This is a genomic window from Rhodoplanes sp. P11, from assembly GCF_964266735.1.
GTDB lineage: Bacteria > Pseudomonadota > Alphaproteobacteria > Rhizobiales > Xanthobacteraceae > Rhodoplanes > Rhodoplanes serenus.
Genome location: NZ_CAXWGY010000016.1, coordinates 227,669 through 452,736, shown reverse-complemented (window position 1 = coordinate 452,736; position 225,068 = coordinate 227,669). Strand labels below are relative to the sequence as shown.

206 protein-coding genes, 3 tRNA genes, 1 pseudogene and 1 riboswitch (2 of these 211 running past the window's edge) are annotated in these 225,068 nt (G+C 70.6%); of the genes and pseudogenes, 111 read left to right on the top strand and 99 right to left on the bottom strand.

The window, feature by feature from the left end:
• Positions 1-747, top strand: the 3' portion of a protein-coding gene (locus ACFQUV_RS13860) for a methyl-accepting chemotaxis protein (protein WP_129610701.1). It extends 576 nt beyond the left edge of the window; only the last 747 of its 1,323 coding nucleotides appear in the window; its start codon lies off the left edge, out of view; its stop codon occupies positions 745-747.
• A gap of 341 nt (positions 748-1,088) precedes the next feature.
• Here ACFQUV_RS13860 and ACFQUV_RS13855 read toward each other — a convergent pair whose 3' ends face one another.
• Positions 1,089-1,301, bottom strand: a complete 213-nt coding sequence (locus tag ACFQUV_RS13855; RefSeq protein ID WP_165364091.1) for a hypothetical protein — start codon at positions 1,299-1,301, stop codon at positions 1,089-1,091.
• A 131-nt stretch (positions 1,302-1,432) separates the two neighbouring features.
• Here ACFQUV_RS13855 and ACFQUV_RS13850 point away from each other — a divergent pair, with 131 nt between their 5' ends.
• The 3 genes from ACFQUV_RS13850 to ACFQUV_RS13840 all read left to right on the top strand — a co-directional run bounded on the left by ACFQUV_RS13850 (position 1,433) and on the right by ACFQUV_RS13840 (position 2,461).
• Positions 1,433-1,771: a YqjD family protein gene (locus ACFQUV_RS13850; RefSeq protein ID WP_165364096.1), complete on the top strand. Its 339-nt coding sequence runs from the start codon at positions 1,433-1,435 to the stop codon at positions 1,769-1,771.
• 17 nt (positions 1,772-1,788) lie between these two features.
• Entirely contained in the window at positions 1,789-2,217 is a 429-nt protein-coding gene (locus tag ACFQUV_RS13845) for a hypothetical protein (RefSeq protein ID WP_129610703.1), read from the top strand.
• An 88-nt stretch (positions 2,218-2,305) separates the two neighbouring features.
• On the top strand, positions 2,306-2,461 hold the full coding sequence (locus ACFQUV_RS13840) for a DUF3309 family protein (protein ID WP_111383390.1): 156 nt from the start codon (positions 2,306-2,308) through the stop codon (positions 2,459-2,461).
• 150 nt (positions 2,462-2,611) lie between these two features.
• On the opposite strand, the gene ACFQUV_RS13835 is transcribed toward ACFQUV_RS13840, so the two are convergent.
• Positions 2,612-2,830 (bottom strand): sulfurtransferase TusA family protein, encoded by a 219-nt coding sequence (locus ACFQUV_RS13835; RefSeq protein ID WP_129610704.1) that lies wholly within the window; start codon positions 2,828-2,830, stop codon positions 2,612-2,614.
• A gap of 135 nt (positions 2,831-2,965) precedes the next feature.
• Here ACFQUV_RS13835 and mobB point away from each other — a divergent pair, with 135 nt between their 5' ends.
• Positions 2,966-3,496: a molybdopterin-guanine dinucleotide biosynthesis protein B gene (gene mobB, locus ACFQUV_RS13830; protein WP_129610705.1), complete on the top strand. Its 531-nt coding sequence runs from the start codon at positions 2,966-2,968 to the stop codon at positions 3,494-3,496.
• A gap of 15 nt (positions 3,497-3,511) precedes the next feature.
• On the opposite strand, the gene mobA is transcribed toward mobB, so the two are convergent.
• On the bottom strand, positions 3,512-4,147 hold the full coding sequence (gene mobA, locus ACFQUV_RS13825) for a molybdenum cofactor guanylyltransferase (RefSeq protein WP_378395054.1): 636 nt from the start codon (positions 4,145-4,147) through the stop codon (positions 3,512-3,514).
• A gap of 197 nt (positions 4,148-4,344) precedes the next feature.
• Here mobA and ACFQUV_RS13820 point away from each other — a divergent pair.
• A tRNA-Ser gene (locus ACFQUV_RS13820) sits at positions 4,345-4,434 on the top strand.
• Between the two features lie 69 nt (positions 4,435-4,503).
• On the opposite strand, the gene ACFQUV_RS13815 is transcribed toward ACFQUV_RS13820, so the two are convergent.
• The 18 genes from ACFQUV_RS13815 to ACFQUV_RS13730 form a co-directional block, all read right to left on the bottom strand.
• On the bottom strand, positions 4,504-5,517 hold the full coding sequence (locus tag ACFQUV_RS13815) for a sensor histidine kinase (RefSeq protein WP_129610707.1): 1,014 nt from the start codon (positions 5,515-5,517) through the stop codon (positions 4,504-4,506).
• Positions 5,514-6,071: a SpoIIE family protein phosphatase gene (locus ACFQUV_RS13810; protein WP_165364098.1), complete on the bottom strand. Its 558-nt coding sequence runs from the start codon at positions 6,069-6,071 to the stop codon at positions 5,514-5,516. Before ACFQUV_RS13810 ends, ACFQUV_RS13815 begins: the two co-directional genes overlap by 4 nt.
• A 23-nt stretch (positions 6,072-6,094) precedes the next feature.
• A complete protein-coding gene (locus ACFQUV_RS13805; protein ID WP_378395052.1) occupies positions 6,095-6,505 on the bottom strand; it encodes an anti-sigma regulatory factor in 411 nt (136 codons plus the stop codon).
• Complete coding sequence (locus tag ACFQUV_RS13800; protein ID WP_378395050.1) at positions 6,502-6,906, bottom strand: ATP-binding protein; 405 nt, start codon at positions 6,904-6,906, stop codon at positions 6,502-6,504. Before ACFQUV_RS13800 ends, ACFQUV_RS13805 begins: the two co-directional genes overlap by 4 nt.
• A 13-nt stretch (positions 6,907-6,919) precedes the next feature.
• Positions 6,920-7,318, bottom strand: a complete 399-nt coding sequence (locus ACFQUV_RS13795) for an STAS domain-containing protein (protein WP_129607163.1) — start codon at positions 7,316-7,318, stop codon at positions 6,920-6,922.
• Positions 7,315-8,172: an STAS domain-containing protein gene (locus ACFQUV_RS13790; RefSeq protein ID WP_129607162.1), complete on the bottom strand. Its 858-nt coding sequence runs from the start codon at positions 8,170-8,172 to the stop codon at positions 7,315-7,317. The genes ACFQUV_RS13795 and ACFQUV_RS13790 overlap by 4 nt, the downstream gene beginning before the upstream one ends.
• A 113-nt stretch (positions 8,173-8,285) precedes the next feature.
• Complete coding sequence (locus ACFQUV_RS13785) at positions 8,286-8,666, bottom strand: response regulator (RefSeq protein ID WP_129607161.1); 381 nt, start codon at positions 8,664-8,666, stop codon at positions 8,286-8,288.
• A gap of 135 nt (positions 8,667-8,801) precedes the next feature.
• Positions 8,802-10,100: a methyl-accepting chemotaxis protein gene (locus ACFQUV_RS13780; RefSeq protein ID WP_129607160.1), complete on the bottom strand. Its 1,299-nt coding sequence runs from the start codon at positions 10,098-10,100 to the stop codon at positions 8,802-8,804.
• 3 nt (positions 10,101-10,103) lie between these two features.
• On the bottom strand, positions 10,104-10,478 hold the full coding sequence (locus tag ACFQUV_RS13775) for a response regulator (RefSeq protein WP_111383360.1): 375 nt from the start codon (positions 10,476-10,478) through the stop codon (positions 10,104-10,106).
• A complete protein-coding gene (locus ACFQUV_RS13770; RefSeq protein ID WP_111383359.1) occupies positions 10,475-11,296 on the bottom strand; it encodes a ParA family protein in 822 nt (273 codons plus the stop codon). The genes ACFQUV_RS13775 and ACFQUV_RS13770 overlap by 4 nt, the downstream gene beginning before the upstream one ends.
• Positions 11,293-11,556 (bottom strand): hypothetical protein, encoded by a 264-nt coding sequence (locus ACFQUV_RS13765; RefSeq protein WP_129607159.1) that lies wholly within the window; start codon positions 11,554-11,556, stop codon positions 11,293-11,295. The genes ACFQUV_RS13770 and ACFQUV_RS13765 overlap by 4 nt, the downstream gene beginning before the upstream one ends.
• Positions 11,556-14,219, bottom strand: a complete 2,664-nt coding sequence (locus ACFQUV_RS13760) for a chemotaxis protein CheA (protein ID WP_129607158.1) — start codon at positions 14,217-14,219, stop codon at positions 11,556-11,558. The genes ACFQUV_RS13765 and ACFQUV_RS13760 overlap by 1 nt, the downstream gene beginning before the upstream one ends.
• Positions 14,216-14,593, bottom strand: coding sequence for a PleD family two-component system response regulator (locus ACFQUV_RS13755; RefSeq protein WP_129607157.1), 378 nt, complete (start codon positions 14,591-14,593; stop codon positions 14,216-14,218). Before ACFQUV_RS13755 ends, ACFQUV_RS13760 begins: the two co-directional genes overlap by 4 nt.
• A 7-nt stretch (positions 14,594-14,600) precedes the next feature.
• A complete protein-coding gene (locus ACFQUV_RS13750) occupies positions 14,601-15,473 on the bottom strand; it encodes a protein-glutamate O-methyltransferase CheR (RefSeq protein ID WP_129607156.1) in 873 nt (290 codons plus the stop codon).
• Positions 15,470-16,099, bottom strand: coding sequence for a HEAT repeat domain-containing protein (locus ACFQUV_RS13745; RefSeq protein ID WP_129607155.1), 630 nt, complete (start codon positions 16,097-16,099; stop codon positions 15,470-15,472). The genes ACFQUV_RS13750 and ACFQUV_RS13745 overlap by 4 nt, the downstream gene beginning before the upstream one ends.
• Before the next feature lie 2 nt (positions 16,100-16,101).
• Positions 16,102-17,208 carry a chemotaxis-specific protein-glutamate methyltransferase CheB gene (gene cheB, locus ACFQUV_RS13740; RefSeq protein ID WP_129607154.1) on the bottom strand — a complete coding sequence of 369 codons (1,107 nt, stop codon included), beginning with the start codon at positions 17,206-17,208 and terminating at the stop codon, positions 16,102-16,104.
• Positions 17,209-17,267: 59 nt separating this feature from the next.
• Positions 17,268-18,833 carry a chemotaxis protein CheW gene (locus tag ACFQUV_RS13735; protein ID WP_129607153.1) on the bottom strand — a complete coding sequence of 522 codons (1,566 nt, stop codon included), beginning with the start codon at positions 18,831-18,833 and terminating at the stop codon, positions 17,268-17,270.
• Between the two features lie 32 nt (positions 18,834-18,865).
• On the bottom strand, positions 18,866-20,794 hold the full coding sequence (locus tag ACFQUV_RS13730; RefSeq protein WP_244601402.1) for a methyl-accepting chemotaxis protein: 1,929 nt from the start codon (positions 20,792-20,794) through the stop codon (positions 18,866-18,868).
• A gap of 936 nt (positions 20,795-21,730) precedes the next feature.
• Between ACFQUV_RS13730 and ACFQUV_RS13725 the strand changes: the two genes are divergently transcribed.
• Positions 21,731-25,333, top strand: coding sequence for an indolepyruvate ferredoxin oxidoreductase family protein (locus ACFQUV_RS13725; protein WP_378395041.1), 3,603 nt, complete (start codon positions 21,731-21,733; stop codon positions 25,331-25,333).
• Positions 25,334-25,391: 58 nt separating this feature from the next.
• Here the strand turns inward: ACFQUV_RS13725 and ACFQUV_RS13720 are convergent, their stop codons facing one another.
• A complete protein-coding gene (locus ACFQUV_RS13720; protein WP_165363743.1) occupies positions 25,392-26,285 on the bottom strand; it encodes a LysR family transcriptional regulator in 894 nt (297 codons plus the stop codon).
• A gap of 147 nt (positions 26,286-26,432) precedes the next feature.
• Between ACFQUV_RS13720 and ACFQUV_RS13715 the strand changes: the two genes are divergently transcribed.
• The 4 genes from ACFQUV_RS13715 (at position 26,433) to ACFQUV_RS13700 (ending at position 29,819) form a co-directional block, all read left to right on the top strand.
• The gene (locus tag ACFQUV_RS13715) at positions 26,433-26,846 is read left to right on the top strand and encodes a cupin domain-containing protein (protein ID WP_129607387.1); all 414 of its coding nucleotides are present in this window, start codon (positions 26,433-26,435) and stop codon (positions 26,844-26,846) included.
• A gap of 189 nt (positions 26,847-27,035) precedes the next feature.
• Entirely contained in the window at positions 27,036-28,190 is a 1,155-nt protein-coding gene (hemH, locus tag ACFQUV_RS13710) for a ferrochelatase (protein ID WP_129607386.1), read from the top strand.
• A 177-nt stretch (positions 28,191-28,367) separates the two neighbouring features.
• Positions 28,368-29,372, top strand: a complete 1,005-nt coding sequence (locus ACFQUV_RS13705; protein ID WP_129607385.1) for an SPFH domain-containing protein — start codon at positions 28,368-28,370, stop codon at positions 29,370-29,372.
• A gap of 3 nt (positions 29,373-29,375) precedes the next feature.
• Positions 29,376-29,819, top strand: a complete 444-nt coding sequence (locus ACFQUV_RS13700) for an NfeD family protein (protein WP_129607384.1) — start codon at positions 29,376-29,378, stop codon at positions 29,817-29,819.
• Between the two features lie 66 nt (positions 29,820-29,885).
• On the opposite strand, the gene ACFQUV_RS13695 is transcribed toward ACFQUV_RS13700, so the two are convergent.
• Together ACFQUV_RS13695 and ACFQUV_RS13690 are read right to left on the bottom strand one after the other, a co-directional pair.
• Positions 29,886-31,892, bottom strand: a complete 2,007-nt coding sequence (locus tag ACFQUV_RS13695) for a methyl-accepting chemotaxis protein (RefSeq protein WP_207211339.1) — start codon at positions 31,890-31,892, stop codon at positions 29,886-29,888.
• A gap of 231 nt (positions 31,893-32,123) precedes the next feature.
• On the bottom strand, positions 32,124-34,187 hold the full coding sequence (locus ACFQUV_RS13690) for a methyl-accepting chemotaxis protein (RefSeq protein ID WP_207211338.1): 2,064 nt from the start codon (positions 34,185-34,187) through the stop codon (positions 32,124-32,126).
• Positions 34,188-34,573: 386 nt separating this feature from the next.
• On the opposite strand from ACFQUV_RS13690, the gene ACFQUV_RS13685 reads away from it, so the two are divergent.
• Complete coding sequence (locus ACFQUV_RS13685) at positions 34,574-35,419, top strand: LuxR C-terminal-related transcriptional regulator (RefSeq protein ID WP_129607383.1); 846 nt, start codon at positions 34,574-34,576, stop codon at positions 35,417-35,419.
• Between the two features lie 67 nt (positions 35,420-35,486).
• Here the strand turns inward: ACFQUV_RS13685 and ACFQUV_RS13680 are convergent, their stop codons facing one another.
• The gene (locus tag ACFQUV_RS13680; RefSeq protein WP_378395036.1) at positions 35,487-36,494 is read right to left on the bottom strand and encodes an SIS domain-containing protein; all 1,008 of its coding nucleotides are present in this window, start codon (positions 36,492-36,494) and stop codon (positions 35,487-35,489) included.
• 228 nt (positions 36,495-36,722) lie between these two features.
• On the opposite strand from ACFQUV_RS13680, the gene ACFQUV_RS13675 reads away from it, so the two are divergent.
• Positions 36,723-38,471 carry an outer membrane beta-barrel protein gene (locus ACFQUV_RS13675; protein WP_129607942.1) on the top strand — a complete coding sequence of 583 codons (1,749 nt, stop codon included), beginning with the start codon at positions 36,723-36,725 and terminating at the stop codon, positions 38,469-38,471.
• A 133-nt stretch (positions 38,472-38,604) separates the two neighbouring features.
• Here ACFQUV_RS13675 and ACFQUV_RS13670 read toward each other — a convergent pair whose 3' ends face one another.
• The 3 genes from ACFQUV_RS13670 to ACFQUV_RS13660 all read right to left on the bottom strand — a co-directional run bounded on the left by ACFQUV_RS13670 (position 38,605) and on the right by ACFQUV_RS13660 (position 41,828).
• Complete coding sequence (locus ACFQUV_RS13670) at positions 38,605-39,900, bottom strand: polyhydroxyalkanoate depolymerase (protein ID WP_129607941.1); 1,296 nt, start codon at positions 39,898-39,900, stop codon at positions 38,605-38,607.
• 297 nt (positions 39,901-40,197) lie between these two features.
• Positions 40,198-41,013, bottom strand: a complete 816-nt coding sequence (locus ACFQUV_RS13665) for an ABC transporter permease (protein ID WP_129610198.1) — start codon at positions 41,011-41,013, stop codon at positions 40,198-40,200.
• Positions 41,010-41,828: an ABC transporter ATP-binding protein gene (locus ACFQUV_RS13660; protein WP_129610196.1), complete on the bottom strand. Its 819-nt coding sequence runs from the start codon at positions 41,826-41,828 to the stop codon at positions 41,010-41,012. The genes ACFQUV_RS13665 and ACFQUV_RS13660 overlap by 4 nt, the downstream gene beginning before the upstream one ends.
• A 214-nt stretch (positions 41,829-42,042) precedes the next feature.
• Here ACFQUV_RS13660 and ACFQUV_RS13655 point away from each other — a divergent pair, with 214 nt between their 5' ends.
• From ACFQUV_RS13655 to ACFQUV_RS13635, 5 genes are all read left to right on the top strand, one after another.
• The gene (locus ACFQUV_RS13655) at positions 42,043-42,231 is read left to right on the top strand and encodes a hypothetical protein (RefSeq protein WP_129610195.1); all 189 of its coding nucleotides are present in this window, start codon (positions 42,043-42,045) and stop codon (positions 42,229-42,231) included.
• A 131-nt stretch (positions 42,232-42,362) separates the two neighbouring features.
• A complete protein-coding gene (locus ACFQUV_RS13650) occupies positions 42,363-42,620 on the top strand; it encodes a BrnA antitoxin family protein (RefSeq protein ID WP_111385144.1) in 258 nt (85 codons plus the stop codon).
• A gap of 31 nt (positions 42,621-42,651) precedes the next feature.
• Positions 42,652-42,912 (top strand): hypothetical protein, encoded by a 261-nt coding sequence (locus ACFQUV_RS13645; RefSeq protein WP_129610193.1) that lies wholly within the window; start codon positions 42,652-42,654, stop codon positions 42,910-42,912.
• A gap of 21 nt (positions 42,913-42,933) precedes the next feature.
• Entirely contained in the window at positions 42,934-44,337 is a 1,404-nt protein-coding gene (locus tag ACFQUV_RS13640) for an ActS/PrrB/RegB family redox-sensitive histidine kinase (RefSeq protein ID WP_129610191.1), read from the top strand.
• 141 nt (positions 44,338-44,478) lie between these two features.
• Positions 44,479-45,048 carry an ActR/PrrA/RegA family redox response regulator transcription factor gene (locus ACFQUV_RS13635; RefSeq protein ID WP_111385147.1) on the top strand — a complete coding sequence of 190 codons (570 nt, stop codon included), beginning with the start codon at positions 44,479-44,481 and terminating at the stop codon, positions 45,046-45,048.
• 18 nt (positions 45,049-45,066) lie between these two features.
• On the opposite strand, the gene ACFQUV_RS13630 is transcribed toward ACFQUV_RS13635, so the two are convergent.
• From ACFQUV_RS13630 to ACFQUV_RS13620, 3 genes are all read right to left on the bottom strand, one after another.
• Positions 45,067-46,167: a M48 family metallopeptidase gene (locus ACFQUV_RS13630; protein ID WP_244601648.1), complete on the bottom strand. Its 1,101-nt coding sequence runs from the start codon at positions 46,165-46,167 to the stop codon at positions 45,067-45,069.
• A gap of 2 nt (positions 46,168-46,169) precedes the next feature.
• Entirely contained in the window at positions 46,170-47,441 is a 1,272-nt protein-coding gene (locus ACFQUV_RS13625; protein WP_129610189.1) for a DUF898 family protein, read from the bottom strand.
• Between the two features lie 183 nt (positions 47,442-47,624).
• The gene (locus ACFQUV_RS13620; RefSeq protein ID WP_129610187.1) at positions 47,625-48,110 is read right to left on the bottom strand and encodes an MmcB family DNA repair protein; all 486 of its coding nucleotides are present in this window, start codon (positions 48,108-48,110) and stop codon (positions 47,625-47,627) included.
• Between the two features lie 535 nt (positions 48,111-48,645).
• Here ACFQUV_RS13620 and ACFQUV_RS13615 point away from each other — a divergent pair.
• The 8 genes from ACFQUV_RS13615 to ACFQUV_RS13580 all read left to right on the top strand — a co-directional run bounded on the left by ACFQUV_RS13615 (position 48,646) and on the right by ACFQUV_RS13580 (position 56,966).
• Positions 48,646-50,394 (top strand): CocE/NonD family hydrolase, encoded by a 1,749-nt coding sequence (locus ACFQUV_RS13615; protein WP_207211534.1) that lies wholly within the window; start codon positions 48,646-48,648, stop codon positions 50,392-50,394.
• A gap of 127 nt (positions 50,395-50,521) precedes the next feature.
• Positions 50,522-51,670, top strand: a complete 1,149-nt coding sequence (locus ACFQUV_RS13610; protein ID WP_244601647.1) for a zinc-binding dehydrogenase — start codon at positions 50,522-50,524, stop codon at positions 51,668-51,670.
• A gap of 161 nt (positions 51,671-51,831) precedes the next feature.
• Positions 51,832-52,239, top strand: a complete 408-nt coding sequence (locus ACFQUV_RS13605) for a carboxymuconolactone decarboxylase family protein (RefSeq protein ID WP_129610186.1) — start codon at positions 51,832-51,834, stop codon at positions 52,237-52,239.
• Between the two features lie 185 nt (positions 52,240-52,424).
• A complete protein-coding gene (locus ACFQUV_RS13600; RefSeq protein ID WP_129610184.1) occupies positions 52,425-54,170 on the top strand; it encodes an ATP-binding protein in 1,746 nt (581 codons plus the stop codon).
• Positions 54,171-54,194: 24 nt separating this feature from the next.
• Complete coding sequence (locus ACFQUV_RS13595; protein ID WP_111384448.1) at positions 54,195-54,812, top strand: response regulator transcription factor; 618 nt, start codon at positions 54,195-54,197, stop codon at positions 54,810-54,812.
• 261 nt (positions 54,813-55,073) lie between these two features.
• Positions 55,074-55,475 (top strand): hypothetical protein, encoded by a 402-nt coding sequence (locus ACFQUV_RS13590; protein ID WP_129610182.1) that lies wholly within the window; start codon positions 55,074-55,076, stop codon positions 55,473-55,475.
• Between the two features lie 338 nt (positions 55,476-55,813).
• On the top strand, positions 55,814-56,500 hold the full coding sequence (locus ACFQUV_RS13585) for a TerC family protein (protein ID WP_129610180.1): 687 nt from the start codon (positions 55,814-55,816) through the stop codon (positions 56,498-56,500).
• Between the two features lie 286 nt (positions 56,501-56,786).
• The gene (locus tag ACFQUV_RS13580; RefSeq protein WP_129610178.1) at positions 56,787-56,966 is read left to right on the top strand and encodes a hypothetical protein; all 180 of its coding nucleotides are present in this window, start codon (positions 56,787-56,789) and stop codon (positions 56,964-56,966) included.
• 119 nt (positions 56,967-57,085) lie between these two features.
• Here the strand turns inward: ACFQUV_RS13580 and ACFQUV_RS13575 are convergent, their stop codons facing one another.
• Positions 57,086-58,081 carry a Bug family tripartite tricarboxylate transporter substrate binding protein gene (locus ACFQUV_RS13575; RefSeq protein ID WP_378395027.1) on the bottom strand — a complete coding sequence of 332 codons (996 nt, stop codon included), beginning with the start codon at positions 58,079-58,081 and terminating at the stop codon, positions 57,086-57,088.
• A 555-nt stretch (positions 58,082-58,636) separates the two neighbouring features.
• Here ACFQUV_RS13575 and ACFQUV_RS13570 point away from each other — a divergent pair.
• Complete coding sequence (locus ACFQUV_RS13570; protein ID WP_155478380.1) at positions 58,637-59,425, top strand: IclR family transcriptional regulator; 789 nt, start codon at positions 58,637-58,639, stop codon at positions 59,423-59,425.
• Positions 59,426-59,476: 51 nt separating this feature from the next.
• Here the strand turns inward: ACFQUV_RS13570 and ACFQUV_RS13565 are convergent, their stop codons facing one another.
• Positions 59,477-60,253, bottom strand: coding sequence for an alpha/beta fold hydrolase (locus tag ACFQUV_RS13565; RefSeq protein ID WP_129610172.1), 777 nt, complete (start codon positions 60,251-60,253; stop codon positions 59,477-59,479).
• A 170-nt stretch (positions 60,254-60,423) separates the two neighbouring features.
• Between ACFQUV_RS13565 and ACFQUV_RS13560 the strand changes: the two genes are divergently transcribed.
• The 6 genes from ACFQUV_RS13560 (at position 60,424) to ACFQUV_RS13535 (ending at position 66,317) form a co-directional block, all read left to right on the top strand.
• On the top strand, positions 60,424-61,629 hold the full coding sequence (locus ACFQUV_RS13560; RefSeq protein WP_129610171.1) for a CaiB/BaiF CoA-transferase family protein: 1,206 nt from the start codon (positions 60,424-60,426) through the stop codon (positions 61,627-61,629).
• Between the two features lie 201 nt (positions 61,630-61,830).
• A complete protein-coding gene (locus ACFQUV_RS13555; protein WP_129610169.1) occupies positions 61,831-62,571 on the top strand; it encodes a GntR family transcriptional regulator in 741 nt (246 codons plus the stop codon).
• A 182-nt stretch (positions 62,572-62,753) separates the two neighbouring features.
• Positions 62,754-63,584 (top strand): ABC transporter ATP-binding protein, encoded by an 831-nt coding sequence (locus tag ACFQUV_RS13550; protein WP_129610167.1) that lies wholly within the window; start codon positions 62,754-62,756, stop codon positions 63,582-63,584.
• 8 nt (positions 63,585-63,592) lie between these two features.
• A complete protein-coding gene (locus tag ACFQUV_RS13545; RefSeq protein WP_165364045.1) occupies positions 63,593-64,336 on the top strand; it encodes an ABC transporter permease in 744 nt (247 codons plus the stop codon).
• Positions 64,337-65,134 (top strand): ABC transporter permease, encoded by a 798-nt coding sequence (locus ACFQUV_RS13540; RefSeq protein ID WP_129610163.1) that lies wholly within the window; start codon positions 64,337-64,339, stop codon positions 65,132-65,134.
• Between the two features lie 121 nt (positions 65,135-65,255).
• Positions 65,256-66,317, top strand: coding sequence for an ABC transporter substrate-binding protein (locus tag ACFQUV_RS13535; RefSeq protein WP_129610161.1), 1,062 nt, complete (start codon positions 65,256-65,258; stop codon positions 66,315-66,317).
• 24 nt (positions 66,318-66,341) lie between these two features.
• Here ACFQUV_RS13535 and ACFQUV_RS13530 read toward each other — a convergent pair whose 3' ends face one another.
• Positions 66,342-68,111 carry a CocE/NonD family hydrolase gene (locus tag ACFQUV_RS13530; protein WP_207211531.1) on the bottom strand — a complete coding sequence of 590 codons (1,770 nt, stop codon included), beginning with the start codon at positions 68,109-68,111 and terminating at the stop codon, positions 66,342-66,344.
• A 221-nt stretch (positions 68,112-68,332) separates the two neighbouring features.
• Between ACFQUV_RS13530 and ACFQUV_RS13525 the strand changes: the two genes are divergently transcribed.
• Positions 68,333-69,100: a glutathione S-transferase family protein gene (locus ACFQUV_RS13525; RefSeq protein WP_129610159.1), complete on the top strand. Its 768-nt coding sequence runs from the start codon at positions 68,333-68,335 to the stop codon at positions 69,098-69,100.
• Positions 69,101-69,119: 19 nt separating this feature from the next.
• Here ACFQUV_RS13525 and ACFQUV_RS13520 read toward each other — a convergent pair whose 3' ends face one another.
• The 4 genes from ACFQUV_RS13520 to ACFQUV_RS13505 all read right to left on the bottom strand — a co-directional run bounded on the left by ACFQUV_RS13520 (position 69,120) and on the right by ACFQUV_RS13505 (position 74,354).
• Positions 69,120-69,296, bottom strand: a complete 177-nt coding sequence (locus tag ACFQUV_RS13520) for a hypothetical protein (protein WP_165364043.1) — start codon at positions 69,294-69,296, stop codon at positions 69,120-69,122.
• Between the two features lie 204 nt (positions 69,297-69,500).
• Positions 69,501-71,279, bottom strand: coding sequence for a DUF3369 domain-containing protein (locus tag ACFQUV_RS13515; RefSeq protein WP_129610157.1), 1,779 nt, complete (start codon positions 71,277-71,279; stop codon positions 69,501-69,503).
• Positions 71,272-73,257 (bottom strand): HAMP domain-containing sensor histidine kinase, encoded by a 1,986-nt coding sequence (locus tag ACFQUV_RS13510; RefSeq protein ID WP_129610202.1) that lies wholly within the window; start codon positions 73,255-73,257, stop codon positions 71,272-71,274. The genes ACFQUV_RS13515 and ACFQUV_RS13510 overlap by 8 nt, the downstream gene beginning before the upstream one ends.
• A 125-nt stretch (positions 73,258-73,382) precedes the next feature.
• The gene (locus ACFQUV_RS13505; protein WP_244601646.1) at positions 73,383-74,354 is read right to left on the bottom strand and encodes a TRAP transporter substrate-binding protein; all 972 of its coding nucleotides are present in this window, start codon (positions 74,352-74,354) and stop codon (positions 73,383-73,385) included.
• 254 nt (positions 74,355-74,608) lie between these two features.
• On the opposite strand from ACFQUV_RS13505, the gene ugpB reads away from it, so the two are divergent.
• A complete protein-coding gene (ugpB, locus tag ACFQUV_RS13500) occupies positions 74,609-75,967 on the top strand; it encodes a sn-glycerol-3-phosphate ABC transporter substrate-binding protein UgpB (RefSeq protein WP_129610155.1) in 1,359 nt (452 codons plus the stop codon).
• A gap of 49 nt (positions 75,968-76,016) precedes the next feature.
• Here the strand turns inward: ugpB and ACFQUV_RS13495 are convergent, their stop codons facing one another.
• The gene (locus tag ACFQUV_RS13495; RefSeq protein ID WP_129610153.1) at positions 76,017-77,153 is read right to left on the bottom strand and encodes a glycosyltransferase; all 1,137 of its coding nucleotides are present in this window, start codon (positions 77,151-77,153) and stop codon (positions 76,017-76,019) included.
• 36 nt (positions 77,154-77,189) lie between these two features.
• Entirely contained in the window at positions 77,190-78,299 is a 1,110-nt protein-coding gene (gene mtnA, locus ACFQUV_RS13490) for an S-methyl-5-thioribose-1-phosphate isomerase (protein WP_129610151.1), read from the bottom strand.
• A 482-nt stretch (positions 78,300-78,781) separates the two neighbouring features.
• Between mtnA and ACFQUV_RS13485 the strand changes: the two genes are divergently transcribed.
• Positions 78,782-78,858, top strand: a tRNA-Arg gene (locus ACFQUV_RS13485).
• A gap of 326 nt (positions 78,859-79,184) precedes the next feature.
• On the opposite strand, the gene ACFQUV_RS13480 is transcribed toward ACFQUV_RS13485, so the two are convergent.
• Positions 79,185-79,577, bottom strand: a complete 393-nt coding sequence (locus tag ACFQUV_RS13480; protein WP_244601478.1) for a DUF4440 domain-containing protein — start codon at positions 79,575-79,577, stop codon at positions 79,185-79,187.
• 77 nt (positions 79,578-79,654) lie between these two features.
• Between ACFQUV_RS13480 and ACFQUV_RS13475 the strand changes: the two genes are divergently transcribed.
• From ACFQUV_RS13475 to pufA (ACFQUV_RS13420), 12 genes and pseudogenes are all read left to right on the top strand, one after another.
• Positions 79,655-80,050 (top strand): helix-turn-helix domain-containing protein, encoded by a 396-nt coding sequence (locus tag ACFQUV_RS13475; protein ID WP_244601477.1) that lies wholly within the window; start codon positions 79,655-79,657, stop codon positions 80,048-80,050.
• A gap of 492 nt (positions 80,051-80,542) precedes the next feature.
• A tRNA-Gly gene (locus tag ACFQUV_RS13470) sits at positions 80,543-80,616 on the top strand.
• Between the two features lie 180 nt (positions 80,617-80,796).
• Complete coding sequence (locus ACFQUV_RS13465; protein WP_129608478.1) at positions 80,797-81,465, top strand: response regulator transcription factor; 669 nt, start codon at positions 80,797-80,799, stop codon at positions 81,463-81,465.
• A 69-nt stretch (positions 81,466-81,534) separates the two neighbouring features.
• Complete coding sequence (locus ACFQUV_RS13460; RefSeq protein WP_129608477.1) at positions 81,535-83,856, top strand: ATP-binding protein; 2,322 nt, start codon at positions 81,535-81,537, stop codon at positions 83,854-83,856.
• A gap of 19 nt (positions 83,857-83,875) precedes the next feature.
• Positions 83,876-86,206, top strand: a complete 2,331-nt coding sequence (locus ACFQUV_RS13455) for an ATP-binding protein (RefSeq protein WP_129608476.1) — start codon at positions 83,876-83,878, stop codon at positions 86,204-86,206.
• On the top strand, positions 86,203-86,664 hold the full coding sequence (locus ACFQUV_RS13450; RefSeq protein WP_129608475.1) for a response regulator: 462 nt from the start codon (positions 86,203-86,205) through the stop codon (positions 86,662-86,664). The genes ACFQUV_RS13455 and ACFQUV_RS13450 overlap by 4 nt, the downstream gene beginning before the upstream one ends.
• Positions 86,661-87,785: an ATP-binding protein gene (locus ACFQUV_RS13445; RefSeq protein ID WP_244601515.1), complete on the top strand. Its 1,125-nt coding sequence runs from the start codon at positions 86,661-86,663 to the stop codon at positions 87,783-87,785. Before ACFQUV_RS13450 ends, ACFQUV_RS13445 begins: the two co-directional genes overlap by 4 nt.
• A gap of 281 nt (positions 87,786-88,066) precedes the next feature.
• A complete protein-coding gene (locus tag ACFQUV_RS13440; protein WP_207211422.1) occupies positions 88,067-88,792 on the top strand; it encodes a helix-turn-helix transcriptional regulator in 726 nt (241 codons plus the stop codon).
• A 954-nt stretch (positions 88,793-89,746) separates the two neighbouring features.
• Entirely contained in the window at positions 89,747-89,893 is a 147-nt protein-coding gene (gene pufB / locus ACFQUV_RS13435; RefSeq protein WP_111384106.1) for a light-harvesting antenna LH1, beta subunit, read from the top strand.
• 12 nt (positions 89,894-89,905) lie between these two features.
• The gene (gene pufA / locus ACFQUV_RS13430) at positions 89,906-90,085 is read left to right on the top strand and encodes a light-harvesting antenna LH1, alpha subunit (protein WP_111384105.1); all 180 of its coding nucleotides are present in this window, start codon (positions 89,906-89,908) and stop codon (positions 90,083-90,085) included.
• Positions 90,086-90,662: 577 nt separating this feature from the next.
• Positions 90,663-90,803, top strand: a pseudogene (pufB, locus tag ACFQUV_RS13425) (light-harvesting antenna LH1, beta subunit); the annotation flags it as partial.
• Between the two features lie 23 nt (positions 90,804-90,826).
• Positions 90,827-91,006, top strand: a complete 180-nt coding sequence (pufA, locus tag ACFQUV_RS13420; RefSeq protein WP_129608474.1) for a light-harvesting antenna LH1, alpha subunit — start codon at positions 90,827-90,829, stop codon at positions 91,004-91,006.
• A gap of 191 nt (positions 91,007-91,197) precedes the next feature.
• Here the strand turns inward: pufA (ACFQUV_RS13420) and ACFQUV_RS13415 are convergent, their stop codons facing one another.
• Both ACFQUV_RS13415 and ACFQUV_RS13410 read right to left on the bottom strand, forming a co-directional pair.
• Entirely contained in the window at positions 91,198-92,325 is a 1,128-nt protein-coding gene (locus ACFQUV_RS13415; RefSeq protein WP_129608473.1) for a hypothetical protein, read from the bottom strand.
• 192 nt (positions 92,326-92,517) lie between these two features.
• Positions 92,518-92,766, bottom strand: coding sequence for a hypothetical protein (locus ACFQUV_RS13410; protein WP_111384101.1), 249 nt, complete (start codon positions 92,764-92,766; stop codon positions 92,518-92,520).
• A 259-nt stretch (positions 92,767-93,025) separates the two neighbouring features.
• Between ACFQUV_RS13410 and ACFQUV_RS13405 the strand changes: the two genes are divergently transcribed.
• Positions 93,026-93,649 (top strand): septation protein A, encoded by a 624-nt coding sequence (locus tag ACFQUV_RS13405; protein ID WP_129608472.1) that lies wholly within the window; start codon positions 93,026-93,028, stop codon positions 93,647-93,649.
• 95 nt (positions 93,650-93,744) lie between these two features.
• The gene (gene gmd, locus ACFQUV_RS13400) at positions 93,745-94,809 is read left to right on the top strand and encodes a GDP-mannose 4,6-dehydratase (protein ID WP_129608471.1); all 1,065 of its coding nucleotides are present in this window, start codon (positions 93,745-93,747) and stop codon (positions 94,807-94,809) included.
• A 38-nt stretch (positions 94,810-94,847) separates the two neighbouring features.
• Here the strand turns inward: gmd and ACFQUV_RS13395 are convergent, their stop codons facing one another.
• Together ACFQUV_RS13395 and ACFQUV_RS13390 are read right to left on the bottom strand one after the other, a co-directional pair.
• A complete protein-coding gene (locus ACFQUV_RS13395) occupies positions 94,848-95,204 on the bottom strand; it encodes a hypothetical protein (RefSeq protein ID WP_129608470.1) in 357 nt (118 codons plus the stop codon).
• Positions 95,205-95,332: 128 nt separating this feature from the next.
• Positions 95,333-96,631: a L,D-transpeptidase gene (locus ACFQUV_RS13390; protein WP_244601514.1), complete on the bottom strand. Its 1,299-nt coding sequence runs from the start codon at positions 96,629-96,631 to the stop codon at positions 95,333-95,335.
• A 241-nt stretch (positions 96,632-96,872) separates the two neighbouring features.
• Between ACFQUV_RS13390 and ACFQUV_RS13385 the strand changes: the two genes are divergently transcribed.
• Positions 96,873-97,499, top strand: a complete 627-nt coding sequence (locus tag ACFQUV_RS13385) for a UbiX family flavin prenyltransferase (protein ID WP_129608469.1) — start codon at positions 96,873-96,875, stop codon at positions 97,497-97,499.
• Between the two features lie 244 nt (positions 97,500-97,743).
• On the opposite strand, the gene ACFQUV_RS13380 is transcribed toward ACFQUV_RS13385, so the two are convergent.
• On the bottom strand, positions 97,744-98,811 hold the full coding sequence (locus tag ACFQUV_RS13380) for a tartrate dehydrogenase (RefSeq protein WP_165363831.1): 1,068 nt from the start codon (positions 98,809-98,811) through the stop codon (positions 97,744-97,746).
• Positions 98,812-99,083: 272 nt separating this feature from the next.
• On the opposite strand from ACFQUV_RS13380, the gene ACFQUV_RS13375 reads away from it, so the two are divergent.
• Positions 99,084-99,494, top strand: coding sequence for a DUF3775 domain-containing protein (locus ACFQUV_RS13375; RefSeq protein WP_129608467.1), 411 nt, complete (start codon positions 99,084-99,086; stop codon positions 99,492-99,494).
• 93 nt (positions 99,495-99,587) lie between these two features.
• Here the strand turns inward: ACFQUV_RS13375 and ACFQUV_RS13370 are convergent, their stop codons facing one another.
• From ACFQUV_RS13370 to soxC, 3 genes are all read right to left on the bottom strand, one after another.
• A complete protein-coding gene (locus ACFQUV_RS13370) occupies positions 99,588-100,706 on the bottom strand; it encodes an AraC family transcriptional regulator (protein WP_129608466.1) in 1,119 nt (372 codons plus the stop codon).
• A 174-nt stretch (positions 100,707-100,880) separates the two neighbouring features.
• Entirely contained in the window at positions 100,881-101,435 is a 555-nt protein-coding gene (locus ACFQUV_RS13365; protein WP_129608465.1) for a c-type cytochrome, read from the bottom strand.
• Positions 101,422-102,699 carry a sulfite dehydrogenase gene (gene soxC, locus ACFQUV_RS13360; RefSeq protein ID WP_244601513.1) on the bottom strand — a complete coding sequence of 426 codons (1,278 nt, stop codon included), beginning with the start codon at positions 102,697-102,699 and terminating at the stop codon, positions 101,422-101,424. Before soxC ends, ACFQUV_RS13365 begins: the two co-directional genes overlap by 14 nt.
• 399 nt (positions 102,700-103,098) lie before the next feature.
• Here soxC and gcvT point away from each other — a divergent pair, with 399 nt between their 5' ends.
• Positions 103,099-104,250, top strand: coding sequence for a glycine cleavage system aminomethyltransferase GcvT (gene gcvT, locus ACFQUV_RS13355; protein ID WP_129608464.1), 1,152 nt, complete (start codon positions 103,099-103,101; stop codon positions 104,248-104,250).
• A 33-nt stretch (positions 104,251-104,283) separates the two neighbouring features.
• Complete coding sequence (gcvH, locus tag ACFQUV_RS13350; protein ID WP_129608463.1) at positions 104,284-104,649, top strand: glycine cleavage system protein GcvH; 366 nt, start codon at positions 104,284-104,286, stop codon at positions 104,647-104,649.
• A gap of 127 nt (positions 104,650-104,776) precedes the next feature.
• Here gcvH and ftsY read toward each other — a convergent pair whose 3' ends face one another.
• On the bottom strand, positions 104,777-105,757 hold the full coding sequence (ftsY, locus tag ACFQUV_RS13345; protein ID WP_129608462.1) for a signal recognition particle-docking protein FtsY: 981 nt from the start codon (positions 105,755-105,757) through the stop codon (positions 104,777-104,779).
• Between the two features lie 28 nt (positions 105,758-105,785).
• Between ftsY and ACFQUV_RS13340 the strand changes: the two genes are divergently transcribed.
• From ACFQUV_RS13340 to ACFQUV_RS13330, 3 genes are all read left to right on the top strand, one after another.
• Positions 105,786-106,550, top strand: a complete 765-nt coding sequence (locus tag ACFQUV_RS13340) for an RluA family pseudouridine synthase (RefSeq protein WP_129608461.1) — start codon at positions 105,786-105,788, stop codon at positions 106,548-106,550.
• 112 nt (positions 106,551-106,662) lie between these two features.
• Positions 106,663-107,508, top strand: coding sequence for a hypothetical protein (locus tag ACFQUV_RS13335; RefSeq protein WP_129608460.1), 846 nt, complete (start codon positions 106,663-106,665; stop codon positions 107,506-107,508).
• Between the two features lie 271 nt (positions 107,509-107,779).
• Entirely contained in the window at positions 107,780-109,579 is a 1,800-nt protein-coding gene (locus ACFQUV_RS13330; protein WP_165363830.1) for a methyl-accepting chemotaxis protein, read from the top strand.
• A gap of 109 nt (positions 109,580-109,688) precedes the next feature.
• Here ACFQUV_RS13330 and ACFQUV_RS13325 read toward each other — a convergent pair whose 3' ends face one another.
• On the bottom strand, positions 109,689-110,246 hold the full coding sequence (locus ACFQUV_RS13325; protein ID WP_129608458.1) for an ester cyclase: 558 nt from the start codon (positions 110,244-110,246) through the stop codon (positions 109,689-109,691).
• Positions 110,247-110,367: 121 nt separating this feature from the next.
• On the opposite strand from ACFQUV_RS13325, the gene ACFQUV_RS13320 reads away from it, so the two are divergent.
• Positions 110,368-110,772 carry a MarR family winged helix-turn-helix transcriptional regulator gene (locus ACFQUV_RS13320; protein WP_129608457.1) on the top strand — a complete coding sequence of 135 codons (405 nt, stop codon included), beginning with the start codon at positions 110,368-110,370 and terminating at the stop codon, positions 110,770-110,772.
• A 27-nt stretch (positions 110,773-110,799) separates the two neighbouring features.
• Here ACFQUV_RS13320 and ACFQUV_RS13315 read toward each other — a convergent pair whose 3' ends face one another.
• From ACFQUV_RS13315 to dapF, 3 genes are read right to left on the bottom strand one after another with little or no spacing between them, the layout of a single operon-like run.
• The gene (locus ACFQUV_RS13315; RefSeq protein WP_129608456.1) at positions 110,800-111,219 is read right to left on the bottom strand and encodes a MaoC family dehydratase; all 420 of its coding nucleotides are present in this window, start codon (positions 111,217-111,219) and stop codon (positions 110,800-110,802) included.
• 10 nt (positions 111,220-111,229) lie between these two features.
• Complete coding sequence (gene mtaB / locus ACFQUV_RS13310; RefSeq protein ID WP_129608455.1) at positions 111,230-112,495, bottom strand: tRNA (N(6)-L-threonylcarbamoyladenosine(37)-C(2))-methylthiotransferase MtaB; 1,266 nt, start codon at positions 112,493-112,495, stop codon at positions 111,230-111,232.
• On the bottom strand, positions 112,492-113,406 hold the full coding sequence (gene dapF, locus ACFQUV_RS13305; RefSeq protein ID WP_129608454.1) for a diaminopimelate epimerase: 915 nt from the start codon (positions 113,404-113,406) through the stop codon (positions 112,492-112,494). Before dapF ends, mtaB begins: the two co-directional genes overlap by 4 nt.
• A 247-nt stretch (positions 113,407-113,653) precedes the next feature.
• Here dapF and ACFQUV_RS13300 point away from each other — a divergent pair, with 247 nt between their 5' ends.
• Positions 113,654-114,337, top strand: coding sequence for a GyrI-like domain-containing protein (locus ACFQUV_RS13300; protein WP_129608453.1), 684 nt, complete (start codon positions 113,654-113,656; stop codon positions 114,335-114,337).
• 58 nt (positions 114,338-114,395) lie between these two features.
• Here ACFQUV_RS13300 and ACFQUV_RS13295 read toward each other — a convergent pair whose 3' ends face one another.
• Entirely contained in the window at positions 114,396-115,457 is a 1,062-nt protein-coding gene (locus ACFQUV_RS13295; protein ID WP_129608452.1) for an MBL fold metallo-hydrolase, read from the bottom strand.
• 116 nt (positions 115,458-115,573) lie between these two features.
• Here ACFQUV_RS13295 and ACFQUV_RS13290 point away from each other — a divergent pair, with 116 nt between their 5' ends.
• From ACFQUV_RS13290 to ACFQUV_RS13240, 11 genes are all read left to right on the top strand, one after another.
• Positions 115,574-115,834, top strand: coding sequence for a hypothetical protein (locus ACFQUV_RS13290; protein ID WP_129608451.1), 261 nt, complete (start codon positions 115,574-115,576; stop codon positions 115,832-115,834).
• A 526-nt stretch (positions 115,835-116,360) separates the two neighbouring features.
• Positions 116,361-118,031 carry a signal recognition particle protein gene (gene ffh / locus ACFQUV_RS13285; RefSeq protein ID WP_129608450.1) on the top strand — a complete coding sequence of 557 codons (1,671 nt, stop codon included), beginning with the start codon at positions 116,361-116,363 and terminating at the stop codon, positions 118,029-118,031.
• A gap of 72 nt (positions 118,032-118,103) precedes the next feature.
• Positions 118,104-118,448, top strand: coding sequence for a 30S ribosomal protein S16 (rpsP, locus tag ACFQUV_RS13280; protein WP_111385529.1), 345 nt, complete (start codon positions 118,104-118,106; stop codon positions 118,446-118,448).
• 179 nt (positions 118,449-118,627) lie between these two features.
• Positions 118,628-119,182 (top strand): ribosome maturation factor RimM, encoded by a 555-nt coding sequence (gene rimM / locus ACFQUV_RS13275; protein WP_129608449.1) that lies wholly within the window; start codon positions 118,628-118,630, stop codon positions 119,180-119,182.
• A gap of 24 nt (positions 119,183-119,206) precedes the next feature.
• Positions 119,207-120,007, top strand: a complete 801-nt coding sequence (trmD, locus tag ACFQUV_RS13270) for a tRNA (guanosine(37)-N1)-methyltransferase TrmD (protein WP_129608448.1) — start codon at positions 119,207-119,209, stop codon at positions 120,005-120,007.
• 97 nt (positions 120,008-120,104) lie between these two features.
• Positions 120,105-120,518, top strand: coding sequence for a 50S ribosomal protein L19 (gene rplS, locus ACFQUV_RS13265; protein WP_111385526.1), 414 nt, complete (start codon positions 120,105-120,107; stop codon positions 120,516-120,518).
• Between the two features lie 124 nt (positions 120,519-120,642).
• Positions 120,643-120,984 (top strand): hypothetical protein, encoded by a 342-nt coding sequence (locus tag ACFQUV_RS13260; RefSeq protein ID WP_129608447.1) that lies wholly within the window; start codon positions 120,643-120,645, stop codon positions 120,982-120,984.
• 293 nt (positions 120,985-121,277) lie between these two features.
• Positions 121,278-122,681: a 3-isopropylmalate dehydratase large subunit gene (gene leuC, locus ACFQUV_RS13255; RefSeq protein WP_129608446.1), complete on the top strand. Its 1,404-nt coding sequence runs from the start codon at positions 121,278-121,280 to the stop codon at positions 122,679-122,681.
• A gap of 225 nt (positions 122,682-122,906) precedes the next feature.
• Positions 122,907-123,197 carry a hypothetical protein gene (locus tag ACFQUV_RS13250; protein ID WP_129608445.1) on the top strand — a complete coding sequence of 97 codons (291 nt, stop codon included), beginning with the start codon at positions 122,907-122,909 and terminating at the stop codon, positions 123,195-123,197.
• A 445-nt stretch (positions 123,198-123,642) separates the two neighbouring features.
• Positions 123,643-124,878, top strand: a complete 1,236-nt coding sequence (locus ACFQUV_RS13245; RefSeq protein ID WP_371851695.1) for an efflux RND transporter periplasmic adaptor subunit — start codon at positions 123,643-123,645, stop codon at positions 124,876-124,878.
• 100 nt (positions 124,879-124,978) lie between these two features.
• On the top strand, positions 124,979-128,143 hold the full coding sequence (locus ACFQUV_RS13240) for an efflux RND transporter permease subunit (protein ID WP_129608444.1): 3,165 nt from the start codon (positions 124,979-124,981) through the stop codon (positions 128,141-128,143).
• Positions 128,144-128,337: 194 nt separating this feature from the next.
• Here ACFQUV_RS13240 and ACFQUV_RS13235 read toward each other — a convergent pair whose 3' ends face one another.
• The 4 genes from ACFQUV_RS13235 to ACFQUV_RS13220 all read right to left on the bottom strand — a co-directional run bounded on the left by ACFQUV_RS13235 (position 128,338) and on the right by ACFQUV_RS13220 (position 132,700).
• Positions 128,338-128,823: a DUF411 domain-containing protein gene (locus ACFQUV_RS13235; RefSeq protein WP_129608443.1), complete on the bottom strand. Its 486-nt coding sequence runs from the start codon at positions 128,821-128,823 to the stop codon at positions 128,338-128,340.
• A 121-nt stretch (positions 128,824-128,944) separates the two neighbouring features.
• On the bottom strand, positions 128,945-129,586 hold the full coding sequence (locus ACFQUV_RS13230) for an NrsF family protein (RefSeq protein ID WP_129608442.1): 642 nt from the start codon (positions 129,584-129,586) through the stop codon (positions 128,945-128,947).
• Positions 129,583-130,140: a sigma-70 family RNA polymerase sigma factor gene (locus ACFQUV_RS13225; protein ID WP_129608441.1), complete on the bottom strand. Its 558-nt coding sequence runs from the start codon at positions 130,138-130,140 to the stop codon at positions 129,583-129,585. The genes ACFQUV_RS13230 and ACFQUV_RS13225 overlap by 4 nt, the downstream gene beginning before the upstream one ends.
• Before the next feature lie 124 nt (positions 130,141-130,264).
• Positions 130,265-132,700 (bottom strand): heavy metal translocating P-type ATPase, encoded by a 2,436-nt coding sequence (locus ACFQUV_RS13220; protein WP_129608440.1) that lies wholly within the window; start codon positions 132,698-132,700, stop codon positions 130,265-130,267.
• Positions 132,701-132,777: 77 nt separating this feature from the next.
• On the opposite strand from ACFQUV_RS13220, the gene cueR reads away from it, so the two are divergent.
• Complete coding sequence (gene cueR / locus ACFQUV_RS13215) at positions 132,778-133,251, top strand: Cu(I)-responsive transcriptional regulator (RefSeq protein WP_129608439.1); 474 nt, start codon at positions 132,778-132,780, stop codon at positions 133,249-133,251.
• On the opposite strand, the gene ACFQUV_RS13210 is transcribed toward cueR, so the two are convergent.
• The 8 genes from ACFQUV_RS13210 to ACFQUV_RS13175 all read right to left on the bottom strand — a co-directional run bounded on the left by ACFQUV_RS13210 (position 133,185) and on the right by ACFQUV_RS13175 (position 143,783).
• Positions 133,185-134,108, bottom strand: a complete 924-nt coding sequence (locus ACFQUV_RS13210; protein WP_129608438.1) for an MBL fold metallo-hydrolase — start codon at positions 134,106-134,108, stop codon at positions 133,185-133,187. The genes cueR and ACFQUV_RS13210 overlap by 67 nt on opposite strands.
• Positions 134,109-134,188: 80 nt before the next feature.
• Positions 134,189-134,698: a DUF305 domain-containing protein gene (locus ACFQUV_RS13205; RefSeq protein WP_129608437.1), complete on the bottom strand. Its 510-nt coding sequence runs from the start codon at positions 134,696-134,698 to the stop codon at positions 134,189-134,191.
• Positions 134,699-134,834: 136 nt separating this feature from the next.
• Complete coding sequence (locus ACFQUV_RS13200; protein WP_129608436.1) at positions 134,835-135,212, bottom strand: hypothetical protein; 378 nt, start codon at positions 135,210-135,212, stop codon at positions 134,835-134,837.
• 29 nt (positions 135,213-135,241) lie between these two features.
• Positions 135,242-138,379, bottom strand: a complete 3,138-nt coding sequence (locus ACFQUV_RS13195; protein WP_129608435.1) for an efflux RND transporter permease subunit — start codon at positions 138,377-138,379, stop codon at positions 135,242-135,244.
• Between the two features lie 12 nt (positions 138,380-138,391).
• Positions 138,392-140,113, bottom strand: a complete 1,722-nt coding sequence (locus ACFQUV_RS13190) for an efflux RND transporter periplasmic adaptor subunit (RefSeq protein ID WP_129608434.1) — start codon at positions 140,111-140,113, stop codon at positions 138,392-138,394.
• 81 nt (positions 140,114-140,194) lie between these two features.
• Positions 140,195-140,743, bottom strand: a complete 549-nt coding sequence (locus ACFQUV_RS13185; RefSeq protein WP_129608433.1) for a hypothetical protein — start codon at positions 140,741-140,743, stop codon at positions 140,195-140,197.
• A 257-nt stretch (positions 140,744-141,000) separates the two neighbouring features.
• Entirely contained in the window at positions 141,001-141,270 is a 270-nt protein-coding gene (locus ACFQUV_RS13180) for a hypothetical protein (protein ID WP_129608432.1), read from the bottom strand.
• 128 nt (positions 141,271-141,398) lie between these two features.
• Entirely contained in the window at positions 141,399-143,783 is a 2,385-nt protein-coding gene (locus tag ACFQUV_RS13175) for a glycosyltransferase family 41 protein (RefSeq protein WP_129608431.1), read from the bottom strand.
• Positions 143,784-143,947: 164 nt separating this feature from the next.
• On the opposite strand from ACFQUV_RS13175, the gene ACFQUV_RS13170 reads away from it, so the two are divergent.
• Positions 143,948-144,472 carry a L,D-transpeptidase gene (locus ACFQUV_RS13170; RefSeq protein WP_111384790.1) on the top strand — a complete coding sequence of 175 codons (525 nt, stop codon included), beginning with the start codon at positions 143,948-143,950 and terminating at the stop codon, positions 144,470-144,472.
• Positions 144,473-144,560: 88 nt separating this feature from the next.
• Here the strand turns inward: ACFQUV_RS13170 and ACFQUV_RS13165 are convergent, their stop codons facing one another.
• Both ACFQUV_RS13165 and ACFQUV_RS13160 read right to left on the bottom strand, forming a co-directional pair.
• A complete protein-coding gene (locus tag ACFQUV_RS13165) occupies positions 144,561-145,100 on the bottom strand; it encodes a thermonuclease family protein (protein ID WP_165363828.1) in 540 nt (179 codons plus the stop codon).
• Positions 145,101-145,260: 160 nt separating this feature from the next.
• Positions 145,261-145,512 carry a DUF1674 domain-containing protein gene (locus tag ACFQUV_RS13160; RefSeq protein ID WP_111384792.1) on the bottom strand — a complete coding sequence of 84 codons (252 nt, stop codon included), beginning with the start codon at positions 145,510-145,512 and terminating at the stop codon, positions 145,261-145,263.
• Positions 145,513-145,731: 219 nt separating this feature from the next.
• Here ACFQUV_RS13160 and htpX point away from each other — a divergent pair, with 219 nt between their 5' ends.
• From htpX to purH, 4 genes are all read left to right on the top strand, one after another.
• Positions 145,732-146,739 (top strand): zinc metalloprotease HtpX, encoded by a 1,008-nt coding sequence (gene htpX / locus ACFQUV_RS13155; protein ID WP_378394996.1) that lies wholly within the window; start codon positions 145,732-145,734, stop codon positions 146,737-146,739.
• Positions 146,740-146,957: 218 nt separating this feature from the next.
• Positions 146,958-148,298, top strand: a complete 1,341-nt coding sequence (locus ACFQUV_RS13150; RefSeq protein WP_129611512.1) for an RsmB/NOP family class I SAM-dependent RNA methyltransferase — start codon at positions 146,958-146,960, stop codon at positions 148,296-148,298.
• A 127-nt stretch (positions 148,299-148,425) separates the two neighbouring features.
• Positions 148,426-150,192 (top strand): heparinase II/III family protein, encoded by a 1,767-nt coding sequence (locus ACFQUV_RS13145; protein ID WP_129611511.1) that lies wholly within the window; start codon positions 148,426-148,428, stop codon positions 150,190-150,192.
• Between the two features lie 139 nt (positions 150,193-150,331).
• Positions 150,332-151,924 carry a bifunctional phosphoribosylaminoimidazolecarboxamide formyltransferase/IMP cyclohydrolase gene (gene purH, locus ACFQUV_RS13140; RefSeq protein WP_129611510.1) on the top strand — a complete coding sequence of 531 codons (1,593 nt, stop codon included), beginning with the start codon at positions 150,332-150,334 and terminating at the stop codon, positions 151,922-151,924.
• A gap of 72 nt (positions 151,925-151,996) precedes the next feature.
• On the opposite strand, the gene ACFQUV_RS13135 is transcribed toward purH, so the two are convergent.
• Positions 151,997-152,791, bottom strand: a complete 795-nt coding sequence (locus ACFQUV_RS13135; RefSeq protein ID WP_129611509.1) for a carboxylesterase — start codon at positions 152,789-152,791, stop codon at positions 151,997-151,999.
• Between the two features lie 332 nt (positions 152,792-153,123).
• On the opposite strand from ACFQUV_RS13135, the gene ACFQUV_RS13130 reads away from it, so the two are divergent.
• The 10 genes from ACFQUV_RS13130 (at position 153,124) to ACFQUV_RS13085 (ending at position 162,513) form a co-directional block, all read left to right on the top strand.
• Positions 153,124-154,329 carry a glycosyltransferase family 4 protein gene (locus tag ACFQUV_RS13130; protein ID WP_165364175.1) on the top strand — a complete coding sequence of 402 codons (1,206 nt, stop codon included), beginning with the start codon at positions 153,124-153,126 and terminating at the stop codon, positions 154,327-154,329.
• A 225-nt stretch (positions 154,330-154,554) separates the two neighbouring features.
• A complete protein-coding gene (infC, locus tag ACFQUV_RS13125) occupies positions 154,555-155,094 on the top strand; it encodes a translation initiation factor IF-3 (protein WP_207211612.1) in 540 nt (179 codons plus the stop codon).
• 419 nt (positions 155,095-155,513) lie between these two features.
• On the top strand, positions 155,514-155,714 hold the full coding sequence (rpmI, locus tag ACFQUV_RS13120; protein WP_111383774.1) for a 50S ribosomal protein L35: 201 nt from the start codon (positions 155,514-155,516) through the stop codon (positions 155,712-155,714).
• 66 nt (positions 155,715-155,780) lie between these two features.
• Positions 155,781-156,140 carry a 50S ribosomal protein L20 gene (gene rplT / locus ACFQUV_RS13115; protein WP_111383773.1) on the top strand — a complete coding sequence of 120 codons (360 nt, stop codon included), beginning with the start codon at positions 155,781-155,783 and terminating at the stop codon, positions 156,138-156,140.
• A gap of 128 nt (positions 156,141-156,268) precedes the next feature.
• On the top strand, positions 156,269-156,772 hold the full coding sequence (locus ACFQUV_RS13110) for a DinB family protein (RefSeq protein ID WP_129611507.1): 504 nt from the start codon (positions 156,269-156,271) through the stop codon (positions 156,770-156,772).
• A 4-nt stretch (positions 156,773-156,776) separates the two neighbouring features.
• Positions 156,777-157,859, top strand: coding sequence for a phenylalanine--tRNA ligase subunit alpha (gene pheS / locus ACFQUV_RS13105; RefSeq protein ID WP_129611506.1), 1,083 nt, complete (start codon positions 156,777-156,779; stop codon positions 157,857-157,859).
• A gap of 181 nt (positions 157,860-158,040) precedes the next feature.
• Positions 158,041-158,544, top strand: a complete 504-nt coding sequence (locus ACFQUV_RS13100; RefSeq protein WP_129611505.1) for an endonuclease domain-containing protein — start codon at positions 158,041-158,043, stop codon at positions 158,542-158,544.
• A 4-nt stretch (positions 158,545-158,548) separates the two neighbouring features.
• Positions 158,549-160,966 (top strand): phenylalanine--tRNA ligase subunit beta, encoded by a 2,418-nt coding sequence (gene pheT / locus ACFQUV_RS13095; RefSeq protein ID WP_129611504.1) that lies wholly within the window; start codon positions 158,549-158,551, stop codon positions 160,964-160,966.
• A complete protein-coding gene (locus tag ACFQUV_RS13090) occupies positions 160,963-161,742 on the top strand; it encodes a sulfite exporter TauE/SafE family protein (RefSeq protein ID WP_244601762.1) in 780 nt (259 codons plus the stop codon). Before pheT ends, ACFQUV_RS13090 begins: the two co-directional genes overlap by 4 nt.
• A 75-nt stretch (positions 161,743-161,817) precedes the next feature.
• Positions 161,818-162,513: an HAD family hydrolase gene (locus tag ACFQUV_RS13085; RefSeq protein WP_129611503.1), complete on the top strand. Its 696-nt coding sequence runs from the start codon at positions 161,818-161,820 to the stop codon at positions 162,511-162,513.
• Between the two features lie 101 nt (positions 162,514-162,614).
• On the opposite strand, the gene gcvP is transcribed toward ACFQUV_RS13085, so the two are convergent.
• The 3 genes from gcvP to ACFQUV_RS13070 all read right to left on the bottom strand — a co-directional run bounded on the left by gcvP (position 162,615) and on the right by ACFQUV_RS13070 (position 167,780).
• Positions 162,615-165,506, bottom strand: a complete 2,892-nt coding sequence (gene gcvP / locus ACFQUV_RS13080) for an aminomethyl-transferring glycine dehydrogenase (RefSeq protein ID WP_129611520.1) — start codon at positions 165,504-165,506, stop codon at positions 162,615-162,617.
• A 324-nt stretch (positions 165,507-165,830) separates the two neighbouring features.
• Positions 165,831-165,917: riboswitch (glycine riboswitch) on the bottom strand.
• Positions 165,918-166,048: 131 nt separating this feature from the next.
• Positions 166,049-166,597, bottom strand: a complete 549-nt coding sequence (locus ACFQUV_RS13075) for a flavin reductase family protein (protein WP_129611502.1) — start codon at positions 166,595-166,597, stop codon at positions 166,049-166,051.
• Positions 166,598-166,784: 187 nt separating this feature from the next.
• Positions 166,785-167,780 carry a GntR family transcriptional regulator gene (locus tag ACFQUV_RS13070; protein ID WP_165364174.1) on the bottom strand — a complete coding sequence of 332 codons (996 nt, stop codon included), beginning with the start codon at positions 167,778-167,780 and terminating at the stop codon, positions 166,785-166,787.
• Positions 167,781-168,265: 485 nt separating this feature from the next.
• On the opposite strand from ACFQUV_RS13070, the gene ACFQUV_RS13065 reads away from it, so the two are divergent.
• The 6 genes from ACFQUV_RS13065 (at position 168,266) to ACFQUV_RS13040 (ending at position 174,821) form a co-directional block, all read left to right on the top strand.
• Complete coding sequence (locus ACFQUV_RS13065) at positions 168,266-169,687, top strand: Xaa-Pro peptidase family protein (protein WP_111383763.1); 1,422 nt, start codon at positions 168,266-168,268, stop codon at positions 169,685-169,687.
• A gap of 245 nt (positions 169,688-169,932) precedes the next feature.
• Positions 169,933-171,183, top strand: coding sequence for an ABC transporter substrate-binding protein (locus ACFQUV_RS13060; protein ID WP_129611500.1), 1,251 nt, complete (start codon positions 169,933-169,935; stop codon positions 171,181-171,183).
• Positions 171,184-171,288: 105 nt separating this feature from the next.
• Positions 171,289-172,083 carry an ABC transporter ATP-binding protein gene (locus tag ACFQUV_RS13055; RefSeq protein ID WP_165364173.1) on the top strand — a complete coding sequence of 265 codons (795 nt, stop codon included), beginning with the start codon at positions 171,289-171,291 and terminating at the stop codon, positions 172,081-172,083.
• A complete protein-coding gene (locus tag ACFQUV_RS13050; protein ID WP_111383760.1) occupies positions 172,080-172,769 on the top strand; it encodes an ABC transporter ATP-binding protein in 690 nt (229 codons plus the stop codon). Before ACFQUV_RS13055 ends, ACFQUV_RS13050 begins: the two co-directional genes overlap by 4 nt.
• A gap of 193 nt (positions 172,770-172,962) precedes the next feature.
• Positions 172,963-173,952, top strand: a complete 990-nt coding sequence (locus ACFQUV_RS13045; RefSeq protein WP_111383759.1) for a branched-chain amino acid ABC transporter permease — start codon at positions 172,963-172,965, stop codon at positions 173,950-173,952.
• On the top strand, positions 173,949-174,821 hold the full coding sequence (locus ACFQUV_RS13040; RefSeq protein ID WP_111383758.1) for a branched-chain amino acid ABC transporter permease: 873 nt from the start codon (positions 173,949-173,951) through the stop codon (positions 174,819-174,821). Before ACFQUV_RS13045 ends, ACFQUV_RS13040 begins: the two co-directional genes overlap by 4 nt.
• 210 nt (positions 174,822-175,031) lie before the next feature.
• On the opposite strand, the gene ACFQUV_RS13035 is transcribed toward ACFQUV_RS13040, so the two are convergent.
• The 14 genes from ACFQUV_RS13035 to pxpB all read right to left on the bottom strand — a co-directional run bounded on the left by ACFQUV_RS13035 (position 175,032) and on the right by pxpB (position 192,901).
• A complete protein-coding gene (locus ACFQUV_RS13035) occupies positions 175,032-176,048 on the bottom strand; it encodes a xanthine dehydrogenase family protein molybdopterin-binding subunit (RefSeq protein WP_207211614.1) in 1,017 nt (338 codons plus the stop codon).
• On the bottom strand, positions 176,045-177,460 hold the full coding sequence (locus ACFQUV_RS13030) for a xanthine dehydrogenase family protein molybdopterin-binding subunit (protein WP_129611497.1): 1,416 nt from the start codon (positions 177,458-177,460) through the stop codon (positions 176,045-176,047). Before ACFQUV_RS13030 ends, ACFQUV_RS13035 begins: the two co-directional genes overlap by 4 nt.
• A gap of 8 nt (positions 177,461-177,468) precedes the next feature.
• Complete coding sequence (locus ACFQUV_RS13025; protein ID WP_244601761.1) at positions 177,469-177,990, bottom strand: (2Fe-2S)-binding protein; 522 nt, start codon at positions 177,988-177,990, stop codon at positions 177,469-177,471.
• Entirely contained in the window at positions 177,987-178,874 is an 888-nt protein-coding gene (locus ACFQUV_RS13020) for a xanthine dehydrogenase family protein subunit M (protein WP_129611496.1), read from the bottom strand. Before ACFQUV_RS13020 ends, ACFQUV_RS13025 begins: the two co-directional genes overlap by 4 nt.
• Positions 178,875-179,347: 473 nt before the next feature.
• A complete protein-coding gene (locus ACFQUV_RS13015; RefSeq protein WP_129611495.1) occupies positions 179,348-182,053 on the bottom strand; it encodes a CoA-binding protein in 2,706 nt (901 codons plus the stop codon).
• A 35-nt stretch (positions 182,054-182,088) separates the two neighbouring features.
• On the bottom strand, positions 182,089-183,375 hold the full coding sequence (locus tag ACFQUV_RS13010; protein WP_129611494.1) for an ATP citrate lyase citrate-binding domain-containing protein: 1,287 nt from the start codon (positions 183,373-183,375) through the stop codon (positions 182,089-182,091).
• Between the two features lie 465 nt (positions 183,376-183,840).
• Positions 183,841-184,806: a tripartite tricarboxylate transporter substrate-binding protein gene (locus tag ACFQUV_RS13005; RefSeq protein WP_129611493.1), complete on the bottom strand. Its 966-nt coding sequence runs from the start codon at positions 184,804-184,806 to the stop codon at positions 183,841-183,843.
• Between the two features lie 183 nt (positions 184,807-184,989).
• The gene (locus ACFQUV_RS13000) at positions 184,990-185,430 is read right to left on the bottom strand and encodes a hypothetical protein (protein WP_244601760.1); all 441 of its coding nucleotides are present in this window, start codon (positions 185,428-185,430) and stop codon (positions 184,990-184,992) included.
• A gap of 91 nt (positions 185,431-185,521) precedes the next feature.
• Positions 185,522-186,760, bottom strand: coding sequence for a 2Fe-2S iron-sulfur cluster-binding protein (locus ACFQUV_RS12995; protein WP_129611492.1), 1,239 nt, complete (start codon positions 186,758-186,760; stop codon positions 185,522-185,524).
• The gene (locus ACFQUV_RS12990; RefSeq protein WP_129611491.1) at positions 186,757-187,587 is read right to left on the bottom strand and encodes a xanthine dehydrogenase family protein subunit M; all 831 of its coding nucleotides are present in this window, start codon (positions 187,585-187,587) and stop codon (positions 186,757-186,759) included. The genes ACFQUV_RS12995 and ACFQUV_RS12990 overlap by 4 nt, the downstream gene beginning before the upstream one ends.
• Entirely contained in the window at positions 187,584-189,875 is a 2,292-nt protein-coding gene (locus ACFQUV_RS12985; RefSeq protein ID WP_129611517.1) for a xanthine dehydrogenase family protein molybdopterin-binding subunit, read from the bottom strand. Before ACFQUV_RS12985 ends, ACFQUV_RS12990 begins: the two co-directional genes overlap by 4 nt.
• Before the next feature lie 291 nt (positions 189,876-190,166).
• A complete protein-coding gene (locus ACFQUV_RS12980) occupies positions 190,167-191,039 on the bottom strand; it encodes a GntR family transcriptional regulator (RefSeq protein WP_129611490.1) in 873 nt (290 codons plus the stop codon).
• 15 nt (positions 191,040-191,054) lie between these two features.
• The gene (locus ACFQUV_RS12975; protein WP_129611489.1) at positions 191,055-192,116 is read right to left on the bottom strand and encodes a biotin-dependent carboxyltransferase family protein; all 1,062 of its coding nucleotides are present in this window, start codon (positions 192,114-192,116) and stop codon (positions 191,055-191,057) included.
• A complete protein-coding gene (gene pxpB, locus ACFQUV_RS12970; protein WP_129611516.1) occupies positions 192,113-192,901 on the bottom strand; it encodes a 5-oxoprolinase subunit PxpB in 789 nt (262 codons plus the stop codon). The genes ACFQUV_RS12975 and pxpB overlap by 4 nt, the downstream gene beginning before the upstream one ends.
• A 176-nt stretch (positions 192,902-193,077) precedes the next feature.
• Between pxpB and ACFQUV_RS12965 the strand changes: the two genes are divergently transcribed.
• From ACFQUV_RS12965 to ACFQUV_RS12920, 10 genes are all read left to right on the top strand, one after another.
• On the top strand, positions 193,078-193,851 hold the full coding sequence (locus tag ACFQUV_RS12965) for a LamB/YcsF family protein (RefSeq protein ID WP_111385112.1): 774 nt from the start codon (positions 193,078-193,080) through the stop codon (positions 193,849-193,851).
• Between the two features lie 178 nt (positions 193,852-194,029).
• On the top strand, positions 194,030-195,001 hold the full coding sequence (locus ACFQUV_RS12960; protein WP_111385113.1) for a CoA transferase subunit A: 972 nt from the start codon (positions 194,030-194,032) through the stop codon (positions 194,999-195,001).
• Positions 194,994-195,773, top strand: a complete 780-nt coding sequence (locus tag ACFQUV_RS12955) for a CoA-transferase subunit beta (protein ID WP_129611488.1) — start codon at positions 194,994-194,996, stop codon at positions 195,771-195,773. The genes ACFQUV_RS12960 and ACFQUV_RS12955 overlap by 8 nt, the downstream gene beginning before the upstream one ends.
• 107 nt (positions 195,774-195,880) lie before the next feature.
• A complete protein-coding gene (locus ACFQUV_RS12950; RefSeq protein ID WP_111385115.1) occupies positions 195,881-196,837 on the top strand; it encodes an LLM class flavin-dependent oxidoreductase in 957 nt (318 codons plus the stop codon).
• 116 nt (positions 196,838-196,953) lie between these two features.
• A complete protein-coding gene (locus tag ACFQUV_RS12945) occupies positions 196,954-198,183 on the top strand; it encodes an ABC transporter substrate-binding protein (RefSeq protein ID WP_129611487.1) in 1,230 nt (409 codons plus the stop codon).
• Positions 198,184-198,313: 130 nt separating this feature from the next.
• Positions 198,314-199,186 carry a branched-chain amino acid ABC transporter permease gene (locus ACFQUV_RS12940; RefSeq protein ID WP_129611486.1) on the top strand — a complete coding sequence of 291 codons (873 nt, stop codon included), beginning with the start codon at positions 198,314-198,316 and terminating at the stop codon, positions 199,184-199,186.
• Positions 199,183-200,226, top strand: a complete 1,044-nt coding sequence (locus ACFQUV_RS12935; protein WP_129611485.1) for a branched-chain amino acid ABC transporter permease — start codon at positions 199,183-199,185, stop codon at positions 200,224-200,226. The genes ACFQUV_RS12940 and ACFQUV_RS12935 overlap by 4 nt, the downstream gene beginning before the upstream one ends.
• A gap of 53 nt (positions 200,227-200,279) precedes the next feature.
• On the top strand, positions 200,280-201,077 hold the full coding sequence (locus ACFQUV_RS12930) for an ABC transporter ATP-binding protein (RefSeq protein WP_244601759.1): 798 nt from the start codon (positions 200,280-200,282) through the stop codon (positions 201,075-201,077).
• Entirely contained in the window at positions 201,064-201,768 is a 705-nt protein-coding gene (locus ACFQUV_RS12925) for an ABC transporter ATP-binding protein (protein WP_129611484.1), read from the top strand. The genes ACFQUV_RS12930 and ACFQUV_RS12925 overlap by 14 nt, the downstream gene beginning before the upstream one ends.
• Positions 201,769-202,224: 456 nt before the next feature.
• The gene (locus tag ACFQUV_RS12920) at positions 202,225-203,967 is read left to right on the top strand and encodes an MFS transporter (protein ID WP_111385123.1); all 1,743 of its coding nucleotides are present in this window, start codon (positions 202,225-202,227) and stop codon (positions 203,965-203,967) included.
• 119 nt (positions 203,968-204,086) lie between these two features.
• Here the strand turns inward: ACFQUV_RS12920 and ACFQUV_RS12915 are convergent, their stop codons facing one another.
• Entirely contained in the window at positions 204,087-205,541 is a 1,455-nt protein-coding gene (locus ACFQUV_RS12915) for a bifunctional serine/threonine-protein kinase/universal stress protein (RefSeq protein WP_129611483.1), read from the bottom strand.
• A gap of 394 nt (positions 205,542-205,935) precedes the next feature.
• Here ACFQUV_RS12915 and ACFQUV_RS12910 point away from each other — a divergent pair, with 394 nt between their 5' ends.
• A complete protein-coding gene (locus tag ACFQUV_RS12910) occupies positions 205,936-206,379 on the top strand; it encodes a winged helix-turn-helix domain-containing protein (RefSeq protein WP_371851755.1) in 444 nt (147 codons plus the stop codon).
• On the opposite strand, the gene ACFQUV_RS12905 is transcribed toward ACFQUV_RS12910, so the two are convergent.
• Both ACFQUV_RS12905 and modD read right to left on the bottom strand, forming a co-directional pair.
• Positions 206,279-206,773 carry a TOBE domain-containing protein gene (locus tag ACFQUV_RS12905; RefSeq protein ID WP_129611481.1) on the bottom strand — a complete coding sequence of 165 codons (495 nt, stop codon included), beginning with the start codon at positions 206,771-206,773 and terminating at the stop codon, positions 206,279-206,281. The two genes, ACFQUV_RS12910 and ACFQUV_RS12905, sit on opposite strands and share 101 nt — an antisense overlap.
• 50 nt (positions 206,774-206,823) lie before the next feature.
• Positions 206,824-207,717, bottom strand: coding sequence for a ModD protein (gene modD, locus ACFQUV_RS12900; protein ID WP_371851754.1), 894 nt, complete (start codon positions 207,715-207,717; stop codon positions 206,824-206,826).
• A 183-nt stretch (positions 207,718-207,900) separates the two neighbouring features.
• Between modD and ACFQUV_RS12895 the strand changes: the two genes are divergently transcribed.
• The 4 genes from ACFQUV_RS12895 (at position 207,901) to ACFQUV_RS12880 (ending at position 210,922) form a co-directional block, all read left to right on the top strand.
• The gene (locus ACFQUV_RS12895) at positions 207,901-208,107 is read left to right on the top strand and encodes a molybdopterin-binding protein (RefSeq protein WP_111388523.1); all 207 of its coding nucleotides are present in this window, start codon (positions 207,901-207,903) and stop codon (positions 208,105-208,107) included.
• A 239-nt stretch (positions 208,108-208,346) separates the two neighbouring features.
• A complete protein-coding gene (locus ACFQUV_RS12890) occupies positions 208,347-209,330 on the top strand; it encodes an ABC transporter substrate-binding protein (protein WP_129611479.1) in 984 nt (327 codons plus the stop codon).
• A complete protein-coding gene (locus ACFQUV_RS12885; RefSeq protein WP_207211607.1) occupies positions 209,330-210,118 on the top strand; it encodes an ABC transporter permease in 789 nt (262 codons plus the stop codon). Before ACFQUV_RS12890 ends, ACFQUV_RS12885 begins: the two co-directional genes overlap by 1 nt.
• Positions 210,119-210,121: 3 nt before the next feature.
• On the top strand, positions 210,122-210,922 hold the full coding sequence (locus tag ACFQUV_RS12880) for an ABC transporter ATP-binding protein (protein ID WP_129611478.1): 801 nt from the start codon (positions 210,122-210,124) through the stop codon (positions 210,920-210,922).
• On the opposite strand, the gene ACFQUV_RS12875 is transcribed toward ACFQUV_RS12880, so the two are convergent.
• The 3 genes from ACFQUV_RS12875 to ACFQUV_RS12865 form a co-directional block, all read right to left on the bottom strand.
• Complete coding sequence (locus ACFQUV_RS12875; RefSeq protein ID WP_129611477.1) at positions 210,883-211,467, bottom strand: DUF2478 domain-containing protein; 585 nt, start codon at positions 211,465-211,467, stop codon at positions 210,883-210,885. The genes ACFQUV_RS12880 and ACFQUV_RS12875 overlap by 40 nt on opposite strands.
• Before the next feature lie 179 nt (positions 211,468-211,646).
• Positions 211,647-213,038 (bottom strand): AarF/ABC1/UbiB kinase family protein, encoded by a 1,392-nt coding sequence (locus ACFQUV_RS12870; protein ID WP_129611476.1) that lies wholly within the window; start codon positions 213,036-213,038, stop codon positions 211,647-211,649.
• Positions 213,039-213,128: 90 nt separating this feature from the next.
• The gene (locus tag ACFQUV_RS12865; RefSeq protein ID WP_129611475.1) at positions 213,129-214,325 is read right to left on the bottom strand and encodes an alpha/beta fold hydrolase; all 1,197 of its coding nucleotides are present in this window, start codon (positions 214,323-214,325) and stop codon (positions 213,129-213,131) included.
• 349 nt (positions 214,326-214,674) lie between these two features.
• Here ACFQUV_RS12865 and ACFQUV_RS12860 point away from each other — a divergent pair, with 349 nt between their 5' ends.
• Positions 214,675-214,866, top strand: a complete 192-nt coding sequence (locus tag ACFQUV_RS12860; RefSeq protein ID WP_129611474.1) for a hypothetical protein — start codon at positions 214,675-214,677, stop codon at positions 214,864-214,866.
• A gap of 68 nt (positions 214,867-214,934) precedes the next feature.
• On the opposite strand, the gene ACFQUV_RS12855 is transcribed toward ACFQUV_RS12860, so the two are convergent.
• Both ACFQUV_RS12855 and ACFQUV_RS12850 read right to left on the bottom strand, forming a co-directional pair.
• Positions 214,935-218,177, bottom strand: a complete 3,243-nt coding sequence (locus ACFQUV_RS12855) for an efflux RND transporter permease subunit (RefSeq protein ID WP_129611473.1) — start codon at positions 218,175-218,177, stop codon at positions 214,935-214,937.
• Between the two features lie 231 nt (positions 218,178-218,408).
• A complete protein-coding gene (locus ACFQUV_RS12850; protein WP_129611472.1) occupies positions 218,409-219,629 on the bottom strand; it encodes an efflux RND transporter periplasmic adaptor subunit in 1,221 nt (406 codons plus the stop codon).
• Positions 219,630-219,739: 110 nt separating this feature from the next.
• On the opposite strand from ACFQUV_RS12850, the gene ACFQUV_RS12845 reads away from it, so the two are divergent.
• A complete protein-coding gene (locus ACFQUV_RS12845; RefSeq protein WP_129611471.1) occupies positions 219,740-220,327 on the top strand; it encodes a TetR/AcrR family transcriptional regulator in 588 nt (195 codons plus the stop codon).
• A gap of 31 nt (positions 220,328-220,358) precedes the next feature.
• Here the strand turns inward: ACFQUV_RS12845 and ACFQUV_RS12840 are convergent, their stop codons facing one another.
• Positions 220,359-220,616: a hypothetical protein gene (locus ACFQUV_RS12840; protein WP_129611470.1), complete on the bottom strand. Its 258-nt coding sequence runs from the start codon at positions 220,614-220,616 to the stop codon at positions 220,359-220,361.
• Positions 220,617-220,745: 129 nt separating this feature from the next.
• Between ACFQUV_RS12840 and ACFQUV_RS12835 the strand changes: the two genes are divergently transcribed.
• Both ACFQUV_RS12835 and leuD read left to right on the top strand, forming a co-directional pair.
• Positions 220,746-221,186, top strand: coding sequence for a metallopeptidase family protein (locus tag ACFQUV_RS12835; protein WP_111388449.1), 441 nt, complete (start codon positions 220,746-220,748; stop codon positions 221,184-221,186).
• Between the two features lie 201 nt (positions 221,187-221,387).
• The gene (gene leuD / locus ACFQUV_RS12830) at positions 221,388-221,993 is read left to right on the top strand and encodes a 3-isopropylmalate dehydratase small subunit (RefSeq protein WP_111388451.1); all 606 of its coding nucleotides are present in this window, start codon (positions 221,388-221,390) and stop codon (positions 221,991-221,993) included.
• Between the two features lie 271 nt (positions 221,994-222,264).
• On the opposite strand, the gene ACFQUV_RS12825 is transcribed toward leuD, so the two are convergent.
• The 3 genes from ACFQUV_RS12825 to ygeW form a co-directional block, all read right to left on the bottom strand.
• Entirely contained in the window at positions 222,265-223,125 is an 861-nt protein-coding gene (locus tag ACFQUV_RS12825) for an SDR family NAD(P)-dependent oxidoreductase (protein ID WP_129611469.1), read from the bottom strand.
• Between the two features lie 193 nt (positions 223,126-223,318).
• Positions 223,319-224,263 carry a carbamate kinase gene (locus ACFQUV_RS12820; protein WP_129611468.1) on the bottom strand — a complete coding sequence of 315 codons (945 nt, stop codon included), beginning with the start codon at positions 224,261-224,263 and terminating at the stop codon, positions 223,319-223,321.
• Between the two features lie 25 nt (positions 224,264-224,288).
• A protein-coding gene (gene ygeW / locus ACFQUV_RS12815; RefSeq protein WP_129611467.1) for a knotted carbamoyltransferase YgeW crosses the window boundary here: on the bottom strand, positions 224,289-225,068 show its 3' portion. It continues 414 nt past the right edge of the window; the window shows 780 of its 1,194 coding nt (coding positions 415-1,194); its start codon lies beyond the right edge, outside the window; the stop codon is at positions 224,289-224,291.

Here is a 225,068-nt window from a genome sequence, read left to right as displayed (position 1 = left end):
GCCACCCGCGACAGCGCCAAGGTGGTGGAGACCTCCTCGGAGCACGCCAGCACCAACATGGAGACGGTGGCGGCCGCCACCACCGAGCTCGCCGCCTCGGCGCGCGAGATCGGCCGCGACGTCAACCGCTCGGCGGCCATCGCCCGCGAGGCGGTCGCCAAGGTCGAGCATGCCACCCAGACCATCGCCAGCCTGTCGAGCGCCACCGAGCGCATCGACGAGATCGTCGAGCTGATCAACGCCATCGCGGCGCAGACCAACCTTCTGGCCCTCAACGCCACCATCGAGGCCGCTCGCGCCGGGGAGGCCGGCAAGGGCTTCGCGGTGGTGGCCCAGGAGGTGAAGAGTCTCGCCGGCCAGACGGCGCGCGCCACCGAGGACATCTCGCGCAGCATCGTGGAGGTGCAGACCACCATGCGGGCCGCCGTCGAGGCGGTGACGGCGATCGGCTCCACCATGACTGAGGTCGATCAGATCACCGCCCACGTGGCCGAGGCGATCGAGGCGCAATCGCAGGCGACCCAGGAGATCGCCCGCAATGTCGAGCAGGCGTTCGCCGGCGTGCGGGAGATTTCCGAGACGATCCGCCGGGTGACCGATCACGCCACCGATTCCGAGCGGCACGCCGGGCTCACCATGTCGGCGTCCGGGGGGCTCGCCGAGCAGTCGGCCGCTCTCGGCGATTCGGTGAAGGAGTTTCTCACGTCGTTGAAGCGCGCGCCGCAGAGAGATGCTCCGGCCGCCTGACCGGCAGGCCACACCACAGCCGGAGCGACGTGGCAATAGAGCGACGAGAGCGCCGCGGAGTGACTCCGCGGCGCTCTCGCGTTCGAGGCTCGATGATCCGATTCTTCGATGAGCTGACGCTCTTCGGAGAGCCGCTCGGCCGCCGATCAAGTCGCGCGCTTTCCCGCACACTTGATCGCCTCGGCGTCGTGCTCCCTGGAGCGGAATCCGATCCAACTGGATCGGACCCCGCTCTGGAAGTCCTTGCGTGATCGCATTTTCGACGGCGAACCGGAGTCCACTTCGCCGGAAATGCTCTAGGTATCGGCTGCGCGACCGTCGCGGCGAACGAGCCGCGCGCGTCAGTTCAACCCGCCGAACAGCCAGATCAGTGCCAGAACCGGAATCGGGATACCGAGCATCCAGAGCAGGAAATAGCGACCCATGTGATCCTCCTCAGCGTGGTCGTCTGCTCGGAAACGCACCAACGAGATGTCGGGTTCCTCGGTACCGCAGCGCCGCCGTCGCGATGCGTCGGCGAGCTCGCCACGTGGATCGAACTTTTCCGACGTCACCGCGTTACCGATCCGGCGGGCCGATGCGGGGTTCGATGGAGCGACAGAGAAATCCTCGTCCGACGCACGCGACGATGCACGTCGTCGGCCCTGATGAGCGACCTTTTCTCACGATCGATGGAGCAACTACCATGGCTACGGTGAACGGACCGGCGACCAATGTCGACGACCTCCGCAAGGATCTCCAGGGCCTCAAGGACGACGTGACGCGGCTGGCCAGCCAGCTGTCCGACGCCCTGGCGTCGTCCGGCGGCGAGGCGCTCGGCGGCATGCGCGACCGCTTCCGCCGGGTGCGGGACAATGTCGGCGACGCGGTCTACGAGGCTGGTGAGCGCAGCCGCGATGCGGTGAGCGAGTTTGCCGACACGGTGGGCGGCACCATCGAGGAGAACGTGCGATCGCGGCCGCTGTCGACGGTGGCGCTGGCGCTCGGCCTCGGATTCCTGTTCGGCGCGCTGTGGCGCCGCTGACGCCACGGATCGCGCCCGTGTTCGACAGCATCGTTCTCCGCTGGCAATCGCGTCTCGACACGCTCGTCAAGAGCGGGGCCTGGGCCGCGGTGGCCGTTCTCGCCGGCGGTGCGGCGCTCCTGTTCGTCGGCGCCGCGGTGTTCCTGCGGGCCGAGGAGGAGTTCGGGCCGATCCGCACCAGCCTCGGCTTCGCCGGCTTCTTCCTGATCGTCGCGATGATCGCGGCGATCGGCCTGTCGGTCGTGCGACGGCGCGCCCGGCTGCGGGAGGCCCGCATTGCCGCGGCGGTCGCGCAGGCGGTCCCGCCCTGGTGGCTCGATCCGCGGCTGCTCACCACCGGGCTCAGCCTCGGCCGCACTCTCGGTGGCCGCCGCGCGCTGTCGGTCGGCTTGGTCGGCGCCTTCGTGGTCGGGATGCTGCTCAGCCGCGGCATCGACCGTCGCTGACGGCTCGGCAGACGAAACGGCCCACCGGGAACATTCCCGATGGTGCCGGATTGACGTCACGATCGCATCACCCGCGTGGAGGCCGCCGATGTTGTCGACCGTTCTGATCGTCATTCTGATTCTTCTGCTGATCGGCGCCCTGCCGACCTGGGGCTACAGCAGCGGCTGGGGCTACGGTCCCGGCGGCATCATCGGGGTCGTGCTGGTGATCGTGCTGGTGCTGGCCCTGATGGGCCGGCTCTGATCGCGGCGAGCTCCGTCCCGATCCGATCGCCGCAATCACAGCGATGACGACGACATGGCCGGCTCGACGCCGGCCATGTTTCGTTTCGGAGATGTTTCGGAGATGAGGACGGCGACAACTCCGCCGTGCATGCCGCGACCGGATGCGGCCTCAGCGCTTGAGGATGCGGAACGTCAGGGTGTCGCCGTCGCGCCCGCTCTCCTCCAGCAGGTCGCCCGCCTCGGCGACGCAATGCGGAATGTCGATGGCGGCGAGCGGGTCCGTGCAGACGACGGTGATCACCTCGCCGGCCGCGAGCCGGGTGAGCGCCTTGCGGGTTCGCAGGGCTGGCAGCGGGCATTTCAGGCCGCGCAGGTCGAGCATCGTCATGGCGCGCTTGTGGTCCGATGGCGGCGCCGGCGTCAAGCACCGTCCGGCTTGGCAGCGAGGCGGCCCGCGACTATCCAGGCGCTGGCGGGGCGGCGCCACGATCGGCGCAGCGCCGCCCGACCAGGGGAGGACGGCGTGCGGTTGTTCGGGCTCACAGGCTGGAGCGGCGCGGGCAAGACCACGCTGATCAAGCGCCTCATTCCGCGGCTGATCGGCCGCGGGCTCTCGGTCTCCACCGTCAAGCACGCGCATCACGGCTTCGACGTCGATCATCCGGGCAAGGACTCCTATGCGCATCGGGTCGCCGGGGCCACCGAGGTGCTGGTGTCGTCGCCGCTGCGCATCGCCCTGATGCACGAGCTGCGGGGCGCGCCGGAGCCGGAGCTGGTCGACCTGCTGCCGCGCCTCGCGCCGGTCGACATCGTCCTCGTCGAGGGCTTCAAGCGCGAGCCGCATCCCAAGCTCGAGATCCATCGCGCGGTGGTGGGCAAGCCGTGCCTGTTCCCGGACGATCCCGACATCGTGGCGGTGGCCTCCGACGGGCCGCTGCCGGACGCCACCGTGCCGGTGCTGGCGCTCGACGATGTGCAGGCGATCGTCGACCTGGTGGTGGCGCAGGCGATCCCGGTCGACCAGGTGATCGCTCGCGCGGCCGCTGTGCGCTGACGCCGCCGGGGGTTCTCAGGCGTCCGGATGGGTGGCCGCGACGGCCCGGGCGGCGGCGAGGTCCGCAGCCGTGTTGACGTTGAGGAACGGGTCGACCGGCGTGTCGGGCCACGTCACCCGGGCCGGGCGATGGCGCGCGGTCCAGTCGCCGACACGGCGCATCCCCTCGTCCACGACGGCGCGCCGTAGGTCGTGACGCAGGGCTACCGGCCACAGGCCGACCACCGGATGGCCGCGCCCGCCCGAGGCGGCCGTGGCGGCGCCGGCCGGCGCGGTGGCGGCCGCCCCATGAAGACGGGCGACGAGATCGGCGGGCAGGAACGGGCAGTCGGCTGGCACGCTCGCCACATGGGCGAGGTCGGGCCGGTGCGCCGCCGCCCAGTCGAGCCCGGCCAGAAGCCCGGCGAGCGGCCCGGCGAAGCCCGGCACCGCGTCGGCCACCACCGGCAGCCCAAAGGCCGCGAAGCGGGCCGGATCGCCGTTGGCGTTGAGGATGATGGCGGCACAGGGCGCGAGCCGCGCGATCACCCGGGCGAGAATCGGCCGGTCGCTGATCGCCAGCAGGCTCTTGTCGCCGCCGCCGAGCCGCAACGCGCGGCCGCCGGCGAGCACCAGGCCGAGGGTCGGCGGAAGGATGGCGCTCGGGGTCATGGGCGTCATCTAGAGCATTTTCGGCCGAAGCGGGACTCGGCCCACCGGCGCCGCCGGGCGGGCGCGGTCGCGACCGGCGGCTTGGGGGGCTGGGTGCGGGACCAGGGCTCGGGAAGCCCCAAGGGTCGGTGCGGTTGGCAGGATCGCCATGGCAAGGCTTGCATTTTCCCACCCGGCTCCGTAATCAAGGGCGCTCCGGAGGGGTGGCCGAGTGGTTGAAGGCGCACGCCTGGAACGCGTGTATACGGGAAACCGTATCGTGGGTTCGAATCCCACTCCCTCCGCCAAGATCTCGCCCGATAGATTGCGGGCCAGCCTGCCCGGTGCGAGAGAGCCCCTTCACTCAACAGCGGAAATCACGCCCGACCGACGTCCTCGTGATGGACCGGCAAGGCGATCGTCACCCGAGTGCCTCGCCCCGGTGCGGTGTCGAGGCTCACCTCACCGCCCCAGGCACGCACGATCTCGCGGACGATCGCGAGGCCGAGGCCGGTGCCCTCGCCGGGGGGGCGTGTCGTGAAGAACGGCTCGAACGCCTGCGCGGCCACCGCCGCCTCCATCCCGGGCCCGTCGTCGCCAACGGTGATCCGAACCGCTGCGCCGGCCGGCCGCATCGCGGCGGGGGCGCGCTCCAGACGGACCACGATGTCGCCCCGACCCTGCATGGCGCGACCGGCGTTCTGAACGAGATTGAGCACGACCTGGGTCAGCTCGCTCTCGTCACCGATGACGACGGCGTCGCGGTCGACGATCTCGAGCCGAAGCCGCAATCCCGGAACGATCCCGATGCGGGCGAAGTCGACGCTCTTCTCCAGCGCGCCGGCGATCGCGAGGGGGCGGAGCTGCGGCGCCTCCTGGCGGAGATAGCCCAGTATGCCGCGCACGATGCAGGCCGCCTGCTCGGCCGACGAGAACACGATGGCGAAATAGGTGTGCAGCGTTTCCGACGGCGGCACGTCCCGCAACCCGAGCTCGGCCATGCCCCGGATCGGCTGGAGCAGGTTGTTCAGCTCGTGCGCGACACCGCCGACGAGCTGACCGAGGGCGGCGAGGCGGCGATCGTGCTGGGCGATGCGCCGTCGCTCCCGCGCGACGAGCTCGGCACGATCACGATAGGCCACCGAATAGGCGATCAACAGCTCGGCCAGACAGACCGACGACCGGCGCACCACGACCTCGGGCGATTCCGTCCAGTGCAGCCGCGAGACCGCCAGAACCGCCTCCTCCTGGAGGCCGGCGATCTCCTCGATCGGCAGGTCGGACGCGACGATCTCGCAGCCGATCCCGGCGATCGCAGCCAGCGCGGCCTCGTCCTCCGATCGGACATAGATCAGCATCTGCTCGGCGTAGCGCTGGGCGAGCTCTCTCATGGCGACGCTCCGGTGAGCAGCGCGCAGACGACGGCGGCGTCGTCGGTTCCGGTGGCATAGTCGGCGAGAAGCTGCCGAGCGACGGCGTCCGGCTCATGCTTGAGGCGGAGCAGGCTGCGGTCGATGTCGAGGCCCGTCGCGACACCGTCGGTCCACATCACCAGAAGATCGCGATCGCTCCAGTCGAGCACGAGTGGGCGCGGCGCCCGGATGCCGGTGCCGACGATTCCCGGCACCGACTCGATGTGGACCCGCCGTCTCCCGAACAGAACGGCCCGCACATTGCCGACGCCGGCGACGACGAGCCTGCGCATCGCCGGCTCGATGCAGGCGACCACGACGGCAGCGCCGCGGGTCGTCCTGGCGGCCTCGTCCATGCGACGGAGGATCTGTTCCGGGTCACCGTCGTCGACCGTGGCGAACGCTGCGAGCGCCGCGTCTGCGGCGGCCGCCGCCTCCCGCCCGTGCCCGAGCCCGTCGACCAGCGCGATCCGATCGACTGCGCCGACACGACGCCAGCCCCAGGCGTCGCCGCACCAGGTCTCGCCACCCAACGCACGTCTCGCGCCCCCGACGATCATCTGTTCCAAATCACCGCCGTCACCCGCGTGCCGCGCCCGCGCTCGGACCAGATGGCGAAATCGTCCATGAGGCGCTGCGTCCCCGGGAGCCCGGAGCCCAATCCGCCGATCGTCGAGTAGCCGTCCCGCATCGCCAGTGCGAGATCGGCGATGCCGGGACCGTCGTCCTCGGCGACGACCTCGATGCCGCTGGTCCCGTCCATCTCGATCGTCGAGAGGCGGACGACACCGCCATCGCTCGCGTGGAAGCAGAGATTGCACGCGAGCTCCGACACCGCCGTGATCAGCCGGTAGACCCTCACGGTCTTGAACCCGATATTCTCCGCCATCTGCTTGGCGTGGCGCCGCGCCTCCGCGACATCGAGCTCGCGGACGATGCGGCACTCTATGACCAGGGTCCGGTTCACCGCCGCCGTGTCATGCTGGTGGTCACCTCGGTGCGGCCGGGCCGGCTCTCGATGCTCAGACATCCCATCAGATTGCGAACGGCCGAGAGCCCCAGCCCGAGCCCCCGCCCGCCCGAATGCCCCGGCTCGATCGCCTTGTCGATGTCGGGAATGCCCGGCCCCTGATCGGAGACGACGACGCGGATCGTCGCCGACCGCTCCTCCGTCTCGACCGAGATCAGGCAGACTCCGCCGCCCGCGTAGACGAGCGCGTTGCGCACCAGCTCGGAGATCGCCGTCGCGATCCGGGTCTGATCCACCATGCCGAACCCTGCGGCCCGGGCGAGGTCGCGACCTGCCTGCCTCGCGCTTATGATGTCCTGCTGTACCTTGACGGCTCGCAGAACCTGCCGGTCACCCATGCTCGCATCCTTCTCACGTGTCGACGTGAGGAGCCGCAATCGTCGGCGGTTGGCCTTTGGCCGCGATCAGGTCGTTGAGCACGGCCACGCCCGCCTCGAGGTCGAGGGCCGTCTGCATGTCCAGAGTCTCGCGCCCCATCTCGACGAGCGTGAGGGCGACGAGCGGCTGCATGCCGGTCAGCACGGCTTCGCCGCCGATGATCCTGACCATGCTGGCCGTCTCGTTGAGGAGGCGCGCAATGTAGGAGTCGACCACGTCGAGCCCCGAAATGTCGATGACGACCCCGTCCGCCCGGTCGTCGCGGATCAGCGCGAGGATCTCCGACTGGAGCTGGACCGCCTGCTCGTCGACCAGGTCGGCTAGCACCGAGGTCAACAGGATACGCCCGAGCCTGAGGATGGGAACCTTCATAGCGGCGCGCTCCGCGGCCTCGGGCCACCGCCGGAGCCGACCAGACGCATCGCCTCGCCGAGACCGGCGCGCAGCGAGCCGCGGGTGATCATCCGGCTCAGGTCGACATCGAGCTTCACCAAGGTCTGAGCCGCGTCCGGACTGATGCCGGTGACGATGACCTGCGCCCCGAGCAGGCGCGCGGCGCTGACCGTCCGCGTGAGGTGCAGGCAGACGCGCGTGTCGATCACTGGAATCCCGGTGACGTCGAGAATGGCGACCCGGGCCTCCTCGCGCGTGATCGCGGTCAGCATCGCCTCCATCACCTGCTGGGCGCGCTGCGTATCGATGATACCCACCAGCGGCATCAACAGGATTCCATCCCAGATCTTCAGCGTCGGGGTGGACAGGTCGATGATCGACCGGCTCTGTCGCTCGATGATCTCCTCGCGAGTCCGTGTGAAAGCCGCGAACGTCTCGACCGCAAGGTCGTCGATCAGCCGGTTGACCTGCATGAGGGCCGCCGCGAGTGCTGTGGCATCGCGTCCGTGCTCGGCAATCACGACCGGCAGCAGCGCATCTTTGAGGCCCATCACGAAGCCCGCGGTCTCGGTCGGCGTGAAACCATCGCGCGCCCGGGTCGCGCTGATCTCGGCGGTCTTGCGCAGAAGGCTCGCGCGTGCGGTGCTCTGACCCTCGGGATCGCCGGACTGAGCGGCACCGACGAATGCGCTGAGGAACTCGGCGGCCTCGGCCCGCAGCGTCTTCGCCAGATGCGGCAGCTTCAAGCGGTCCGCGAGCTGGGTGACCTGCTTGAACCACGCTTCGCGGATTTCGGCTTCGTGATTGGCGAGAGTGGCAGCGATCGCAGTCATCGATATCGTCCTAGGGTCGGGGAGGCGGACATCTCGGCGTTGCAGTCTCGTTCCGCCGTGCGCCTTTGCTCTTGAATGTGCTGCCGTTCCACAACGGCCCTGCTCGGCCTGTTCTAGTTGGTTCGATTGGCTGTCACCTCCGCGACGGCGCGGAGCAGCTCGTCCAGACCGACCGGCTTCATCAGCACGCGATCGGCGCCGGCCTTCTGCGCTTCATCCACGGAGTATTCCTGGGGCGCGCGCGGCGCCCCGCCGGTCACGGCGACGACCGGCACGTTGAGGCCCGCGCTCTTGATCCGATTGATCAGGCTCAGCCCGTCGCCGGCGGCCATCCAGACGTCGGTGACCAGAACGTCGAAACGGCTCGCGGACAGGACCGGGATCGCCTCGTCACCGCCGCTGCATTCGGTAACGGTGTGGCCGCCCCGCTCGAGAAACAGCCGGAGCGTGTAGCGGGTGATCATGACGTCGTCGACGAGCAGCACCGAAGCCATGACTTCTCTCACCCCTTCAAATCAGCCGATGGCCGACTGTTCGCAGCCGCAACGTCGCGGCCAGTTCCCATGCCTGCGCCGGCGTGCGGGGCGCAGACGATCTGCGGCCACGCCGGGCCGCATCGGTCGCCGCGGTCAGAACAGCTCGATGCGTGCACCGATCTCCTCCTGTGCCGCGGTCCCGTCGAACGCGGTCCGGTGAATGTTGCGTTGACTCGCCATGACGTAGCCCGCCATCAGCGCATCGAGCTTGGTCCGGATGCTGGTCTCGGCCGCGAACGCCGAGCCGTCCTCGCTCCGCTCCAGGATCTCGAGATGCTCGTCCACCACATCGACGAGGCGGGTGACCTGCTGGAGGCGCTGCCGCGTGCAGTCCTGAAATTGAATCGATCCGACCAAGGCAATGATGGTGTCCGAGATCCGGCCGCTCTCGTCGAGCACCTTGGTCAGGACTTCACGCTGGTGCGTGACCAGGCATTCCAGGTTTTCGGCCAGTCCGGAAATCGACCTGGAGATGGTGTCGAGCGCCTGGCGCTCCTGCTCGGTCCGGCTCTCGACGAGAATCGAGATGCTAGCCGACACGACGTCGCGCAGCTTGACGAGGCGCTGATCGATCCGCGCGGCGCTCGCATCGGACTGATGGGACAGGTCCTTGACCTCTTTGGCGACGACCGCGAAGCCGCGTCCGGCGTCGCCGGCACGGACGGCTTCGATGGTGGCATTGAGGGCGAGCACGTTGGTTTGGCGGGCGATCGTCCGGATGTCCTGGACGGCGCTGGCCACCTCGTCGGTCATCCCCTCGATCCCGACGAGACGTTCGCGGCTATCTTCGATATCCGCCATGCGATGCGCCAGGAACTCGTCGAGGAGCGATCGGTTCTCCGCGAGGCTCCGCTCGGTCCGAGCGATGATCTCGATGACCTTCTCGTTGGAGTTCGACGTGTTCAGGAAGCTCAGCAGTCCCTCGATCTCCCGATCGACCGTCTTGAGGCGCTCGATGATCGAGATCGCGGCCTGCTCGGTGTCACCGCTGACCTCGGTCGCCTCCCGGCGGATTGCCTGGAGCGCGGGGCGGTACAGACGGACCTCCTCGGCGATCGCCGCGGCGTGGCTTCGCCCGGCGTCGTCGCCGGGCGCGATCGATGGCCCCTCGGTGCGCGGAGCGTCTCCGGCCGCGGTCGACGGTATCGTCTCGGTCGCGGGCCTTGCGGTCGGCATTTCATCTATCGCAGCGGTTGCCCGGCTGCCGATCTTCTCGACGAGATGCGCCGCCCCGAGCACCGCCACCAGCGTCGCCGCCGCGCTCGTCGCCATGAGAGAGCCGAGACCTGCCGACGTGCCGCCGACCAGTGCCCCAGCAGCCGCCGCCGCTACCGAGGCCACTACGGCCGGGATGATTGTGTGCGAACGACCCAGCAGAGCGGCGACGGTCACGGCCTAACCACCCGGAACGAGCTGACGAATGACCTGGAGCAGCATCGCCGGCTCCACCGGCTTGACGATCCAGCCGGTGGCGCCGGCCGACTTGGCCTCGATGCGCTTGTCCTGCTGGGACTCCGTCGACAGCATCACCATGGGCATGAATTGGTGACCGGGAAGCTTACGGACACTGCGGATCAGCTCGATTCCGTTCATGGCTCCCATGTTCAGGTCGGTGATCACCATGGCGGGCTTCGGCCCGGTTCTCAGCTTGGCGAGCGCTTCCTCGCCGCTCTTCGCCTGAGCGACAGCGAAGCCGGCCTTGCTCAGGACTCCCTCCAAGCTCATCAGCATCGTGGGGGAATCGTCGACGATCATGATCGTGGTGCTCATTGACAGATGCCTCTCGCGGCCGAACTGGTGAGGAGGGGAGGTACAGGGGATGAGCCGGGCCAGCGCCAGAGAGCCGCGAGGTCTTCGACGAGAAGGTGATAGTCGAGCGCCCCTCGGCTGCGCGGCGCATAGGCGCGGACCGGCTTGCGGGCCGCAAAAGCCTCGGCCACCTGGATGTCGCTGCGGATCGCCTTCATCAGCCGATCCCGGCCGAACTGCGTCGTCACCTCGTCGACCACCGCGCGATGCAGGTTGATCCGGCTGTTCATCATCACGGGCAGGATGCCGAACAGCCGCAGATTGCGGTTGAGATGGGTAGCGACGCGATACAGCAGGCGGGTGAGCTGCTTCACGCCCTCCGACGACAGGGCATGCGGCACGATCGGGATCAGCACCGCGTCGGCGGCCACCAGAGCGTTGAGCAGGATGGCGTCGCCGGCCGGTGGCGTGTCGAGCACGATCACGTCGAATGCCGTGGCGATCCGCGGATGACGGAGCTGACGGGCGAGCAGCATCCGGTCGGTGCCGGCGGACACGCCCTCGTACATCTGGTTCGCCGGTGCGACGAACAAGTTGGGATAGGACGTCTCGTAGACGGCGCGACCGAGATCGAAGCCGGGGTCCTCGAACAGGGCGTGCACGGTCGGGTCGCCGCGGCCGGGAACGACGTCGAAGCCGAAGCCGGCATGGCCTTGCGTGTCGAGATCGACCAACAAGGTGCGCTGGCCGCGGGCGGCCCATTCGGCCGCGAGATTGACGGCGGTCGTGGTCTTGCCCGACCCGCCCTTTCGGTTGGAGACGGAGAGAACGAGGCTCATGATCGAGAACGTCCGGGCGGGGAGGCAGGTGAGAGGACCGGCATGATCCAGCGCGCGAGCCGCGGATCGGCCGGGGCGACGACCTCGGCGGGTGCGGCCGCCGCGATCACTTGAAGAAGGGCGGTGTGCAGATACGTGCAGGCGGACAGGTCGGCGATGCCGGGTGGCACGGCGCGCCAATGCTCGGCGAGCCCGAGGGCCTCCTCGACCATGCAGGCTCCCTCGAAGACCACGTTTCCCTCGTCGAAACGCAGCGGCATCACAACAGCTCCTTCAGATCGAGGACCAAGAGCACGTGCCCATCGCCGAGCAGAGCCGTCCCGGCAAAGCCGGGCATCCCGGCGAGCACGCCGTCGAACGGCTTGAGGATGACGTCCATGCCTTCGCGGAAGCTGTCGACCACGAGCCCGATCGGGTTGCCGCCGATGCGGCAGACCAGCACGGCCTCGTCGACGTCGTCGTCGGCGACCCGTTCGGCGCAGCCGAGCGCGCGCGACAGTCTCAGCAGCGGCACGACCGTGTTTCGCAGCACGAAGGCCGGTGACTGCTTGATCATCTTCACGCGGCGGCGCGGCACCCGGACCGTCTCGGCGATGACGTCCATCGGAATGCCGTAGAGCTCGTCGGCGACACCGACGACCATGACGCGGGTCACCGCCATGCTCAACGGGAGGCCGATCCGCACGGTCGTGCCCATCCCTCGCCGGGAGGTGACTCCGACCCGTCCGCCGAGCTTCTCGACCGTGGTCAGAGCGACATCGAGGCCGACGCCGCGCCCGGACAGGTCGGACACCTGCGCGGCGGTGGAGAATCCGGGACGGAAGATCAGCTCGGTTGCGGCCTGGTCGCTGAGCTGGGCCGCTTCGGCCGCGCTCACCACGCCCTTGGCGACCGCCGCGGCGCGGACCTTGTCCGGATCGATGCCGCGGCCGTCGTCGGTCACCTCGATGACTACCTGATCGGCCTCTTGGAACGCCTTCATCAGCAGGGTGGCATGGTCCGGCTTGCCCGCCTGCGTGCGATCGGCCGGCGGCTCGATGCCGTGGTCGAGCGCATTGCGGACGATGTGGAGCAGCGGATCGCCGAGCGCCTCGATGATGGTCTTGTCGGCCGCCGTGTCCTCGCCTTCGATGACCAGCTCGATCTTCTTGGACAACTTGCGGGCGAGATCGCGGACGAGGCGCGGAAAGCGGTCGAACACCTCGCTGGCAGGCAGCATTCGCACCTGCATGATGGCGCCCTGCATCTCCTGCGTCAGGCGATCGATGACCGCATACTGGTCCTTGATCTCGCGCGCCATCTCGCGCGAGCCATGGACCTGCTCGGCCCGCCGGGCAAGGAACGGCAGGCTGTTCTTGGAGACGACCAGCTCGCCGATCAGGTTCATCAGCAGGTCGATCTTGGCTTGATCGACCTTGAGCATCCGGGCTGCCGCGTTGCGTTCCTCGCGCGCCGAATCGGCCTTCACGGGCGCGCTGGTCTCGGTCGCGCGGGCCTCCTCGGACGGATCTGGCTGCACCCGGGACGATGCCTCGTCGGACAAGTCGTCGACCACGGTGTCGGTTGCGAGCCATCGGTCGACGAGCGCGAGCAGCATGCTCGCGGTCCCGTCGGTCTCCGCCGCCTCACCGGCCGCCGCGACGTCGGCCGCCCGTCGATCGTCGCCCTCGACCCGGGCGAGGCCCGCCAGGACCTGGACCACGGCCGGCGCATGACGGCGAACCCGGTCGGCGTCGGAAGCCGCCGCGAGGATCTGCCGCTGCGCCGCGATGATCCGTCGCTGAAGTGAATCGTCCGAGCAGGCGTTCCTCGGATCGGCTTCGCGGATCGGGTCGGGACCGGCGGCGACCGTCGTCAGCACCGGACGCAGCGGCTCGGACGGCGGCGCTCCGAGGGCCGGCACACCGCCGGCCGCGATCACCTCGATCAAGGCCGAGGCCCAGGCCGGATTTGGAAACGGCGCGTCGAGCACGGCCGCAAGCCAGCGCAACGCCACGGCGTTCCGCAGATCGGGATTGGTGAGCCGGAGCAGCGCCGCGGTGGCGTCACGCAGCGCCGCCCAGTCCTGTGCGGCGACGAGGGTCCGCGCCTCGTCGGCGAAATCCTCATGGACGGGCGCGGCATGATGGTCGCCGGTGATCCGGATCAGCGCGTCGGCCTGGATCTGCTCGATCTCGACCTGCTCGGACACGTAGCGAAACAGATGCTCGATTTCGACTCGCGCGCCGTTGCTGAGCAGGACGAACTCCAGATTGCACTGGTACGGATCGAGATCTCCGATGTGCGGCCATGGTGCCGGCGGCGCCACTCTCAGGGCTCCGAGCTCCGGCACCTGTAGAACCAGGTTGAAAGGGTCCTCGCCGCTGTAGAAGCAGCCGGCGACCGGCCGGTAGCGGGCAGCCACGACCGGATGCCCACGGCACGCACGGCCGAATACCGCGATGCGGTCGCACTCGGGCAGGTCGGCGATCCAGCCGAGATCGGCCGCCGCAGCCCCGCCGGCGACCGAGCCGGTGTCGCTCGCCGCCGCTTCGGTCTGCGTGCAATGGGCCCGCAGCCGCGTCACCACATCCTTGCAGACTCGGTCGGCATCCGCGGGCAGGCGCTCGTGCCGCTCCAGGTCGTCGATCCAGGCGCTGACCTGATCGAGGCTGTCGAGCAGCATGTCGACCAGATCGGAGTCGAGCTCGCGCTTGGCCGAGCGCACCTCGCCGAGGAGATCCTCGGCGGCGTGAACCAGTCGGGTCAACGCCATCGCATCGAACAGGCCGGAGGACCCCTTCAGCGTGTGGACGGCGCGGAACACCTCGTTGATGGCGGTCGCATCGCTGGGGTTCTTCTCGAGCCGTAGCAGCCCGGAGGCGGAAGACTGAAGCAGATCCCGCGCTTCGGGGATGAAGCGGGCGAGCAGCGCGTTGGTCATGCGATGCTCCCGGTGAGCAAGCGGACCACGGCGGTGAGCTCGTCGGGACGAACCGGCTTGACGAGATAGAAGTTGGCACCCGCCTCGTAGGCCTTGACGACGTCGTCGTCCTTCTCCTCGGTCGAGATGGTGAGGACGGGAATCGATCTCAGGGCCGGATTGTCGCGCACCTGGCGCACCATCTCGTAGCCGTTCATCTTCGGCATGTTGATGTCGACGACCATCAGGTCGAAACGAGTCATCAGGGCGCGCTCCAGCCCTTCGATACCGTTCGCGGCCTCCTCGACGACGAACCCCGCCTTCTCGAGAACGTCGCGGTAGAACAGCCGCATGGTGATGCCGTCCTCGACCGCCAATACGCTCTTCTTGGTCATTGCGGCCTCATTCGGCGTCGGTTGGCTTCTGGTGAACGATGGTGTCGGCGAACTTGCGCGGCCGGAACAGCGAGGACATCCGGCTCATGTTCTCGGAGTGGCCGAGGCAGATGAAGCCGCCGGGAGCGAGGCACTCGAAAAGCGTCTCGACCGTCTCGCGGCGACCGAGGTCGTCGAAATAGATGAGCAGGTTGCGGCAGAAGATCACGTCGAATCCGCGGAAGGCGGCCATCTGCACGCGATCGACGACGTTCACGGTGGAGAAGTCGACCGATTCGCGAATCTCGTCGCGCAGGCGATACTCGTCGGCCTTGATCTTCTCGAAATACTTCGCGCGCAGCGCCGGGCCGACACGTTGAAGCGAGCGCTCCCCGTAGACACCGCGGACGGCATCACCGAGCACACGAGAGTCGATGTCGGAGGCAAAAATCTGGATCTCGTACTGGTCGCACTGCGGCCAGTTCTCCAGCACCTGCATGGCGATGGAGTAGGGCTCCTCGCCGGTCGAGCACGGCAGTGACCAGATCTTGAGCCGATCGCCGGGCTTCCGCGCGGACGCGAGCTCGGGCAGCATGCCGCGGGTGAGCGCCTCGAACTGATAGTCCTCGCGGAAGAAGTAGGTTTCGTTCACCGTCAGGAGATTGACGAGCTGCTGGAATTCCTCGCCGCTCGCCTGGAAGCGCAGCAGCCCGAAATAGTCGCGGAAGCTCGACGACCGCGTCTTCGCGATCCGCTCCTCGACGCGCCGCGCCACGAAGTATCGCTTCTTTTCCGAGAACACGATCCCGGTTCGCCGGTAGAAGAACTCGCAGAGCTTCGCGAACTCTTCCGGGCTGATCGAGTCGATCTCCTCGGGGGAGCGGGCCGAGGCCGACGTCATCGTCCCTCGATCCTCCGGATGGCCATGTCGACAGCGAATGCCACGAAGGGCTCTTCGGCGAAACGCCTCGCGAGCCGTCGCAACGGCCCGATCGCTTCGGGCCCCCCGACCTCGGCGAGACAGTCGGTGGCGGCGGCGCAGACGTTCACGTGGCTGTCGGTGTCCACCACACCGAGGAGCCAGCGAGGCGCATCGGGATGCGCCAGGGTGCTGAGCAGCTGAATTGCGAGAATCCGCACGTCGCTGTCGTGATCGCCGAGCAGAGTCTCAACGAACGGGCCGACCTCCTCCGGCATGTCCTGCAAGGCGTCGATCGCCTCGTTGCGCAGGTTCGCGTCGTCGAGCCGCAGAAGCGGCAGGAGGCCCGCGACCACGGCGGGGGACCGCAGGCGGATCAGGGTGGTGAACAGCGCGGTGCGGACGCTCAGATTTCGCTCTTCGATCAGGCGCGCACAGAGCGCCGGCACGGCGTCCGGCTCGGCGGCGAGATCGCGGACTGCACGGCGCCGTTCGGCGGCGTCGGGTGAGTCCAGGGCCGCGAGGCGCATCGACAGGTCGAGCGGCTCGGACGGCTGCACCGGGCGCTCGCCGGAGGAGTCGATCCGCACGGCTTTCACGAGTCCCATGCTCACGCCCTCCTCGATCTGAGCGTCTGCGGTGGCGCCATCACCCAGTCGACGAGCTGTCCGGCGATCCGGTGGTCCGGCAGCACGCGGTCGGCGCCGCCACGGCCGATCAGCTCGTTCGGCATGCCGAACACCACGCAGGTCTCCGCGTCCTGCGCGATGGTGCGGCCGCCGAGCTGGTTGAGGCGCGCCATCTCGGCGGCGCCGTCGTCGCCCATCCCGGTGAGCTGCACGCCGATGAGCTGGGCGACCGGGACGGCATCGATCGCGCTCGCAACCAAGCGGGCGACGCTCGGATGCCACACGTGAGCGTGGCTGCTCGGGACCGGCGTCGCGATCAGGCCGGTGGCGCGCCGGCTCACCACGAGGTCCGCGTCCCCCTTGGCGACGTAGACGGTGCCCGGCTCGATCCGCATCTGATGGGCGGCTTCGACCACCCTGACCTCGCTCATCTCGTCGAGCCGCCGCGCGAAGACCGTGGTGAACGTCCCCGGCATGTGCTGGGCGATGAGCACGGCCCAGGGAAAATCCGCCGGCAGCATGGGAATGATCTCTTCCAGCGTGCCGGGGCCGCCGGTGGAGACCCCGACGAGGACGAGACCGAAGCCGCTTCGCGGCGCCGCGGAGACGGCGCGGCGCAAACCTGAGTCGGGACGTCCGGCGATTCGATCGCGCTCGGCCCGGAGACGGCCCCGCAAGCCGACGCTACGACGCACGCGCGCCCCGACCGATTCACGGGCCTTGACGAGAATCTCGCGGCGGATCTGGTCGATCGACAGCGAAATGGTGCCGCCCGGCTTGTGGACGAAGTCGATGGCCCCGAGGCTCAGGGCCTGGAGGGTCGCCTCGGCGCCTTCCTCTGTGAGCGAGGAGACCATCAGCACCGGCTTGGGGCGCTGCTGCATGATGCGGGCCAGGCAGGTGATGCCGTCCATCTCCGGCATGTTGATGTCGAGGGTGATGACGTCCGGGTCGAACGTGTCGAGAGCGGTGAGCGCCTCCACGCCGTTGCGCGCCGTCCGCACCGTGTAGTCGCCCTCGGATTCGAACAGATCGGTCAGATGCTTTCGCATCAACGCCGAATCGTCGACCACCAGAACCTTGATCATCTCGCCCGCCGGGATGGGGAACAGGCGGCGCGGGCGGGAGGCCCGCGCCGAAGCATCCGTCAGTGCCGCGTCGCCACCTTCGCCACCTCCTGCACGTCGAGGAGCTGGGTGACCTCGAGCAGCAGGATCATCCGCTTCTGCTGTTCGAGATTGGCGACGCGGCGGATCATCCGCTTCTGCTCCTCCGACAGGTCCGGAGCCGGGCGGATCACCTTGGCGGGAATCCGCATCACCTCCGAGACCTGATCGACGATGAAGCCGGTGCGAACGCCATGAATGGTGAAGACCATGATGCGCTGGCGATCGTTGCGCTGGATCGAGGCGAGCCCGAAACGGCGCCGCTGGTCGATCACCGGCAGGACGACGCCGCGCAGGTTGATCACACCCTCGATGAAGTGCGGCGTCTTGGGAATGCGGGTGAGCTCGTCCGGCACGCGGACGATCTCCTGCACGGCCTCGATCGAGACGCCGTACTCCTCGTCCATCAGCCGGAACACGACGAACTGCTCCTCGTCGTCGCTGTCGCCGGTGCCGTCGATCCGCAACTCGCTGGCCATCTTGGAGCTCTCCGCACGCGACACGATGCCGTTCATTTCACTGGCGTTGAACATTCGCCCCGTCGCCAGGATCGACACCAGTCGACGGCCGTCGTCGAGCCGACAGATCGATTGCAGGTCGCCGTCGCAACTTCCGCTGTCGAGCAGTGTCGGCATCGGCTCGACCAGATCGCGGTTGATGCGCAGTACCTCCTTGACGCTGTCCATCACGACCCCGACCGAGGTGGAGCCGTCGTCGCCGAGCGAGACCACCACGACCTTGTTGGCGTCGGTCAGCTCGACCGCCGGCAGGCCGAACATCTCCCGCAACGAGACGAGCGGCAGGAGCCGGTTGCGCAAGGTGATGACGCCCAGCACATGGCCCGGGGTGTTCGGCACCCGGGTGACGTGCTCGGGGAGCTGGACGATCTCCTGCACCTGCTCGATCGGGAAGGCATACTCCTGCCCGGCGACCACGAAGCTGACGAGCTGGTCCTCGTCGATCGCCTGGTCCGCCGCCTCGGCCCGCGTGTCGTGCCCTTGCACCGCCTGCGTGGCCTTGGCGGTCGCTCGTCCGGCGATATCCTTGAACTCGCGCCGAACGAGCTGCGCGGCGTCGAGGATCATCACCATCGATTCGCCGTCGCGGCCCTTGATCATGCCGGTCAGCAGATCGGTGTCGACGGTCGCGCGGATCGTGTCGGCCCGCTCGATGCGAGCGGCGTCCACCGTCACGACATTGGCCATGCGGTCGACGACGAGACCGATCGGGTGGCCTTGGTCGAGAACGACCACCCGGGTGGAGTCGTCGTGCATCACCTTCGCGAAACCGAACGTGTCGCGGAGGTTGACGATCGGCAGCACGGTCCCTCGCAGGTTGGCGAGGCCCTCGAGCGCCGGCGGGCTCAAGGGAACGCGCACGATCTCCGGCATCCGGATGATCTCTTGCACTTCCGCGAGCGCTACGGCGAACATCTCGTCCTGGAGATGGAAGATGACGAACTGGCGCGCGTCGTCGAGGGGAACGGTGCCGATCGGCGGCACCCCTCCGCTACGCTCCGCCGGCACCGGCTGGCTGGTGGTTTCCATCGCGGTCTCCTCTCGGTCGTGCCGCGGCGGCTTCAGGCCGCTTGCAGCTCGTCGGCGAGGGAGGCGATCTCCTCGATGGCGGCGGCGAGCTCCTCGGCGCCCTTGGCCTGTTCACGCGCCGCGTTCGAGGCTTCGGTCGAGGCACGGCTGGCCTGCTGGGCGGCGGCGGCGATCTGCTCGACGCCGGTCTGGACCTCCTTGACGACCCGCACGATCTCGTCGGAGCCCGTGAGGATCTCCTTGTTGCCGGCGAGCACCTCGCTCATGTCGGTCGCGATGGTCGCGAGGTTGGCCGAGATGGCCTTGTTCTTCTCGACCTCGGCGGCGGCGGCGTCGGCGATCTCTCCGAGGTCGCCACGAACGTTGACGATCTGGTCCTGGATCGACTTGACGGTGTCCTTGATGCGATCGGCGTTCTCGGCCGAGTCACGGGCGAGGTTGCGGATGTCCGTGGACACCACGGCGAAGCCCTTGCCGAACTCGCCGGCGCGAGCCGCCTCGACCGAGCCGTTCACGGCCAGCATGTTGGTCTGGATCGACACGGTGGTGATCGCATCGACGATCTTGTCGATCCGGCGGCTCACCTGCTCCAGGGCCGAGATCTGGTCGCGGCTCACCTTGCCGGCCTCGACCGACTTGCCCACGCCCTCGACGAGGGCATCCACCGCGATCTTGTTGGCGGCGAGCGTGTCGCTGATCGCCTGCCCCTTCTCGAGCGCCATCTGGGCACGCGACTGGGACGTCAGCGCGCCCTTCTCGATCTGGCTGATGGCGGCGGAGGACTGCTGGGTCGCGGCGGCCTGCTGCTGCGCGCCTTTGCCGATCTGCTCGAGCGCCGTCATGATCTGGGCGGCCGCGCGATTGATCTCCTCGACGGCGCTGGACAGCTCCTCGGCCGCCGAGGCGACCTCCTCGGCGCTCTTGCCGATGTTCGTCGAGTTCTTCAGCTCCTCGGCGAGTTCGGCGATCTCCTGCGAGGCCTGCTCGCACTGGGCGAGCGCGGTGGTCTGCTGCTCGACCGTCTTGCCGGCCTCCTGGCAGGCCGAGCCCTGCTCCTCGGCCGCGGCTGCGACCGCCTCCGACCCCTTCAGCGCCTCCTGGGCGGCGGTGTTCGACTCGTCCGACGCGAGAGCGATCTCGCGGCCGCCCTTCATGACCTCGATCATGTCGACCCGGACGCTCTCCAGCGTCTCGGTGATCTTCATGCCTTTTTCGACCTCTTGGCGGGCCGCCACCGCGGAGGCGTTGATCCCCTCGGCGATGACCTTCACGTCCTTCTGGATCTGGGCGATCAGCTCCTGAATGTCGCGGGCCGATTTCTCGCTGGTCTCGGCGAGCGTGCGGACCTCGTCGGCGACGACGGCAAAGCCCTTGCCGTGCTGCCCGGCGCGCGCCGCCTCGATCGCCGCATTGAGTGCGAGCAGATTGGTCTGGTCGGCGATGCGGGCGACCGCCTTCACGACTTCGCCGATCGTCGCGGCTTGGCGCTCCAGCTCCTCGACCATCTTCACCGAGGCTTCCTGGCGCTCCGAGGCGCGGCCGATGGCGGTGATCGAGTTGGCGACCTGGGCCGCGACCTCGGCGACGAGCCCCTGGAGGGCCTCGGTCTTCTTGACCGACGTCTCGGCGTTGACCTTCGCCTTGATGATCAGGCTCGAGCCGCTGGTCACGGCCTTGAGCGACTGCTGAGCCGCGTTCGCGGCTTCCTCGGCACCGGCGGCGATCTGGTCGGACGCCTTGCGCAGCTCCTCGGCCGCGGACGCCGCCTCCTGGATTCCGGTCGCCATCTGCGAGGCCGCGGACGCGACGCGCTCCGCCGCCTTCTGCTGGCGCGCGAAGGTCCGCGCCTTGCGCTTCTGCGACTCGGCAGCCAACCGCGAGCCGTTGCTCGAGGAATGCTCCTTCGTCATCGCGGCTTCCAGGTTCGCCTGCATCACGCGCACCGGAGGCTTTTCGCTCACGCCAGCTTTCTTCACCAGGGCCATGGAGATAACTCGTGTTGTGTGGGTCGTTTGGTTCAGAGCATGTCGAAGGGTATTCGGCAGGATGCCGTGAGCATCCGGCAATACTATCGCGATGCCGGCAGCCAGGTGGCGCCGGCTATGGAAGCCCAATTGTGTGGAAAGCCGCCGCAGGGCGAGTGTCTGCTGTCAGAGCTGGAGCATCTGCGGCGAGGGTCGGATTTCGCTAGGGCTGGGAGGAATCGTGATCAGCGAACCATCGGAACTTCCGTTTGGAGTAGATCGACGCGCGCAGCGCGAATCAGGTTGCGCGAGTTACAAAAAGCTGTATTTCCAGGCTACATCTTCACCGAATTCCATCGTGACCTTCGTTCCGGACGTCCTAACGATCACTTAAGCCGGCTTAGGTGTACGGGTTTGTACGAGACGCGGCCCGCAACGTCAGATGAGCGAATTGATGACTCCGAGGCGCGGCGTTATCCGCCATCTCGAAGCTAACTGACATATAAAATACTATAGAGGTTTTTTGTGACCGGGAAACGCACTTCGTTGTTGTCGTCCTCGACGCGAAGTGGTCCTGATCAGAACACGCTTCGTCAGCGTGCGCGGCCCCTGCGGAGACTTTCGGCCGATCACTGACACGACGGGCCACACGTGCCGGGCGGCGCCGTGTTCGAGCAAGCGGCGTGACCGAGCAAGCGGCGTGCGCCACCACCGCACAGCATTCTGCGTCGCACAAGCCGCATTGCAGTGCGCCAAATTGCGCCACCGCCGGCACGCACGTAACGCGAGCCGGCACGCCGCGCCAATAAACGAAATTGACGCTGCGCCACCGAACCGGCAGCCTCGACGTTGTCTCCTCGACAACGGCGGTACCCCCGATCGCCGACCGGGCCTCGGGACGTCCGCCGATCGTGCGAACCGTGCGAGCGTGCCATGACGCTGCGGCCCGTCACCCTGGACGACAAGTACGACCTCGCCGCCTCGCCGGTGCTCCTCACCGGCTATCAGGCCATCATCCGCATGGTCCTGATGCAGAAGGCGCGCGACCGCCGCGCCGGGCTGCGCACGGCGGGCTTCGTCACCGGCTATCGCGGCTCGCCGCTCGGCGGGCTCGATCAGCAGTTCCAGCGTGCCGAGGCGCTGCTGACAAAGAACGACATCCGCTTCCAGGCCGGGCTGAACGAGGACCTGGCGGCCACCGCGGTGTGGGGCTCGCAGCAGGCCGAGCTACGCGGCGAAGGCCGCTTCGACGGTGTGTTCGCGCTATGGTACGGCAAGGGACCGGGCGTCGATCGCTCCGGCGATGTGTTTCGCCATGCGAACTGCGCCGGTACCTCGCGTCACGGCGGCGTGCTCGCGCTGATGGGTGACGACCATACCGCCGAAAGCTCCACCACGGCGCACCAGTCGGAGTTCAACTTCGTCAACGCCGTGATCCCGGTGCTCAATCCGGCCGGCGTCCAGGAGATCGTCGACTACGGCCTGCTCGGCCTCGCGATGTCGCGCTACACCGGCGCCTGGGTCGGGCTCAAATGCGTCCACGACACGGTGGAGTCCACCGCCGTGATCGACGGCGACCTCGACCGGGTGAAGATCGCCATCCCGAGCGACGATCTGTTCCGCATGCCGCCGGGTGGCCTCGGCATCCGGCTCGGCGACACCGTGCTGGCCCAGGAGGCGCGCCTCCAGGATTTCAAGCGCGACGCCATGCTGGCCTTCGTGCGGGTCAACCGGCTCAACCGCACCATCATGTCGGGCGGGCGGCGGCCGCGGCTCGGCCTCCTCACGGTCGGCAAGAGCTATCTCGACGTGCGCCTGGCGCTCGACCTGCTCGGCCTCGACGAGGTGCGCTGCAACGATCTCGGCCTGCGCCTCGTTAAGATCGGCTGCCCCTATCCGATCGGCCGCGACGACATGCTGGAGGCGGCCGCCGGGCTCGATCTCCTGATGGTGGTCGAGGAGAAGCGTTCGCTGGTCGAGGTGCAAGTGCGCGAGGAGCTGTACGGCACCGCCCACCAGCCGGTCGTCGTCGGCAAGAAGGACGAGCAGGGCGGCTGGCTGTTCCCGGTCAAGGGCGCGCTCGATCCCGCCGCCATCGCGCTGGCGATCGGCGAGCGGCTCTTGCGCTTCTCGCCCGACGAGGCGCTGGCGGCCCGCGTCGCCCGCCTGAAGGAGATGCGGCGCGAGCCACCGCCCGCCGCCGACATCGCGACACGCACGCCGTATTTCTGCTCGGGCTGCCCGCACAACTCGTCCACGGTGGTGCCGGAGGGCAGCCGCGCCTATGCGGGCATCGGCTGCCACTACATGGTCCAGTGGATGGATCGCGCCACCACGGGCTTCACCCAGATGGGCGGCGAAGGGGCCAATTGGATCGGCGAGGCGCCGTTCTCGCAGCGACCGCACGTGTTCCAGAATCTCGGCGACGGCACCTACAATCACTCGGGCTCGCTGGCGATCCGGGCCGCCGTCGCGGCCGGCGTCAACATCACCTTCAAGATCCTGTTCAACGACGCCGTCGCCATGACGGGCGGGCAGAAGAACGACGGTGGCCTGACGGTCGGGCAGATCGCCCGCCAGGTCGCCGCCGAAGGTGTCGCGGCGCTGGTGGTGGTCAGCGACGAGCCGGAGAAGTATCCGCGCGGCACGCCGTGGCCCCCGGGCACCACGGTTCACCACCGCGACGAGCTCGACGCCGTGCAGCGGCGACTCGCCGCGACGCCCGGCTGCACGGTGTTGATCTACGACCAGACCTGCGCGGCCGAGAAGCGGCGTCGCCGCAAGCGCGGCCTCTATCCGGACCCGGATCGCCGCGTCGTCATCAACGCGCTGGTGTGCGAGGGCTGCGGCGACTGCGGGGTGCAGTCGAACTGCGTGTCCATCCAGCCGCTGGAGACCGAGTTCGGACGCAAGCGCCTCATCGATCAGTCGACCTGCAACAAGGACTTCTCCTGCGTGAAGGGTTTTTGTCCGTCGTTCGCGAGCGTGTCGGGGGCACGGCCGAAGCGGGTGGGCGGGGTGGCCGAAGTGATCGACGGCCCCGCGCCGGCGCTCCCTCTCCCCGCCAGCGGGGAGAGGGTTGGGGTGAGGGGCGATGGCGCCGGTGATGCTCCCCGCCCGCGGGGAGAGGTGACGGCGCTTTCGGCCGATGACCTCCCGGCGCCGGATCTGCCGGCGCCCGTCCTGCCGGCGATCGACGGCACCTACGGCATCCTGGTCTGCGGCATCGGCGGCACCGGCATCGTCACGGTCGGCGCGATCCTCGCCATGGCGGCGCATCTCGACGGCAAGGCGGCCGGCGTCATCGACATGGCGGGCCTCGCCCAGAAGGGCGGCAGCGTGCTTAGCCACATCCGCATCGCGGCGCGGCCGGACGACATCCACGCCATCCGGCTGCCGGCCGGCGGTGCCGACCTGGTGCTCGGCGGCGATCTGGTGATCACGGCGAGCCGCGCCGCCCTCGCTACCGTCAAGGCCGGCGCCACCCGGGTGGTGGTCGACACCGCCGAGGTGATGCCCGGCCCCTTCACGCGCCAGCCCGACCTGCGGTTGCCCGGCGAGCGGCTGCGCCGCGCGGTGACGGACGCCGCCGGGACCGAGCAGTGCCGCTTCGTCGAGGCGACGCGGCTGGCGAGCGCCCTGTTCGGCCAGTCGATCGCCGCCAACATGATGCTGCTCGGGGTCGGCTGGCAGCTCGGCGCCGTGCCGGTGTCGGCGGCCGCGATCGAGCAGGCGATCGCGCTCAACGGCGAGGCCGTCGCCATGAACCGGGCGGCGTTCCGGCTCGGCCGCCGGCTCGCCATCGATCCGGCCGGCGTCGCGGCCCTCGCCGCCCCGGCGGCGCCGGCCGCGGACTCGCCACGGCGGCTGTCGGCGTCGCTCGACGAGACGATCGCGCGCCGGGTTGCGTTCCTCACTGCCTACCAGAACGCCGCCTATGCGGAGCATTACCGACGGCGGGTCGACGCGGTGCGGGCCGCCGAGGCCGCGCAGACGCCCGGCCGCGATGGGCTCGGCGAGGCGGTGGCGAAAAGCCTGTTCAAGCTGATGGCCTACAAGGACGAGTACGAGGTGGCGCGGCTGTGGTCGGACGGCTCGTTCCAGCGCCAGCTCGCCGAGACCGTGGAGGGCGAGCGCCTGCGGATCACGCTCCACCTCGCGCCGACCTGGCTGGTGCGCTCGGAGCGGCGCGGTCCGGTCCGCAAGGTGTCGTTCGGCCCCTGGATCGTCCCGGTGCTCCGGCTGCTCGCCCGCTTCAAGGGGCTGCGCGGCACTCCGCTCGATCCGTTCGGGCACTCCGCCGAGCGGCGGGCCGAGCGGGCGCTGATCGGCGACTACGAGGCGGTGCTGGACGAGGTTCTGGCCGGCCTCTCGCCCGACAACCACGCCCTCGCGGTGGCGATCGCGGCCGTGCCCGAGAAGATCCGCGGCTTCGGCCACGTCAAGACGGGCTCGATCGCGCTCGCCAAGGCCGAGGAGGCGATGCTGCTGGCCGAGTTCCGCAGCCCGGCCGTGCGGCTGGAGGCGGCCGAGTAGCGGCGCCCCGGTCGCGCCACCGGACGGCCCGCGGCCTGACCCGCGGGACGGCTACGCGCTATCCGACGAGGGCCTTGCGCAAGGCCGGGACGTCGTCGAGCACGCAATCCACGAAGGCGGCGATGCGCGGCGTCCGGCGCAGGTCCGGGGGCGTCAGCAGATACCAGCTTCGGGTCAGCTCCTGCACCGGAGGCAGCACCTGGACGAGCGTCTCCTCCGCATCGCCGAGCGTGGTCGGCAGCGGCGCGATGCCGACGCCGGCCTTCACCGACGACACCACGCCCAGAATGCTGGCGCTGTGACAGACGATGCGGGCGCCCGGCACCGCCGCCGGCAGCCACTTGGCGACGCGGTGGCTCTGCATGATCCCGTCGAACCCGATCAACGCATGAGCCGCCAGATCCGCGATGGTGGCGGGCCGGCCATGCTGCCGAACATAATCCTTGCTGGCGTAGATGGCCCAGACCGAGTCGCAGATCTTGCGGCCGACGAGCCGCGCATCGATCGGCTCGCCGGAGCGGAAGGCGACGTCGGCCTCTCCCTCGGCGAGATCGAGGTAGCGGTCGCTGGTGACGAACTCCACCGCGAGACCAGGATGGCGGGCGGAGAAGCGATCGAGCAGGCCCGACGCGGCGATGCGCGATACCGTCGGCTCCGGGCAGGTCAGGCGGATGGTCCCCTTCAGGTCGAGCTTCAGCGACTGGATCTTGCGTTCGAGATCCACCACCGCGGTCTCGACCGCGAGGACCTGATCGAGCAGCGCCTCGCCGATCTCCGACAGTCGGTACCCGGCGGCCCGACGCTTCACGAAACTGAGACCGATCCGCCGTTCGAGCTCCATCAGCCGCCGGTGGACGGTGGACGGGTTGACGCCGAGTGCCTTCGCGGCGCCGAGCGTGCTGCCGCAGCGCGAGATCGCCGCGAGATGGCGCAGATCGTTCCAATCGAACATGGCGACCATCATGCACCTTTGCGCAGTGGTTTTGCAGACTTGCGGCTGCCGGGCGCCAGTCGAAGCCGCTAGCCTCGTCTTCGACGGCGAGGAGACGACCATGATCGAGAAGCCGCCAGCCTCCTCGCCGACAACGAGGAAACGGCCATGATCGAGAAAAGCGACGTGCAGACCATGATCGCCGGGCTGACCGTCGGCGTCACGCGCAGCGCGCAGGACACCGGGCTGGCCCAGCTCACCCCCCTTCACCGCCAGGTGGTGCCGGGGATGCCGACGGCCGCCGATCAGGAGATCAGGGTGCTGTTTGCCACCCTGCTGCCGGGCGACGTCACCCCGTACCACTCGCACCGGCATCCGGTGACGGTCTACATGCTGGAGGGGACGTTCACCCTCGCCCTCGACGACCGAGACCCGGTGACCATCGAGGCCGGGCAGGTGTTCGTCGAGCCCTCCGGGGTGGCGATGACGGGCCGCAATCAGGGCTCGGCCCCGGCCCGCATGGCGCTGTTCTATGTCTGCGACCCCGGAGCGCCGTTTGCCGACCCGGCCGGCCCAGCCTAGCGCCGCGTCTCGAAGCCGAGTGACGACCGGAAGCGCCCGAGGAACCCGGGCGGGGGGACGCAGACGACGGGCCGCCCCCACCATCGGTTACCCGCCGCCGCGAATCGTCGCACGGACCTCGCCCGAGGGGTCTGGCTGCCGCCCTCCGGTCCTGCTATCGCTCGGTTCGGCAGTTCGATCCGAGCACAGATGAACGAGCGCATCCCCACCCCCGGGTCTCGCGACGAGACCACCACGTTTGCCGACGCCCCGCCGCGGGCGCCCCTCCGCCCGGTCGCCCGGCCGGGCGCCGGCGCGCGCCCGGCCCCGAGTGCCCGTCCGGCCGACCATCCGCCGGTCGAGCACGGGCGCATCGGCGTCCTGATCGTCAATCTCGGCACCCCGGACGCCACCGACCCGGATTCGGTGCGCCGCTATCTCAAGCAGTTCCTCTCCGACGCGCGGGTCATCGAGGCGCAGGGGCCGATCTGGAAGCTGGTGCTCAACGGCATTATCCTGCGCACCCGGCCGGCCCAGAAGGGCCGCGACTACGAGAAGATCTGGAACCGCGAGAAGAACGAATCACCGCTCAAGACCATCACCCGGTCGCAGAGCGAGCAGCTCGCCGGGCTGGTCGCGCCGGTGGACGACCGGCTCGTCGTCGACTGGGCGATGCGCTACGGCAACCCGTCGATGGAATCGCGCCTCGCCGCCCTCCAGGCTCGCGGCTGCGATCGCATCCTGCTGGTGCCGCTCTATCCGCAATACGCCGCCGCCACCACGGCGACCGTGTGCGACGAGGCGTTCCGCGCCCTGATGCGCCTGCGCTGGCAGCCGACCCTGCGGGTGGCGGCCCCGTGGTACGACGATCCCGTGTACATCGAAGCGCTGGCCCGCTCCGTGGAAGACGAGCTGGCCAAGCTCTCCTTCACGCCCGAGGTGATCATCGCCTCCTTCCACGGCATCCCGAAGGAGTATTTCGACAAGGGCGACCCCTACTACTGCCACTGCGCCAAGACGCACCGGCTGCTGGGTGCCCGGCTCGGCCTCGACGAAACCCGCTTCCGCCTCACCTTCCAGTCGCGCTTCGGCCGCGCCGAGTGGTTGCAGCCCTACACCGACATGACCGTCAAGGCGCTGGCCGAATCGGGGACCAAGAGCCTCGCCGTCATCACCCCGGGCTTCACCTCCGACTGCCTGGAGACCCTGGAGGAGATCGCCGGCGAGAACGCCGAGATCTTCCTGCACAACGGGGGCGAGAACTTCGCCGCCATCCCCTGCCTCAACGACAGCGGACCCGGCATGGAGGTGATCCGCACCGTGGTGCTGCGCGAGCTTCAGGGCTGGATCGACCCGCCGGCGTGAGCCGCCGGCCCGTCACCCTCCCTTAACGTCGTTCCGCACCGGCTCCGAACCGGCACCTCGCGCCCGACACCCACCTCTCGGTGACGACGCTGCGGTGCCGCGCTTGCGGCGGCACCGCCGCACCGTCACACTCGCGCCGCCACACGCGCGCCGGATCAGCCGCAGGGGAGCACGGTCATGGTTTTTGGCGGTCTCGACATCTTCATCGTCATCTTGGTCCTCCTCGCCATCGTCACGGTGTTCCTCGGGGTCAAGACCGTGCCCCAGGGCTACGAGTGGACCGTCGAGCGGTTCGGCCGCTACACGAGGCGGCTCGGCCCGGGACTCAACCTGATCGTCCCGTTCGTCGACCGGATCGGCCGCAAGATCAACGTGATGGAGCAGGTGATCGACATTCCTCAGCAGGAGGTCATCACCAAGGACAACGCCAGCGTCACGGTCGATGGCGTCGCCTTCTTCCAGGTCGTCGATGCCGTCAAGGCGAGCTACGAGGTGGCCCAGCTCGACCTCGCCATCGTCAAGCTGACGATGACCAACATCCGCTCGGTGATGGGCTCGATGGATCTCGACCAGATGCTGTCGCATCGCGACGAGATCAATGTCCGGCTGCTGCGGGTGGTCGATGCCGCCGTGTCGGCCTGGGGCATCAAGGTCAACCGCATCGAGATCAAGGACATCTTCCCGCCCCAGGACCTCGTCAACGCGATGGGGCGGCAGATGAAGGCGGAGCGCGAGAAGCGCGCCGAGATCCTCACCGCCGAGGGGCAGCGCCAGTCCGAGATCCTGCGCGCCGAGGGCCAGAAGCAATCGCAGATCCTGGAGGCGGAGGGGCGCCGCGAGGCGGCGTTCCGCGACGCCGAGGCGCGCGAGCGGCTGGCCCAGGCCGAGGCCAAGGCGACCGAGATGGTGAGCCTCGCGGTCGCCCGTGGCGACGTCGCGGCGCTCAACTACTTCATCGCCGAGAAGTACCTCAAGGCGTTCGCCGAGCTCGCCCGCTCGCCGAACCAGAAGGTGCTGATGCTGCCGATCGAGGCCACCAACGTGCTCGGCTCGCTGGCCGGCATCGCCGAGATCGCCAAGTCGACTTTCGAGGAGCGCGCCGTCGGCCAGCCGCGGCCCGCCGGGCGGCCGGCGCCGCCCACCGGCCCCGCCGTGCCGCCGCCGCAACCGACCACGAGATGAGCCATGACGTTTCTCGCCTCCCTCGGCCCCTGGGGCTGGCTCACCGCCGCCGCCGTGCTGTTGATCGCCGAGATCGTGGTGCCCGGCATCTTTCTCCTGTGGCTCGGCATCGCGGCCCTGATTGTCGGCCTGGTGTCGTTCCTGATCGATTGGGGCTGGCAGCTCCAGTGGCTCGCCTTCGCGGCGATCTCGCTCGCCGCCATTCCGCTGTGGCGCAAGCTCGCGCACGCGGGTGAGACCAGCGACCAGCCGTTCCTCAACCGCCGGCTCGACGCCATGGTGGGACGGGTGTTCACGCTGGAGCGGCCGATCGTCGGCGGCAGCGGCACGGTGGCGGTCGACGATACCATCTGGCGCGTCACCGGCGACGACACGCCGGCCGGCGCCCGCGTCAAGGTGGTGCGGGTGGAGGGCGCCGTCGTGCATGTCGAGCGGGTGGACGGGTAGGCGCGGCGACGGCCTTCGCCGACGCACCGTCCGGTCAGGCGGCCCGCCGCTCAGGCGGCCCGCCGCTCAGGCGGCCCGCACGGTCGCCAGGAATCGGTCCACCTCGGCCCGCAGACTGTCGCTGTCGGCGGCGAGCTGGCCGGCCGCGCCTTGCACGTCGCCGGAGGCGGCGCCGGTGTCCTCGGCGCCGCGGCTCACCACCGCGATGGTCTCGACGACACGGCCGGTGCCGGTCGCGGCCTGGCGAATGTGGTGGGTGATCTCGGACGTCGCGGTGCGCTGCTCGTCCATCGATCCGGCGATCGCGGCGGCCGTCTCGGCGATCCTGCCGATGGTGCCGCTGATCGCCTTGATGGCGCCGACCGAGTCCTGGGTCGCCTGCTGCATCTCGGCGATCTGGGCGGCGATGTCGCCGGTGGCCTTGCCGGTCTGCGCCGCCAGGGCCTTCACCTCCTGGGCGACGACCGCGAAGCCCTTGCCGGCCTCGCCGGCCCGGGCCGCCTCGATGGTGGCGTTGAGTGCCAGCAGGTTGGTCTGCTCGGCGATGGCGGTGATCAGGGCGACCACGTCGCCGATGCGGGCGGCGGCCTGCGACAACGTCGCGATGCGGGCGTCGGTGGTCTCGGCCTGCCGCACCGCCTCCTCGGCGATGCGGCTGGATGCCTGCACCTGACGTGCGATCTCGGCGATCGAGCTGCCCATCCGGTCGGTCGCCGACGTCACGGCCTGGACACCGGCGGCCGCCTGGGTCGAGGCGGTCTCGACGGTCGCGGCGTTGTGCCGGGTCAGATCGGCCGTCCGGGTCAGCGCCGCGGCGGTGGATTCGAGCCGACCGGCCGCCGCCGACACCTCGCCGACGATGTCGCCCACCGCAGCCTGGAAGCGATCGGCGAGGGCGTTCATCTCGTCACGGCGCCGGCTCGCCGCGGCCACCTCGGCCTCCTGGCGCTCTCGCTGGAGCGCCTCGACCCGTGCCTCGTGATCCGCGAAGGCGCGTTCCGCGTCGGCGGCGATGTCGCCGATCTCGTCGCGCTGATCGAGGCCGGCGACCGCCCCCGACTGTCCCTCCGCCAGCGCCCGCATGGCCCGGCGCAGCAGCGACAGCCGCCGCGACAGGCGAAGCCCGATGAGCACTACGGCCGCGAGCGCCAGCACCGTCACGGCGGCCGCGATGCCGAGCATCGTCCACAGATGCGAGACGAAGCCCTGGATGCGGACGGCGAGCAGGCGGTCGAGCTCGGCGGTGCCGGCGCGCCAGAACGCATCGGCGGACTGCATCGCCTCGCCGAACAGGCGCTCCAGCGGGGCAAGGTCCAGCGCACGGCGCTGGGCGTCGTCCCGGAAGGCGATTGCGGCACGCTTGGATTCTGCCTGGAACGCTTCGCTGGCGCGGGCGAACGCCTTCGCGGGTCCCTCCAGGGCGCGGCGGATGCTGCCGTCCGGATTGCCCTTGATGGCCGAGTCGAGGGAAGCGGCCGCCCCGGCGGTGGCCGAGCCGAGCCCGCCGAGCTGGATCATCAGCTCGGCCTTCTCGTCGTCGCCGAGCGCGGCCGCTTCGCGGCCCGCCCGGAGCAGCGCCAGCAGGCTGCCGAGGCGGTCGACCACCTCCGGCAGCTTGGTGGTGACCACATCCATCACGTAGAAGCTGTCGATATCGGGATCGAGGGTGAGATTGGACCCGTCGGCGACCTTGGTCAGCAGGGCGCGGGCGGCCGCGATCGTCTGCTCGGTACCGGCATCGCGGATGATCCGCCGCCCTGGCCAGCCGATCCCGGCGAGCCCCGAGCGCAGCGCCGCGGCGGCTTCGTGGCTGTCCATCGCGGCGTCGAAGCGGGAGACCTGGTCGAGCGTCGGCGTCGCCGACCGCGCCGCCTCCAACCCGCGGGTCTCCGACGCCGCGCCGATCAGGCCGGTGAGCACCGGCCAGACGGCGCCGAGATAGACGACACCGTCCCGCTCCTTCTCGGCGAAGCTGATGTCCTTCCGGCTCTGCTCCTGGAACAGGAGGCCGAGCAGAGCGAGCGGCACCAGGAACAGCACGACCACGAGAGCGAGCTGAGCGCGAATCGACACGCGAAGACCCGCCCGACGGACATCGAGAAGAGCCACGACGACACTCCGGCGTTGTACAACAGCCGAAATGAACGCATTCGCGGGTTAACTGGTGGTGACGACGATTCTCTGAAAACTCTACGTAAGTGTTAGGTTCTAGCCGGCGGCTGCCGCCGGCTATCCGCTCGGGTGGGGTGACGCGGCGGCGAGACGACGGCGGCGCGACGCGGCCGCGCTCAGGCGGCCCGCCGCTCAGGCGGCCCGCACCGTCGCCAGGAACTTGCCGACCTCACCCTTCAGTCGTGCACTCTCGCCGGCGAGCGACTGCGCCGAAGACAGCACCTGCGACGAGGCCGTGCCGGTCTCGCCGGCCCCGCGATTGACGTCGACGATGTTGGCTGCGACCTGCTCGGTGCCGTGCGCCGCCTGCTGGACGTTGCGGGCGATCTCGGCGGTCGCGGCACCCTGCTCCTCGATCGCCGCCGCGATCGAGGAGGCGATCTCGGCGATGCGGCCGATGGTGCCACCGATCTCCTTGATGGCGCTGACCGAGTCCTGGGTCGCCTGCTGCATGCCGGCGATCTGGGCGGCGATCTCGCCGGTCGCCTTGCCGGTCTGTGCCGCCAGCGCCTTCACCTCCTGGGCCACCACCGCGAAGCCCTTGCCGGCCTCGCCGGCGCGGGCCGCCTCGATCGTCGCGTTCAGCGCCAGCAGGTTGGTCTGCCCGGCGATGGCCGTGATCAGGGCGACGACGTCGCCGATCCGCTGCGCCGCTTGCGACAGCGCGCCGATGCGGCCGTCGGTCTTCTCGGCCTGGCGCACCGCCTCGCCGGCGATGCGGCTCGACTCCTGCACCTGGCGGCTGATCTCCTGCACCGAGGCGGTCATCTGGTCGGTGGCGGACGCCACCGACTGCACGTTACCGGAGGCGAGCTCGGAGGCCGACGCCACCGTGGACGACAGCTCCTGCGTGGTCTCGGCCGTGCGGGTGAGGGTGCGGGCCGCCTCTTCCAGCTCCGCCGCGGTCGACGACACGGTGTCGACGATCTCGCCCACCGCCGCCTCGAAGTCGCCGGCGAGCCGGCGCACCGTCTCCTGCCGTTCGCGCGTCGCCCGCTCTTCGGCGGCCCGCTGCTCGATCTCGAGCGTCTCCAGGCGCAGCAGGTTCTCCTTGAAGGCGCTGGCCGCGCGCGCATTGTCGCCGACCTCGTCGCGCCGCTCGGTGAACGGCACCGCGACGGTCTTGTCGCCGGCGGCGAGCTGGCGCAGCACGGCGCCGATGCGGCGGATCGGCACCGAGATGCTGCGGCCGATCACCCAGGCGAGACCGAGCCCGACGATCAGGCCACCGAGGCCGAGCCAGACGACGAGCTGCCGGGTCTCGGCGATCACCGCTACGGTGCGGGTCTCGACCGTTCGCGCGTCCTCGATGCTGGAGGTCTTGATGGCGTCCGCGGAGGCCGCGATCGTCTCGCTCAGGCTGGGCAGGTAGGTCGCGGCCAGCACGTCGACGGTTCCCGAGATCTCGACATAGCGCTTATAGCCGGTGACGAGGCCCGCCGCGGTGGCCTTGGCCTCCTCGACGGTCTTGCGCATGTCGGGGCTGAGATTCATGCCGCCGATCGCGGCCAGCTCGGAGGCGACGACGTCGAGGGCTGAGCGGCCGAGATCGGCCGCCCGCCGGTCGAAGCGGCCGACCAGCCGGCCGAGCTCCAGCCGGGCGCTCAGCAACCGCTCCTGGGCCCGACCCGCCACCATGATGACGTCGATGTCGCCGGTCTTCTCCACCGCCCAGCGCTGGAGCTGCGCCACCGCGGTCCCGAGCGACGCGAAGGCCGGATCGAGCACCCCTCTCGTCAGCGTCATCTGCTCCTGCTTCACCTGGAAGAGGCTCTCGTAGGAGGAGCGATAGTTGTCGATGTCGGCGGCGAGTCCCTTGAAGGTGGCGAGGTTGGTCGGATCGTCGATCTCGCGCAGGCCGCGCGCCAGCAGCGCGGCGATTCGCTCGCCGCCCTCCGCGGCCGCCGTGCGGTCCGCCTCCTGGCCGAACAGCCAGTATTCGCGCGCCGCCCGCCGATAGGCCAGGAATTCGCGGTCGAGGTCGCGGGTGATGTCGCCGGCCGCCGCCGCATGGGCGAAGCGGTCGAAGCTCGCCGACACGGCGCCGAAATTGACCCAGGCGGCCGCCGAGATCGCACACATGATGGCGATCATGCAGAAGAATCCGAACGCCACCTTGGTGCCGATACTTCGGTTGGCGAACGCCGCGCTCAGCCGGCGGGTCCGCCGTGGCGTGACTGCCCCGATGGTGGCCATTCTGAACTCTCCGAATCATTGATGTCGAAGGGCGCAGACGGGAACCGTCGGTGAGATTGCGGTGCGCCCCACCAGGAAATGCTCCGAAGTCCCGGTAAAATGTTCGTTAGGACCGCCCTAAGTATTAGCGCGGATGTATGATGGGGTGATCGGCATCGGGTTAAATCGGTAGATCAACAAGTTGTGTCAACTTATGCGGGTGCGACGGACCGTCACAGCGTGAACGGAACAGGAATCTGCACAGCTAGTGATTGCCAAGCAATACCAAAGAACTAGGCAAAAGTGCGGAGGATTTCTACTTGTAAACTGTTGATCAACTACACCTGAGATGGATACCGCTTGTAACCGCATCAATATCTAGAATAGTTTGAATTCGCGATTCTCGTATGGCAGCCATCGCTCAACACAAAGCCAGGCTTATGATCGATAAAATCGCCCCCATCAGCATAAACCAACCGCTCGATGTCGGTTTTCCCGAGATCGAGCATCCCTTTGCCTCTGTCCGCGGTGTAGTGTTGGACAGGAGCGGGATAATTCTCGCAGTCAACACGGCCTGGAAGATCTTCGGGCAGGCCGCCGGGCTAGCGCTTCCCAACTCCGGACTAGGTCAAAACTACCTCCAGTACTGCGCCTGCGCCGACGAACAGTCCGGACGAATCATCGACGGGATCACCCAGCTCCTGCATGGCCGGGTCGACTGCCTGTCCTTCGTCTACCCGTGCCACGGCGCCGGCGGGCAAGGCTGGTTCCTGATGCTCGGCTTTCCCTATATCCGCGATACGGCGCGCGCCATCCTGCTGCATGTCGACATCACCGCGCTGATGCCACGCGCCACGGAGGGCCGGTCGAAGCCCGTGGTGCTCAAGGACGAGTTCGGCGTCGAGCCGTTCAACGCCCGGCTGGAGCAGATGATGGAGGCGATCGAGCGGTCGATCCGCGCCGTCACGCCGGCGGCGGTCGACACGCCGGAGCCCGACGAGGCCTCGCCGTTCCACGTCGATGTGAAGAGCGCCTGCGCGTCGGTGTCGCTCAGCCGCCGTCAGCGGCAGGTCCTCGAGCTGATGGCCAAGGGCCTGAGCAACATCGAGATCGGCCGGATGCTGGCGATCTCGCCCAACACCGTGAAGATCCACGTCTCCGGCATCCTGGCGCGTCTCGGCGTGCCGAACCGCGCCCAGGCGATCCACTGGACGCTCACCCGTCCCCACGAGGATCTGCGGAAAGGGGCCTGACCGCCCCTTTCCTGCGGTCCACCCGCCCGCTACGGCGATGCCCGTCGTTTCGGACGTGCATCCGTGCTCAGGCCACCCCGACCCGCAGCAGATCGTGCAGATGCACGATGCCGACCGGCATGCCGCGCTCGATCACGAACACGGCGGTGATCTTGGAGGCGTTGAGCACCTGCAAGGCTTCGCTGGCGAGCTGATCGGGCTTGGCGCTGATCGGCCGCCGCGTCATCACCTGCTCGACCGGCAGATCGAGCAGGTCGGGCCGCATGTGGCGGCGCAGATCGCCATCGGTGACGATGCCGACCAGGTGCCCCTCCGGGTCCGTCACCCCGACACAGCCGAACCCCTTGGTCGACATCTCCACCACGGCGGCGCCCATGCGGGCGCCGAGCGGACACAGCGGCATCGCGGCGCCGGTGTGCATCAGGTCGCGGGCGAATTTGAGGGCGGCGCCGAGCCGACCGCCGGGATGCAGGTTGCGGAAGTCGAGCGGCGTGAAGCCGCGGCTCTCCAGCAGCGCGATGGCGAGCGCGTCGCCGAGCGCGAGCTGCATCAGCGACGAGGTGGTCGGCGCCAGGTTGTGCGGGCACGCCTCGCGGGCGACCGGCAGCCTCAGCACGATGTCGGCGGCGCGCCCGAGGGTGCTGTCGGCCTCCGAGGTGACCGCCACCAGGGCGATGCGGAAGCGCCGCGAATAGTCGATCAGCGCCCGCAGCTCCGCGGTTTCCCCCGACCACGACAGCGCCAGCACCACGTCGTCGGTGGTGATCATCCCGAGGTCGCCGTGCCCGGCCTCGGCCGGGTGGACGAAGAAGGCCGGGGTGCCGGTCGAGGCGAGCGTGGCGGCGATCTTGTGGCCGACATGGCCGGACTTGCCCATGCCGCTCACCACCACGCGGCCACGCGCCGCCCGGATGGTCTCGACGGCGGCGATGAACGGCGCCCGCAGGCCGTCGCGCATGGCGGCGGCCAGCGCCGCGATCCCCTCGGCCTCCGCCTCCAGGGTGCGCAGGCCGGTGTCGATCAGCGCATGGGCGGTGGGGGCGGGCGGCTCGGTGGGCGGAATGACGTCTGACATGCGCCGTCTCTAACGCTTTTTCGGCCGCACGCAACGGCGTGCCGGCGGCGTCGGCCGCGGGCCGGACCGGCGCCGGCCGCGGGTCGGAGTCCCCGGCTGGCGATCGCGGGCACGGAAAAACAGCCGCCCGCCGTTGCCGCCGGCGGGGTGTCAACCGGCCATTAACCATGCCCGTTTTATTCCGATTAACCAGTTCTGTGCCGATCGGCCGGCGTGGAGGATGTATCGGTGCCGCGCCCCAGCTCCCGTTTCGCCTGGCTGCTCGGCGCGAGCCTGACGGTCGTCGTCGCGGGACCGCACGGTCCGGCGATGGCCCAGACGGCCGCCGCGGGGACGGCGGACCCGGCGGGCGAGAGCCTGTTCGCCCCGGCCCCGGCCGGCGGCGGCTTCGGCACAGGTTTCCGCCCCGGCAGCGCCGTCGCTCCCGCCGTGGAGGGCCGCACCACGTTTCGCACCGCGGCCGGCGAGGACGCTCCCGGCGGCACCGCTCCTGGCGGCACCGCCCCCGGCGGCGGCAAGGCGACCGCCACGTCGCGTCCGACCGGCTTCGACTCGAAGAACACCCGCCGGCCCGGCCCGCCGCCGCCGCTGACCCAGCGCCAGAAGGAGGCTGCCCGGCTGCGGGCGGCGCCGCAGCCGCTCCCCCTGGTGCGCGGCACCAACCCGGCCACGACGCCGGTCACGGTGCCGCCGCGCCTCACCCGCCGCGGCGCTCCCGGCCTCGACAGCACCTCGCGCTTCAACGTGCCGATCACCGCGGCGATCCCGCGGCGCGGACCGCCGCTGCCTGAGGACCCGTATGCGCCGCTCGGCGTGCGGGTGGGCGCCTTCACGCTGCGGCCCGCCATCGAGGTCTCGACCGGCTACGACAGCAATCCGACCCGCATCTCGGGCCTTCCTGGCTCGGCGCTGACCACCGTGTCGCCCGAGCTGCTGATCCGCTCCAACTGGCAGCGCCACGCCCTCGATGCCGACCTGCGCGGCACCTACACCTGGTACGGCCAGACCTATCCGCTGGTGATCAACGCGCCGGGCACCGCCGTGTCGCAGGCGACCCCGGAGATCATCGACCGTCCGACCGTGGATTCGCGGGTGCGGGGCCGCTTCGACGTCGACAGCCTGTCGCGCTTCGAGGGCGAGGGTCGCGTCGTCGTCTCGACCGACAATCCCGGCACCCCCAACGTGCAGACCGGGCTGAAGCGCTTCCCGCTGGTCACCACGGTCGGCGCGACCTTCGGCTACACCCAGCAGTTCAACCGGCTGGAGGTGACCGGCAAGACCTTGATCGATCACCAGCAGTATCAGGACTCGGAGCTGCTCAACGGCGCCACCCTCAGCAATGCCGACCGCGAGTACAACCAGTACGGCGGCGCGCTGCGGGTCAGCTATGAGCTCAAGCCCGGCCTGCGGCCGTTCGTCGAGACGAGCGCCGATACCCGCGTCCATTCGCAGAAGATCGACCGCAACGGCTTCGACCGCGACTCCGGCGGCTGGGCCGTCAAGGCCGGCACCACCTTCGAGTTCTCGCGCAAGCTGGTCGGCGAGGCGTCGCTCGGCTGGCTGTGGCGGGTCTACGAGGACCCGCGGCTGACCACCATCGACGGGCTCACCATCGACGCCGCGCTCACCTACACGGCCTCCGAGCTGACCACCGCCAAGCTGATCGCCACCTCGCGCGCCGCCGAGATCATCGTGCCGGGCCTGTCGGGCGTGTTCAGCCGCGACGTCGGCCTCCAGGTCGACCACTCCTTCCGGCGCTGGCTGATCGGCACTGCCAAGATCGGCACCGGCATCGACGACTATTTTGGCTCGCCGCGCCTCGATCACCGCTACTACGTGTCGTTCGCGATGCTCTACAAGCTCAGCCGCGAGATCCAGTTCAAGACCGAGGTGCGCCACGACTGGCTGCGCTCGAACCTGCCGAACGTCGACTGGGACGCCACCCTGGTGACGGTCGGGGTCAGGTTGCAGCGGTGACCGCGGCGACGCGCGGGCCTGCCCGCGCGCGCCGTCTCGCCCTGCGGGTCGGCGCGAGCCTCGCGGCAGCGAGCAGTCTTTAGCCGCTTCGCGGCTTCCGGAATGACACCGAAGGGATCAGCCGCATCTCGTATCAGTCGTTGGCGCGGATGAAGGCGGCGATCCGCGGCAGGATCTCGTTGCGGAAGCGCGACCCGTTGAACACCCCGTAATGTCCGACACCCGGTTGCACATAGTGCAGCCGCTTCTCGTCCGGGATGTTGCTGCACAGGGTCTGGGCCGCCTGGGTCTGGCCGAGCCCGGTGATGTCGTCGGCCTCGCCCTCGACGGTCATCAGCGCCACCCGTCGGATCTTGCTGGGATCGACCTTGATGCCGCGGTGGACGAGCTTGCCCTCCGGCAGCAGGTGGCTGATGAACACGGTGTCGACCGTCTGGAGGTAGAACTCGGCCGCGAGATCCAGCACGGCGAGGTACTCGTCGTAGAACTCGCGGTGGGCCGCCGCCGAGTCGCCGTCGCCCTCGATCAGATGCTGGAACAGCTTGCTGTGCGCCTCCAGGTGGCGGTCGAGGTTCATCGACATGAAGCCGTTGAGCTGGAGGAAGCCCGGATAGACGTCGCGCATGAAGCCGGGATTGGGGAACGGCACCTTGGTGATGACGTTGCGGCGGAACCAGTCGATGCCGCGCTTCTCGGCCACCTTGTTGACCGCGGTCGGGCTGATCCGGGTGTCGATCGGGCTGCCCATCAGGATCATCGACTCGGGGACGTGCGCCTCCTCGTTGGTCTCCATCACCGAGATGGCGCACAGCACCGGCACGCCCGGCTGGCACACCGCCAGCACATGGGTGTCGCTGCCCAGCAGCCGCAGCATGCCGATGACGTAGTCGATGTAATCGTTGAGGTCGAAGCGGCCCTCGCTGATCGGCACCATGCGGGCGTCGACCCAGTCGGTGATGTAGACGTCGTGCTCCGGCAGCAGCGCCTGCACGGTGCCGCGCAACAGGGTGGCGTAGTGGCCGGACAGCGGCGCCACCACCAGCACGCGCGGATCGGGCCGGTGGGTCAGCGGGACGTCGCGGTGGAAGTGCAAGAGGCGGCAGAACGGCCGCTCCCACACGGTCTCGATCTCGACATTGACCAGCCGGCCGTCGACCACCGTGTTGTCGATGCCCCATTCGGGCTGGCTGTAGCGGCGCGTCGCCCGCTCGAACAGCTCGCAGGCGGCCGAGATCGACTTGCCCAGCGTGGTGTTGGACACCGGGTTGCTGGGGCTCTTGAAGAACGCATGGGTGGCGTGTGCCACAGCGCGCGACGGGTTCAGCGCCACATGGGTCATCTCGTAGAACCAATAGAGCGGCGACGAGAGACCCATTGCAGGGGCGTCGAAGCGCGGCGGCTCGGAGTCGTCGAAATCCCGGACGGTCATGATGCGCTCCCTTCGGCCAGCCGATTGATCCGGCGGGCTCGCCTCGGACGTATGTTTTTATGTTTGATCAATGCTGCCGTGCATTGCTGCATTGCGCAACGTCAAATCTACCGTCACGTCATCGAAAAGAAGAAAAATTGTCGCCCCGGCGTTATGGCGCATCAGGTGCGGGAATGCCGGAAGAGCGGCGGTCCGGGCGGCCCTTCGACCGGAACAAGCGGTGGCGGATGCACCGGAACCCGGCGCGGGGGCGGGCCGACGCCAGGGTGGGACGGCGAGGGAGCGGCAGGGGCGCGGCTACTCCCCCATCTGGAGCAGGGAGCCCTGGTGGCGGGCGCTGCGCAAAAGCGCCAGGAACGCGACGGCGGCGCCGGTGATCAGCACCAGGTTGAGGCCGAGCGCCCAGGCCATCAGGTCGGCGCGGAAGACGTGGTCGAGCATCAGGGCCCGCATGCCCTCGAACACATAGGTCGGCGGCAGCGTCCAGGCGACCGCCTGGAGCCAGCCGGGCAGCGCCGCCACCGGGTAGTAGACGCAGGTCAGCGGCAGCAGCAGGAACATGAGCGTCCAGGCCAGGTTCTCGGCGCCGAGCCCGTTGCGCAGCAGCACGCCCGCGGTGAACAGGCCGACCGCCCAGCTGGTCAGGATCAGGTTGACGAAGAAGGCGGCGAGCGCCAGCCCCATCCCCCACAGGTTGAAGCCGAAGAAGGCGATCGCCATCAGCGACACCGGCACGATGCCGATGGCGAGCCGGATCACGCTCATGATCATCAGCGCGGCGACGAACTCGACCGGCCGCAACGGGCTCATCATGAGGTTCGCGAGATTGCGCGACCACATCTCCTCGAGGAAGGAGATGGAGAAGCCGATCTGCCCGCGGAACAGGATGTCCCACAGCAGCACGGCGCCCAGGAAGGTGGCGCCGGTGCGGGCCAGGGTGCCGTCCGCCTGTGCCATGTAGGTTTGCAGGAAGCCCCACATGAGCATCTGCACGGCGGGCCAGTAAACAAGATCGAGGAGCCGGGGCCAGGACGAGCGCAGCAGGTACCAGTAACGCCGCACCAGCGCGCCGACGCGCGCCCCCGACACGGTCCACTCGCCGCCGTGGCTCATCGCGCCGCCTCGTGCGGGGCGCTCTCGGTCCGCGCGTCGCTTTCCGCCTGACGGGTCTCTTCGGCCGGGCGCGGTCCGGCCTCGGCCCGGCCGCGAGCGACGTCGAGGAAGACCTCCTCCAGCGTGTCGCGCCCATAGCGGGCGAGCAGCGCGGCGGGCGTGTCGTCGTCCTCGATGCGGCCGCGCTTCATCATGATGACGCGGTCGCACAGCCGCTCCACCTCGGCCATGTTGTGGGAGGCGAGCAGAATGGTGGCGCCGGTCGCGCGGCGGTAGTCTTCCAGCCGGGTCCGCACCCAGTCGGCGGTGTCGGGATCGAGCGAGGCGGTGGGCTCGTCCAGCAGCATCAGGGCCGGCCGGTTGAGCAGCGCCTTGGCGAGTGCCACGCGGGTCTTCTGGCCGGCGGAGAGCTTGCCGGTCGGGCGGTCGAGCAGGTCGACGAGGTCGAGATCCTCGGCGAGCCGCCCGATCCGGCGGGCGACATCGTCGACGCCGTAGAGCTGGGCGAACACCGCGAGGTTCTGGCGCACCGTCAGCCGCAGCGGCATCTCCACATAGGGGCTCTGGAAGTTCATCCGGTGCAGCACGCGGTAGCGCTCGTCCGGCATCGCGGCGCCGAGCACCCGCACGGTGCCGGAGGTCGGCATCACCAGCCCCATGATCATCGCGATGGTGGTGGTCTTGCCGGCGCCGTTGCCGCCGAGCAGCCCGGTGACCGAGCCGGCCGCCACCGCGAACGAGATGCCGTCCACCGCAGTGCCGGTCTTGTAGCGCTTGACGAGCCGGTCGACGGCGATGGCGGGAGCTTCGGGCATGGGTCCGGCGAATGTAGGGGCGCGAGCCGCGGGCGCAAGGGCGCAGGCCGCCGCGCCGCCGCCGGTGTGGCGGCTCCGCTCCGGCGGCGGCACTACGGTGGCGGGGTCGGCCGCGGGCGAACCGCGCCGGCGGCGGCGGGTTGACCCCGACGGGGGCGAGCGTCGCCGTGACGGCTCCCGGTGACCGCCAGAGCACAGCAGCAGGAGTGCGCCCATGCAGGACACGCCCCGACGTGGTCCGGACCCGGCCGTCGATCCGGCGGACGACCGCCCGACCGAGGATGATCGCGCCCGCGCCGAGCTCGGCGGACCGAAGGGCAGCCCGCGGCTCCAGCCCGCCCCGATGACACCGCAGCGGGCCAAGAAGACGCCGACGACGCCGGGCGACGGCCACCCGGCGTGAGCCCGGACGGCTGCGTGCTCTCCCGGACTTGCCCACATGCGGCCACGACGGCGCTACTGTGCGGCGCGCCGATGTGCCAGGATGGCGGCGCCCCGGGCGGCGAGCCCGCGGTGAGCACGAGGGCACCGCCAATGATCGACAGGCCACGACGTCCGCAAGACACGCGGCGCGGGCAGGATGCGCGCCAGGCGGCCGAGCGGGCCTTCAAGGCGGTCACCAGCAAGCCCGCTCCGGGGCCGGAGCCGCCCAGGACGGCGCCGGCGATCCCCGGCGTGCGCGAGCAGGTCACCCTGCGCATCGACCAGGACGTGCTCGAACGGTTCCGCGCGACCGGCCCGGGCTGGCAGGACCGGATCAACGCGGCGCTGCGCAAGGCGCTCGACCTGTGAGCCCGAGGCCCACCTGCGACGGAGCTGTGACATGAGCGATCGGTCCAAGGACCGTTCCGACGGCGGCAAGTCGGTGCCGATCTACGAGCGCGAGGCGCAGGCGTTGCGCGAGAAGACCGAGCGGCTGCGCGCCCTGCGGCTCGCCCGCGACGGCGTCGAGCCGGCCGCCCCCGCCAAGTCGGCCCCGGCCCGGACCGGCAAGCCGGCGAGCACTCGCGGCAAGTCCGGCAAGTCGTCCGCCACCCTCTCGGAATGGCTGAAGACGCAACAGGATCAGGGCCGGCGTAGCTGACCGGCCCCGCCGCGGGTCCCCATGCCGACCACCATCATCGATCCCGACGACGATTCGGCCCGCCGCGTTCGCCTCGACACCTTGGTGCGGCTGCGCTGGATCGCCGTGTTCGGGCAGCTCGCCGCCGTGCTGATCGTGCACGACAGCCTGGTCAGCGAGGTGCTGTTCTGGGTCGGCTTCGCCGTGGTGGTGCTCTACGGCTCGCTCAACGTCTATCTGCTGTGGCGCTATCGCGGCGACGTGCGGCTCGGCGCCGACGGCGTGGCGCTGCTGCTCGGCATCGACATCGCCGAGCTGGCGATCCTGCTGTTTCTCACCGGTGGGCTCCAGAACCCCTTCGCGCTCCTGTTCATCGGCCCGGTGCTGATCTCGGCGAGCGTGCTGTCGGCGCGGCTCACCCTCGTGCTGGGCATGCTGGCGATCTCGTGCGCCACGCTGCTGATGTTCGTCTACTTCCCGCTGCCGTGGCCGGGCGAGGGGACGTTCGAGCTGCCGTGGATCTACGTGTTCGGCGTGTGGCTCGCGATCGCGCTCGCCATCGGCTACATCAGCGTCTATGCGAGCCAGATCACCGAGGAGTCGCGCAAGCTGACCCAGGCGCTGGCGGCGACCGAGCTGGTGCTGGCGCGCGAGCAGCACCTCTCGCAGCTCGATGGTCTCGCGGCCGCCGCCGCCCACGAGCTCGGCACCCCGCTCGCCACCATCCTGCTGGTCGCCAAGGAGCTGGAGCGCGAGCTCGATCCCGGCTCGCCGATTCTCGACGACATTCGCCTCTTGCGCCAGCAGGCGCAGCGCTGCCGCGAGATCCTCGGCAAGCTGTCGGAGTTCCCCGAGCCGGGCGAGATGTTCGCCCGCATGCCGATCTCGGCGCTGGTCGAGGATGTGGTGGCGCCGCACCGCACCGGCGAGGCGGCGATCGACGTGGTAATGCCGTCGGAGGGCGGGCCGGAGCCGGTCGGCGCCCGTAACCCGGCGATCCTCTACGGGCTCGGCAACCTGGTCGAGAACGCCGCCGATTTCGCCCGTGAGCGGGTCGAGGTGGCGGTGTCGTGGAACGCCGACTCGGTGTGGATCATGATCTCGGACGACGGGCCCGGCTTCCCGCCCGAGATCATGGACCGTCTGGGCAAGCCCTACGTCACCAGCCGGCGCGGCCGCCGCAAGGGCGAGGACTCGCCCGGCCTCGGTCTCGGCTTCTTCATCGCCAAGACGCTGCTGGAGCGCTCCGGCGCCCGGCTGTCGCTCCAGAACCGCAAGTTCCCCCAGCGCGGCGCCATCATCCGCATCCACTGGGAGCGGGCCGATTTCGAGCGGCCGCCGGAGCCGCTGTGGAGGGGCGACGAGGCGGATGACGACGATCTCGATGCTGCGCCCGGCGACGCGGCGCCGTCCGGCGTCGCCGCCGCCGCGTCACGCGGCCCTTGAGAGCCACGCGGCCTCCCCCTATCTGGATAGGGCTGTCGGGTGCGACATCAGGTCAGGCGCAATTTCGTGTCGGACCGGGCAGCTTGCCGAACACCGCGCCGGGCTTCGGGCCGGCCGGGCAGTCAGCCGAGGAATTTCGCGATGGTGGATGCCGCGTCGTCACCTGCTCCCGCACCGGCGCCCGCGACCGAGCGATCACTGCTCATCGTCGAGGACGACAAGTCGTTCTCGCAGCGGCTCGCCCGCGCCATGGAGGCGCGCGGCTTCACGGTGGTGACCGCCGAGTCGGTGGCGGATGGGCTCCAGCAGGTGGAGCGCCATCCGCCCGCCTTTGCGGTGGTCGACATGCGGCTCGGCGACGGCAACGGCCTCGACGTCATCTCGGCGCTGAAGAAGCGCCGACCCGACGCCCGCGGTGTCGTGCTCACCGGCTACGGCAACATCGCCACGGCGGTGACCGCCGTGAAGCTCGGCGCCTTCGACTACATGTCGAAGCCGGCCGATGCCGACGAGGTCGCGGCCGCGCTGCTGGCCGGCGAAGGCAAGAAGCCGGAGCCGCCCGAGAATCCGATGTCGGCCGACCGGGTGCGCTGGGAGCACATCCAGCGCGTCTACGAATTGTGCGGCCGCAATGTCTCGGAGACGGCGCGCCGGCTCAACATGCACCGCCGCACCCTCCAGCGCATTCTCGCCAAGCGGGCGCCCAAGTAGGGGCGGTGCGCGCCGCACTCACTGCCCGCAGATCGCCTTGAGGGCCGCCCACTCGGTCTCATCCAGTAGCGGTGGGCCGCTCGCCGGGCGGTCGATCGTCTTCAAGGCGGCGAGACGCTCCTCGCTCAGCGGATGACTGAGCAGCAGGCTGATTTCGCGGCCCTTCTTTGCCCCTGTCACCCGCAGCAGGAACGCCGCCATCGGGCTGGCCGGGCGGTCGAGCGCCGCCATGATGCGGGCCGACTCGGCGTCGGCGGCGCGCTCGGCCTCGCGCGAATGCGAGGAGTCGACCAGGAGTCGTGCCGCGAACACCACCGCGGACGAGCCGGAGACGTCGCCGAACAGAAGGCCGAGCAGGTACGACGTGCCGCCGGCCCGGATCAGGCTGCGCAGCCCGTCGCGCGCCCGCGCGTGGCCGATCTCGTGGGCCAGCACGCCGGCCACCTCATCGGGGTCGCGGGAGAGCCGCAAAAGCCCGTCGAACAGGTAGATGCGCCCGCCCGGCAGCGTCACCGCGTTCTCGACACCGGAGCGCAGGACGGCGATCCGGATCGCGCCGGGCGCTCCCGCCTCGGAGCTTCCCCCCGCGGCGGCGGCGAGCCGGGCGGCGAGGCGATCGAGTGCCGCGACGCCGGCCGGCGCCGTGCAGGTCTCGGCGCCGAACAGGCTCTTCACCTGCTGGTCGGCGATGCCGCCCAGCCGCTCCTCCCAGGCGATGGGGATGAACGGCACCAGCCGGTCGGCGGCGAGCGGCAGCAGGTAGAGGCTGGTGAGGACGAGCGACACCGCCACCGCGAGCGAGCCGACGACGATGCGCAGCCGCTGGCGGCCGCGCTTGGGGTCGGACGGGTGGAGCCGCGGGGCCCGGGCCGCGAGCGCCGCCGCGACGCCGGCGTCGGTGATCTCCAGGCGGGCCAGCTCCTCGGCGCTGGTGCAGCCGAAGCGAGCCGTGTCGCCGCCGTCGTGCTGGCGCAGATCCCCATAGGCCCAGCGGTCGACCACGACGCCGTTCTCGACGATCTCGACGCCCGCGGCGGCGAGCCGCACCGTCACCGGGCGGCGCCTCGCCACGACGCCGTCCCAGAAGATCGCGTCGCCGTCCGGGTCGCCGTCCGCCACGGTCACACGGCCCCGACGTCGAGAGCGTCGGCGAGCCCTTCGCCGAGGCTGCCGGCGGCCGCCCCGGCCGCCTTGACGTGGTCGAGCGCCGCGAGCCCGCTCACCGTGGTGGCGGCGACCACCGCCACCCACACGCCCCGATCGACGAACACCCGCTTGGCGATGCCGAAGGCGGCGAGCACCGCGAGATAGGTGACGGCGATCACCACGAAGGCGGCGAGCTGACCCGACGTGCTGCCGGCCGCCAGTCCGGCGAAACGATCGGGCATCGCCACCGCGGCGATCCCGAGCACCGCGGTGCCGGCGATGGCGATCAGCAGCGTGGCGGCGAGCAGGGCGGCGTAGCAGCCGAGCACGGTGCGTCGCCGCAGCGTGCAGCGGAGCGCCACCGGGCCGAACCGCACCCCTTCGAGCCGCCAGCGCAGCTCGGTCGCCCGGAACAGCGGATAGAGCGACAGCAGCACCAGCAGCAATGCGAGGCCGAGCACGCCGGCGACGCCCATCTCGGCCTCGGCCGGCAGGGTTCCGAAGGCATCGGCGGCATGCAGCGCGCCCGCGCCCACCGCCGTTCCAGCGACCGCCAGAAGACCGACGAGCCAGATCCAGGCGCCGCGCAGGAACAGCCGCCAGCCGGTGCCGACGAAGTCGCCGGCGAGATCGCCGTAGCAGGTGTGGCGCATCTTGTAGCGCTCCAGCGCGGCGGCCCGCCACGGATAGGCGAGGCCGAGCGTCAGCACCGTGGCGGCATCCCACAGGGCGGCGCGCGCCGCATAGGCTGCGCCCGAGCCGGTCATCCAGAAGCGCAGGCCGCGCAACGCCGTGCGCGTCATCCGGTAGCGCCGGGCACGGAACGCCGCGTACTGGCCGAAGACATACAGCACCAGCACCAGCGGCAGGCTGGCGAACGCCTCCGCCTCCTCGGCGATCAGGCCGGCGAGGAAGTACAGGACATAGATGGGGGCCAGCACCGCGAGGGCGAACAGGAAGCCGATCAGCAGCTCACGCGCCGTGCCGGTGTACTCGAAGGCGTCGGGGCCGAGCCGGGTGTGCCGCCACAGGTGGCGGCGGATGTCGGTGACGAGCCAGAACCGATAGAAGCCGACCGTGAGGAGCTGGAGCACGCCGCCAATCAGCACCAGCCAGGCGAAGTCGCCACGCAGCCCCGTGAAGCCCACCGGCGCCGCATCGGCGATCGGGTCGGCGGCAGCCCCCGGGGCGGCCGGCGGCGCGCCGCCGCCGGGCGGCGATGTGAACGGGTCCGGAAGGGTGTGCATGGGTGCCTCGTGTCGGGACCGGCCCGCCGATCCGGTCGCATGCTACCAGATCCGGCGGTGGGACCGAACGGTTGCGGCGCAGGCCGGGAGCCCACGGTGGGACGAGGAGCCGGGACCAAGCGTCGAGGCCGACGTCCCGCCGTCTGTCGCCCGAGCGGGGGGCGGGGTTCGGCCCTTGTCGGGTCAGAGATCGACGTCGAGCAAGCGGCCCTGCGGGTCGGCGAGCCCTTGCAGCCGCAGCGCCGCGGCGCGCGCGAAGGCCAGCGTCATGCTCTTGCGGGTGGCGGCGTGCAGCCGATGCTCCGGCGCCTCGCGCAGCAGCGCCGCCCCGAAGCCGTCGGCGACGATCAGGCCGGCGTCCTCGGGGAAGATCTCCACCGGCACCGCCGGGCTGGTGGCGAACAGCAGGCGGTCGCAGTGAAGCCGGTAGTCCGGCCATTTGTGGTCGGCGCGGAAGTCCTCGACCGAGGACTTGATCTCGACGATCCAGACGGTGCCGTCACGGCCGAGCGCCACCAGGTCGGCCCGCCGCCCGGAGGCCAGCGGCAGCTCGCCGACGCAGGCGAAGCCGAGCGAAGCCAGCAGCCGGCCGGTGCCGCGTGCGACCGCGAGCGCCGTCGCGGACTGGCGGCCGTCGACCGGGAGAATCAGGGCGGGGGCGGTCGGCATCGGCCGACCATGCCACGGACCGGCGGGCGGGTGAACCTCTCGCGGCGCCATCGTTCCGGGGCGCCGCACCCGGATCGGCGCTTCGCGCCGTCCGGGCGCAGGCTCCGCGGCGAGCCCGGAATCCAGCGGCAGGCTCGAAGCTCTCGGCTGGGTTCTGGATAGCCGCGTCGCGGCTTCCGGAATGACCGCCGCGTCGATCAGCCGGATCTCGTACGATCGCGCCGATGCGCGGCATCACCCTGCGTCTTTGCAAAGCCGGTGTGATCGATTAGCGTGACGGCGGTCGATCAGCCAACGGTTCGGCAAGTTTGTATAATAATAAGAACCGGGCACGGAGGAAGCATGATCCCGCGTCAGCCACCGGGCGCTGCGCCCGTTCGCTCCGGCTCGATGATGCCGCCGTGCTTGCAGCAATGCGGCTGACGCGGATCGCTCCGCTCCGCATCGACCACGACCCGCAGCCGTCCGTTCCCATGGTGGTGCGTCCGACGGCGCGCCCCCGTCCAATCCGCCAACGAGAAGCAGCGAGGACACGATGAGCTACCGCGAAGTCAGCGACGTCCGTGACGGCATGCGGATCGACTGGGACGCGCCGATCCCGATGGACGACGGCGTGGTGCTCCGCTGCGATGTCTATCGGCCGCTCGCCGAAGGCCGCTGGCCCGTGATCCTCACCTATGGCCCGTACGGCAAGTGGCTGCACTTCGACGATCTGTACAAGGACCAGTGGCGCATCATGTGCGAGACGCACCCGGAGGTGCCCACCGGCTCCACCAACAAGTATCAGTGCTGGGAGGTGGTCGATCCCGAGAAGTGGGTGCCGGACGGCTACGTGGTGGTGCGGGTCGACAGCCGCGGCTGTGGCCGCTCGCCGGGCGTGCTCGACATCTGGTCGGGACGCGAGGCGCGGGATCTCGCCGCCTGCGTCGAATGGGCCGGCGTGCAACCGTGGTCGAGCGGCAAGGTCGGCCTCAACGGCATCTCGTATTACGCCATGAACCAGTGGCAGTGCGCGGCGTTGCAGCCGAAGCACCTGGCCGCCATCTGCACCTGGGAGGGCGCCGCCGACTTCTACCGCGACATGGCTCGCCACGGCGGCATCCTGTGCAACGGCTTCGTCGACGGCTGGTCGCGCTCGCAGGTCTACACGCTCCAGAACGGCCGCGGCACCCGCGGCTTCCGCAGCCGTATGACCGGCGACTGGGTGTCGGGTCCCGAGACGCTGACCGAGGAGGAGCTCGGCGCCAACCGCCGCGACTTCACCAGCGACTGCGTCGCGGCGCGCCTCGACACCGATCCGTACTGGCGCTCGCGCATGCCGGACTGGTCGAAGGTCGAGACGCCGCTGTTGTCGGCCGCCAACTGGGGCGGGCAGGGCCTGCATCCGCGCGGCAACTTCGAAGGCTTCATGCGCTCCGCGTCGTCGCAGAAGTGGCTCGAATGCCACGGGCTGGAGCACTGGACCCACTTCTACACGGACTACGGCGTGGCGCTCCAGAAGCGATTCTTCGGCCACTTCCTGAAGGGTGAGGACACCGGCTGGAGCGAGCAGCCGCGCGTGCTGCTCCAGGTGCGCCATGTCGGCGAGCGCTACGTCGCGCGGGCCGAGTCCGAATGGCCGCTGGCGCGCACCCGGTGGACGACGCTCCATCTCGATCCGACGGGCTTCGCGCTGTCGGAGGCGCCGCCGGCGAAGGACGCTCGGGTCACCTATGCGGGGCTCGGCGACGGCGTCACCTTCATGACGCCCCCGCTGGAGCGGGAGACCGAGATCACCGGGCCGATCGCCGCCAAGCTGTTCGTGTCGTCCTCGACCGAGGACGCCGATCTGTTCCTCGTCGTGCGGGCCTTCGCGCCCGACATGAAGGAGGTGGTGTTTCAGGGCGCGCTCGATCCGCACACGCCCATCGCGCAAGGGTGGCTGCGGGTCTCGCACCGCAAGCTCGATCCGGCGCTGTCGCGCCCGTACCGGCCCTATCACACCCACGACGAGAGCCAGCCGATGGTGCCGGGCGAGATCTACGAGGTCGATGTCGAGGTGTGGCCGACCTGCGTGGTGCTGCCGAAGGGCTATCGCATCGCGCTGAGCGTGCGCGGCCGCGACTACCAGTGGGGCGGCGAGCCGGCCGGCGGACTGGAGACGCTGGGGCGCGGCTGGACGGGCGTGGGGCCGTTCCGCCACGACGATCCGCGCGACCGGCCGCCACAGGTGTTCGGCGGCGACGTGACGCTGCATGCCGGCCCGCAGCGGCCTGCCCATCTGCTGCTGCCGATCATCCCGTAACGGCCGCGCGCGCCGCCGCGGCTCCGCCTCTACCGCAGATCTGCCTGGGCGGGATCGCGCCTCCCGCCCGGAGGCCGCCGTCGCGTACCATGCGGCCGGTGCAATGCGGGCCCGGGAGGGACGGATCATGGCGGCGGACGGCGTGACCACCAGTGCGGCGTTTCCGGTTCCCGACACGATGATGGCCTGGGTGCTGGACGGCCCCGGCGAGGTTCGCCGGGTCGACAAGCCGGTGCCGGTGCCGGGCCGCGCCGAGGTGCTGCTGCGCATCGACGCCATCGCCATCTGCCCGAGCGACATCGACAACATCTGGTATGGCTGGCCGGCGATCGTCGACGGCGGCCCGCCGTTCCACAAGAACTGGACGCCCGGTCACGAATACATGGGCACCGTGGTGGCGCTCGGTCCGCATGTCGACGAGTTCGCCATCGGGGACCGCGTCGCGGTCGAGATCCATGCCGGCTGCGGCCAGTGCCGGCGCTGCCGGGCCGGCCTCTATACGGCGTGCCTGAACTACGGCGACCGCGCCAAGGGGCACCGGGCCAACGGCTTCACCACCGACGGCGGCTTCTGCGGCTATCAGGTGAACCATGTGAACACCATGGCCAAGCTGTCCGACGCCATCCCGGACGCGCTGGGCACCCTGGTGGTGACCGCCGGCACCGCCATGTATGCCTTGACCGAGCTCGGCGGTCTCGTCGCCGGCGAGAGCCTGGTGGTGATCGGCGAGGGGCCGATCGGGCTGTTCGTCGCCGCGGTGGGCAAGACGCTCGGCGCCTCGCCCGTGGTGGTCACCGGCCTGTCGCCGCAGCGCCTCGCCATCGCCAAGGGGCTCGGCGCCGACCATGTGGTCGACGTGCGCGATCGCGACGCGGTCGCCGCCGTGCAGGCGATCGTCGGGCGCCACGGCGCCGACTATGTGGTGGAATGCTCGGGCGCCCCGGTGGCGGTCGGCCAGGCGATCGCCATGGCGAGCCGTGGCGGCCGCGTCTGCCTGGCAGCGTTCCCGGCCGAGAGCACGCAGGTCGATGTCGGCCGGCTGGTGCGCGACAACATCGCGCTGTTCGGCATCCGCGGCGAAGGCAAGCGTGCCGTCCACCGCGCCTGCGCCCTGATCCGGGACGGCAAGTTCGACCCGACGCCGCTGATCACCCACACGTTCCCGCTCGACGACCTGCCGACCGCGCTGGCCACCGCCAAGGAGAAGCGCGACGGCGCCATCAAGGTGGTGGTCACCCCGCATGGCGGCGTCGCCGGCCGGGTCGGGCGCGGATAGGCGGCGGCGGAGTAGAGTGACGACAGCCGCAGCCTTCCTCTCCCGTCGTCACGCCCGCGCTTGTCGCGGGCATCCACGTCTTGTACGCCTCCTCGAAACAACACCGCGGATGGCCGGACGAACCCGGCCGTGACCGACCGAGGTTTTCCGGGAGGACCTGCATGACGGCCGACGACCGCTACGAGAAGGGGCTGGCTGCGCGCAGATCCGTGCTGGGGGACGCCTGGGTTGATCGCGCGCTCGACCGGCGCAACGCCTTCAATTCCGATTTTCAGGAGATGATCACCCGCATCGTGTGGGGCGAGATCTGGACGCGGCCGGGCCTCGATCACCGCACGCGCCGCTGCATGGTGCTCGCCACCATGATCGCGCTCGGCCGCTGGGAGGAGTTCCGGCTGCATGTGCGGGCTGCTCTCGAGGGCGGCCTCTCGGTCGAAGAGATCAAGGAGATCATTCTCCAGTCGACCCTCTATTGCGGCGTGCCGGCCGGCAATCACGCCATGGGCGAGGCCGAGCGGGTGCTGCGCGAGCTGGGGCTGCTCGCCGATGGTGCGGATGCGGCCGGCTGAAGCGCATCGCCGGCCCGCGTGCTGAGGGGCACGCCGGGCGGGCGCCGATTTGCTTCGCGGCGGGGTTTCCGGCAGGCGGTCCGCGTGCTGCAATGCCGTCCGACGTCCCGTCCGACGGTCTGCCGGCCGGCGAGCCGTCCTCGATGAGCCGCGTTCGATGAGCTGCGTTCGATGAGCCGCGTTCGATGAATCGCCCGCCGTCGCCCGAGACGGCCGTGACCCGCCCGGCGACCCCGGCGGGGCCGGATGGCGCCGCCGGCGCCTTGCGCGCCCTGCCGGTCGGCCTCGCCGCGGTCGTGGTCTATCTCGGGCTCGAATGGCTCGGCTTCCTGCACGAGGTGAAGGGGCTGCCGGCGACGCCGTGGAACCCCGGGCTCGGCGTCGTCTTCGCGCTGATCGTGCTCGACGGGCCGCCGGCCGCCGCCGTGCTGTTCGCCGGCATCGTGCTGGCCGAGGTGCTGGTGGTCGACACCGCGCTGTCGTGGCCGCTGGTGGTGGCGGTCGCCGCCATCGAGACGGCCTGCTACGCGGCCGCCGGCACGGTGGCGCTGCGGCTGTTCCGGCTCGATGTCGGGCTGGCGCGGCTGCGCGACGTGCTGCTGCTGCTCGGAGCCGGCCTCGCCGGGGCCGCGCTGGTGGCGCTTCTGCTGACCCTGCTGCTGATCGGCTTCGGCGAGCTCGGCGTCCAGGACGTGCTCGCCACCACGGTCCCGCTGCTGGTCGGCGACGTGCTCGGCATCGCCGTCATCACCCCGCTGACGCTGCGGCTGGTCGCCGCCCGGCGCAAGGGGGGCTTGGCCTTCGGGGCCGGTGTGGTGGCCGAGGCCGCGGCTGGTGCGCTCGTGATCGCGGCCTGCCTGTGGCTGGTCGCCGCGAGCGGCCGTCCCGACGGCTTCAAGTATTTCCACCTGCTCGCTCTGCCGGTGGTGGCGGCCGCCGTGCGCCACGGCCTGGACGGCGCCTGCCTGGCGCTCGCCGGGGTCCAGCTCGGGCTGGTGGCGCTGCTCCATCTGCACGGCCACGACGTGCGCGCCTTCACCGAGTATCAGGCCCTGATGGGGGTGTTGACGGCGACCGGCCTCGTCGCCGGCGTGGTGGTGGGCGAGCGGCGCACCGCCGAGACCCTGGCGCGGGCCGCCGAGGCGCGGGCCAAGGCCAAGGAGGCCGAGGCGGCACGGGCGGCGCGCTTCAGCCTGGTCAGCAGCATGGCGTCGGCGCTCGCCCACGAGATCAACCAGCCGATGACGGCCGCCCGGGCGCTCGCCCGCGCGGCCCAGCACATCGTGCAGACGCCGGGCGGCGACCTCGCCCGCGCCGAGGCCAATCTCGCCAACGCGGTCGCCCAGATCGATCAGGCCGGCACGGTGATCCGCCGCATGCGCGACTTCCTGCGCCGCGGCGCCCCGGTGCGCGAGCCGATCGCCGTCGCCGCCCTGCTCGACGATGTGCTGGCAATCGCCGGCGCCGATGCTCGCGCCCACGCGGTCGAGGTCGCCCTCGATCTCTCGGCCGACCTGTCGGCCGACGCCATCGCCGACCTGCCGGCGATCGCCGGCGATCGCGTCCAGCTCCAGCAGGTCCTGCTCAACCTGGTGCGCAACGCCGTCGAGGCGATCGCCGCGGCGCCGCGCCCGCCGGGAGACCGCAAGCGGCCGGGCGGTCTCGTCCGCATCGCCGTGGCGGCCCGCAGCGATCCGCCGCGCGTCGAGATCGCGGTGACCGACAACGGCCCCGGGGTGCCGCCGCATCTCGCGGCGCATCTGTTCGAGCCGCTCACCACGTCGAAGGACGATGGCCTCGGGCTGGGGCTCGCGATCTGCGCCTCCATCGTCGAGGCGCATGGCGGCCACATCTGGTTGCAGTCGAGCGCGCCGGGTGCCACGGAGTTTCGCGTCGCCCTGCCGACCGTCGCCACCACCCCGTCCGGATGACCTCCGCCGCATGACACCCGCCCGATGACCCCCGCCGCCACCATCTTCGTGATCGACGACCAGGAGTCGGTTCGCCATTCGCTCGGCGAGCTGCTGAGCGTGTTCGGCTTCGCGGTGGAGACGTTTCCGTCCGCCGATGCCTTCCTGGCCGAGCTCGAGGCCGTGCGGGTCGGCGTCGTGGTCGCCGATGTCCGCATGCCCGGCACCGACGGCATCGCGCTGGTGCGCGAGCTGGCGCGCCGCGGCGTCCGCCTGCCCGTCGTGCTGATCTCCGGCCATGCCGACGTCGCCATGGCGGTCGCCGCCATCAAGGCCGGTGCCGACGACTTCATCGAGAAGCCGATCGACGACACCGCGCTGGTCGCCGCCATCAACCGGGCGCTCGCCCGCACCTTCCAGGAGTTCGCGGCGCAGCGCTCGAAGGAATCGCTCGCGGTGCGCTTCAAGCGGCTGACGCCGCGGCAGATCGAGATCTTCGATCTGGTGGTCGAGGGCTACACCAGCCACGCCATCGCGGCCAAGCTCGCCATCAGCACCCGGACAGTCGAGAGCTATCGGGCCGAGATCATGGACAAGATGGAGGCCGAGAGCGTCGCCGTGCTAGTGCGTCAGGCGATCCGCCTCGGCCGCCTCGCCCCCTGATCGCGGCTGGGATTCGGGGACCGCAGAGCCTGCTCGTGACCGCGCCGTGGTCCGCCCCGTAGATCTACGCCCCGCGCGATGCGGATTTTGCAATGCGCGGCGAGTTCCTACCTTTCTCCAATACCGGCCTCGTGTCGGGACGGTGTCGGCCGATGGGACGGTTCCTCGCGACATCGGCCGGCCCGATTCGGCACCGGGAGCGATGCGGGGGTTCATGATCGGAGCGGTCCGATGTGGAAGCCCGGCAGTCTGGAGCGTGTCATGTCGCTCGTGAACGCTTGGCGCGACAACGCTTCGCGCGACAAAGGTTGGCGCGACAAAGGTTGGCGCGACGTCTCGCGGCCCGATCTCGCCTCGCGCCGCGACGTGGCGGGGCCCGAGGGGTTCGGCATTCTGGCGCTGGCGGCGGTGGCGCTGGCCCTGATCGGGGCACGGCTGCTGCCGAGCGATCTGGCGTTGCCGGCGCTGAGCCTGGTGGCGCTCGCGGCCGCCGGCGTTCTCGCCCTGACGGCGTGGGTCGGTAAGGCCCCGCGGCGCGGCGACGTCTCCGCCTGGGATGTCGCCGGTGTGCTGGCGCTGCTCGGGTTCTCGGCCGCCATGCTGAGCGAAGCCGAGCATGTGGTCACGGCCTTTAACCATACGCTGGTCGCGATGGCGCCGTGACGATCGTCCGTTGAAAGTCGGTGCGGGTTCCTGTAGGGAACCTGCCCTGATCGGTCCGGGCCCCTCTGGCAGCTCACCGCTGCGATGTCGGACTGAACGTCTGGGAGTGGCCCGGTGCTGACTGTCTCTTCGATCGGCGTGCGCGAGCGCCGCAGCGAGGTCGCCTCGCTGTGGGGCTTTGTCGTATGGCTCGCCGTACGGTCCGCCATGGTGCGGTCGGTGGTCTCGTGGTCCGCCGCCGCATGGTCTGCCGTGGTGCGCACCGTCCAGCCTCCGGTGTCCTCCCGTTCCCATGCGAGCGCCCGTGACGGGCGCCACAACAGGAGGAGATCGACCGGATGTGGGAGATACTGGGCAACGAAGTCCTGACGAGCGGAGCGCTGACCGCGCTGGCCCAGGTCGTGATGATCGACCTGGTGCTCGCGGGCGACAACGCCGTCGTCATCGGCCTCGCCGCCGCGGGTCTGCCGGCCGAGCAACGGGCCCGGGCGATCCTGCTCGGCATCGGCGCCGCCACGCTGCTGCGCATCGGCTTCGCGGCAGCCACCACGCAGCTTCTTCAGATCGTCGGCCTGCTGCTCGCCGGTGGCCTTCTGCTGCTGTGGGTGTGCTGGAAGATGTGGCGCGAGTTGCAGGCGCATCACGTCGTCTCGTCCGACGACAGTGGCCGCATCGACGACGTGCGCATCAATGCCGACGGATCGGTCACCGCGGTCGGACGCCGCAAGACCTTCGCCCAGGCGGCTTGGCAGATCGTCATCGCCGACGTCTCGATGTCGCTCGACAACGTGCTGGCGGTCGCCGGCGCGGCCCGCGAGTATCCGTGGGTGCTGATCTTCGGCCTGGTGCTGTCGATCGCCCTGATGGGCATCGCGGCCAACTACATCGCGTCGCTGCTCCAGCGGCACCGCTGGATCGCCTATGTGGGCCTTGCCGTCATTCTCTACGTGTCGCTGGAAATGATCTGGCGCGGCGCCCACGAGGTCTGGCCGATCGTCGCCAGCATGGTCGAGACCGCCGGGTAGCGCCTGCCCGGCGAAGTGGGACCCGGTTCGCCGTCGAAAATGCGATCAAATAAGCACTTTTGGAGCGGGGCCGATCCCGTTGGATCGGATACCGCTCCAGCGCGAGCCCGGCGTGCGGGGTCGATGGATGGTCCGCCGGCCGAACTCCGGCGGCCCGGGCCGCCCGCGGCGGCTGGTTCGACGCGGCTGCGGCCTGGTCCGGGCAGGGGTCGGGCTAGGTAACTGCCCGGAATTGAGTCCGCCGCCGAAACGGCATTGGAATACGCCGCCCTGATGGTGTGCGGTCATGACTCCCTCCGACGACAGTCCGGTGCGCCGGCCCCATTGCGTCGTCTGCGGCGCGCGGATGCAATACGCGCGCAGCGTGCCGCGCCTCGGCGCCAATCCGGCGCTGGTCTCGTATGAATGCAAGCGCTGCGGCCATGTGGTGACCCGGCCGGAGGACGACGCGCCGCGGCCGGACTGAAGAGGCGGGCACAGCCGCGCCGACGCGGCCGCGCTCCCGGCGGCGCCCACGACCAAGCCCGGCCATGACGGAGGATGCAGTCCGAGAGTGCTGCCGCCGTCTCAGAACGAGCCGCCGTCTCAGAACGAGATGTCGGCCGCCTTGATGATCGGCCCCCACTTCTGGATCTCGGCCGCCGTGTAGGCGGCCAGATCCTGCGGCGTGCCGCCGGCCGCCACGACGCCGAGCTGCTCGAACATCCGCTTCGCCGCGTCGGTGGCGAGGAAGCCGTTGGTGGCGGCGTTCAGCCGCTCGACCACCGCGGCGGGCGTGCCGGTCGGCACCAGCAGCGCGTACCACACCGCCGCCTCGAAGCCCGGCAGCCCGGACTCCGCCGCGGTCGGCACCTCGGGCAGCCCGCTCCACCGCGTCGCCCCGGCGATCGCCAGCGCCTTCAGCTTGCCCTCGCGGATGTTCGGCACATAGGCCGCCATCGAGTCCATGCCGACGTCGATGTGGCCGCCGAGCAAGTCGGTCATGATCGGCACGCTGCCGCGATATTGCGCCTGGCCGAGCTTGACGTCGGCGCGCGCCATCAGCAGCAGCCCGGTGATGTGACCGAGGGTGCCGTTGCCCGGAAAGCCGGCGGTGATCTTGTCGGGATTGGCCTTGGCGAGCGCCACCAGGCCGGCGAGCGTGTCGGCCGGAAGCTGCGGTCGCGCCACCACGATGACGGGGGAGCGGCCGATCAGCACCACGGGAGCGAAGTCCTTTTGCGGATCGTAGCTCATCTCCTTGTACATGAGCTTGTTGGTGGCGGCCGGCCCGGTGGTGGCGAGCAGCACCGTGTAGCCGTCCGGGGCCGCCTTGGCGACGGCGGCGCCGCCGATATTGCCGCCGGCGCCGCTGCGATTGTCGATCACCACGGTCTGGCCGAGGCTGCGGCCGAGATGCTCGGCCAGCGCGCGGCCGAGCACGTCGGAGGTGGTGCCGGGCGCGAACGGCACCACCAGGGTGACCGGGCGGGCCGGCCAGCTCTGCGCCGCCGCGCTGCCACCGACCGCGGCGACCACGGTGGCGACGGCGACGGCGAGGGCGACGGCACGAGCGATGGCGGCAAACGGGGGGGCGTGCATGGGGGACTCCGGAGTTGCGATGCGCGCGACTGCATTCGGCGCTGTCGGCGGGGGCGCCGCCTGCGCGGGACCGCGGCGGTCGCCCCCAGAACCGATTGGAGCCGATACGGCGGGGCGTGTCGAGCCGCCCGCGTCCGGCCGCTCCAGCGGGCCGCCGGCCATCGGCCCGCGGGCGCGCTCGATTCCCGACCGCGCCGGTCTGCTGTGGACGGGAACGGTCACAACCCTCTCCGCAACCCGGGTTCGCCCAGCAGAACGGCAGCCCTCGACGTTGCCCCGCCCGTCCGGCGCGCGCGTTGGGCGGCGGGGCGGGGGACGGGGTGCGGCGTTGCGACGCCGAGGCGCGCTTGTGATTTGCGTGAAGCTGATCCATACGACGACGAGAGGCCGGTGTGCACCCGCGGAGCAGCCGACTTTTCGCCGCCGCGCCCGGCTCGGCTCGCCGCCGTGCCGGCCCGCGTGGCGGCGAGAACCGCCCGGCTGCGATGCCGGGCAAGCGTGAGGACGGGCCGCGCGGGCGCCGCCCGTCGTCGACCAGCAGGAGCGTGCATTCCGATGCCGCGGATCTCAGGGTCGCAGCCCGGTGACGGCGTACAAGCCGTGGTGTTTGCTCTCCAGATTCTCGAATACCTCGCCCAACGTCGATCGACCGTCGGGGTGACCGATCTCGCTCGGGTGTTCGGCACCACCAAGAGCCGCATCTATCGACATTTGCAGACGCTGATGTCGGCCGGCTACGTGATCCAGGAGACCGAGACGGAGCGCTACCGGACCGGCGGTCGGCTGATCGCGCTCGGCCGCGTGGTGAGCGAGAACTTCGAGCTGATGAGCGCCGCCCGCACCGTGATGGAGGAGCTGCGCGACCGCCTCGGTCATGCCGTCACGCTGTCGGAGGTCGAGCTCGCCGGCCTGCGCGTGCTGTCCACCATCGCGGGGACGCAGCCGTTCGAGATCGGCGTCAAGCCGGGCTCGCTGCTGCCGGCGCACGCCACCGCCCAGGGCAAGCTGCTGCTCGCCTTCGGCCCCGAGGCGCCGCGCGAGAAGCTGCTGCGCAAGACGCTGCCGGCCAACACGCCCCATACGGTGACCAATCCGGCGACGCTGCGCGACGAGCTCAAGCAGGTGAAGAAGCAGGGCTGGGCGATCGCGCCGAGCCAGGCCGTCGTCGGCGTCAACGCGCTGGCGGCGCCGATCTTCGACGCCACCGGCGGGCTCGTCGGCACGGTCGCGATCATCGACCTGATGCAGTTCATGCCGGCGCGTCCGACCGCCGAGCAGATCCGGCGCATCGTCGAGGCCGGCCGCCGCATCTCGGCCAATATCGGCTATCGCGGCCCCTCCTGAGGGAGGCGACGTGCGAGCCGCGGCGGCCGCTCGCGCCCGGGCGGGTGCCGCTCAGTCGGCGGTGAAGAAGTCCCGCAGCAGCCGCAACGCCGCCTCGGGGCGCTCCAGCACGGCGGCGTGGCGCGTGCCGGGAATCGTCGCGGCGGTCGCGTGCGGCAGGGTTGCGACGAGCCAGTGCGCCGCCTCGGTCACGCTCGCCACATCGTCGCCGCCGCTCACCACCAGGGTGCGGGCGGTGACGCGCGGCGCCTCGGCGAGAAGATCGGCGGCGGCCAGCGCCTCGCAGGCGAGCGCATAGCCTTCGGCCGGCGCGGCGGCCAGCATCGCGCGTGCGGTCTGCACCGGCGGTTCCGTCTCGCGCACCGCCCGGTCCGAGAACCAGATCGGCATGAGGTCGTCGACGAGCGCCGCGACACCGTTCCGGCGCACCGCCGCGGCCCGCGCGGCCCAGCCGGCGCGCAGCTCGGCCGGATAGCGCGGCACCGTGCCGATCAGCGCCAGCCGGTCGACCAGCGCCGGGAAATGCGCCGCGAAATGCAGTGCCACCAGCCCGCCCAGCGACCAGCCCGCCACATGGGCGCGGCCGATCCCCTGCGCCCGGAACAGGTCGGCGAGCTGCTGCGACAGATCCTCGATGCCGTAGGGCTCGGCCGGCACCGGCGTGGCGCCGTGGCCGGGCAGGTCGTAGCGCACCAGCCGGAACACGTCCGCGAGCGGCGCCGCGACGTCCCAAAATCGATGATCGGTGCCGAGCCCGTGCAGCAGCACCAGCGGCGTGCCCCAGCCGGCGGCGTGCAGCACGATGGGAGCAATCGGCAGATCCGTCATGCGTGAGCCATCCGACGGTATCTCGTGGCGTGATGATCCCTCGCCGCCGCGGTGTTCGGGCTCGCGTCGGGAACCGATTTCTGCTTCCTTGCTATCATACCGTATCGAGACCCGTCACCGTCGTCCGCAACCGTCGTCCGCCTCACCATCGCTCGCTCACGTCGCCCGTCATGTCGTCTTCGTCTCCGCTCGCCGGCATTCGCGTTCTCGAGCTCGCCCGCATCCTGGCCGGCCCGTGGGCCGGGCAGCTCCTGGCCGATCTCGGCGCCGAGGTGATCAAGGTCGAGCGGCCGGAGGTCGGTGACGACACCCGCACCTGGGGTCCCCCCTTCGTGGCGGAGCGCGACGGCGGCCGCGGCACCGCCGCCTACTATCACGCCACCAACCGCGGCAAGCGCTCGGTGACGGCCGATTTCGAGACCCCCGAGGGCCACGCCCTGGTGCTCGATCTCGCCCGCGAGGCCGATGTCGTCATCGAGAACTTCAAGCTCGGCGGCCTCGCCCGCCACGGGCTCGACTACGACAGCCTCGCGAGCCTCAATCCGCGGCTGATCTACTGCTCGATCACCGGCTTCGGCCAGACCGGGCCGTATGCGGCCCGCGCCGGCTACGACTACCTGGTCCAGGCGATGGGTGGCATCATGCATCTCACCGGCGCGCCGGACGGCGAGCCGATGAAGATCGGCGTCGCCTTCGCGGACATCTTCACCGGGCTCTATGCGGCCGCCGCCATCCAGGCGGCGCTGATCGAGCGCGCCAGCAGCGGCCGTGGTCAGCACATCGACATGGCGCTGCTCGACTCGCTGGTCGGGGTGCTCGCCAACCAGGCGCTCAACTACCTGGTCTCCGGCGTGTCGCCGGCCCGGATGGGCAACGCTCACCCCAACATCGTGCCCTACCAGGTGTTTCCGGCCGCCGACGGGCATCTGGTGATCGCCGTCGGCAACGACGGCCAGTTCCGCCGCCTGTGTGACGTGCTGGGCGCCGCCGATCTCGCCGCCGATCCGCAGTGGGCCACCAATGCGGGCCGTGTCGCCGGCCGCGACACGCTCGTGCCCCTGCTGGCGGCGCTGACCACGCGGCGGACGCGCGCCGAACTCCTCGCCGCGCTCGAGGCGGCCGGCGTTCCGGCCGGGCCGATCCACGACGTCGCCGAGGTGTTCGCCGATCCGCAGGTGGTGGCGCGCGGCCTGCGCCTCGACCTGCCGGCGCCCGACACCGCGGCGGGCCGCGTGCCCGGGGTGCGCACACCGATCCTGTTCTCGCGCACGCCGCTCGCCTATGAAACGGCGTCGCCGGCGCTCGGCGCCGACGACGCGGAGATCGCGGCGCGTCGTGCCGCCGGCCTGCCGCTGTTCCGCAGCACCGCACCGTGACGGTCCTCGCCATGATCACAGCGACAGGCTGCAACATCGGGATAATGGCCGCCGTGCGCGAAAGTGCAATCGACAGCCCGGTCCTTGCCGTGGCAGAGAACGATCAATGCTCCGCAAGTGGTTCGGCGATTCGCCGGACCATCACCCGATCAGGAGAACTTGCGGCCGCTCGCTTCGGGCTGGCCCAGCAGTTTTATCACCATGCGTAATACTCGCCGCTCATTCCTCTATCACGACGTCGCCACGGCCTTGCGGGCCCGCATCGCGCGCGGAACCTATCCGCCCGGTGAGCGGCTGCCGAGCCTGAGCGAGCTGATGGAGGAGTTCGAGGTCAGCGCCATCACCATCCGGCGGGCGCTGACCGAGCTGACCTACGAGGGGCTGATCCGCGGCCACCAGGGCCTCGGCGTCTTCGTCAAGGAGAAGCCGCGTATTCACCGGGTGCTCGCCGGCGATCCCGACCGCTCGATCGGCGACGAGATCGCCCGCGCCGGCTTCACGCCGCGGCTGGAGGAGATCGGCTTCAGCGAGACCACGGCGGACGACGACATCGCGGCGCGGCTGCGGGTGCCCCGGGGCTCCAAGGTGTTCACCCACCAGAAGCTCACCTTTGCGAGCGACGAGCCGGTGGCGCTGCATATTCTGCATCTGCGGCCGCGGCTCGCCAAGCAGCTCCGCGACGACCTGTCGGCCGACTTCATCTTCCGCCTGCTCAAGAAGCGGAAGATCGCCATCGACAATCTCCGCTGCGAGTTCTCCTCGACGGCGCTGGGCGAGGAGCATTCGAGCCGCTTCGGGCTGCCGGCCGGGGCGCCGATGATGCGGGTCGACTACACCATGAGCACCAAGGCCGGGGCACCGCTGATGCTCGGCGTGACCCTGGCGCGGGCCGACCGCTTCACCTTCGAGGTGAATCTGCCGCAGCGCAAGGCGCGCCGCTGACCTTCGCGTTCCGCGGAGCATCACTGCGTTTCGCGCAATGGTCGCGCCGTTGCAGGGTTGCGCGCCGGCTCGCTAGGCTTCGCGTCCTGGCTGGTCTCGGCCCGCCGCCGCGGACGCGGCGCCCCTGACGAGGGCCACCGCCCGGGCCGCAGGCCGGCGGATCGACGACTCGAAGGAACCGGATGGCGGGACGAAGCAAGATCGTCTTCGACGCGGTGCGCTATGACTACACGCCGCCGGGGGGCGCGCCCGTGCCGGCGCTCGACGGCGTGTCTCTCGCCGTCGCCGAGGACGAGTTCGTCGCCGTCGTCGGGCCGAGCGGTTGCGGCAAGAGCACCCTGCTGCATCTCGTCGCCGGCTTCCTGCCGCTCGCCGACGGCCGCATCCTGCTCGACGGCCGGCCGGTCGGCCCCCCCGGACCCGATCGCGGCGTCGTCTTCCAGCACTTCGCCCTGTTCCCGTGGAAGACGGTTCGGCAGAACATCCTGTACGGCCTGGAGCGCAAGCGCGGCCTCGACGCCGACACGCGGCGCGCGCTGGCGCGGCGCTACATCGAGATGGTGCGGCTGGAGGGCTTCGAGGATCTCTATCCGGCGCAGCTCTCCGGCGGCATGAAGCAGCGGGTGGCGATCGCCCGCACGCTGGCCACCCAGCCCGACGTGCTGCTGATGGACGAGCCGTTCGGCGCCCTCGACGCCCAGACCCGCGGCCTGATGCAGGAGGAGCTGCTGGCGATCTGGAGCCGACGGCGCAAGACCGTGCTGTTCGTCACCCACGACGTCCACGAGGCGGTGCTGCTCGCCGACCGCATCGCCGTGATGACGGCGCGGCCGGGTCGCATCAAGGCGCTGGTCGAGGTCGGGCTGCCGCGCCCGCGCGATCGTGCCGTCATCCGCAGCGCCGCCTTCGCGGAACGTTGCGAGGACGTTTGGGCGCTGGTGCGCGAGGAGGCGCGGGCCGCCGAAGCGGGTGTCGGCCCGATGGGCGCCACCGAGGCGGGCGGCGCACGATGAGGCGCCTGTTGCACTGGCTCCTCCGCTCCCTGCCGGTGCTGCTGATGGTGATCGCCTGGGAGGCGGCGGTGCGGCTCGGCCTGGTCGGGGCGGCGCTGCTTCCGGCCCCCACCACGATTGCCGCTGCGTGGTGGCGGCTCGCCGCTGACGGCGACCTGCTCCCGCACGCCGCCGCGTCCCTGTGGCGCGCCACCGCCGGCCTCGCCATCAGCGTGGCCGCCGGGGTCGCGCTCGGCCTCGCCATGGCGCTGTCGCGGACCGCCGAGCGGCTCGTCCAGCCACTGATCACCTTCCTGTACCCGCTGCCGAAATCGGCCCTGATCCCGATCGTCCTGGTGTGGTTCGGCTTCGGCCACGGGGCGCAGATCGCCGTCATCGTGCTCGGCTGCCTGCTGCCGGTGGTGCTCGGCGCCTACAACGGCGCCCGCGGGGTCGAGCCGGCGCTGGTGTGGTCGGCGCGCAGCCTGGGGGCGCGCCGCGCCGAGATCGTTCGCGACGTAGTGGTGCGCGCCGCGCTGCCCGACATCCTGGCCGGCATCCGGGTGGCGCTGGCGCTCGGCTTCGTGCTGCTGGTCTCGGCCGAGATGGTGGGGGCGCGCCGCGGCCTCGGCTTTCTCATCGCGTTCCTGGGCGAGGCCGGCGCCTATCCGGCGATGTTCGCGGTGGTAGTCACCGTGATGGCGCTCGGCTTCACGGCCGACCGCGTGCTCCTGGCCGCCACCCGGCGGCTGCTGCGCTGGCGGGAGGCGTGAATGGGGCGCCGCGATCGCCGCACCCGCCTGGCGGATGCCGCCCTCGGGGCGGTGCTGCCGCTGCTGCTTCTCGCCGCCTGGGAGATTGCGACCCGCTTCGCCCTGGTGTCGTCGTTCTTGCTGCCGCGACCCGGTGCCGTGGTGGTGCGGCTCGCCGAGGAGATTGCGGCCGGCACGCTGCCGGCGGCCGCCGGCGCGACGCTGCTGCGACTCACCGTCAGCTACGGCATCGCCGCGGTGGTCGGCGTCGGTCTCGGCATCGCCATGGCGCGTCTGCGGACGGTGCGCTGGGTGCTCGATCCCGTGGTGTCGATCGCGTTGCCGTCGCCCAAGATCAGCCTGCTCCCGATTCTGGTGCTGTGGTTCGGGGTCTTCGACACGCCCAAGATCGTCATCGGGGTGCTGTCCTGCGTGTTCCCGATCGTCGCCGGCACCGCGGCGGGGGCGGCCGGGGTCGATCGCCATCTGATCTGGTCGGCCGAGAACCTCGGCACCCGGCCGGGCGCCCTCCTGTGGCGGGTGGTGCTGCCGGCGGCGCTGCCGCAGATCGTGACGGCGCTCCAGGTGGCGCTGCCCATCGCCTTCATTGCCGTGGTAGTCGCCGAGATGCTGACCGGCGGCGGCGGGCTCGGCGGCGGGCTGATCGAGGCGACGCGGCTCGCCGACCCGGCCGGCGCGTTCGCCCACCTGGTCGCCATCGGGGTGCTGGGCTTCCTGGCGATGGCGGCGCTGCGGCGGCTGCGACGATTTATCCTGGTGTGGCACGAGGAGGAGCAGCGCCAAGGCGTTATCATCTGACCCGATCCTGCGGCCCCCGCCTCGGGTGGCCGTGAACGAACGACAGAAGGCCGGCGACACCCGTGTGGTGCGACCGGACCCCGGCCCGCGGTGCGGACCGACAGCGCGCACGGAGGAGCCCATGAGTCGACGCGATCCGAACCGACGAGATCTGAACCGAAGAGATCCGAGCCGACGCGATCTGCTGCACGGCACCGCCCTCGCGCTCGCGGCCGCCGTCGTCCCGACCGGCCCGGCACGCGCTGCGCCGGTGACCATCCGGCTCGGCTATGGCGAGGTGCCGGGCGACATCTCGCCACTGCTGTTCGAGAAGACCGAGATTCTGCGCCACTACGGCCGCAGCTACACGGTCGAGCCGATCTACTTCCAGGGCACTTCGGTGGCGCTCCAGGCGATGGCGGCGCGCGAGCTGGACGTCAGCTACATCGCCTTCTCGTCGCTCGGCCTCGCCATCCTCAACGGCGGTCTCGACCTGAAGGTGATCGCCGACGTCGCCGGCTGGAGCAGCAAGGGCCATCAGGGGCCGGAATACCTGGTGCGGGCCGACTCCGGCATCGCCACCCTGGCGGATCTGCGCGGCAAGGTGCTGGCCACCAGCGCGCGGGGCAGCGGCTTCCACTACGCCATGCTGGCCAACCTGAAGAAGGCCGGCCTCGTCGAGAAGACCGACTTCACCGTGGTCGAGGTGCGGCTGCCCGCCATGGAGGCGACGCTGCGCGAGAAGAAGGTCGACCTCGTCACCGCGACGCCGCCGTTCCTCCAGACGATGGAGCGCAACGGCGGGGTGCGCCGGCTGTTCCGCCCGGAGGACGCCATGGGCGAGGTGCAGTCGCTGGTGCATGTCGCGCGCGCCGAGTTCCTGCGCGAGCAGCGCGCCGCCGTGGTCGACTTTCTGGAGGACTCGATCCGGGCGCTGCGCTGGTTCCTCGATCCGGCCAACCAGACGGAGGCGGCCGAGATCACGGCGCGCTTCACCAAGCGGCCGGCCTCGGTCTATCAGGGCTGGGTGTTCGGCCGCGGCGACTTCTACCGCGACCCGGAGAAGACTCCCGACATCGCGGCGCTCCAGCGCAATCTCGACACCGTGCACGATCTCGGCGTGCTGCGCCGGCGCGTCGAGGTGGCGCCGCATGTGGATCTCGCACCGCTCGCCGAGGCGAAGGCGCGGCTCGGCACCAACTGAGTGGCGCGTGCGGCGCGCCCGCCGTCACGCCGGCGGGATCACCGGCAGCAGCAGGAAGGGCGCCTGGTCGGGCGCGGCATGCAGCGTGACGGCGCCGCCGAAGATCGCCTCGGGACGATCCTCCGGATGATCGTGGCGGAACGGCCCGACGCCGGTGAGCGTGTACTTGACGCCGGGCAGGTCCGGCGGTGGCCCCTCGGCCTCGTAGTCGCGGCCGCGCACCGCCAGCACCAGCCGGTGGCCCGGCGGCACCACGATGGAGGTCGGCCAGATCTCGATGTCGAGCGCCACCGGCTCGCCGGGCACCAGCGGCCACGCCTCGTCGTGGGTGTGCCAGGGCCGCCACGGCGTCGAGCGGTCGGGGTCGCGCTTGCGGTGCGAGGCGCGCAGCCAGCCGAGCCCGACCGGCGTGCGCGGATCGTTGGCGCCGATGAAGGTCACCTCGCGGCCCTGCGGGTCGAACACCTGGAGCACCAGGAACAGATCGGCGTCGGTGGTCGACGACGACACGAACAGCCGCGCCGCCACCGGCCCGGTGATCTCCAGCGGCGCGGCGAGCGGCGGGGTCGAGAAGGCGAGGCCTGGCCCGAGCGCCGCGTAGGACCGCGTGAGCGCGGCGGCGGGCGGCTCCTCGGACAGCGCGAGCCGGTCGAGATCGAGATGCAGCGTCGTCCACCGGGTGCGCGGCAGCGGCCATCCGGTCTCGTGCCGCTCGACGAACCGTTCGCCCGGATGGCGGACCTGGATCTGGACCGCCGGCTGATGGTCCCAGCCGGTATCCTGGTCCTTGAGGAAGCGGCCGAAGAAGCGCTTCTGGAGAGCGACGCCGTAGTCCGAATAGAAGTGCGACCAGTGGGCGTGGCCGTGCACCTCCAGCCATTTCGCCGAGGACGCGGCGGCGGCGAAGCCCTCGAAGTTGCCGCGCGGATGCAGCCCCTGGCCGCCCCAGTTGGCGGCGCTGAGCAGCGGCACGGTGATGGTCGAGAAATCGGGATTGCGCGCCCGGTAGTCGGGGCCGTCGAACGGGCGGTCGAGGATGAAGCGCGCGATGTCGATGCGGTTGGCGGCGAGTTCCTCGTCCGACAGCGTCTCGGGTCCCGACACCCAGTCTCCCGTGACGCGGCTGCGCAGGCCGCGCTCGCCGAGCCCGTGCTGCACCCGGTGGAAGGCGCGCGGATAGAGGTTCGCCATGAAGCCGCAATAGATGCCGCCGTGCCGGCAGGCGTCGCGGTAGAAGTCGGCGGCGCCCTCCCACACGCAGATGGCGGCGAGGCCGGGCGGCTGGAGCGCCGCCACCTGCCACTGGTTCATGGCGAAGTAGGAGATGCCGTTCATGCCGACGCGGCCGTTGCACCAGGGCTGCGCCGCGGCCCAGGCGATGCAGGCGGCGATGTCGCGCGTCTCGCGCGGCGACCACGGATCGAGAAAGCCCGGCGAGCGGCCGGCGCCGCGCGCATCGATGCGCAGGCAGGCATAACCGTCCGGCACCCAGCGCTCCGGGTCGACCACCTCCCACACCTGATAGCGGCCGCTCGATCCGTGCAGCACCTCCGGGAAGGCCGCCACCAGCCGCTCCCAGGCGCTCGCATTGCCGTCCTGGAACGCCAGGCCCTTGCCGAACGCGCCGTAGGAGAGGATCACCGGATGGCGGCCGTCGTCGTCGGGGCGGAACAGGTCGGCGCGCAGCACGATGCCGTCGTCCATCGGGATCGGCACGTCGAAGGTGATGCGCATGCCGTCTTGGCGCATGCTGTCTTGGCGCAGCTCGTCGGCAGGTGGCAGCCGCTCGTCCATGGGCTCCTCGCCGCTCGCAACCCGACCCGCGACGGCCGGCCTCCTTTGTATATAGGGCCTCGGCCCGAGAGCAACCGTCCCGTGTGGGCGCCGCCGCGGCATTGACGAAGCGACGGCCGGCCTGCGACGCTCGCGTGGGCGCCGCGGCGACGTGGCGCCCACGCCGAAGATGCAGCGACGCCCCGGCCACGCACCGCGGGCGCGAGCGGGAGCGAGACGCCATGGCCTTGACCCTCTACAACGCGCCGCAATCCACATGCAGCCAGCGGGTGCGCTTCGTGCTCAACGCCAAGGGGCTGCCCTTCGCGGAGCGGCGTCTCGATCTGCTGGCCGGCGACCAGCTCGTGCCCGACTATCTCGCACTCAATCCCAACGGCGTGGTGCCGACCCTCGTGCACGACGGCGCCGTGGTGATCGATTCGTCGGTGATCATGGAGTATGTCGAGGAGGTGTTCCCGCAGGGGCCGCGGTTCGTGCCCCAGGACCCGGTGGCGCGCGCCCGCATGCGGTCGCTGATGCGCTTCGTCGACGAGGTGCCGGCGCCGGCGATCCGCGTGCCGACCTACAATCTCGCCTTCCTGCCGCACTTCCAGGCGATGAGCGAGGCGGCGTTCCTGGCGATGGCGGAGTCGAAGCCGCTGCGCCGCGAGTTCCTGCTCGCCATGGGTCGCACCGGCTTTCCCGAGTCCGAGATGGCGGCGGCGCTCGGCCGGCTCGGCCGCGCCGTGATGCGGCTCGACGAGACCATCGCGGCGAGCGGCGGGCCGTTCCTGCTCGGTGCGGCGCCGACCCTCGCCGATATCTCCGTGATGCCGGTGATTGTGCGGATGGCGGATCTCCGGCTCGATCATCTGTGGGATGGTCGGCCGGCGGTCGCCGCCTGGCTGGAGGCGATCCGGGCGCAGCCGGCCTTCGTGCCGACCTACTATTCGGGCTCGCTGCTCACCGAGCAGTACCCGCACCTGCGCGAGCAGCACGCCGCCTGCTGAGCCTCGCGGCGCTGGCTGTTCAGGGGCCGCGGCCCATCAGCTCGCGGTCCGGCTCGACGAGGCTGCGCTTCATGAAGGGGCGTTCCAGGCCGTACAGGCTGTCGGGCGCGCGGCAGCCCCAGGCTGTCGGATCGACTGCGCCCGGCGGGCCGTCGTTCGCCGCCATGATGTGGGCCTTGCAGGTCTGGGGGCTCATGGTCGCCTTCGCGGCCTTCTCGTCGGTGTTCGTGACGCTCAGCGGGCGGCGCGCCGGTCTCGCGAGATCGACGGGCGTGCATGCCGGCGTCGTGCGGACGCGGGGCGGGCGTGGGAGCATCACAGGGTCCGAAAGCGCGTGCTTGCGGACCCTACACGGAGGGGTTTAACGATTTGCAGCGGTTCCCGCGTCAACCGTCTCGCGTCATCCTTGCGTCGGCGGGGCCGCAGCCTCGGCTTCGGGCTCCGGCGGACGCAGCGGCAGCACCACCGTGAAGGTCGTGCCGTGGCCCTCGCCGGCGCTGTCGGCCTCGATGACGCCCCCGTGCAGGTCGACGATGCGCTTGACGATCGACAGCCCGAGCCCGATCGACGTCTCGCCGCCGGTGGGCTTGGCCGACAGCCGCCGGAAGCGGCCGTAGAGCCGGCGCAGGTCCTCCGGCGTCATGCCGGGGCCCGAATCCTTGACGCGGATGCGGGCGCCCTCCGGCGCGTCGTCGTAGGTCAGCTCGATCCGGCCGCCGATGGCGCTGTACTTGACGGCGTTGCTGACCAGGTTGTCGACCGCCTCGCGAATGCGATCGACATCGCAGACGACCGGCGCGCCCGGCGTGACGGTGAGCGCGATGGTCTGCTCCTTCTTGGCGGCGAGCGGCTGGTTGGCCTCCGCCACCTCGCGCACCACGGTCGCGAGATCGGCCAGGTCGCGCCGGATGGTGATGTCGAGCGCATCCGTCATGGCGTCGGCGATCAGGCTCTCCACCATGTCGGCGACGCGGTCGGCGGCATTATGGATGTGCTTGATCTGCGCCTTGGCGGCCTCGGGATTGAGCGCCGGATCGGTGACCATGCGCTCGAGAATCTCGGCGCGGCCGATGATCACCGAGAGCGGGTTGCGCAGGTCGTGCGCCACCGTGCCGAGGATCTCGCTCTTGAAGGTGTTGGCGCGCTGGAGCCGCGCCCATTGCGAGGCGAGCCGGCGGTTGGCCGAGGTCAGCTCGCGGGTGCGCTGGTTGACGCGGTCCTCCAGGCGGCTGTTGGCCTCCTGGAGCTGCTCGTAGAGAATCACGTTGTCGAAGGCGATCGACAGCTTGCTGGTGAACAGCTCGACCAGGGTGCGGTCGGTCGCCGAGAGCGGGCGAGCCACCTGGAGCACCACCACCACCTCGCGGTCGCTCGCCGTGCGGATGTACAGCACCGACCAGGGCGGCACGAACTGGTGGGTGCGCGCCCGGAATGCGGCCTCCACCACCTGGCGCAGGTCGGGATCGAGGGTGGTGACGCCGTTGGCGCCGACATGATGAGTGTAGCAGCCGGCCGCCGCCAGCACCGCGACGGGCTGCGCCCGGCCGCCGTCGTGGAACACCAGGATGCCGTCGCAATCGACCTTCAGCAGCGAGGCGAGCTGCACCAGCACGCCCTCGGCGAGGCGCTGAATCGACTTGAAGTCGTACAGCGTCGAGGCCGCGTCGACGATGATCTCGAGGCCGCGCCGGGTCTCCAGCATGCGTTCGAGCTGCTGCCAGCTCCGCAGCGCCGCGGTCAGCGAGGTGAACAGCTTGTCGGCGGTCAGCTCGGTCTTGGCCTTGTAGTCGTTGATGTCGTAATCGACGATGATGCGCCGCTCGGGCGCCTGGCCGGGCTGGCCGGTGCGCAGGATGATGCGCACCGTCTCGTTCCTCAGCTCGGTGCGGATGAAGTCGACGAGGTCGAGCCCGGCCGTGTCGGTCTCCATGATCACGTCGAGCAGGATCACGGCCGTGTCCGGGTGGGCGCGCAGCATGGCGCGGCCTTCCTCGGCCGAGTAGGCCGAGACGATCTCCAGCCCCTGGCCGTTGAGCGTGTAGTCGGCGAGCGCGAAGCGGGTGCCGTCGTGGACGGCCGGCTCGTCGTCCACCACCATGATCTTCCAGCGCGGTCCGGCCGCGGTCGGCGGCTCGTCGCGATCGTCGACGATGTCGACGATGTCGTCGGGATCAACCATGGGCTCGGTCCGTGATCTGGAGGGCGGGGACGGCGCCGGCCGCGACGGTGTCGACGCTGCCCCCGGCGCGCCGCGGCAGCACCATGCGGAAGCTGGTGCCGTGCCCCGCCGCGGTGTCGAGAGTGAGGCGGCCGCCGAGGCTCTGGGTCACCAGGCTGTGAATGATGTGCAGCCCGAGGCCGGTGCCGCCCTGGCCGCGGCGGGTGGTGAAGAACGGGTCGAAGGCGCGCCGCCGCACCGCGTCGGTCATGCCGACGCCGTCGTCGGCCACGATGATTTCGACATGCTGCGGCCCGAGCGGCCGCGCCCGCACCTCGATGGTGCCGGTGCGGCCGTCCGGAAAGGCGTGGGCGACGGCATTGAGGAACAGGTTGGTCAGCACCTGGCCGTAGGAGCCCGGATAGCTGTCCATGGCGATGCCGTCCGGCACCTCCAGCACCAGGGCGATCTGCGCCTTGCGCAGCACCGGGCGGACGCTGGCGACGATCTGCTCGGTCGCCTCGCGCAGGTCGAAGTCGCGCAGCTCCGCATGGCTGCGGTCGACCGCCACCTGCTTGAACGATTGGATCAGCTCGCCGGCGCGCTGGAGGTTGGCGACGAGCTGTCCGGCGGCGTCGCGGGTGCCGGCCACGAACTCGTCGAGCTTGGAGCGGCGCAGCGGCCCCTGGGCGATCTCGCCGGCGAACACGTCGGCCCGGCGGGAGAGGCTCGACGCCACCGTGAGGCTGATGCCGACCGGGTTGTTGACCTCGTGGGCGACGCCGGCGACGAGGCCGCCGAGCGCGGCGAGCTTCTCGGCGTCGATCAGGCTCTTCTGGGCGTCGCGCAGCTCGCGCAACGCCGTCTCGGCGTTCTCCTTGGCGGCCCGCAGGTCGTTCTCGGCCTGGCGCTTGGCGATGGCGTTCTCGCGGAACACCTCGACGGCGCGCGCCATGGCGCCGATCTCGTCCTTCTCGCGGGTGCTGCGGATCACCTTGTCGTATTGGCCGGCCACGATGGCGTGCATGGCCGACATCAGCTCGCGCAGCGGCTCGCGGATGCTGCTGGTGACCACGGCGGCGCCGATCAGGATGGCGACCAGGAAGCCGCTGGCGACCAGCACGACCTGACGGAAGATCCTCCGCAGAGTGCCGTCGAGCGACGCCTGGGCTCGGTTCTCGCGCTCGCGCATCTCGTGCTGCAAGCTGTCGATGGTGGAGATCATCGACGCCTGGTTGCCGTCGATGGCGGTGCGCAGGATGTGGGTGCGGGCGGCGAATCGTTCGGACAGCGAGGCGAGCCCGGCCCGAAACGCCGCGGCACGCCGACCGAGCGCGTCGAGCGCGGCGCGCTGCACGTCGGTCTCGGCGAGGTCGACCATCACCGGGATGGTGCGCTCGATGGTTTCGAGATTGCGCTGCGCCTCGTCGGCGGCCGTCATGGCGAGCGACAGATAATAGGCATTGGCGGCGACGAGGCTCGCCGTGAAGGCCTCGCGCGACTTGCCGAGCGACGGCCAGATCAGCGCGTCACGCCGCCCCGCCACGCCTTCGATGATCGAGTACAGGCCCGCCATCTCGCGTGCCGGCCGCAGCACCTCGTCCTCGTAGACACGGTTGATCGCCGCCTGCACGCCGCGCAGCTCGCCGAAGCCGTCGAGAAATCGCTCGGTGACGCCGGCGAGCTTGTCCATGGCGTCGGCCAGCATGCGGTCGGCCGGCTTGCGGGTGCGCAGGAGGCCCAGCACGGCCTCGCGCACCAGCAGGATCTCGGCGAAGATCTCCGGGCTCGGCTCGTTGATGTAGCGGTGGATCAGATTCTGGAGCCGTCCCGCCTCGCCCTCCAGAGTCACCAGCAGGGTGTCGGACTCGCGCACCGCGCGGACCTCGTCCCAGGCGCGGCCGAGCGCCATCGCGCCGCTCCAGATCAGCGCGGCGAGGATCAGCACCACGGCGGTGTTGAGCACCGCGATCGACAGGATGCGCCAGCGGATCGGCAGCAGGCGGACCAGGCGTTCCGGCGAGAGCCCGCGGCGGGACGGCGTCGCCGCGCCACTGCCGGCGCCGGCGGCCGGTTCGATGGCGGCAGGCGGAGCGACGCTCGATGGCGGTGGTGCGGACACGGTCACTCGCTCTCGCGGATGCGCTCGACCAGGCGGCGCAGCGCCGGATCGTTGAGCACGCCGGCATGGACGCCGGCCATCGCGGCCACGAAGGCATCGCGGTCGAAGCGGCCGACCACCGTGGTGCCGACCGCCCGCGCCTGCTCGCGCGACCGCTCCTCGAGGGCGTTCCACTGCTGGCGCATCGCGCGGTTGGAGGCCAACGCCGCGGCGCGGAAGATCGCCTTGTCGTCGGCCGACAGGCTGTCCCAGGCGCGGCGCGACATCACCAGCACCTCGGGGCTCATGGTGTGCTCGGTGAGAATGTAGTGCGGGGCGACCTTGTAGTGGCCGGTGGTCACGTAGGAGGGCCAGTTGTTCTCGGCCCCGTCGATCAGGCCGGTGGCGAGGGCGGTCTCGACCTGGCCGTAGGGGAGCTGCACCGGCACCGCGCCCATCGCCTTCACCATCGCCACCATCAGGTCCGACTGCTGCACCCGGAGGCGCAGGCCGGCGAGATCGGCGAGGCTGCGGACTGGGCGGTTGCGGGTGTAGATCGAGCGCGCGCCCGAATCGTAGAAGGTGAGGGCGACGAAGCCGTGGGGCTCGAAGCTCGCCAGGATCTCCTCGCCGATCGGGCCATCAAGCACCGCGTGCAGATGGGCCTTGGAGCGGAACAGGAACGGCAGCGCCAGCACGTTGGCGGCCGGCACGAAGGCGCCCATCGGGGCCACGTTGGTGCGGTTGAGATCGATGGCGCCGACGCGGGTCTGCTCGATGGTGTCCTGCTCCTCGCCGAGCTGGCGCGAATGGAAGACGCGCAGCCGGTGGCGGCCGCCGGTCTGCTCCTCGATCAGGCGGCTCATGTGGAGCACCGCCTGGACGGTTGGATAGTCCTCGACCTGGGTGTCGGCGACCCGGAACTCGCGCGCCGGCGCGGCGGGCGCGATCAGGATCGCGACGAGGATCAGGGCGAGAACGACGAGACTGCGCACTGGCGACACTGCGGCACCGTTCGCTCGGGCTGGATCGGGGCTCCGGTCATGAAGCTCGAAATCCTAGCGAATTCGTGATCGGATGGCCATCCTGGCGGGCCGGCCGCGAATCGCGGCGGGCGGCGCCGGCCCGAGCGCGGCGTCGCTCGGGTCCTGTCGCGTGTCCCTCCATGGCGCGGCGTCCTCATGAGCAAGTCTTCTCGATGACGTGGTCTCCTCGATGACGTGGTCTCCTCGATGACATGGTTTTCGCGATGACGGGGGTGGTCCCGCGGCGGGGTGTGGGGGCGCCGCAATCGCGGCGGCTCGGCCGCCGTGCCGTGCTGGCCGGCTTCGGCGCCGCCCTGGTGGCGCGCCCGGCGCGAGCCGCCACCGAGATCGCGTTCTGGCACGCCATGGCGGGCGAGCTCGGCCGCCACATCGACCGCATGGTCGCCGGCTTCAACGCCGCCCAGGGCGAATTCCGCGTCGTGCCGGTCTACAAGGGCAGCTACACCGAGACCGTCACGGCGGCGATCTTCGCGGTGCGGACCAAGAGCCATCCCGGGATCGTTCAGGTCAACGAGATCGGCACGGCCACCATGATGGCGGCCCGGGGCGCCATCTATCCGGTGCACGACCTGATGCGGGAGGCCGGCGAGGCGTTCGACGCGAGTGCCATCCTGCCGGCCGTGTCGGGCTTCTACTCGGACGCCGAAGGCCGGCTGCTGTCCTTCCCGTTCAATGCCTCGACCCCGATCCTCTACGTCAACCGCACGCTGTTCCGCGCCGTCGGGCTCGACGATACGCGGCCGCCGCGCACCTGGCCCGAGATGGAGGAGGCGGCGCGGCGGCTGCGCCAGGCCGGCGTCGCCTGCGGGTTCTCGACCCACTGGCCGTCCTGGGTCAACGTCGAGAACTTCTCGGCCTTCCACAATGTGCCGATCGCGACGCGGGCCAACGGGCTCGGCGGCCTCGATGCCGAGCTCGTCATCGACAATCCGGTGCTGGTGCGCCACGTGGCGGCGCTCGCCGAATGGCAGAAGGCCGGGCTCTACACCTATGGGGGCCGCGGTACCGCGGCGGAGCCGATGCTGCACGCGGGCGAGTGCGGCCTGTTCCTCGGCTCCTCGGGGCTCGCGGCCGATCTCAAGGCGCGGGCGCGGTTCGAGGTCGGCTACGGCATGCTCCCCTACTGGCCGGACGTGCCCGGGGCGCCACAGAACGCGATGATCGGCGGCGCCAGCCTGTGGGTGCTGCGCGGCCGCCCGCCGGCGGAGTATCGCGGCATCGCTCGCTTTCTCGCCTATCTGGGACGCCCCGACATGCAGGCGCGCTGGCATCAGGCGACCGGCTACCTGCCGACCACGCAGGCCGCCTTCGAGCTCAGCCGGGCCCAGGGCTTCTACGACCGCGATCCCGGCGCGGCGGTGGCGATCGCGCAGGTGATGCTCAATCCGCCGACCGACAACTCGCGGGCGATCCGGCTCGGCTCCTTCATCCTGGTGCGCGACGTGATCGAGGAGGAGCTGGAGCACGCCTTCGCAGGCCGCAAGACCGCCCGCGACGCGCTCGCCTCGGCGGTGCGCCGCGGCAACGAGCTGTTGCGCCAGTTCGAGCGCGCCAGCCGGTGAGGTGCGGCGGGCTGCCGTGGCGCGCGCCGTGCGGTCAGGTGCCGCCCGGTCAGGTGCCGCCCAGGCGGCGACGAAGCTGGCCGACGACGCGGCGGATCTCGCGCTCCACCTTGACGGCGCCGAGTAGCACCGGATGCAGGTGCGAGGCCTCGAACCGCCGCAGCCGGGTCAGCTCGGCGGCCTGGCGCCGCGCCGCGACGAGCAGCTCGTCATAGGCGCGCTTGATCTCGGCGAGATCATGTGCGTGCGCGGCGGGTGCCGCGGCGGCGTCGTGGGCTTCCGCCGGCCCGGGCTCGGTCCGCGCCGGCTCCGACGGCCCCGGCCGGACGTCGACCACCGCGGCGGGGGCGGCGCGGCGGCGCAGCCGGGGCAGCGTCCGGTAGGTCTCCGACAGCGCCGCGCGGGCCTGGCGGAACCGGGCCTCGCCGTCGATGCCTGCCGTCTCCTCCCAGGCTTTCAGGCGATCCATGGTGTCGTAGAGGGCACGCAGCAGCGCGATGGTGGCGGCGTAGCTGCCGGGATGGGCGTTGCGGCTGCGGGCGATCCAATGGTCGATGCGGCGATGCGCGAAGGCGACCAGATCGGGAGTGTCGTCGTCGGGGCGGAGCCGGTCGGGGCGGGAGGTGTAGCGATTCGACTTCTCGATCCAGCGGAAGACGCTCTCGTGCGAGAAGTTGTGGATCGCCACGCCGGTCTCGGGCGGCACCACGTAGAGGTTGGGGCTGAGCACATGGGTGCCGCCGTGCACCGTGTCGGAGAACGCCACGGTGCCGCGGCGGAACACCCTCAGCTGGTGCTCGGGCCAATAGCAGGCGTCCGGGTCGTGCGTCCCGAGCACATAGTGCCGGTGGGGCAGGGCGTAGGCATCGGCGCGCGGAGCCGCGAGCTCGCGGCCGAGAAACTCGATCGCCTCGGGCGACAGGCATTCGTCGTCGTCGAGGAAGACGATCCACTCGTGCGCGCACCGCGCGGCCGCGAACAGGCGCGTCTCCTCGACGGTCGGGCTCCACGGGACGACATAGATGCGGTCGGCCAGATCGGCGGCGAGGGCGACGCTGTCGTCGGTCGACGACTTGTCGACGAGCACCACCTCGTCGGCGAAGCCGAGGCTCGCCAGGCAGGTGGGCAGCACGTCGGCCCTGTTGTAGGACACCACGAAGGCGCTGATCTTGGTGTTCTCGGGCATGGTTCGCCGTTGATCCACGCGGCCGCCGCTCCGCCTTCACTCGGCGGCGCGCAGGCCCGCCCGCTCCGGAAATGCCGCCGCCAGGCCCTCGCGGGTCGCCGGAAGGACGCCGCGCTCGGTGATCAGCCCGGTGACGAGCCGTGCCGGGGTGACGTCGAAGCCGTAATTCGCCGCTGCCACGCCCGCCGGGGCGATGCGCACCGTCTCGATGCGCCCGTCCGCGGTGGCGCCGGTCATCAGGGTGACCTCCTCGGCGCCGCGCTCCTCGATGGGGATCTCGCGGATGCCGTCGACGACCGCGAAGTCGATCGTGGGCGACGGCAGCGCCACGTAGAACGGCACGCCGTTGTCGTGGGCGGCGAGGGCCTTCAGGTACGTCCCGATCTTGTTGCAGACGTCGCCCTGGGCGGTGACCCGATCGGTGCCCACGATGGCGAGGTCGACGAGGCCGTGCTGCATCAGGTGGCCGCCGGTGTTGTCGGCGATCAGGGTGCAGGGCACGCCGTGCTGCGACAGCTCCCAGGCGGTGAGTGAGGCGCCCTGATTGCGTGGCCGTGTCTCGTCGACCCAGACATGCAGCGGCACGCCGGCGTCGTGCGCCTGGTAGATCGGCGCGGTGGCGGTGCCCCAGTCGACGGTGGCGAGCCAGCCGGCATTGCAGTGGGTGAGGATCTGCACCGGCGCGCCGCCCTTGCGGCGGGCGATGTCCTCGATCAGTGCCCGCCCGTGGCGGCCGATGGCCGCGTTGATGGCGACGTCCTCGTCGGCGATCGCGGCGGCGCGCGCATAGGCGGCGGCGACGCGGCACTCGACCGGCAGGCGGCCCACCGCCGCCGTCATCTCGCCGAGCGCCCAGCGCAGGTTGATGGCGGTGGGGCGGGTCGCCGCGAGGGTCTCGCAGGCGGTCGCCAGCCCCCGGTCGGAGGCGTCGGCGCGCAGCGCCAGGCACACCCCGTAGGCGGCGGTGGCGCCGATCAGCGGGGCGCCGCGCACCAGCATGGAGCGGATCGCCTCGGCGGCATCCGCCAGGGTCTCGAGCCGCACAGTGACGAAGCGGTGGGGGAGCTGGCGCTGGTCGATGGTGCCGACCGCCCAGCCGTCGGGCTCGAGCCAGAGGGTGCGGGTGTGTCTGCCGTCGACTTTCATGGGTCACGGGTCCGGGTGTCGAGAGAGTGGGGCGCCCCAGCGTCATAGGGCGCCCGGCGCCACAAGGAAAGGGCGAGGCGCCCGGGCCGGCCCTGCCTCGGCGCGGCGGGCGTTTTGCCGCTCGGCGGTGCCGCGGGGCGGCGGGGCGGGGCAGGGTCGGGGTGGGGGCAGGCTGGGGCAGACTGGGGCAGACTGGGGTGGGGGCGCCCGCCGCCGCGACGCCTGTGGCCGGAATGGTGGTGGGGTGGGGTCACGCGGGGGTCTCCGCCGGCCGCCCCGGTCGGTGCGCCGGTGTTGTCGGTGCGGTGCTCCGTCGGCGCGCCGGCGGGGTGGCGCTGCCCCCCAAGACCCGTGCGCGAAGGCCCCTGGCCAGCGCTCGCCGGCCTGCCAGAAGGGCGGTTCCCCGGCCTGGCGAAAACCGGCACTCCGGCTCGCGTCTGGCCCGTTGCCCGGCCGATCCTGATCGGCTATCTAGGCCGCAGGCGCCCGTAGCTCAGCTGGATAGAGCGTTGCCCTCCGAAGGCAAAGGTCACACGTTCGAATCGTGTCGGGCGCGCCAGCCCCATCGAGAGCTTGGTTAAGCGGCTCATATATCAGAGCGTGGCCCCCCACACATACGCACGAAGTCGTCCCTCCTTTACGGGCAGAGCCCAGATTTCGTTCCGGCGTGAAGCCGGGTGATCGAGCATTGATTTCGTACGCCACTCAAGGCGGCTCGAGCTGTCGACCCTCTCGGCTCCGTAAGAAGGGTGTCCGCTGGCCAGCCGCTCGTCCGAAATAACCGAGGACTCTCCTCGGCTCGGAGGAGAAGAAGGTCTCGGGTCAGAATGCCGGGAGAGACTGCGACAGGGATCATGCCCATCGCGTGTTACTCGCGGGCTGGCGTCAATCGCCGACGCGCGGCAGGCAGGCACCCGCCGCATGGTCGATCACATACAGCCATCGCCCGTCTGGCTGCTTCCGGGCGACCTCCGCCGAACTCCCCGCCGCGATCACGCCACCGTCTTCGGTCGTCAGCTTCCAGTCGGCGCGAAGCAGGGCGAGATCGTCGTGAACGACGCAAAAGTTGTTGTGCGACGTCATGACACCGGGGGCCTTCAAGAGCTTTGCCAGTTCCGGGGCAATGGCTGACAGGCCGATGCAGCGTTCTCCGCTTCCGTCTGTCAAAAGCACGGCCGCCGGCTCGTAGAGACCGAGCAGGTTATCTATCTTCCGAGTGTTGAAGGCCCGCGCGAAAGCTTCGTTCATGCGCTGGGGTTCGGTCACGTTGAACGACATGAGTCTTGCTCCTGATCCATGACGATGGAACCGTAATCACGGTCGAGCAGGACTAACCAAACGGGAAGGATCGTCGGATGAGGCGATATTTTGCCGACGAGCGCATGGACTTGGAATCACCCAAACCCCGGCGGCCGACAGAATGTCCGGTCGAGGACTGGCTGTCCTTCCTGGGTCATCGCTGGAATGCCTTGATCCTTTGGCATTTGAAGCATGGCGCGAAGCGCTATGGCGAACTCGCCGCGTGCCTTCCCGGTGTTGCGCCGAAAGTTCTGACCGAGCGATTGCTCGGCTTGGAGAAGCGCGGCCTTCTGACTCGCTCGCCGACGTCAACATTTCCGCGAAGCGTCACTTACTGCCTTACCTCGGCTGGAGCCAGCCTCGTTCATATCCTGGACCAGCTGGAAGTCTGGTCGCGTCATGCCCCAAGCGAAAGCCACGCTGATCTCTACAGCATTGTCGAGCGGAAGTAGAACGGTTCGCCGTCGAAAACGCGACCACGCCAAGGACTTCTAGCGCGGAAAACGATCCAGTTGGATCGGAGTCCGCTTGATAACGTGGAATGGGGATGGGCAGGCTAATTGCTCCGTACGCAAAGATCACACGTTCGAATCGTGTCGGGCGCGCCATTCCTGGGGGAATGGCGGCCCTGCCCGGCATCGGGTCGTTCGATGTCGCTCGCACGGGCGTTCCGCCCGGCGCGCCCCTGGAATCCGGCCCCGGGCTCCGGTCTCTCGAAGCCGGCGGGATGGGCCGCTCGACCGCGATCGTGTCGGGGCGGGAGCCCCCGGGGGTGGGCGATGCGGGGCAGGCGGTCCCCCGCGGCAGGTGCGCCCCGCGGCGGGTGCGACGCTGCGGCATGGCGTTGGTTGCAGTCGTGCATGGCTTGTGCGAGAAGCCGGTGGGCCGCTCGTCGGCCATCGTCCGTGTCCGCCGCGTGACGTTTCGATCGGGCCGGACCGCGGGCGGGTGTAGCTCAATGGTAGAGCAACAGCCTTCCAAGCTGATGACGAGGGTTCGATTCCCTTCACCCGCTCCAATCTTTTCAACAGCTTAGAGCATCGATTGCCGCTGCGGCCGAGCCGGCCGCGTAGGTAGAAGTCCGTGCCAAGACGCCGTTCCGAACGCCGGGTCGCCCCACTACAGTGGGGCGGGACGATCCCGCCCCTGCGCCTGGGGAACGATCCCGTCGGGTCGTGTCGAACCGAGGACGGCGACCGTGGCTGCCAAGAAGCTCCGCGTCCTGCTGGCCGACGACCATCCGGTCGTGCTGGCCGGCGTCAAGGCGCTGCTGCTCGGTGACCCCGCGATCGAGGTGGTGGGCGAGGCGCGCGACGGCCGCGCCGCCGTGCGACTGGCCCGGGCGCTCGCCCCCGACATCGCCGTGCTGGATCTCTCGATGCCAGGGCTCGCCGGCATCGATGTCGCCAAGCACCTCCGGCAGGACTGTCCGGACTGCAAGGTGGTGGCGCTCACCGTCCACGAGGACGGTGCCTATCTGCGGCAGCTGTTCGAGGTCGGCGGCGTCGGCTACGTGCTCAAGCGCTCGGTCGGCGAGGACCTGCTGCGCGCCGTGCATGCCGTCGCCGAGGGCGGCTCCTATCTCGATCCGGCCCTGCGGGCGCGGGCCGCCGGGCCGGCCGATCCTGCGGCTCCTGCGGCCGAGGGCGGGTCGGCGCTGTCCGAGCCCGAGCTGAGCGACCGCGAGATCAAGGTGCTCTGCCTCACGGCGGCGGGCTACAGCAACAAGACCATCGCGGGCCGGCTCGGGATCGCCATCAAGACGGTCGAGACCTACAAGACCCGCGCGATGGGCAAGCTCGGCTTCCACTCGCGCGTCGAGATCGTGCGATACGTGCTCGGCAAGGGGTGGTTCGACCATGAGTGACGGGCGAGCCGGCCGGGCCGCGGCGCTCGGCGCACAGGCGACGAGACGGAAGGGGCGCAGCCGTAACGCATGAGCATCGATATCGGAGCCGGAAAAACCCGAGCCGTCGCCCTGGACCTGACGAGCTGCGACCGCGAGCCGATCCACGTCCCGGGCGCGATCCAGCCGCACGGGGTGCTGTTCGCGCTCGGCGAGCCCGACCTGCGGATCGTCGGCGTCAGCGCCAACCTTCCCGCGCTGATCGGCCCGCAGCCCGACGCGGTGCTGGATCGGCCGCTCGGCGCCGTGTTCGACGAGGCGAGCATCGGCCGGCTGCGGACGCTGCTGCACCAGGTCGACGGGCCGGCCGCCTCGCCGGTCGCCATGCAGCGGCGGGAAGGTGGCGAGCTCGGGCTGGACGCGGTGCTGCATCGGCACGACGGCCTGGTGCTGCTGGAGTTCGAGCCGCGCGGCCCCGACAGCGAAGGGGCGCACGCCTTCTTCCGGCGAACCAGCGGCGCCATCCGCCGGCTCCAGGCGGCCCGCACGCTGGGCGACGCCTGCGCGGCGGCGGCCCGCGAGGTCCGCGCCATCACCGGCTTCGACCGGGTCAAGATCTATCGCTTCGCATCGGACTTCAGCGGCGAGGTCGTCGCCGAATCCCGCCACGAGGGCATCGAGTCGTTTCTCGGACTGCATTTCCCGCCATCCGACATCCCGGCTCAGGCGCGCGCCCTCTACGCCCTCAACCCGATCCGGCTCATCCCCGATATCGACTACCGGCCGTCCCCGATCGTGCCCGATCGCCATCCGGCGACCGGCCGTCCCCTCGATCTCAGCTTCGCGGTGCTGCGCAGCGTGTCGCCGATCCACCTCGAATACATGCGCAACATGGGCATCCGCGGCACCATGTCGGTGTCGATCCTGCGCGGCGATCGCCTGTGGGGGCTGATCGCCTGCCACAACCGGGCGCCGCGTCATATCGGCCACGACGCCCGCCAGGCGTGCGAGATGGTCGCCCAGGTGCTGGCGTGGCAGATCGGCGTGATGGAGGAGGAGGCGGTCACTCGCCACAGCCTCGAAGGCAAGGCGATCCAGCGCCGTCTGCTGGGCGACATCGAGCAGCTGCGCGACCACCGCGCCGGCCTCATCCGCAACAGCGAGGCCCTGCTGGAGCTGATGGGCGCCTCGGGGCTCTGTCTCTACGGCCGCGACGCCGTCACCACCATCGGCCGCACGCCGCCGGACGCCGCCATCGAGCGGCTGGTGGACTGGGCGAGCCGCACCGACGGCTCCGAGCTGTTCCAGACCGACCGGCTGTCGACCCTGCTGCCGGAGGCGGCCGCCTATGCGGACGTTGCCAGCGGAGTGCTCGCCGTGCCGCTGTCGCGCACGCCGCCGCGCCGCATCATGCTGTGGTTCCGCCCCGAGGTGGCGCAGACCGTGCGCTGGGGCGGCAACCCGGAGAAGTCGGTCGAGATCGGTCCCGACGGCGACCGGCTGCAACCCCGCAAGTCGTTCGCGGCGTGGACCGAGGAGTCGCGCGGGCGGGCGGTGCCGTGGCAGCCGCACGAGATCGTCGCCGCCGTCGAGCTGCGCGATCTCGTCATCGACGTGATCCTGCGCAAGGCCGAGGAGCTGGAGAGCGTCAACACCCAGCTCGCCCGCAGCAACGAGGAGCTGGAATCCTTCGCCTATGTGGCCTCCCACGACCTCAAGGAGCCGCTGCGCCACATCGAGGCGTTCGCCGGCCTGTTGGGCGAGTCGATCCGCCAGTCCGGCGACGATCGGCTCAGCGCCATGGTGGGCGGAATCGAAAGCTCGTCGCGGCGGCTGCGCAACCTGATCAACGATCTCGCCGAGTTCTCGCGGCTCGGCCGCCAGGCCCAGCCGCTGGCGCCGGCCGATCTCGGCGACATCGCCGACGAGGTGATGGCGGATCTCCGGCAGCGCATCGACGAGGCCGCCGCCACCGTCACCTGCGAGCGGCTGCCGGTGGTGCGCTGCGATCGCAACCAGATGCGCCAGGTGTTGCAGAACCTCCTGTCCAACGCGCTGAAGTACCGGCATCCGGCGCGGCCCTGCCGCATCCGCATCTCGGCGCTGGAGAGCGGCGAGCGGACCTATCGCGACGGGGCCGACGAGACCTTCGCCCGCATCTGCGTCGCCGACAACGGCATCGGCTTCGATCCCAAATATGCCGATCAGGTGTTCGAGCCCTTCCAGCGCCTGCACGGACCCGACGAGTACGAGGGCAGCGGCATCGGGCTCGCCATCTGCCGCAAGATCGTGCAACGCCACGGCGGCAAGGTTGGAGTCGAGACGGCGCCCGATCAGGGCGCCACCTTCTGGTTCTCGCTGCCGCTGCCCGCCGCCGACGAGACGCCGGGCCCGGGCTTCGGCACACAGTGAAGGAACAAGGGACTGCGCCATGGCCGATCCCACGAGCCCGGCGACCGGCGCCGACGTCGCGGTGGACCTGACGAGCTGCGACCGCGAGCCGATCCACGTACCCGGCCATGTGCAGCCGCACGGCGTGCTGCTCGCCTTCGTCGAGCCGGAGCTGCGTGCCGTCGCGGTCAGTGCCAGCGTCGCGGCGTTGGCCGGGTGGCCGCCCGACGCGGTGCTGGGGGCGCCATTGGCGGCCCACCTGTCCGAGGCGGGCGTGGCCCAGATCGTCGCCGCGCTGGCCCACGACGATCTCGCCACCCTCAACCCGCTGCCGGTCGGGCTGCGGACCACGGCGGGCGAGCGCGACTGCGACGCCATCCTGCATCGCCACGACGGCCTGACCATCCTGGAGCTGGAGCCGCGGGACGACCTGCCACGCCCGTCGGGGACGTTCTTTCGCGGCATCCGGGCGGCGATCCGCCGGTTGCAGACAGCGGGCGATCTGCACGAGGCATGCGCCGTCGCGGCCGGCGAGGTGCGCCGCATCACCGGCTTCGACCGGGTGAAGATCTACCGCTTCGCGCCGGACTGGAGCGGCCAGGTGATCGCCGAGGACCGGGTCGACACCATCCCGTCGCTCTTCGACTTCCGCTTTCCGGCCTCCGATATTCCGGCGCAGTCGCGGGCGCTCTACACCGCGAACCCGGTCCGCATCATCCCGGACATCGGCTACCGGCCGTCACCGCTGGTGCCCAATCGCAATCCCAGGACCGGCGCACCGATCGACCTGAGTCACGCCGTGCTGCGCAGCGTCTCGCCGGTCCATATCGAGTACATGGTCAACATGGCGGTGCACGGCGCCATGTCGATCTCGATCGTCCGCGACGGCCGCCTGTGGGGCCTGATCTCCTGCCACAACACGCTGCCGCGCTTCGTGTCCTTCGAGGTGCGGCAGGCCTGCGAGCTGATCGCCCAGGTGCTCACCTGGCAGATCGCGGTGCTGGAGGAGGCGGCCATCAGCCGCCACAGCGTGCGGGTGCGCACCATCCAGCAGCGCTTGCTGCACGAGCTCGGTGGCCGCCGCGAGCTGCATGCGGGCCTGCTGCGCGGTGGCGACGAGATGCTGGCTCTGATGGATGCGACCGGCTTCGCGCTGTCGGGGCCGGACGGCAGCACCAGCTACGGGCAGACGCCCACCCCGGCCGCGATCGCCGCTCTGGTCGACTGGCTGGTGCGGCGCGAGTCGCGCGACGTGTTCGAGACCGACTGCATCGCGGCCGTTGATCCGGCCTTCGCGCCGGAGCCCGAGAAGGTCAGCGGCGTGCTCGCGGTGCCGCTCGGCCGCGCCTCCGCCAGCTTCATGCTGTGGTTCCGTCCCGAGGTGGCGCAGACCGTCACCTGGGGTGGTGATCCGCACAAGCCGGTGCGGATCGGGCCGCTCGGCGAGCGGTTGCAGACGCGCGCCTCGTTCGCGGCGTGGCGCGAGGTGGTGCGCGGGCGCGCACGACCATGGCAGCCGCACGAGGTGGTGGCGGCCGGCGAGATCCGCGATCTCGTGGTCGATGTCATCCTCAGCAAGGCCGAGGAGCTGGAAGGCGTCAACCGTCAGCTCGCCCGCAGCAACGACGAGCTCGAATCCTTCGCCTATGTGGCGTCGCACGACCTGAAGGAGCCGCTGCGCCACATCGAGGCGTTCGCCGGGCTGCTCAAGGAGGGGCTGCCGCCCGACCCGGAGGGCCGGCTCGGCGCCATGGTGGGCGGCATCGAGACGTCGTCCCGGCGCCTGCGGGCGCTGATCAACGACCTCGCCGAATACTCGCGGGTCGGCCGGCAGGCACGGCCACTGGCCCCGGTGGCGCTCGACGAGGTCCTCGCCGACGTGCTGACCGATCTCCGGCCCGTGCTGGAGGAAACCGGCGCCACCGTGACGGCGCTGCCGCTGCCGGAGATTCTGTGCGATCGCAGCCAGATCCGGCAGGTGTTGCAGAACCTCGTCTCCAATGCCGTGAAGTACCGTCACCCCGATCGTCGGCCGATGATCACGCTGCGCAGCGTGACGGAAGCGGGCGCGGCCGCGCCCGACGGCGAGCGCGCCGCGACCGGCGAGCCGGCGCGGCGGGTGCGCATCTCGATCGAGGACAACGGCATCGGCTTCGACGAGAAGTACCGCGAGCAGATCTTCGAGCCGTTCCAGCGGCTGCACGGCCCGGACGAGTACGAGGGCACCGGGATCGGGCTGGCGATCTGCCGCAAGATCGTGCAGCGACACGGCGGGTCGATCACCGCCGCGAGTCGACCCGGGGCGGGTTCGACGTTCACCGTCGTGCTGCCGCTGCGCGGCTTCGACGCTCTGGAGAGCTTGGTGCGATGACCCGCGACAGTGCCGCGCCGACCGTGCTGGTGGCGGAGGATCACAACCACGACAAGTTCATTCTCCAGGAGGTGTTCAAGCGGGCCGGCATCAAGGCCGATCTGCGCTTCGTCGACGACGGCGAGCAGATGCTGGACTATCTCTATCGGCGCGGGCCGTTCGCGGCGGCGGGCGCCGCGCCGGTGCCGGCGCTGGTGCTGCTCGACCTCAACATGCCGCGCCTGGACGGCCGCAAGGTGATCCGCATCCTGCGCGCCGACGACGGGTTGCGGCAGCTTCCGGTGATCGCGCTGTCGACCTCCGAGAGCCCGAAGCACATCACCGAAGCCTACTCGATCGGCATCAACGCCTATCTGGTCAAGCCGGCCAGCATCCCGGACTACGTCGCCAAGATCTCGTCGCTGTGGCAGTTCTGGATGTCCACCGCCTCGCTGCCCAGCCTGGAGGGACGGCCGTGACGGCGGCCCGTCGCATCCTGCTCGTCGATGACGCCGAGATCGAGTTCCTCACGCTCGGCCGGATGCTGCGACGGATTCCGGGACCCGACCGCTCGCTCGACTGGGTGGCGAGCTACGGCGAGGCGTCGGCCGCGATCGCCGCCGATGCGCACGATTTCTACTTCGTCGACATCCGGCTCGGCCCCGAGAGTGGGCTCGACCTGATCCGGGTGGCGCGCGCGCACGGCATTCTCAAGCCGATGATCGTGCTCACCGGCTTCGGCAGCGATGCGGTGGACCGGGCCGCCACCGCGGCGGGCGCCAACGAGTATCTGGTCAAGGGCGAGTTCGATCATGTGCTGCTCGAACGCACCATGCGGTACGCCGAGCGCAACGCCCAGGCGCTGGCCGAGCTCGACCGCCGGCTGATCGAGACCGAGGCGACGGCGCGCCAGCTCAAGCACGAGACCGAGCGCCGGGCCATCGCCGAGACCGAGCTGTCCGAGGTGCTGCGCCGCGTCGTCAACGACCAGGAGGCCGAGCGCCGGCGCATCGCGCGCGAGCTGCACGACAGTCTGGGCCAGTCGCTCACGCTGTTGCAGCTCGGCCTCGATGCCGTCACGCGCGCGGCGGCCGCGGGTGGCGACATTGCGGGCGATGTCGCGTCGATGAAGGGCCTGACGGTGCGCATCAGCGAGGAGCTGCACCGGCTGGCGTGGGAGATCAGGCCCACCGTGCTCGACGATCTCGGCTTGCAGGAGGCGATCCGTCAGATCCCGGCCGAATGGCAGCCGCGCAGCGGGCTCCACTTCGATCTTCACCTCGCCCTCGAACGCCGATTGCCGGCGGCGATCGAGTCGGCGCTCTATCGCGTTCTCCAGGAGGCGATCACCAACATCGTTCGTCACGCGGCGGCCCGCCGGATCGGCATCATCCTGGAGGAGGATCACGACGGCGCCCGTCTGATCGTCGAGGACGACGGGCGTGGCATGGTGATCGACGAGGCGCCGCCGGCCGGATCGCCGTCGCGTCATCTCGGACTGCTCGGCATGCGGGAACGCTTGTCGCTGGTGGGCGGAACGCTGGAGATCGAATCGATGCTCGATCGCGGCACGACCCTGTTCGCGCGCGTGCCGCTCTGATGGCCGCGTCCGAGATCGTCCGTCCGCAAGGTTGCGTCACCGCGGATTTCGATCCGGTCCTGAAAATCGTGATTTGATCGCAGTGGCGACGGCGAGCCGGCGTCCACTTCGCCGGACAATGCTCTAGCCCGTACGACCATACGCGATAGCCGCGGGAGTGTAGGGGCGATGGTCCCTATCTGGGTCGTGGCCGCGCTCCCTATAGTACCGTCGCGCTACCGACCTTGCGTTGCGCACGTCGGATCGCTCCTCGCGTCCGCCGCGGAGGGAGTAGGCCCGAGATGTACGATCTGGCCGATGGGATGACGTCGTCCGAGCTTCTGCCGGTCGGGATCGCCGTCGTGGCTCCGGACGGATCGGTGCGTGACGAGAACGCGGCCTCGCGGCGTCTCGCCGGTCTCGCCGGTCTGCGAACGGCCGATCGCTTCGGGCGGCTGAACTATTTCCGGGCCTGCTCGCCCGAGCAGGCCCGCAGCCTGCACGATGTGAGCGACGGGCGGCAGCCGATCTTCAGTTGGGTGCGGTTGTGCGAGGGAGGCGGCGGTCTCGTCCTGGTGGTCGCGCTGCCCTACGACCGCGAGCCGCCGTCGGACATCGTTCTGCTCCATCTCGATGTTTCGGGCCTGCTGCCGAGCGAGACGGCACTGGCGCTCGCGACCGCGGCCCAACCGGGCAACGAGCTGGATCGGATCGTCAGCGCCATCGAGCAGACCATCCTCAAGTCCATGGCGCCGCCCGGTCCGGATCGCTCGCGGCCGGCGCCGCCCTCCGGCGGAGGGGCTGACGACGGGCCGGGCCTGTCGAACCTGGCGAGCCTGTCGCCGCGTCAACGCGAGGTGCTGGCGCTGATCGGACAGGGCCGGAGCAACACCGAGATCGCAGCGCTGCTGGGCATCTCCATGAACACCACCAAGCTGCACGTCGCCGCCGTGCTGCGCCGCCTGCGGCTCGACAATCGCATGCAGGCCGTCGCCCTGGGCGCCCGGCTGCCGGATCGCCGTAGCTGACGCGGACGATCTCGGGCCGCCGGGGCGGGGGCGAGCTGCCCGCGGCGTCCTTGCGTGATCGCATGTCGACGGCGAACCGGGTCGAGACCGCATCGCCGGGTGCGCGGGGCCAGGGAACACGGGGCCAGGGAGCGCAGGGACGAGCAGCGCGGCGGCGGCCGCGTCGATCGGACAGGCAGCGCAGAGACAGGCAGCGCAGGGACGGCCGCGTCGACCGGGCCTCTCCAACGGCCGAGGGACCGAACACGACGGGCAATAACGCACCCGCGTGAACGGTCCGCCGGCAGCTTGGTGTCTCGCTCCACCCGCGCCGTCTGGCTGAACGACCTGAGAGGGGCGAAACGGAGAGTATAAGAGGCTATTACCTAGCGACGCTGAGCATAGAAAGATGCCGGCCGGGGTCAACGACAATTAATACGTAACACCGGAACATGATGGATGGTCTGTGGCGACTGCGGCCGCCGTCCGGGGCTTTGGCCGTGTCCGTCGTAGTTTTCTCCTCTGCTGCGCCGATGTCCGGCGTGGGGCCTTCATCAAACCATAATGCCGCGCGGCTATCGGGGAGTGCCATGGGTTTCGGCGTGCCGCATGACGGCGCTCGACGATCGCCGAGATAGCGCCGAGGAGTTACGGAATAGATGCGCGGTGTTACGTAGTGACGAGTGTTGACACGAGCCGGTGTAAAGCCTCCAGTACAGTTGGAGATCGCCTGTTATCCGATGGTTTTCGGCGGGGGTTTCTCCGCGAAGCCCGGCCTGGTCGAGCGTCATTGTCGCGGCGGCAGGTCGGGTCCGGCGGAGAGACGCCATCGTGTCTGCGACATGCACCGGCCGGACCTGTGTCCGAATCCGGCCGTCGTGCGCCACCGGACCTCCGACGATCTTCCGAAGATCCACCCGGCCCGCGACGGGACGGTGTCACGACCGTCGCCGGCCCTGCTCATGGAGAGTCGTGATGGCTGATCCGAACAGGAGTTTGTCAGGGTTGAGCGAGGACGAGGCGCTCGAGTTCCACGCGCAGTTCAAGACCACGTTCACGGCGTTCCTGGTGCTCGCCGCCTTTGCTCACATCCTCGTTTTCATTTGGAAGCCCTGGTTCTAAGGAGATTTCGAAATGGCCAACCCGCAAGACGACTACAAGATCTGGCTCGTCATCAATCCGTCGACGTGGCTTCCGGTGATCTGGATCGCGGCGCTGCTCGTCGCCGTGGCGGTCCATGCCTTCGTGCTGAACAACCCGCGCTACAACTTCATCGACGCCAAGGCGGCGGCCGAGAAGGTCGAGAAGAAGTAACTTGACGCGGCCCGGTCTCCGGGACCTCCGAGCTTTCGTTCGCGTGGTGGAGACGCCCGGCCCGTGCCGGGCGTTTTCAGTTTTTTGCTCGCCCCTGGGTCCCCTCGACCCTCGCTTGGGGCCGACCTGCCCCGCCGCGCGACGCTCGCGCGCAGGTGCTTCGATCGACCGTCGTAACGCGCCGGCGCGACTTCCGTAATGCTGCCGTGCTACGTATTGGTCATCGTTGACACATAGGTCCGTAAAGGTAGCATTACACACGTTTCGACAGAGCGGGTCCGTGCGTATCTCGATTGCACAAGCTCGGATAGGCTTTGCCGTATCGGCTTTTTCGGATCGGCAGTGGAGATCGTTAACCCGGCCGCGGTCGGGCTTTGTCGACCCTGGTTCTGCTACGAAATGTGCCGCTCAGTGTCGCTCGCCTGGACGTGCTTTCTCCAGCGACATCGCGTGCGCTCGTCATTCTCGCCCGGTGTCGCCGGGTGGAGAGAAGGTCGTGACGATTTCCGTCACGGCAAACCCGCGTGGAGCGCCGACGGACGGCGTTCCTTGGCAAACCCTTATGGAGGGTATCTAGATGGCTGATCTGAACAGGAGCTTGTCGGGCCTGACGGAGCAGGAGGCGCTCGAGTTCCACTCGCAGTTCAAGACCACGTTCAGCGCCTTCGTGGTGATCGCCGTTCTCGCCCACGTTCTCGTCTGGGCGTGGAAGCCGTGGTTCTGAGCTGAAGGAGAACTGTCATGGCCAACCCGCAAGACGACTACAAGATTTGGCTGGTCCTCAATCCGTCGACCTGGCTGCCGGTGATCTGGATCGTCGCCCTTCTGGTGGCGGTCGCGGTCCACGCCTTCGTGCTGAACAACCCGCGCTACAACTTCATCGACGCCAAGGCGGCTGCCGAGAAGGTCGAGAAGAAGTAATCGCGTCTCCGCGTCACCGGATCGGCCCACGGGCCGGTCCTCTGCGCCAGCAGCATTGATCCAGTCGTTTCATCACGATCTCCGCCGGCCGGCGCTCGACAGCGCCGCGCCGGCGGATTTGATTCGGCGATGACCGAAGCTGCGTGGCGCGGCCGAGTGTGGGGGCTCGGGCGGCCTGGGTCGCCCCGTCGTCAGCGATCGACCGGCGCTCCGGCCGCCGCCGTGAAGGTGTCGGGCTCGCCGCGCGGGCGGCGGAGGGCGGCCGCCGGGCGATCGCCGGCGGGGCTCGGCTCCAGCGTCTTGCTGCGGTCGGGGGGGGTGCGGTCGCGCGTCTTGCGCTCGAGCGCCTGGATGGCGGCGAGCGATTCGGTTCGCACCCGCGCGAGATCGTCGCTCTCGGCGGCCGCGAGGGCGTCGCGCAGATCGGCCGCGCCGGCGGCCGGCTGCCGGGTCGCCTCCTCGCGCAGCAGCGCCAGCAGGGCCGGGTCGCGGGTGGCGTTGGCCACCAAGGTGAAGCGCGCCATGCAGCCCACCGTCAGGCGGCGGAGGTCGTCGCGCTCGCGCCACCACGGCAGCAGCGCCACGATGCGGCGCAGCGGGGCGGCGTCGCCGGTGGCGAAGTAGACGCCCCACAGAGTGTCGAGGACTTCGGGACGGACCTCGAGGGCGGGGGGTGACACGGCCTCGGCGGCGAACGGCAGCCAGGCGCGCAGCCGGCTCCACCCCGACGGCGGATCGTCCATGGCGAGACGGTCGAGCACCGGCAGGCGGTCCTGCACATAACCCTCGATGGCGGCCCGCTGGGCGGGCAGCCGCGCCGCCGTGCGGGCGAGCAGGCCCTTCCAGTCGGGATGGCCCGAATACGCGATGGCGCGGACGATCACCCAGGAGTCGCGCGGGGGCAGCCGGTCGAGCGCCGTGACGAGCTTGTCGGCCCGGGTCGGCTGGGCGGCGAGGACGCCGGCCAGGAAGCCGACCGGCAGGCCGGCCCGCTCCGGGATCGCCAAGGCGCCGGCGGCACTGAGCGTCGCGAGCGCGGCGGGCAGGCGGGCCGGCTCCGGCCGGTCGCGGTAACCGGCCATCCAGCGCAGCACCGCGTCGGCGGATTCGAACCCGGCGGGGGCCGGGGTGGCGACGGTCGCGGGTGCCGGTGCCGAGGCGGGCGTCGGGGCGCGGGCCGTCTCGCGGCTCGGTCCGGCGTGGGCGGTCTCGGCGTGGGTGGGGGCGGCGTCGGTCGGGGCGGCGTGCACCGCCGGCCCTCCGCCGATCAGCACCCCCACCGCCATCGCGACGGCCAGCTCTCTCACCCACACGCGCATCCGCCTCTCCCCTCCGCGGCGGTCGATCGGACGACGGCCGCGGTCATGCCCCGGTATGGTTCGACCAGACCGGAGGGGCGATTTCGTGGGGCGGACGTGCCGATTCGATGGCGCGATCACGGCGCCGCGGGCGTGCGCCCGCCGCCGGCGGGCATGGCAAGCCGAGCGGACGGAGAGACGGCGATGATGCGATCAGGCGGCGTCGAGGGTGCGCGGGCGGCTCTGGGTCAGCTCGACATAGCGGGCGACATCCTGAAGGCGGCCTTCCCGTCCGTCGATGCTGGCCGACCAGATCGACCGAATCTCGGCCTCGTTCTCGTAGTAGTTGATGCCGCGCCACTGATTGAGGCGAATGCTGCCGTCGGCCATGCGGGTGGCCGAGAACATCAGGCCCAGGCCCCCGAGCCGGTCCAGAAAATCCCTGATCCTGAAATCCGACATGGCGTTGCCTCGCTCCCTGATTCGCCAGTGTGAGGCGTTTTGGCGGTCGGTCAATTTCGAACCATGATTTTGCCGCGATGTTCACCGTGGACATCCGCCGGCTGTGGCCGCGCAGTCACACGCGTGGCGGCCGGCTACCGATCGTGGCCGCCCGCGGCCGGTGATCGGCCTCTTGGCCTGCGACCGAGCGCGCCGCCCGGTGGCGCCGGCGCCGCCCGCGTGATAGGTCCTCCGCCCGCTCGATCAGGGATTTCCGCCGATGTCCGATTCTCGCCTGCACCCTGGACTCAAGCTGGCGCTCGACGTCGGGCCGCTCGTTCTGTTCTTCGCGACGAATGCCCGCTTCGGCATCTTCGCGGCGACCGCGGTGTTCATGGTCGCCGTGGTGGCGGCGCTCGGCGTGTCGTGGGCGCTGACCCGGCGCCTGCCGGTGATGCCTATGGTCTCGGCCGTCATCGTCGTGGTGTTCGGCGGGCTCACTCTCGTGCTGCACGACGAGACCTTCATCAAGCTCAAGCCGACGCTGATCTATCTGCTGTTCGCCGGCGTGCTGGCGGTCGGCCTGTGGCGCGACAAGCCGCTGCTGGCCATGGTGTTCGACACCGTGTTCGATCTCACCCCGGAGGGGTGGCGGCGGCTGACGGTGCGCTGGGCCGTGTTCTTCGTTGTGATGGCGGCCGTCAACGAGCTGGTCTGGCGCACGCAGAGCACCGATTTCTGGGTCAACTTCAAGCTGTTCGGCTTCGTGCCGCTGACCCTGGGCTTCGCCCTCATGCAGGTGCGGCTGCTCGCCCGCCACGCCGCGGCGGGAGACTCCGCGGCACCGGGGACGCCGGCGGCGACGCCGCCCCGTCCGGGCTCGGCGGGCCGGCCGGCCGATTGAACCTTGCTTTGCCGGGCGCAGTCTGCAAAGCCGTGGTCCCCAGGGAGCCGCGGGCGTGCACTAGCCCGGCTGGCGTTATCTCGACGGGCAACACCATGGCTGACCGCATCGCATTGATCACCGGCATCACCGGGCAGGACGGCGCCTATCTGGCCGAGCTGCTGCTCGCCAAGGGTTATGTGGTGCACGGGCTGCGGCGGCGCTCGTCGTCGTTCAACACCGGCCGCATCGACCATATCGTCCACGATCCGCACGAGACGGGCGTGCCGCTGACGCTCCACTATGGCGACCTCACCGACTCGACCAATCTGCTGCGCGTCGTCCAGGAGGTTCGCCCGACCGAGATCTACAATCTCGCGGCCCAGAGCCATGTCGCGGTCAGCTTCGAGTCGCCCGAGTACACCGGCAATGCCGACGGGCTCGGCACGCTGCGGCTGCTGGAGGCGATCCGCACCCTCGGGCTCGAGAAGCAGGTCCGCTTCTACCAGGCGTCGACCTCCGAGCTGTATGGGCTGGTGCAGGAGACGCCGCAGCGCGAGACCACTCCGTTCTATCCGCGCTCGCCCTACGCGGTCGCCAAGCTCTACGCCTACTGGATCACGGTGAACTACCGCGAGGCCTACGGCATCCATGCCTCCAACGGCATCCTGTTCAACCACGAGAGCCCGCTTCGCGGCGAGACCTTCGTGACCCGCAAGATCACCCGCGCGGTGGCGGGGATCGCGGCCGGCGTCCAATCGAAGCTGTTCCTCGGCAATCTCGATGCGCGGCGCGACTGGGGCCATGCCCGCGACTATGTCGAGGGCATGTGGCGCATTCTCCAACAGGACGAGCCCGACGACTACGTGCTGGCCACCGGCGAGACCCGCACGGTGCGCGAGTTCACCGAGCGCGCCTTCGCGCGCGCCGGCATCACGCTCGCCTGGCACGGCGAGGGGGTCGACGAGAAGGGCACCGACGTCGCCAGCGGCCGCGTGCTGGTCGAGGTCGATCCGCGCTACTTCCGGCCGACCGAGGTGCATCTGTTGCAGGGTGATCCGAGCAAGGCGCGCGAGCGGCTCGGCTGGCGCCACCAGGTCACCTTCGAGCAGCTCGTGAACGAGATGGTCGATGCCGACATGGCGGCGGTGCGCCGGCACAATGCCGGCGTCCCGACCTGATCGCTCCCGACCTGATCGCCGTCCACCTGCCCCGCGAATCAGAAGGGACGGCTCTGGAGCCCGCCCTTGGGGCCGACATGCCAGTCGCGCTTGATGCCGGTCAGCCGGCCCTTGCGGAACTGAAGCCAGACCAGGCCGTCGACCGTGAAGATGCCCGGCGTCCCGGCCGGGACGCGGGCCACATAGACCTCCGATCCGGGCGGCCCGGATATCGGCTCGAGCGGCGCGTCGAGCGCCACCGCGGCGGCGGCCGGCGTCATGCCGAGCTCGAGCGGGGCGGTGTTGGGCGCCGTCGTCGACGGCGTCGCGCAGGCGGCGAGCGACAGGGCGGCGAGCCCCATGGTCACCAGCAGCGCCGCCGGGCGGGCGGCCGCGCCTCTCGTCGCGCCTGTCATGTCGTCGTCCCCCTCGCCGCGATGGTGGGACAGCGTCGCTGCCCGGTCAACGGATCACGGCTCCGAATGCAGAACGGCCGGGCGAGGCCCGGCCGTCGAAGCGTCGTTTCGGTCGATCGGTCGGCCGCTCAGCGAATGACCTGCGGCAGGCCGGCGCTGTGCGGGCGGCCCGGGGCAGCCGGCGCCTGGGCACCGCCCGGCGCCTTGCCGGGCTTCACCACCACGCGGGCACCAACCGCGACCCGGCGATAGAGATCCTCGATGTCCTCGTTGACCAGCCGGATGCAGCCCGACGACACGAACGAGCCGATGGTCGACGGCTGGTTGGTGCCGTGGATGCGGTACACGGTGTTGCCGAGATAGAGGGCGCGGGCGCCCATCGGGTTGCTCTCGCCGCCGGCCATGAAGCGCGGCAGGTAGGGCTGGCGCTCGATCATCTCCTTGGGCGGATGCCAGTCTGGCCACTCGGCCATGCGCGAGACCCGCTCGACCCCCGACCAGGTGAAGCCCTCGCGGCCGACGCCGATGCCGTAGCGCATCGCCTTGCCGTTGCCGAGCACGAGGTAGAGGTACGTGTTGGGCGTGTCGACCACCAGGGTGCCGGCCGGCTCGTTGGTCGGATAGTCGACCACCTGGCGGCGGAAATGGGCGGGCAGCTCCTTCGGCTGGCCTTCCTCCGGACGGTAGTCGGGCGGCAGCGACGCATAGGCGCCGGCGCCGGGACCGCGGCCGGCGGGGAGCGCCCCGACCGGCGCGCGGTCGGCCTCGGCCGGACGGCCGGCGAACGGGGAGGGACCATAGCCGGGCTGCGGGGTGCCGTAGCCGGGTTGCGGGGCGGTCGCGGCGCCGTAGCCGGGAGGCGGAGCCCCGTAGCCGGGCGCGGGCGGGGCCGACGCATAGCCGGGATTGGGCGGCGGGGCCGGCAGGCCCCCGATGTCGCCGGGCGGCCGCATCGGCCCATCCGCGGCGCCGGGCAGGATCGTCCGCGGCGCGGCCGCGGGCGGCCCGGAGTCCGGCACCACATAGGTGTCGCGATAGCCGGACGCCGGCGGCGGCTCACGGAACAGCGCGGGCTGGCCGTCCCGATAGGGCGAGGGCTGCGGCGCGGCGCGGCCGTAGTCGGCGCCGGCACCGGGCGGCGGCAGCGGCTGCGACTCGAACGGAACCGGGGCGGCGGCGGGATGGCCGCGCAGATCGGACGGGCCGGCGGCGGCTCCGGTATCGGGGCCGGCGTAGTCGTCGTCCTCGGCGGCGACCTGGCGTCCATACGGAGCGGGCGAGCCACCATAGGGGCCGGGCGCCCCATAGGCGCCGGGCTGGCGATACGGGCCGGGCGGATAGGCTTGGGCGTTGGCGTCCACCGTCGACGCGGCGATCGTCGACCCGGCGATGCCGGCGACGAGCAGGAGCAGACAGGTTGCGCGCAAAACTCGTTCCCCTCGGATTTCAGCCCGAATTTGCCGGCCTTGTGGGAAGAAGATAGGGCAGGAACAAGGCGGAAAACGGCCCCTTCGACCCTGCGAGACTGCATCTCAACCCTGAGAATTTGGTAAAGACAAAGCGAATCCCCGCAACCCGGCTCCGTCGGTATCGGGACGGTGCCGCCCCGCCGCTCGCTGCCCGATCACCGTGCGACCCGCCCGCGATGCCACCATAGGAGAGCCCGCCATGCCCGCGACGACACCGCGCCGCCTGATCATCGGGATCAGCGGGGCCTCGGGGATCGTCTACGGGGTGCGGCTCCTGGCGCTGCTGCGCCGCACCGCCGTCGAGACCCATGTGGTGGTGAGCCGCGCCGCCAAGGTGACGCTGGCGCTGGAGACCGAGCTGGCACTCGCCGACCTGCACGACCTCGCCGACGTGGTGTACCAGCCGGGCGACATCGGCGCCGCGATCTCGTCGGGCTCGTTCCGCACTGCCGGCATGATCGTCTGCCCGTGCTCGATGCGCACGCTGGCCGAGATCGCGAACGGCATCACGGCGTCGCTGCTCACCCGCGCCGCCGACGTGGTGCTGAAGGAGCGCCGCCGCCTGGTGCTCGTCGCGCGCGAGACGCCGTTGCATCTCGGCCATCTGCGCAACATGGCGGCCGTCACCGAGATGGGCGCGATCGTCTATCCGCCGGTGCCGGCGATGTATGCGCGGCCGGCCTCGATCGACGAGATGATCGACCACACGGTGGGTCGCGTGCTCGACCTGTTCGACATCGATGTCGGCACGGTGCGGCGCTGGCGCGAGCCGCCGGACGACGCGCCGGCGGAGGACGCGCCGGGCGAGGCACCCGACGAGACGTGAGAGCTATCCCGCGCTCTACCGCCACGGCCGGCTTGTGCTGGCCATGGCAAGTCAGAACGAACTCCGGCTGATCCCTTTGGTGGTTATTCCGGAAGCCGCGAAGCGGCTGTCCGGAATCCAGCCGAGAGTCCAGAGTTTGCCGCGGGATGACGTGTGTCGCTGGGTTCCGGGTTCGCGCCTTCGGCGCGCCCCGGAACGACGGCGAGCTGATCACCCGAAAACAGGAGCGGACCGAACCGGGGCTTCAGATCGCCGCGGCGATCGCTTTGCCGCACGCCACCGTGTCGGTATTGCCACCGAGATCGCGGGTACGCAGCGTCTTCTCGGCGAGCACGCGCTCGATCGCCTGAAGGATCGAGGCCGCCGCCTCCGCCTCGCCGAGATGGTCGAGCATCATGGCGCCCGACCAGATCTGCCCGATCGGGTTGGCGATACCCTGGCCGGCGATGTCGGGCGCCGAGCCGTGCACGGGCTCGAACACCGACGGATAGGTGCGCTCCGGATTGATGTTGGCGGCGGCCGCGATGCCGATGGTGCCGGCGCAGGCCGGCCCGAGATCCGACAGGATGTCGCCGAACAGATTGGAGCCGACGACGACGTCGAACCAGTCCGGATGCAGCACGAAGTTCGCGGTCAGGATGTCGATGTGGAACTTGTCCCACCGCACGTCCGGATATGCCTTGGCCATCGCCTCGACGCGCTCGTCCCAGTACGGCATGGTGATCGAGATGCCGTTGGATTTGGTGGCCGAGGTGAGGTGACGCTTCGGCCGCCGCCGCGCCAGCTCGAAGGCGTATTTCAGCACCCGGTCGATGCCGACGCGGGTCATCACCGTCTCTTGCACGACGAACTCGCGCTCGGTGCCGGCGAACATGCGGCCGCCCACCGACGAGTACTCGCCCTCGGTGTTCTCGCGTACCACCATGAAATCGATGTCGCCGGGCTTGCGGCCGACCAGCGGGCACGGCACGCCGGGCAGGAGCTTCACCGGGCGCAGGTTGACGTACTGGTCGAACTCGCGCCGGAACAGCAGCAGCGAGCCCCACAGCGAGACGTGGTCCGGCACCTTCTCGGGCCAGCCGACGGCGCCGAAGAAGATCGCGTCGTGACGGCCGATGCGCTCCTTCCAGTCCTCCGGCATCATGCGGCCGTGCTTGAGGTAGTAGTCGCAGGACGAGAAGTCGAACCAGTCGAGCTGCAACGCGAAGCCGTGCCGCTTGGCGACCTGCTCGAGGACGCGGACGCCCTCCGGCACCACCTCCTTGCCGATGCCGTCGCCTGGGACGACTGCCACCCGATAGGTCCGTGTCATGATTGCCTCCGGCGGCCTCGTGCCGCCTGCCTCGTGCGGTGCTGGAACGGTCGATCGTGAAAGGGCGGGCAGCTTGAATAGACTTGCCGAACGCCGTCAAGGCCAGGTCCGGCAGGGCCGCCATCCGCTGGTTGACTCAGATCAAGGCTGGTGGCCCTGCGCCCCATAATCTTTCAAGGGTTGCATGCGGCCGGGTGCCTGTCGACGACGCTGACGGAGGTCGAGAGCCGGTTTCGACGTCGACATGGGGCTGGGCCGCGAAAGGGCTCGCCATGATCACCGCGCCGACTCTGACCATCTCGCCCGAAAAGGTCTGCTACGTCATCTTCAAGGCGCGCGAGTTCGAGGTGCAGGACGCCGCGCCGGGCGACGACTCCGACAGCGACGGCGGCACCTCGTCGGCGCTCGAGTCGCGGCGCGACGATCCCACCTATCGCGAGCTGAAGGCGTTCATCCGCTCCCTCAATCAGGACGAGCAGGTGGATCTCGTGGCGCTGACCTGGCTCGGCCGCGGCGACGCCTCGCTGGAGGAGTGGGACGATCTGCGCGAGGAGGCGGCGCGCGCCCACAACAAGCGCACCGCCGACTATCTCCTGGCGAAGCCGATGCTGCCCGACCATCTGGAGGATGCGCTGGATCAGTTCGGCTGCTCCTGCGAGGACTACGACCTCGGGCATTTCTGAGAGTCGGGTCGGGAGACGCGGGCGGAGGCGGCATCGCGGCGGAGGCCGGCGTCGGCGCCGCGGCGGAAGCTCTGCGGCGCAGGGCGCGTCGCATCAGGCCGGAGCAGGTTCTCCCCGCGATGGCGCGGTCGCGCCGCTCGGGGATGCTCCCCGGCGGTCGCCCTGCGCCCATCGGCGGCGCACCAGCGCCGGGGTGACGCCGATCCGCCGGGCGAACGCCTTGCCGAACGCGGATTCCGAGCGATAGCCCACCGCGGCGGCGATCTCGCCGACCGACAGGCGGCTGGCCCGCAGCATCTCCAGGGCCAGATGACAGCGCACCGCCAGCAGGATCTCGGCCGGCCCCTGGCCCGCCACCGCAGCGAAGCGGCGCGCGAAGGTCGCCCGCGACATGTTGGTCCGCGCCGCCAGTGCCGCCACCGTCCAGCGCCGCGCCGGGCTGCCGAACATGGCCACCAGCGACGGCGCCAGCGCGCGGTCGGCGAGCAGCGCCAGCATGCCGGGTCCGAGCTGCGGGGTGTCGAGATGGCGGCGCAGCGCCATCACCAGCAGCGCCGTCGTCAGCGCGGTGACCACCTCGACGGCGGCCGGCCGGGCCGCCTCGGCCTCCGCCCGGATCAGCCGGCTGATCGGGCCGGCCCCGCCGTCGCCGGTGTCCGCCGGCACATGCATGGCACCCGGCAGGGCGTCGAACAGGATCGGCGCGGCGGCGGTGTCGTAGCGGAACCGGCCGCACAGGAGATCAACCTCGACGGCCACGTCCGCGGCCGGCCAGGGCGCGGCGTGCAGGCCGGGCGCCCGGCTGTGCCATGCCCGGCCCCGCACCGGCGCCGTGCTGCTGAGCCGATGGGCGCCGCCGCGAGGAAACAGGACGAGCGCGCCGCTCGCGGCGACGAAGGACGGTCCGTCGGCGGGCGACACCAGGCAGCTCCCGGCGAGCACCATGTGGAACACCGCCTCCCCGCCCGCCGAGGCGGGATGGTCGACCAGGTAGTCGCCCGCCATCTGGCAGCGCAGGTCGAGCGAGCCGCGCAGGGCGCAGAGCGTGATCAGCTCGCCGAGAACATCGACCTGCTCGTGCGGTGGCCGGGGATCGGCCCGCCGTCGCGGCGTCCCGACCGCCGGCTTGGACGGCGCGTCCTCGGCCGGCGCGCCCGCGCGCGGACGCCGTCGTCGCCGGGACAGGCCGTCACGGGCCGCATGCTGGTCCATGCCGTCTCCTCGGCGAGCCGCGGCGAGGCCGCCGCAGGCTGCTTCCGCCTGCCCGCCCCGCCGGTCTCGCTCGTGCGATCCGAAGCTCCGCCGGCCGGGTGGCCGGCGGTCGGTCCCGCTGCGCGTCTCGCGCCGGCTGCGGCACCGCGCCCGCTGCGGCCCGGACCCCAGTCCCTAGCGGGAGTTGGTGACGTTCCGGAACTCGGGCTCGGGCACGAAGCCATCTCGGTTCGGCATGACGACCCGCGGCAGGCTCGCCTGATCGAGGGTGGCGTCGCCGGCCACGATCCCGTTCAGGCTCAGAATATAGGCCGAGACCGCGTAGGTGTCGTCCACCCCGAGCGTTCCCGGCGCCTGATACGGCATCGCCCGGCGCACATAGTCGAACAGCGTCGTGGCATAGGGCCAGTAGCTGCCCACCGTCTTGACCGGCTTGTCGGAGGCGAGGGTGCCCTGGCCGCCGACCAGACGGTCCTTGAGGCCGCCGGTGCCGTCGGTGCCGTGGCAGGCGGCGCACTGCTCGGCATAGACGGCCTTGCCGCGGGCCACCGTGCCGCTGCCTTTGGGCAGGCCGCGGCCGTCGGGGCTGACGTCGATGTCCCACAGGGCGATCTCGTCGGGGCTCGCCGGCCGCCCGAACTCCAGGGCGCCGGCGCTGGCCGCTCCGGCGAGGGCGACGGCCGCTATCGCGGCGCTCGCGACGGCGAGGAGGGAGTTACGACAGGACATTGCGCACCCTCCCGGCGGCGTCGATGCTCCAGGTCTGCTGGGCGTTGTAGTGGAACAGCGCGTTGGTCCCCATCTCACCGATCACCGTCTTGCGGTCGGGCTGGACGTGGCCCTTGTCGTCGGTCGAGCGGCTGACGATCTTGGTCGGCTTGCCGTCCCACCGCCAGTCGAGATGGAAGCGCGCCTGCGCCTTCGGCAGCACCGGCCGGTTGAGGGTGGCGTCGGCCCAAGTGCGGCCGCCGTCGGTGCTGACCTCGACCCGCACGATGCTGCCGTGGCCGCTCCAGGCGAGGCCGGTGATGCGATTGTAGCCGGGCCGGATCTCCATCATGCCGGACGGCGCGGTGATCACCGAGTTGATCTCCTGGCGGAGCTGGAACTGCTTGGCCTTGCCGTTCGCCATCAGGCTGGTGTAGCGCGCCGTCTCCCAGCGGGTCATGAACGGCGCATCGCCGAACTTCAGCCGGCGCAGCCATTTGATGCTGAGATTGCCTTCCCAGCCCGGGATCAGCAGCCGCACCGGGTAGCCGTGCGCCGGCCGCAGCGGCTCGCCGTTCTGGGCGTAGGCGACGATCGTCTCGTTCATGATCTCGTCGGTGAGCGGAATGCTGCGGGCGAGGCCGGTGGCGTCGCCACCCTCGGCGAGCATCCAGGTCGAGCCGCGCTCCTTGCCGACGAGATCGATCAGCACCGAGAGCGGCACGCCGGTCCATTCGTGGGTGCTGATCAGGCCGTGGGTGTGCTGGACCGTCAGCGTCTCGTCGGCCGCCTTCCAGTTCTCCCAGCCGTTGCCCGAGCACTCCAGGAAGGCGATGCGCGACACCGACGGCATCGCCCACAGCTCGTCCATGGTGAACACCAGGGACTTCTTCGTCATGCCGTGCACCAGCAGCCGGTGCTGGGCCGGGTCGAGATCGGGAACGCCGGAATGGCTGCGCTCGTAGTGGAGATCCGAGGGCGTCACCACGCCGACCAGCTTGTGGAGCGGCGTCTTCGAGTTGATGGCGTCCTCCGGCGCGAGATTGCGCCGGCCGGGCGTCGCCTCCGGGATGCGGCCGAGATCCACATGCGGCGAGCGGGCGCTGCGGGCGCCCACCGGAGCGCCGGGCAGCCGCTCCGGCACGTCGGCCAGGGTGCCGGCCGCGGCGGTCCCGGCGATCGCCGCGCCGGCGGCGCCGGTCGAGGCGGTCGCCAGGAAGGAGCGGCGGGACAGGCGTTTGCGCTGCATCCGGCCGAGGGCCGGATCGGGGTCGGGTGGGGGCATTTTGTCTCCTCCTCGCCCGCTCGGTCGTTGTCGTGCCGATCCTGTCCGCCACCGCGCCACGGCGGGGAGCCGCCGCGCGCGGATGAAATGTCGTTCAGGCGGGAGGGTCGGTGACGGCTCTGGCGCCATCGCTACCGATGCAGGCGACGACATGCTTTCATCGATCGGCGAGACCGTCCATGCGCGTCCGGATCAATTCCAGGCGCGGGCGTCTCGATTCGGGCGCATGCCGGCCACGCGCGAAACCGGCCGCCGTCGCGGCGGCCGCGGGTCGAGTGTCCGGCGTCGAGATCGTGGCGCCGGCATCGTGGCGCCGCTCGCGGCTTGCCAGTCCCGGGCGCTTCTCGCACAGTGCGCGCGCCCGCGCCGCCGTTGCTGCCCGGGCTCCCCGGGACTGCCATGACCGACCCCTCCGATACCGCTACCCTGGCGCTCACGCCGCTCGACGCCCTGCACCGCCGCCTCGGCGCCAAGATGGTGCCGTTCGCCGGCTACGCGATGCCGTTGCAGTATCCCGCCGGCATCCTCCAGGAGCACCTGCACACCCGCGCGGCCGCCGGGCTGTTCGACGTCTCCCACATGGGCCAGATCGTGCTGCGGGCGCCGTCCGGCCGGGCCGAGGACGCGGCCCTGGCGCTGGAGACGCTGGTGCCGGCCGATATCGTCTCACTGCCGCCCGGGCGCCAGCGCTACGCCGTGTTCACCGACGACACCGGCGGCATCCTCGACGACCTGATGGTGTCGAACCAGAGCGACCACCTCGTGCTCGTCGTCAACGCCGCCCGCAAGGCCGCCGACCTGGCGCATCTGCGCGAGCGGCTGGCCGGGCGCTGCGCGGTCGAGCCGCTCGCCGATCGTGCCCTGATCGCCGTGCAGGGACCCAAGGCCGAGGCGGTGCTGGCGGCGCTCGCGCCCGAGGCCGCCGCGATGCGCTTCATGGACGTGCGGCGGCTCACTCTCGCGGGGGCCGCCTGCCTGGTGTCGCGCTCCGGCTACACGGGCGAGGACGGTTACGAGATCAGCGTGCCGGCCGACCGCGCCGTGGCGCTGTGCGAGGCGCTCGTCGCCGATCCGGCGGTGCAGCCGGTCGGGCTCGGCGCCCGCGACTCACTGCGGCTGGAGGCCGGCCTCTGCCTCTACGGCAGCGACCTCGATCCCGGCACCACGCCGGTGGAGGGGGCGCTGGAATGGAGCATCCCCAAGGCGCGGCGCACCGGCGGCGTGCGGGCAGGCGGCTTTCCCGGTGCCGACGTCATCCTGCGCCAGCTCGCGGACGGCGCGGCGCGGCGGCGGGTCGGCCTCGCCCCGGAGGGGCGCGCCCCGGTGCGGGCGGGGGCGGCCCTGTTCGGCGCGGCGGACGGTGGCGAGCCGGTCGGGGTGGTGACGTCGGGCGGCTTCGGCCCGAGCATTGGCGCGCCGGTCGCGATGGGCTATGTGCCGGTCGCGGCGGCGGCGGTAGGCACCGTCCTGTTCGCCGACGTCCGTGGCAAGCGCCTGCCGGTGCGGGTCGCGGCGCTGCCCTTCGTGCCGCCCCGCTACAAGCGATCCTGACGAGACGCGATCCTGACCCTCCGGAGACCCGCGATGCTGAAGTACACCAAGGACCACGAGTGGCTGCGCCTGGACGGCGACGTCGCGACCGTCGGCATCACCGACCACGCCCAGGAGCAGCTCGGCGACCTCGTCTTTGTCGAGCTGCCCGGGGTCGGCTGCACCTTCACCCAGGGGACGGCGGCCGCCGTGGTCGAGTCCGTCAAGGCGGCGTCCGACATCTACGCGCCGGTCGCCGGCGAGGTCACCGAGGTGAACGAGGCGGTGACCCAGGAGCCGGGGCTGGTCAACTCCGACCCGACCGGCAAGGGCTGGCTGTTCAAGATCAAGATCGCCGACCGGGGCGAGGTCGACGCGTTACTGGACGAAGCCGGCTACAAGGCACTGATCGCGGGCTGACGGGCGCAGGCACCCTGCGCGTCCCAGCACTCCGCTCATGCCCGCGCAGGCGGGCATCCAGGGGCGTCGTGCCGTAGCGCTCCTGGGTCTCCGCCTTCGCGGGGACGAGCGGTCGAGGAGGCGCCGCCTATCCGTCGATGCCCGCCACCGCCCGGGCGAAATCCTTGGCGGCGAACGGCGACAGATCGTCGACGCCCTCGCCGACCCCGATGAAGTGCACCGGCAGGCCGAACTTGGCGGCGACGGCGACCAGGATGCCGCCGCGCGCGGTGCCGTCGAGCTTGGTCATCACCAGGCCGGTGACGCCGGCGATCTTCGAGAACACCTCGACCTGCGACAGCGCGTTCTGGCCGACGGTGGCGTCGAGCACCAGCAGCACCGCATGGGGCGCGGTGGCGTCGACCTTGCGCATGACGCGGACGATCTTCTCCAGCTCGCCCATCAGGGCGGTCTTGTTCTGGAGCCGGCCGGCGGTGTCGACGATCAGCACGTCGGCGGCCCGCGTCCGTGCGGCCTCCAGCGCCTCGAAGGCGAGGCTGGCGGCGTCGCCGCCCTGGGCGCCGGCGATCACCGGGCTGCCCGTGCGGGTGCCCCAGATCTTGAGCTGCTCGATGGCGGCCGCCCGGAAGGTGTCGCCGGCGGCGAGCACCACCTTGCGGCCCTCCGCCGTGAGGCGGGCCGCGAGCTTGCCGATGGTGGTGGTCTTGCCCGAGCCGTTGACCCCGACCACGAGCACGACGAACGGCTTGCGGGCGGCGTCGATCACCAGCGGCTTGGCGACCGGCACCAGGATCTTCTCGACCTCCTCGGCCAGGATCGCCTTCACCTCGTCGGCCGAGACCTGCTTGTCGTAACGGCCCTCGCCGACCTTGCCGGCGATCGCCACCGCGGTCTCGATGCCGAGATCGGCGCGGATCAGCGCCTCCTCCAGCTCCTCGATCACCGCATGGTCGAGCTTGCGCTTGGTGACCAGATCGGCGATCGCGCCGCCGATCGACGCGGAGGTGCGCTTGAGGCCGCTGGAGAGGCGGCGCCACCAGCTCGGGCGGCTGCCGGCATCGCTGCCAGTGTCGTTGCCGGTGTCTTGGGGATCGGTGCTATCGGTCATGTCGGGCGTCGTGATAGCAGCTTTCCGCATGACACCGGAAGAGATGGTTCGGCGCGTCCTGCACCGGGACGGGCTGATGATCGTGATCGACAAGCCGGCCGGGCTGCCGGTCCATCGCGGCCCCAAGGGCGGCGACTGTCTGGAGAACTGGTTCGACGCGCTGCGCTTCGGCCTGCCGCGGCCGCCGGCGCTCGCCCACCGGCTCGACCGCGAGACCTCGGGCTGCCTGGTGCTGGGGCGCCACCGCAAGGCGCTCGCTCATCTGGGGCTCCTGTTCAAGCACGGCGAGGTGCAGAAGACCTACTGGGCGGTGGTCGAGGGCGGCCCGGCGTCCGACACCGGCACCATCGACCTGCCGCTCGGTCGCCTCGACGAGACCCGCGGCTGGTGGATGAAGCCCGATCCCGACGGCCAGCCCGCCGTCACCACCTGGCGGGTGCTGGGCCGCTCGGCCGAAGGCGACGGGCCGGCGCTGACCTGGCTGGCGCTGTCGCCGCTCACCGGCCGCACCCACCAGCTCCGCGTCCACTGCGCCGCGCAGGGCTATCCGATCCTCGGCGACGCCATCTATGGCCACGGCCCCCGCTTCGGCGGCCCGGGGCTGCACCTGCACGCCCGCGAGATCGTGGTGCCGCTGGCGAAGTCGAAGCCGCCGGTACGGGTCGCCGCGCCGGTGCCGGAGCATCTGCGCGCCCGTCTCGCCGCCTGCGGCTGGCCCGGGGAGGGGGGTGCGCTGGGCGAGGCCCGCGCCGCCGCGACCCTGCATGCCCCGGGAACGGCCGATCACGTGTAGTGTGGCAGCGGCGCGACACAGGCGTGCAACTTTCGCCTGGCCTAGTAAAACCGTACTCCACCATCTCTGGGTTGTGTCATCGTCCGCGGTTGTGACAACCGCGGGGGCGGAGATGACAGTACGAGGGCTGGTATCGTTGGTGGCCGGGGGCCTGCTGGCCGGCTGCGCTACATTGCCGGAGGTCAACCGGGTGCGGCAGGTGGAGGTGAAGCAGGTCGTCCGCGCCATCGAATGCGAGCTGGCGGCGGCCGCCGCCGATCCGGCCCTGCCGAATTTCGACGGAGCCACCTGGGGGGCCAAGTCGGCCCTCGACCTGACCCTGGTGGATTCCTATGGCGCCGACGGAAGGGTGGCCTGGACCCTGCCGGTCGCCGTCACCGGGGTGACGCTCACCCCCAGCCTGGGGCTCCAGAACCAGAAGACCAGCAACGCCCACCTGGACTTCTACACCGACATCCCGACCGTCAAGCTCCGCCATCCGGGGTGTCGCCCGGGTCCCGATCCGTCCGACACGGGGCTGGGGCTCGCGGCCTGGCTCACCACCACGCTGAACGCCCTTCGCAGCCGTCCGCAGGACCATGCGGGCCTGAGCTACACCATCGAGTTCCAGGTCACCGTCAACGGCAATGCCCGCTTCGGCTACTCGATCGTGCCGGTGGTGGCCGAGTTCGGGGCCGGCGGCACCCATGTCGGCACCCACCGTCTGACCGTGGCGGTGGCGCCCAAGCCGACCGCCCAGCCGGTCGAGGTGGTCATCGTGGGCGATCGGACCGCCCGACCGAAGCCGGGTGAGCCCGGGAAGGCCATCATGGGGGTCGAGCCCGCCCCGGCGCCGCCGGTGGTGCGCCGTCGCGGCAGCGTCCCGCCGGCGCCGCGCGACAATCCCACGCTCGACAGCCTGATCCTGCGCCAGGCGCCGGTCCGTCTCCAGCCCGGAACTCTGACGCCGCGCTTCTGACGACGGTTGTCGACCCGGGTCGCTGCGCCGACCCGGGATCGCTGCGCCGCGCGAGTTCTTGATTGAGCGAGTTCTTGACAGTGAGAGTTCTTGGTCGCGCGAGTTCTTGGCGGCCCCACGATCGTCGCGCCGGCTATCTGTCGGCGTGCCTTCCCCGCCCGTGCAACCTGCCCGACTAGATAGTTCTCATACCAAGGCGGCTTAGCCTTACGCATTCTTAATGGTAGTCCGGTACGACAGGGCGATCGATTTCCGCAGGAGTTCATTGACCATGCCGAGATTGCGGCTCGCCCTCACCCTGGGCGCCAAGCTCTATGCCGTCATCGCGTTCGGGGCCATCGGTCTCGTCGCCATCGCGCTTCTGGGCGCCTCCGACGTGATCGAGGCCGTCCGTGATCAGAAGAAGATCGAGCTGAAGAATCTGACCGCGCTGGCGCTCAGCATCGTGAAGGACGAGGAGGCTGCGCACCGGGCCGGAACCGTGACGCTCTCCGAGGCCCAAATGCGGGCCGCGGCTCGCCTTCAGGCGCTCCGCTACGGTCAGGACGACTATTTCTGGATCAACGACATGACGCTGCGGATGGTGATGCATCCGCTGCGGCCCGAGCAGGTCGGCCGCGACGTCGGCGGCATCAAGGACGCCGCCGGACGGGCGCTCTATCCGCTGTTCGTCGACACCGTGAAGCGGCACGGCGCCGGTTTCGTCGCCTACGATCAGCTCAAGCCGGGGGCGGCGTCGCCGAAGCCCAAGCTCTCCTATGTGGCCGGCTTCGAGCCGTGGGGCTGGGTGATCGGCACCGGGGTCTATGTCGACCACCTCGACGACTACACCTGGGCGATGCTCAAGCGCACCGGCCTGATCGTCGGCCTGATCCTGCTCGTCACCATGGTGGCGGCCAACCTGACGGCGCTGCACATCCGGCGGCCGTTGCGCAAGCTGACCGACGCCATGCGTGCGCTCGCCGACGGCAACGCTGACGTGGTGGTGTTCGGGGTCGACCGCCGGGACGAGATCGGCGCCATCGCGCAGGCGGTGGAGACGTTCAAGCACAAGGCGATCGAGCGAGCCCACGAGGAGATGGAGCGCCAGGAGCACGAGCGCGAGCGCATCCGCGACGAGCAGAACCGCAAGGTCGACGAGGCCGTCGAGGCGTTCCGCTCCTCGATCGAGGAGATGCTGCGCGCCGTCACCGACAGCGCCGCCATCATGCGCGACAGCGCCCGCGAGATCGACACCGCGGCCGCGCAGGCGTCCAGCGAGGTGGGGGTCGCGACCGGCGTGTCCCAGCAGGCGGCCGCCGGTGCCCAGACGGTCGCGGCGGCGGCCGAGGAGCTGGCCGCCTCGATCCGCGAGATCGACCGGCAGATCGGCCAGGCGGCGGGCGTCGTGCAGACCGCCGACGCCAAGACCGGCCGCTCGGTGTCGGAGATCGAGGGGCTCGCCGCCATGAGCGAGCGGATCGGCACCGTGGTCGGGCTGATCCAGGCCATCGCCGAGCAGACCAACCTGCTGGCGCTGAACGCCACCATCGAGGCGGCGCGGGCCGGCGAGGCCGGCAAGGGCTTCGCGGTCGTCGCCCAGGAGGTCAAGGCGCTGGCCGCCCAGACCGCCAAGGCGACCGCCGAGATCGCCAAGGAGGTGACCGCCATCCAGGGCTCGACCCGCAGCGCCGTCGAGGCGGTGCGCGAGATCGGCACCGCCATGCGCGACATCACCCATGTGACCAGCACCATCGCCGGCGCGGTCGAGCAGCAGGGCTCGGCCACGCAGGAGATCTCGCACAGCGCCCAGACCGCCGTGCAGGGCAACACGACGCTCGCCAGCACCATCCAGGCGGTGAGCGGGGCAGTCGCCTCGGCGAGCCATTCGGCGGGCGCCGTGAAGGCGGCGGCCGACGATCTCGCCGGCCAGGCCGAAGAGCTCTCCGACCAGGTGAACAGGTTCTTCCACAGCCTGCGCACCGGCGTGCTCGACCGCCGCAAGGGCGACGATCCCAGCTATGCGGGACCCGAGCGTCGTCGCGATCGCCGCGCTGCCGCGGCGAACGGTGGGGCGGCGTGGGCCGCCTGACGAAGCGATGGCGGGCGCGATCGCGTCGCGCCCGCCCGCCTGGTCATCGGATGTCGGGTCATCGTTCTTTGGCCGCTCCGAGGCTGCCCATCGTCGGCCCCATCGCGCGTCAGGCTCGGACGAGCTGCCACAGCAGCATCAGCGCGGCGCCGATGACGAGGCCCAATCCGGCCGCGATCCAGACGCGGAATCCGGCGAGCCACATGAGCATCAGATGCCGCGCCGGAATGGCCCCGATCTGGGTCATCAGCGTGAGCATGTCCGAGCAGATCCACTCCTCGACGATCTTGCCGTCGGCGATGCGGTAGAACTCGTTGCTCTGGTACTCGAAGCGCTTGCCGGTGGGTGGGTTCCCGAGAAACGGGCCGGTGTGGGTGCCGGTGAGGCGGGCGCGCACCGCCACCTTGTCGCCGGTCGCGAAGATGTCGTCGACGTGGATCTGGACGTCGGGGAACGCCGCGAACAGCACCTCCGCATTCCGCCGCCAGGCGGCAGGGCCCCGCATCTGGAAGGGCATCCCGGCCAGGTTTATGATGAAGTCCGGCGCGAGGAGCGCCGCACAGGCGTCGAGATCCCTCCGTCTCAGGGCGGAGAAACCGTTTTGAACCAATGCGATGTTGGCATGCGGCAGGTCGCTCGTCCGGGCCGTGTCTGCGGTTGCTGGCATGGGCGGGCTTCATCCTGGCTGGTCATAAGGTGATGTGTACATAGTGAATATTATTCATAATAACAATGACGAAGAAGCGTGTCGCGACGCTCTGTCACGGCTGCTCTGGGTGACGTCGCTGATGTCCGCCGACATGCAGCGGGGACTGGCCGGCTACGGCCTGACCGAGGCGAGGGCGCATGTCCTGTGGGAGCTCGGCACCGCCGAGCGCCTGACCCAGCGGGAGCTGGCCGAGGTCCTGAAGGTGACGCCGCGCAACGTGACCACGCTGATCGATGCGTTGGAGGCCACCGGCTTCGTTCGCCGAACCGCCCATCCCACCGATCGGCGGGCCGTGGTGATCGTGCTGACCGAGCAGGGAGAGCAGGCCGTCGCGCGGATGCGCTCCGAGATGACACAGCTCGCCGGGCTGCTGTTCGGCACGGTGCCGGAGAGCGACCTGCATACGTTTCGACGGATTCTGAACGAGGTCGGCGCGCGGCTTCAGGAGCTGGCGAAAGGCGAGCCGCCGATGGTGCGCGATTGAGGCTCGTTCAGAGACTCCGACAGGCCCCTAAGGCGTGTCCCCGATCAGGATGCGAGCCTTGGCGGAGGTGGCCACCTTGCGGTCGGCGGTGAGGATGCGGCCGCGCAGCACCACCACGTCGCTGTGGAGATGCGGCGCCGGCGTCACCGTGTCGACGGTCCATTCCAGGGTGACGTCCTGGTCGACCGCGAGCGGCAGGTGGAAGCGGAACGAGATGTCGTGACCGATCACCGCACCGCGGGCCGCGAAATGGCTCGCCAGGAAGCCCATGAGCTGCGCCGCCATCTGCGGGCCGGAGACGATCGGCCCCTTGTAGCGGGTGCCGGCCGCGTAGGCGGCATCGTGGTGCAGCGGGTTGTGGTCGCCCGCGAGCGTCGCGAAGGCGCTCGCCTCGGCGAAGCCGATCCGCAAGGTGGTCGCGAAGGTCTCGCCCGCCTCGGTGCGCATCGCGGCCCGCTCACGCGGCGACGAGGCGGCGGCCGTCGTGGCCCGCCACGGTGACCTCGACGAGGCTGCCGGGCGCCGCCGGCGTCACCAGCCGGATCGGCGTGAACTGCTCGGTGCGGCCGCTGTCGGCGGTCTCGGCGAGCACCCGGCGGGTGTGGCCGATCTCGCCGTCGAGATGACGGGCGAGCCGCGCCTCGCCGCGCAGGCGCAGCCGCATGGCGCGGTCCTTGATCGCGGCGCCGTCGACCGGCGGCATTCGCGCCGCCGGGGTGCCGGGCCGCGGCGAGAACGGGAAGACGTGCAGGAAGGTGAGGCCGCAGGCGTCGACGAGGTCGAGCGAGTTCTGGAACATCGCCTCGGTCTCGGTCGGGAAGCCGGCGATGATGTCGGCGCCGAACACCATGTCGGGGCGCAGCCGCCGCACCGTGTCGCAGAACGCGATGGCGTCGGCCCGCGTGTGGCGGCGCTTCATGCGCTTGAGGATCAGGTCGTCGCCGGCCTGGAGCGAGAGATGCAGATGCGGCATCAGCCGCGGCTCGTCCGCGATGGCGTCGAGCAGGTCGGGGTCGGCCTCCACCGAGTCGATCGACGACAGCCGCAGCCGCGGCAGCTCCGGCACCGCGGTCAGCACCCGCTTCACCAGCGTGCCGAGGCGCGGCCGCTCGGGCAGGTCGGCGCCGTAGCTGGTCAGGTCGACGCCGGTCAGCACCACCTCGCGGTGGCCGTGCCGGGCGAGGCGGCGCACCTGGGCGACGACGTCCTCGGTGGCGACCGAGCGCGAGTTGCCGCGGCCGAACGGGATGATGCAGAAGGTGCAGCGGTGGTCGCAGCCGTTCTGCACCTGCACGAAGCCGCGGGCGCGGCCCTCGATGGCGTCGATCAACGGCGCCGCGCCGCTCCTCACCGTCATGATGTCGTCGACGGCGGCCTTAGCGGACGGGTCCACGGCGGCGCCCGCGAGCACGGTCCGGGTCTCGCGCCACGCCTGGTCGGAGAGCTTCTCGGCATTGCCGAGCACGCGGTCGACCTCGGGCATCGCCACGAAGGTCGCGGTCTCGGTCTGCGCCGCGCAGCCGGTGACGACGACGCGGGTGCCGGGCCGCTCGCGCTTGAGCTTACGGATGGTCTGCCGGGTCTGCCGCACCGCCTCGCCGGTGACGGCGCAACTGTTCACCACCACGGTGTCGGCGAGACCGGCGGCCTCCGCCCGCTGGCGGATCGCCTCCGACTCGAAGGTGTTGAGCCGACAGCCGAAGGTGACGACGTCGACGCTCATGGCACGGACGCCGCGGCGAACAGCGCCGGATCGAAGCGGCCCTCGCGCTCGTATTCGACCGGGCCGGTCATCAGCACATGGTCGTCGCGCTCGCGCCAGTCGATGACGAGATCGCCGCCCGGCAGGGTGACGCGCACGCGCCGTCCGGTGCGCCCGGTGCGGGCGGCCGAGACGGCTGCCGCGCAGGCGGCCGAGCCGCAGGCGCGGGTGAGGCCGACGCCGCGCTCCCAGGTGCGCACCGTCAGGTGATCCGGCCCGGTGACGGCGGCGAGCGAGATGTTGGCGCGGTCCGGGAAGATCGGGTGGTTCTCCAGCATCGGGCCGAAGCGGCCGAGATCGTGGGCCATGACGTCGTCGACCCAGAACACCGCGTGCGGGTTGCCCATGCTGACGACCGAGGGGGAGTGCAGCACCGGCGCGTCGATCGGGCCGATCTGAAGCTCGATGGCGCGGGTGTCGCGGAACTCCTCGGCGAGCGGGATGTCGCGCCAGCCGAACCGCGGAGCGCCCATGTCGACGGTGGAGACCAGCGGCTCGGCGCCCTTCCAGGCGTTGAGGAGCCCGGCGCGGGTCTCGAAGGTCAGGGCGGTCTTGCCGGTCGCGGCGAACACCACGTCGGCGACGCAGCGCATGCCGTTGCCGCAGGCGCCGGCCTCCGAGCCGTCGCTGTTGTAGATGCGCACGAAGGCGTCGGTGCCGGGCGTGCGCGGCGGGTAGAGCACCATCATCTGGTCGAACGGCGCGCCCTCCGGGCGCGCCACCGCGCGCACCTCCGCGGGCGACAGCGGCGCCGCCCCGGCGCCCGGCGCGCCACCGGCGCGCTGCGCGGGCGCGCCACGCAGGTCGACCACCACGATCTCGTTGCCGAGGCCGTTCATCTTGACGAAGGGGTGGTTGGCGAGCGCGCTCATGGTCGGGGGTTCGCGGTGCGGCCGGAGCGGCCGCGTCGGGGGCTTATATGGGAAACCGCCCCGGCTTGGCGAGTCGGGCGCCGGGCGAGTGCCGGCCGGCGGGGCTGTGGCGCCGCGATGGCGCCGGTCGTTCAGGGTGCGGCGGCGCGTCGCCCGCGAACGGCTGGGCTGCCTGCGCGTTGGGCTTCCGTTCATCCGGGCCGTGCTCTATCCGTGGGGCGACGAGAGGACCGACAGGAGCATCGCGATGCGACCTTCCCGTTTTGTGGCGACCCTCGCCGGCCTCGCCGCGGTGGCTGCGCTGTGGCATTCCGGGCTCGCCCTCGCCCAGCAGGGCGGTGCGCCCGCCGCGGGCAATGCGCCGGCCGCGAGCCCGCCCGCCGCCAGCCCGCCCGCTGCTTCACCGCCTGCTGCTTCACCGCCCGCCACGTCTGCGCCGGCCGCGGCGGCGCCGCCGGCGACCGCCGGCGAGGTGTTCGGCGAGGACGTCGTCCTCGCCCCCAAGACCATCGTCTACGTGTCCGGCCAGGCCACCTGGGACCGCGCCTTCGAGAGCATCCAGGACGCCATCCGGGCGGTGAACGGCTTCCTCCAGAAGCAGGGCCTCACGGCCGCCGGCCCGGCCATGACGATCTACACCTCGACCGACGATTCCGGCTTCAAGTTCAAGGCGGGCGTCCCGGTGGAGAAGGCCCCGAGCCCGGCCCCGCAGGGGGATCTGGCGGTCGGCGAGTCGCCCTCCGGCAAGGCGCTGAAATATGTCCACCGTGGCTCCTACGACGGCATGGACACCACCTACGAGGCGATCACCAACCAGCTCGACGACAAGGGGCTGGAGGCGCAGGACCAGTTCGTCGAGGTCTATGTGACCGACCCGCTGACCACCCCGGAGGACAAGCTGGTCATCGAGGTCTACGTCCCGTTGCGATAGCGGATCAGCCGGCCCCGTTGCCATCGGCCGGGTCGGCCCGCGTGCTCCGAAACCGCGCCTACAGCGCCCACACCTCGCCGGGCCTGAGCACCCGGAACACGTCGGCGCCGATCTCGGCCGCCCGGCAGGCGGCCGCGAGATCCCGGACGGGCGCGTCGATCGCCTCGTCGGTGAGCTTGAAGGTGCCGTGGTGGTGGGCGAGCGCCAGCTCGGCGCCGCAGTCCTGGAACGCCTGCACGGCCTCGGCCGGGTCCATGTGCTGGTCGCGCATGAACCAGCGCGGCTCGTAGGCGCCGATCGGCAGGATGGCGAGGCGGAACGGCCCGTAGCGGTCGCGCGCCTCGCGGAAGCGGAAGCCGTCGCCATAGCCGGAATCGCTGACATGGTAGATGCGGCCGGCCGGCGTCTCCAGCACGAAGCCGGCCCACAGGGTCTTGTTGCGGTCGAGCACGCCGCGCGCCGACCAGTGCCGCAGCGGCACCAGGGTGACGGCGAGGCCGGGAGCGAGCTCCACCCGGTCGTGCCAGTCATAGGCTTCGGCGCCGATCTCCGGATCGTGCGCCGCCATCACGGCGTCGTTGCCGAGCGGCGTGATCACCCGCGGGCGATGCGCGGCGGCCAGCCGCGACAGAGTGTCGACGTCGAGATGGTCGTAGTGGCCGTGCGACACCAGCACGGTGTCGATCGGCGGCAGGTCGTCGAACGGGATGCCGGGGTCGTTGACGCGCTTCGGCCCGACGAAGCCGAACGGCGAGGCGCGCTCCGACCACACCGGGTCGATCAGCAGATTGTGACCGGCGGTCTGCACCAGGAAGCTCGCATGGCCCACATAGGCGATGCGCAGCCCGGTGCCCTCGACGCGCGGCGGCGGCCGGTCGACGAACGGGCTCGGCGCCCGGTCGGGCCACGGCTCGCCGCCGCGGGTGCCCCACCAGCGCACCAGGTCGCCGATGCTCTTGGGGGCGGCGCCATGCGGGTCGCGGAACACGGTGCCGTCGAAATGGTCGCTCAGCGGCCCGTCGTAGAACCGCGCCGCCCGGGCGCGGGCCGTCACCAGCGTCGCGGCAGCGGCCGCGAGGCTCGACAATCCGATCAGCAGACCTCGACGAGTCGACCGCACGGCCCCATCTCTATGGCAGGACCGCGAAGCTGCGGCCGGTGCAGGGAACGTAGGTGATCGACCGTCCGTTACAAGACGCGGCGGGTGTCGGTGACGCGGGTGTGCCGGAGGTGACAATGTCCGAATTGACGCGCGACGAGGTGGTGGCGGTGGTGCATCCGGTGGACGACGCCACCGTGGCCGAGATCATCGCCACCGGGGCCACCCGGACCGATCTGGCGATGGCTTGTGCGTTCGTGGCCCAGGAGGCCCATACCCACGAGGGGCGCGAGGTGCCGGTCGGCCCGATGGGTCAGGTGATCTCGATCCTGGAGCGGGTCGGGGCGCGGCCGCTGCGCGGCTCGCCGCTCGGCGAGGCCGGCTCGACGCTGGAGTAGCATCGTCTCTGGCTCAAGGCTCGTTCGAAACTCGGACGGCACCCCGACCGGGGGCGGGTGCTTCTCAAGGGCTTCTTCTTCGCGGCACCGCATCCGTGTCCCGGGCGCGGCGCATGCGCCGCGAACCGGGACCAGGGCGACGAGGTACGATCCAAGAGGTCCTGGGTCCCGGCTCTGCGGCGCTTCGGCCCTGTGGCCCGACGCGCTTTGTCCGGGACGTGCTTTGTCCGGGACAAGGCGCTGTAGGACGGGCGTCGCCTGAACGGGGCCATTTGACTTGACCGGACGGGCCGGAGTAGGGTCCGCCCGCTCTCGACCAGAGCCGAGTTTCCGATCCGCCGACCGGCCCGCGAGGCCGGAGGCCAACGCCCGACAGCGCGATGCGCCCTCGGGCGCCACAGGTGTTTGGAGCGGTCGGTCCGGAGCCGTCTGTCTGGAGCCGTCCCGATGCGCCGTCCCGGCGCGCCGGGGTGACGGACAGGAACGCGATCGAACGAGATAGAACGAGACAGGAACAGGCAGGCGCATGTTCGACGGTCTTTCCGACAAGCTGTCCGGCATCCTCGACCGGCTGACGCGGCGCGGCGCCCTGACGGCCGGCGACGTCGACGCTGCCGCCCGCGAGGTCCGCCGCGCGCTGCTCGAGGCCGACGTCGCCCTCGACGTGGTGCGCGGCTTCATCGACAAGCTGAAGGAGCGCGCCGTCGGGGTCGAGGTCATCAAGTCGGTGACGCCCGGCCAGATGGTCGTGAAGATCGTCCACGATCAGCTCATCGAGACCCTGGGCGCGACCGCCGACCCGATCGACCTGAACGCGCCCTCGCCGGTGCCGATCCTGATGGTCGGTCTCCAGGGCTCGGGCAAGACGACGACCTCGGCCAAGATCGCCCGGCGCCTGACCGACCTGCACAAGCGCAAGGTCCTGATGGCGTCGCTCGACACCCGCCGTCCGGCCGCCATGGAGCAGCTCGCGGTGCTCGGCCAGCAGGTCGGCGTCGAGACCCTGCCGATCGTCCCCGGCCAGACCCCGGTGCAGATCGCCCGCCGCGCCCTCGATGCGGGCCGCCTCGGCGGCTACGACGTCGTGGTGCTCGACACCGCCGGTCGCACCACCCTCGACGAGGCCATGATGGCCGAAGTCGCCGAGGTGAAGCAGGCGGCGCAGCCGCACGAGGTGCTGCTGGTCGCCGATGCCCTCACGGGCCAGGACGCCGTCAACCTCGCCCGCTCGTTCAACGAGCGGGTCGGCCTCACCGGCATCGTGCTGACCCGCGTCGACGGCGACGGCCGCGGCGGCGCCGCGCTGTCGATGCGCGCCGTCACCGGCAAGCCGATCAAGCTGATGGGCGTCGGCGAGAAGCTCGACGCCCTGGAGGAGTTCCACCCGGCCCGCATCGCCGACCGCATCCTCGGCATGGGCGACATCGTCTCGCTGGTCGAGAAGGCGGCCGCCACCATCGACGCCGAGAAGGCGCGGCGCACCGCCGAGCGGCTGCGCAAGGGCCAGTTCAATCTCGACGATCTGCGCGAGCAGCTCGAGCAGATGCTCAAGATGGGCGGCCTCGGCGGCATGATGAGCATGCTGCCCGGCATCGCCCGGATGAAGAACCAGATCGCTGCCGCCAATGTCGACGACCGCATCATCAAGCGTCAGATCGCCATCATCCACTCGATGACGCCGAAGGAGCGCCGCACTCCGGATCTCCTCAAGGCGAGCCGCAAGAAGCGCATCGCGGCCGGCTCCGGCACCAAGGTCGAGGAGATCAACCGGCTCCTCAAGATGCACCGCCAGATGGCCGACATGATGAAGCAGATGGGCTCGGGCAAGCGCGGCCCGATGGCCGGCCTCGCCAATGCGCTCGGCTTCGGCGGCGGCATGCCGAGCCCGCAGGAGCTGGAGAAGCTCGCCGACCGGATGCCCGGCATCCTCGGCGCGCCGCCCGGCAGCCTGCCCGGCGGTCTGCCACCCGGTGGCCTGCCGGATGTGCCGCTGGCACCGCCCGGCATCCCCGGGGTGCCGCCCGGAACCCCGCTGGTGTCCGGCCCCGACGACAAGGACGACAAGCCGGCCGCGCCGGCGGCCAAGCCGGCCGCGCCCGCCGCACCGCCGCTGCCCGGCCTCGGCGCCAAGTTCCCCGGCCTGCCGGGGCTCGGCGGCCGCTTCCAGGGCTTCCCGGGCTTCGGCAAGAAGAAGTGAGATTGGAATTTCGACCCCTGGCGCATCGGACCGACCGGGCGCCGCGAGCAGACGAGAAGAGAGGACCAAGACATGTCGCTGCGAATCCGGATGGCCCGGGCCGGCACCAAGAAGCGGCCGTTCTATCACATCGTGGTCGCCGACTCGCGCAGCCCGCGTGACGGCCGCTTCATCGAGCGCATCGGCTACTTCAATCCGCTGCTGCCGAAGGAGCAGGCCGACCGTCTGAAGTTCGACCTGGAGAAGGCCAAGGCGTGGCTCGCCAAGGGCGCCACCCCGTCGGACCGCATCCTGCGCTTCCTCGACGAGGCCGGCATCATGAAGCGCGAGCCGCACAACAACCCCGAGAAGGCGATCCCGCGCAAGGAGCGCAAGGCGATGGCCGAGGCGAAGGCCAAGGGCGCCAAGGCCGCGTAAGCCTGATCTTCGCCGCGGCGGCGCCGGCGCCGCATGGCTCGAGACGCGGTGCGGTGCACCGCTCCTCGCCATGAGGATCGACGGTGCGCCGCGCCGAACCCCGTTCGTCCTCGTCCTCGGGTGCCCGGCGTCGCCGGGCCTCGCAGGATGTGGCCCCAGCCGCCACCGCGAGCCCCCCGATGCCGGCCTCTCCCACCGACAAGCGCGTCTGCGTCGCCCGCATCGGGGCGCCATCGGGCGTGCGCGGCGAGGTGCGGCTGTGGTCGTTCACGGCCGATCCCGCAGCCGTGGCCCGCTACGGCCCGCTGTCCACCGCCGACGGCCGGATGATCGAGATCGCCGCCCTCAAGCCCGCCAAGGACTGCTTCCTGGCACGCCTGAAGGGGGTGAGCGACCGCACCGCCGCCGAGGCGCTGCGCAATGTCGAGCTCTATGTCGGCCGCGACAAATTGGCGCCGGCCGGTGAGGACGAGTACTACCACGCCGACCTGATCGGTCTCGCCGCGGTCGATACCGCCGGGGCGGCGCTCGGCACCGTGATCGCGGTGCAGAACTTCGGGGCCGGCGACATCCTGGAGATCGCGCCGCCGCGTGGCGACACCCTGCTGGTGCCGTTCAGCAAGGCGGCGGTGCCGGAGATCGATGTCGCCGCCGGCCGCGTGGTGATCGATCCGCCGCCGGGCCTGCTCGGCGACGACGAGCCCGCCGCGCCGGGCGGTTCCGACGCGCGCTGATCCGAGGCGTCCGAGGAGCCGACCATGTGGCGCGCCAGCGTGATCACCATCTTTCCCGACATGTTCCCGGGACCACTCGGCCACAGCCTCGCCGGGAAGGCGCTGACGCGCGGCCTCTGGGAGCTGGCGGCCGTGGACCTGCGCGGCTTCGCCACCGACCGTCATCGCAGCGTCGACGACACGCCGGCTGGCGGCGGCCCCGGCATGGTGATGCGCGCCGACGTGCTGGCCCGCGCCATCGATGCGGTGACGGCTGCCGATGCGGTGACGGCCATCGGGACCGAAGCGGGCGATCGCCGCCCCTGCCTGCTCACCAGCCCGCGCGGACGACCGCTGACTCAGCAGCGTGTGGCGCAGCTCGCCGCCGGTCCGGGGGTCGTCGTGGTGTGCGGCCGCTTCGAGGGCGTCGACGAGCGGGTGATCGCGGCGCGCGGCCTGGAGGAGGTGTCGATCGGCGACTATGTCCTGTCGGGCGGTGAGCTCGCCGCCATGGTGCTGATCGATGCCTGCGTGCGGCTGCTGCCCGGCGTCATGGGCGCCGCCGCCTCCGGCACCGAGGAGAGTTTTTCGGACGGGCTTCTGGAGTATCCGCACTACACCCGGCCGCAGGTGTTCGAGGGGCGCGACATCCCGCCCGTGCTGGTCTCCGGCGATCACGCCCGGGTGGCGGCGTGGCGTCGCGCCGAGGCGGAGCGGCTGACCCGTGAGCGGCGTCCGGACCTGTGGGCCGCCCAACTCGCCCGCCTGTCCGGGGTCGCCGAAACGGGCAGCAGCCCAACGCCCAACGCGCCCAGAGACGATCCAAAAAAGACGACCGACGGATGACAAAGCCGTCGACATGGCGTATAGGCACGCCCAACCCGTAGCATACCGACTGACAGACCGGCGCGCTTGCGCCAGACGCAGCGCTGGAGACCTCCCCATGAACCTGATTCAAGAGCTCGAGAACGAGCAGATCGCCAAGCTGTCCGCCGGCAAGGACATCCCCGATTTCGGCCCCGGCGACACCGTCATCGTCAACGTGAAGGTCAAGGAAGGCGACCGCACCCGCGTGCAGGCCTACGAGGGCGTCTGCATCGCCCGCTCGGGCGGTGGGCTCAACCAGAACTTCACGGTCCGTAAGATTTCTTACGGCGAGGGCGTCGAGCGCGTGTTCCCGCTGTACTCGCCGCTGATCGACTCCATCAAGGTGGTGCGCCGCGGCAAGGTGCGCCGGGCGAAGCTGTATTACCTGCGCTCGCGGCGCGGCAAGTCGGCCCGCATCACCGAGCGCCAGGATCGCCCGGGCGAGCGCGGCAGCGACCGCGAGACCGCGACGGCCGGGGCCGCCGAATAAGGCCACGATGCCCGTGTCACCGACACCTCCGAAGGCCGGCTCGTCCGGCCTTCTTTCGTGTCGGCGCAGGCCGGCGCGCCGCGTCGCCCGCGTGATCGCGACGTCCGTGATGGCGGCATCCGTGATGGCAGCCATCGGGACCGCCACGCCGGCCGCCGCCGAGCCGGTCCGCCTCGACGTGTCGGAGGCGGTGTCCGGCATCGACGAGCGCAGCGGGCGCGCCGTGGTCGACTTCATCCTCACGACGGCCGGCCGCGAGGCGTTCGCGCGCTTCACCACGGCCCATGTGGGCCGGCGCATCGACATCCGGGTCGACGGACGCACGCTGTTGCGCCCCGTGGTGAGCGAGCCGGTCCATGGCGGTGTCGGCCGCATTCCGGTCGACAGCCTCGACGACGGTCGCGTTCTGGCGCGCCGGCTCGGCCGTGAAGGCGCCCGCCTCGAGGTCGAGGCCGTGGCCGAGTGAGGCGGCCGGCGTGTGCGCCGCGGCACCGACATTCGTTGTGGCGCCAGTTTGGATTTGCTACAGACCCCGCATGACGCCGTTTCAGGCACAGTGCGGGCGACTGCGGGCGGGCGTGACGCGCTCGGAGCCTGTCGCGCGCGTGGTGCTCGACGACCACGCCCGGCTGCCCTGGCGCTTCTTCGGCCGCCTCACGGCCACGCTCCCGGCCGGGCCGCGCTGACGGCGCCGGCGCGCCGCGCGTCCCTTCGCCGATCCGATTTCCAGCGCCCCAAGAACCCTCGCGAGACCTGCCGATGAACCCGCGCACTCTCTATGACAAGATCTGGGACGACCACGTCGTCGATCAGCAGCCCGACGGCACCTGCCTCATCTACATCGACCGTCACCTCGTCCACGAGGTGACGAGCCCGCAGGCGTTCGAGGGCCTGCGCATGGCGGGCCGCAAGGTGCGCGCTCCCGAGAAGACGCTGTGCGTGGTCGACCACAACGTGCCGACCACCGACCGCTCGCAGCCCAACGAGGACCCGGAGAGCGCCGCCCAGATCGCCGCGCTGGCCGACAACGCCGCGCATTTCGGCCTCGAATACTACAACGAGTTCGACAAGCGGCAGGGCATCGTCCACGTCATCGGGCCGGAGCAGGGCTTCACGCTGCCCGGCACCACGATCGTCTGCGGCGACAGCCACACCGCGACCCACGGCGCCTTCGGGGCGCTTGCCTACGGCATCGGCACCTCGGAGGTCGAGCACGTGCTCGCCACCCAGACGCTGATCCAGAAGAAGTCCAAGAACATGCTGGTGCAGGTGAACAACACCCTGCCGCCGGGCGTCACCGCCAAGGACATCATCCTGGCGGTGATCGGCCAGATCGGCACGGCGGGCGGCACCGGCTACACCATCGAGTATGCGGGCGAGGCGATCCGCGCGCTGTCGATGGAAGGGCGCATGACCATCTGCAACATGTCGATCGAGGGCGGCGCCCGCGCCGGCATGGTGGCCCCCGACGAGAAGACCTACGCTTATCTGAAGGACCGGCCCAAGGCCCCGAAGGGCGAGGCGTGGGATCGCGCCCTGCGCTACTGGGAGACGCTGCGCTCCGACGAGGGCGCGCATTTCGACGGCGTGGTGACGCTCGACGCCGCCGCCCTGCCGCCGCTGGTCACCTGGGGCACCAGCCCCGAGCAGGTGGTGGCGGTGGACGGTCGCGTGCCGGTGCCGGCCGAGATCGCCGACGAGAGGAAGCGCACCGCTGCCGAGGCGGCGCTGCGCTACATGGGCCTCCAGGGCGGCGAGAAGGTCACCGACATCGCGGTCGACCGGGTGTTCATCGGCTCCTGCACCAACTCGCGCATCGAGGACCTGCGGGCCGTCGCGGCGCTGGTGAAGGGCCGGACCGTCAGCGCCACCGTCAAGGCCATGGTGGTGCCGGGGTCGGGACTGGTGAAGGAGCAGGCCGAGGCCGAGGGGCTCGACGCCATCTTCAAGGCGGCGGGCTTCGAATGGCGCGAGCCGGGCTGCTCCATGTGCCTCGCCATGAACCCCGACAAGCTGGCGCCGGGCGAGCGCTGTGCCTCCACCTCGAACCGCAACTTCGAGGGGCGCCAGGGCTACAAGGGCCGCACCCACCTGGTGTCGCCCGAGATGGCGGCCGCCGCCGCGTTGGCCGGGCACTTCGTCGACGTGCGCAGCTGGCGCTGAACCCTGCTGCCGACTGGCTGCGAGGCAGCACGGCGATCCCTCGCCGTGCTGCCTTTGTTTATGGCCCATGCCGGTGTGCCGCAGGCCGACGGGCGTGCGCCGGGCGTTGCGGCCGTCCGTCGCGGGCCGCGCGGGCCCATCTCGGCCTCGATCGGTGGTTGCACGGATTGGCGACGCGGGATGCCGTGTCGGAACATCGCAATACCGTCAGCCCGGAGGTCCCGCATGGAAGGCCGATACTTCGAGCAGAAACGGATTGCCGAGATGCTCCGCTGCGCTCTCGCCGAGATGGCCGCCTTGCAGGCCGAGCAGGCGCCCTCGTCCGAGACGGTCGACCACGTCGAGCGATGGACGCTGCGCTGGATCGATCTCGTCGAGGCGATGATCGCCGACGCACCGACGGGGGAGGATTCCGACGAGCTGCGTGGCGCGCTCGAGCGGCTCCGCGCCATGGCGCTGCCGCGGTCGCGCGGCGGCGCGGCGGCGCCTGGCGCTCCCGGCCTTCCGCATCCCTGAGCCACTCGATCTCTGAACGCCTGCATCCGGATGCTGGCGCCCGCCTGCGACCGCGGCGGGCGCGGCCGTGTCGGGCTGCCGAGCCGGCGACCCGTCGTGCGGCGACGAGAGCATCACTCTCGTCTTGCAAGTATCAGTATGGATTCATGGCTTGGTGCTATCGTCCACACGATCCGTAAGGACCGTGTCAGCCGAAAGCGCTAGTTGTTCGCCCGGTCACCGATGCGCCCGGCCCGCGACCCGGCCCATCGACATGTGCGGCGGCGATCTCGCCGATGATCCGATGCGTCTCAGGCTCGAGGCTGTCGGCGGCAAGCCGACGCGGGCGGAACGGCAGGAGCGGTCCCGATGGTGTGCGCGAGCATCGGGACACGAGCAAGCTGGACCGCGACGGCAGCAGCCAGGCGAGCGGTCGGAGGACATCGTGATCCGCAGACGGACAGGAGTGCGAGCCCTGCGCGCAATCGGTTGGCGGGCCCAGGCGGCCCTGATCGTGCTCGCGCTCGGCATCGGCGCGGTAGGGGCCACCACATGGCTCAGCAGCCATCAGGTCGGCAAGGCGACGGCGCCGATGCCGGTCGTCACGACCAAGCCCGACGGCCGCCTCTATCGCCCCAAGGACGCCGAGTGGAGCGCGCTGGCGGTGCGGCCCGTGGTCGAGCACGCCTTCAGCCCCGATTACGCCACCGAGGGCAAGATCCTCGTCAACGAGGATCGCTCCACGCCGATCTTCTCGCCCTATGCGGGCCGAGTGACCCGCCTGTTCGCCAAGGCGGGTGACGCGATCCAGCCCGGCCAGCCGCTGTTCGTGGTCGAGGCGACCGACATGGTGTCGGCCCAGAACGACTTCATCACCGCCGCGACCGGCATGAACAAGGCCCGCTCGGCGCTGGAGCTGGCGCAGATCACCGAGAAGCGGGCCCGCGATCTCTACGACGCCAAGGCGGCGCCGCTGAAGGATCTCCAGCAGGCGCAGGCCATGTTGATCGCTGCCCAGAACGACATGCGCTCGGCCGACACGGCGCTGGAGGCGGCGCGCAACCGCCTGCGCATCCTCGGCCGCAGCGAGGACGACATTCGCACCTTCCAGGGCAGCGGGCGCATCAATCCCGACACCCCGGTGTCGGCGCCGCTCGGTGGCACCGTGGTGGCCCGCAAGGTCGGGCCCGGCCAGTATGTCTCGGCCGGCGCCGGCGACCCCGTCTTCGTGGTCGGTGATCTCTCCACCGTGTGGCTCACCGCCTATGTGCGCGAGAGCGACATCGGCAAGGTGCGGCTCGGCCAGGAGGTCGCCTTCACGGTGCTGGCCTATCCGGACCGGGTGTTCCGCTCGACCGTCGACTATGTGGCGGCGGCCGTCGATCCGGTGAGCCGCCGCCTGATGGTGCGCGCCACCGTCGACAACGGCGACGGCCTGCTCAAGCCCGAGATGTTCGCCAACGTGACGCTGCGGCTGCGTGCCGAGGTGGTCGCCGCAGCGGTGCCGAAGGAGGCGCTGATCTACGAGGGCAGCGCGGTTCACGCCTGGGTGGCGCGCCACGACGGCGCCATCGAGCTGCGGCCGGTGCGGACCGGCCTCAGCGACGGACGGTTGGTGGAGGTGACCGACGGCCTGCGCGCCGGCGAGCAGATCGTAGTGCGCGGCAGCCTGTTCATCGATCGCCTGGCGAGCGGCTCCTGAGCGGCGCTGCGCGCGCCCGCGCCCGCGAGCGGCGATCCGTCCGCGTCACTGAGCGGCCGCCGCGCGGCCGCGGCGTCCCTGGAATGCGACGACCCCCGAGATGACCCACGTCCTCGCCCTCGTGCTGCGCCACCGCGTGCTGATGGTCGGCCTCTTCGTGCTGACCCTCGTCGGCGGCCTGTTCGCGTTTCGCCAGCTCAACATCGAGGCGTATCCGGACCCGACGCCCCCGATGGTGACGGTGATCACCCAGAGCCCGGGTCTCTCGGCCGAGGAGATCGAGCGCTACATCACGGTGCCGATCGAGACCCAGCTCGCCGGCATCAAGAACCTGCGTACCACCCGCAGCGTCTCGCTCTACGGCCTGTCCAATGTCAGCCTCCAGTTCACCTTCGACTACACCTATGAGGAGGCCCTTCAGCAGGTGCTGAACCGGCTCGGCGCGCTGCCGCCGCTGCCCGGCGGCGCGCAGCCGCAGATCTCGCCGGTGAGCCCGATCGGCGAGATCTATCGTTACAAGCTGGTCGGCCCGCCGGGCTACAGCGTGCTCGATCTCAAGACGCTCCAGGACTGGGTGCTGGCGCGCCGCTTCCGCCAGGTGCCGGGCGTCGTCGACGTCACCGGCTGGGGCGGCAAGACCAAGACGTTCGAACTCCAGGTCGACGTCGCCAAGCTCTTGTCCTACGGGCTCACGCTGCCGCAGCTCGTCCAGGCGCTCCAGAACAGCAACATCAACGTGGGCGGCAACACCGTCACCATCGGCACCCAGGCCGCGGTGGTGCGCGGCGTCGGCCTGATCCGCACGATCGACGACATCGCCGACACCATGATCGCCCAGAGCGGCGGCAACCCGGTGCTGGTGCGCGACGTCGCCGCCGTCACGATCGGCCATCAGCCGCGGCTCGGCATCGCCGGCAAGGACGACGACGACGACATCGTCCAGGGCATCGTGCTGATGCGCCGCGGCGAGCAGAGCATGCCGACCATCCGCCGCGTCCACGAGGCGGTGGCGCAGATCAACGGCTCCGGCATCCTGCCGCCCGGCGTGCGCATCGAGCGCATCTACGACCGCAAGGACCTGATCGACATCACCACCGCGACGGTCCTGCACAACATGGTGTTCGGGATCGGGCTGATCGTTCTCCTGCAATGGGTCTTCCTCGGCAATCTGCGCGGCGCCCTGATCGTCGGAGCCACCATTCCGTTCGCGCTGTTCTTCGCGGTCGGCATCCTGGTGCTGCGCGGGGAATCCGCCAACCTCCTGTCGGTCGGGGCGATCGATTTCGGGCTGATCGTCGATGCCACGGTGATCATGGTGGAGGCGATCTATCGCCGGCTCGCCACGCCGCTCGAGCAGCGCTCGTTCGTCGATGCCGGGCCGGGTGCCGGCTTCGCCGGCAAGCTCGCCGAGATCTACGTGGCCGGCGCCGGCGTCGGCCGTGCCATCTTCTTCTCGGCCGGCATCATCGTGGCGGCGTTCCTGCCGCTGTTCACCTTGAGCGGCGTCGAGGGCCACATCTTCGGCCCGATGGCGAAGACCTACGCCTATGCGCTCCTCGGCGGGCTGATCGCCACCTTCACGGTGGCGCCGGCACTGTCGGCGCTCTTGCTGCCCGAGCAGGTGAGCGAGACGGAGACGCGGGTGGTGCGCGTGCTCCACGCCCTCTACATGCCGGTGCTGCGCGCCGCGCTCACCCACCGCGCCGTGGTGCTGGGGCTGGCCGTCACGCTCATGGTCGCCGCCCTCGTGGCGGTGCGGCTGCTCGGCCTCGAGTTCCTGCCCAAGCTCGAGGAGGGCAATCTGTGGATTCGCGCCAGCCTGCCGTCGACCATCTCGCTGGAAGAGGGCAACACCTATGTGAACCGCATGCGGACGCTGGTGCGCGGCATCCCGGAGGTGGAGACCGTGGTGTCGCAGCAGGGGCGGCCCGACGACGGCACCGATCCGGCCGGCTTCTTCAACGTCGAGCTGTTCGCGCCGCTCAAGCCGGCGAGCCAGTGGCGCAGGGGGCTCGACAAGGAGGCGCTCACCGACGACATCCTGGCGCGCCTGACCGCGGCGTTCCCCGGCGCCGCCTTCAACTTCTCGCAGTATCTCCAGGACAACGTCGCCGAGGCGGTGTCCGGCGTGAAGGGCGAGAACTCGATCAAGGTGTTCGGCAATGATCTCGGCGCCCTGTCGGAGCAGGCCAACGCGGTCCGCGACGTGCTCGCCGGCGTGCCGGGGGTGGCCGATCTCGCGGTGTTCGTCTCGCTCGGACAGCCGACCGTGCAGATCGACATCGACCGGGCGCGGGCGGCGCGCTACGGGCTGACGCCCGGCGACATCAACGCCACCGTGCGGGCCGCGATCGGCGGCGAGGCGGCGGGCAATCTCTACGAGCCGTCGAGCGACCGCTTTTTCCCGATCGTGGTGCGCCTCGCGCCGCAGTACCGCCAGAGCCCGGAGGCGATCCAGAATCTTCGCATCGGCGCGCAGGGGCCGGGCGGCGTCACCCAGGTGCCGCTCGGCGAGGTGGCGACGGTGCGGCTCGTCTCCGGCGCCGCCTACATCTACCGGGAGAACCAGCAGCGCTATCTGCCCGTGAAGTTCAGCGTGCGCGACCGCGATCTCGGCAGCGCCATCGGCGAGGCGCAGGAGAAGATCGCCGCGCAGGTGAAGCTGCCGCCGGGCGCGCGCCTGGAATGGGTCGGCGAGTTCGGCAATCTCCAGGATGCCATCGCGCGGCTCCAGGTGGTGGTGCCGATCGCGCTCGGTCTGATCGCCATCCTGCTGTTCCTGAACTTCGGCTCCGGCCTCGACACGCTGCTCGCCATGAGCGTCATCCCGCTCGCGGTGATCGGCGGCGTGCTGGCGCTGGCGATCACCGGCACGCCGTTCAGCGTCTCGGCCGCGATCGGCTTCGTGGCGCTGTTCGGCATCGCCGTGATGGACGGCATCATCATCCTGACGCAGTACAACGCGCTGATCGATGCCGGCGTCGGGCGGCGCACCGCCATCCTGCGCGCCGGCGAGCTACAAATGCGGCCGGTGCTGATGACCTGCATCATCGCCGGCGTCGGCCTGCTGCCGGCCGCGGTGTCGACCGGCATCGGCTCCCAGGTGCAGCGGCCGCTCGCCGTCGTGGTGGTCGGCGGCATGGCGCTCACGCCCGTGCTGGTGCTGATCACCCTGCCGGTGCTGATCTCGGTGCTGTCACGCCGGGTGCGCCCGCGCGGTCGGCGGGTGGTCGAGGAGATCACCGAGCGGGTGCCGGCCGCCTAGAGCATTGTCCGGCGAAGTGGGACCCGGTTCGCCGTCGACAATGCGATCAAATAAGGACTTCGAGAGCATTGTCCGGCGAAGTGGGACCCGGTTTGCCGTCGAAAATGCGATCAAATAAGAACTTCTAGAGCGGGGCCGATCCCGTCGGATCGGATACCGCTCTCATGACGCCCGGTGTTCCGGACGCGCTGTGCTCAGACCGGCGCGCTGCCGCGGAAGCGGCCATAGAGGCGCGGCCCGCCGGCGCCGAACAGCACGACCTCGTAGACCTCGGGCGGGCCGCCCTCCATGCCGGGCGAGCCGATCGGCATGCCGGGCGCCGCGAGCCCGGTGGCGTTCGGCGCTTCGGCAAGCAGCCGCTCGATAGCCGACACCGGAACATGGCCCTCGACCACATAGCCGGCGACCTCCGCCGTGTGGCAGCTTTGCAGGGGTTCCGGTACGCCGAGGCGGGCTTTGACGGCGATCATGTCGGCGCTGTCGACCGACCGCACCGTGAAGCCGGCGCGTTCAAGATGACGGGCCCAGCCGGTGCAGCAGCCGCAGGACGGGTCCTTGTGCATGGTCACGGTCGGGCGGCCCGCCGCCGGCAGGCTCCAGGCCGCCGAGACGCCTCCGAGAGCGACGAGCGCCGCCGCGCTGGCCTGCGTCGCGAACGCACGTCGGGTGATCAGGGGCATTCGGTCTCCTCCGATGCGGGGCTTCGGATCATTGTGAACCGCACGCCGCGCGAGAGGAAGCCGCCATGTCCTCCGGACGAATCCGGAGGCGAAGCCCGTCGCGAGCGTGTGCCGTCGCTGGTCACCAGCGCAGCAGCCGCGGACCGAGCAGGGCGCCCGTGACGGCGCACAGCGCGATGGTCGCGCCGTACCACAGGGCCACGAACGGCATCGAGTCGTCGATGCAGTGCAGGGCATAGCCGGTGGCGCTGAGGCCGCCGGCGACCAGGCCGGCCGCGGCGCCGGCGCGGCGCAGATCGGTCGGCATGGCGTGGCGCATCGCCCAGATGGTCAGCGCGAACGGCACCACCGCGATCAGCGGAATCGAGATGATGCACTCGATCCAGTGAGTGCCGAGGACGGCGTGATCCCAGTGCGAGCGCGGTGCCGTCGAGAGGGTCAGCGCACCGAGCATCATCACGGCGAGGAACGGCGCCGCGAGCACCAGCAGCGAGGTCTCACGCTCGCCGCCGGGACGGGCCAGACGGAGCAGATAGATGGTGGCGATCACCACCACCGTCAGCGTGAATGTCAGCTTGCCGATCATGTAGGTGAGCGAGTGGACGTGATCGAGATCGGAGCGCACCCCGAACGCGGCCAGCGTCGCCAGCGCCGCGACGGCGGCCGCGAACGCCACGCCGAGGGCGAGCGAGCGCCCCATCCGGTTGCGGTCGACCGGCTCCACCTGCGTGCTGAGCATGGTGATCAGGTCGTCGGTCTTCATGGCTTGCCCTCCCGGGCGATCTCCATGCCGAGGGCCTTGAGGCCCCGGTGAATGTTGACCTTGATGGCGGACTCGGAGGCGCCGCAGCGGGCCGCCGCCTCGGCGACGCTCAGACCTTCGATCTTGACCAACTCGATGGCGCGCCGCATGCGCTCCGGCAGGCGGGCGAGCAGGCGGCCCAGATCGAAGGCGCTCTCGGCTCCGGCGTGGTCGTCCACCGCGGTGATGTCTTCGGCATGATCGAGCCCGACATCGGTGACGGTGAGCCGCGTGCGTCGCAGGTAATCGAGCAGCTTGTAGCGGGCGATCGCGTGCACCCACGGCATCAGCGGGGCTGCCTGATCGTAGGTGTGGCGTCCGGTATGAATCGCCATCAGGGCCTCTTGGACCAGATCCTCGGCTTCCGACACGCTGCGCCCGGTGTGGCTGAGGCGGCCACGGTAGAAGCCGCGCAAGTAACCGCTCAGCCGAACCAGCAGCTCGTGATGCGAGCGGCCGTCGCCGGCCAAGCTGGCGAGCATCAGCGCCTTCAGCTCCGTTTCGTTTGCCGTCATCGAGTCCCCTGTCGAGGGTTCGCAGCCGAGCGCGGTCCGGTTACACGAGGACTGCCAAAAAGCCGGGGGGCGAGGCGGCGCGGCCGGGCGGCACCGGCCCCGCGAGGCCGGTGCCGCACTGTCGTCACAACTGGAGGCTGCGCAGACGCGCCGCGTTGGCGATCACGCTGACCGAGGACACCGCCATGGCGGCGGCCGCGATGATCGGCGACAGCAACAGGCCGAACACCGGGTACAGCACGCCGGCCGCCACCGGCACGCCGACCGCGTTGTAGATGAACGCGAAGAACAGGTTCTGCCGGATGTTGCGCATGGCGGCGCGCGACAGCCGCCGGGCGCGGACGATGCCGGTGAGGTCACCCTTCACCAGGGTGACGGCGGCGCTCTCCATCGCCACGTCGGTGCCGGTGCCCATGGCGATGCCCACGTCGGCGGCCGCGAGCGCCGGGGCGTCGTTGACGCCGTCGCCCGCCATGGCGACGACCCGCCCGGCGCCCCGGTGGTGCTGCACCACCTCGCTCTTGCGATCGGGCAGCACCTCGGCCTCGACCTCGTCGATGCCGAGCCGGCGCGCCACGGCCTCGGCGGTGGTGCGGTTGTCGCCGGTCATCATGACGATGCGGATGCCTGCGGCCTTGAGGGCCGCGATCGCCTCCGGGGTCGACGCCTTGATCGGGTCGGCGATGGCGATCGCTGCGGCGAGCCGGCGGTCGACGCCGACGAACACCGCGGTGGCGCCGTCGGCGCGCAGCCGGTCGGCCTCGCCGGCGAGCGGCCCGGCATCGATGCCGTGCTCACGCAGGAACGTCGCGCTGCCGATCACCACGGTGCGACCCTCGACCACGCCCATGGCGCCCTTGCCGGTCGGGGAGTCGAAGTCGGCGACCGCCGGGGTCGCCACCCCGCGTGCCTCGGCGGCCCGCACGATGGCGACGCCGAGCGGATGCTCGCTCGGCCGCTCGACGGCGGCGGCCAGGCGCAGCACCTCGGCCTCGTCGAAGCCGGCGGCGGGCACCACCGCGGTCACCGACGGCTTGCCTTCGGTGAGCGTGCCGGTCTTGTCGACCACCAGGGTGTCGACCCGCTCCATCCGCTCCAGCGCCTCGGCGTTCTTCACCAGCACGCCGGCGCGGGCACCGCGGCCGACGCCGACCATGATGGACATCGGGGTGGCGAGCCCGAGGGCGCACGGGCAGGCGATGATCAGCACCGAGACGGCGGCGATCAGCGCGTAGGCCATGCGCGGCTCCGGGCCGAACACCCACCACGCCGCGAAGGCCGCGATGGCGATGACGATCACGGCCGGCACGAACCAGGCCGAGACCTGGTCGGCGAGCCGCTGGATCGGGGCGCGGCTGCGCTGCGCCTCGGCGACGAGCTGGACGATGCGCGACAGCATGGTGTCGCGGCCCACCCGCGCGGCCTCGATGATCAGGCCGCCGGACTGGTTGATGCTGCCGCCGATGACGCTCGCGCCGTTCTCCTTGGTGACCGGCATCGACTCGCCCGTCACCATCGACTCGTCGACGGCGCTGCGCCCTTCCACCACGGTGCCGTCCACCGGCACCTTCTCGCCCGGCCGCACCCGCAGCCGGTCGCCGACCTGCACCTCCTCAAGCCGGACGTCCTCCTCGCGGCCATCGGGGCCGATGCGCCGCGCCGTCTTGGGGGCGAGGTCGAGCAGGCCGCGGATCGCCCCGCTGGTGCTCTCGCGGGCGCGCAGCTCCAGCACCTGCCCGAGCAGCACCAGCACGGTGATCACCGCGGCGGCCTCGAAATACACCGCGACCGCGCCGGTGGCGTCGCGCAGCTCGGCCGGGAACACGCCGGGCAGGGCGGTGGCGACGACGCTGTAGACCCAGGCCACCCCGGTGCCCATGGCGATCAGCGTGAACATGTTGAGGTGGCGCGTCACCACCGACTGCCAGCCGCGCACGAAGAAGGGCCAGCCGGCCCACAGCACCACCGGGGTGGCGAAGGCGAGCTGGAGCCAGTTCGATGTCTGGCGCTCGATTAGCTGGTCGAGCCCGGTGAGATGCGCGCCCATCTCCAGCACCAGCACCGGCAGCGTGAGCGCCAGCCCGATGCGGAAGCGGCGCCGCATGTCGATCAGCTCCTCGTTGGGGCCGGCGTCCGCCTCGGCGATCAGCGGCTCCAGGGCCATGCCGCAGATCGGGCAGGAGCCGGGTCCGATCTGCCGGATCTCCGGGTGCATCGGGCAGGTGTAGGTGGTGCCTTCCGGCACCGGCGCGGCGGCGGCCGCGCCGGGATCGAGGTAGCGCTCGGGCGCCGCGACGAACTTGGTCCGGCAGCCGGCCGAGCAGAAGTGATAGGTGCGTCCGCCGTGCTCGGCGCGATGCGGGGTGGTGTGCGGGTCGACGTCCATGCCGCACACCGGGTCCTTCACGACGGTGGTGCCGGGCTGCGTCGGCCCGGCGGCGTGCCCATGACCGTGACGGTCGTGATCATGGCCGTGGCCGTGGGCACCGCCGCAGCAGCCGGAAGGCCGCGCGTCGTCGTGCGGGCGGTGGATGGTACTGATGTCGTGCTTCGACGTCATGTCGGGGTCTCCGGTCGTTGTCTTGAAATCCGGTGTGCACCTTCCCATCATGGGAAGGTCAACACCGGGATCGCAGCATGAACATCGGCGCAGCAGCGCGGGCCTCGGGCGTCTCCGCCAAGATGATCCGCCACTACGAGCAGATCGGCCTCCTGCCGGCACCGGCACGGCGAACGAGCGGCTATCGCGACTACGACACGGCCGACCTGCACCGCCTGCGCTTCGTGCGGCGGGCGCGTGACCTCGGCTTCCCGCTCGACCGCATCGCCGACCTCCTGCGGCTGTGGAGCGACCGCGAACGCAGCAATGCCGACGTGAAGGCGATCGCGCTCGCGCATCTCGCCGATCTCGACCGTCAGGTGCGCCTCCTGCACGAGATGGCCGATGTGCTGCGGGCGCTGGCCGACGCCTGCGACGGCGACGGCCGGCCGCACTGCCCGATCATCGCCGGCCTCGACGGCGATGTGCTTGCTCCAGGGCATTGTCACGAGGCGGGTTCCGCCACCTCCTCCCCACCGAGGCCGGGCGCGCCGAGCGGGATCTTGAGGTAGCGCCGGCCATTGTCCTCCGGTTCCGGCAGCCGCCCGCCGCGGATGTTGACCTGGAGCGCATGCAGCATCAGGGCCGGCAGAGGCAGCGTGCGGTCGCGCGCCTCGCGCATCGCCACGAACGTGTCCTCGGTCTGGCCGACCAGATGGGCATTGTGGGCCTTCTGCTCGGCGACCGTGCTCTCCCAGCGTGGCGGTCGTCCGCCGGGACAATAGTCGTGGCCGGTGAACAGCCGCGTCGCGTCGGGCAGCGCCATGAGGCGCTGGATGCTCCGCCACAACGTGCGGGCGCAGCCGCCCGGGAAGTCCGCGCGCGCGGTGCCACTATCCGGCATGAACACCGTGTCGTGGACGAAGGCGGCGTCGCCCGCCACGAAGGCGACCGAGGCCAGGGTGTGGCCGGGCGTGAACAACACGTCGACCTCGATCTCCCCGATCGCGAACCGCTCGCCATCGGCGAACAGCCGGTCCCACTGGGAGCCGTCGACGGGAAAGTCCGGTGGCAGGTTGTAGATGTCTCGCCACAGGCGCTGGACCTCGACCACGCGGGCGCCGGTGGCAATCGGCACGCCGGTCCTGTCGCGCAGATAGCCGGCGGCCGAGAGGTGGTCGGCGTGCGGATGCGTGTCGAGGATGTGCTGGAGCGTGGCGCCGTGCCGCGCGATGTGATCGAGCAGCGCGTCGGCCGATCGTGTGGAGACGGCGCCGGACATCGGATCGAAGTCGAGCACCGGGTCGATGATGGCGGCGCAGCGCGTCGCCGGGTCGGTGACGACATACTGGACGCTGTTGGTCGCCGCGTCGAAGAAGCCGGCGACGTCGGGGCGTCCGCGGCGCGATGATCGCTCGGGTTCCGGCACGAGGCTTCTCCTGTTTCGGAGCGGTGAGAGGGCGGAAGGCCGTGGTGGCGGCCCTCCGTCGTGGCGCGATCCGGAGTCGATCAGCGAGCCCGCTTGTCGAGCTCGGCCCGGATTTCCTTCATGCCCTTCTCGTTCTCCTCGATCGTCTCCTTGGCGATCTCGCGCACCGCCTCGCTCTTGGTCCGGTCGAGTGCGGCGCGCGCCATGTCGACGGCCCCTTGATGATGCGGCAGCATCGCGCACAGGAAAGCGATCTCGGGATCGCTCGCCATGGCGCCCATCATCATCGGCGGGTGCGTCTTGCGCATCGCCATGATGTAGGCGCGACTCGCCTCCGACATTCCGGCACCGCTCTGGCCACCCTGCATCATCGGCATGTCCTGCATCATGCCTTGCATCATCGGCATCGTCCGCATGCGCTCGGCCATGGGCGAGTCCTGGACGGCCTTTCGACATATGTCCGGCATCTCGCTCATCGCCGCGGCATGGCCGCCGGTGTCGGTGGTTGCGGAAGGCTGCTGGGCGAGCGCCGCAGATGCGCCCAGCCATGCGACGGACAGAGCGAGGACGGGAAGCGTACGGATCGTCATTCGACACCTCGGTTGACGTCACGCATGCGGGAGAGTGCATGCGTCACGTCAACGTCGGCAGGTCGCGATGGGTCCGGAGATTCGCGGCACGCGCCGAGCTTTTTTCGGCGGCGCGCCGATCCTCGCGGCCGTTTTCTCAGTTGAAGCGAGCCTGGGCGGTGCCGCCGTTCGGTGCGGTGATCTGCACCACCGCCTTGGCGTTGCCCGGCACCGGCGCCGGCGCCGTGCCGGTGAGCTGATTGTTCGCGGCGGGCGCCAGCGTGATGCGCTGGCTCTTGCCGTCGAGCACCAGGATGGCGACGCCCTGATAGCCCTGCGCCGACATCGGCTTGTCGTCGTGGCCGACCAGGAAGGCGTCGAGGCGCGTGCCGTCGGCGACCAGCTCGACGTGGAACGAGCCGGCGTGGACGATGCGGCCGCCATGGCGCGGTTTCGGGTCGTGCGCCGCAGCCGTGCCGGCGAGGCCGATCAGCAGCGCGGCGGCGAGGGCGGCGCGACGGGAGATGGCATGCATCGAGTATGCTCCTTCTAGGGGTCGATGGATCAATAGGTCTGGGCCGGCAGGACGCCGCCTTCGGGGGCGGCGGCACGCTCCGCCGCCAGGGCGACGAGCCGCTCCACCGGCTTGCGGCCGAACCACAGCACCAGCAGCGGTGTCACGAACGCATCGAGCAGCGTCGCGCTGATCAGGCCGCCGAAGATCGTCACCGCGACGGGATGCAGGATCTCCTTGCCGGCTCCCGAGGCGTCGATCAGCAGCGGCACCAGCGCCACGCCGGCCGACAGCGCCGTCATCAGCACCGGTGTCATCCGCTCCAGGCAGCCGCGGGTGACGAGATCGCGGCCCCACGGCGTGCCTTCGTTGACGGCGAGGTTGACGATGTGGCTGATCTTCAGGATGCCGTTGCGGGCCGCGATGCCGGTGAGCGTGATGAAGCCCACCATGCTGGCCACCGACAGCGGCTGACCGACCAGCCACAGTGCCGCCACCGAGCCGATCAGCGCCAGCGGCACGCTGCCCATGATGATCAGCGCCAGGGCCGCCGAGCGATAACGGCTGTACAGGATGGCGAAGATCAGCGACAGCGAGACGAGCGACAACAACCCGATGGTGCGCGTCGCCTCCTCCTGGGCCTGGAAGGTGCCTTCGAGGCGGGCGTAGCTGCCGGCCGGCAGCGGTGTCGCATCGATGGCGCGGCGGATCGCCGTCACGATCTCGGCCATGTCGGTGCGGCCGTCGGTGTTGGCGAGCACCACCATGCGGCGGCGGCCGTTCTCGCGCAGGATCTGGTTGGGGCCGGTGGTCTCGCGGATCTCGGCGATCTGGCGCGCCGCGATCCAGCCGCGCGGCGTCTCGATCAGGAGGTCGCCGAGCCCCCGGGTGGTGCGGATGTGATCGGGCAGCCGCATCACCACGTCGAAGCGGCGGTTGCCGTCCAGCACCCGCGAGATCACCCTGCCATTGGAGAGGCGACCGAGCTGGTCGACGACGGCGGCGGGCTGCACGCCGTAGAGCGCCGCGCGGCCGTAGTCGACGCGGATCTCGAGCTGCGGAATGCGCACCTGCTTCTCGACCTGGAGGTCGACGAGGCCCGGGATGGCGGCGAGCTTGTCGCGCAGCGCCTCGGCGGTGCTGCGCAGGGCGTCGAGATCGTCGCCGAAGATCTTGAGCGCCAACTCCGAGCGGATGCCGGACAGCATATGGTCGAGCCGGTGTGAGATCGGTTGCCCGACATTGATCGACAACGGCAGCACCGCGAGACGATTGCGGATGTCGGCGACGATCTCGTCCTTGGCACGGCCGCGGCCGGCGAGCGCCACCTCCAGCTCGCTGACATGCACGCCCTCGGCATGCTCGTCGAGCTCGGCCCGGCCGGTGCGGCGGCCCACGGAGGCGATGCCGGGCACGTCGGTCAGCAGGCGCTCCGCGATGGCGCCGACCCGGTTCGACTCGGCCAGCGAGACGCCCGGGTTGAACGTCATCATGATGGTGAAGGTGCCTTCGTTGAACGGCGGCAGGAAGGCGCGCGGCAGCGTCACGACGGCCGCCACGGCGCCGCCCACCAGCAGCAGGGCGGTCACCAGGATGGCGTTGCGGTGATCGTAGGCGCGGGCGAGCGTGGCGCCGTAGCCGCGCTTGAGCACGCGCACGAGCCAGCCTTCGTGCTCGGCCGTGCGGCCGATCTTCGGCAGCATGTAATAGGACATCACCGGCGTCAGGGTGATCGACACCACGAGGCTCGCTAGGATCGACACGATGTAGGCCTGGCCGAGCGGTGCGAACAATCGCCCCTCGATGCCGCCGAGCGCGAACAGCGGCACGAACACCATGACGATGATGGCGGTGGCGTAGACGATGCCGGAGCGCACCTCCTGGGAGGCGCCGACCACCACGTCGAAGATCGAGCGCGGCGAGCCGAGTGCATAGTTCTCGCGCAGGCGGCGGAAGATGTTCTCGACGTCGACGACGGCGTCGTCGACCAGCTCGCCGATCGCGATGGCGATGCCGCCGAGCGTCATGGTGTTGATGGTGAAGCCGGCGAAGTAGAACACCACCGCGGTGATGAGGATCGACATCGGGATGGCGGTGAGCGAGATCACGGTGGTCCGCCAGTTGAGCAGGAAGGCGAACAGCACTACGGCGACCACCACGGCGGCTTCGAGCAGCACCGTCTGGACGTTGCGGATCGACGTCTCGATGAAGTTGGCCTGTCGGAAGATGGTGCCGGTGACCTTGATGTCGTGCGGCAGGCCGGGCGCGACCTCCTTCAGCGCCTGCTCGATCTCCTCGGTCAGCGTGATGGTGTCGACCTGCGGCTGCTTCTCCACCGCCACCACCACGGCGGGCTTGCCCATGTAGCCGCTGTCACCGCGCTTGGCGCGGGCCGCGAACTCGACGGTCGCCACCTGGTGCAGGAAGATCGGCCTCGTGTCGACGGTGGCGACCACGATGGTGCGCAGGTCCTCCAGGCTCGTGGTGCGCCCGATGTTGCGGATCAGATATTCGCGCGCGTCGAGGTCGGTGAAGCCGCCGCCCGCATTGGTGCCGAACTGGGCCAGCGCCCGCTCGATCTGCTCGTAGTTGACGCCGAGCGCGCGCAGCGCCGCCGGCTGCGGCGCCACCCGGTACTGGCGGACCTCGCCGCCCATCGGGATCACCTGGGCGACGCCCGGGATGCTCAGGAGCCGCGGCCGTACCACGAAGTCGGCGGTCTCGCGCAGCTCCATCGGGGTGGCGCGATCGCTGGTCAGCGCCACCATCAGGATCTGGCCCATCAGCGACGACACTGGCCCCATGACCGGCGTCACGTTGGTGGGGAGCTGCTCGCGCACCAGGTTCAGCCGCTCGGCGACGAGCTGGCGGTTGCGGTAGATGTCGCCGCCCCAGTCGAACTCCACATAGACGATCGACAGGCCGACGCTCGACACCGAGCGGATGCGCTTGACGCCGGGGGCGCCGTTCATGCGCGTCTCGATCGGGAAGGTCACCAGCATCTCCACCTCGGGCGGCGCCAGACCTTCGGCCTCCGTCATGATGGTGACGGTCTGGCGGTTGAGGTCGGGGAAGACGTCGACCGGCAGGCGGGTGATGCTGAAGCTGCCGAGCACGATCAGCACGGCGGCGAGCACCAGCACCAGGATGCGGTTGCGCAGCGACTGGGTGACGAGCGTCGTGAACATGGCGGCGTCGCCTCAGCGGACGTTGTCGAGCAGGGCGGCGCCCTGGGTGACGATGCGATGCCCTGGCTCGACGCCGGCGAGGATCAGCACGCGCTCGCCGTCCAGCGGCTCGGTGCGCACGATGCGAGGCACGAAGCGCTCGGGCGAGACGTGGTCGTACACCTGGTCCTGGCCGTCGGCGGTGCGCGTCACCGCGCTGCGCGGCACCGCGACCCCGGTGCGCGGCTCGCCGGTGGCGGCGAAGACGGTGACGAACTGGCCGCTGCGCAGCCCGGAGACGTCGCCCTTCACGGCGAAATGGACCGGCACCGACTGGCCGCGATCGGCGAAGCCGGCGCCGCGCCAGACCAGCGACAGCGTGCGGCCGGCGGCGGTGCGGGCGGAAGCCTCGCGCAGGCCGTCGAGGGCCTCGAAGCTCAGCGCCTCCACCCACAGCCGGGCCGGATCGACGATCTGGAACACCACTGCGTTGGTCTGGGCGATCTGGCCGGCGACCGGCACGCCTTCGGCGACGACGCCGGAGACCGGCGCCACCAGCGCCTCGGGGTCGCGGCGGATGCGATCCAGCGAGGCGCGCCGTTCGCGCAGGCCCTGGAGCTCCAGCCGCGTGTCCTCGAGCTGCGAGCGGGCCACCGCGCCGGTGGTCGAAAGCTGCTCGTAGCGGACGAGGCGGCGCTCCACGATGGCGATCTGCTGGTCGAGCTCGCCCTGGCGCTGGCGCATGTCGGAGACGTCGATGGCCTGCATGGGCGGGGTCACGTAGGCGAGCACGTCGCCTTCCTTGACGCTGGTGCCGAGCCGCGGAAAGCCGCCCGGCGGCGGCGACAGGCGGCCGCCCACCGCGGTCTGCACATGGCCGCTGGCGTCGGGGTCCGGAATGATGCGGCCGGGCAGCTCGATGGCGCGCTGGAGGGCGCCGGTGTCGGCCCGGACGTTCTCGACCGCGAAGACGCGCTGCACCGGCTTCGGCACGAACAGGGTGCCGTCGGGCTGGCGCTGCGCCCGCTCGGTCACCGGCGCGCTGCGGGGCTTCGGCGCGGCAGCCTGCGGCGCGGCCGCGTCGGTGGCCGGGCCGTTCTCGTGGGCGATGCCGAGGCGCGGGCCGAGCAGCAGCACGGCGGCGAGAATTCCCACGGTGCCGGCAATCGCGAGGGGCACCGCCACGGCGCGCCGGCGCCCCATCAGGCCCGCCATGGCGAGCCCGGCCGCGAAGCCGCCGCCGAGGATCGCGAGGGTCGCGGTCTGGCCGCCGCCGAGGTGAGGCGCGAGCCCGGAGAGCAGCGACCGCCCGGATGCGCCGGCGGGCGTGCCGGCCGGAGCGCGCGGCAGCAGGAGGGTCACCGGCAGGATGTCGACCACGTCGCCGGCCGTGACCGTGAAGACCAGGTCGACATGGTCGCTGCGGGTCAGCCAGGGGGCGGCGAGCCGATAGCTGCCGTCCGGTTGCGCCGCCGCGGTCGCCGGCCCCTCGGGAGTCTCGGCCTCCACGGTGGCATCGGTGACCGGCTGGTTGCCGACGAGGCGGTCGAGATAGATGCGCAGCGCCTCGCCGTCGGCGACCGCGACGAGCTGGAAGGCATCCGACATGGCTTCGCCCCGCGGCGCCACATGGGCGGGCGTGGTCGGCGCTTCCTCGTGGTCGTGCCCTTCGTGGGTGGCGGCCGGACCGCTCCCGAACGCGACGACGAGCAGCAGCGCGGCGGCGCGGACCGCGTGCAGAAAGATGGCAGGCATGGAGACGGTCCTTCGTTCCGAAACGGAGCAGGGCGCGACGGCGCGGCTCGAGGGCCGGCGGCCGTCACGCGGCGGCGCGGTTCAGACGAAGGATCGTGGCGGACGCTCGAGGCCGGCGGACGCGGTGCCGACGTGGACCGGCTCGGGGGCGCCGACGGGCCGGACGGTGGCGAGCGGCGGCCACGGCGGGGTCGCGGCCGTCGGCGAGAGGGCTCCGCAACCCGAGCAGGCGCAGCCGGGGCAGCAGGCTGGGCCGGGGCAGCCGGAAACGGGGCAGCCGGAAGCCGTGCAGCCGACGGCCATCAGGGCCACGGGGCCGCGGAGACCCGGGTCCGTCCCCGGCGTCGCCACGGCAACCGTCTCGGAGGTGGCCGTCTCGGAGGTGACCATCTCGGCAGGGCCCGCCCCATCGGCCAGTGTCTTGGCGGACACAGCCGCATTTGCCGACGCCGCCGGGCCGGAGCCCGAATTGGCCACCTCGGTGACGCCGGACGCCGCTGGGATATGGCCGGCGGCGCGCCCGGTATGATCATGCCCCGGATGGGCGTTGGCGAGAGCGGGGACGAGCAGGATCGCGGCCAGAACGACCGTCAATCCCAGGATGCTCGTCAGCGCGCGTCGGACAATCATCGGCTCTTCGCCCGGAGCCGGAGCGGCTCCCATCACATTTCTATATGTGGCATTTGGCCGGACCGGGGCAAGCCTCCCCCGTGTCGCGGCTTTCGCGGCCCCTGTGGCACGCGGCCATCGGGCCCGCTCGCCGCGGCGTCCCGTCGGGCGGAGGTGCCTGGTGCCTGGGTCGGAGGCTGGGGCGCGCCAGAAGTCTCCGCGCGCGCCTCGCTGGTGCGACGCCCGCCGGAACCGACGGAACTCCCGACCCCGGGGCTCTACCGATGAGCGCGCCGGTTCACGCGCTCTCGGTACGATCCCGAGCCGTGCACTGGCTGGACGGCAAACGGAATTTTGCCGGCCAGGCAGCTCTCCATCCAGTCCGGCAGCTCGCCGAGCTCGACATGGACGCCGCGGTTCCATCCGAGATCGTAGCATTCGGCCCAGGTCGGGACGGGGCCTTTTCCAGCGGCTGCGGCGGGGGTGGCAGCGGCGGTGACGGCGATAGCGAGGCCGAAAGCGACGAGGGCCAGCGGCGTGAGGCGCATGGTTTCTCCGGCTCGAAGGGGGGCAACACGATAAACGCGACATCTTGCCGCCTTACCCGTTGGAGGTGCAATAGGGCCGCCTGCCTAGCCGAACAGAACCATGGTCCAGAGAGCTGGCGGTGCCCTCCTTATCCTTGCGGTCGTTCGGCGACCCGCGAGAAGAACTGTTCGAGCGCGCGCAGCGGCGCGGTGTCGCCGAAGAGCACGTCCCGGCGTGCCGCGATGCGGGATCGGCAGTCTTGGCGGTATGCGGAGTCGCGCGCGAGCCGCGCGGCCAACGCCACATACGCCTCGGGGGTCGTCGCCACGAGGTCCGACAAGCCCATCCGATGAAGCACCCCACTGGCGAGCCGGCCACGCAGGAAACGGCCCTCCCAGCCGACGATCGGCAGCCCACATTGCGCCGCCTGGAGGGCGGTGTTGAAGCCGGAGAAGCCGATCGTATCGAGCAGCAGGTCGGCTTTTTCCATCAGGCCGAAGAAGGCCGGCGCCGCCTGCCACGGGACGAACATCCCATAGTCCTCGAAACGCAAGCCCTCACGCGCGAAGCGCGCCGTCAGCCGGTGGCGCAGCCGATCCGACAGGGCGCGGGCGTGGAACTCGAAGAAGACCATTCGGCAGGCGCCCAGCGCGCGGGCGATCGCGACGAGAACCTCGTCATGCTCCGGGGCGTACTTGAAGGGCGCTCCGGGACACAGGAGCAGCGGCAGGTCGGACCGTAGCCCGAACACAGCGGGGTCGGGCGCGATGCTCGTCACCCGGCTCGGCGCACAGCAGCAGCCGAGATTGGGCAAGACCAGAAGCCGCTCGCTGTAGTGGGTCTGCGCGTCGGGCGGCTCGAAGGCTTCGGCCGAGAGAAACCAGTCGATCGAGGGAAGCCCGGTGGTTTCAGGGTGTCCCCAGGTCGCCACCTGGGTCGGCGCGAGCCGCAGGCTCGCCAACCGTAGCGTGACGGGGTCCATCCCGATCTCGGGATAGACGAGGATGTCGAGTCGCTTGCTCACGATGGCGTCGACCCATTCGGCCAGCCCGCGCGGACCGTCTTCGAACGAAGCGACGTTGTTGCGCGCCCAAGCGGTCTCGGCATCGTGGTGATGGCCGACATTGAACAGGTGCAGCCGGATGCGGTCGCGATCGAGCCCGCCGACCCACCCTTTCAGGATCGCCTCCCAGACCGATTGACCGTAGATGTGCGCCGACACGATGCCGACCTCGACCACACCTGTCCGAGGTGAGTCACGAGGTGGCGCGATCGGCCGGCGGTCTTGCCACCGGCTCATCACCCGGCAGGCGAGGGTTCCGTGCATCTCCAGCAGCTCTCGGTTGGGGCGCTCCTGATAAGCCAGATAGAACGGCGTGACCGCTCCGACCGCCTCCTGCTCCCCGTCGCGCTCGACCGCCAGCCAGGTGGTGAGGGTGTCGAGTTCCTGCGCGAGGTCCGCTCTCCCGGCATCGAGATCGTCGTCGGACGTCCGAACCATGGGAATCCGGCCGAGCGCGAGCGCCCAGCGGGCCCGCACATCGTCCGGAACGCGAGCCAGGGCGGTCCTGACATCGGCCTCGAACGCCTCGCTGTCGCCCAGTAGGTAATGGGCGAACGCGCGACCGAGCCGGGCGTCGGCCGACGGGGGATCGAGCGCGATCGCCCGGGCGTAGCTCGCCAGCGCGTCGCCGAAACGGCGGAGCCGGCTCAGCGCGTTGCCGCGGCCGATCCAGCTCTCCGGAAGCCCGGGATCGAGGGCCTGCGCCCGATCGAACGCCGCGAGGGCATCGTCCGGGCGCCCGAGACGATCGAGTGCATTGCCGCGGTTGGCATGGGCTGCGGCGTGCCTGGGATCGAGTGCGATCGCGCGGTCGTAGGACGCCAGAGCCTCCCGGTGGTGGCCGAGCCGGGTGAAGGCATTGCCGATTGCCGTGTGGTCGTCCGCCGTCTTCGGATCGAGCTGGACCAGCTCGGCGCACACGGCTCTGGCGGCCGTGCGGTCGCCCTCCCGGACCAGGCAGTTCGCCACATAGGCATGCGCCTCGATGTTGTGAGCGTCGATGCCGATCGCCAGGGTGGCGGTGGCGCGGCATTCGGCGAAGCGCTTCTGCTCCCACTGAGCGAGGGCGAGGTTCAGCAGGGCCGGAAGGCTGCGCGGCAGCAACGCGACAGTGGCGCGGAATTGGGTCTCGGCGGTCGGGAAGTCGCGTCGATCGAGGGCGTCCAGGCCATCGAAGAACAGGGCTCTGGCCGTATCGAAATCACTCATGGTGTGGTTGGGTCCAAACTGACGGGCACTGAAATGGGTCGATCGCTCATCTTTTCCGGCCGATGCAGGGCGGGCAAGCCGGGTGTGCCGGGGGGCGTCCACAGTCGTCGCCGGAGCTCGGGACGAGCGGCCGCTGGCCCGGACCCAGGGGGCCGGCGATGGAAGCCCAGCGTTTCCGTCAAGTGGATCCTCGCGGGTTCGGGTTGGGGCGCCCGCGATCCTCGCCCGGTCGGGTAAATCGGCCACAGCGAGTGTGATCATTCTGCGTCACCCGCCGTTTACTTCGATCACGAACGCTTTGAAGGGGTTGCCCCCGACACACGGAATCTCAAATGGTGGCGGCGTTCTATCCGTGGACGACGGGCCACGGCAGGCATGCCGATCCCGTGGACGTCGCACCATCGGAGAATCGCAGGGGGGACCCAATGGCACGGATCGGACTTCGGACCGCCGCCGTCGCGGTCGCGGCCGGCTTCGTCTTCGGCCTCGCGGCACCGCAGGCCGCCACGGCACGCGAGCAGGTCGCGTTCAGGGATGCCGGCTACGAGGCCGGCACCATCGTGGTGAAGACGCGCGAGCGCCGCCTCTACCTGGTGCTCGGCGACGGCACCGCGCTGCGCTACCCGGTCGGGGTCGGCAAGGCCGGCAAGCAGTGGACCGGCATCAGCCGCATCACCGGCAAGTACGTCAAGCCGGATTGGGCGCCGCCCGCCGAGGTGAAGCGCGACAAGCCGAGCCTGCCGGACGTCATCCGGGGCGGCACCCCGCAGAACCCGATGGGCGCTGCCGCCATGACGCTGTCGGGCGGCGAATACGCCATCCACGGCACCAACGTGCCGCGTTCGATCGGGGGCTATGTCTCGTACGGCTGCATCCGCATGTTCAACGAGGACATCACCGACCTGTACAGCCGGGTCGGCGTCGGCACCACCGTGGTGGTGACGCGCTGAGGCGCGGCGCCTTCTACCGCACCATCGATCCCGACGGGCGCCCCGCGGCGCCCGTTTCTGTTTCGGCAAGCGGCGCCGGCCCTCTGGCTCACCCGCGATCGCACCAGCCGAGGCGGCGGCCGCCCTGATAGGGCCGTGCCACCCCGGCCGCCAGCAGGGCGGCGGCGACGCTCGCGGTGCGGCGGGTCGACACGTCGGCGAGCACCCGGCCGTACTTGTCGGTGCCGGGGGAGGACAGGATGACGCCCCCGTCGGCCAAGAGATCGCGCAGCACGCCGCGCGCCGTGGCGGCCTCCCGCTCCTCCGCGGCGCATTGGCCGTGCAGCTCCGGCGTGTCGACGCCGCGCAGCCGCACCCGCGCCGTCACCACGCGGTCGGGGCCGACCGTCAGGCGCGCATCGAAGGTGTCGCCGTCTACCACATAGAGGATCTCGGCGGCGATCCGCGCCGGCGCGCCGCGCAGGTCCGCATGGGGCGGTGGCATCGGGCGGCGGCCGAGCGGCTCGCCGGTCCACCAGGAGGTCAGCGTCGCGCCGCCGAGCAGCAGGAGGGCGACCAGCAGGCTGATCACCAGCGAGCCGCGGCGCGAGCGCCCACCAAAGGAATACTTCCGACCGATACGGATCATATTCCTATGATACCGATTCGGACCAGGGCCGGCAACGGACCGATGGCGTGGCATGTCCGGCCATGACGGAGGATGCAGTCCGAGAGTGCTGTCGCTGGTATCAGGAGGGTGGAGGGCGACGCGGAAGGGGGCCAGACTCGGGCCGTGCCGGCCCGCCCGATCAGAAGTCGCTGGCGATGCCCTTGATCTCCCAATCGCCGTAGCGGGCGGGCTCGAGCCCGCCGCGGCCGTTGATCTCGGCCGGGCGCTCGGCGGTCTTGCGGTCGATCTCGGCTCGTCGGGCCGCCGCCTCGGCGAGCGCGCGCTCGGCCGCCGGGCTGAGCAGCCGGGCAGGGCCGGGCGAGGCCGGACCGGCCTCCGGGGTCGAGAGCGGAGACGGAGCGGACGCGGGGGCGGAATCGAGCTTGCTCATGGCGCCTAGAGACCCCCGAGCGGGCCGCCCGTCAACCCTGTGCTCGGCCATCCCTGCTGTCGGTCATCTGCGGCGTGCGGGGCCCGAGCGCGACGCCAGGCCGCGTCGCGGTACGCTTGTCCGGTTCCGCTCGCCCTCCCATATGGCGAGCGAATCACGCGCAACCGGCGGCCGCCCGGGATCGGGCCGGACCCGCCGCCGTCCCGGAGAAGGACCCCGATGAACTATCTGAAGACAGCGATCCTGCTGGCGGGCCTGACCGCCCTGTTCATGGGCGTCGGCTATCTGATCGGCGGGCGGAGCGGTGCGACCATCGCGTTCCTGGTGGCCGCCGCCATGAACCTGTTCAGCTACTGGAATGCCGACCGGATGGTGCTGTCGATGACCGGCGCCCACGAGGTCGACGAGCGCACCGCGCCGGAGTTCGTCGCCATGGTGCGCGAGCTGTCGCAGCGCGCCGGCCTGCCGATGCCGCGGGTCTACCTGATCGACGACCCGCAGCCGAACGCCTTCGCGACCGGCCGCAACCCGGAGAATGCCGCGGTGGCGGCCACCACCGGGCTCCTGAACATGCTGTCGCGCGAGGAGATCGCCGGCGTCATGGCGCACGAGCTGGCGCACGTGCAGAACCGCGACACCCTGATCATGACCATCACGGCGACCATCGCGGGCGCCATCTCGATGCTGGCCCAGTTCGGCATGTTCTTCGGCGGCGGCAACCGCGAGAACAACGGCGGGCTCGGCATCGTCGGCTCGCTGCTGATGGTGATCGTGGCGCCGATCGCCGCCATGCTGGTGCAGATGGCGATCAGCCGCACCCGCGAATACGCCGCCGACCGCCGTGGTGCCGAGATCTGCGGCCGCCCGGTGTGGCTCGCCTCGGCGCTCGCCAAGATCGACAACGCCGCCCACCAGATCCCCAACGAGGCGGCCGAGCGCAATCCGGCGGTGGCCCACATGTTCATCATCAACCCGCTGTCGGGCGAGCGGATGGACAACCTGTTCTCGACCCATCCGGCGACCGCCAACCGCATCGCGGCGCTGGAGCGCTTCGCGGCCGAGGCCGGCGGCGGCTGGGGCAGTGGTGCGGGTGGTGGGGGCACGGGCGGAGGCCAGAGCGGTGGCTGGAGCGGCGGCCGGGCCGCCGCGGCGCGTCCCGAGCGGCCGGTGCCGCGCTCCGGCCCGTGGGGCGGCGGCGGAGCCCCGCGCCGTGGTCCCTGGGGCTGATCCCGTCGGCGTCCCCGGTCCTGTGGCGAATCGGTCGCGCCGGGCGCCTGCCGGGCGATCCGGTGGTATGGGGGACTTGCCCGGGCCGGGCATCGATCTGGTATGAGGGAGCGCGCCGGGTCCGAACCGGCGCCCTCGTCGTCGCGTTTCCGGGGCACCCCGGCGCGTTCCTGGTGCGGACCGCAGCCGCTCTCTCGTCCGGTCGGAGCCCCTGATCCATGCCTCGCCCCGCCTTCTCTCCTCCGTCGCAGGCCCCCGGCTTCGCGGCCCGCCGGGTCGCGGCCGAGATCGTCGAGGGGGTGCTGCACCGCGGCCGTCCGCTCGACGAGCAGCTCGACGGGGCGGGCGCCCCGCCGGGGCTCGCGATGCTGGGCGAGCGCGACCGGGCGCTGGTGCGCCGCATCGTCGCCACCACGCTGCGCCGGCTCGGCACCCTGCGCCACCTGATCGGTGCCACGCTGGATCGCGGCTTGCCGCCCGAGGCCGGCCGGCTGGAGAGCGCCCTTCTGGTCGGCGCCGCCCAGATCCACGTCCTCGACATCCCGGACCACGCCGCCGTCGACCTGTCGGTCCGGCTGGTCCAGGCCGATCGCCGCTCCGCCCGCTACTCGGGCCTGGTCAACGCGGTGCTGCGCCGGATCGCCCGCAGCGGCGCCGAGCTGTTGGCCGATCGTGATCCGCTGACCCTCGACACGCCGGCCTGGCTGCTGGAGCGCTGGACCCGCCATTACGGTGCCGAGGTGGCCCGTGGTATCGCCGCCGTCCACGCGGTGGAGCCGCCCCTCGACCTCACCGTGAAGGCCGACCCGGAGGGCTGGGCGGCTCGCCTGCGCGGCAAGGTGCTGCCGACCGGCTCGGTGCGGCTGGTGCCGCACGGCGCCGTCTCCGCCATGCCGGGCTATGCGGAGGGCGAGTGGTGGGTGCAGGACGCCGCCGCGGCGATCCCCGCGCGGCTCCTCGGCGACGTCGCCGGCCTGTCGATCGCCGATCTCTGCGCGGCACCCGGCGGCAAGACGCTTCAGCTCGCCCAGGCGGGCGCCAAGGTCACCGCCGTCGACCGCTCCGAGCCTCGCCTGGCCCGGCTGCGCGAGAACCTGCGGCGCACCGGCCTCGCGGCCGAGACCGTCGCGGCCGATGTGGCCACCTTCGAGGGCGGCCCGTTCGACGCCGTGCTGCTCGACGCGCCGTGCTCGTCGACCGGCACCATGCGTCGCCATCCCGACATTCCGTGGCGCAAGAGCGAGGCCGAGGTCACGACGCTCGCGGGCCTCCAGGCGGCGCTGCTCGATCGCGCCGTGGCGCTCGTCCGCGCGGGCGGCACCATCGTGTACTGCACCTGCTCGCTGGAGCCCGAGGAGGGCGAGGCGCAGATCGAGGCGCTGCTGGCGCGCGACTCGCGTGTCGTGCGGCGGCCGATCGCGGCCGACGAGCGGCCCGGCCTCGCCGGCCTGGTGACCGCGACGGGCGACCTGCGCACGCTGCCTTGCCACTGGCCCGATGCCGAGCCGCGCATGGGCGGGCTCGACGGCTTCTTCGCGGCGCGGCTCGTCCGCCGCTGATGCGTCGGCGACCCGGCGCCGGGCGGCCGATCGGCCCGGTTCTCCAGTGTTGCCCTCGGGAATCCCTTCGTTATGGTGAACCGCCTCGCGTCGGGGCGGCTGATGCGAGCCGAGGGGCTGAAGCGCGATGTCCGGCGTAGCGATCGCGGACCGCGGCCGGTTGATCTGGTTCGCGATGCGGCGCGGCCTCGCCCATGTGGCGGGCCGGCTCGTCGTGCTGCGTCCGCTCGCTGCCCTGCGCCTCACCGGGCGCGGCGAGCGCATCGCCATCGCGCCGCAGAGCCTGCGCACCGCCGATCCGACCCGGGCGAGCGAGATCTATGCGGGCCGCTTCGCGCTGGCCGGCAAGATCGTCGTCTGCGACGGCCGCTCGCCCTTCGAAATGGAGCCGCCGTCCGCCGACTGGGCCGCCTCGCTGCTCGGCTTCCGCTGGCTCCGCCATCTGCGCAGCGCCGAGACGGCCGGCGTGCCGCGCGGCAGCGCCCGCGCCCTGGTCGAGGACTGGATCGCGCTCCAGGGCGGGTGGCATCCGGTCGCCTGGCGGCCCGAGATTCTCGCCCGCCGCGTCATCTCGTGGCTGACCCAGGCGAGCCTCATCCTGGCCGACGCCGACATGCGCTTCTATCGGCGCTTCCTGCGCAGCCTGACCCGTCAGGTCCGCTTCCTGCGCTGGACCGCCGCCGACGCCCAGGACGGCGTGCCGCGCCTCCAGGCCCACATTGCCATCACCTATGCGGCGTTGTGCATGACCGGGCAGGCCCGCCATCTGCGCCGCGCCGTCCGCCGCCTGTCGGCCGAGCTCGACCGCCAGATCCTCGCCGACGGCGGCCATGTCGGCCGCAACCCGGGCGCGCTGATCGAGCTGCTCGCCGACCTGCTGCCGCTCGCCCAGGCGTTCACCGCCTGCAACATCGCGCCGCCGCCGGCGCTGCTCAACGCCATCGACCGCATGATGCCGATGCTGCGGTTCTTCCGGCACGCCGACAAGACCTTCGCGCTGTTCAACGGCATGGGGCCGACCGCCCAGGACCTGCTCGCCACCATCCTGGCCTACGACGACGCCCGCGGCGCGCCGGTCGCCAATGCGACCCACTCGGGCTATCAGCGCATCGAGGCGCGGCAGACCGTGGTGCTGATGGACACCGGCACGCCGCCGCCGCTGTCGCTGTCGGCGGACGCCCATGCGGGCTGCCTCGCGTTCGAGCTGTCGTCGCGCCAGCAGCGCATCGTGGTGAACTGCGGCCTGCCGGCCACCGGCAAGGGCAACTGGCGCCATCTCGCCCGCTCCACCGCGGCCCATTCGACCGTCACCTTCAACCAGACCTCGTCCTGCGTATTCCACGACACGCGGCTGATGCGCCGCGTGTTCGGCACGCTGGTCGCCGACGGCCCGCGCCGCGTGGTGATCGCCCGCGACGCCGACGACCACGCCGAGCAGGTGCGCGCCAGCCACGACGGTTACGCCGACCGCTTCGGCGTCATCCATCAGCGCACCGTGACGCTCTCGGCCGACGGCCGCCGGCTGGAGGGCGAGGACATCTTCCTGCCGGCGCGCGGCGAGGCGCTGCCGCCCAAGCTGCCGGACGAGTTCGCGGTGCGCTTCCATCTGCATCCGGCGATCCGCGCCACCCGCGTGCAGGACGGGCACGGCGTCATGCTGACGCTGCCCACCAAGGAGGTGTGGAGCTTCCAGTCGCACGAGGATCGCGTCGACATCGAGGAGAGCGTGTTTCTCGGCGGCCGCACCGGCCCTCTGCGCACCATCCAGCTCGTCATCCACGGCCGCGCCCGCAAGGCGCCGCGCATCGAGTGGACGTTCGCCCTCACCGCCGAACCGGCGCCCGCGACCGCCTCGGCCCGGCCCGGCCGCGAGCAGACGACGCTGCCGCGCTGAGACGCTCGTCGTCGTCGGGACCGGCACGCCGCGCGAATCCGCCGTGAAGCGCGGCACCACAGGGGAATTTAGGCTGGCAAAGTCGGGCGCTGCGGCCCATGATGCCGCCAGCTCACATCAACCAGAACGACATGCCTCGATGACCGAACAACCGCGCCGTATTCATCGCGCCCTCTTGTCGGTGTCCGACAAGACGGGCCTCGTCGATTTCGCCCGCGAGCTCGCTCGCCACGGCGTCGAGCTGGTCTCCACCGGCGGCACCCGCGCCGCCCTCGTCGAGGCCGGGCTCGCGGTGCGCGACGTCGCCGATCTCACCGGCTTTCCCGAGATGATGGACGGCCGCCTCAAGACCCTGCACCCCAAGGTGCATGGCGGCCTCCTGGCGATCCGTGACGACGCCGCCCACGCGGCCGCCATGGTCGAGCACGGCATCGCACCGATCGACCTCCTGGCCGTCAATCTCTATCCGTTCGAGGCGACGGTGGCGAAAGGCGCCGACTTCGCCACCTGCATCGAGAACATCGACATCGGTGGCCCGGCGATGGTGCGCGCCGCCGCCAAGAACCACGCCGACGTCGCCGTCGTGGTGGACGCCGGCGACTACGCCGCCGTGCTGGCCGAGATGGCGTCGCATGGCGGCGCCACCACGCTGGCGCTGCGCCGTCGCCTCGCCGCCAAGGCCTATGGCCGCACCGCCGCCTACGACGCGGCGATCTCCGGCTGGTTCGCCGAGACGCTGGAGGACGGCGCTCCCGGCTGGCAGGCGCTCGGCGGCCGGCTGATCGAGGCGCTGCGCTACGGCGAGAACCCGCACCAGGTCGCCGCCTTCTATCGCACCCCGGAGGTGCGGCCCGGCGTCGCCACCGCCCGCCAGGTGCAGGGCAAGCAGCTCTCCTACAACAACATCAACGACACCGACGCGGCCTACGAGTGCGTCGCCGAGTTCGATCCGAAGCGCACCGCCGCCTGCGCCATCATCAAACACGCCAATCCGTGCGGCGTCGCCGAGGGCGAGACGCTCGGCGAGGCGTACCGCAAGGCGCTTCTGTGCGACCAGGACTCGGCCTTCGGCGGCATCGTGGCGCTCAACCGCACCCTCGATGTCGAGGCGGCGCGGCTGATCACCGGCATCTTCACCGAGGTGATCATCGCGCCCGACGCCACCGAGGAGGCGATCGCCATCGTGCGCGCCAAGAAGAACCTGCGCCTCATGCTGGCCGGTGGCCTGCCCGATCCGCGCGGGCGCGGCGTCACGCTGCGCTCGGTGTCGGGCGGCTTCGTGGTGCAGTCGCGCGACAACATCGTGGCCGACGATCTCGAGCTGAAGGTGATGACCAAGCGGGCGCCGACCGAGGCCGAGCTGGTCGATCTGCGCTTCGCCTTCCGGGTCGCCAAGCACGTCAAGTCGAACGCCGTGGTCTACGCCCGCGACCGCATGACGGTGGGCATCGGGGCGGGGCAGATGAGCCGCGTCGATTCCGCCACCATCGCGGTGCGCAAGGCCGAGGCGGCGGCGCGCTTCGCCGAGCTGCCGGAGCCGCTGACCAAGGGCTCGGTGGTCGCCTCCGACGCCTTCTATCCGTTCCCCGACGCGCTCCTCGTGTCGATCCGCGCCGGCGCCACCGCGGTGATCCAGCCCGGCGGCTCGATCCGCGACGAGGAGGTGATCAAGGCGGCCGACGACCACGGCGTCGCCATGGTGTTCACCGGCGTGCGCCACTTCCGGCACTGAGCCGTCCCGTCGCCTCCCACCGTGTCGGCCCGCGCTCGTCGCGGGCCTTTGTGGCCGGACCGGCGCCGCGCCTCACGATGCCGCGATGGCCTCCACCATCTCGGCGACGGCGGCGAGGATGCGGGCGATGTCCTCCGGCCGCGACAGGCGGTGATCGCCGTCCTTCACCAGGGTCAGCACCACGTCGTCCTGGGCCAGGCGGGAGACGAGCGCTAGCGCATGCTCCCATGGCACATCGGGATCGCGCACGCCTTGCAGGATGTGGACCGGGCAGCCGGTCTCGATCAGGCCGCCGAGCAGCAGGTGGTCGCGGCCCTCCTCGATCAGCTGGCGGGTGATCGGTTGCGGCCCGGTGTCGTAGTCGGACGGCCGCAGCCAGCGGCCGGTGGTCTCGATCTCATGGCGGATCTCGGGCGGGAACCGCGCCCACATCAGCGCCTCGGTGAAGTCGACGGCCGGCGCGATCAGCACCAGGCCGGCGATGCTCGCATCGGCCGTGGCGGTGCGTCGCGCCAGCGCCCGCACCAGCAGCAGCGCGAGCCAGCCCCCCATCGAGGAGCCGACCACGACCTGCGGGCCGTGGCAGCACGACGTGAACACCGCCACCGCCTCGGCGAGCCAACGCCCGATGGTGCCGTCCTCGAAGGCGCCGTCCGATTCGCCGTGGCCCGAGTAGTCGAAGCGGACGAGGGCGCGCCCATGCTCGGCCGCCCAGGCGTCCAGCGCCTCCGCCTTGGTGCCCCGCATGTCCGACATGAAGCCGCCGAGCCACACCACGCCGGGCGCGGCGCCGTCGCGTTTGCGCACCGCGATATCGCGTGCTGCGTCGCCGTCGCCCACCGTGATGCGAGACACGTCCGTCGTCATTCTGGTCCTCCGCCGTGCCGGGCGGCGCATGTTGCCGGCCCGCAGCGCCCGGTCTATACCAGCACGCCGGGCGCAACGCCCGCCCTCGCGCGCGCCGTCGCGCGGCGCGAGCCAGGAGGTGGTGATTGCCGGCAGCTCTGGGCGCCTCGCACGAGTCGTGCGATCCGCGTGTCGCGGAGGATCGGTCGAGCCCGATGACCTCGCCGGATGCGCCATGCGCGGGGCCGGACGGGCACGACGGAGCGAGCGCCGCCGGTGGTGTCGGGTCCGATCGCGCCGGCTCGGATGTCTCCCGTTCCGCTCTCGACGCAGCGCCGCGGCTGACCGTGCTGATGACGGTGCCGACCCTCGACGTCGGCGCCGCCGACGAAGGGGCGATCGATCTCGCCCGCACCCTGGCGGCGGCCGGCCACCGTCCGGTGGTCGCTTCCCGCGGCGGTCGCTTCGAAGGCGAGATCGCGCGGGTGGGCGGCGTCTTCGTCCGGCTCGATGCGGCGAGCCACAACCCGCTGGTTATCATTCGCAACGTCGATCGGCTGCGCCGCCTGGTTCGCCAGCATGGTTGCGACGCCGTGCATGCCCATGGCCGGGCCTCGGCGTGGAGCGCCTGGGCGGCGGCGCGCGCCACCGGGCGGCCGTTCGTCACCACCTGCTATTCCGGGTTCCGCGAGCAGAACCGGCTCAAGCATTGGTACAACGGCGTCATGGCCCGGGCCGACCGGGTGGTGGCGGTGAGCGAGCAGATCGGCGACCTGATGGTCGAGCGCCATCGGGTGGCGCCGGAGCGACTCGTCGTCGTGCATCCGGGCCTCGATCTCGCCGGCTTCGATCCGGCCACGCTCGCGCCGGAGCGGATCGTCGCCGCCCGCAATGCCTGGGGGGTCGGCCCCGAGACCCGGGTGGTGCTGTTCCCGGGCCGCATCCTGCGCCGTCGCGGCCACCATGTCGCCGTGCAGGCCGCCCGCCGGCTCAAGGAGAGCGGGCTGCGCGACTTCCTCTTCGTGTTCGCCGGCGAGGACGGCGGCCGCTCGCGCTACAGCGGCGAGCTGTGGGACCAGGTGATGGCGTCCGGCACCGCCGACGTGATCCGCCTGACCGGGCCGAGCCCCGATCCGGCCGCCGCGAGTGCGGCCGCGAGCGTCGTGGTCGGCGCCTCGATCCAGCTCGAAGGCCTTTCACGCGGCTTGCTGGAAGGCATGGCGATGGCGCGGCCGGTGATCGCCTCCCATCTCGCCGCCGGTCCCGAGGCGGTGCTGGCGCCGCCCGCCGTCGGCGAGGACCGCATGACCGGGTTGCGGGTGCCCGCCGGCGACGACGCCGCGCTCGCCGCCGCCCTCATCCGCATGCTGGCCTATTCGGAGGCCCAGCGGGCCGCCATGGGCCAGCGGGCCCGCGCCTGGGTGCTGTCCGAGTACGACCCGGCCGACGCGGCCGCCCGCATGCTCGCCGTCTACGCGGCGCTGTGCGGCCCGCCGGCCACCCCGGGGGCCGCGTCCCCATCTGCCGCCGATCCGGCGGTGGACCCCGGGCGACGTTGACTTGCAACGCGAACGTCCCAATTCTAATGATCCCTCGCGTTCGGCTGCCGGACGCGGCCGCTGCCCTCGTGGCGCGGCTGCCCGGCGCCGTGCGGGGGGCGATTCGAGGACGAGTCGTTCCGACGCCGGGAGCCGTGCCGTCACCGAGACGGCGCCCGGCGTTTTCGGTATCATGTGTCGGGATCGATACGCGCATTCGGATCAATCACAGAGGAGACCAGAGCCATTCGCCGTCCCATGAGAGCGCCGCCCCCCGTCCAAAAGGACGGCCCGCGCGTCAACGAGGAGATTCGCGTCCGAGAGGTTCATCTGATCGACAAGGACGGCGCCAATCGCGGCACCGTTCCCACCGCGGAGGCCTTGCGGCTGGCCCAGGAAGCGGGGCTCGACCTGGTCGAGATCGCCCCCAATTCCGTGCCCCCCGTGTGCAAGCTGCTCGACTACGGGAAGTTCAAGTACCAGGAGCAGAAGAAGGCCGCCGAGGCGCGCAAGCGACAGAAGATCGTCGAGGTCAAGGAGATCAAGTTCCGCCCGATGATCGACGATCACGATTACGACGTGAAGATGCGGGCCATGCTCCGCTTCTTCGAGGAGGGCGACAAGGTCAAGGTGACGCTGCGGTTCCGCGGGCGCGAGATGGCGCACCAGGAGCTCGGCTTCCAGCTCCTCAACCGCGTCAAGGACGACACCTCCAAGCTCGCCAAGGTCGAGCAGGACGCCAAGATGGAAGGGCGGCAGATGGTGATGGTGCTGGCGCCGCGCTGAGGCGCCACGTCCGCCGTTCGCTCACGATCGATGATCCGATCGGTCGTGCCGGAGGGACCGCGGCCATCTGCCGGTACGGCCCGCTGCCCGTCGCCTCGGCATTCGCACCCCCGCGAGGCTCCCCATCGCGCCGGTCTCCGACGTCCCGCCGGGGCGATGCTCCGGCTCGGGCGCTCGTCCGATTCGGCGCGCCGTCGCGGCGCGCCGCCACTCCGGCCTGCCGCGAGAGTCCCGGCCGGAGTTGCCATTTCGGGGCACGTCTGCCATAACGCCGCCTTCCCGTCGCCCGGCTGAGTATGGGCTGCCGTGGCGGCGTCGCGCCCGTTTTCCGGGTGCGCTCACAACCAACAGACGGTCCGGCGGACCTCGGGGGCCCAGGTGGCCCGGCGCGGTCGCGACCGGCCAGGAGTACGAGCCAAATGCCCAAGATGAAGACGAAATCGGGCGCCAAGAAGCGCTTCAAGATCACCGGCACCGGCAAGGTCAAGTACCAGCAGTCCGGCAAACGCCATGGCATGATCAAGCGGTCGACCAAGCAAATTCGCGAGCACCGGGGCACCGCGGTCCTGTTCAAGACCGACGGCGACAACATCAAGAAGTACTGGATGCCCAACGGCTGATCGCCGTCGCCGCGCGCTCGGCGCGGCGTTTCGCATGCTTAACCGAACCGCTTCAGGAGTTCAGCCATGGCCCGCGTCAAACGGGGCGTCACCGCCCACGCCAAGCACAAGAAGATTTTCAAGGCCGCCAAGGGCTACTACGGCCGCCGCAAGAACACCATCCGGGTCGCCAAGCAGGCCGTCGAGAAGGCGCAGCAATACGCCTATCGCGACCGCAAGGTGAAGAAGCGCACCTATCGGGCGCTGTGGATTCAGCGGCTCAACGCCGCCGTCCGTCCCTTCGACCTCAGCTATTCCAGGTTTATCGACGGCCTCGGCCGGGCCGGCATCACGGTCGACCGCAAGGTGCTGTCCGATCTCGCCATCCGCGAGCCGGCGGCGTTCCAGGCGATCGTCGAGAAGGCCAAGGCCGCGCTGGCGGCCTGAGGCACACCGGCGACCGGGGCGCGAACCTGATCGCGCCGGATGCGGGCGCCCGCAGGGGCGCCGCGTCCGGCCGGACTTCGCCTGTCGGCGGCGGTCGTCTCGGCCGTCGCCCGTGCCGGGAGCGGAAGATGATCGACGGCGCCTGCGTGCGGCTGCTGGCCCGCTACAATCGCTGGCAGAACCAGAACATCGTCGGAACCGCCGCGACGCTCGCGGAGGCCGAGCGCCGCCGCGATCGCGGTGCCTTCTTCGGCTCCATCCACGGCACGCTGAGCCATCTCGTGTGGGCCGACGGCATGTGGACGAGCCGTCTCGTGCCCGACGCGCCGCGGCCGCCCGGCGGCGTCGCCGAGTCGGCGACGCTCTATCCCGACTGGGACGACCTGGTGGCCCGCCGCGCCGTGCTCGACGAGCGCCTCGTCGCCTTCGCGGACGCGATCGACGACGGCTGGCTCACCGGCGACCTCGTGTGGTTCTCGGGCGCCGCCGGGCGCGAGCTGCGGCAGCCGCGCTGGCGCACCATCCTGCACGTCTTCAATCACCAGACCCATCACCGCGGCCAGGTCCACGCCATGCTGACGCAGGCGGGGGCGCGGCCCGGCGATACCGATCTCATGCTCATGCCGGAGTGATATCGTGTCCGAACTCGCCGCTCTGGAGCAGTCCATCTCGGCCGCCGTCGCCGAGGCCGCCGACGAGGCCGCGCTGGAGGCGGTGCGCGTCGCCGCCCTCGGCAAGAAGGGCAGCGTCTCGGCGCTGCTCGCCACCCTCGGCAAGCTGTCGCCGGAGGAGCGCAAGGTCCAAGGGCCGCTCATCAACGGCCTCAAGGAGCGAGTGACCGAGGCGCTGACGGCGCGCCGCCAGGCGCTGCGCGATGCCGCTCTCGACAAGCGGCTCGCCACCGAGACCATCGACGTCACCCTGCCGCTGCCGGAGAGCCCGCTGGAGCGTGGCCGCATCCATCCGATCAGCCAGGTGATCGACGAGCTCACCGCGATCTTCGCCGACATGGGCTTCGAGATCGCCGAGGGGCCGGACATCGAGACCGACGACAACAACTTCACCAAGCTGAACTTCCCGGTCGCGCACCCGGCCCGCGACATGCACGACACGTTCTTCTTCCCGCCGAAGGAGGACGGCTCGCGGCTCCTGCTGCGCACCCACACCTCGCCCGTGCAGGTGCGCACCATGCTGAGCAAGGCGCCGCCGATCCGCGTCGTCTGCCCGGGCCGCACCTATCGCAGCGACTCGGACCAGACCCACACGCCGATGTTCCATCAGGTCGAGGGGCTGGTCATCGACAAGGGCTCGCATCTCGGCCACCTCAAGTGGATTCTCGCCGAGTTCTGCAAGGCGTTCTTCGAGGTCGACCAGGTGAAGATGCGGTTTCGACCGTCGTTCTTCCCGTTCACCGAGCCGTCCATGGAGGTCGACATCCAGTGCCGGCGCGACAAGGGCGAGGTCCGCTTCGGCGAGGGCGAGGACTGGCTGGAGATCCTCGGCTGCGGGATGGTGCATCCCAACGTGCTGCGCAACTGCGGCATCGATCCCGACGAGTACCAGGGCTTCGCCTGGGGCATGGGCATCGACCGCATCGCCATGCTGAAATACGGCATGCCGGATCTGCGCGCCTTCTTCGAGGCCGATGTTCGCTGGCTCGACCACTACGGCTTCCGCCCGCTCGATATCCCGACGCTGGCGGGGGGCTTGAGTGGATGAGCGGGAGGAGACAGCTCCGAGCGGTGCGGTGCGTAATCCGTTCCCCGCGAGCGGGAGAGGAACAGCACCAAATTCGTGATTGACTGGAATGAAGGCCAGCGACGTGGGGACGAGCGTGCCGCGCATTCCGCCCTGTTCCCTCCCCCCTTGTGGGGGAGGGCCAGGGAGGGGGGTCGGACAGATGCCACATGCAAGGGTCGGCGATCGGCAGCGCAAGCGGGCGAAGCAGCTTCGCCAGGTGATGACGCGCGCCGAGACTCTGCTGTGGCGCCACATCAAGGCGCACCGGATCGACGGTCTCGGCTTCCGCCGTCAGGTGCCGATGGGAGCCTATGTCGCCGACTTCGTCTGTCATGCGGCGAGGCTCGTCGTCGAGCTGGACGGGGAGACCCACGATTTCGAATCGAAACAGCGCCGCGATCAGGCGCGCGATGCTTGGTTCGAATCGCAAGGCTATCGTGTGCTGCGGTTCACCAACGATCAGGTGCTCCGAAATCTCGCTGGTGTCGTGACGGTCATCCGGGGCGCCGCCGGCGCCGCGATGGGGGCCGCACCCCCCTCCCTGTCCCTCCCCCACAAGGGGGGAGGGAACCCCTTGAACGATGCCCCGTCTGGGGCACTTCCCTTCCGACCCTCCCCCGCGAGCGGGGAAGGGGAGGAGCACGACGGGTTTGGTGGGCTCTAATCAGATGAAATTCACCCTCTCCTGGCTCAAAGACCACCTCGACACCGACGCCTCGCTGGCGGCGATCGTCGACAAGCTCACCATGATCGGCCTCGAGGTCGAGGAGGTGGAGGACAAGGGCAAGCTGCTGGCGCCCTTCGTCATCGCTCACGTGGTTTCGGCCGAGCAGCACCCCAACGCCGACCGTCTGCGCGTCTGCTTGGTCGACACCGGCACCGGCAAGCCGATCCAGGTTGTATGCGGGGCGCCCAATGCGCGCGCCGGCATGAAGGGCGTGTTCGCGCCGGCCGGCACCTACATTCCCGGCAAGAAGGTCACCCTCGGGGTCGGCACCATCCGCGGCGTCGAGAGCCACGGCATGCTGTGCTCGGGCGACGAGCTCGGCATCTCGGACGATCACGACGGCATCGTCGAGCTCGCCGCCGACGCCCCTGTCGGCACGCCGTGGGCCGCCTGGGCCAAGCTCGACGACGCCGTGATCGACATCAACCTGACGCCCAACCGTCCGGACTGCACCGGCGTCCTCGGCATCGCCCGCGATCTCGCGGCCGCCGATGTCGGCACCCTGATCAACAAGCCGATCCCGCCCGTGAAGGGCACCTTCCCGTGCCCGGTCGCGGTGCGCCTCGACTTCGGCGACACGCCGTCGCTGTGCCCGGCCTTCGGGCTGCGGCTGGTACGCGGCGTCAAGAACGGACCCTCGCCGGAGTGGTTGCAGCAGCGCCTGGCGGCGATCGGCCTGCGCCCCATCAATGCGCTGGTCGACATCACCAACTTCCTCACCTACGACCGCGCCCGGCCGCTGCACGTGTTCGACGCCGCCAAGGTGAAAGGCGACCTCGTGGTGCGCCGCGCCCGCGCCGGCGAGACGCTGCTCGCCCTCGACGGCAAGACCTACACGCTCGACGACACGATGTGCGTCATCGCCGACCAGCAGGGCGTCGAGTCGCTCGCCGGCATCATGGGTGGCGAAGCCTCCGGCTGCGACGAGAGCACCACCGACGTGCTGATCGAATCGGCCCTGTGGGATGAGATCGCCATCGCCCGCACCGGCCGCAAGCTGGGCATCGTCTCCGACGCCCGCTACCGCTTCGAGCGCGGCGTCGATCCGGCCTTCATGCTGCCGGGCCTCGATCTCGCCACTCATCTGGTGATGGAGCTGTGCGGCGGCACGCCGTCCGAGGTGGTGGTGGCGGGCGAGCCGCCGATCCGCGACAAGGTGATCGACTTCCCGCTGGAGGCGCTGCCGCGCCTCGCCGGTCTCGACGTGTCGTTCGCCGAGGCCAAGCGGGTGCTCGGGCGTCTCGGCTTCTTCGTCGCCGGCCAGCCCAAGACCCTCAAGGTGGCGGTGCCGTCGTGGCGGCCCGATGTCGACGGCGTCGCCGATCTCGTCGAGGAGGTGGTGCGCATCGTCGGCGTCGACCGCGTGCCGCTGACCCCGTTTCCGCGCGAGGACCGCGGCCGCCGGCCGGTGCTGACCACGATCCAGGGCCGCACCCGCCGCGCCAAGCGGGCGCTGGCGGCGCGCGGGCTCACCGAGGCGGTGACCTGGTCGTTCATCTCCAAGGCCGAGGCCGAGCTGTTCGGCGGCGGCCAGCCGGCGCTCGCGCTCGCCAACCCGATCGCGGCGGAGCTCTCCGACATGCGGCCGAGCCTGCTGCCCGGCCTGATCGCGGCGGCGCAGCGCAACGCCGATCGCGGCTTCCCGGACGTGGCGCTGTTCGAGGTCGGCCAGGTGTTCGCCGGCGACCGTCCCGAGGATCAGCATATCGCCGCCAGCGGCGTGCGGCGCGGCCTAGCGCGGGCCGGCGGTGGCGGACGCCACTGGCGCAGCGGCGCCGCGCCGGTCGATGCCTTCGACATCGAGGGCGACGCCCTGGCGGTGTTGGCCGCCTGCGGCATCGCGACCTCGGCCGTGCAAGTGGTGCCGGGCGGGCCGTCGTGGCTGCATCCGGGCCGCTCCGGCACGCTCCAGCTCGGGCCGAAGCTGGTGTTCGGCCATTTCGGCGAGCTGCATCCGCGCGTGCTCGCGGCGCTCGACGTGTCCGGCCCGCTGGTCGCCTTCGAGATCGTCCTCGACCGCATTCCGGAGCCGAAGGCCAAGGCCACGCGCGCCAAGCCGCCGCTCGATCTGCCGGCCTTCCAGCCGCTGACGCGCGACTTCGCCTTCCTGGTCGACCATGGCGTCAAGGCGGCCGAGATCGTGCGCGCCGCCCAGAGCGCCGACCGCAAGCTGATCAGCGGCATCACGGTGTTCGACGTCTACGAGGGCAAGGGCATCGAGCCCGGCAAGAAGTCGGTCGCCATCGCGGTCACCCTGCAACCGCGGGAGAAGACCCTGACGGACGAGGAGATCGATGCCGTGGTCGGCAAGGTGGTGGGCGAGGTCGGACGGCGGACCGGCGGCGTGCTGAGGGCATGATGGGCGAGCTGGTGCTCGCTCTCGGTCTCGGCAGCTACACGGTCGGCACCATCGCGTTCGTGGCGGTCGCGGCCTTCGTGGCCGGGCTGTCGCGCGGCTTCTCGGGGTTCGGTTCGGCCCTCATCTTCGTGCCGCTCGCCTCGACCGTGATCGCGCCGAGCCTGGCGGCGCCGCTTCTCCTCGCGGTCGACGTGGTGATGTCGGCCGGCCTGATCCCCGGCGCGGTGCGCACCGCCGACAAGCGCGAGGTCGGCACCATGCTGATGGGCACCGTGGTCGGCCTGCCGACCGGCACCTTCGTGCTGGTCCATGCCGATCCGGTGGGAATCCGCTGGGCGGTCGCGTTGCTGGTGCTCGGCATGCTGGTGGTGGTGATGTCGGGCTGGCGCTTCCGCGGCAAGCCGCGCAAGCCGCTCACCGTCGCGGTCGGCGCGGTGGCGGGCTTCTTCAGCGGCATGTCGCAGACCGGCGGTCCGCCGGTGGTGCTGTATTGGCTCGGCAGCGGCGGTCCTGCCGCGCTGGTGCGGGCGAACCTCGTGCTCTACTTCGCGCTCTCGATGGTGCTGTCGGTCACCGCCTACGCGGTGGTCGGCATGTTCACCAAGGCGGTGCTGGGCCTCGCGCTGGTGATGGGTCCGATCTACGGTCTCGGCCTGTTCATCGGCGCCCACATGTTCGGGCTCGCCGACATCCGGGTGTTCCGCGCCGTCTCCTATGGGCTGATCGCGGCGACCGGCCTGTTCAGCCTGCCCCTGTTCGACGGCATTCTCCGGTAGCGGTGGGGGCGGGCACGGTCGGGGTGCATGATTGGTGCGTGGCGCGGCCCCGCATCCGCTGCTAGAGCGATCGCCATGCCGATCCGTCTGATCTGTCTCGATGCCGACGATACCCTGTGGCACAACATGCGCCACTTCGAGGCCGCCGAGGCGGCGCTGGTGCGCATGCTGCAACCCTTCGCCGAGGCCGGCCTGGCGCGCTCCACGCTGGCCGCCGTCGAGGCCCGCAACCTGCGCCACTACGGCTACGGCGCCAAGGGCTTCACCCTCTCGATGATCGAGACCGCCGTGGCGCTCGGTGGTGACCGGATCTCGAGCCGCATGGTGGCCGAGATCCTGGCGGCCGGCCGGGCCATCCTGGCGCATCCGGTCGAGCTGCTGCCCGGCGTCGAGGCGACGCTCGACGCCCTGGCGCGGCGCGGCCGGCTGGTGCTGGTCACCAAGGGCGACCTGCTGCATCAGGAGAGCAAGCTCGCGGCCTCGGGCCTCGGCGATCGCTTCGCCGACATCGAGATCGTCAGCGACAAGACGGCGGCGACCTTCCGCCGGCTGTTCGAGCGGCACGGGGTGGCGCCCGAGGCGGCCGTGATGGCGGGCGATTCGATGCGCTCCGACGTGCTGCCGGCGCTCGCGGCCGGCGCCTGGGCCGCCTTCGTGCCGCACGATCTCGCCTGGAGCCACGAGTGCGCGGCGCCGCCGGAGGCGCATCCGCGCTTTCGTCGGCTCGCCGGCCTCGCCGAGCTGCCCGCCTGGATCGACACCATCGGGTGAAGGCGGCCGCCGCCGGTCACATCATTGCCGGTCACATCATCGCCGGCCACATCGTGGCCGCCCACGCCGTCTCGATCAGCCGGGCGGCGCTGCCGTCCGCCTCACTCCGCATAGCTCTCCACCGGCGGGCAGGAGCACACGAGATTGCGGTCGCCGTGAACGTTGTCGACCCGGCCGACCGGGGCGAAGTACTTGTCGGTGCGCGACACCCCCTCGGGGAACACCGCCTCGGCGCGCGAATAGGCGCGGTCCCAGGCGTCGTCGGCGAGGTCGTGCACCGTGTGGGGCGCGTGGCGCAGCGGCGACTGCTCGATGGTCAGCCGGCCCGCCTCGACGGCGGCGATCTCGTGGCGGATGGCGATCATGGCGTCGACGAAGCGGTCGAGCTCGCGCTTCGACTCCGACTCGGTCGGCTCGATCATCAGCGTGCCGGCCACCGGGAACGACACGGTGGGCGCGTGGAAGCCGTAGTCGATCAGCCGCTTGGCGATGTCGTCGACGGTGACGCCGGTGCTGTCCTTGAGGGCGCGCGGGTCGACGATGCACTCGTGGGCGACGCGGCCGTTGTGGTTCTTGTAGAGCACCGGGAAGTGCGGCGCGAGCCGCCGGGCGATGTAGTTGGCCGACAGGATCGCCACCGCGGTGGCGCGGCGCAGCCCGGCATCGCCCATCATCAGGATGTAGGCGTAGGAGATCGGCAGGATCGACGCCGAGCCGTAGGGCGCCGCCGATACCGGCCCGGCCGGCGCGGTGCCGCCGTCGAGGGCCGGATGGCCGGGCAGGAACGGCGCCAGATGCGCCTTGACGCCGATCGGCCCCATGCCGGGCCCGCCGCCGCCATGCGGGATGCAGAACGTCTTGTGCAGGTTGATGTGGCTGACATCGGCCCCGTAGGCGCCGGGGCGCGCCAGCGCCACCTGGGCGTTGAGGTTGGCGCCGTCGAGATAGACCTGGCCGCCATGGGCGTGGACGACATCGCAGATGTCGCGGATGTGCTCCTCGAACACGCCGTGGGTCGACGGATAGGTGATCATCGCGCAGGCGAGCGTGTCGGCATGCGCGGTCGCCTTGGCGGTCAGGTCGTCGAGATCGATGTTGCCGTCGCGGTCGCAGCCGACCACCACCACCTTCATGCCCGCCATGGCGGCGGAGGCCGGGTTGGTGCCGTGCGCCGAGGAGGGGATCAGGCACACGGTGCGGTGCGGCTCGCCGCGCGCCGCGTGGTAGCCACGGATCGCCAAGAGGCCCGCATACTCGCCCTGGGCGCCGGAGTTCGGTTGCAGCGAGACGGCATCGTAGCCGGTGATCTCGACCAGCATGCGGGCGAGCTCGTCGAGCAGCACCCGGTAGCCCTTCGCCTGTTCGGCCGGCGCGAACGGATGCAGGTTGGCGAACTCCGGCCAGGTGATCGGGATCATCTCGGCCGTGGCGTTGAGCTTCATGGTGCAGGAGCCGAGCGGGATCATCGCGCGGTCGAGGGCGAGGTCGCGGTCGGCGAGGCGGCGCAGGTAGCGCAGCATCTCGGTCTCGCAGCGGTAGCGATGGAAGACCGGATGGGTGAGAAAGCGCGAGCTGCGTGCGAGCCGCGGCGGCAGGTGGTCGTCCACCGTGGCGGCGATCTCGCCGTAGCGCAGCGTGCCGCCGAAGGCGCGCCACACCGCCTCGACGGTCGCCTCCTCGGTGGTCTCGTCGAGCGCGATGCCGATGGCGGCCTCCGGCGCGAAGGCGCCCGGCGCCAGCGGACGGAGGTTGATGCGAGCGGCGCGGGCGCGGGCCAGCACCTCGCCCTGGCGGTCGCCGACCGCCACCGTGACGGTGTCGAACACCGCGGTGTCGGGCACCGCGAGGCCGAGGCGGCGCAGCCCGGCGGCCAGCACGGCGGCGTGGCGATGCACCCGGCGGGCGATCGCCGTGAGCCCCTCGGGGCCGTGATAGACCGCGTAGAGGCCGGCGATGACGGCGAGCAGCACCTGGGCGGTGCAGATGTTGGACGTCGCCTTCTCGCGGCGGATGTGCTGCTCGCGGGTCTGGAGGGCGAGCCGGTAGGCGGGGGCGCCGCGGCTGTCGACCGACAGGCCGACCAGGCGCCCCGGCATGGTGCGCTTGAGGCTGTCACGCACCGCCATGTAGGCGGCGTGCGGGCCGCCATAGCCCATCGGCACGCCGAAGCGCTGGGTCGAGCCGATGGCGATGTCGGCGCCGAGCTCGCCGGGCGGCACCAGCAGGGCGAGGGCGAGCGGATCGGCGGCGAACACCAGCAGGGCGCCGGCGCCGTGAACGCGGGCCGAGAGGCCGCGCCAGTCGCGCACCGCGCCGTACGTGTCGGGATACTGCACCAGCACGCCGAACACCGCGGCCGGATCGAGGTCGTGCTCGGGATCGCCGACGACGAGCGACAGGCCGAGCGGCTCGGCGCGGGTCTTCAGCACCGCGAGGGTCTGCGGATGGACGGCGCGGTCGACGAAGAAGGCGTTCGCCTTGGAGATGGCGGCGCGGCGGGCCAGCGTCATCGCCTCGGCGGCGGCGGTCGCCTCGTCGAGCAGCGACGCATTGGCGACGTCGAGCCCGGTGAGGTCGGTCACCATGGTCTGGAAGTTCATCAGCGCTTCCAGGCGCCCCTGGGCGATCTCCGGCTGGTAGGGCGTGTAGGCCGTGTACCAGGCCGGGTTCTCGAGCACGTTGCGCTGGATGACCGGCGGCAGCACGGTGCCGTGGTAGCCCTGACCGATGAGGGAGACGAACACCTGGTTCTGGGCCGCGATCTCGCGCAGACGGGCGAGGGCGGCGGTCTCCGACAGGGCGGGACCGAGCGACAGCGGGCGCTGGTCGCGGATCGACGCCGGAATCACGTCGTCGAGGAGCGCGTCGAGGCTCTTGGCTCCGACCGCCTCCACCATGACGTCGACATCGCCGGGGCCCGGGCCGACATGGCGATCGGCGAACGCGGTTGCGGCGGGCGCGGCGGACGGGAGGGCGGCGGTGTCGCTGTGCATCCGGATGGGGGCGTTCATGGGCGCGGTCCTGACCATGGCTTGGGCCGTCACGGGCCGGACCGTCGCGGGTGGACGGGACGGGTGACGACGACGGGCGAGACGAAGCAAGCGGAATGGCCGTGACGGATCGCCGGTTCGCCCTCACGGGAGGACGGACGCGGCTCGGGCCGGACCAGTGGACGCGGAATGCCGTGATCGGACACGGGCGCCTCCCGACAAGCTCGGCTCGCCTCGGCGCCCCATCTGTCTTCGTGCCTGAGAGTGTTATCCCGTCGGCGGACCCGCACGCGCCGCAGCGCGGGACGGATCACTTTCCAGATTCAGTCACCCCCGACGGTCCTTTTGCCTGAGAGTTTCCGGGGCGGTTGCTCCTTCGGCGCCGGCAGGGCCGGTCTCTCCCGTCGCGGGTACGCGAACATCACGGCCTTGCGGCCGCGGGCACGCGGAACCTCCTTGATCTAGGCCGCTCATCGATGCCGTCAAGGCCGCGGCCTGTCAAGCGTGCCCCGGCCGGCGGACGGCGCTGTCCACTGAACTGGAGTTCATCCGTTCTGTCGGGCCAGCGAATCGCCTGCCGCCTCCGGGGCCGCCGGATCGGGCATCAGCTTGCGGTAGCGGCCGGCGAAGAACACCAGCGGCGGCCGCGGCGGGCCGTCGCGGTCCACCGTCAGGCCGAGCACGCGGCCGACGAAGATTTCGTGATCGCCGCCGTCGTGGCGGGCATACGCCTCGCATTCGAGAACCGCGAGGCAGCCCGGCAGCACCGGCATGCCGTGCTGCCCGGCGGTGACCGTCACCCCTTCCCACTTGTCGGCGGCCGGACGGGCGAAGCGGTCGGAGAGCCACTCCTGGTCCTCGCCGAGCACGTTGACGGCATAGTGCCGGGCCGCCTGCCAGGCTGCGAAGCTGTTGGCGCGCCGCGCGATGCTGAACAGGATCAGCGGCGGATCGAGCGACACGGAGTTGAACGAGCTGACCGTGATGCCGAGCGGCGCGCCGTCCGGGCCGGCGCCGGTGACCACCGCGACGCCGGTCGGAAACCGGCCGAGCGTGCGGCGGAAACGGGTTTGATCGAAGGGCAGGTCCTGCATGGCGGCGCGGCTCCAGGCGGCCGCCGGCGGGCCGCCGCTGGTATCAACCAGCTTTGCACCGCCACATCAAGCGCTCCGCGGCGCAGCAGGGGCCGCCCGGGGGCGGCCCGCCGATCGACCCCGCGCGGGTCGGCGCCACCCCGGTCGGGCGCACTCGTCAGGCGCGCGTTGATCAGCCGCAGGCCGGTCAGGCGTCCGTCCGCCGGCCGCGAGCGACGGTGGGGGCGGCGAGCGCCCGGCCACCGCGGCCCGGGGCGGTGCCGACCAGATGCTGGAGACGCTCGCGCAGGCTGTCGATGTGCTTGCGCATGGCGCGGGCGGCGCGTTCCGGATCGCGGGCCTCCACGGCCTCCAGGATGGTGCGGTGCTGGCGGGCGGCGGCGTAGAGGTCGATGGTCTGCCACAGATGCAGGTACCAGAACCGCGTCGACCGCTCGTGCATCAGGCGAACGAAATCGGCCAGGATGGCGTTGCGCGACATGTCCGCCAGCTTGACATGAAAAGCTCGGTCCGCCTCCACGAAGGCATCCATCGAGCCGCCGCCGTGCCGACGGTTGGTCTTGTCGAGGATCGCGGCGAGCTCGCGCAGGTCCTCGCGCGTCCCGTTGATCACCGCGCGCCGCACCAGCTCGACCTCGACCAAGATGCGGGCATCGAGGATCTCCACCACCTCGCCGATCGAGTCCGGGCGGACGATGACGCCCTTGCGCGGCACCACCTCGACCAGCCCTTCCACCTGCAAGAGCTGCAACGCCTGATGCACCGGGGTGCGGCCGAGCTTGAGCAGATCGCAGATCGCCGCCTCGTTGAGATACTGCCCCGGCAGGAAGAACAGGGTGAGGATCAGCTCCTTGATCTGCTGATAGGCGTGCTCGGACAGCGACGACGGCCGCGAGGTCCGGGTCTTGCTCTTGGCCGCGCGCCCGTCTGTCGCGCGCCCGTCTGTCGCCCGCCCGTCGGAGGCGCGTGTAGAGCCGTCACGCGGCGTGGTGCTGCGCGGCGTGGTGTTGCGCGGCGCGGTGTTGCGCGGCGCGGTGTTGCGCGGCGAGGTGCTGCGCGGGGTCGTGCCGCGCAGGGCGGACGCCCGGGCCGCCGCGGGGGCCTCTTCGTCCTGCGGCGGGGCCGGCGTGGCCGCCACCTTGCGCTTCGATCGAGCGGTGCGCTCGGTGCGAGTCTGGACCATCTCGGCAATTCCCGTCGGCGGCTCTCTCGTCGTCGGGTCGCCGCGCGGCGGCGGCTCCTTGCTGCGCCGCGAGAGACGACCCGCGATCCGCGACCCCCTGTCGCGTCGACAAAACCTTAACGGTGTTCGGTGGGCGGCGCCAGACGCCCGTCGCGGCGACACGACCGCGCAGCGGTGTCGGCCGGCGTGGGAATTTTCCGCGATCGCTGCCGGAGCCCGGCCTCGAATCGTGGCGTCCGCCATCTCCGGTCGTGGCGCGACGGCGCCGCCCCGCGCCTGTCGAAGCACCCGCCGGCGTCCTCCTCGTCGTCCAAATTTGCAGGGCTGCACCGTACGGATGACATCGCCGTTCGCTTCCCTCGGGGGAGTCGACGGTTATAATTCAAACCGCTCGGATCACTTTGCGTTCGGGCTTCCTTCGTCCATCCGTCCACTTTCGTGTCCTTCGCCTAAACCTCGAAGTCGGTCCAACGAGGAGCTGCTCCATGAGCTATGAACTCGACCACGCCTTTCTCGGAAAGCCGCATCATCAGCTCCCGCGCCGTGTCTACCCGGCGCAGGGCTGTGATTGGCAGTACCGAGTCGATTACGAGCGGCTCCGTCGTCAACGTCTCGAGCGCGCGCGCCAGCAGATGGAGATTCACGATCTCGGCGCGCTCGTGCTCTATGCGGGCGCCAACATCCGCTACATCACCGGCTCGTATCAGGGCAACTGGAAGTACAACATCAACATCCGTTACGCGGTGCTGCCGCGCGGCGGCGATCCGATCCTGTTCGAGACCGCCGGCTCCGACATGCAGTGCGCCCGCATCGACCTGCCGTGGATGCACAAGACCCGGGGCAGTAACATCGCCGAGGGCCTCAAGGGCTCGGCGGCCATCGCGGCCGGCGCCAAGGAGCGCAAGATCGATCCGCAGAACGATCCCGGCCTGATGATGCGCGACAACATTCGCCCCGCCATGACCTGGCAGTGGGCCGAGTCGGCCGTTCCCTACATGGCCGAGCGCATGGTCGCCTCGATCTACGAGGTGCTGAAGGAGTACGGCGTCGAGAAGGAGAAGGTCGGCATCGACAATCTCGACATGCCGTCGCTCGACGCCTTCCGGAAGTTCAACATCAACATCGTCAACGGCTGGCCGGCGATGTCGGCAGCCCGCGTCGTCAAGACGATCGACGAGATCGAGCTGCTGAAGCAGTCGTCGACCATCGGCGACGCCGCCATGTGGCACATCAAGCACGAATGGCTGAAGCCGGGCGTCACCGAGCGCCAGATCGAGGCCAAGGTGCACGAGCTGATGCTGAGGCTCGGTTGCGAGATCATCTACGACATCATCGTGGCGTCGGGCGGCAACACCTCGCCGTACCGCCGGTGGGCGACCGACAAGATCATCCGCCAGGGCGATCTCGTCATCGTCGACATCAACGCGGTCGGTCCCTCCGGCTACTTCATCGACTATGTGCGCTGCTTCAAGTGCGCCGCCAAGATGACGCAGAAGGAGATCGACCTCTACAAGCAGACCTACGACTCGATGTACGCCGGCATCGAGATGCTGAAGCCCGGCAATTCGACCGCCGACGTCGCCGCCAAGTTCCCCGAGTACGACGACGACACATACGGTACGGTGACGCTCCAGCAGTTCGCCCACTCGATCGGCATCACGCTGTACGAAGGCATGTGGATCTCGCGCGCCTACTCGCTCAGCCAGCCGGCCGAGATCAAGGAGAACATGTACTTCGCGATCGAGACCTTCGCGGGCCATCCACAGCTCGAGCAGACCACGCGCCTCGAGGAGAACGTGCTGGTCGGCCCGAACGGCCCGATCGTGTTCACGCTGATGGAGCACATGGAAGAGGCCGTCGGCAACTACGAGCGGCCCGGCATGCATCATCCGTCGGTCTTGCGCTGATGTGGAAAGGACGAGGCGCGCACGGTCGCGTCTCGTCCGTCCCGAGCCGCCGGCGTCACGACGCCGGCGGACGTTTCGTTCCCGCAGGCGCGCGCGCCGGGCCTGCGCATTTCGAACTCCGGAGCGTGGGCCGCGCCGATTACCGCATTGCGGACCATTCCGGAGTGTTGCAGTCTCGACAGAATAACCACGGATTTTACTTGGCTGTTCCCCACTCCCATCGCTAGATCGAGAGGAAAGCGGACATGAAGAGGCTATGGGGTCTGCTCGCACTTTCTGCCCTTTGTAGCGTCCTCGCCACCAGCCCCGCCCCGGCTCAGACTTCGGGTCCCAGCAAGGTCAAGGTCGGAATTCTGCTGCCCCTGACGGGTCCGTTCGCGGCGGTCGCCGAGACCCAGAAGCAGGGTGCGCTGCTCGCCGTCGACGTGATCAACAAGAAAGGCGGCCTGGACATGCCGTGGGGCAAGGTCCAGGTCGAAGGCATGGTGGACGACGACGAGGCCAAGCTCGATGTCGGCGTCCGCCGCTATCGCTACATGATGTCGGAAGGCGTGAAGGGCGTCGGCGGCCAGACCTGGGCGCCGCTGTCCTACGCCATCAACGCCATCGTGTCGCGTGAGCCGATGGCCTATTTCCCCGTCTGCGTGATGGCCAAGGAGGCGTTCCAGAAGGGCAAGATCGCGCCGTCGACCTTCGCGGCCGCCTACAGCCCGTGGACGGTCGGCTACACGGCCGGCACCCAGGCGGTGAAGACGCTCGGCAAGAAGAAGATCTTCTTCCTCGCGCGGTCCGACTCGTGGGGCTGGGACATCCGTGACGGCGTCTATGCGGCCGCCAAGGAGCACGGCGCCGAGATCGTCGGCTACGACGAGGCCTCGCTCGGCACCAGCGACTTCACCACGATCTTGCAGAAGGTCCGTGCCGCGAAGCCCGACGTGTTCATCGCCGCGCAGTTCGCCGCCGACTCGGTCGCGCTCCTCAAGCAGGCTCACCAGATGGGCCTGAACAAGGACATGACCATCTTCAACGCCTTCATCACCAACGTGGTGGCGAAGGGCCTGCCGCCCGAGGCGCTGCAAGGCGTCTACGCGATGCACTACTTCTACTACGACCTGTCCGCCCTCGGCGACAGCGGTGTCGCCGAGAAGGCGGCCGCATTCACCAAGCTGTTCCAAGACAAGTACGGCTATCCGCCGGATGCCTACGCGGCCATCGCCTACATCGCCTACATGGAGATGTTCCGTGGCTTCGAGCAGTCCAAGTCGTTCGACGCCGCCAAGGTGGCGGCGGCCCTCAAGGCCGACGGCGGCAAGTTCGACTCGGTCAAGGGCCCGGGCTCCTGGCGCGAGGACAACCAGGCGGCGTTCAAGTACGGCGCCTTCCTGGTGAAGGGCAAAGGCCCCGCCGATCGTAAGGGCGATTGGGACCTGTTCACGGTCGAAGGGTCCATGGGTGGCGACCAGATTCTCCCGCCGCTGAAGTCGCTCGGCTACTGAGCGTACGTCTCTCCGATGGTGGCCGGCCGGGCCGGCCACCCCTTCAACCTTCCTCCGGCGGCCGGCATGCCCCGGACGCCGGAGGGGCCACACACGGGGGACATCGTGAACACCGATCCGCGCGCCGAGATCATCCGGGCGGAAGGCGTCACCAAGCGGTTCAAGGGCCTCGTTGCCGTCAACAACGTCAACTTCGTGCTGAACGAGTTCGACGTCGCCGGCATCATCGGGTCGAACGGCGCCGGCAAGACAACGTTCTTCAACCTGCTCACCGGCTACTACATTCCCGACGAGGGGCGGGTCTTCTACAAGGGCCAGGACGTCACCCGCATGCCGCCCGAGCAGCGCGTCGATCTCGGTATGATGCGGACGTTCCAGCTCACCGCCACGTTCGACACCCTGACGGTGATCGACAACTTGGTGCTGTCCTGGTATCGCGCCCACGAGAAGCCGTCGCTTCCGGCACTCTTCTTCAACACCTGCCGCAGTCGCCGCAACGAGCCGAAGATCGTCGAGATCCTCGAGACCTTCAATCTCGCCGACGTGCGGGACCGCCTGGTGAAGAACCTGAGCCTCGGCGAGAAGCGGCGGCTCGAGATCGCCATGTCGATCCTCGCCGATCCGTCTCTGCTGCTGCTCGACGAGCCGCTGGCGGGGCTCGCCGAATCCGAGATCAAGATGCTGCTCGAGGTGCTCAAGGCGCGGGTCGGGCGCCAGACCATCCTGATCGTCGAGCACAAGATCTCCCACGTCCAGGACTTCCTGCAACGCCTCACGGTGATGCACGAGGGCCGGGTGATCGCCGAGGGGCCGTGCCAGGAGTGCCTGCGGCATCCCGAGGTGCGTCGCAGCTACTGGCAGATCGCGACGCCCGATCAGGCGGAGGCCGTCGCGTCATGAGCAAGCCCATCCTGGTGGTGAACGGGCTGAACGCCTCCTATGGCGAGTCCAAGGTGCTGTTCGACGTCAGCATCGACGTCCTGGACAAGCAGGTCGTCGGCTGCGTCGGCCGCAACGGCGCCGGCAAGTCGACCCTGCTCAAGAGCATCGCGGGATTCCTGCACCCGCGGTCCGGCACCATCGTGTCGGACGGCGTCGACCTCGTGGGGCAGCCCGCCTACACGATCGCCAATCTGGGGATCAAGTACATTCCCCAGGACAAGAAGGTGTTCTCGGACCTGACGGTGCGGGAGAACCTGGAGCTCGGCAGCTACGCCTCCGGCGACTACGACTGGGACCCGGTGCTGACCTTCTTTCCGAAGCTCAAGGTGCTGATGGATCGCAAGGCGGGCTACCTGTCGGGTGGCGAGCGGCAGATGCTGATGATCGGCCGCGCCATTCTCGGGCGGCCCAAGCTGCTGCTGGTGGACGAGCCGACCGAGGGGTTGGCGCCGAGCATCGTGACGCACCTCAAGGATGTGTTTCGCGAGCTCCGTCGCAGCGCCGCTCTGGTCATCGTCGAGCAGAACCTGCCGATGATCTGCGGCATCGCCGACAAGATCTACGCCCTCAACGAGGGCCGGCTGATGGCCGAGATCACCGAGCGCGACAAGATCACGCCGGAGTACTGCGAGCCCTATCTCTAGGACCCTTCTACCGCGGACCTGCGGGTCCGCGGGCCGAGACGATGCCGCTGCCGGTCCGGGCCACCGGGCAAACCCGACGCGACGGTCCGGACGGTTCCAACACAGCGAGGGGCGGACATGGGCCGCCGCTCCGAGCGATCGGGCGCGCGGTGGCGGTCGCCGCCGTCGACCCGATCGAGAGAGGGATTGCGCGATGAACGTCCTGAGATGGTGGTCGGGGCTGTTGGTAGCCTTCGCCCTGCTGCTTCTACTCCGAATCACCCTGCCGTTGCCGTTCAACAACGAGATCGTGATCTTCGCGATCTACGTGATCGGCTGCAACTTCCTGCTCGGTCGGGTCGGATTCATCTCCTTCGGCCAGCCGGCCTATCTGGCGGTCGGCGCCTACGGCACGGCCTTCTATCTCTATTATTTCGGCACCAATCCGTTCGTCGGCATCCTGGTCGGCGTGATCGCCGGCATTGTGGTGGCGGCGATCGTCGGGCCGCTGTTCGTGCGCTTGCGCAGCGACTACTTCGCCCTCGTCAACCTGGCGCTCGCCGTCATCATCTTCTTCATGATGCAGAAGATGCTGGCGACCTACACGTTCGGCGACAACGGGCTCGAGCTGCTCACCAAGATGGACTCGACCCCGATCATCGACATCACGCGGCCCGAAGGGTTCTACGTGCTGGCGTTCGTGTCGGCCTTCGGGGTGTGGGCCTTGTACAAGTATCTCGACGACTCGGTGTTCGGGGCCTGCTGTCTCGCCGCCAAGGTCAACGAGGACAAGCTGCGATTCCTCGGCTACTCCAACTTCGGCGTTCGCCTGATGGCGTTCATCGTCGCCAACACGACGACGGCGTTCGCCGGCACGCTCTATGCGATCCACCAGGGGCTGGTGAGCCCCGAGATGTCGAGCCCGGCGCGTGTCGCCGATCCGGTCGTGGTCACCATCCTGGGCGGCGTCGGCACGCTGTATGGACCGCTGGTCGGATCGGTCGCCTTCGTCGGCATGAAGGATCTGATCAGCAAGTATATCGGCCACTGGGAGCTGGTGGTCGGCGTCCTTCTGATCTTCGTCATGCTGGCCGGCGAACGCGGCATTTGGGGCTCGCTCGAGCCGTTGCTCAGGCGCTGGGTGCTTCGCCAGCGCGAGGCCGAGAAGCCGGCCGTGGCCGATGCGGGAGTGAAAGCGCGATGATCGATCCTCACCTGCTCCTGTCGGGCGTCATCTTCGGTCTCAGCATGGGGAGCGTCTTCTTCCTCATGACGCTCGGCCTGTCGCTCTGCTTCGGCCTGATGCGCGTCATCAGCATGGACCAGCTTCTCTACTACGCGGTCGGCGCCTACCTCACCTATACGGTGAGCATGGCGATCGGCAACGTCTGGCTGGGCATCCTGGTCGGCGTGCTGGTGTCGGCCCTGGTCGGCTTCGTCATCGAGCGGCTGGTGTTCCAGCGCACCTATTCGCGCGAGATCACCTTCAGCATGATCATCTCGTTCGGCCTCCTCATCGGCGGCATCGGCATCATCAAGGCCGTGTGGGGCCTGGTGCCGCGGCCGGTTCCGGTGCCGATCGAGGCGCAGTGGAACATCCTCGGCACCGAGGTCCCGGTGTATCGGATCGTCGTCGTCCTGATCGCAGTTTTGGTCTATGCCGGGATCTGGGCGTTTCTCAACAAGACGATCATCGGCAAGGCGATCCGCGCCGGCATCGAGGATGTGGGCCACACCGAGGGTCTCGGCATCAACGTGTCGCGGCTGTTCACGCTGACCTTCATCCTGGCCGGTGCGCTGTCGGGCCTCGCCGGCGGCCTGCATGCGCCGCTGATCATGGTGTTCCCCGACATGGGGCTGGAGATCCTCGCCTTCGCCTTCATGGTGGTGATCATCGGCGGTCTCGGCAGCATCAAGGGCACCTTCATCTCGGCCTTCCTGGTCGGGCAGGTGGTGTCGATCGGCTCGCTGGTCTACGCGCCGCTCGCCCAGATGGCGCCGTTCGCCATCATGCTGCTGATCCTGCTGATCAAGCCGACGGGCCTGTACGGCAGCGCGATGCTCAAGCGCTGATCGGCGACACTATCGGATCTGCTCGACGGCCGGGCCTCGTGCCCGGCCGTTCTGCATCTAGATGCTCTGATGCCGATGACCGCCGATGCGGACTCGTCGTGCCCTGGTCGACGGCTCTCGCGTGCCGAGACAAAGAAAAACGGCGCCGCGAACGGCGCCGTTAGGGGGTCGAGGCGGCCGTCTTGGCGCGGCCGCCGGAGTGCTGAGAGATCAGGCCGGGATCTGCTTCTGCTCGGCGGCCCGCTTGGCCTTGATGCCGGCCAGCACCTTCTCGGCGGTCGCCGGCAGCGACATGATGCGGACGCCGACGGCGTCGTAGATGGCGTTGCAGATCGCCGCCGCGGTCGGCACCAGGCTCGGCTCGCCCACCGCCTTGGCGCCGAACGGGCCGGTCTCGTCGTAGCTGTCGACGATGTCGCAATCGACCGCCGGCATGTCGAGCGTGGTCGGCATGATGTAGTTGGTGAGGTTGCAGTTGATCTGCTTGCCTTGCTTGTCGAACAGGATCTCCTCCTGGACCGCGAAGCCTAGCCCCATGAACACGCCGCCCTCGATCTGGCCCTCGACCAGCATCGGGTTGATGGCGGTGCCGCAATCGTGCGACGCCGTCACCCGCAGCACCTCCACCTCGCCGGTCTCGTCGTCGACGTCGACCTCGGCGATCTGGGTGGCGTACACATAGGTGCCGAACGGCTTGCCCTGGCCGGTCTCGGGATCGAGCGGCACGGTCGGCGGGTTCCAGGTGGCGCTGCCGATCGGCGGCGTCCCGTTGACGATGTGGGCGCGTAGCGCCACGTCGGCGATCGGCACGTTGCGGGCCGGAAAACCCTTCACCTGGATCTTGTGATCCTTGGCTTCGAGCTGGCTGGTTTTGACGCCGAGCATGCCGGCCGCCACCTCGAACAGCGTGTCGCGTGCCATCGCGGCGGCGGCCGCGATGGCGTTGCCGGTGATATAGGTGGTGCGGCTGGCGATGGCGCCGGTGTCCATCGGGCAGGTGTCGGTGTCGCCCGACACGATGTGGATGTCGTTGGGTGCGATGCCGAGCGCCTCGGCGGCGATCTGAGACAGCACGCCGAGGGCACCCTGGCCGGTCTCCACCGTGCCGGTGAGCACCACGGCGGTGCCGTCCTCGTTGACCTTGACGACCGCGCCGCTCGGGTTCGCCGCCACCGTGAACCCGACCGGATACCACATGCTCGCGAGGCCGCGTCCGCGCCGCTTCATGACTGCACCTCCCAGCCGAACTTCTTGACGGCGTTCTCGAGCGACTCTTTCACCTTCACGCTGTGCAGCACCTGGCCGGTGGAGCTCATCGAGCCCTCGCGGAACATGTTGCGCAGCCGGATCTCCACCGGATCGATGCCGAGATCGCGGGCGATCTCGTCCATCTGCGACTCGTAGGCGAAGCATACCTGCGGGGCGCCGAAGCCGCGCATCGAGCCGGCCGTCGTCTTGTTGGTGTAGACCACGTAGCCCTCGGCGAGCGAGTTCGGGATCTCGTAGGGGCCGGTGGAGAGGATGCACGCCTTGCCGAGCGTCGTCTCACTGAACGAGCAGTAGGCGCCGCCGTCGAGCACCATGCGGACCTGGCGGGCGATCAGCCGCCCGTCCTTGGTCACGCCGGTCTTGTAGTCCATGTGGAAGGCATGGCGGATGGTGCTCGCCACGAACTCCTCGACGCGGTTGAAGCGTCCCTTCACCGGACGGCCCGCCTTCTTGGCGAGCAGCGCCAGCACCGGCTCGTGGCGGATCTCGTTCTTGCCGCCGAAATTGCCGCCCACCACGGTGCCGATCACCCGAATGCGGCTGATCGGGATCGCCAGCGTGCGGGCGAGATCACAGCGCGCCAAGGTGATGCGGCCGATCGAGGCGTGGATGGTGAGGCGGCCGTTGGCGTCCCAGTCGGCGATGGAGGTGAACGGCTCCATCGGGGCGTGCTCGATGCCCGGCGTGTAATAGCGCCCCTCGTAGATGCGATACGCCTGGGCGAAGCCCGCCTCGACGTCACCGCGCTTGATCACCTTCGAGGCGTACACATTGGTGTCGCCGCCATGGACCTTGTGGGCGTCCGGCTTGAGCGCCTCCAGGGCGTCGTAGACGCCGGGCAGCGGCTCGTACTCCACCGTGATGGCGTCGATCGCCGCCTGGGCGATCTGCTCGGTGACGGCCGCCACCGCCGCCACCCCGTCGCCGGCGTGGCGGACGATCGGGTGGGCCAGCAGCGGCTGGTCTTGCAGGCTGGGGCCGAACGAGTTGACCGGGATCTCGCTGCCGACCAGCACGGCGCACACGCCCGGCATCGCCTCGGCCCGGCTGGTGTCGATGCGCTTGATCCGCGCCGACGCGATGCCGGCGCGCTTGATCTTGGCGAACAGCATGCCGGGCAGGGCGATGTCGTCGATGTAGCGGGTCAGCCCGAGGCCGTGATTGCGGCTGTCCGGGCGCTGGGCGCGCAGGCCCACGGCGCGGGTCTGCTCGCCCACCTGGGGCACCAGCGGAGGCTCCAGCGGCAGCGCGGTCGGTGGCGCCACGGCCGGCAGCCGCAACGCCTCGTCGTTGCGCCGCAGGGTCTCGACCGGCGCGACCCGCTCCTTGTCGAGGACGTCAAGCTCGCGATCCATCAGATCCTGGGCCATGCTGCTCCTCACTTCTGCTCGGGCGCTGCCAGCGCGGGGGATTGCCCCGCCAGCGCGGGGGATTGCGGCGATCGCATCATCGCGGCGGCTTCCTGCACCCCTTCGATCATCTTCACGTAGCCGGTGCAGCGGCACAGATTGCCGGTCAGCGCGGTGCGGATCTCCTGGGGGGTCGGCTCGGGAGTGTGGTCGAGAAGCGCCTTGGAGGTCATGATCACGCCGGGGCCGCAGAAGCCGCATTGCAGCGCGCCGGTCTCCTCGAACACCTTCTGGAGCGGATGCAGCCCTTCGCGGGTCGCCAGTCCCTCGATGGTGGTCACCGTGCGGCCGTCCGCCTGGGCGGCCAGCATCAGGCAGGCATTCACCGCGAGGCCGTCGACGATGACCGTGCAGGCGCCGCAGTCGCCGACGTCGCAGCCCGTCTTGGCGCCGGTGAGATGAAGGTGCTCGCGCAGCATGACCAGCAGGGTGGTCTCGGGCGGCACCGAGGCGGAGCGCAGCTCGCCGTTGACGGTCAGGGTCACGATCACGATGCGAGATCCTTCTGGTTCGGCGTCACGCGCCCGAAGGCGCCCGCCAGCGCCCGCTTCACCAGCACCGCGACGAGATCGCGGCGGTACTCGGCGCTGGCCCGGAAGTCGGTGATGGGCTTGGCCTCGGTCGCGGCGATGCGGCCGGCCTCGGCCATCGCCTCCTCGCTCACCGGACGACCCGTCAGGTACGCCTCGGCCTTGGGGGCACGGATCACCGTCGGTGCGACGGCGCCGAGCGCGATGCGCGGCTCCGTGAACACGCCGTCCGGCGCCCAGAAGCTCGCCGCCGCGTTGACCAGCGCCAGCGCCTGGCCCTTGCGCAGCCCGAACTTCTGGAAGGCGGCCGGCTTGTGCAGGTTCTGCTTCGGCACGACGATCTCGATCAGGATCTCGTCGAAGGCGAGCGAGGTGCGGCGCGGCCCGACGAACAGCTCCGACAGCGGCATCTCGCGGCGGCCGCGCGGCCCCAGAACCGTCACCCGGGCATCGAGGGCCAAGAGGGTCGGCCCGGAGTCCATCGACGGCACGCAGGTGATCAGGTTGCCGCCGATGGTGCCGAGATTTCGCGTCTGCACGGCGCCGATCACCACCGCGGCCTCGGCCAGCGCCGGCGCCGCCTCGGCGATCAGCGGCGAGTGCACGATCTCGCTGTGGGTCACCATGGCGCCGAGGCGCAGCCCCGCGTCGGTGAGCGCGATGCCCTTGAGGTCGGCGGCGCGCGAGATGTCGACCACCACGTCGGGCGGCGGATGGGGCGAGAACTTCAGGTCGGCGAGGAGATCGGTGCCGCCGGCGAGCACCTTGGCGCCCTTGCCGTACTCGGCGAGCAACGCCACCGCGTGCTCCGAATCCTTCGCCGCCACGTATCCGAACGGTTTCATGCTGCAAGCCTCGGCGGTGGGCCGGTCGCACTGCCGCGTCGTGTCGAGAGGCGCGGTCCCGCCGCGCCGCAAACCGCGGGCGGAACGGAACCGCTCGACATCACGCGACGTCGAGCAGAGCAGGAAACCGGCTGAACGACGACGGAAAGCCTGCCTGCTTCACAATGCGACGACAAGATCGCCCGGCACGGGCCTCGTCGTCGCAGGACGCAGGACTGTCCCGCCGAGGCCCCGCAGCAGGGCCGAAAAGCTGCGTCTTTTCAGAAGCGTTCGAAGATACGATCCGACTTGTGACCGGCAGGACCAGGTGTCGTGCCCGGCGCCTCGGAAATTCTTCCGCATTTACATCGCGTTGCAGCATGCGCCGGGGAAGCGCTGCGGCACTGCGGAACGGCGGCCGGGCCAACGAGGGGCATGCCGGCCGGTCGGACCGGCGTGCCCTCGTCGTTTCGTGCTACGACACCGACCCGCTCTCAGGACACGAACGCGCATTTGGAGGCCGGCGTGCGGGTGTCCATGTCGCGGCCGCGGTTGAGGTGGTCGTCGGCCTCGGCGGCGCAGCCGAGCATGCGAGCGTAGAGAAACACCGTGAAGGCGGCGGTCTCCAGCCGGTCGCGGCCGAACGCGCCGGCCCGGAACGGCCGCCACATCAGCTTGAGCAGCACGGCGGCGATCAGCGCGTCAACATTGACGCAATAGACGTTGCGCGAGATGCCGGCCTCGAACAGCGCCTGCACGACGGCGTGATAGAACTCGTGGAAGATGTTGTACTCGCCGCGCCGCTCGTAGAGCTCGCGCACGAACACCTCGCGCGGGTCCTTGTTGACCGGCTTGTCCTTGAACACCGGGTGGTTGACGCCCGGGATCTTCTGGAACGCCAGGCTGCCGACCTGCTTCTTCTCGGTCTTGTAGGTCTTGTAGGTGCGGGCGAACGCCTTGGCGAGCGCCGCGAGATCGAGGCCGTGGTCGCGGCGGCCCGGATCGTCGAGGTCGATGGGCGCGAACTGCTCGATCAGGAACGCGATGCCCTCGAAGCCGTTGCCGCCGTGGGCGTAGCCGCAGTGGCTCAGGAAGCCGAGCATCGCCTTGTTGAGCTGCACGCGATCCGGCGCCTCGGGGCCGTCGGAGGAGACGGCGCCCTTGGCGCCCTGGGCCGAGATGGTGCCGGGCCCGTTGGAGAGCAGGAGCCCGATCAGCGTCTGGAAGGCGAACTGCGCGTCCGGATCGGCGGCCCGGCCGATCAGCGCCGTGCAGGCGACCTCGCCGAGCGAGGCGGTGCGCAGCAGTGTCTCCTCGTCATAGCCGCAGAAGGCGCCGGGCGCGTGGCGGTCGGCCTCCACCGAGGCGCCGATCAGCACGCCGAACAGGTGCAGCCACCACGGCAGCGTCTCGGCGGTGAGCGGCGAGATGCGCTTGCGCAGCAGCGGTCCCCAGGCGAGCGAGGCGGCGATGGCGGCGCGCACCGCGTCGGCGGTCGGATGGCCCGGCAGCGTCCGCAGCCAGCGCACGAACGGCGCCTTGGCGCCGCGCGCCGCGACGCCGGTGATCAGCGCCTCGGCGATGGGGTCCTCGGCGTCGGTCACGAACAGGGCGCGGCTGGCCTCGTCCATGGCGACGGTGGCGACATCGAAGCCGTCGTCCAGCACGCTGGCCAAGCGGGCATTGGAGAACGCCTCCAGCAGCAGCCGCACCAGCCGGCGCGTGCCCTCGAAGGCGCGTGGCCCGGTGATCGCGGCGGCGGCCGCGAGCACCGCGTTCGGCGCGTTGCCGGCGGCGCGTGCCGCCTCGGCGGCGGCCAGCATCGGGGTGCCGAAGAGGCCGAGGCTCGCCCCCACCATGACGTTGATCAGCGCGCGGTCGTTCGGCCCGCCGACCTGGCGCAGGAGCGCCAGCGCCACATTGGCCTCCAGCGGATGCTGGGCCGCATCGAGCACCGAGACGCCGTGCAGCGTGGTCACCTGGGTCGACGGGTCCATCTGCGAGGCGCCGGAGGCATCCTTCATGGACTGGCGCGGAAACACGGTGCCGATCTGCCGGTTGAGGCGGGCGATCTCGGCCCCGTAGGGCGGCATCGCCTCGACCACCGGCAGGTCCAGCTCGGCCGGCAGCACCAGCCCCATGTTGGAGCCGAACCACGGCTTGAGGCTCAGATTGCCCTCCGGCTCGAAGTCCGGCAGGCAGGCATTCGCCTGCATCACCGCGGTGAGCGCATGGGTGATGTGGGCGATGTTGGTGACCACCGCGCCCTTGCGCGAGAAGACCGGCCGCTCCGGCGTGAACACGCCGTCGACCTCGAACTTCTCCATGAACCAGCGTTCCTTGGCGGCGGCGTCGTCGTCGCCGCCCGACATCGCGCCGGCATGGCCGACCGGCCTTGTGAGCTTCGACTTCCAGCGGCCGACCACGCAGGCCACCACCGGCTTGGTGAAGGTGGCCTCCAGCTCGTAATGGCCGCCCGGCTCGACATAGAGCACTGCCGCCTTGCTGCGCATGTCGTTGGCGAGCGCATAGGCGAACTCGGGCGCCGCGAAATGGATGTAGACGTCCTTGCCGGACGAGATCAGCGTCGTGGTGCCCCAGCCCGCCATGCGCAGATAGGTCGCCATGGTGGTGGTGAAGTTGCCGGAGTTCGAGTAGATGGCGATCGAGCCGCGGCGCAGCGCCTCACGCGGGGCGTCGCCGCCGAGCGCGCCGCCGATCCGCACCTCGTTCCAGGCGTCGGCGACGCCGAGGCTGTTGCCGCCGAAGATGTCGATGCCGTTCTGCTGGCCCATGGCGCGGATCTCGCGCGCGTCGTGGACCGACACCTTCTCGGTGACCATGAAGATCTTGCGCAGCTCCGGATTGACCCGGATCAGCTCGGCGACGCCGTCGCGGGCGCCCGATGGCGGCAGGTAGATGACGCCGCAGTTGAAGCGGTGGCCGGCCTCCATGCCCTCGCGGACGTCGTTGTAGACCGGGATGTCGCCGAGCGAGGTCTTGAGCGACTGGCCGCTGCGGCCCGGCGAGGTGCCGAACACCACGTTGCCGCCGGAGTAGACGTGGCCCACGGGAGTCACGTCCTTGGATTCGCCGCCGAGCACGTTGAGCACGCAGACCCGGTCGTGGCGCGATGCCACCTGGTCGAGCGAGCTGATGCCGACGAAGTACTTGAAGGGGCCGATGCCGTCCTTGTGCATGGTCGTGTCCGGAGCTGGGGTCGGGCGCATCGGCGTCAGGCCGCGGTGGGGGAGGCGATCTTGAGACTTTCGGCGACGGCCGCGCGGCCGCCGGCACGCATCCAGGCGTCGGCTTGCTTGGCGTAGCCGATCACCTCGCTGATATCGGAATCGAAGCCGAAGATGCGGTAGGGCAGGCCGAGCGCCTCGACGGTGTCGCGCAGCGCCCCGAGGCCACGGACGAGATTCGGGCCGCCGCGGGCGGCCACCACGTAGAGCGGCGTCGGCCCGTTCTTGGAGAAGTACTCGCGCAGCGCGTCGGAGATCGCCCGCAGGGTCTCGAAGATATCGGTGTTGTTGGCCTTGCCGCCGATGATGAACAGCACGTTGGACTGGGCGAGCCAGTGCTTGAAGCAGATCTGCGCCACCTCGCGCATCTTGGCGTAGGGCGGGTTGCCGCCGAAGTCCGAGGAGATGATGGCGAGGTCGCCGAGGATCTCCGACACCAGCGAATTGGCGCCGCCCCCGAAGGTCGGCGCCAGGATGGTGCCGTGCGGGTTGATGACGTAGACGTCGCTCTGGCCCTGATAGGTGCGGAGCTGGTTGATCTCCTGCTCGAAGTCCGAGTAGTCGACGGCGAACAGCTCGGCCGGCAGGCCGAGGCGGAGCCACCGGCTGTCGTCGCGGTCGAAGCCGCATTTGAAGTCGCAGGCGATCGGGGTGAGGCGGCCGTCGCGCTCGGGCCGCATGCGGATCGGGTTCAGCTCCAGCGTGGTCATGCCGTAGTTGTGGTAGAGCTCCCACATCTTCGGCAGGGTCTGCACCAGCGGCGAGATGATGGTGCTCGGCGCGTGCAGCTCGGACAGCGCATTGGCGACCACGAACGCCTTGAGGCCGGTCAGCGAGTCGAACGGGATCTGGGCGACCTGGCTCTTGTCGAGCTCCTCGATGTCGACGCCGCCCTTGTGGGTGAGCGTCATGGTCGGGGCGCGGAAGCGGGTCGCGTCGGTGATCGAGAAGTAGACCTCGTGCTCGGCCGGCACCAGGCTCTCGAAGGTGACGCCGTTGGCCTTGAAGGTGTGGCCGCCGGACTGAATCTCGGAGAAGTAGAGGCGCTCTTTCTCCTTGAGAGCGGTCTTCAGGTCGCGGGCGATGCCGATGAGGCCGGCCTTGCCTTTCTTGCCGACCCCACCCTTGAATACCGGCTTTATGATGATGCCGCCATGGCGGTCGATCAGGCTCCTGATCTCGGCTTCGCTGGCCGCCGGCCCGAGCACCTCGGAGGTTGGAAAGCCGGCGAACTGGAGGAGCTTGGAACCATAGAGCATGCCCGTGATCTGCATCGATCGCTCCTGCGGCCCCGGCCGCGGTCGCGTCGTGCATCGCGTATGGGGATGCGGGGCCGCTGCTTTTGCTTCTAGGCCCGCCGGGTGGCACCGTCATCGATGATTTCGCGTACAGCGTGCCGTCGCGGCGGTGATCGCGGTGGCGGCGCAATGCCGCTCTGCAAAAAACAACGGCCGGGCGAGGCCCGGCCGTGTCGTGTCGCACTGCATCATGCTGTCAGAGTTATATATGAGAGAGCTGTCGTGAGGGCCTCGTGCCCCGGACGCGGCGCGCAGTGCCGCGAGCCGGGGCCCAGAGCCGCAAGCTCCGTGATCGCCGCCCCTGGGTCCCGGGTCTCCGGCGCATCGCGCCTCCGCCCGGGACACGCGACCTCCGACCAACGGCAGCGCTCTCGGACTGCATCCTCCGTCGTGCCCGGCACGAGACCGGGCACGACGAGTCAGCATCAGCGGCCATCGGTATTAGTCGGCGAACTGGCCGGCCGCCTTGATGATCGGGGCCCAGCGGTCGATCTCGTTGATCAGCATCTTCTGATGCACCTCCGGGGTCGCCCGCTCGGCGGCCACCGGCTCGGTGGTGATGTCGCGGAAGCGCCGGGCGAGCTCCGGGTCCTTCATGGCGGCCACGATGGCGTCGGAGAGCTTCTTCACCACCGCAGGCGGCGTGCCCTTGGGGGCGTAGACGCCGTGCCAGACGCTGATCTCGAAGCCCGGCAGTCCAGCCTCGTCGGCGGTCGGCAGGTCCGGGAAGGTGGACATGCGCGTCTTGGTGGTCACCGCATAGGCCTTCACCTGCTTCGAGGTGATCGGGCCGGTGGTGTTGGTGGCCTGGTCACAGGTCATGTCCACCTGCTTGCCGAGCAGGTCGTTCATGATCGGGCCGTTGCCCTTGTAGGGCACGGTGGTCACCTGGGTCTGGAGCGCGGTCTGGATCAGCATGCCGCACAGATGCGAGGCGGCGCCCAGCCCGGCATGCGCGTAAGTCACCTTGGCGCCATTCGCCTTGATGTACTCGATCAGCTCCTTCAGCGTGTTCGCGCTGAAGTCGGGGCGCGCGATGATGGTCTGCGGCGACTCGGTGACGAGGCCGAGCGGCACGAAGGCCGTCTTGGTGTCGTAGGGCAGCTTGCGATAGAGCGTCGCCGCCGTCGACAGGCCGACATGGTGGATCAGCAGCGTGTAGCCGTCGGGGTCGGCGCGGGCCACGCGGGCCGAGCCGATGGTGCCGCCGGCGCCGACCGCGTTCTCGATGATGACCTGCTGGCCGAGCGACTTCGACATGGTCGCAGCGGTGATCCGCGCGATGGTGTCGGTCGGGCCACCGGCCGCGAAGGGCACGATCATGGTGATCGGTCGTGTCGGATAGTCCTGGGCCACCGCCGGGGCGGTCACGGCCAGCAGAGCCGCGGCGATCGTCATAAAGCGCATCTGGGATGTCCTCCTTGCCCTTCTTGTCGGGAGATCGAAGCGGGCCGGAACGGGCCGCAGGATTCGCGGCCGAGGCGAATTGATAGCACGCGGCGCCCCTCCGTGCATGGCTGGCCCGCGTCCGACCAAACCCTTACGGCGGTTCCCGGGTGGGGGCGTCCCGGCCCGGGAGGGCGCCTGCCCTCAGCGGGCTGCCGGCTTGCTATCCGCCGGCTTGGCGTCGGCCGGCTTGGCGTCGGCCGGCTTGGGGTCGCCAGGCTTGCCGTCGGTGGGCTTGGCGGCCCCGGCGGCGGCCTGGAGCCGATCCACGCTGGCCTGCAAGGTGGCCACCGTCGCCTTGAGGGCGGCGATCTCGGCCGCCGCGGCGGCGAGTCGCTGCTGGGTCGCGGCGTTGTTGCGGGCGATCAGTCCCTGGAGATAGGCGATGTTGCTCTGGAGGCAGCCGGTGCGCCGCTCCAGCTTGGCTTCCTTGTCGCACGCCTCGATGCCCGGCACGTCCTGGGCGCGGGCCGCTCCTTGGGGCGGGGCCGCCAGCAGGGCGGCGAGCAGCACGGTCGCCAGAGCGGATGGCGCGGTCGATCGGCGGGCGGAGGGGAACGTCGGGCGGCGGTCGGTCGCGGGCATGGCGGCCTTTCTGTCGGCGGTCGTGGTCGACCGCAGGCTACGCCGGTCCGGCCGCGCCGGCGAGCCATCCCGGCGATGCCGCCGGGCTATATCAGGCGCCGCCGCGGCCGAACAGGCGGGCGAGCAGCCGGCGCAGGCGGCCGACCAGCACCCCGACCAGCAGCGAGCCGCCGCCGAGCGGCACCGGCGCTACCGTGGCATCGCCCGGCGCCCGCAATCGCAGGTCGACCGTGCGGGCGAACGCCTCGCCGATGCGGGCGACGAGATCGCGCACCAGGTCGGAGCGCCCGAACTGGGCGAGCGGCCCCTGAAGGGTGAAGCCGATGACGCAGTCGACCCGGGTGGCGGGCGTGGCGTTCGGCCCGGCGGTGTCGGACAGCACGTACTCGACCCGGCCGGCCGCCTGGGAGCCGCTCTTGCGGTCGCGGCCGCGGCCCTCGATCACCATCCGGCGGGCCGAATCGTCCCGTGTCGCCGTGCCTTCGCCCGAGAAGCCCGCCGTGATCGGGCCGAGGCGCACCTCCATGCGGCCCGCGAGGCGCCCGTCCGGGTCGGGCGGATCGAGCGTGAGGCCCGGCATGCAGGCGGCGACCCGCTGGGGGTCCGACATCAGCGCCCACACCGCCTCGGGCGGGTGCTCCAGCACGAAGCTCTCGGTGAACCGCGTCTCGCCGTCCACCACGGTGACGGGGCCGACCTCGACCGCGATCGGCCGGGCCGGCGCGGGTGCCGTGGCCTGGGCGGGCGCGGAGCGGGGAGCGGCCGGCGCCGTCGGGCTCGGCGCGGTCGCCGCAACGGTTGCGGTCGCGTCCGGCCCCGGGGCGGGGCCGCGCCAGCGGGCCGGGTCGGCTGCCGTGGCCGGCACGGCGGGACGCTCCGCCACGACGCTCTCGATCGCCGCGACGATGCCGGCATAGCCGGTGCAGCGGCACAGGTTGCCGCTCATCTCGGTGCGAATGTCGAGATCGGGCGTCGCGGCCTTGCGGCGGACGAGGTCGCGGGCCGCGATCATCATGCCGGGCGTGCAATAGCCGCACTGGAGGGCGTGCTCGGTGGTGAAGGCCCGCCGCATCCGCGCCATCAGCGGATCGTCGTCGAAGCCCTCGATGGTGCGCACCCGGGCGCCCTCGCAGGCGACCGCGAAGGTGATGCAGGAGCGGGCGATCTCGCCGTCGATCTCCACCGTGCAGGCGCCGCAGACGCCGTGCTCGCAGCCGATATGGGTGCCGGTGAGAAGGAGCTGCTCGCGCAGAAAGTCCGCCAGATGGGTGCGGGGCGTCACGTCGGCGGTGACGGGGCGGCCGTTGACCTCGAGCGACAGGCGAGTCATGGCGACACGACCTCGGCGACGGCGCGCCGCACGGCGGCGACGTGGACGCGCATCCGGTACTCGTCGCCGGCGACGCCGGCCTCGATCAGCGCCTCGCGCACCGCTTCGGCGTCGACCAGCCGGGCGAGCAGGCGGCTGCCGGCGCCCCGGCTCGCCTCGATCACCGCCGGTCGGCCGCCGCCGGCCCCGGCCACGATGCGGCAGACGCCGCGCTCCGGATCATGCACCGCGACCCCCATGCCCTCGGCGAACTCGCCGGTCTTGCGACAGATCTTGTGGAAGCCGCAGCGCGCCGCCGCCGATAGTCGCGGGATGCGGACGCCGTCGACGATCTCGCCCGGCTCCAGCGCGGTGCTCATGGCGCCGCGCACGAAATCGCCCACCGGCAGGTGGCGACGGGCGCCGTGCGGGCCGCTGATCAGGATCTCGGCGCCGAGCGCCGTCAGGGTCGACAGCCAGTCGGCCGCCGGGTCCGCATGGGCGAGGCTGCCACCGACGGTGCCGCGGGTGCGCACCGCCCGGTAGGCGATGCCACGGGCCACGCGGGGCAGGAAGCCGCGGCTCGGATCGGCGATGCGCCCATCCTCGATCGCCGCGTGGGTGACGACGGCGCCGAGCACCACGGCGTCGTCGCTCTCCTCGATGCGGGCGAGATCGCGGATGCGGGTGATGTCGACCAGGCGCGACGGCTGGGCGAGCCTGAGATTCAGCATCGGGCCGAGCGACTGGCCGCCGGCCATCACCTTGGCGTCCGGGTCCGCGGCGAGCAGCGCACAGGCGGCCGCGATCGTGTCGGGCCGGGCATAGTCGAACGCGGCGGCCTTCATTCCGCAGCCTCCCGGGGACGTGCGGCGGCGATCGCCTCGACGATGCGGCGCGGCGTGATGGGCGACACCGCGAGCTCGACACCGAGATCGCGCAGCGCGTCGTTGACGGCATTGGTGAGGGCTGCCGGCGGCGCGATGGCGCCGCCCTCGCCGATGCCTTTCTGGCCGAAGCGCGTGTAGGGCGACGGCGTCTCCATGTGGAGGATGCGCAGCGGCGGCATCTCGGTCGGCCCGGGCAGCAGATAGTCCGACAGCGTCGAGGCGAGCGGCTGGCCACGCTGGTCGTAAGTCATCTCCTCGTAGAAGGCGGTGCCGATTCCCTGCGCGGTGCCGCCGATGATCTGGCCGTCGACGATCATCGGATTCACCAGCACGCCGCCGTCCTCGACGATCACGTAATCGAGGATCTCGGTCTCGCCGGTCTCGGTGTCGACCGCCACCACGGCGGCGTGCGCCGCATAGCTGAAGGTGCCGGTGTCGCGTGCCGGCTTGTAGCCGGCCGTCACCTCGAGGCCGCCGGGATCGACGTCGCGCGGCAGGTCCTGCGGCCTGCGATACCAGGTGCGGGCGATCTCGGCGACGCCGATGCGGCCGGACGGGCCGATCACCTCGCCGTTCTCCAGCCGCACCGCCGCGACGTCGGTCTGTAACAGCGCGGCGCCGATGTGCTTCAGCCGACCGGCGAGCGCCTCGCAGGCTTCGGCGACGGCGCCGCCCGACATGATCATGCAGCGCGAGCCCCAGGTGCCGGTCGAGTAGGGCGTCATCGCGGTGTCGCCATGGGTCACCTTGATGCGGTCGTGCGGCACACCGAGAATTGAATGGGCGACCTGCGACAGCGTCGTCTCCAGGCCCTGGCCGTGGCTGTGGGCGCCGATGCGCAGCTCGAGCCCGCCGTCGGGCGTGAAGCGCGCCTGGCACTGCTCGTGCCCGGGCACGAACGGAATGCCCCAGGCGGCGTAGACGCTGGTTCCGTGGCCGGCCTGCTCGGCATACATGGAGATGCCGACGCCGAGGCGACGGCCGTCGGGCTCGCCGCGGGCCTGGCGGGTGCGGATGCCGGCGAGGTCGATCGCCGCGACGGCGCGGCGCAGCGCCTCCGGATAGTCGCCGGAATCGAAGTGCCGCTTGGCGACGTTGTCGAACGGCATCTGCTCGGGTCGCACCAGGCTTCTCATACGAAGCTCGGTCGGCTCGATGCCGATCTGTCGGGCGAGCGCGTCGAGCGTCACCTCCAGGGCGAAGCAGGCGCCGGTGCGGGCGACGCCGCGATACGGCAGGATCGGCGGCTTGTTGGTGGCGACCGAGTGGACGCGGCAGCGGTAGTGCCGGAAATCGTAGAGGCCGGGCAGGATGCTGCCGATCTGACCGCCCTCCAGGCAGGCCGAGAACGGGTAGGCCGAGTAGGCGCCACAGTCGACGCTCGCCTCGGCGTCGATGCCGAGCAGGCGGCCGTCGGCGTCCGCATAGGCGGTGACGCGATAGTGGTGCTCGCGGCAATCGGCGCCCGCCGTCAGGTTCTCGCGGCGATCCTCCAGCCAGCGCAGCGGCCGGCCGAAGTGGCGCGTCGCCACGGCGAGCGCGACCTCCTCGGCGAGCAGCACGCCCTTGTAACCGAAGCCGCCGCCGACATCGGGGGCGATCACCCGGATCGCGCCCTCGTCGATGCCGAGGCATTCGGCGAGGCCGGAGCGCACGATGTGAGGCTGCTGGGTCGAGGTGTGGAGCACGAGCTGGCCGACTCGGCTGTCCCATTCGGCGACGACGCCGCGGCCTTCGAGCGGGCTCATCACCTGGCGGGCCGTGCGCAGCTCGCGGGTGACCGTGTAGGCGGCCTTCTCGGCCATGCCGGCCGAGTCGACATCGGTGACCGAGACGAGGAACAGGTTGTCGCCCCACGGCTCGTGCAGCAGCGGCGCACCGGGGTCGCGGCCGGCCAGCATGTCGACGACCGCCGGCAGCTCGTCGAACTCGACCTCGATCTCGGCCGCGATGTCCTCCGCTTCGGCGCGGGTCGGCGCCACGCACAGGGCGATCGGCTCGCCGACATGGCGCACCTTCTCGGCGGCGAGCACCGGCTGCACCGACGACTTGAAGCCGGGCAGCGTGGTGTCGGCGCGGATCGGCTTCACGTCGGCGAGGTCGGCGGCGAGCAGCACGCGGTCGCGCAGATGCTCCGGCACCCGCACCGCGCCGATGCGCGCATGGGCCAGCGGGCTCCTGAGAAACGCCACCTCCAGCATGCCGGGCAGGCGGATGTCGCCGACATAGCGGCCGCGACCGCGCATGTAGCGGTCGTCCTCCTTGCGCGGCAGCCGCGCCCCGATGCCGGCGGAGTGCTCGTCGGCGGCGGTGTGGCTCGGGATGGTCTCGGTGGCGGGGGCGTCACCGGCGGCGGTCACGGCGGTCCTGCATGCGGATACGGGGCTCCGTTGGAGATGGCCGTCACGACTTGTTCTAAGAATAGAACAAGTGATCCTAGAGCATTTTCCGGCGAAGTGGAATCCGTTCGCCGTCGAAAATGCGATCCTGCAAGGGCGACGAGAGTGAAATCCGATCCGGTCGGATCGGATTTCGCGCTAGCCGCGCCGCTCGGGGCCGGCAACCCGGTCGCGCGGGCGCAGCGACGTACCGCTGTGCCCGTCTCTTGATACCGCCGCCGGTCCGCGCAGCTCGATGTCGAGACTGACGCAGTCGCCCCGATAGGTGATCTCGCCCACATAGATCACCACGCCATCCGCATCGGTGACGACGCAGCGGGCCTCGGCCGTGGGCGCATTGAGGGCGATGCCGAGGAGGCGTGCCGTCTCGACGTCGGCGGCCCCGATGGTGAGCGTCTGATGGGCGCGGGCGATGCGCAGATCCGGCATCTCGGCGAGCACCACCAGGGCGGCGCGTGCCGCGAACTGCCGCGGCGCCTTGGACCAGACATCGCGGGAGAGATGGACGCGGGCGTAACCGAACGGCTCGGTGCCGCGCTTCTGGAGGCTGCGCAGGAACCGATAGGAGGTGGCCGGGCGTCCTTCATGCTCGGCGATGCGCGGGCCGCCGCCGTCGGGACCGGCCGCGAGCCGGTGCGGCACGTTCTCGCGGATCATCGACACGAGACTCTCCCAGTCGGTGGCGAGCTTCAGCCATCGGCTGCTCTCCACCGACTTGGTGACGAAGGTGCCGCGGCCCTGGTGCGAGCGCAGCAGTCCTTCTGTCTGCAACAGGTCGATCGCCTGACGCACGGTGACGCGGGCCACGTCGAACTCGCGCTCCAGCTCCTCCAGGGTAGCGATGCGGTCGCCGACCGCCCACACGCCGTCGCGCAGCCGCCGGCGCAGCACCGAGGCGACCTGAAGGTAGCGCGGCACCCGGCTGTCGGCGTCGGGCGCGCGGCGCCGCGGTCGGCCGGGCGCCTTGCGGGGGCGGGCCGAGTTGGAGCCGGAGACGGGCGCGCGAGCCATGCGGTCGGTCCTTCGTCAGGCGACGTCGCCGTGCATGTCGACGAAGCCGCCGACCAGATTGCTTTCGTAGAGCCGCGCCGCGACCGCGGTCCCGGCACCACGGGCCGGCACCAGGCGGGCCGCGAGCCCATCGATCTCGGCCACGAAAGCGCGCCGGGCCGCGACGGCGGTGTCGATGTCGACCGCCTGGAAGCGCAGCGTCGCGCCGGGGGCCAGCCGGCCGAGGCCGGGCAGGTCGGCCGAGATCACGGTGGCGATCTTCGGGTAGCCGCCGGTGGTCTGGCGATCGGCGAGCAGCACGATCGGCACGCCGTTGCCCGGCACCTGCACGGCGCCGGGCGCGATGCCGTCCGACACGATGTTGAAGCCGTCGCGGTGCGTGATCGTCGGGCCGTCGAGCCGCATGCCCATGCGATCGGTCGACGGCGATACCGTGTAGGCCGAGGCCAGGAAGGTGGCGACGCCCTCCCCCGTGAAATGGTCCTCCTGCGGCCCGAGCACGACGCGCACCCGCTCGGGTGCGGCGAAGACGAGGTCGGGCAGCGTCATCTCGTCGCGGGCGGGCGCCGCGGCGGCGGCGAGCGGCAGCCCGTCGCCGGCGCGGAGCGCTCGGCCGGCGAAGCCGCCGAGGCCGCCGCGCACCAGCGTCGACCGGCTGCCGAGGAACGGCTCGACCGCGAAGCCGCCGGCGACCGCCAGATAGCCGACGACGCTGCCCGACAGCCCGCCGATGCGCAGCGTCTGGCCGCGGACGAGCCGCATGCTGGTGAGCGGCGGCACCCGGCGGGGCGGGGCGCCATCCTCGGCGTCGATCACCTCGATGATGGCGCTGCCGCCGGCCACCGCGACCCGCACGCTCGTCGCCTCCACCCGCAGGGTGGGGCCCAGATAGGCGATCTCCAGCGCCGCCGTATCGGGCGCGTTGCCGACCAGCACATTGGCGGCGGCGAGCGCCAGCGGATCGAGCGCGCCCGACACCGGGATGCCGAGCCGCTGGCTGCCGCGGCGGCCGACGTCCTGCAAGGTCGTCATGGCGCCCGGTGCGAGCACCCGCAGCATCGGCGGCTCGCCCGTCATGGTGCAGCCTCCGCGGCGTCGTTGCCGGCCGTGCCGGCCGACTCGGGCTCCGCTTCGGGTTCCGGCGCATAGGTGCCGGCGGCGGCGCGGGCCTCCAGCGCCGCCAGGGTGTCGCGATCGATCGGCTCGATCCGCACCCGGTCGCCGGCGGCGAGCAGCGCCGGCGGCTGGCGCCGCAGATCCCACAGGCGCGCCGGCGTGCGGCCGATCAGATGCCAGCCACCCGGACACTCGACTCCGTAGACCACCGTCATGGCGGTGGCGATGGCGACCGAGCCGGCCGGCACGCGCACGCGCGGGTCCTTCCGGCGCGGCAGGCGCAGCACCTCCGGCACGTCGCCGAGATAGGGCTGACCGGGCAGGTAGCCCAGCATGTAGACATGATAGGTCTCGCCGCTGTGGCGGGCCGCGACCTCGTCGGGGGTGAGCCCGCAGGCGGCGGCGACCTCGGCGAGATCGGGCGCCACGGCGGGATCGTAGCAGACCGGCAGCCGCCACAGCCGGCCCGGCTGCTCGACCGCGGGCAGATCCTCGGCGAGGCCGCCGAGCTGCGCCGCGAGATCGGCGGGGGCGATCACCAGCGGATCGAAATGCACCATCAGCGACCGGAAGGTCGGCACCAGCTCGGTGATGCCGGTGATCGGCGCCGCCTCCAGCCGGTGGGTCAGCGCCAGCACCCGGGCATTCAGCCGGCGGTCCACCGCATCGCCGAACTCGACCACGAGGGCGGTGTCGCCGGCGGCCAGGAGGCGCGGCGGCGACGAGGGCTGCGGGGCGCTGGACATCTCGCTCACGGCCGCATCGACGCTCGTCTGGCCCTGCCCGAAAGATCGGCACAGGAGGGTGGTTGCGCACGGGCGCGGTTGTTGTATGGTTTTCCTATAAATAGGACCAGTCGTCCACCCCTGCGCCTCGGCGACGCGGCCCGCGGGCGGGGGACGAGGAGGCGAAGCGAGCCACCATGACGAGGCGGATCAACCTCAACGCCGACATCGCCGAGAGCTGGGGTGCCTATTCGATCGGCAACGATGCCGAGCTGATGACCATCATCAAGTCCGCCAATGTCGCCTGCGGGTTCCATGCCGGCGATGCGAACTCGATGCACCGGCTGTGCCTGCTGGCCAAGCAGGAAGGGGTGAGCGTCGGGGTCCATCCGGGCTTCAACGACCTCTGGGGTTTCGGTCGCCGCCGCATCCAGATGAAGGCGAGCGATCTCGAGTATATGGTCGCGTACCAGATCGGCGCCCTCCAGGCCATGGCCCGCTACGCCGGCATCCCGGTGACCCACCTCAAGGCGCATGGCGCCCTCAACAACATGGCGGCCGAGGACGAGGAGTATGCGCTGGCCATCGGCCGCGCCATCAAGACGGTCGACCCGAGCCTCATCTATGTGGTGCTGTACGGCTCCAAGATGCAGTGGGCGGCCGAGACGCTCGGGCTGCGGGTCGCCCGCGAGGGGTTCGTCGACCGCGCCTATCTGGACGACGGCAATCTCGCGTCCCGCGCCCTCTCGGGCACCGTGCTCAAGGACCCCGAGGCGGCGCGCCGGCACACCCTGCGGATGGTGCTGGACGGCGAGGTGACCACCATCAACGGCAAGACCATCAAGGTGGAGGTCGACACGCTGTGCGTGCACGGCGACGAGCCGACCGCGGTGGCGGTCGCCCGCTCGGCGCGTACCGCCCTCGAACAGGCCGGCGTCACCGTCGTGCCGCTGACCGAGATGGATCTGTAGACGGCTTTCGCGACCGCCGGCCTCCTCGCGTCCGAGCGAGGGACGGCGATCGCCCGGTTCGCGCCGGCTCCGGCGGCCCACAGCCGCCGCGTGCCGTGGAGTTCACCCCCCTCCGTCGCGCAATGCGGCGGCCTCCCCGGCCCCGGGGAGTGGAGCGCCGAGCGAGGTCCCGACGCCGATGACGAGCGATGCTCTCGTGAGAGACTACGACACGTTGCGCCGCGATCTCGCGGCGCGCGACCGCGGCCTGCGCGAGAAGGTGACGACGCTCGAGCAGGCGGCGACGCTGGTGCGCGACGGCGATCACGTCGCGATCGGCGGCTGCACCTTGTCGCGCACCCCGATGGCGATGATCTGGCAGCTCATCCGGGCCGGCCGGCGAAACCTGACGGTGTCGCGCTCGATCACCTCGACCGAGGGCGACCTGCTGTTCGCCTCCGGGCTCGCCCACACCATCGTGTCGAGCTGGTTCAGCCAGGGCATCGTCTGGGGCATCTCCAAGGTGATGCGCCACCATGTCGAGAACGGCCTCGCCGCGTTCGAGGAATGGAGCCACATGGCGATCGGCATGCGCTACCGCGCCGGCGCCATGGGGGTGCCGTTCGTGCCGGTGCGCTCGATGATCGGCTCCGACGTCGCCCGCATCCGCGGCGACCAGGTGAAGCCGATCCGCTGCCCGTTCACCGGCGAGGAGGTGATGGCGGTGCCGGCGCTCAACCCGAACGTGGCGCTCATCCACGTCCAGCGCGCCGACCCCTACGGCAACGCCCAACTCGACGGCCTCCAGTTCATGGACATCGACATCGCCATGGCGGCCGACAAGGTGATTCTCACCACCGAGCGGATCGTCTCCAACGATCAGATCCGTCGTGCGCCCGACCACACCCGCATCCCGTTCTTCACCGTCGAGGCGGTGGTGGAGGTGCCGTACGGCTCGGTGCCGCACGAGTGCTACGGCCAGTACGAGCCGATCTTCGCCCAGCTCGACCGCTACGCCGCGCTGATCGCCAAGGACCCGGTAGCCGGCGCCCGCCAGTATCTCGACGACTATGTGCACGGACCCAAGGACTGGTCCGACTATCTCGCCAAGGTGGGCATCGACACGCTGCTCACCGCCAGCCGCCGTGGCCGGGTGATCTTCAATGACTGAGCAGACGACCTCCTCGGCCTACACGGCCTCCGAGCTGATCGCCATCATGGCGGGCCGCCTGCTCGTCGACGGGCAGATCGTGTTCGCCGGCGTCGGCATCCCGTTGCTCGCCGCCACGCTGGCCCAGCGCAATGTCGCCCCCAAGCTCACCATCCTGTTCGAGGGTGGGGTGATCGGGCCGTTCATCCGGCCGGGCGAGCTGCCGCCCTCCACCAACGAGCAGCGCTGCACCCGCCGGGCCAACATGGTGCTGCCGTCGACCGACGTGCTGCTGTTGTTGCAGCGCGGCTATGTCGATGTCGGCTTCATGGGTGGCGCCCAGATCGACCGTTACGGCAACCTCAACTCGTCCTTCATCGGCCCGGCCGACAAGCCGTCGATTCGCCTGCCCGGCACCGGCGGTGGCAACGACATCTCGTCGCTGACCAACATGATCGTTGCCATGAAGCACGAGAAGCGCCGCTTCGTGGAGAAGGTCGACTTCATCACCTCGCCGGGCTGGATCGACGGCCGCGACAGCCGCGCCCGCCGCGGCCTGCCGACCGGCGGCATGTGGCGCGTCGTCACCGATCTCGCCGTGATGGGCTTCGACGCCGAGACGCGCGAGATGGAGGTGCTGGCGCTGCATCCCGGCGTCAGCTTCGCGCAGGTGCAGGAGAACACCGGCTTCCCGCTGCGCCGCGCCCGCGAGGTCGGCGTCACCGAACCGCCGCGCCGGGAGGAGCTGGCGCTGATCCGCGAGCTCGATCCCGACCGTCTCTACACCGCCTGAACGGACCCGCCCCGCCCGGGTCCGCCGGGCGGCCGCTCCCTTCGTCGCGTCCGCCTCCCGGCGGCGCATCGTCTCAGCAAGGGTCGCCCCCGCGACCGGAGGACTGCATGGCCGCGAAGAAAGAGACCGTCTACGGCATCGCGATGCGCAACTTCACCCGGTATCCGGAGATGCCGGATGCCAAGGGCCTGATCGCCTATGGCGAGCGCATGGAGGAGCTGGGCTTCGAGTCGCTGTGGGCGTGGGACCACGTCCTGCTCGGCGTCGACCCCAACTTCCCGATTCACGAGGCGCTGACGATTCTCACGGCGGTGGCGGCGCGCACCACCCGCATCAAGGTCGGCACCGGCATTCTCGTCATGCCGATGCGCAATCCGGTGCTGCTGGCCAAGGAGCTCGCCACCATCGACCACATCTCCGACGGCCGTCTGGTGCTCGGCGCCGCGGTCGGCTGGTACCGTCGCGAGTTCGACTCGCTCGGCGTCGACTTCACCAAGCGCGGCAAGATCATGGAGCAGAGCCTTGAGATCATCGACCGGCTGTGGACGGAGGACAAGGTCGACGGTGCCTACGATCCGTACAATCTGCGCGGCGCCGTGATGTATCCGAAGCCGGTGCAGAAGCCGCGCCCCCCGATCCTGATCGGCGGCTATGTGGACGCGGTGCTCAAGCGCGCCGCCACCAAGGGCGACGGCTGGCTCACCTACTATTACACCGCCGAAGCGTTCGCCCGCACCTGGGCCAAGGTGCGCGGCTTCGCCGAGGAGTCGGGGCGTGATCCCGACACGCTGATCTCCACCAATCAGCTCCCGATCTGCATCGGCCCGCGTGACAAGATCGAGGCGCCGATGAAGCATTGGTTGCAGAGCGAGTGGGACTATGCGGCGTGGTCGGAGTCGACGATGGACTCCGCCATCATGGGCACGCCCGAGGAGTGCGTCGAACAGTTGCAGGCGCATGTCGCGACCGGCATCGACCGCATCATCTTCGTGCCTTATCGTTACGAGGCGGAGCAGATCGAGGCGATCGCCCGCGACGTCCTGCCCAAGCTGCGGGCGCGCTGACCGGCACGCCGGCGACGGAAAGACTGCAAGCCGCCGTCGCCGCACCTGACGATCCACTAAAAAGAAGCAGCGGCACAAAGCTTGCTTGCAATAACGGGAAACGACAGGAGACCGCAATGCATACCAAGACTGTCAAGACCGCATCACCCTCGTCCTGCGGCCGGCGTGTCGGCTCTCCGCCGAGGGCGAGCACGACGGCTGCGGGCCTGATCGCGGCGGGCGTGCTCGCGACGGCCCTGTCGACGGGGCCCGTGGCCGCCCAGGAGACCATCAAGATCGGCGTCAGCCAGCCGCTCACCGGCGCCTTCGCGGCGTCGGGCAACTATGTGGCGCAGGGCGCCCGCATCGCCGAGGACGAGATCAACGCGGCCGGCGGTGTCCTCGGCAAGAAGATCCAGCTCGTCATCGAGGACAACAAGTCGAACCCCACCGAGGCGGTCGCCACCGTCGAGAAGCTGATCGTGCGTGACAAGGTGCCGGTCATCATGGGGGCGTGGAGCTCGACCCTGACGCTCGCCGTGATGCCGAAGATGCAGGAGTACAAGGTCCCGCTGGTGGTGGAGACCTCGTCGTCCGGCAAGATCACCACGGCCGGCAATCCTTATGTGTTCCGCATCAGCCCGACCTCCGAGATGGAGGCGATGTCGTTCCGCCCCCTGGTCGCCAAGCTGGGCATCAAGAAGGCCGACTTCCTCAACACCAACAACGATTTCGGCATCGGCTCGGCGACCGAGTTCGCCAAGATGCTGAAGGCCGAGGGCGTCCAGGTCGGCGTGCTGGAGACGATGGACCCGAAGGCCAACGACTTCTCGGCCCAGCTCACCCGCATCAAGGCATCGGGCGGCGACACGCTGTTCGTCACCACCGCGGTCGAGCAGAACACGCTGATCCTCAAGCAGGCCAAGGAGCTCCAGCTCAAGGCGCGGATCGTCACCACCGGCGGCTCCAACTCGCCCGATCAGCTCGTCACCCAGGCCGGCGACGCCGCCAACGGCTCGTACCACACCGTCTTTTTCCCGCCGTGGTTCCCCGACGTGGTGAAGAATCCCGACGCGGCCAAGCGCTACATGGCCGAGTGGAAGAAGCGCGGCCACGAGCCGGGCGGCCTCACCGAAGGCTTCCGCGGCTATGATGGCATCTTCACCGCGGTGGAGGCCATCAAGGTGGCCGGCAAGGCCGAGCCCGCCGCCATCAAGGACGCGCTGTGGAAGGTCAAGGTGCCGGGCGTCTACGGCGACATCGCCTTCATCAAGCAGGGGCCGGCCGGCTCCGAGAGCGGCCAGAACCAGCCGACCGTCTATCTGGTCAAGATCGACGGCGGCAAGGTGGTCAAGCCGGAGTTCTGACCGAAGCGCAGCGCCGCCGGCCGCTGGTCGGCCGACGGCGCTTCGCGTGCTTGCGTCGCCTCGTCGCTCGTCTCGTCCGGCGCCGCGCCGCGGCGCCGTAGGCGTGTCCCCGAAACCCCCGCGGGAGCCCATGGATCAACTCCTTCAGCACGCCCTCAACGCCATGATACTCGGCGGCACCTATGCGCTGCTCGGCATCGGGCTGACCCTGATCTTCGGGATCATGCGGGTCGTCAACTTCACCCACGGCGAGCTCTACGCCTTCGGGGCCTACATGATGTACATGTGGGTGATGCTGATCGGCGCCAATTTCGTGCTGTCGATCGTGCTCGCGGTCGCGCTCGGCGTGGTGCTCGGCGCCGCCATCGAGATCGTGCTGCTGCGACGCCTGCGCGGCGCCGACATCGACACCACCATGCTGGTGATGATCGGCGCGTGGATCGCGATCCAGAACACCGAGCAGCTCGTCTGGTCCGGCGTCGCCAAGTCGATCAACTCGCCGTTCCCGTCGGCTCCGCTGGTGGTCGGTGCCATCTCGGTGTCGTGGACGCGGTTGTTCGTGTTCGCCGTCGCCGTGCTGCTGATCGCCGCGACCTATGCGCTCATCCAATGGACGCGCCTCGGCAAGGCGATGCGCGCCACCTTCCAGGATCGCGAGGCGGCGGCCCTGATGGGGGTGCGGATCGACACGGTCCACACCGCCACCTTCGCGCTCGGCTCCGGCCTGGCGGCCGCCGCCGGCGCGCTGCTGGGGCCGGTCTTCGTGGTCTATCCGACGATCGGCGATCTCGCCTCCCTCAAGGCGTTCGCCATCGTCATCCTCGGCGGCCTCGGCAGCATCCCGGGGGCCACCATCGGTGGCTTCATCCTCGCCTTCATGGAGGAGCTCGGCGCCGGCTACATTTCGTCCGGCTATCGCGACGCCATGGGCTTCCTGCTGATCATTCTGATCCTGCTGGTCAAGCCGACCGGCCTGTTCGCCCGCAAGGAGCGGATCGGATGAATCGCGCCGCCTCGCTCGCCTTCGTGGTCCTCCTGGTGTCGCTGCCGCTGTGGATGGACAACCTCTATTTCCTCCACGTCCTCATCGTCGCCGGCATCTTCATCGTGGCGGCGATGAGCCTCAACCTCTTGCTCGGCTTCACCGGGCAGCTCAGCCTCGGCCATGTCGCCTTCTTCGGCATCGGCGCCTATGCGTCGAGCCTGTGCTCGCTCGGCTTCGAGATCCATGTGTGGGGCGACACCACGGTGTCGCTGGCACCGAAGCCGGTGTGGCTGTCGATGCTGATCGCCATCGTCGTCGCGGGGCTGTGCGGCTACATGATCGGCAAGATCTCGTTCAAGGTGCGCGGCGCCTACTTCGTCATCGTGTCGGTGAGCTTCGCCGAGGTGACACGGCTCGTCGCCCTCAACTGGATCGAGCTGACCCAGGGGCCGATGGCGCTCAACAACATCCCGGTCCTCAAGCTGTGGGCGCCGGGGATCGGCTCCATCGACATCATCGGCAAGGTGCCCAACTATTATCTGGTGCTCGCCGTCGCCATTCTCACCTATGTGATCATCCACCGGCTGGTGTACTCGCAGGCCGGGCGCGCCATGATCGCTCTGCGTGAGAACGAGCCGCTCGCCACCTCGGTCGGCATCGACGTGACGCGCTTCCTGGTGCTCGCCACCGTGGTGTCGGCGGCGCTCGCCGGCCTCGCCGGCGCCGTCTATGCCCATTACGTCCGCATCGTCGATCCCGACGTGTTCCTGTTCATCTACACGGTCACCATGGTGATCATGGTGGTCACCGGCGGCAAGGGCACGCTCGCCGGGCCGATCGTCGGCGGGCTGATCTTCGGCATCCTGCCGGAGGTGCTGCGCGGTTTCCAGGTGATCCCGGAGGTCCAGTGGGTGGTGTACGGGGTGCTGATGATCCTGATCGTCTATTTCCTGCCCGAGGGCATCGTGCCGGCGGTGCGGGCGGCCTGGCGGCGACGTCTCGATCGTCCCGGCGCGCCGCCGACGCGGCCGGCGGTCGCAGCGGAGGCCAAGCCGTGAGGGCCGCGGCATCGACCTCCACCCCGGCAGCGCCCGCGCCTGGCGCGGCGTCCGTGGCGCCCGCCGCCGATGCGCCGGTGGCGCTCGCCGTCACCGGCCTGTCGATCCGCTTCGGCGGCCTCACCGCCGTGCAGGACATGACGTTCGAGGTGCGCGAAGGCGAGGTGCTGTCGCTGATCGGCCCCAACGGCGCCGGCAAGACATCCGCCTTCAACGCCATCACCGGCTACTTGCAAGCGTCGAGCGGCGAGATCGTCTATCGCGGGGTGTCCCTGCGCGGCCTCAAGCCCAATCAGATCGCCTCGCACGGGGTCGTCCGCACGTTTCAGAAGACCAGCGTGTTCGGCGGCCTCACGGTGCTCGAAAACGTGCTGGTCGGCCTGCACCGCCGCGCCCGGCAGCATCCGCTCGCCATCATGCTCGGGCTGCCGAGCATCCGCCGCGACGAGGTGCGGCTGCGCGAGGCGGCCTGGGAGGTGCTGCGGCTGATCGGCCTCGAAACGCGGGCCGGCGAGACCGCGGTGTCGCTGCCCTATGGCGAGCTGCGGCTCCTGGAGGTGGCGGTGGCGCTCGCCGCCGAGCCGACGCTGCTGCTGCTCGACGAGCCGGCCGCCGGCATGAACCCGGCCGAGACCGGCGCCTTCATGGCGCTGCTCGGCCGCATCCGGGCGCGCGGCGTCACCGTGCTGCTGGTCGAGCACGACATGAAGATGGTGATGGGCGTCTCCGATCGGATCGTCTGCCTCAATCAGGGACGGATCATCGCCGACGGCCCGCCCGCGGCCATCCAGCGCGACCCGCAGGTGATCCGCGCCTATCTCGGGGAGAGATACGTCCGTGCTCAAGGTTGAGGGGCTGGTCTGCCGCTACGGCAGGGTGGAGGCGGTGCGCGACCTCTCGATCGAGGTGCATCGCGGCGAGCTGGTCACCCTGATCGGCGCCAACGGCGCCGGCAAGACCACCAGCCTGAAGGCCATCTCGGGCCTGTTGGCGCCGGCTGCTGGCCGCATCGTGTTCGACGGCGAGGACATCACCCGCGCCTCGGCCCGGCAGGTGCTGGAGCGCGGCATCGCTCACTGTCCCGAGGGCCGCCGCGTGTTCCCCTATATGAGCGTGCGCGAGAACCTGGAGATGGGCTGCTTCCTGCGCCGCGACGCCGCCGGCGTCGCCGAGGACATGGACCGGCTGTTCGCCCGCTTCCCGATCTTGCACGAGCGGCGCAATCAGGCGGCCGGCACGCTCTCGGGCGGCGAGCAGCAGATGCTGGCGATCTCGCGGGCGCTGATGTCGCGCCCCAAGCTGGTGTTGTTCGACGAGCCGTCGCTGGGCCTCGCGCCCAACCTGGTCGAGCGCACCTTCGAGATCATCGAGAGCATCCGGAAGGACGGCGTCACCGTCGTGATGGTGGAGCAGAACGCCTTCGCGGCGCTGGAGCTGTCCGATCGTTCCTATGTGCTGGAGCAGGGCCGTGTGACGCTCACCGGAACAGGCCGGGCGCTGCTCGACGATCCCTATGTCCGGCAGGCCTATCTCGGCGCCTGATGCTGCACCGCACAGGCTCGGCGTGATCGCTGAACGATCGCGTCGGACTCGTGTTTGATGCCGTATGGCGACGCACCGTCACGACCGCGGGTCGTGACAGGTCGGTGCGACGGTGCGACGTTTCGCCGTACATCGGTGTCATGACGCCGCAGGCGATGGTCGATCGTTACCAGAGCGAGAGAAGAAGCGGCCCCGGCGAGGTCGAATGCCGGCCGATGCAGCAACGCGATGCCGCCGCGCACGATCGATCCTGATTTGATCTAGACGAAAGTCTGGCTTCTGTCGCCGGAACGCACTCCTCAATATCGCCGCACTCACACGACCGCGGATATCACCGCCGGCGCCGGTGCTTTCATTGGTCGGGCTCGCCGGAGCCCGGAGGAAACGCAAAAGAGGTTCAGGAGGGAGTTCACCATGACCATGTCTGCGACCGCGGGCCGCGCTCAAGCGGCCCCGATGTCGCGCGAGGAAAAGCGAGTCATTCTCGCTTCGTCGCTCGGCACCGTCTTCGAGTGGTACGACTTTTATCTCTACGGCTCGCTCGCCGCCGTCATCGGCGCGCAGTTCTTCTCGGCCTATCCGGAGGCCACCCGCAACATCTTCGCGCTGCTCGCCTTCGCGGCCGGCTTCCTCGTCCGCCCGTTCGGCGCCCTGGTGTTCGGCCGCCTCGGCGACATGGTCGGCCGCAAGTACACCTTCCTGATCACCATCCTGATCATGGGCCTGTCGACCTTCTTCGTCGGGCTGTTGCCGTCCTACGAGACCATCGGGGTGCTGGCGCCGATCACGCTGCTGGCGCTGCGCATGCTCCAGGGCCTGGCGCTCGGTGGCGAGTACGGTGGTGCGGCCGTCTACGTGGCCGAGCACGCGCCCAGCGGCCGCCGCGGCTTCTACACCTCGTTCATCCAGACGACCGCGACGCTCGGCCTGCTGCTGTCGCTGATCGTCATCATGTTCACGCAGATCTACGTGAACGCCAACTATCCCGAGGTGATCACCGCCACCGGCGCCAAGCTGACGCCGTTTGCGGCCTGGGGCTGGCGCATTCCGTTCCTCGTCTCGGTGGTCCTGCTCGGCATCTCGGTCTGGATTCGGCTCCAGATGCAGGAGAGCCCGGCGTTCAAGAAGATGAAGGAAGACGGCACGCAGTCGAAGGCGCCGCTGTCGGAGGCGTTCGGCCAGTGGCGCAACGCCAAGATCGCGCTGCTCGCGCTGCTCGGCCTCGTCGCCGGTCAGGCCGTGGTGTGGTACACGGGCCAGTTCTATGCCCTGTTCTTCCTCCAGTCGATCCTGAAGGTCGACTCCTTCACCGCCAACGTGCTGATCGCGTGGTCGCTCGTCCTCGGCACCGGCGGCTTCATCGTGTTCGGCGCGCTGTCCGACCGTATCGGCCGGAAGCCGATCATCCTGGCCGGCTGCCTGCTCGCCGCGCTGACTTACTTCCCGCTGTTCAAGTGGCTCACCGCGACCGCCAACCCGGCGCTCTACGAGGCCCAGCAGAAGACCCAGGTGGTCGTCGTCACCGACCCGTCGCAGTGCTCGTTCCAGTTCAACCCGACCGGAACCGCCAAGTTCACCTCGCCCTGCGACATCGCCAAGTCGTCGCTCGCCCGCCTCGCCGTGACCTACACGGTCGAGGAGGCGCCCGCCGGCTCGCCGACCGTCGTCCGGGTCGGGTCGACCAACGTGGCGGCCTACGACGCCACCAAGCTCTCCGCCGACGAGGCGAAGACCGTGCCGGGCGCCTTCACCAAGTCTCTCGGTGACGCGCTCACGGCGGCCGGCTATCCGCCCGCCAACAACCCGAGCGTCGTCAAGATCGCCATCGATCCCAAGGCCGGCCTCTCCAACTTCGCGAAGATGTTCGACATCTTCACGGCGCAGCGGCTGACCCTGATCCTGATCCTGACAATCCTGGTGGTGTACGTCACCATGGTGTACGGGCCGATCGCGGCGGCGCTGGTGGAGCTGTTCCCCACCCGCATCCGCTACACCTCGATGTCGCTGCCCTATCACATCGGCAACGGCTGGTTCGGCGGCCTGCTGCCGGCCACCTCGTTCGCCATGGTGGCGCAGACCGGCGACATCTACTTCGGCCTCTGGTACCCGATCGTCGTGGCGCTCGGCACCGTGATCATCGGCGCGATCTTCGTGCCGGAGACCAAGGACCGCGACATCTTCACCTACAAGGGCAACTGAGCGGACCGACGCGCCGCACGCCCCCGACACGAGAGGAACGGGCCGCCCATCGGGCGGCCCGTTTCGCATTGTGCGGAGCGCGGTTCCGGGCCTCCGTCATGGCCGGGCAGGCCCGCCGTTCAGGCGTCGGTGGTCTCCGCCAGCGCGGTGCGGACGGCCGCTTGCGACTCGGTCGCCTCCTCCTGGCGCTTGATGCGCACCACGGTGACCGGGCACAGCGCCTCCGCCACCACCTGGGCCGAGACGCTGCCGAGATGCCGGCGCAGCGCCGAGGAGGCGCGCGCCCCCATGACGATGTGGTCGACATCGTTGTGGGCCGCGTAGGACAGGATGGCGGCGGCTGGATCGAGCGCCTCGACGACATGATAGCTGACTCGGTCCTCGGGCAGCCCGAAGGGCGCCGCCCAGTCCTTCAGGGCGACCAGCCGGCTCACATACATGGAGCGGCCGGCCGCATCGGTCTTGTCGTCGGCGCCGGCGAGACGCGTCTTCAGCACGGTGAAGCAGGCGAGCCGGGCGCCCTCGCGGCCGTCCATCACCCGGGCGACGTGCTGGCGCACCTCGGCCGCGATGGCATCGGTGCCGCCGGCGAGATCGACCGCGGCCATCACCAGCACGGCGGCGGAGCGGCGCGCCGCGGCGGCGCGGCGGATCGCCGGCGGCGGCGGGCGGCGGCCGCCGAACAGCCGCAGCAGCGCCCGCCAGCCGCGCGGCCGGTGGGTGTCGGCCTGGGCGCGGGCGGTGAGCACCACCTGCTCGGGATTGCGCAGGTCGAAGATCACCTGGCCGGCGGTCGCGTAGCGCCGCGCCGGGTCGATCTCCATGCATTTGAGAATCACCTCCTGGAGCCAGCGCGGCACCTCGCGGGACAGAACGCGCGGCGGCGGCGGCGCGTGATAGAGGCGGCGCTGCATGCCGGCCTTGGTGGTCGGGTTGCCGAACGGCTTCTCGCCGGTCACCAGCTCGTACAGGATGCAGCCGAGCGCGAAGATGTCGCTCGCCGGATTGGTGCGATCGCCGAGCACCTGCTCGGGCGCGATATAGGCCGCCGTGCCCATCGGCACGCTGCTCTCCTCGGCCAGGAAGTCGGGCAGCTCCATATGGTGGGCGAGGCCGAAGTCGATCAGCACGGCGCCGCGCTCGGCGAGGATCACGTTGCCGGGCTTGAGATCGAGATGGATCACCTTCTGGCGATGCAGGTGAGCGAGCGCGGTGGCGATGTCGACGCCGTAGATGACCGCCGTCTGCCACGAGAAGGGGCCGCGCTCCATCTCGGCCGCGAGCGTCGTCCCCGGCACGTACTCCATGGCGATGTAAGGGATCTCGGCGAAGTCGCCGGAGCCGAAGAAGCGCGGCACATGCGGGCCCGAGAGGCGCTTGAGGATCATCTCCTCGACCTCGAAGCCGATGATGGTCGAGGCGTCCTGGCCGGCGTCCAGGAACGGGATCTTGATCAGGATCGGGTCCGTGATGGTCGGGTGGGTGGCGCGCCAGATCGACCCCATGCCGCCGGAGCGCAGCCGCTCGGTGAGCGTGAAGCCGGCGATCTCCCGTCCGACCACCAGATCCCGCATGGGTCCCCCGTTCTCGCCCGGTCGGCGCGCGACCGCGCCCGCAGAGGTGTCTCGCGGCGACAGGCTGCACGGCGGCCCGCAGCCCTGCAAGCCATCCGAACGTCCAGGTCCGAACGGTCAGGTCCGAACGGTCAGGTCCGATGCGAATACGGGGACGCCGGAGTGCCGGACGGCCCCGGCGGTCCGGCTTGCCAGCGCCGGCCGTGTGACCTACGCAAGGAAGGCGCGAGGCCGCGCCGCCTGCGGCCCGGCCCCAGGGCTCGATGCCAGGAGCGCGAATGCCAGGAGCGCAGATGCGATGAGCAAGATCGGCGCGACGGCCCCCGAGACGCCTGCGGGCGAGCCGGCCGAGAGGCCCGCAGCGGTGTCGCCGGCCACGATCTCGCCTGTCCCCGTGTCACCGGAGGCGGGTGGCCCCGCCGCTGCCGCGACCATTGCGCTGAGCCTGGCCTTCGGCAATGGCGGCCGCCTCGATCCCGAGGACATCCGGCTTCTGGAGACCATCCGGCGGGTTCGCTCGATCCTCGGCGCCAGCCGGGCGCTCGGCACCTCCTACCGCAAGTGCTGGCTCATGGTGGACGCCCTCAACCACACCTTCGAGAGCCCGGCGGTCGAGACCTTCCCGGGCCGGCGCGGCGGCGGTGCCGCGCTCACGGCGTTCGGCGAGCGGCTGATCGCCCTCTATCGGTCGCTGGAGCGGCAGGCGCAGCGCAGCGGCGCCCGCACCCTGGACGAGCTCACCGCGGCGCTCGATCCGGCGTTCGCGACCCGGGCCACGGGCGCCGCCGCGGCAGATCCGACGGCCGAACCGCGGCGTTCCCGATCGCGACCGACTTGATCATCGCCCACGCCCGCAAGCCCGGCTCCAGCGCCAGCCGCTCGACCGATTCCCAGGTCACCAGGGCGTCGAGCCGCGTGGTGCCGAGGTCGAAGCGCACCCGCGCGTAGGGCGGAGCCAGCCGCTCCACCTCGACGATGGTGCCGGGCAGCCGGTTGGTGATCGACACGTCCATGGGCCGCGTCAGCGCCACCGAGACGTCGCGGGCGTCGATCGTCACCCGCACCCCGGCGTCGACCGCGGCGGCGACCAGCGGCACCCGCAGCTCGCCGTCGCCGAACAGCAGGGTCGACAGCCCCCACGCCGGATCGTGCCGCAGCACGCGGGCGTCGAGCATGGTGGCGAGCGTGACGGGCGGCGCGGCGGCCGGAGCGGAGAGGACATCGGTCGACATGGCCGGCCACCATGCCAGAAACGCGCCAGCCCCGCGACTCCGGCCGTCCGTCAAGGAGCGCTGCCGCCCGGCCGCACGAAGCCGATCGCGGCGGCCGCCGCCGGCGGCCCGAGATGGACGGCGACGTCGCGCGGCGCTGCCGTCCAGGGCGCCGAGGTGACCAGCACCCGGGCGCCCGCCGCCGCATAGGCGGCGGCGTTGCCGGGACCGATGCCGCCGGCCGCCGCCACGACCACGCGCGGCGCCGCCTGGCGCAGCCGCTCCACCAGCGCCGCCACCGCCTCGGGCGCGAATTTCTCGGCCTGGATCACGTCGGCGCCGGCGGTTGCCCAGGCGGCGCCCTCGTCGACGGTGGCCACCTCGACCACGATCGCCTTCTCGGGCGCGGCGCGGCGCAGCCGCCCCACCATGTCGGCCGGCGCGAGGTCGGCGAGGAAGCGGCGGTGCTCGGCGAACACCAGCACGGTCTCCGACAGGCCGAGCCGGTGCGGCACCCCGCCGCCCGCCATCAGCGCCTTGACGGACAGCGCCTTGGCACCCGGCACGGTCTTGCGGGTGCCGGCCACGGCGATGTCGGGCGCGACGGCGCGGGCGGCGTCGACAATGGCCCGTGTCGTCGTGGCGATGCCGGAGGCGATCTCGATCAGCGTCTGGGCGACCTTCCAGCCGTGGTGGAGGACAGCGGCCGGCCCGGTCGCCGTGAGGATCGGGTCGCCGGCCGCGAGCGCCGTGCCCGAGCGCGCCATGAGATCGACCCGGCCGCCGAGCCGGGCGATGAGCCGCGCCGCCTCCTCGGAGAGCGCCAGCACCATCGGGCCGCGGGCCGAGAAGGTCATGCGGGCCGGGGCGTCGCCGATGCCGAGCGCCCAGGTGGTCAGGTCGCCGAAAGGGACGTCGTCGGCCAGCAGGGCGTCGAGGGCGTGGTCCGCGTAGGCGGCAGGCAGCATGGGGAAGACTCCGGGAGACGGCGAACGAGGCGAGGGGGGTGGGCAGAACGATTAAGGCAGGTGGGAGTGGGGAGAAGTGGGCGACGGCAACCTTCTGGTGTGCTAGGCTCGGATCGCTACACATTGGAAGCCGTGCCCCGGCATGGTGCAGGGGCTCGTATTGTTCGTCGAGGTACTGCCATGAAGCTGTCCGCCCGCAACGTGATCGAAGGCAAGGTCGTCGAGATCCGGAAGGGGGCCACCACGGCCCATGTTCGCCTGGACATCGGCAGCGCCGTCGTGACCGCGGCGATCACCAACGAGGCGGTCGAGGAGCTGGGTCTCGCGGTCGGCCAGACCGCCTGCGCGGTCATCAAGGCCTCGGACGTGATGATCGGGGTCCGCTGAAGCGAACCGCGCCGCGACGAGTCCAGTCGACGACGCGATCCTGTCGAGACGACGGACGGCCCGGGCCTCGCCCCGGGCCGTTTGCGTTTGATCGCTCGCCCCGATGGTCCTGCGCCTCGTCTCGTCCGGCCTCCCGGCGCGCATGTCGGGCTTCTCCCGCGGCTGTCGATCCTATATCATGATTTATATAGGATGGCGGGCCCCGGTCCGCCCACAGCTTTTGTGGACGATCGAACACCATGCTGACGCGACGACGCCTTCTCGCCTGCGGCGCCGCCGGTGCCGCGACCCTGGCGCTCGGCCGGCCGAGCCTCGCCCGCCCGGTCGAGGGGCTGGAGATCCTGGGCGCCCCCAACGCTTCGACCATCGTGCTGGTGCGCCTCCTGGAGAGCGGCGGGCTCGCCGCCGCGGCGCCCGGCGCCAGCTTCCGGCTGTGGCGCGACGCCGACGAGCTGCGCGCCGGCCTGGTGTCGGGCCGCTCGCGCCTGATCACCACGCCGACCCACGTGCCCGCCAATCTCGCCAATCGCGGCCTGCCGATGCGGCTCCTGTGCGTGCTCAGCATGGGGCATCTGTCGATCGTCACCGCCGATGAGGGGATCGGCGCGCTCGCCGACCTGCGCGGCCGGCCCGTCGTCGGCTTCTTCCGCAACGACATGCCGGACCTCGTCTTCCGCACCCTGGTGCGGCGCGCCGGGCTCGATCCCGATCGCGACATGACCCTGACCTATGCCCAGACCGCCATGGAGGCGGCCCAGATGCTGGCCGCCGGCCGTGCCGCGACGGCCATCCTGTCGGAGCCGTCGGCGACCGCCGCCATCGCCATGGCGCAGCAGCAGGGTCGCACCCTGCGCCGCGCCGTCAGCCTCCAGGCCGAGTGGGGGCGGCATTTCGGCCGGCCGCGCATCCCGATGGCGGGCGTCGCCCTACACCAGAGCCTGATCGACGAGGCGCCCGCGCTGGTCGCGGCGCTGCGGGCGGGGCTCGTGCCCGCCAAGGACTGGGTGCTGACCAACCGCGGCGAGGCGGCCGCGCTGGCCGAGCGCACCATGGCCACCAAGGCGCCGCTGTTCGAGCGGTCGCTCGCCCACTTCAACGTCGACGCCGTCTCGGCCCGGGCCCTGAAGGACGAGCTGGAGACCTTCTACGGCGCCATCCTGGCGCTGTCGCCCGAGGCCCTCGGCGGGCGGCTGCCCGACGACGCCTTCTATCTCGACCTGTGATGGCCGCAGGAGCGATGGCGCGGGCGGTCTCCTGGCTCTGGGGCGGGCTCGGGTTGCTGGCTCTCGGGCTCGCCTGGGAGGCCGGCCACCGCGCCTTCGGGCCGTTCGTGCTGCCGGCCCCGGCCGAGGCCGGGGCGCGGCTCGCCGCCCTGCTGGCCGATGGCGACGCCTGGCCGGCGCTCGCCGTCACCGCCGGCAATGCGCTCGGCGGCTGGCTCGCCGGGGCGCTGGTCGGGGCCGGGCTCGGCATCGCCGGCGGCCTGGTCGGCCCGCTCGGGGCGGCGCTACGGCCGGTCGTCACCGTGACGCTCGGGGTGCCGCCGATCGCCTGGGTGGTGCTGGCGCTCCTGTGGTTCGGCCCGCGCGGCGGCGCCCCCGCCTTCACGGTGCTGGTGACCGCGATGCCGGTGGTGTTCGCGGCGGCGTTCCAGGGGCTCGCGGCCCGCGATCCGCGGCTCGGCGAGATGGCGACCGTGTATGGCGCGCCGCTGCTGCTGCGGCTGCGCATGCTGATCCTGCCGCAGCTTCTCGACCACCTGCTGCCGGCGCTCGCCACCGCGCTGGCGCTCGCCTTCAAGGTCGCCGTGATGGCCGAGGTGCTGGGCGGCGGCGTCGGCATCGGCGGCCGGATCGCGACGGCGCGGGCGCATCTCGATCTGGTCGAGACGATGGCGTGGATTCTCCTGGTCGTGGCGGTGCTGCTGGTCTGCGATGGCCTGATCCTGGCGCCGCTGCGGCGCCTGATGGCGGGACGGCGCTCCGCGGCGCCGGTGTCGGCGGCGGGGTGAGCGATGCTGCGGTTCGAGCGGGTGGGGCTTCGCTATGCCGACGGGCCGGTGCTCGACGACTTCGATCTCGCGGTGGCGCCCGGCGAGCTGGTCGTGCTGCTCGGCCCCTCCGGCTGCGGCAAGACCACGCTGCTGCGGCTCGCCGCCAGGCTCGCGGCGCCCTCCACCGGGCGCGTCGTCAACCGCTTCGCCCGCACCGCCGTGGTGTTCCAGGAGCCGCGCCTGCTACCGTGGTGGTCGGCGCTCGACAATGTCGCCTTCGCGCTGGCGGCCCGCGGGGTGGCGCCGGCCGAGCGGCGGGCGCGCGCCGCCGCCCTGCTGGGCCGGCTCGGCTTCTCGCCGGCCGATCTGCGCAAGCGGCCGGCCGCGCTGTCGGGCGGCATGCAGGGTCGGACCGCGATCGCCCGCGCCCTGGTGGTGGAGCCCGACCTGGTGCTGATGGACGAGCCCTTCGCGGCCCTCGACGTCGGCCTGCGCCGCGATCTCCAGGACCTCGTTCGTGGTGCGGTGGACCGGGACGGCGCCGCCGTCCTGTTCGTCACCCACGACGTCACCGAGGCGGTGCGGCTGGCCGACCGGCTGGTGGTGCTGTCGCGACGTCCGGCCCGGGTGGTCCACGATGTCCGGACGCAGCCGGAGGCGTCGCCCGCCGCCATCCACCGGGCCGCCGCGGCACTGCTCGACACCCCGGCCGTGCGGGCCGCCCTGCTGGCGCGCCACGGCGAGCCCGGCCAGCCCGAGAGGCCGGAGATTCGGCCGGGCCGTCAGCCCGCCTCGGCGGCTCCGTCCTGGCCGGCGCGGTAGCGCCGCCACCACGTCTCCAGCGCCTCCGCGTCGGCCGTCACCGCGGTCGCGAGCGGGCCGGCGAAGGCCGCCCAGGCGTCGGCGAGCGGCGGCGCTACTGCCGTGACCACCGGCAGATCGGCCGCGATGGCGGCCTGGAACGCCTCGGTGAGACCGCGCCGGTCCGCCTCCTGCTTGCCGAACTTGGACAGGATCACCAGATCGGCGCCGGCCGCGATCGCCGCCTGGGCCAGCGCACAGGCGGCCGCGAGGCCGCCCGGATCGAGATTGCAGGCGGTGGAGCCGGGGCCGAGGTCCTGGCTGATCGACACCCGCCGGCCATCGGTGAGATCGCGCAGGAACAGGCCGTCGCAGGTGCCGTTGCCGCACACCGCCTCCTCGACGAGGCCGACCACCCGCAGCCCTTCGGCGGCGCGCCGCGCCGCGAAGGAGGCCAGCACCGCCTGAACGACGGAACCCGCCGCCCCGCTCACCGCCGCGATCGGGGCGATGTCGGCCGGCGTATCGGGACCGGCTTGCGATAAGGCTGCCACGGTCGTCGCCATGCCGGCGATCCTATATTCGTTGCGCTATAGCTTCAAGGCGCGGCGCCGGGCGGGCGTCGCGGCCGCGCAGATGTAGCGGGTTCGCGGCGGACTGGCGACGGCACCGGGCGCAAGTCCGGCATGGTGGCAAGGCCGGGCACGCCCGGCATGGCGCCGGCGCGCGCGGTAGTGGCGGGCTCTCAGGCCGCGGTCGACGGCACCGGGGTGGGCAGGCCGGCGTCGGCGAGGGCGACGCGCTGGCGCTCCGCCACCTCGGCCACCGAGAAGTTCTCGATCGCCTCGTTGAACAGCCGGTGATAGTTGAGCCGCGAGTCCAGATGCAGGAACACTCCGCCGAGCCCGATGGCGGCGCGGTCCATGAACACGAACTCCTGCGGGATGGTCACCGGCCCCTTCTCCTTGAGGGCGCGGTGGACCACGAAGGCTTCGCGCCGGCCGTACTCGCCGGGCTTGACGCCGTCCGCGATGGTGCGCACCCGGTCCTCCATCACCGGGCCGAAGATGAACTTGGCCCAGATGTTGAGGATGTCGATCAGCTCGTGAGAGAGGCCGCGGAAGCCCCACGCCTCGTAGGCGGCGACGATCTGGGTGCGGTCGTTCTTCTGGAGCCCGTGATAGAGGTCGACGACGCCGGACACGAAGCGCGGCGGGAAGATGCGGATGCAGCCGTAGTCGAGCAGGTTGATGCCGACCACCTCGCCGTCCGGCTTGGCATAGGCCGTGTAGTTGCCGAGATGCGGGTCGCCATGGATGACGCCGAAGCGGCTGAACGGCAGCCACCAGGCGCGATAGAGCGCGGTGGCGAGCCGGTTGCGGGTCTCGATATCGGCGGTCTTGAAGGCGAGCAGCTTGTCGCCGTCGAGCCAGTCGAGGGTGAGGAGGCGCTTGGTCGACAGCTCCGGCCGCACGCCGGGCACGCGGACGATCGGCACGTCGGCCAGCACGGTCTTGTAGAGCCGGACGTGCTTGGCCTCGCGGGCATAGTCGAGCTCCTCGCGCACCCGCGCCGCGATCTCCTTGGCGATCTCGCTGGTGTCGATCGCCGGGTCCATGCGCCGATGCAGGGCGAACAGCCAGCCGAGCTGCTGGAGGTCGGCCTCCACGGCCGACTGCATGTCGGGATACTGGAGCTTGCAGGCGAGCTGCGCGCCGTCGTGGGCGCGGGCGCGATGGACTTGGCCGAGCGAGGCGGCGGCGGCCGGCTTGTGCTCGAACGCCGCGAACTTCGTCTGCCAATCGGGGCCAAGCTCGGCCTGCATGCGGCGCTTGACGAAGGCCCAGCCCATGGGCGGCGCCTCGCTCTGGAGCTTGGCCAGCTCGGCGGCGTATTCGGGCGGCAGCAGGTCCGGGATGGTGGCCATCAGCTGGGCCACCTTCATGATCGGCCCTTTCAGGCCGCCGAGGGCGGCCGCGAGATCGGCGGCGCCGCTCTCGCGGTCGTGGCTGCCGCTGATCAGCCGATTGGCGGCCAGCCGGGCCGCCACCCCGCCCACATTGGCGCCGACCCGGGCATAGCGCCGGGCGCGCGCGGAAAAGCGGTTCTTTTCGAGATCGTTTTCGAGATCGCTCATGGCACCCATTCGACCGGAGTGTCGGATATAGGGTGGCCCGGGCGCGATCGCCACCGCGGGTCGGCTGCGGGCGTGCGGACGAGCTTCCGGTCAGGCCGGCGCGAGGGCCGGGGCCGCGACCGGGCGATCGAGCCAGGCGACGATGCCGGGCCAAGTCTCGGCCAGGATCGTGCGGCCCATGAACAGGCCCAGATGGGTCGACGGCACCACGAGGGCGGCCCGGCCCTCCGGCGGCGTGCCGAGCCGGTCGAGGATGCCGGTGACCTGGGCGGGCGCTACCAGCGCGTCGTCGCGGCCGGCGAGCAGCAGCACCGGCAGCCGCAGCGCGGACAGATCGATACGCCGGCCGAGCGCCGTGAGGGCCGAGCGCGCCAGCCGGTTCTCCTTGTAGAGCCACTGAACGACCTGGAGGTAGTACGTGCCGGGCAGGTCGACGGTCCAGTCGTACCAGTCGCGGAACCGCTGCATGAGCGCCGCCTCGGCGGCGTCGACGGGCGCACCGTCGTGCCGGGCGCCGTCGTGCCGGCCGCCGTCGGCCTCGCCGAGCTGGAGCTCGCGGCGGATGGCCGTCGGCGACGTCGGCGCCGGGCCCCACAGGCCGAGCATGAGCTGGCCGAGCAGCACCCCGTCGCCGAGCCGCAGCAGATCCGCGAAGCCGGACAGCGGCGTCGTCCCGGCGAGCCGCGACAGGCCGGAGTCGCCGGCCGCGACATCGAGCGGCGCACCGCCGATCACCAGCCGCCGCACCTTGCCGGGAAAGCGCGCCGCGAACAGCAGCGCCATCCAGCCGCCCTGGCAGATGCCGACGAGATCGACCGGCTCGTCGAAGGCGTCCACTGCGACGTTGAGGTCGGCCAGCAGGGTGTCGATGCCGAAGTCGCGCATGGCCGGCGTTGCCGAGCGCCATTCGACGAGATGGAGCCGGGTCCGTCCGGCGGCCCGCAGGGCCTCGACCAGGCTGTGGCCGGGGGCGAAGTCGGCGACGGTGGCGCCGTGCAGCGCATAGGGGGCGCAGATCAGGGTGGGGGGTGGGGTGGCGTCCGGATGGTTCGAGGCGGCGTCCTGCGGCTCCTGCGTCGTGGAGAAATCACGCAGCAGCAGGGTCGGCAGCTCGAGCACCACGCGATTGTCGGAAGCCCAGTCGGGCCGCACCAGGGGGGGCCGCAGCGCCTCCTCGGTGGCGGTCCTGCGGGCGATCTCATGCAAGAAGGCGGCAGTCGCCTCGCTGGCCGACACGGCCGCCAGCATGGGCCACAGCAACGCCGAGGGGAACGACGGACCCGCCATGCGCGTCACCCCTGGTCCGCGGCCCGCCACTGCTTCGGCGTGGGCGGGGCGGCGGTCGATGCCGCTCCCGGAGCCGCCCCCGAAGCGTACGCCTCCCGGCGCCACGCCACAAGCGGGCAAGTGCCTCGCGGCACCCGTCCCGAGAGCGTGGGGACGAGCCGCACGTGGCGGCGTCGCGTCGCGGCCCCGTCGCCTGCCGGGCGTGAAGATTGTATGGTGGTCGGCAGTTCTAGAGCGGAATCCGATCCAACTGGATCGTGTTCCGCTCTAGAAGTCTTTGCATGATCGCATTTTCGACGGCGAACCGGCGTCCACTTCGCCGGAAAATGCTCTAGTGAGCGAGGTGCCGATGCCCTACCTGATCACCGGCCACGATACGGCCGGCGCGCTGACCCTGAGGCGGGAGTCCCCCGCGGCGGCCATCAAGAAGGCGGACGAGCTGCTGGGCGAGGGGGTGACCGACATCGCCATCGTCGACCCCGAGGGGCAGAGCTACAGCCTCCACGAGTTCGCGGCCCGTCACGCCCCCGCCGGGGCGTGAGGCCGGACGCCAAGTGAGGCCGAGACGGCGCGGCCGCAGTCGCGCCGTCGGCTCAGGCCAGCGCCGTCTCAGGCCAGCGTCGCCGGCTCCTGCGACGCCGCGGCCGGCGGATGCGCCGGTGATCCGGGCGTCACCGCGGCGGGCGGGGCGTCCGTCGGTGGGCCGGCCAGATGCTTGAGCGGCCGGTTGCCGGTCAGCGCCCGCAGCAGCACGTAGAACACCGGCGTCAGGAAGATGCCGAAGATCGTCACCCCGATCATGCCGCCGAACACGGCGAGCCCCATCGCCTGGCGCATCTCGGCGCCGGCGCCCGTCGAGGTGACGAGCGGCAGCACGCCCATGATGAACGCCATCGAGGTCATCAGGATCGGCCGCAGCCGCAGCCGGCTCGCCTCGATGGCGGCCTCCACCGGCCGGCGCCCGGCGAATTCCAGCTCGCGGGCGAACTCGACGATCAGGATGGCGTTCTTGGCCGACAGGCCGACCAGCACGATGAGCCCGATCTGGGTGAAGATGTTGTTGTCGCCGCCGCCGAGCCAGACGCCCGTCATGGCGGCGAGCAAGCCCATCGGCACGATCAGGATGATGGCGAGCGGCAGCGTCAGGCTCTCGTAGAGCGCGGCGAGCACCAGGAACACCAAGAGCACCGCGATCGGGAACACGATGACGCCCGAGTTGCCGGCCAGGATCTCCTGATAGGTCAGCTCGGTCCATTCGAACGCGAAGCCCGGCGGCAGCGTCTCGGCGGCGATGCGCTCGATCGCCGCCTGGGCCTGCCCGGTCGAGTATCCGGGCGCGGCGGCGCCGTTGATGTCGGCCGACAGGAAGCCGTTGTAGCGCATCGCCCGCTCGGGGCCGGCGGTGGGCTTCACCTGGAGCACCGCGGCGAGCGGCACCATCTCGCCGGTCGTCGAGCGCACCCGCAGCGCACCCAGATCCTCCGGGCGGGCACGGAACCCCGCGTCGGCCTGAACGCGGACCGAGTAGGTGCGGCCGAAGGTGTTGAAGTCGTTCACGTAGACCGAGCCCAGATAGGTCTGGAGCGTCTCGAACACGTCGGCCACCGGCACCGCGAGCTGGCGCGCCTTGACGCGGTCGATGTCGGCGTGGAGCTGCGGCACGTTGATCTGATAGCTGGAGAACATCGCCATCAGCTCGGGCGCCTGCGCGGCGCGTGCCAGGAAGGCATCGGTCGCTTCCTTGAGGGCCGCGTAGCCGCGGCCGGCGCGATCCTCGATCTGGAGCTTGAAGCCGCCGATGGTGCCGATGCCCGATACCGGCGGCGGCGGGAACATGGCGACGAACGCCTCGTCGATCCCGGCGAAGCTCTGGTTGAGGGTGCGGGCGATCGCCGGTCCGGACAGCTCCGGGCTGCGGCGCTCTTCGAAGGCCGTGAGGCCGACGAACACGATGCCGGCGTTCGACGAGTTGGTGAAGCCGGCGATCGACAGGCCCGGGAACGCGATGGCGTGCTCGACGCCGGGCGTCTTCAGCGAGATGTCGCTCATCCGCCGGATCACCGCCTCGGTGCGGTCGAGGGTGGCGCCGTCGGGAAGCTGGGCGAAACCGATCAGGTACTGCTTGTCCTGGCCCGGCACGAAGCCACCCGGCACCGCCTTGAACAGCCCGAAGGTGACGCCGATCAGCACCAGATAGATCGCCATCGCCACGGCGCGATGGCGGATCACGCCGCCGACGCTCGTTCCATAGGATGCGGAGGCGCGCCCGAAGGCACGGTTGAAGCCGCGGAAGAACCAGCCGAGCACGCGGTCGAGGCCGCGCGACACGATGTCCTTGGGGGCGTCGTGCGACTTCAGCAGCAGGGCCGCGAGCGCCGGCGACAGGGTGAGCGAGTTGATCGCCGAGATCACCGTCGAGATCGCGATGGTGAGCGCGAACTGGCGATAGAACTGGCCGGTGAGGCCGCTGATGAAGGCGAGCGGCACGAACACCGCGACCAGCACCAGGGCGATCGCCACGATCGGCCCGGACACCTCCGCCATGGCGCGATAGCTCGCCTCGCGCGGCGACAGGCCGTTCTCGATGTTGCGCTCGACGTTCTCGACCACCACGATCGCGTCGTCGACCACGATGCCGATCGCCAGCACCAGGCCGAACAGCGTCAGCGCGTTGATCGAGAAGCTGAAGGCGTACATCACCGCGAAGGTACCGACCACCGAAACCGGCACCGCCAGCAACGGGATGATCGAGGCGCGCCAGGTCTGGAGGAACAGGATCACCACCAGGACCACCAGCACGATCGCTTCGAGCAGCGTGTGCACCACCGCCTCGATGGAGGCGCGGATGAACTGGGTCGGGTCGTAGACGATGGAATAGTCGACGCCGTCCGGCATCGCGGGTTTCATCTCAGCCATGGCGCGGCGGACGCCCTCCGAGATGGCGAGCGCGTTGGAGCCGGGCGACTGAAAGATGCCGATCGCCACCGCCTGCCTGTTGTCGAGCAGCGAGCGCAGCGCATAGTCGGAGGCGCCGAGCTCGATGCGGGCGATGTCGCGCAGCCGGGTGATCTCGCCGGCGGTGCCGGTCTTCACCACGATCTCGCCGAACTCCTCCTCGCTCTGCAACCGGCCCTGGGCGTTGACCGAGAGCTGGAAGTCGAGCGCGGCGGCGTTGGGCGGGCCGCCGATGACGCCGGCGGCGGCCTGTACGTTCTGGGCGCGGATCTCGCGCACCACGTCGCCGGCCGACAGGCCGTGCTCCACCACCTTCTGCGGGTCGAGCCACACCCGCATGGCGTAGTCGCCGGCGCCCCACATCAGCACCTGGCCGACGCCGGTGATGCGCGCGAGCCGGTCCTTCACGTTGAGCACCGCGTAGTTACGCAGATAGGTGGCGTCGTAGCGGTCGTCCGGCGACAGCAGATGCACCACCATGGTGAGATCGGGCGAGCTCTTCACCGTGGTGATGCCGAGGCGGCGGACGTCCTCGGGCAGCCGCGGCTCCGCCTGCGAGACGCGGTTCTGAACGAGCTGCTGGGCCTTGTCGGGATCGGTGCCGAGCCGGAACGTCACCGTCAGCGTCATCACGCCGTCGGTGGTCGCCTGGCTCTCCATGTAGAGCATGCCCTCGACGCCGTTGACCTGCTCCTCGATGGGCGTCGCCACCGACTCGGCGATCACCTTGGGGTTGGCGCCCGGGAAGGTGGCACGCACCACCACGGCGGGCGGCGCCACCTCGGGATACTCGGAGATCGGCATCACCCGCAGGGCGAGGAGGCCGGCCAGGAAGATCAGCACCGACAGCACGCCGGCGAAGATCGGACGGTCGATGAAGAAGCGCGAGAACGACATGGGGGGTCCGCTGGTTCGGGGGTCGACGCGAGCGGCGTCGCCGTCGGAGGTCCGGCGGCGGCGGAGCAGGGGGCGAGGCGAGCGCCGCACCGGCGGGCGGGACGAAAGGGGGCCATTCCCGCCCGCGCCGCACGGATCGCCGCCTCGCCCGGCGCGTCGCCCCGGGGCGACGCGGTTCGCGCATCGGTCGTCGTCGCCGGCGGTGTGGGCTCCGACGGCGATGCGCGAAGGTCAGGGTGTCGCCGCGCTGACCCGCACCGGGTCGGGCGTGGTCCAGGCCGCCGTCTCCATCGGCACCGGCTTCGGATCGACGGTGGCGCCCGGCCGCACCTTCTGAAGACCGTTGACGACGATTCGCTCGCCGGCCTCGAGCCCGCGGGTGACGACCCGCAGGCCGTCCACATGGGCGCCGAGCGCGACCGTGCGATAGGTCGCCTTGCCGTCGTCGCCGACCACCAGGACGAAGCGCTTGTCCTGGTCGGTGCCGACCGCCCGCTCGTTGACGAGGAGCGCCGGCTCGGTCTTGGCGCGGCCGAGCCGCAGGCGGACGAACTGGCCCGGCATCAGCGTGTGGCGGGGATTGTCGAACACGGCCCGCACCCGCACCGTGCCGGTGCGCCCGTCGACCTGGTTGTCGATGAGCTGCACCCAGCCTTGGCGCGGCTCGTCGCGCGAGGGGTCGTCCATCAGCACCGGGATGCGGTCGACCGCGGTGTGCGGATCGGCATTGCCGTCGAGCCCGCCGAGCGCCCGCGCCACCGTGCGCTCGTCGGCGTTGAAGCCCGCATAGATCGGGTCGGTCGACACCAGGGTGGTCAGCACCGGGGCGCCGGCGCCCGCCGCCACCAGGTTGCCGACGGTGATGTCCTGGCGGCCGACCCGGCCGGAGACCGGCGCCCGCACCTCGGTCCAGCCGAGATTGAGGCGTGCCGTCGCGAGACTGGCCCGGGCGGCCTCCAGATTGGCGGCGGCCTCGCGCTCGGCATTGACGCGCTGGTCGAGGTCGCGCTGCGACACGGTGCGCGACGTCCACAGCTGCTGGCCGCGGTCGAGGTCGTTGCGGGCGAGGGCGAGCCGCGCCTCCGCGGCGGCGACCTGCGCCTCGGCGCGCGCCACCTCGGCCGCGTAGGGGGCGGGATCGATGGTCACCAGCAGATCGCCCTGGCGCACCAGGGCGCCCTCGACGAAGTGGATGCTCTGGATGGCGCCGGCCACCCGCGGCCGCACCTCCACCCGCTCGATCGCCTCCAGCCGGCCGGAGAACTCCTCGTAGAGCGTGACGTCGCGGCGCGCCACGGTGGCGACCGGCACCGTCACCGGCGCGGCGGCGGCCGGGCCTCCGCTGCTCGACCGCGCGTCGCCGGTGCCGAGCCGCATCAGTCCGGCGGCTCCGCCCACGAGAATGGCGGCCACGGCGGTGCCGATGAGAAGTCGGCGGAGAGGGGGTGTCATGGTAGGCTCCGTCACCAGCTAATTTGTAGTGAGTGCTACATAAGGGTGGTGGACGGCCGCCGTCAAGGGACTTATATAACGATCAGTAAAAAACAAGAAGGTGGAGAGACATGCGACTGGGACGTCCGCGGGAGTTCGACATGGACGAGGCTCTCGATCGCGCCCTGGCGGTGTTCTGGCGGCGCGGATTCGAGGGGGCCTCGATCGCCGAGCTGACCCAGGCCATGGGCATCAACCCGCCCAGCCTCTATGCGGCCTTCGGCAACAAGCAGGGCCTGTTCCGCAAGGTCCTCGATCGCTACCTGTCGGTGCGCACCACGTTCTGGGACGACGCCATGAAGGAGCCGACCGCCCGCGGGTTGGTGGAGCGGCTGCTGCACGGCACCGCCGACTTCATGACCGATCCGGCCAACCCGCCGGGCTGCCTGCTGGTGCGCGGCACCCTCGCGTGCAGCGACATGGCGCAGGACGTCCACCGCCAGATGGTCGAGTGCCGCTGCGAGGGCGAGCGGGTGATGCGCGACAGGTTCGCGGCCGCGCAGGCGAACGGCGAGTTGCCCGCCGATGCCGACCCGGCGGCGCTCGCCGGCTACGTCGCCACCGTGCTGGAGGGCATGTCGGTCCACGCCGCCGGTGGCGCCACCCGGGAGGAGCTGCACAAGGTGGCCGACACGGCGCTGCGCGCCTGGCCGAGCTAGAGCAAGTCCGTGGCGGCCCGGCTGCGACCGATCAGCGATACGCCCAGCGGCAGCGCATCTGCGGCGTGATGACGTCGCCGGAGGGGCGCCGCTCCACCGCCAGCCAGTCGACGCATTCGCGGTAGAGCCGGCGGGTCGGGGTGACCTGGATGCGGGTCGGTGCCCGGGCGGCGCGGCGGGCGGGCTCGTCGGCCCGCAGGCCGGACTGCGCGAGCGCGGTGCCGCTGTCGGCGGCCACCAGGAGACCGAGCGCCAGCAGCGCCGCGCCGACGACCTTGATGCCCCGCATGATCGGCCCTCCCCTGTCGGCCGAACCTCGCGCATCGGCGCGGTTCATGTCAATCTGCCGGTGCGGCCCGCGCGGCGGGTCGACCGGCTGCGGCGGCGCGGCCGCGCCGATCCCGGCCCCGAAAGAGCGATGTCCGAATCTTCGTCCGTGTCTCCGCTGTCCGATCCGCTCGCCTGGCGCGCCATCAAGGCCCCGAGCCTGGCCGAGTTCGAAGTGCTCGCCACCGAGGTGTTCCGGCGGCTGCCCGCCCGTTTTCGCCGGATGTGCGACGGGCTGGTGATCCAGGTCGACGAGTTTCCCACCGAGGAGGTGCTCGACCACATGCGCCTGGACAGCGAGTTCGACCTGCTCGGCCTGTTCCAGGGCATCGGGCTGCCGTTCCGCTCCGACAGCGCGCCGGTGCAGATGCCCAACATGGTCTGGCTCTATCGGCGCCCCATCCTGGATTACTGGGCCGAGCACGACGAGACCCTGGGGGCGATCGTCACCCATGTGCTGGTGCACGAGATCGGCCACCACTTCGGGCTGTCGGACGACGACATGGCGGCGATCGAGAAGGCGGCCGGCTGACTCCGGCGCGCCGGGCGCCCCACCGCCGCGGCGGCTCCTCGACTTGACCCCCGGCCCGCCGGGCGGCCCCCTCTGCGGTGGCTCCTCGACTTGACCCCGGCGCCCCGAGCGTCCATGACCAGCCGATCGAGCGTGCGCCGACCAGCACCCGAGCCGATTAGCACCGCGCCGACCAGGACCGCGCCGACCAGGACCGCCCGCATGGACACGTTCACCGTTCTCGAAGGCATCGCCGCGCCGCTGCGGACCATCAACGTCGACACCGACGCGATCATTCCGAAGCAGTACCTGAAGACCATCAAGCGCACCGGGCTCGGCAAGGGCCTGTTCGCCGAGAAGCGCTTCCGCGACGACGGCTCGGAGAACCCCGACTTCGTCCTCAACAAGCCCGCCTATCGCGAGGCGAAGATTCTCGTCGCCGGCGACAATTTCGGCTGCGGCTCGTCGCGCGAGCATGCCCCCTGGGCGCTCCTCGACTACGGCATCCGCGCCGTGATCTCCACCTCGTTCGGCGACATCTTCTACAACAACTGCTTCAAGAACGGCATCCTGCCCATCAAGGTCTCGCCCGAGGACCTGGAGAAGCTGTTCGACGACGCCGAGCGCGGCGCCAATGCGCGGCTCACCATCGATCTCGCCAAGCAGGAGATTCGCGGTCCCGACGGCGGTGTGATCCGCTTCGACGTCGATCCGCACCGCAAGCACTGCCTGCTCAACGGCCTCGACGACATCGGCCTGACGCTGGAGAAACAGTCGCGCATCACCAGCTTCGAGCAGCAGGCCCGCGAGCAGCGCCCCTGGGCCTGACGGCCCGGTCTTCTTGCAGGAGGGCGCGAGGCGCGCCCCTGGGCCTGATGGCGAGGGCGCGAGACGCGCGCCCTGAGCCTGTACTGTTTTCTGGTGATCGGTTCGCGTCATTCCGGGGCGCCGCGCAGCGGCGAGCCCGTAATCCAGCGGCAAGCCTCGTCCAACGGCAAACTCCAAGCTCTCGGCTGGATTCCGGACAGCCGCTTCGCGGCTTCCGGAATGACACCGAGTTGATCACCAGCCGGCGGCACACGCCGCCGGCGTCTCGCCGTTACGACGACGGCGGTCGGCCCGCCTTGACGAAGGCCGCGAAGGCTTCGGCATGGTCCGGGTGCCAGCGCGACAGCGCCGGCCGGTTCTCGACGATGTCGCCGGCCGCCCACAGGATGCGCCGCTCGTCCAGCGCCCGCGGCACCTCGTTGTCCGGGCACAGGATGTAGAAGTCGCCGGCGTCGAGGTGGTGCATCATCGACGCGACGGTCTGTTCCGGCGTCCAGGCGCCGGGCGGCATCTCGGTGCGGCCGCGCGCCGTCAGCGGCGTGAACACGAAGCCCGGGATGAGCAGATGCGCCGTCACGGCGCAGCCCTCGATGCTGCGCAGCTCGTGCGCCAGCATCTCGGTCACCACCTTCACGCCCGCCTTCGAGACGTTGTAGGCGGGATCGCCCGGCGGCGTGGTGATGCCCTGCTTGGAGCCGGTGTTGACGACGAGGCCCGGCCGTCCGCGCGCGATCATGGCCGGCACGAACGCCTGGCAGCCGTGGATGACGCCCCACAGGTTGACGTCGAGGACCCGTTGCCACACCGCCTCGGCGCCGAACATGCGGCTCCCCGGCTGCACGCCGGCATTGTTCATCAGCACGTCGGTGCCGCCGAAGCGGGCGTGCATCGCCGCGGCGAGGGCGTCGACATCCTCGCGCCGGCTGACGTCGGTGACCTGCGTCAGCACGGTCGTGTCCGGCGCGGCTGCCCGCACCGCGGCGGCGGCCTCGGCCAGCCGGTCGTCGCCGACGTCGGCGATGCACACGACGAGCCCGCGGTGGGCGAACGCCGTGGCGGCGGCGAGACCGATGCCGGAGGCGCCGCCGGTGACGACCGCGACAGCTCCGGGCACGAGGGCGGGATGGGACATCGGGTTCTCCTCTCGGCCGCTGGATGTACGGTGGGGCGGAGCCCGGTTCAAGGCAACGGGTGTCCCGCCCGCCCGAGGCCAGGGGTCGGCGCGGCGCATGCGTGGGGCGTGAGCGGCATCAACGAAAACGCCGCCCGGATCGCTCCGGGCGGCGTTCGTCGCGTCGAGCGGCGTCGCCGCTCGCAAGGGACACTCACAGCGTGACGTGCGTTCCGGTCTTGCCGGCGAGCGCGTCGACCAGGTGCTCGGGGTCGGTGATGATGGCCTGCTTGCCGCCGCCTTCCAGGAAGGCGACGACGGCCTCCACCTTGGGCAGCATGCTGCCGGGCTTGAAGTGGCCTTCGGCCATGTACCGCTTGGCGTCCGCCACCGTCATGGCATCGAGCGCCCGCTGGGTCGGCTTGCCGAAGTCGAGGCACACCTTCTCGACCCCGGTGGTGATGACCAGCACCTCGGCGCCGAGCTGCTTGGCCAGCAGGCTCGATGCGAGGTCCTTGTCGACGACCGCGGAGGCGCCGGTGAGGTCGCCGTTCGACTCCTCGACGACCGCGATGCCGCCGCCGCCCGCCGCGATCACCACGAAGCCGGCGTCGAGCAGGCACTTCACCGCGTCGAGATCGACGATGCCCTTCGGCACCGGCGAGGCGACGACCCGCCGCCAGCCGCGGCCGGCGTCCTCGACCACGTCCCAGCCGTCCTTCACCCGGCGCTCCTCGGCGCGCTCCTTCGACAGGAACGAGCCGATCGGCTTGGTCGGGTTGCGGAACGCCGGATCGTCACGATCGACGAGCACCAGCGTCACCACGGCGGCGGGCGAGCGGGCGAGGCCGTGCCGCCGCAGCTCGTTGCGCAAGGCCCGCTCGAGCTGATAGCCGAGCGCCCCTTGGGTGTCGGCGACGCAGGAGTCGAGCGGCACCTGATGCAGCGCCGGCGCGGCGATCTCCGAGCGCAGCAGGATGAACCCGACCTGCGGGCCGTTCCCGTGGGTGACCACGAGGCGCAGGTCGGGATCGTGGAGGAGCGGCACCATCTGGGCGCAAGCCCGCTCCGCCGCACGGTACTGGTCGGGCACCGACTGGTGGGTCTCGTCCGAGATGAACGAGTTCCCGCCCAGCGCGACCACCACGGTCTTCGTCATGACACGCTCCGGTGAGGGCCTCGGCTCAGAGGCTGAGGCTCTTGGCGCGGCGCACCACCTGCTCCAGCTTGGCGGCCGGATCGCGCAGGCGGGTGAGGAACATCAGCGCGCTGATGACGAACGGCTTGTAGCTCGCCTCGTTGTAGGTGGGGATGCGATACTGCTCGAACACCTCGGCGCTGACCTCGCCTTCCTTGCAGCTCACATCGGTGATGTCGGCCGGCAGGCAGTGCATGTAGAGCGCCGACTTGTCGTGCGTCAGGTTCATCTTGGCGCGGTCGCACTCCCAGCTCTTGAACTTGGCGTTGTTGGCGAGGCACTCCTTCTCCAGCGCCTTGAGGCCGTCCTTGTCGGAGACCTTCAGCAGCTCGGTGCGGCGCTGCATGACCTGATAGGGCGCCCACGACTTCGGATAGACGATGTGGGCGCCCTTGAAGGCGTCCTCCATGCTGTTGACCACCTCGAACTTGCCGCCGGTCTCGGCGGCGTTCTTGCGGGCGATGTCGACCACCTCGGGGATCAGGCCGTAGCCTTCCGGATGGGCGAGGCTGACGTCCATGCCGAAGCGGGTCATCAGGCCGATGATGCCCTGCGGCACCGACAGCGGCTTGCCGTAGCTCGGGCTGTAGGCCCAGGTCATGGCGATCTTCTTGCCCTTGAGCTTGTCGAGGCCGCCGAAGTGCTTCTTCAGCCAGGCGAGATCGGCCAGCGCCTGGGTCGGGTGGTCGACGTCGCACTGGAGATTGACGATGCTCGGGCGGCGATGCAGCACGCCCTGCTGGGTGCCCTCCGTGAGCGCCTCGCC

Coding starts and splice junctions, on each gene's coding strand:
- ACFQUV_RS13645 (WP_129610193.1), top strand. CDS start 42,652: ATGAGCGATCGGTCCAAGGACCGTTCCGACGGCGGCAAGTCGGTGCCG.
- pufB (WP_111384106.1), top strand. CDS start 89,747: ATGGCTGATCCGAACAGGAGTTTGTCAGGGTTGAGCGAGGACGAGGCG.
- ACFQUV_RS13475 (WP_244601477.1), top strand. CDS start 79,655: ATGAGGCGATATTTTGCCGACGAGCGCATGGACTTGGAATCACCCAAA.
- ACFQUV_RS13075 (WP_129611502.1), bottom strand. CDS start 166,597: ATGCAGGACCTGCCCTTCGATCAAACCCGTTTCCGCCGCACGCTCGGC.
- ACFQUV_RS12915 (WP_129611483.1), bottom strand. CDS start 205,541: ATGCGGGATCTGGTGGTCGGACGGGAGATCGCCGGCTTCACGCTCACC.
- ACFQUV_RS13795 (WP_129607163.1), bottom strand. CDS start 7,318: ATGAAGGTTCCCATCCTCAGGCTCGGGCGTATCCTGTTGACCTCGGTG.
- cheB (WP_129607154.1), bottom strand. CDS start 17,208: ATGATCAAGGTTCTGGTGGTCGACGATTCGGCGTTGATGCGAAAGCAT.
- hemH (WP_129607386.1), top strand. CDS start 27,036: ATGAACGAGCGCATCCCCACCCCCGGGTCTCGCGACGAGACCACCACG.
- ACFQUV_RS13335 (WP_129608460.1), top strand. CDS start 106,663: ATGACAGTACGAGGGCTGGTATCGTTGGTGGCCGGGGGCCTGCTGGCC.
- ACFQUV_RS13720 (WP_165363743.1), bottom strand. CDS start 26,285: ATGTTCGATTGGAACGATCTGCGCCATCTCGCGGCGATCTCGCGCTGC.
- ACFQUV_RS13070 (WP_165364174.1), bottom strand. CDS start 167,780: ATGGTCCAGACTCGCACCGAGCGCACCGCTCGATCGAAGCGCAAGGTG.
- mtaB (WP_129608455.1), bottom strand. CDS start 112,495: ATGAGCGTCGACGTCGTCACCTTCGGCTGTCGGCTCAACACCTTCGAG.
- ACFQUV_RS13395 (WP_129608470.1), bottom strand. CDS start 95,204: ATGACAGGCGCGACGAGAGGCGCGGCCGCCCGCCCGGCGGCGCTGCTG.
- ACFQUV_RS13580 (WP_129610178.1), top strand. CDS start 56,787: ATGACTCCCTCCGACGACAGTCCGGTGCGCCGGCCCCATTGCGTCGTC.
- ACFQUV_RS13010 (WP_129611494.1), bottom strand. CDS start 183,375: ATGCAGATCACGGGCATGCTCTATGGTTCCAAGCTCCTCCAGTTCGCC.
- ACFQUV_RS12880 (WP_129611478.1), top strand. CDS start 210,122: ATGCTGCGGTTCGAGCGGGTGGGGCTTCGCTATGCCGACGGGCCGGTG.
- ACFQUV_RS13250 (WP_129608445.1), top strand. CDS start 122,907: ATGGAAGGCCGATACTTCGAGCAGAAACGGATTGCCGAGATGCTCCGC.
- ACFQUV_RS13515 (WP_129610157.1), bottom strand. CDS start 71,279: ATGGTTGATCCCGACGACATCGTCGACATCGTCGACGATCGCGACGAG.
- ACFQUV_RS13640 (WP_129610191.1), top strand. CDS start 42,934: ATGCCGACCACCATCATCGATCCCGACGACGATTCGGCCCGCCGCGTT.
- ACFQUV_RS13585 (WP_129610180.1), top strand. CDS start 55,814: ATGTGGGAGATACTGGGCAACGAAGTCCTGACGAGCGGAGCGCTGACC.
- ACFQUV_RS13785 (WP_129607161.1), bottom strand. CDS start 8,666: ATGGCTTCGGTGCTGCTCGTCGACGACGTCATGATCACCCGCTACACG.
- ACFQUV_RS12860 (WP_129611474.1), top strand. CDS start 214,675: ATGCCCTACCTGATCACCGGCCACGATACGGCCGGCGCGCTGACCCTG.
- purH (WP_129611510.1), top strand. CDS start 150,332: ATGACCGAACAACCGCGCCGTATTCATCGCGCCCTCTTGTCGGTGTCC.
- ACFQUV_RS13770 (WP_111383359.1), bottom strand. CDS start 11,296: ATGAGCCTCGTTCTCTCCGTCTCCAACCGAAAGGGCGGGTCGGGCAAG.
- ACFQUV_RS13800 (WP_378395050.1), bottom strand. CDS start 6,906: ATGGGTGACCGGCAGGTTCTGCGAGCCGTCAAGGTACAGCAGGACATC.
- ACFQUV_RS13100 (WP_129611505.1), top strand. CDS start 158,041: ATGCCACATGCAAGGGTCGGCGATCGGCAGCGCAAGCGGGCGAAGCAG.
- soxC (WP_244601513.1), bottom strand. CDS start 102,699: ATGCCCCCACCCGACCCCGATCCGGCCCTCGGCCGGATGCAGCGCAAA.
- ACFQUV_RS12865 (WP_129611475.1), bottom strand. CDS start 214,325: ATGGCGGGTCCGTCGTTCCCCTCGGCGTTGCTGTGGCCCATGCTGGCG.
- ACFQUV_RS13175 (WP_129608431.1), bottom strand. CDS start 143,783: ATGATCACACTCGCTGTGGCCGATTTACCCGACCGGGCGAGGATCGCG.
- ACFQUV_RS13495 (WP_129610153.1), bottom strand. CDS start 77,153: ATGCCCGAGAACACCAAGATCAGCGCCTTCGTGGTGTCCTACAACAGG.
- ACFQUV_RS13300 (WP_129608453.1), top strand. CDS start 113,654: ATGCGACCTTCCCGTTTTGTGGCGACCCTCGCCGGCCTCGCCGCGGTG.
- ACFQUV_RS13725 (WP_378395041.1), top strand. CDS start 21,731: ATGACGCTGCGGCCCGTCACCCTGGACGACAAGTACGACCTCGCCGCC.
- ACFQUV_RS13550 (WP_129610167.1), top strand. CDS start 62,754: ATGGCGGGACGAAGCAAGATCGTCTTCGACGCGGTGCGCTATGACTAC.
- ACFQUV_RS12835 (WP_111388449.1), top strand. CDS start 220,746: ATGTCCGAATCTTCGTCCGTGTCTCCGCTGTCCGATCCGCTCGCCTGG.
- gcvT (WP_129608464.1), top strand. CDS start 103,099: ATGACCGACCCCTCCGATACCGCTACCCTGGCGCTCACGCCGCTCGAC.
- ACFQUV_RS12920 (WP_111385123.1), top strand. CDS start 202,225: ATGTCGCGCGAGGAAAAGCGAGTCATTCTCGCTTCGTCGCTCGGCACC.
- ACFQUV_RS13700 (WP_129607384.1), top strand. CDS start 29,376: ATGACGTTTCTCGCCTCCCTCGGCCCCTGGGGCTGGCTCACCGCCGCC.
- rplT (WP_111383773.1), top strand. CDS start 155,781: ATGGCCCGCGTCAAACGGGGCGTCACCGCCCACGCCAAGCACAAGAAG.
- ACFQUV_RS13570 (WP_155478380.1), top strand. CDS start 58,637: ATGCCGCGGATCTCAGGGTCGCAGCCCGGTGACGGCGTACAAGCCGTG.
- ACFQUV_RS13415 (WP_129608473.1), bottom strand. CDS start 92,325: ATGCGCGTGTGGGTGAGAGAGCTGGCCGTCGCGATGGCGGTGGGGGTG.
- ACFQUV_RS12955 (WP_129611488.1), top strand. CDS start 194,994: ATGACTGAGCAGACGACCTCCTCGGCCTACACGGCCTCCGAGCTGATC.
- pxpB (WP_129611516.1), bottom strand. CDS start 192,901: ATGTCCAGCGCCCCGCAGCCCTCGTCGCCGCCGCGCCTCCTGGCCGCC.
- ACFQUV_RS13260 (WP_129608447.1), top strand. CDS start 120,643: ATGGCAGCCATCGGGACCGCCACGCCGGCCGCCGCCGAGCCGGTCCGC.
- ACFQUV_RS13655 (WP_129610195.1), top strand. CDS start 42,043: ATGCAGGACACGCCCCGACGTGGTCCGGACCCGGCCGTCGATCCGGCG.
- ACFQUV_RS13330 (WP_165363830.1), top strand. CDS start 107,780: ATGCCGAGATTGCGGCTCGCCCTCACCCTGGGCGCCAAGCTCTATGCC.
- ACFQUV_RS13340 (WP_129608461.1), top strand. CDS start 105,786: ATGACACCGGAAGAGATGGTTCGGCGCGTCCTGCACCGGGACGGGCTG.
- ffh (WP_129608450.1), top strand. CDS start 116,361: ATGTTCGACGGTCTTTCCGACAAGCTGTCCGGCATCCTCGACCGGCTG.
- ACFQUV_RS13135 (WP_129611509.1), bottom strand. CDS start 152,791: ATGACGACGGACGTGTCTCGCATCACGGTGGGCGACGGCGACGCAGCA.
- ACFQUV_RS13660 (WP_129610196.1), bottom strand. CDS start 41,828: ATGCCCGAAGCTCCCGCCATCGCCGTCGACCGGCTCGTCAAGCGCTAC.
- ACFQUV_RS13220 (WP_129608440.1), bottom strand. CDS start 132,700: ATGACGTCGAAGCACGACATCAGTACCATCCACCGCCCGCACGACGAC.
- gcvH (WP_129608463.1), top strand. CDS start 104,284: ATGCTGAAGTACACCAAGGACCACGAGTGGCTGCGCCTGGACGGCGAC.
- ACFQUV_RS13610 (WP_244601647.1), top strand. CDS start 50,522: ATGGCGGCGGACGGCGTGACCACCAGTGCGGCGTTTCCGGTTCCCGAC.
- ACFQUV_RS13290 (WP_129608451.1), top strand. CDS start 115,574: ATGTCCGAATTGACGCGCGACGAGGTGGTGGCGGTGGTGCATCCGGTG.
- ACFQUV_RS13160 (WP_111384792.1), bottom strand. CDS start 145,512: ATGAGCAAGCTCGATTCCGCCCCCGCGTCCGCTCCGTCTCCGCTCTCG.
- ACFQUV_RS13110 (WP_129611507.1), top strand. CDS start 156,269: ATGATCGACGGCGCCTGCGTGCGGCTGCTGGCCCGCTACAATCGCTGG.
- ACFQUV_RS13670 (WP_129607941.1), bottom strand. CDS start 39,900: ATGACCGTCCGGGATTTCGACGACTCCGAGCCGCCGCGCTTCGACGCC.
- ACFQUV_RS13600 (WP_129610184.1), top strand. CDS start 52,425: ATGAATCGCCCGCCGTCGCCCGAGACGGCCGTGACCCGCCCGGCGACC.
- ACFQUV_RS13040 (WP_111383758.1), top strand. CDS start 173,949: ATGATCGATCCTCACCTGCTCCTGTCGGGCGTCATCTTCGGTCTCAGC.
- ACFQUV_RS13690 (WP_207211338.1), bottom strand. CDS start 34,187: ATGGCCACCATCGGGGCAGTCACGCCACGGCGGACCCGCCGGCTGAGC.
- ACFQUV_RS13090 (WP_244601762.1), top strand. CDS start 160,963: ATGATGGGCGAGCTGGTGCTCGCTCTCGGTCTCGGCAGCTACACGGTC.
- rimM (WP_129608449.1), top strand. CDS start 118,628: ATGCCGGCCTCTCCCACCGACAAGCGCGTCTGCGTCGCCCGCATCGGG.
- ACFQUV_RS13085 (WP_129611503.1), top strand. CDS start 161,818: ATGCCGATCCGTCTGATCTGTCTCGATGCCGACGATACCCTGTGGCAC.
- ACFQUV_RS13020 (WP_129611496.1), bottom strand. CDS start 178,874: ATGAAACCGTTCGGATACGTGGCGGCGAAGGATTCGGAGCACGCGGTG.
- ACFQUV_RS13620 (WP_129610187.1), bottom strand. CDS start 48,110: ATGCCGACCGCCCCCGCCCTGATTCTCCCGGTCGACGGCCGCCAGTCC.
- dapF (WP_129608454.1), bottom strand. CDS start 113,406: ATGAGCGCGCTCGCCAACCACCCCTTCGTCAAGATGAACGGCCTCGGC.
- ACFQUV_RS13315 (WP_129608456.1), bottom strand. CDS start 111,219: ATGCGCACCGAGGCGGGCGAGACCTTCGCGACCACCTTGCGGATCGGC.
- ACFQUV_RS13060 (WP_129611500.1), top strand. CDS start 169,933: ATGAAGAGGCTATGGGGTCTGCTCGCACTTTCTGCCCTTTGTAGCGTC.
- ACFQUV_RS13365 (WP_129608465.1), bottom strand. CDS start 101,435: ATGTCCTGTCGTAACTCCCTCCTCGCCGTCGCGAGCGCCGCGATAGCG.
- ACFQUV_RS13555 (WP_129610169.1), top strand. CDS start 61,831: ATGCGTAATACTCGCCGCTCATTCCTCTATCACGACGTCGCCACGGCC.
- ACFQUV_RS13005 (WP_129611493.1), bottom strand. CDS start 184,806: ATGCGCTTTATGACGATCGCCGCGGCTCTGCTGGCCGTGACCGCCCCG.
- ACFQUV_RS12990 (WP_129611491.1), bottom strand. CDS start 187,587: ATGAAGGCCGCCGCGTTCGACTATGCCCGGCCCGACACGATCGCGGCC.
- ACFQUV_RS13375 (WP_129608467.1), top strand. CDS start 99,084: ATGATCACCGCGCCGACTCTGACCATCTCGCCCGAAAAGGTCTGCTAC.
- ACFQUV_RS13205 (WP_129608437.1), bottom strand. CDS start 134,698: ATGACGATCCGTACGCTTCCCGTCCTCGCTCTGTCCGTCGCATGGCTG.
- pufA (WP_111384105.1), top strand. CDS start 89,906: ATGGCCAACCCGCAAGACGACTACAAGATCTGGCTCGTCATCAATCCG.
- ACFQUV_RS13320 (WP_129608457.1), top strand. CDS start 110,368: ATGTCCGCCGACATGCAGCGGGGACTGGCCGGCTACGGCCTGACCGAG.
- ACFQUV_RS13565 (WP_129610172.1), bottom strand. CDS start 60,253: ATGACGGATCTGCCGATTGCTCCCATCGTGCTGCACGCCGCCGGCTGG.
- ACFQUV_RS13050 (WP_111383760.1), top strand. CDS start 172,080: ATGAGCAAGCCCATCCTGGTGGTGAACGGGCTGAACGCCTCCTATGGC.
- ACFQUV_RS13590 (WP_129610182.1), top strand. CDS start 55,074: ATGTCGCTCGTGAACGCTTGGCGCGACAACGCTTCGCGCGACAAAGGT.
- ACFQUV_RS13735 (WP_129607153.1), bottom strand. CDS start 18,833: ATGGAAACCACCAGCCAGCCGGTGCCGGCGGAGCGTAGCGGAGGGGTG.
- rplS (WP_111385526.1), top strand. CDS start 120,105: ATGAACCTGATTCAAGAGCTCGAGAACGAGCAGATCGCCAAGCTGTCC.
- ACFQUV_RS12950 (WP_111385115.1), top strand. CDS start 195,881: ATGGCCGCGAAGAAAGAGACCGTCTACGGCATCGCGATGCGCAACTTC.
- ACFQUV_RS13200 (WP_129608436.1), bottom strand. CDS start 135,212: ATGCATGCCATCTCCCGTCGCGCCGCCCTCGCCGCCGCGCTGCTGATC.
- ACFQUV_RS13560 (WP_129610171.1), top strand. CDS start 60,424: ATGTCGTCTTCGTCTCCGCTCGCCGGCATTCGCGTTCTCGAGCTCGCC.
- ACFQUV_RS12985 (WP_129611517.1), bottom strand. CDS start 189,875: ATGCGCGGTCGCGGCCGCTATGTCGGCGACATCCGCCTGCCCGGCATG.
- ACFQUV_RS12995 (WP_129611492.1), bottom strand. CDS start 186,760: ATGACTCGCCTGTCGCTCGAGGTCAACGGCCGCCCCGTCACCGCCGAC.
- ACFQUV_RS13615 (WP_207211534.1), top strand. CDS start 48,646: ATGAGCTACCGCGAAGTCAGCGACGTCCGTGACGGCATGCGGATCGAC.
- ACFQUV_RS12975 (WP_129611489.1), bottom strand. CDS start 192,116: ATGACGGGCGAGCCGCCGATGCTGCGGGTGCTCGCACCGGGCGCCATG.
- ACFQUV_RS13635 (WP_111385147.1), top strand. CDS start 44,479: ATGGTGGATGCCGCGTCGTCACCTGCTCCCGCACCGGCGCCCGCGACC.
- ACFQUV_RS13450 (WP_129608475.1), top strand. CDS start 86,203: ATGACCCGCGACAGTGCCGCGCCGACCGTGCTGGTGGCGGAGGATCAC.
- leuD (WP_111388451.1), top strand. CDS start 221,388: ATGGACACGTTCACCGTTCTCGAAGGCATCGCCGCGCCGCTGCGGACC.
- ACFQUV_RS12935 (WP_129611485.1), top strand. CDS start 199,183: ATGAATCGCGCCGCCTCGCTCGCCTTCGTGGTCCTCCTGGTGTCGCTG.
- ACFQUV_RS13380 (WP_165363831.1), bottom strand. CDS start 98,811: ATGACACGGACCTATCGGGTGGCAGTCGTCCCAGGCGACGGCATCGGC.
- ACFQUV_RS12825 (WP_129611469.1), bottom strand. CDS start 223,125: ATGTCCCATCCCGCCCTCGTGCCCGGAGCTGTCGCGGTCGTCACCGGC.
- ACFQUV_RS13325 (WP_129608458.1), bottom strand. CDS start 110,246: ATGCCAGCAACCGCAGACACGGCCCGGACGAGCGACCTGCCGCATGCC.
- ACFQUV_RS12940 (WP_129611486.1), top strand. CDS start 198,314: ATGGATCAACTCCTTCAGCACGCCCTCAACGCCATGATACTCGGCGGC.
- ACFQUV_RS13370 (WP_129608466.1), bottom strand. CDS start 100,706: ATGGACCAGCATGCGGCCCGTGACGGCCTGTCCCGGCGACGACGGCGT.
- ACFQUV_RS13065 (WP_111383763.1), top strand. CDS start 168,266: ATGAGCTATGAACTCGACCACGCCTTTCTCGGAAAGCCGCATCATCAG.
- ACFQUV_RS13525 (WP_129610159.1), top strand. CDS start 68,333: ATGGCCTTGACCCTCTACAACGCGCCGCAATCCACATGCAGCCAGCGG.
- ACFQUV_RS12850 (WP_129611472.1), bottom strand. CDS start 219,629: ATGACACCCCCTCTCCGCCGACTTCTCATCGGCACCGCCGTGGCCGCC.
- ACFQUV_RS13145 (WP_129611511.1), top strand. CDS start 148,426: ATGTCCGGCGTAGCGATCGCGGACCGCGGCCGGTTGATCTGGTTCGCG.
- rpsP (WP_111385529.1), top strand. CDS start 118,104: ATGTCGCTGCGAATCCGGATGGCCCGGGCCGGCACCAAGAAGCGGCCG.
- leuC (WP_129608446.1), top strand. CDS start 121,278: ATGAACCCGCGCACTCTCTATGACAAGATCTGGGACGACCACGTCGTC.
- ACFQUV_RS12960 (WP_111385113.1), top strand. CDS start 194,030: ATGACGAGCGATGCTCTCGTGAGAGACTACGACACGTTGCGCCGCGAT.
- ACFQUV_RS13180 (WP_129608432.1), bottom strand. CDS start 141,270: ATGCGCCTCACGCCGCTGGCCCTCGTCGCTTTCGGCCTCGCTATCGCC.
- gcvP (WP_129611520.1), bottom strand. CDS start 165,506: ATGCACAGCGACACCGCCGCCCTCCCGTCCGCCGCGCCCGCCGCAACC.
- pufA (WP_129608474.1), top strand. CDS start 90,827: ATGGCCAACCCGCAAGACGACTACAAGATTTGGCTGGTCCTCAATCCG.
- ACFQUV_RS13240 (WP_129608444.1), top strand. CDS start 124,979: ATGACCCACGTCCTCGCCCTCGTGCTGCGCCACCGCGTGCTGATGGTC.
- ACFQUV_RS13170 (WP_111384790.1), top strand. CDS start 143,948: ATGGCACGGATCGGACTTCGGACCGCCGCCGTCGCGGTCGCGGCCGGC.
- ACFQUV_RS13035 (WP_207211614.1), bottom strand. CDS start 176,048: ATGAAGCGGCGCGGACGCGGCCTCGCGAGCATGTGGTATCCGGTCGGG.
- ACFQUV_RS12905 (WP_129611481.1), bottom strand. CDS start 206,773: ATGTCGACCGATGTCCTCTCCGCTCCGGCCGCCGCGCCGCCCGTCACG.
- ACFQUV_RS13790 (WP_129607162.1), bottom strand. CDS start 8,172: ATGACTGCGATCGCTGCCACTCTCGCCAATCACGAAGCCGAAATCCGC.
- ACFQUV_RS13815 (WP_129610707.1), bottom strand. CDS start 5,517: ATGAGAGAGCTCGCCCAGCGCTACGCCGAGCAGATGCTGATCTATGTC.
- ugpB (WP_129610155.1), top strand. CDS start 74,609: ATGACGGGGGTGGTCCCGCGGCGGGGTGTGGGGGCGCCGCAATCGCGG.
- ftsY (WP_129608462.1), bottom strand. CDS start 105,757: ATGACCGATAGCACCGATCCCCAAGACACCGGCAACGACACTGGCAGC.
- ACFQUV_RS13715 (WP_129607387.1), top strand. CDS start 26,433: ATGATCGAGAAAAGCGACGTGCAGACCATGATCGCCGGGCTGACCGTC.
- mtnA (WP_129610151.1), bottom strand. CDS start 78,299: ATGAAAGTCGACGGCAGACACACCCGCACCCTCTGGCTCGAGCCCGAC.
- ACFQUV_RS12870 (WP_129611476.1), bottom strand. CDS start 213,038: ATGAGCGATCTCGAAAACGATCTCGAAAAGAACCGCTTTTCCGCGCGC.
- ACFQUV_RS13440 (WP_207211422.1), top strand. CDS start 88,067: ATGTACGATCTGGCCGATGGGATGACGTCGTCCGAGCTTCTGCCGGTC.
- ACFQUV_RS13750 (WP_129607156.1), bottom strand. CDS start 15,473: ATGACGTCGGCCTCGGCCCGCTCCCCCGAGGAGATCGACTCGATCAGC.
- ACFQUV_RS13680 (WP_378395036.1), bottom strand. CDS start 36,494: ATGTCAGACGTCATTCCGCCCACCGAGCCGCCCGCCCCCACCGCCCAT.
- ACFQUV_RS13745 (WP_129607155.1), bottom strand. CDS start 16,099: ATGGGACTCGTGAAAGCCGTGCGGATCGACTCCTCCGGCGAGCGCCCG.
- ACFQUV_RS13225 (WP_129608441.1), bottom strand. CDS start 130,140: ATGACGGCAAACGAAACGGAGCTGAAGGCGCTGATGCTCGCCAGCTTG.
- ACFQUV_RS13045 (WP_111383759.1), top strand. CDS start 172,963: ATGAACGTCCTGAGATGGTGGTCGGGGCTGTTGGTAGCCTTCGCCCTG.
- ACFQUV_RS13685 (WP_129607383.1), top strand. CDS start 34,574: ATGGCAGCCATCGCTCAACACAAAGCCAGGCTTATGATCGATAAAATC.
- ACFQUV_RS13235 (WP_129608443.1), bottom strand. CDS start 128,823: ATGCCCCTGATCACCCGACGTGCGTTCGCGACGCAGGCCAGCGCGGCG.
- htpX (WP_378394996.1), top strand. CDS start 145,732: ATGAACTATCTGAAGACAGCGATCCTGCTGGCGGGCCTGACCGCCCTG.
- trmD (WP_129608448.1), top strand. CDS start 119,207: ATGTGGCGCGCCAGCGTGATCACCATCTTTCCCGACATGTTCCCGGGA.
- ACFQUV_RS13195 (WP_129608435.1), bottom strand. CDS start 138,379: ATGTTCACGACGCTCGTCACCCAGTCGCTGCGCAACCGCATCCTGGTG.
- ACFQUV_RS13665 (WP_129610198.1), bottom strand. CDS start 41,013: ATGAGCCACGGCGGCGAGTGGACCGTGTCGGGGGCGCGCGTCGGCGCG.
- ACFQUV_RS13410 (WP_111384101.1), bottom strand. CDS start 92,766: ATGTCGGATTTCAGGATCAGGGATTTTCTGGACCGGCTCGGGGGCCTG.
- ACFQUV_RS13230 (WP_129608442.1), bottom strand. CDS start 129,586: ATGAAGACCGACGACCTGATCACCATGCTCAGCACGCAGGTGGAGCCG.
- ACFQUV_RS13850 (WP_165364096.1), top strand. CDS start 1,433: ATGGCTACGGTGAACGGACCGGCGACCAATGTCGACGACCTCCGCAAG.
- ACFQUV_RS13030 (WP_129611497.1), bottom strand. CDS start 177,460: ATGGCCCAGGATCTGATGGATCGCGAGCTTGACGTCCTCGACAAGGAG.
- ACFQUV_RS13185 (WP_129608433.1), bottom strand. CDS start 140,743: ATGATTGTCCGACGCGCGCTGACGAGCATCCTGGGATTGACGGTCGTT.
- ACFQUV_RS12820 (WP_129611468.1), bottom strand. CDS start 224,263: ATGACGAAGACCGTGGTGGTCGCGCTGGGCGGGAACTCGTTCATCTCG.
- ACFQUV_RS13460 (WP_129608477.1), top strand. CDS start 81,535: ATGAGCATCGATATCGGAGCCGGAAAAACCCGAGCCGTCGCCCTGGAC.
- cueR (WP_129608439.1), top strand. CDS start 132,778: ATGAACATCGGCGCAGCAGCGCGGGCCTCGGGCGTCTCCGCCAAGATG.
- mobA (WP_378395054.1), bottom strand. CDS start 4,147: ATGACCCCGAGCGCCATCCTTCCGCCGACCCTCGGCCTGGTGCTCGCC.
- ACFQUV_RS13575 (WP_378395027.1), bottom strand. CDS start 58,081: ATGCACGCCCCCCCGTTTGCCGCCATCGCTCGTGCCGTCGCCCTCGCC.
- ACFQUV_RS13130 (WP_165364175.1), top strand. CDS start 153,124: ATGACGGTGCCGACCCTCGACGTCGGCGCCGCCGACGAAGGGGCGATC.
- ACFQUV_RS13385 (WP_129608469.1), top strand. CDS start 96,873: ATGCCCGCGACGACACCGCGCCGCCTGATCATCGGGATCAGCGGGGCC.
- gmd (WP_129608471.1), top strand. CDS start 93,745: ATGGCTGACCGCATCGCATTGATCACCGGCATCACCGGGCAGGACGGC.
- pheT (WP_129611504.1), top strand. CDS start 158,549: ATGAAATTCACCCTCTCCTGGCTCAAAGACCACCTCGACACCGACGCC.
- ACFQUV_RS12885 (WP_207211607.1), top strand. CDS start 209,330: ATGGCCGCAGGAGCGATGGCGCGGGCGGTCTCCTGGCTCTGGGGCGGG.
- ACFQUV_RS12840 (WP_129611470.1), bottom strand. CDS start 220,616: ATGCGGGGCATCAAGGTCGTCGGCGCGGCGCTGCTGGCGCTCGGTCTC.
- ACFQUV_RS13015 (WP_129611495.1), bottom strand. CDS start 182,053: ATGCACAAGGACGGCATCGGCCCCTTCAAGTACTTCGTCGGCATCAGC.
- ACFQUV_RS13405 (WP_129608472.1), top strand. CDS start 93,026: ATGTCCGATTCTCGCCTGCACCCTGGACTCAAGCTGGCGCTCGACGTC.
- ACFQUV_RS13190 (WP_129608434.1), bottom strand. CDS start 140,113: ATGCCTGCCATCTTTCTGCACGCGGTCCGCGCCGCCGCGCTGCTGCTC.
- ACFQUV_RS12965 (WP_111385112.1), top strand. CDS start 193,078: ATGACGAGGCGGATCAACCTCAACGCCGACATCGCCGAGAGCTGGGGT.
- ACFQUV_RS13605 (WP_129610186.1), top strand. CDS start 51,832: ATGACGGCCGACGACCGCTACGAGAAGGGGCTGGCTGCGCGCAGATCC.
- ACFQUV_RS13150 (WP_129611512.1), top strand. CDS start 146,958: ATGCCTCGCCCCGCCTTCTCTCCTCCGTCGCAGGCCCCCGGCTTCGCG.
- ACFQUV_RS13480 (WP_244601478.1), bottom strand. CDS start 79,577: ATGTCGTTCAACGTGACCGAACCCCAGCGCATGAACGAAGCTTTCGCG.
- ACFQUV_RS13760 (WP_129607158.1), bottom strand. CDS start 14,219: ATGACCAACGCGCTGCTCGCCCGCTTCATCCCCGAAGCGCGGGATCTG.
- ACFQUV_RS13520 (WP_165364043.1), bottom strand. CDS start 69,296: ATGAGCCCCCAGACCTGCAAGGCCCACATCATGGCGGCGAACGACGGC.
- ACFQUV_RS13540 (WP_129610163.1), top strand. CDS start 64,337: ATGGGGCGCCGCGATCGCCGCACCCGCCTGGCGGATGCCGCCCTCGGG.
- ACFQUV_RS13595 (WP_111384448.1), top strand. CDS start 54,195: ATGACCCCCGCCGCCACCATCTTCGTGATCGACGACCAGGAGTCGGTT.
- ACFQUV_RS12890 (WP_129611479.1), top strand. CDS start 208,347: ATGCTGACGCGACGACGCCTTCTCGCCTGCGGCGCCGCCGGTGCCGCG.
- ACFQUV_RS12895 (WP_111388523.1), top strand. CDS start 207,901: ATGAAGCTGTCCGCCCGCAACGTGATCGAAGGCAAGGTCGTCGAGATC.
- ACFQUV_RS13535 (WP_129610161.1), top strand. CDS start 65,256: ATGAGTCGACGCGATCCGAACCGACGAGATCTGAACCGAAGAGATCCG.
- ACFQUV_RS13765 (WP_129607159.1), bottom strand. CDS start 11,556: ATGCCGCTGCGTTTCGACGAGGGAAACGTGGTCTTCGAGGGAGCCTGC.
- ACFQUV_RS13530 (WP_207211531.1), bottom strand. CDS start 68,111: ATGGACGAGCGGCTGCCACCTGCCGACGAGCTGCGCCAAGACAGCATG.
- ACFQUV_RS13650 (WP_111385144.1), top strand. CDS start 42,363: ATGATCGACAGGCCACGACGTCCGCAAGACACGCGGCGCGGGCAGGAT.
- ACFQUV_RS13835 (WP_129610704.1), bottom strand. CDS start 2,830: ATGACGATGCTCGACCTGCGCGGCCTGAAATGCCCGCTGCCAGCCCTG.
- ACFQUV_RS13625 (WP_129610189.1), bottom strand. CDS start 47,441: ATGCACACCCTTCCGGACCCGTTCACATCGCCGCCCGGCGGCGGCGCG.
- ACFQUV_RS12875 (WP_129611477.1), bottom strand. CDS start 211,467: ATGGCGACGACCGTGGCAGCCTTATCGCAAGCCGGTCCCGATACGCCG.
- ACFQUV_RS13455 (WP_129608476.1), top strand. CDS start 83,876: ATGGCCGATCCCACGAGCCCGGCGACCGGCGCCGACGTCGCGGTGGAC.
- ACFQUV_RS13165 (WP_165363828.1), bottom strand. CDS start 145,100: ATGATCCGTATCGGTCGGAAGTATTCCTTTGGTGGGCGCTCGCGCCGC.
- ACFQUV_RS13705 (WP_129607385.1), top strand. CDS start 28,368: ATGGTTTTTGGCGGTCTCGACATCTTCATCGTCATCTTGGTCCTCCTC.
- ACFQUV_RS13755 (WP_129607157.1), bottom strand. CDS start 14,593: ATGACCAAGAAGAGCGTATTGGCGGTCGAGGACGGCATCACCATGCGG.
- rpmI (WP_111383774.1), top strand. CDS start 155,514: ATGCCCAAGATGAAGACGAAATCGGGCGCCAAGAAGCGCTTCAAGATC.
- ACFQUV_RS13000 (WP_244601760.1), bottom strand. CDS start 185,430: ATGCCCGCGACCGACCGCCGCCCGACGTTCCCCTCCGCCCGCCGATCG.
- ACFQUV_RS12845 (WP_129611471.1), top strand. CDS start 219,740: ATGCGACTGGGACGTCCGCGGGAGTTCGACATGGACGAGGCTCTCGAT.
- ACFQUV_RS12855 (WP_129611473.1), bottom strand. CDS start 218,177: ATGTCGTTCTCGCGCTTCTTCATCGACCGTCCGATCTTCGCCGGCGTG.
- ACFQUV_RS12980 (WP_129611490.1), bottom strand. CDS start 191,039: ATGGCTCGCGCGCCCGTCTCCGGCTCCAACTCGGCCCGCCCCCGCAAG.
- ACFQUV_RS12945 (WP_129611487.1), top strand. CDS start 196,954: ATGCATACCAAGACTGTCAAGACCGCATCACCCTCGTCCTGCGGCCGG.
- ACFQUV_RS13775 (WP_111383360.1), bottom strand. CDS start 10,478: ATGAGCACCACGATCATGATCGTCGACGATTCCCCCACGATGCTGATG.
- ACFQUV_RS13840 (WP_111383390.1), top strand. CDS start 2,306: ATGTTGTCGACCGTTCTGATCGTCATTCTGATTCTTCTGCTGATCGGC.